At 33.7% G+C, this 230686-nt stretch carries 192 protein-coding genes and 6 tRNA genes (1 of these 198 cut by a window edge); 85 read left to right on the top strand and 113 right to left on the bottom strand.

Going from position 1 to position 230686, the window contains the following annotated elements; translation table 11 throughout:
- The 5 genes from BUE10_RS07785 to BUE10_RS07765 all read left to right on the top strand — a co-directional run.
- A protein-coding gene (locus tag BUE10_RS07785) for a DUF2252 domain-containing protein (RefSeq protein WP_073483880.1) crosses the window boundary here: on the top strand, nt 1–1341 show its 3' portion. It extends 60 nt beyond the left edge of the window; the window shows 1341 of its 1401 coding nt (coding positions 61–1401); the start codon falls outside the window, past its left edge; its stop codon occupies nt 1339–1341.
- Nucleotides 1342–1560: 219 nt separating this feature from the next.
- Nucleotides 1561–2145 (top strand): DUF4136 domain-containing protein, encoded by a 585-nt coding sequence (locus BUE10_RS07780; RefSeq protein ID WP_073483879.1) that lies wholly within the window; start codon nt 1561–1563, stop codon nt 2143–2145.
- Between the two features lie 128 nt (nt 2146–2273).
- Nucleotides 2274–3464, top strand: a complete 1191-nt coding sequence (locus BUE10_RS07775) for a helix-turn-helix domain-containing protein (protein ID WP_073483877.1) — start codon at nt 2274–2276, stop codon at nt 3462–3464.
- A 51-nt stretch (nt 3465–3515) separates the two neighbouring features.
- Complete coding sequence (locus BUE10_RS07770) at nt 3516–4490, top strand: SphA family protein (RefSeq protein WP_073483875.1); 975 nt, start codon at nt 3516–3518, stop codon at nt 4488–4490.
- Nucleotides 4491–4551: 61 nt separating this feature from the next.
- Nucleotides 4552–5748 (top strand): BamA/TamA family outer membrane protein, encoded by a 1197-nt coding sequence (locus BUE10_RS07765; protein ID WP_073483873.1) that lies wholly within the window; start codon nt 4552–4554, stop codon nt 5746–5748.
- Between the two features lie 128 nt (nt 5749–5876).
- Here BUE10_RS07765 and BUE10_RS07760 read toward each other — a convergent pair whose 3' ends face one another.
- Nucleotides 5877–6740, bottom strand: coding sequence for a CPBP family intramembrane glutamic endopeptidase (locus BUE10_RS07760; protein WP_083597995.1), 864 nt, complete (start codon nt 6738–6740; stop codon nt 5877–5879).
- A gap of 70 nt (nt 6741–6810) precedes the next feature.
- Nucleotides 6811–7608, bottom strand: coding sequence for a helix-turn-helix transcriptional regulator (locus tag BUE10_RS07755; RefSeq protein WP_073483871.1), 798 nt, complete (start codon nt 7606–7608; stop codon nt 6811–6813).
- Between the two features lie 240 nt (nt 7609–7848).
- On the opposite strand from BUE10_RS07755, the gene BUE10_RS07750 reads away from it, so the two are divergent.
- The 3 genes from BUE10_RS07750 to BUE10_RS07740 all read left to right on the top strand — a co-directional run bounded on the left by BUE10_RS07750 (nt 7849) and on the right by BUE10_RS07740 (nt 12717).
- Complete coding sequence (locus tag BUE10_RS07750; protein ID WP_056206958.1) at nt 7849–9045, top strand: C1 family peptidase; 1197 nt, start codon at nt 7849–7851, stop codon at nt 9043–9045.
- 204 nt (nt 9046–9249) lie between these two features.
- A complete protein-coding gene (locus tag BUE10_RS07745) occupies nt 9250–10260 on the top strand; it encodes an AAA family ATPase (protein ID WP_073483869.1) in 1011 nt (336 codons plus the stop codon).
- Between the two features lie 3 nt (nt 10261–10263).
- Entirely contained in the window at nt 10264–12717 is a 2454-nt protein-coding gene (locus tag BUE10_RS07740) for a S8 family peptidase (RefSeq protein ID WP_083597993.1), read from the top strand.
- A gap of 151 nt (nt 12718–12868) precedes the next feature.
- On the opposite strand, the gene BUE10_RS07735 is transcribed toward BUE10_RS07740, so the two are convergent.
- On the bottom strand, nt 12869–13261 hold the full coding sequence (locus BUE10_RS07735; RefSeq protein WP_073483867.1) for a helix-turn-helix domain-containing protein: 393 nt from the start codon (nt 13259–13261) through the stop codon (nt 12869–12871).
- A gap of 286 nt (nt 13262–13547) precedes the next feature.
- Between BUE10_RS07735 and BUE10_RS07725 the strand changes: the two genes are divergently transcribed.
- The gene (locus tag BUE10_RS07725; protein ID WP_073483863.1) at nt 13548–14222 is read left to right on the top strand and encodes a hypothetical protein; all 675 of its coding nucleotides are present in this window, start codon (nt 13548–13550) and stop codon (nt 14220–14222) included.
- A 235-nt stretch (nt 14223–14457) separates the two neighbouring features.
- On the opposite strand, the gene BUE10_RS07720 is transcribed toward BUE10_RS07725, so the two are convergent.
- The 4 genes from BUE10_RS07720 to rseP all read right to left on the bottom strand — a co-directional run bounded on the left by BUE10_RS07720 (nt 14458) and on the right by rseP (nt 16540).
- Nucleotides 14458–14640 (bottom strand): PLDc N-terminal domain-containing protein, encoded by a 183-nt coding sequence (locus BUE10_RS07720; RefSeq protein WP_073483861.1) that lies wholly within the window; start codon nt 14638–14640, stop codon nt 14458–14460.
- A gap of 287 nt (nt 14641–14927) precedes the next feature.
- Nucleotides 14928–15001: transfer RNA gene (locus BUE10_RS07715), tRNA-Asn, on the bottom strand.
- Nucleotides 15002–15039: 38 nt separating this feature from the next.
- Nucleotides 15040–15113 (bottom strand) — tRNA-Asn (locus tag BUE10_RS07710).
- 86 nt (nt 15114–15199) lie between these two features.
- On the bottom strand, nt 15200–16540 hold the full coding sequence (gene rseP, locus BUE10_RS07705) for an RIP metalloprotease RseP (protein ID WP_073483859.1): 1341 nt from the start codon (nt 16538–16540) through the stop codon (nt 15200–15202).
- Nucleotides 16541–16739: 199 nt separating this feature from the next.
- Here rseP and BUE10_RS07700 point away from each other — a divergent pair, with 199 nt between their 5' ends.
- The 9 genes from BUE10_RS07700 to BUE10_RS24100 all read left to right on the top strand — a co-directional run bounded on the left by BUE10_RS07700 (nt 16740) and on the right by BUE10_RS24100 (nt 28193).
- Nucleotides 16740–17810, top strand: coding sequence for an NADH:flavin oxidoreductase/NADH oxidase (locus BUE10_RS07700; RefSeq protein WP_073483857.1), 1071 nt, complete (start codon nt 16740–16742; stop codon nt 17808–17810).
- A 152-nt stretch (nt 17811–17962) separates the two neighbouring features.
- Nucleotides 17963–19003 (top strand): Gfo/Idh/MocA family oxidoreductase, encoded by a 1041-nt coding sequence (locus tag BUE10_RS07695; RefSeq protein ID WP_073484215.1) that lies wholly within the window; start codon nt 17963–17965, stop codon nt 19001–19003.
- A gap of 302 nt (nt 19004–19305) precedes the next feature.
- Entirely contained in the window at nt 19306–20523 is a 1218-nt protein-coding gene (locus BUE10_RS07690) for an MFS transporter (protein WP_083597990.1), read from the top strand.
- 234 nt (nt 20524–20757) lie between these two features.
- Entirely contained in the window at nt 20758–23574 is a 2817-nt protein-coding gene (locus BUE10_RS07685; protein ID WP_073483855.1) for a peptidase associated domain and porin domain-containing protein, read from the top strand.
- 21 nt (nt 23575–23595) lie between these two features.
- Nucleotides 23596–24945, top strand: a complete 1350-nt coding sequence (locus BUE10_RS07680) for a DUF5689 domain-containing protein (protein WP_073483853.1) — start codon at nt 23596–23598, stop codon at nt 24943–24945.
- Nucleotides 24946–25073: 128 nt separating this feature from the next.
- Nucleotides 25074–25931, top strand: coding sequence for a hypothetical protein (locus BUE10_RS07675; protein WP_073483851.1), 858 nt, complete (start codon nt 25074–25076; stop codon nt 25929–25931).
- Nucleotides 25932–26097: 166 nt separating this feature from the next.
- Nucleotides 26098–27327 (top strand): GTPase HflX, encoded by a 1230-nt coding sequence (hflX, locus tag BUE10_RS07670; RefSeq protein WP_073483849.1) that lies wholly within the window; start codon nt 26098–26100, stop codon nt 27325–27327.
- A gap of 133 nt (nt 27328–27460) precedes the next feature.
- On the top strand, nt 27461–28045 hold the full coding sequence (locus BUE10_RS07665; RefSeq protein WP_073483848.1) for a zeta toxin family protein: 585 nt from the start codon (nt 27461–27463) through the stop codon (nt 28043–28045).
- The gene (locus BUE10_RS24100; RefSeq protein WP_165590695.1) at nt 28032–28193 is read left to right on the top strand and encodes a hypothetical protein; all 162 of its coding nucleotides are present in this window, start codon (nt 28032–28034) and stop codon (nt 28191–28193) included. The genes BUE10_RS07665 and BUE10_RS24100 overlap by 14 nt, the downstream gene beginning before the upstream one ends.
- A gap of 129 nt (nt 28194–28322) precedes the next feature.
- Here the strand turns inward: BUE10_RS24100 and BUE10_RS07660 are convergent, their stop codons facing one another.
- The 6 genes from BUE10_RS07660 to BUE10_RS07635 form a co-directional block, all read right to left on the bottom strand.
- Nucleotides 28323–29273 (bottom strand): DUF3078 domain-containing protein, encoded by a 951-nt coding sequence (locus BUE10_RS07660; protein WP_073483846.1) that lies wholly within the window; start codon nt 29271–29273, stop codon nt 28323–28325.
- A gap of 80 nt (nt 29274–29353) precedes the next feature.
- Nucleotides 29354–29863, bottom strand: coding sequence for a DUF2480 family protein (locus tag BUE10_RS07655; RefSeq protein ID WP_073483844.1), 510 nt, complete (start codon nt 29861–29863; stop codon nt 29354–29356).
- An 81-nt stretch (nt 29864–29944) separates the two neighbouring features.
- Nucleotides 29945–30268 (bottom strand): iron-sulfur cluster assembly protein, encoded by a 324-nt coding sequence (locus BUE10_RS07650; RefSeq protein WP_073483842.1) that lies wholly within the window; start codon nt 30266–30268, stop codon nt 29945–29947.
- 132 nt (nt 30269–30400) lie between these two features.
- Nucleotides 30401–30826 (bottom strand): SufE family protein, encoded by a 426-nt coding sequence (locus BUE10_RS07645; protein WP_073483840.1) that lies wholly within the window; start codon nt 30824–30826, stop codon nt 30401–30403.
- A 2-nt stretch (nt 30827–30828) separates the two neighbouring features.
- On the bottom strand, nt 30829–31254 hold the full coding sequence (locus BUE10_RS07640; protein ID WP_073483838.1) for a hypothetical protein: 426 nt from the start codon (nt 31252–31254) through the stop codon (nt 30829–30831).
- A gap of 11 nt (nt 31255–31265) precedes the next feature.
- Nucleotides 31266–32480 carry an aminotransferase class V-fold PLP-dependent enzyme gene (locus BUE10_RS07635; protein ID WP_073483836.1) on the bottom strand — a complete coding sequence of 405 codons (1215 nt, stop codon included), beginning with the start codon at nt 32478–32480 and terminating at the stop codon, nt 31266–31268.
- Nucleotides 32481–32700: 220 nt separating this feature from the next.
- On the opposite strand from BUE10_RS07635, the gene BUE10_RS07630 reads away from it, so the two are divergent.
- From BUE10_RS07630 to BUE10_RS07615, 4 genes are all read left to right on the top strand, one after another.
- On the top strand, nt 32701–34050 hold the full coding sequence (locus BUE10_RS07630; protein ID WP_073483834.1) for a serine hydrolase domain-containing protein: 1350 nt from the start codon (nt 32701–32703) through the stop codon (nt 34048–34050).
- Nucleotides 34051–34098: 48 nt separating this feature from the next.
- Complete coding sequence (locus BUE10_RS07625) at nt 34099–34620, top strand: ATP-binding protein (protein ID WP_073483832.1); 522 nt, start codon at nt 34099–34101, stop codon at nt 34618–34620.
- Complete coding sequence (locus BUE10_RS07620; RefSeq protein WP_073483830.1) at nt 34620–36110, top strand: PIN domain-containing protein; 1491 nt, start codon at nt 34620–34622, stop codon at nt 36108–36110. Before BUE10_RS07625 ends, BUE10_RS07620 begins: the two co-directional genes overlap by 1 nt.
- Before the next feature lie 103 nt (nt 36111–36213).
- Nucleotides 36214–36597: an ASCH domain-containing protein gene (locus BUE10_RS07615; RefSeq protein ID WP_073483828.1), complete on the top strand. Its 384-nt coding sequence runs from the start codon at nt 36214–36216 to the stop codon at nt 36595–36597.
- A gap of 61 nt (nt 36598–36658) precedes the next feature.
- Here BUE10_RS07615 and sufD read toward each other — a convergent pair whose 3' ends face one another.
- From sufD to BUE10_RS07575, 8 genes are all read right to left on the bottom strand, one after another.
- Entirely contained in the window at nt 36659–37975 is a 1317-nt protein-coding gene (gene sufD, locus BUE10_RS07610) for a Fe-S cluster assembly protein SufD (protein WP_073483827.1), read from the bottom strand.
- A gap of 48 nt (nt 37976–38023) precedes the next feature.
- Complete coding sequence (locus tag BUE10_RS07605; RefSeq protein WP_073483825.1) at nt 38024–38413, bottom strand: four helix bundle protein; 390 nt, start codon at nt 38411–38413, stop codon at nt 38024–38026.
- Between the two features lie 83 nt (nt 38414–38496).
- Nucleotides 38497–39243 (bottom strand): Fe-S cluster assembly ATPase SufC, encoded by a 747-nt coding sequence (gene sufC / locus BUE10_RS07600; protein ID WP_073483823.1) that lies wholly within the window; start codon nt 39241–39243, stop codon nt 38497–38499.
- Nucleotides 39244–39257: 14 nt separating this feature from the next.
- Nucleotides 39258–39746, bottom strand: coding sequence for a flavodoxin family protein (locus BUE10_RS07595; RefSeq protein ID WP_073483821.1), 489 nt, complete (start codon nt 39744–39746; stop codon nt 39258–39260).
- Nucleotides 39747–39752: 6 nt separating this feature from the next.
- Nucleotides 39753–40025, bottom strand: a complete 273-nt coding sequence (locus tag BUE10_RS07590) for a Txe/YoeB family addiction module toxin (RefSeq protein WP_071635883.1) — start codon at nt 40023–40025, stop codon at nt 39753–39755.
- Nucleotides 40016–40213 (bottom strand): DUF2683 family protein, encoded by a 198-nt coding sequence (locus tag BUE10_RS07585; protein ID WP_073483820.1) that lies wholly within the window; start codon nt 40211–40213, stop codon nt 40016–40018. Before BUE10_RS07585 ends, BUE10_RS07590 begins: the two co-directional genes overlap by 10 nt.
- A 15-nt stretch (nt 40214–40228) precedes the next feature.
- Nucleotides 40229–41677, bottom strand: coding sequence for a Fe-S cluster assembly protein SufB (gene sufB, locus BUE10_RS07580; RefSeq protein WP_073483818.1), 1449 nt, complete (start codon nt 41675–41677; stop codon nt 40229–40231).
- A gap of 75 nt (nt 41678–41752) precedes the next feature.
- Entirely contained in the window at nt 41753–42082 is a 330-nt protein-coding gene (locus tag BUE10_RS07575) for a HesB/IscA family protein (protein WP_073483816.1), read from the bottom strand.
- Between the two features lie 372 nt (nt 42083–42454).
- Here BUE10_RS07575 and BUE10_RS07570 point away from each other — a divergent pair, with 372 nt between their 5' ends.
- The 4 genes from BUE10_RS07570 to BUE10_RS07555 all read left to right on the top strand — a co-directional run bounded on the left by BUE10_RS07570 (nt 42455) and on the right by BUE10_RS07555 (nt 48164).
- Nucleotides 42455–43384: a hypothetical protein gene (locus tag BUE10_RS07570; protein WP_234984723.1), complete on the top strand. Its 930-nt coding sequence runs from the start codon at nt 42455–42457 to the stop codon at nt 43382–43384.
- Between the two features lie 213 nt (nt 43385–43597).
- On the top strand, nt 43598–44470 hold the full coding sequence (locus tag BUE10_RS07565) for an MBL fold metallo-hydrolase (protein WP_073483812.1): 873 nt from the start codon (nt 43598–43600) through the stop codon (nt 44468–44470).
- Nucleotides 44471–44582: 112 nt separating this feature from the next.
- The gene (locus BUE10_RS07560; RefSeq protein WP_073483810.1) at nt 44583–46217 is read left to right on the top strand and encodes a S8 family peptidase; all 1635 of its coding nucleotides are present in this window, start codon (nt 44583–44585) and stop codon (nt 46215–46217) included.
- A gap of 66 nt (nt 46218–46283) precedes the next feature.
- Entirely contained in the window at nt 46284–48164 is a 1881-nt protein-coding gene (locus tag BUE10_RS07555) for a M1 family metallopeptidase (protein WP_073483808.1), read from the top strand.
- Nucleotides 48165–48232: 68 nt separating this feature from the next.
- Here the strand turns inward: BUE10_RS07555 and BUE10_RS07550 are convergent, their stop codons facing one another.
- The gene (locus tag BUE10_RS07550; protein WP_073483807.1) at nt 48233–49435 is read right to left on the bottom strand and encodes a DUF418 domain-containing protein; all 1203 of its coding nucleotides are present in this window, start codon (nt 49433–49435) and stop codon (nt 48233–48235) included.
- Between the two features lie 176 nt (nt 49436–49611).
- Complete coding sequence (locus tag BUE10_RS07545; RefSeq protein ID WP_073483805.1) at nt 49612–50550, bottom strand: L-threonine 3-dehydrogenase; 939 nt, start codon at nt 50548–50550, stop codon at nt 49612–49614.
- A 332-nt stretch (nt 50551–50882) separates the two neighbouring features.
- Here BUE10_RS07545 and BUE10_RS07540 point away from each other — a divergent pair, with 332 nt between their 5' ends.
- The gene (locus BUE10_RS07540) at nt 50883–51491 is read left to right on the top strand and encodes a hypothetical protein (protein ID WP_073483803.1); all 609 of its coding nucleotides are present in this window, start codon (nt 50883–50885) and stop codon (nt 51489–51491) included.
- Nucleotides 51484–54849: a transcription-repair coupling factor gene (mfd, locus tag BUE10_RS07535; protein WP_073483801.1), complete on the top strand. Its 3366-nt coding sequence runs from the start codon at nt 51484–51486 to the stop codon at nt 54847–54849. The genes BUE10_RS07540 and mfd overlap by 8 nt, the downstream gene beginning before the upstream one ends.
- A gap of 223 nt (nt 54850–55072) precedes the next feature.
- Here the strand turns inward: mfd and BUE10_RS23990 are convergent, their stop codons facing one another.
- The 11 genes from BUE10_RS23990 to BUE10_RS07475 form a co-directional block, all read right to left on the bottom strand.
- Nucleotides 55073–58444 (bottom strand): Ig-like domain-containing protein, encoded by a 3372-nt coding sequence (locus tag BUE10_RS23990; protein WP_073483799.1) that lies wholly within the window; start codon nt 58442–58444, stop codon nt 55073–55075.
- A 240-nt stretch (nt 58445–58684) separates the two neighbouring features.
- Complete coding sequence (locus BUE10_RS07525) at nt 58685–60865, bottom strand: glycoside hydrolase family 97 protein (RefSeq protein WP_073483797.1); 2181 nt, start codon at nt 60863–60865, stop codon at nt 58685–58687.
- Between the two features lie 50 nt (nt 60866–60915).
- Nucleotides 60916–62301, bottom strand: coding sequence for an alpha-amylase family glycosyl hydrolase (locus BUE10_RS07520; RefSeq protein WP_073483796.1), 1386 nt, complete (start codon nt 62299–62301; stop codon nt 60916–60918).
- Between the two features lie 88 nt (nt 62302–62389).
- Nucleotides 62390–63499, bottom strand: a complete 1110-nt coding sequence (locus BUE10_RS07515; protein WP_073484209.1) for a SusE domain-containing protein — start codon at nt 63497–63499, stop codon at nt 62390–62392.
- Nucleotides 63500–63512: 13 nt separating this feature from the next.
- Entirely contained in the window at nt 63513–65021 is a 1509-nt protein-coding gene (locus BUE10_RS07510) for a RagB/SusD family nutrient uptake outer membrane protein (RefSeq protein WP_073483794.1), read from the bottom strand.
- A gap of 9 nt (nt 65022–65030) precedes the next feature.
- Nucleotides 65031–68243 carry a TonB-dependent receptor gene (locus tag BUE10_RS07505; protein ID WP_234984722.1) on the bottom strand — a complete coding sequence of 1071 codons (3213 nt, stop codon included), beginning with the start codon at nt 68241–68243 and terminating at the stop codon, nt 65031–65033.
- Nucleotides 68244–68434: 191 nt separating this feature from the next.
- Complete coding sequence (locus tag BUE10_RS07500; protein ID WP_073483790.1) at nt 68435–69613, bottom strand: FecR family protein; 1179 nt, start codon at nt 69611–69613, stop codon at nt 68435–68437.
- 498 nt (nt 69614–70111) lie between these two features.
- Nucleotides 70112–70675, bottom strand: a complete 564-nt coding sequence (locus BUE10_RS07490; protein ID WP_073413377.1) for an RNA polymerase sigma factor — start codon at nt 70673–70675, stop codon at nt 70112–70114.
- Between the two features lie 397 nt (nt 70676–71072).
- Nucleotides 71073–71729: a hypothetical protein gene (locus tag BUE10_RS07485; protein ID WP_012023298.1), complete on the bottom strand. Its 657-nt coding sequence runs from the start codon at nt 71727–71729 to the stop codon at nt 71073–71075.
- A gap of 120 nt (nt 71730–71849) precedes the next feature.
- Complete coding sequence (locus tag BUE10_RS07480) at nt 71850–72221, bottom strand: YraN family protein (RefSeq protein WP_073483786.1); 372 nt, start codon at nt 72219–72221, stop codon at nt 71850–71852.
- Between the two features lie 177 nt (nt 72222–72398).
- Entirely contained in the window at nt 72399–73298 is a 900-nt protein-coding gene (locus tag BUE10_RS07475; RefSeq protein WP_073484207.1) for a S66 peptidase family protein, read from the bottom strand.
- Nucleotides 73299–73510: 212 nt separating this feature from the next.
- Between BUE10_RS07475 and BUE10_RS07470 the strand changes: the two genes are divergently transcribed.
- From BUE10_RS07470 to BUE10_RS07460, 3 genes are all read left to right on the top strand, one after another.
- Nucleotides 73511–74608: an endonuclease/exonuclease/phosphatase family protein gene (locus tag BUE10_RS07470; protein WP_073483784.1), complete on the top strand. Its 1098-nt coding sequence runs from the start codon at nt 73511–73513 to the stop codon at nt 74606–74608.
- A gap of 107 nt (nt 74609–74715) precedes the next feature.
- A complete protein-coding gene (locus BUE10_RS07465; protein WP_073483783.1) occupies nt 74716–75255 on the top strand; it encodes a 3-hydroxyanthranilate 3,4-dioxygenase in 540 nt (179 codons plus the stop codon).
- A 138-nt stretch (nt 75256–75393) separates the two neighbouring features.
- Entirely contained in the window at nt 75394–75705 is a 312-nt protein-coding gene (locus tag BUE10_RS07460) for a hypothetical protein (RefSeq protein WP_073483781.1), read from the top strand.
- A 342-nt stretch (nt 75706–76047) separates the two neighbouring features.
- Here the strand turns inward: BUE10_RS07460 and BUE10_RS07450 are convergent, their stop codons facing one another.
- The gene (locus BUE10_RS07450; RefSeq protein WP_073483779.1) at nt 76048–77007 is read right to left on the bottom strand and encodes an MBL fold metallo-hydrolase; all 960 of its coding nucleotides are present in this window, start codon (nt 77005–77007) and stop codon (nt 76048–76050) included.
- A gap of 182 nt (nt 77008–77189) precedes the next feature.
- Between BUE10_RS07450 and BUE10_RS07445 the strand changes: the two genes are divergently transcribed.
- Nucleotides 77190–78743 carry an L-piperidine-6-carboxylate dehydrogenase gene (locus BUE10_RS07445; RefSeq protein WP_073483777.1) on the top strand — a complete coding sequence of 518 codons (1554 nt, stop codon included), beginning with the start codon at nt 77190–77192 and terminating at the stop codon, nt 78741–78743.
- A gap of 80 nt (nt 78744–78823) precedes the next feature.
- Here BUE10_RS07445 and BUE10_RS07440 read toward each other — a convergent pair whose 3' ends face one another.
- From BUE10_RS07440 to aspS, 18 genes are all read right to left on the bottom strand, one after another.
- Nucleotides 78824–81583, bottom strand: a complete 2760-nt coding sequence (locus tag BUE10_RS07440) for a pectate lyase family protein (protein ID WP_073483774.1) — start codon at nt 81581–81583, stop codon at nt 78824–78826.
- Between the two features lie 459 nt (nt 81584–82042).
- Nucleotides 82043–82816, bottom strand: coding sequence for a Bax inhibitor-1/YccA family protein (locus BUE10_RS07435; protein ID WP_073483772.1), 774 nt, complete (start codon nt 82814–82816; stop codon nt 82043–82045).
- Between the two features lie 162 nt (nt 82817–82978).
- Nucleotides 82979–84370: an NADH-quinone oxidoreductase subunit N gene (locus BUE10_RS07430; protein ID WP_073483770.1), complete on the bottom strand. Its 1392-nt coding sequence runs from the start codon at nt 84368–84370 to the stop codon at nt 82979–82981.
- A gap of 135 nt (nt 84371–84505) precedes the next feature.
- Nucleotides 84506–85945, bottom strand: coding sequence for a complex I subunit 4 family protein (locus BUE10_RS07425; RefSeq protein WP_073483768.1), 1440 nt, complete (start codon nt 85943–85945; stop codon nt 84506–84508).
- A gap of 10 nt (nt 85946–85955) precedes the next feature.
- Nucleotides 85956–87839, bottom strand: coding sequence for an NADH-quinone oxidoreductase subunit L (gene nuoL / locus BUE10_RS07420; protein WP_073483766.1), 1884 nt, complete (start codon nt 87837–87839; stop codon nt 85956–85958).
- A gap of 7 nt (nt 87840–87846) precedes the next feature.
- A complete protein-coding gene (gene nuoK / locus BUE10_RS07415) occupies nt 87847–88167 on the bottom strand; it encodes an NADH-quinone oxidoreductase subunit NuoK (protein WP_012023318.1) in 321 nt (106 codons plus the stop codon).
- Complete coding sequence (locus BUE10_RS07410; protein ID WP_073483764.1) at nt 88167–88706, bottom strand: NADH-quinone oxidoreductase subunit J family protein; 540 nt, start codon at nt 88704–88706, stop codon at nt 88167–88169. Before BUE10_RS07410 ends, nuoK begins: the two co-directional genes overlap by 1 nt.
- On the bottom strand, nt 88706–89251 hold the full coding sequence (locus tag BUE10_RS07405; protein ID WP_073483762.1) for a NuoI/complex I 23 kDa subunit family protein: 546 nt from the start codon (nt 89249–89251) through the stop codon (nt 88706–88708). The genes BUE10_RS07410 and BUE10_RS07405 overlap by 1 nt, the downstream gene beginning before the upstream one ends.
- A 159-nt stretch (nt 89252–89410) precedes the next feature.
- Nucleotides 89411–90463 carry an NADH-quinone oxidoreductase subunit NuoH gene (gene nuoH / locus BUE10_RS07400; RefSeq protein ID WP_073483760.1) on the bottom strand — a complete coding sequence of 351 codons (1053 nt, stop codon included), beginning with the start codon at nt 90461–90463 and terminating at the stop codon, nt 89411–89413.
- A 3-nt stretch (nt 90464–90466) separates the two neighbouring features.
- Complete coding sequence (locus BUE10_RS07395) at nt 90467–91498, bottom strand: NADH-quinone oxidoreductase subunit G (protein WP_053471549.1); 1032 nt, start codon at nt 91496–91498, stop codon at nt 90467–90469.
- A 171-nt stretch (nt 91499–91669) separates the two neighbouring features.
- Nucleotides 91670–93040, bottom strand: coding sequence for an NADH-quinone oxidoreductase subunit NuoF (nuoF, locus tag BUE10_RS07390; RefSeq protein ID WP_073483758.1), 1371 nt, complete (start codon nt 93038–93040; stop codon nt 91670–91672).
- Between the two features lies 1 nt (nt 93041).
- A complete protein-coding gene (locus BUE10_RS07385; protein WP_035646225.1) occupies nt 93042–93572 on the bottom strand; it encodes a complex I 24 kDa subunit family protein in 531 nt (176 codons plus the stop codon).
- Between the two features lie 141 nt (nt 93573–93713).
- Nucleotides 93714–94952, bottom strand: coding sequence for an NADH-quinone oxidoreductase subunit D (locus BUE10_RS07380; RefSeq protein ID WP_073483756.1), 1239 nt, complete (start codon nt 94950–94952; stop codon nt 93714–93716).
- A gap of 25 nt (nt 94953–94977) precedes the next feature.
- Nucleotides 94978–95499 (bottom strand): NADH-quinone oxidoreductase subunit C, encoded by a 522-nt coding sequence (locus tag BUE10_RS07375; protein WP_053471546.1) that lies wholly within the window; start codon nt 95497–95499, stop codon nt 94978–94980.
- A gap of 1 nt (nt 95500) precedes the next feature.
- Nucleotides 95501–96049: an NADH-quinone oxidoreductase subunit B gene (locus BUE10_RS07370; RefSeq protein ID WP_053471545.1), complete on the bottom strand. Its 549-nt coding sequence runs from the start codon at nt 96047–96049 to the stop codon at nt 95501–95503.
- A 160-nt stretch (nt 96050–96209) separates the two neighbouring features.
- Nucleotides 96210–96575 carry an NADH-quinone oxidoreductase subunit A gene (locus BUE10_RS07365; protein WP_053471573.1) on the bottom strand — a complete coding sequence of 122 codons (366 nt, stop codon included), beginning with the start codon at nt 96573–96575 and terminating at the stop codon, nt 96210–96212.
- A gap of 243 nt (nt 96576–96818) precedes the next feature.
- Nucleotides 96819–97013 carry a cold-shock protein gene (locus BUE10_RS07360; protein ID WP_007137066.1) on the bottom strand — a complete coding sequence of 65 codons (195 nt, stop codon included), beginning with the start codon at nt 97011–97013 and terminating at the stop codon, nt 96819–96821.
- 301 nt (nt 97014–97314) lie between these two features.
- Nucleotides 97315–99066 (bottom strand): aspartate--tRNA ligase, encoded by a 1752-nt coding sequence (gene aspS, locus BUE10_RS07355; RefSeq protein ID WP_073483754.1) that lies wholly within the window; start codon nt 99064–99066, stop codon nt 97315–97317.
- 157 nt (nt 99067–99223) lie between these two features.
- Between aspS and BUE10_RS07350 the strand changes: the two genes are divergently transcribed.
- Together BUE10_RS07350 and BUE10_RS07345 are read left to right on the top strand one after the other, a co-directional pair.
- Nucleotides 99224–100222 (top strand): TlpA family protein disulfide reductase, encoded by a 999-nt coding sequence (locus BUE10_RS07350; RefSeq protein ID WP_073483752.1) that lies wholly within the window; start codon nt 99224–99226, stop codon nt 100220–100222.
- Nucleotides 100223–100432: 210 nt separating this feature from the next.
- Complete coding sequence (locus tag BUE10_RS07345; protein ID WP_073483750.1) at nt 100433–100783, top strand: toxin-antitoxin system YwqK family antitoxin; 351 nt, start codon at nt 100433–100435, stop codon at nt 100781–100783.
- Between the two features lie 55 nt (nt 100784–100838).
- On the opposite strand, the gene BUE10_RS07340 is transcribed toward BUE10_RS07345, so the two are convergent.
- From BUE10_RS07340 to BUE10_RS07310, 7 genes are all read right to left on the bottom strand, one after another.
- A complete protein-coding gene (locus tag BUE10_RS07340) occupies nt 100839–101948 on the bottom strand; it encodes a PepSY-associated TM helix domain-containing protein (RefSeq protein ID WP_073483748.1) in 1110 nt (369 codons plus the stop codon).
- Nucleotides 101949–102110: 162 nt separating this feature from the next.
- On the bottom strand, nt 102111–103676 hold the full coding sequence (locus BUE10_RS07335; protein ID WP_073483746.1) for a PepSY-associated TM helix domain-containing protein: 1566 nt from the start codon (nt 103674–103676) through the stop codon (nt 102111–102113).
- A gap of 5 nt (nt 103677–103681) precedes the next feature.
- Nucleotides 103682–103981, bottom strand: a complete 300-nt coding sequence (locus BUE10_RS07330; protein WP_073483744.1) for a hypothetical protein — start codon at nt 103979–103981, stop codon at nt 103682–103684.
- Nucleotides 103982–103994: 13 nt separating this feature from the next.
- Nucleotides 103995–104327 carry a hypothetical protein gene (locus tag BUE10_RS07325; protein WP_073483742.1) on the bottom strand — a complete coding sequence of 111 codons (333 nt, stop codon included), beginning with the start codon at nt 104325–104327 and terminating at the stop codon, nt 103995–103997.
- 221 nt (nt 104328–104548) lie between these two features.
- Nucleotides 104549–105787: a 2-oxoglutarate dehydrogenase complex dihydrolipoyllysine-residue succinyltransferase gene (gene odhB, locus BUE10_RS07320; RefSeq protein WP_073483740.1), complete on the bottom strand. Its 1239-nt coding sequence runs from the start codon at nt 105785–105787 to the stop codon at nt 104549–104551.
- 75 nt (nt 105788–105862) lie between these two features.
- Nucleotides 105863–106435 (bottom strand): hypothetical protein, encoded by a 573-nt coding sequence (locus tag BUE10_RS07315; RefSeq protein ID WP_073483738.1) that lies wholly within the window; start codon nt 106433–106435, stop codon nt 105863–105865.
- Between the two features lie 3 nt (nt 106436–106438).
- Nucleotides 106439–109213 carry a 2-oxoglutarate dehydrogenase E1 component gene (locus BUE10_RS07310; RefSeq protein WP_073483736.1) on the bottom strand — a complete coding sequence of 925 codons (2775 nt, stop codon included), beginning with the start codon at nt 109211–109213 and terminating at the stop codon, nt 106439–106441.
- Between the two features lie 116 nt (nt 109214–109329).
- On the opposite strand from BUE10_RS07310, the gene BUE10_RS07305 reads away from it, so the two are divergent.
- Entirely contained in the window at nt 109330–109881 is a 552-nt protein-coding gene (locus BUE10_RS07305; protein WP_073483734.1) for a hypothetical protein, read from the top strand.
- Nucleotides 109882–109953: 72 nt separating this feature from the next.
- Nucleotides 109954–110442, top strand: coding sequence for a hypothetical protein (locus BUE10_RS07300; RefSeq protein ID WP_073483732.1), 489 nt, complete (start codon nt 109954–109956; stop codon nt 110440–110442).
- Between the two features lie 61 nt (nt 110443–110503).
- On the opposite strand, the gene BUE10_RS07295 is transcribed toward BUE10_RS07300, so the two are convergent.
- Together BUE10_RS07295 and BUE10_RS07290 are read right to left on the bottom strand one after the other, a co-directional pair.
- The gene (locus tag BUE10_RS07295) at nt 110504–110857 is read right to left on the bottom strand and encodes a hypothetical protein (RefSeq protein WP_053471534.1); all 354 of its coding nucleotides are present in this window, start codon (nt 110855–110857) and stop codon (nt 110504–110506) included.
- A 41-nt stretch (nt 110858–110898) separates the two neighbouring features.
- Nucleotides 110899–111924 carry a LacI family DNA-binding transcriptional regulator gene (locus BUE10_RS07290; RefSeq protein ID WP_073483730.1) on the bottom strand — a complete coding sequence of 342 codons (1026 nt, stop codon included), beginning with the start codon at nt 111922–111924 and terminating at the stop codon, nt 110899–110901.
- A 166-nt stretch (nt 111925–112090) separates the two neighbouring features.
- On the opposite strand from BUE10_RS07290, the gene BUE10_RS07285 reads away from it, so the two are divergent.
- The 3 genes from BUE10_RS07285 to BUE10_RS07275 all read left to right on the top strand — a co-directional run bounded on the left by BUE10_RS07285 (nt 112091) and on the right by BUE10_RS07275 (nt 118142).
- The gene (locus BUE10_RS07285; protein WP_073483728.1) at nt 112091–114730 is read left to right on the top strand and encodes a TonB-dependent receptor; all 2640 of its coding nucleotides are present in this window, start codon (nt 112091–112093) and stop codon (nt 114728–114730) included.
- A gap of 333 nt (nt 114731–115063) precedes the next feature.
- Complete coding sequence (locus BUE10_RS07280; protein ID WP_073483726.1) at nt 115064–116284, top strand: MFS transporter; 1221 nt, start codon at nt 115064–115066, stop codon at nt 116282–116284.
- Nucleotides 116274–118142 (top strand): alpha,alpha-trehalase, encoded by a 1869-nt coding sequence (locus BUE10_RS07275; protein WP_073483724.1) that lies wholly within the window; start codon nt 116274–116276, stop codon nt 118140–118142. Before BUE10_RS07280 ends, BUE10_RS07275 begins: the two co-directional genes overlap by 11 nt.
- 59 nt (nt 118143–118201) lie before the next feature.
- On the opposite strand, the gene BUE10_RS23985 is transcribed toward BUE10_RS07275, so the two are convergent.
- Together BUE10_RS23985 and BUE10_RS07270 are read right to left on the bottom strand one after the other, a co-directional pair.
- Complete coding sequence (locus tag BUE10_RS23985) at nt 118202–118372, bottom strand: hypothetical protein (protein ID WP_159439054.1); 171 nt, start codon at nt 118370–118372, stop codon at nt 118202–118204.
- A 95-nt stretch (nt 118373–118467) separates the two neighbouring features.
- Nucleotides 118468–119442: a polyprenyl synthetase family protein gene (locus tag BUE10_RS07270; RefSeq protein WP_073484203.1), complete on the bottom strand. Its 975-nt coding sequence runs from the start codon at nt 119440–119442 to the stop codon at nt 118468–118470.
- Nucleotides 119443–119709: 267 nt separating this feature from the next.
- On the opposite strand from BUE10_RS07270, the gene BUE10_RS07265 reads away from it, so the two are divergent.
- The 5 genes from BUE10_RS07265 (at nt 119710) to BUE10_RS07245 (ending at nt 126683) form a co-directional block, all read left to right on the top strand.
- Entirely contained in the window at nt 119710–120231 is a 522-nt protein-coding gene (locus BUE10_RS07265) for a YceI family protein (RefSeq protein WP_073483722.1), read from the top strand.
- A gap of 107 nt (nt 120232–120338) precedes the next feature.
- Complete coding sequence (locus tag BUE10_RS07260) at nt 120339–120938, top strand: TetR/AcrR family transcriptional regulator (RefSeq protein ID WP_073483720.1); 600 nt, start codon at nt 120339–120341, stop codon at nt 120936–120938.
- A 31-nt stretch (nt 120939–120969) separates the two neighbouring features.
- A complete protein-coding gene (locus BUE10_RS07255) occupies nt 120970–122304 on the top strand; it encodes a TolC family protein (protein ID WP_073483718.1) in 1335 nt (444 codons plus the stop codon).
- A 9-nt stretch (nt 122305–122313) separates the two neighbouring features.
- A complete protein-coding gene (locus BUE10_RS07250) occupies nt 122314–123381 on the top strand; it encodes an efflux RND transporter periplasmic adaptor subunit (protein WP_073483716.1) in 1068 nt (355 codons plus the stop codon).
- A gap of 125 nt (nt 123382–123506) precedes the next feature.
- Nucleotides 123507–126683 carry an efflux RND transporter permease subunit gene (locus BUE10_RS07245; RefSeq protein WP_073483714.1) on the top strand — a complete coding sequence of 1059 codons (3177 nt, stop codon included), beginning with the start codon at nt 123507–123509 and terminating at the stop codon, nt 126681–126683.
- A 128-nt stretch (nt 126684–126811) separates the two neighbouring features.
- Here the strand turns inward: BUE10_RS07245 and BUE10_RS07240 are convergent, their stop codons facing one another.
- The 5 genes from BUE10_RS07240 to BUE10_RS07220 all read right to left on the bottom strand — a co-directional run bounded on the left by BUE10_RS07240 (nt 126812) and on the right by BUE10_RS07220 (nt 133626).
- Entirely contained in the window at nt 126812–127249 is a 438-nt protein-coding gene (locus BUE10_RS07240) for a retropepsin-like aspartic protease (RefSeq protein ID WP_073483712.1), read from the bottom strand.
- Nucleotides 127201–129864: a CHAT domain-containing protein gene (locus BUE10_RS07235; protein WP_073483710.1), complete on the bottom strand. Its 2664-nt coding sequence runs from the start codon at nt 129862–129864 to the stop codon at nt 127201–127203. Before BUE10_RS07235 ends, BUE10_RS07240 begins: the two co-directional genes overlap by 49 nt.
- A gap of 231 nt (nt 129865–130095) precedes the next feature.
- Nucleotides 130096–132048: a PKD domain-containing protein gene (locus BUE10_RS07230; RefSeq protein WP_073483708.1), complete on the bottom strand. Its 1953-nt coding sequence runs from the start codon at nt 132046–132048 to the stop codon at nt 130096–130098.
- 111 nt (nt 132049–132159) lie between these two features.
- On the bottom strand, nt 132160–133137 hold the full coding sequence (locus tag BUE10_RS07225) for a hypothetical protein (RefSeq protein ID WP_073483706.1): 978 nt from the start codon (nt 133135–133137) through the stop codon (nt 132160–132162).
- Nucleotides 133138–133326: 189 nt separating this feature from the next.
- A complete protein-coding gene (locus BUE10_RS07220) occupies nt 133327–133626 on the bottom strand; it encodes a hypothetical protein (protein ID WP_073483705.1) in 300 nt (99 codons plus the stop codon).
- Between the two features lie 129 nt (nt 133627–133755).
- Here BUE10_RS07220 and BUE10_RS07215 point away from each other — a divergent pair, with 129 nt between their 5' ends.
- The 5 genes from BUE10_RS07215 (at nt 133756) to BUE10_RS07195 (ending at nt 138410) form a co-directional block, all read left to right on the top strand.
- On the top strand, nt 133756–134340 hold the full coding sequence (locus BUE10_RS07215) for an RNA polymerase sigma factor (protein ID WP_056206719.1): 585 nt from the start codon (nt 133756–133758) through the stop codon (nt 134338–134340).
- A 2-nt stretch (nt 134341–134342) separates the two neighbouring features.
- The gene (locus tag BUE10_RS07210; RefSeq protein ID WP_073483703.1) at nt 134343–135065 is read left to right on the top strand and encodes a tetratricopeptide repeat protein; all 723 of its coding nucleotides are present in this window, start codon (nt 134343–134345) and stop codon (nt 135063–135065) included.
- 343 nt (nt 135066–135408) lie between these two features.
- The gene (locus tag BUE10_RS07205; protein ID WP_073483701.1) at nt 135409–136188 is read left to right on the top strand and encodes a TatD family hydrolase; all 780 of its coding nucleotides are present in this window, start codon (nt 135409–135411) and stop codon (nt 136186–136188) included.
- A 64-nt stretch (nt 136189–136252) separates the two neighbouring features.
- Nucleotides 136253–137389 (top strand): 1-acyl-sn-glycerol-3-phosphate acyltransferase, encoded by a 1137-nt coding sequence (locus tag BUE10_RS07200; RefSeq protein ID WP_073483699.1) that lies wholly within the window; start codon nt 136253–136255, stop codon nt 137387–137389.
- Nucleotides 137379–138410, top strand: a complete 1032-nt coding sequence (locus tag BUE10_RS07195) for an asparaginase (protein WP_073483697.1) — start codon at nt 137379–137381, stop codon at nt 138408–138410. The genes BUE10_RS07200 and BUE10_RS07195 overlap by 11 nt, the downstream gene beginning before the upstream one ends.
- 110 nt (nt 138411–138520) lie before the next feature.
- On the opposite strand, the gene BUE10_RS07190 is transcribed toward BUE10_RS07195, so the two are convergent.
- Complete coding sequence (locus tag BUE10_RS07190; protein WP_073483695.1) at nt 138521–139762, bottom strand: MFS transporter; 1242 nt, start codon at nt 139760–139762, stop codon at nt 138521–138523.
- Between the two features lie 90 nt (nt 139763–139852).
- Between BUE10_RS07190 and BUE10_RS07185 the strand changes: the two genes are divergently transcribed.
- From BUE10_RS07185 to BUE10_RS07175, 3 genes are all read left to right on the top strand, one after another.
- Nucleotides 139853–140722, top strand: coding sequence for a LysR substrate-binding domain-containing protein (locus tag BUE10_RS07185; protein WP_053471509.1), 870 nt, complete (start codon nt 139853–139855; stop codon nt 140720–140722).
- A 61-nt stretch (nt 140723–140783) separates the two neighbouring features.
- A tRNA-Ser gene (locus BUE10_RS07180) sits at nt 140784–140870 on the top strand.
- A 221-nt stretch (nt 140871–141091) separates the two neighbouring features.
- Nucleotides 141092–142399, top strand: a complete 1308-nt coding sequence (locus BUE10_RS07175) for a Fic family protein (RefSeq protein ID WP_073483693.1) — start codon at nt 141092–141094, stop codon at nt 142397–142399.
- Nucleotides 142400–142513: 114 nt separating this feature from the next.
- Here the strand turns inward: BUE10_RS07175 and BUE10_RS07170 are convergent, their stop codons facing one another.
- On the bottom strand, nt 142514–143524 hold the full coding sequence (locus BUE10_RS07170) for an OmpA family protein (protein ID WP_083597988.1): 1011 nt from the start codon (nt 143522–143524) through the stop codon (nt 142514–142516).
- A 95-nt stretch (nt 143525–143619) separates the two neighbouring features.
- Nucleotides 143620–144972 (bottom strand): sensor histidine kinase, encoded by a 1353-nt coding sequence (locus tag BUE10_RS07165; RefSeq protein WP_073484199.1) that lies wholly within the window; start codon nt 144970–144972, stop codon nt 143620–143622.
- A 253-nt stretch (nt 144973–145225) separates the two neighbouring features.
- Between BUE10_RS07165 and BUE10_RS07160 the strand changes: the two genes are divergently transcribed.
- Nucleotides 145226–145402 carry a MarR family transcriptional regulator gene (locus BUE10_RS07160; protein WP_073483691.1) on the top strand — a complete coding sequence of 59 codons (177 nt, stop codon included), beginning with the start codon at nt 145226–145228 and terminating at the stop codon, nt 145400–145402.
- A 17-nt stretch (nt 145403–145419) separates the two neighbouring features.
- Here BUE10_RS07160 and BUE10_RS07155 read toward each other — a convergent pair whose 3' ends face one another.
- From BUE10_RS07155 to BUE10_RS07130, 6 genes are all read right to left on the bottom strand, one after another.
- Nucleotides 145420–145926 (bottom strand): GNAT family N-acetyltransferase, encoded by a 507-nt coding sequence (locus tag BUE10_RS07155; RefSeq protein ID WP_073483689.1) that lies wholly within the window; start codon nt 145924–145926, stop codon nt 145420–145422.
- A 74-nt stretch (nt 145927–146000) separates the two neighbouring features.
- Nucleotides 146001–146966, bottom strand: a complete 966-nt coding sequence (locus tag BUE10_RS07150; protein ID WP_073483687.1) for a nitrilase family protein — start codon at nt 146964–146966, stop codon at nt 146001–146003.
- A 69-nt stretch (nt 146967–147035) separates the two neighbouring features.
- Nucleotides 147036–147860, bottom strand: coding sequence for an AraC family transcriptional regulator (locus BUE10_RS07145; protein ID WP_073483685.1), 825 nt, complete (start codon nt 147858–147860; stop codon nt 147036–147038).
- Nucleotides 147861–148064: 204 nt separating this feature from the next.
- Nucleotides 148065–148832, bottom strand: coding sequence for an SGNH/GDSL hydrolase family protein (locus BUE10_RS07140; protein ID WP_073483683.1), 768 nt, complete (start codon nt 148830–148832; stop codon nt 148065–148067).
- 64 nt (nt 148833–148896) lie between these two features.
- Complete coding sequence (locus tag BUE10_RS07135; RefSeq protein ID WP_073483681.1) at nt 148897–149679, bottom strand: DUF3050 domain-containing protein; 783 nt, start codon at nt 149677–149679, stop codon at nt 148897–148899.
- 86 nt (nt 149680–149765) lie between these two features.
- The gene (locus BUE10_RS07130; protein WP_053471504.1) at nt 149766–150947 is read right to left on the bottom strand and encodes an acyl-CoA dehydrogenase family protein; all 1182 of its coding nucleotides are present in this window, start codon (nt 150945–150947) and stop codon (nt 149766–149768) included.
- Between the two features lie 329 nt (nt 150948–151276).
- Between BUE10_RS07130 and BUE10_RS07125 the strand changes: the two genes are divergently transcribed.
- Complete coding sequence (locus BUE10_RS07125; RefSeq protein WP_234984721.1) at nt 151277–152872, top strand: AraC family transcriptional regulator; 1596 nt, start codon at nt 151277–151279, stop codon at nt 152870–152872.
- Between the two features lie 41 nt (nt 152873–152913).
- Here the strand turns inward: BUE10_RS07125 and BUE10_RS23840 are convergent, their stop codons facing one another.
- Complete coding sequence (locus tag BUE10_RS23840; protein ID WP_143055950.1) at nt 152914–153054, bottom strand: rSAM-modified peptide; 141 nt, start codon at nt 153052–153054, stop codon at nt 152914–152916.
- Between the two features lie 259 nt (nt 153055–153313).
- Between BUE10_RS23840 and BUE10_RS07120 the strand changes: the two genes are divergently transcribed.
- The 4 genes from BUE10_RS07120 (at nt 153314) to BUE10_RS07110 (ending at nt 159136) form a co-directional block, all read left to right on the top strand.
- Nucleotides 153314–154876 carry a vitamin K epoxide reductase family protein gene (locus BUE10_RS07120; RefSeq protein WP_073483677.1) on the top strand — a complete coding sequence of 521 codons (1563 nt, stop codon included), beginning with the start codon at nt 153314–153316 and terminating at the stop codon, nt 154874–154876.
- A 43-nt stretch (nt 154877–154919) separates the two neighbouring features.
- Entirely contained in the window at nt 154920–155096 is a 177-nt protein-coding gene (locus tag BUE10_RS23980; protein WP_159439053.1) for a hypothetical protein, read from the top strand.
- 549 nt (nt 155097–155645) lie between these two features.
- Nucleotides 155646–157838, top strand: coding sequence for a peptidase domain-containing ABC transporter (locus tag BUE10_RS07115; protein ID WP_073483675.1), 2193 nt, complete (start codon nt 155646–155648; stop codon nt 157836–157838).
- A gap of 2 nt (nt 157839–157840) precedes the next feature.
- Nucleotides 157841–159136 carry an HlyD family secretion protein gene (locus tag BUE10_RS07110; protein WP_073483673.1) on the top strand — a complete coding sequence of 432 codons (1296 nt, stop codon included), beginning with the start codon at nt 157841–157843 and terminating at the stop codon, nt 159134–159136.
- Here the strand turns inward: BUE10_RS07110 and BUE10_RS07105 are convergent.
- The 3 genes from BUE10_RS07105 to BUE10_RS07095 form a co-directional block, all read right to left on the bottom strand.
- Nucleotides 159133–159846: a tRNA1(Val) (adenine(37)-N6)-methyltransferase gene (locus BUE10_RS07105; protein WP_073483671.1), complete on the bottom strand. Its 714-nt coding sequence runs from the start codon at nt 159844–159846 to the stop codon at nt 159133–159135. The two genes, BUE10_RS07110 and BUE10_RS07105, sit on opposite strands and share 4 nt — an antisense overlap.
- Nucleotides 159847–159916: 70 nt before the next feature.
- Nucleotides 159917–160441 (bottom strand): ribosome maturation factor RimM, encoded by a 525-nt coding sequence (gene rimM / locus BUE10_RS07100; protein ID WP_073483670.1) that lies wholly within the window; start codon nt 160439–160441, stop codon nt 159917–159919.
- Between the two features lie 15 nt (nt 160442–160456).
- Nucleotides 160457–161029, bottom strand: a complete 573-nt coding sequence (locus BUE10_RS07095) for a 30S ribosomal protein S16 (protein ID WP_073483667.1) — start codon at nt 161027–161029, stop codon at nt 160457–160459.
- Between the two features lie 192 nt (nt 161030–161221).
- Between BUE10_RS07095 and BUE10_RS07090 the strand changes: the two genes are divergently transcribed.
- The gene (locus tag BUE10_RS07090) at nt 161222–161716 is read left to right on the top strand and encodes a DUF6252 domain-containing protein (protein WP_073483665.1); all 495 of its coding nucleotides are present in this window, start codon (nt 161222–161224) and stop codon (nt 161714–161716) included.
- Nucleotides 161717–161841: 125 nt separating this feature from the next.
- Entirely contained in the window at nt 161842–162198 is a 357-nt protein-coding gene (locus tag BUE10_RS07085) for an RNA recognition motif domain-containing protein (RefSeq protein ID WP_073483663.1), read from the top strand.
- 116 nt (nt 162199–162314) lie between these two features.
- Here BUE10_RS07085 and leuB read toward each other — a convergent pair whose 3' ends face one another.
- The 6 genes from leuB to BUE10_RS07055 form a co-directional block, all read right to left on the bottom strand.
- Nucleotides 162315–163376: a 3-isopropylmalate dehydrogenase gene (leuB, locus tag BUE10_RS07080; protein ID WP_073483661.1), complete on the bottom strand. Its 1062-nt coding sequence runs from the start codon at nt 163374–163376 to the stop codon at nt 162315–162317.
- A gap of 117 nt (nt 163377–163493) precedes the next feature.
- Entirely contained in the window at nt 163494–165014 is a 1521-nt protein-coding gene (locus BUE10_RS07075) for an alpha-isopropylmalate synthase regulatory domain-containing protein (RefSeq protein WP_073483659.1), read from the bottom strand.
- A 215-nt stretch (nt 165015–165229) separates the two neighbouring features.
- Nucleotides 165230–165826: a 3-isopropylmalate dehydratase small subunit gene (leuD, locus tag BUE10_RS07070; protein WP_073483657.1), complete on the bottom strand. Its 597-nt coding sequence runs from the start codon at nt 165824–165826 to the stop codon at nt 165230–165232.
- Between the two features lie 166 nt (nt 165827–165992).
- The gene (leuC, locus tag BUE10_RS07065) at nt 165993–167387 is read right to left on the bottom strand and encodes a 3-isopropylmalate dehydratase large subunit (RefSeq protein ID WP_073483655.1); all 1395 of its coding nucleotides are present in this window, start codon (nt 167385–167387) and stop codon (nt 165993–165995) included.
- Between the two features lie 518 nt (nt 167388–167905).
- Nucleotides 167906–168823, bottom strand: coding sequence for a helix-turn-helix domain-containing protein (locus tag BUE10_RS07060; RefSeq protein ID WP_073483653.1), 918 nt, complete (start codon nt 168821–168823; stop codon nt 167906–167908).
- Nucleotides 168824–168895: 72 nt separating this feature from the next.
- Entirely contained in the window at nt 168896–169699 is an 804-nt protein-coding gene (locus BUE10_RS07055; RefSeq protein ID WP_073483651.1) for an SDR family oxidoreductase, read from the bottom strand.
- A 335-nt stretch (nt 169700–170034) separates the two neighbouring features.
- Between BUE10_RS07055 and dnaE the strand changes: the two genes are divergently transcribed.
- Together dnaE and BUE10_RS07045 are read left to right on the top strand one after the other, a co-directional pair.
- Complete coding sequence (dnaE, locus tag BUE10_RS07050; protein WP_073483644.1) at nt 170035–174573, top strand: DNA polymerase III subunit alpha; 4539 nt, start codon at nt 170035–170037, stop codon at nt 174571–174573.
- Nucleotides 174574–174750: 177 nt separating this feature from the next.
- Nucleotides 174751–175713 carry an outer membrane beta-barrel protein gene (locus BUE10_RS07045; protein WP_073483642.1) on the top strand — a complete coding sequence of 321 codons (963 nt, stop codon included), beginning with the start codon at nt 174751–174753 and terminating at the stop codon, nt 175711–175713.
- 236 nt (nt 175714–175949) lie between these two features.
- Here BUE10_RS07045 and BUE10_RS07040 read toward each other — a convergent pair whose 3' ends face one another.
- The 4 genes from BUE10_RS07040 to BUE10_RS07025 all read right to left on the bottom strand — a co-directional run bounded on the left by BUE10_RS07040 (nt 175950) and on the right by BUE10_RS07025 (nt 182300).
- Nucleotides 175950–176942 carry a Gfo/Idh/MocA family protein gene (locus BUE10_RS07040; RefSeq protein WP_073483640.1) on the bottom strand — a complete coding sequence of 331 codons (993 nt, stop codon included), beginning with the start codon at nt 176940–176942 and terminating at the stop codon, nt 175950–175952.
- A gap of 279 nt (nt 176943–177221) precedes the next feature.
- Nucleotides 177222–179330, bottom strand: a complete 2109-nt coding sequence (locus BUE10_RS07035; protein WP_073483638.1) for a prolyl oligopeptidase family serine peptidase — start codon at nt 179328–179330, stop codon at nt 177222–177224.
- A gap of 260 nt (nt 179331–179590) precedes the next feature.
- Nucleotides 179591–181798, bottom strand: a complete 2208-nt coding sequence (locus BUE10_RS07030; RefSeq protein ID WP_073483637.1) for a TonB-dependent receptor — start codon at nt 181796–181798, stop codon at nt 179591–179593.
- 148 nt (nt 181799–181946) lie between these two features.
- Nucleotides 181947–182300: a hypothetical protein gene (locus BUE10_RS07025; RefSeq protein ID WP_073483635.1), complete on the bottom strand. Its 354-nt coding sequence runs from the start codon at nt 182298–182300 to the stop codon at nt 181947–181949.
- 214 nt (nt 182301–182514) lie between these two features.
- Between BUE10_RS07025 and BUE10_RS07020 the strand changes: the two genes are divergently transcribed.
- Nucleotides 182515–183222 carry a porin family protein gene (locus BUE10_RS07020; protein WP_073483633.1) on the top strand — a complete coding sequence of 236 codons (708 nt, stop codon included), beginning with the start codon at nt 182515–182517 and terminating at the stop codon, nt 183220–183222.
- On the opposite strand, the gene BUE10_RS07015 is transcribed toward BUE10_RS07020, so the two are convergent.
- Nucleotides 183217–183822 carry a hypothetical protein gene (locus BUE10_RS07015; RefSeq protein WP_073483631.1) on the bottom strand — a complete coding sequence of 202 codons (606 nt, stop codon included), beginning with the start codon at nt 183820–183822 and terminating at the stop codon, nt 183217–183219. The two genes, BUE10_RS07020 and BUE10_RS07015, sit on opposite strands and share 6 nt — an antisense overlap.
- 338 nt (nt 183823–184160) lie before the next feature.
- Between BUE10_RS07015 and BUE10_RS07005 the strand changes: the two genes are divergently transcribed.
- The 4 genes from BUE10_RS07005 to BUE10_RS06990 all read left to right on the top strand — a co-directional run bounded on the left by BUE10_RS07005 (nt 184161) and on the right by BUE10_RS06990 (nt 189079).
- Complete coding sequence (locus BUE10_RS07005; protein ID WP_073483627.1) at nt 184161–186629, top strand: bifunctional UDP-N-acetylmuramoyl-tripeptide:D-alanyl-D-alanine ligase/alanine racemase; 2469 nt, start codon at nt 184161–184163, stop codon at nt 186627–186629.
- Nucleotides 186630–186688: 59 nt separating this feature from the next.
- Nucleotides 186689–187105: a large conductance mechanosensitive channel protein MscL gene (gene mscL, locus BUE10_RS07000; RefSeq protein ID WP_073483625.1), complete on the top strand. Its 417-nt coding sequence runs from the start codon at nt 186689–186691 to the stop codon at nt 187103–187105.
- A gap of 114 nt (nt 187106–187219) precedes the next feature.
- A complete protein-coding gene (locus BUE10_RS06995) occupies nt 187220–187927 on the top strand; it encodes a hypothetical protein (protein ID WP_073483623.1) in 708 nt (235 codons plus the stop codon).
- Nucleotides 187928–188089: 162 nt separating this feature from the next.
- Nucleotides 188090–189079 (top strand): aspartate-semialdehyde dehydrogenase, encoded by a 990-nt coding sequence (locus BUE10_RS06990; RefSeq protein ID WP_073483621.1) that lies wholly within the window; start codon nt 188090–188092, stop codon nt 189077–189079.
- Between the two features lie 183 nt (nt 189080–189262).
- Here BUE10_RS06990 and BUE10_RS06985 read toward each other — a convergent pair whose 3' ends face one another.
- The 4 genes from BUE10_RS06985 to BUE10_RS06970 form a co-directional block, all read right to left on the bottom strand.
- Nucleotides 189263–189580, bottom strand: coding sequence for a 2Fe-2S iron-sulfur cluster-binding family protein (locus BUE10_RS06985; protein ID WP_012023404.1), 318 nt, complete (start codon nt 189578–189580; stop codon nt 189263–189265).
- A 57-nt stretch (nt 189581–189637) separates the two neighbouring features.
- The gene (locus tag BUE10_RS06980) at nt 189638–190117 is read right to left on the bottom strand and encodes a hypothetical protein (RefSeq protein WP_073483619.1); all 480 of its coding nucleotides are present in this window, start codon (nt 190115–190117) and stop codon (nt 189638–189640) included.
- A 217-nt stretch (nt 190118–190334) separates the two neighbouring features.
- On the bottom strand, nt 190335–190574 hold the full coding sequence (locus BUE10_RS06975; RefSeq protein WP_073483617.1) for a NifU family protein: 240 nt from the start codon (nt 190572–190574) through the stop codon (nt 190335–190337).
- A gap of 74 nt (nt 190575–190648) precedes the next feature.
- Entirely contained in the window at nt 190649–191779 is a 1131-nt protein-coding gene (locus BUE10_RS06970; RefSeq protein WP_073483615.1) for an Mrp/NBP35 family ATP-binding protein, read from the bottom strand.
- 418 nt (nt 191780–192197) lie between these two features.
- Here BUE10_RS06970 and BUE10_RS06965 point away from each other — a divergent pair, with 418 nt between their 5' ends.
- A complete protein-coding gene (locus tag BUE10_RS06965) occupies nt 192198–193817 on the top strand; it encodes a L,D-transpeptidase family protein (protein WP_073483613.1) in 1620 nt (539 codons plus the stop codon).
- Nucleotides 193818–193882: 65 nt separating this feature from the next.
- Here the strand turns inward: BUE10_RS06965 and BUE10_RS06960 are convergent, their stop codons facing one another.
- From BUE10_RS06960 to BUE10_RS06950, 3 genes are all read right to left on the bottom strand, one after another.
- On the bottom strand, nt 193883–196318 hold the full coding sequence (locus BUE10_RS06960; RefSeq protein ID WP_073483611.1) for an ABC transporter permease: 2436 nt from the start codon (nt 196316–196318) through the stop codon (nt 193883–193885).
- Nucleotides 196319–196454: 136 nt separating this feature from the next.
- Nucleotides 196455–197162 (bottom strand): ABC transporter ATP-binding protein, encoded by a 708-nt coding sequence (locus BUE10_RS06955; protein ID WP_073483610.1) that lies wholly within the window; start codon nt 197160–197162, stop codon nt 196455–196457.
- Between the two features lie 206 nt (nt 197163–197368).
- Entirely contained in the window at nt 197369–198613 is a 1245-nt protein-coding gene (locus BUE10_RS06950; protein WP_073483608.1) for an efflux RND transporter periplasmic adaptor subunit, read from the bottom strand.
- 157 nt (nt 198614–198770) lie between these two features.
- On the opposite strand from BUE10_RS06950, the gene BUE10_RS06945 reads away from it, so the two are divergent.
- The gene (locus BUE10_RS06945) at nt 198771–200114 is read left to right on the top strand and encodes a sigma-54-dependent transcriptional regulator (RefSeq protein WP_073484195.1); all 1344 of its coding nucleotides are present in this window, start codon (nt 198771–198773) and stop codon (nt 200112–200114) included.
- A gap of 203 nt (nt 200115–200317) precedes the next feature.
- Nucleotides 200318–201643, top strand: a complete 1326-nt coding sequence (locus BUE10_RS06940) for a sensor histidine kinase (RefSeq protein WP_073483606.1) — start codon at nt 200318–200320, stop codon at nt 201641–201643.
- A 220-nt stretch (nt 201644–201863) separates the two neighbouring features.
- On the opposite strand, the gene BUE10_RS06935 is transcribed toward BUE10_RS06940, so the two are convergent.
- The 5 genes from BUE10_RS06935 to BUE10_RS06915 form a co-directional block, all read right to left on the bottom strand.
- On the bottom strand, nt 201864–202190 hold the full coding sequence (locus BUE10_RS06935; protein WP_053469923.1) for an MGMT family protein: 327 nt from the start codon (nt 202188–202190) through the stop codon (nt 201864–201866).
- Between the two features lie 204 nt (nt 202191–202394).
- Nucleotides 202395–203033, bottom strand: a complete 639-nt coding sequence (locus BUE10_RS06930) for a LysE family transporter (RefSeq protein ID WP_073483604.1) — start codon at nt 203031–203033, stop codon at nt 202395–202397.
- Nucleotides 203034–203074: 41 nt separating this feature from the next.
- A complete protein-coding gene (trmB, locus tag BUE10_RS06925; RefSeq protein ID WP_056206595.1) occupies nt 203075–203752 on the bottom strand; it encodes a tRNA (guanosine(46)-N7)-methyltransferase TrmB in 678 nt (225 codons plus the stop codon).
- 598 nt (nt 203753–204350) lie between these two features.
- Nucleotides 204351–205733, bottom strand: coding sequence for an ammonium transporter (locus BUE10_RS06920; protein ID WP_073483602.1), 1383 nt, complete (start codon nt 205731–205733; stop codon nt 204351–204353).
- Between the two features lie 263 nt (nt 205734–205996).
- Nucleotides 205997–206485, bottom strand: coding sequence for a nuclear transport factor 2 family protein (locus BUE10_RS06915; protein ID WP_073483601.1), 489 nt, complete (start codon nt 206483–206485; stop codon nt 205997–205999).
- 244 nt (nt 206486–206729) lie between these two features.
- Between BUE10_RS06915 and BUE10_RS06910 the strand changes: the two genes are divergently transcribed.
- Nucleotides 206730–207410 carry a hypothetical protein gene (locus BUE10_RS06910; RefSeq protein WP_073483599.1) on the top strand — a complete coding sequence of 227 codons (681 nt, stop codon included), beginning with the start codon at nt 206730–206732 and terminating at the stop codon, nt 207408–207410.
- Nucleotides 207411–207567: 157 nt separating this feature from the next.
- Here BUE10_RS06910 and BUE10_RS06905 read toward each other — a convergent pair whose 3' ends face one another.
- Nucleotides 207568–207882 carry an HPF/RaiA family ribosome-associated protein gene (locus BUE10_RS06905; RefSeq protein ID WP_073483596.1) on the bottom strand — a complete coding sequence of 105 codons (315 nt, stop codon included), beginning with the start codon at nt 207880–207882 and terminating at the stop codon, nt 207568–207570.
- Nucleotides 207883–208229: 347 nt separating this feature from the next.
- Here BUE10_RS06905 and BUE10_RS06900 point away from each other — a divergent pair, with 347 nt between their 5' ends.
- Entirely contained in the window at nt 208230–208466 is a 237-nt protein-coding gene (locus tag BUE10_RS06900; RefSeq protein WP_073484191.1) for a hypothetical protein, read from the top strand.
- A 17-nt stretch (nt 208467–208483) separates the two neighbouring features.
- Here the strand turns inward: BUE10_RS06900 and BUE10_RS06895 are convergent, their stop codons facing one another.
- Nucleotides 208484–209272: an HNH endonuclease gene (locus BUE10_RS06895; protein ID WP_073483594.1), complete on the bottom strand. Its 789-nt coding sequence runs from the start codon at nt 209270–209272 to the stop codon at nt 208484–208486.
- A 248-nt stretch (nt 209273–209520) separates the two neighbouring features.
- Here BUE10_RS06895 and BUE10_RS06890 point away from each other — a divergent pair, with 248 nt between their 5' ends.
- Nucleotides 209521–210237 (top strand): PmeII family type II restriction endonuclease, encoded by a 717-nt coding sequence (locus BUE10_RS06890; protein WP_083597986.1) that lies wholly within the window; start codon nt 209521–209523, stop codon nt 210235–210237.
- Nucleotides 210238–210249: 12 nt separating this feature from the next.
- Here the strand turns inward: BUE10_RS06890 and dcm are convergent, their stop codons facing one another.
- The 3 genes from dcm to BUE10_RS06875 form a co-directional block, all read right to left on the bottom strand.
- The gene (gene dcm / locus BUE10_RS06885; RefSeq protein ID WP_200801710.1) at nt 210250–211494 is read right to left on the bottom strand and encodes a DNA (cytosine-5-)-methyltransferase; all 1245 of its coding nucleotides are present in this window, start codon (nt 211492–211494) and stop codon (nt 210250–210252) included.
- Between the two features lie 106 nt (nt 211495–211600).
- Entirely contained in the window at nt 211601–212062 is a 462-nt protein-coding gene (locus tag BUE10_RS06880) for a very short patch repair endonuclease (RefSeq protein WP_073483588.1), read from the bottom strand.
- A 9-nt stretch (nt 212063–212071) separates the two neighbouring features.
- Complete coding sequence (locus BUE10_RS06875; RefSeq protein WP_073484188.1) at nt 212072–214534, bottom strand: AsmA family protein; 2463 nt, start codon at nt 214532–214534, stop codon at nt 212072–212074.
- A gap of 238 nt (nt 214535–214772) precedes the next feature.
- Here BUE10_RS06875 and trxA point away from each other — a divergent pair, with 238 nt between their 5' ends.
- The 10 genes from trxA (at nt 214773) to BUE10_RS06825 (ending at nt 226316) form a co-directional block, all read left to right on the top strand.
- A complete protein-coding gene (gene trxA, locus BUE10_RS06870; RefSeq protein WP_012023423.1) occupies nt 214773–215090 on the top strand; it encodes a thioredoxin in 318 nt (105 codons plus the stop codon).
- Between the two features lie 251 nt (nt 215091–215341).
- Nucleotides 215342–217915 carry a M1 family metallopeptidase gene (locus BUE10_RS06865; protein ID WP_073483586.1) on the top strand — a complete coding sequence of 858 codons (2574 nt, stop codon included), beginning with the start codon at nt 215342–215344 and terminating at the stop codon, nt 217913–217915.
- Nucleotides 217912–218838, top strand: a complete 927-nt coding sequence (locus tag BUE10_RS06860) for a DUF58 domain-containing protein (protein ID WP_073483584.1) — start codon at nt 217912–217914, stop codon at nt 218836–218838. The genes BUE10_RS06865 and BUE10_RS06860 overlap by 4 nt, the downstream gene beginning before the upstream one ends.
- A gap of 86 nt (nt 218839–218924) precedes the next feature.
- Nucleotides 218925–218998: transfer RNA gene (locus tag BUE10_RS06855), tRNA-Asp, on the top strand.
- A gap of 558 nt (nt 218999–219556) precedes the next feature.
- Nucleotides 219557–219630, top strand: a tRNA-Asp gene (locus BUE10_RS06850).
- A gap of 273 nt (nt 219631–219903) precedes the next feature.
- A complete protein-coding gene (locus BUE10_RS06845; protein ID WP_073483583.1) occupies nt 219904–220728 on the top strand; it encodes a helix-turn-helix transcriptional regulator in 825 nt (274 codons plus the stop codon).
- A gap of 433 nt (nt 220729–221161) precedes the next feature.
- Nucleotides 221162–222529 (top strand): TolC family protein, encoded by a 1368-nt coding sequence (locus BUE10_RS06840; protein ID WP_073483581.1) that lies wholly within the window; start codon nt 221162–221164, stop codon nt 222527–222529.
- Between the two features lie 177 nt (nt 222530–222706).
- On the top strand, nt 222707–223756 hold the full coding sequence (locus tag BUE10_RS06835) for an HlyD family secretion protein (RefSeq protein ID WP_073483579.1): 1050 nt from the start codon (nt 222707–222709) through the stop codon (nt 223754–223756).
- Between the two features lies 1 nt (nt 223757).
- The gene (locus BUE10_RS06830) at nt 223758–225341 is read left to right on the top strand and encodes an MFS transporter (RefSeq protein ID WP_073483577.1); all 1584 of its coding nucleotides are present in this window, start codon (nt 223758–223760) and stop codon (nt 225339–225341) included.
- Nucleotides 225342–225656: 315 nt separating this feature from the next.
- Complete coding sequence (locus BUE10_RS06825; protein WP_073483575.1) at nt 225657–226316, top strand: HAD family hydrolase; 660 nt, start codon at nt 225657–225659, stop codon at nt 226314–226316.
- Nucleotides 226317–226399: 83 nt separating this feature from the next.
- On the opposite strand, the gene BUE10_RS06820 is transcribed toward BUE10_RS06825, so the two are convergent.
- Nucleotides 226400–226819 (bottom strand): hypothetical protein, encoded by a 420-nt coding sequence (locus BUE10_RS06820; protein ID WP_073483573.1) that lies wholly within the window; start codon nt 226817–226819, stop codon nt 226400–226402.
- A 209-nt stretch (nt 226820–227028) separates the two neighbouring features.
- On the opposite strand from BUE10_RS06820, the gene BUE10_RS06815 reads away from it, so the two are divergent.
- Nucleotides 227029–227262 (top strand): hypothetical protein, encoded by a 234-nt coding sequence (locus BUE10_RS06815; protein ID WP_073483572.1) that lies wholly within the window; start codon nt 227029–227031, stop codon nt 227260–227262.
- Between the two features lie 443 nt (nt 227263–227705).
- Here BUE10_RS06815 and BUE10_RS06810 read toward each other — a convergent pair whose 3' ends face one another.
- Nucleotides 227706–228575 carry a hypothetical protein gene (locus BUE10_RS06810; RefSeq protein WP_073483570.1) on the bottom strand — a complete coding sequence of 290 codons (870 nt, stop codon included), beginning with the start codon at nt 228573–228575 and terminating at the stop codon, nt 227706–227708.
- Nucleotides 228576–228769: 194 nt separating this feature from the next.
- Nucleotides 228770–228851: transfer RNA gene (locus tag BUE10_RS06805), tRNA-Leu, on the bottom strand.
- Nucleotides 228852–228960: 109 nt separating this feature from the next.
- Here BUE10_RS06805 and BUE10_RS06800 point away from each other — a divergent pair.
- Nucleotides 228961–230349 carry a dipeptidase gene (locus BUE10_RS06800; RefSeq protein ID WP_073483568.1) on the top strand — a complete coding sequence of 463 codons (1389 nt, stop codon included), beginning with the start codon at nt 228961–228963 and terminating at the stop codon, nt 230347–230349.
- The last annotated feature ends 337 nt before the right edge of the window (nt 230350–230686 follow it).

The raw sequence follows: 230686 nt of genomic DNA, 5'->3' as shown, positions 1-230686 counted from the left end.
GAACGTTATGAGAAAGGCGCCGCAATTAGAAAAATTGTGCCGTGTTCTTCACATCAGGAATATGCCCCATCTGCAAATAGGGAAGATCCTATCGATATTTTGATAAAAACCAGCATTGGGAGAATAGAAAGTTTACTGCCCATTCGATACAGAAGAATGATGGAATCGCCATTTGCATTCTTTCGCGGTGCAGCAGCAATTATGGCAGCAGATTTGGAACAAACACCAAACACAGGAATTGATTTACAGCTTTGCGGCGATTGCCATTTAATGAATTTTGGAGGTTTTGCTACACCAGAGCGTAAACTGGTTTTTGATATAAATGATTTTGATGAAACTTTTCAAGGTCCTTGGGAATGGGATGTAAAACGGTTAGCAGCAAGTTTTGCTATTGCAGGAAGATGGTTGAAATTTTCTAATAAAAGCAATAAAGAATTTGCCTGGCATGTGGCGGATAGTTACAAAAGACACATGTTGGACTACAGCAAATTATCGGCACTTCAAATTTGGTATGCTGATATTGATCTGGCCGAACTTATCGAACTTGGAAAAGATGAAGAAATAAAAGAATTTCATCAAAAGCGAATAAAAAAAGCAGCCGAATATACGGCACATGAAAAGGAGTTTGCAAAAATGACGTATCAGGATGGAGTTCGGGCGAGAATAAAAGATGAACCGCCTTTGATATTTCATTCATCAGGAAATGATGAAAAACAAATTTTAAAAGAAGCAGAATTAGTTCATAAACGTTATATAGAATCATTGCCGGAAGACAAACAAGTTTTGTTGAGCAGATATTCCATGCATGACTTTGCCATAAAAGTGGTAGGTGTAGGAAGTGTAGGCACACTTTGCGGAATAAGTTTATTAATGTCTGCCACGGGTGAGCCCATTTTTTTGCAGTTTAAAGAAGCAAGACAAAGCGTTTTAGAACAACACGTAAAAGCTAAAAGAAAATACGATCATGAAGGTGAGCGAATTGTAATGGGACAAAAGTTAATGCAGTCAGCCTCGGATATATTTTTAGGATGGACAAATGATGACAGAGGAAGATTTTTTTACATCCGCCAGCTTCGCGATGCAAAAGTCAAACCCGTTCTTGAAATAATGAAAGAAGAAAACCTGAAAGATTATGCCAAAGCCTGCGGATGGGCGCTTGCGAGAGCTCATGCACGTTCTGGAGATCCATCCATATTATCCGGATATATTGGCGATGGTAATGAATTTGCTAATGCGGTTTCAAATTTCTCCCTTTTATACGCAGATCAAAATGAATTGGATTACAACAAAATGCTCAAAGCCATAAAAGAAGGAAAACTGCCTGTTGCTGCAGAAATATAATTTGCAGGATAAATAAAGCAATTACAAATAAGTAAGAATTTTTTGCTAAATGTTTATGTCAATTAAATAAAATGATTATCTTTGAATGTTTCTTAAAAGCCTGTTGTTTAGTTATTTGCGTTTAAATTACGTATTCCCTCCCCTTAATCGTTCATTCAAGATTTTTCAGAATTAAAAATTTCCAGTTAAGTAATTAATCATTAATTTAAATTCTACAAAATGAATATTAAAAAAACAAATCTTAGCATCATCCCACTATTTTTAGTAGTATTGGGCTTAATTTACAGCTGTTCCCCAACAGTTAATGTTACATCAGATTATGATCACTCTGCAAATTTTACTGAGTATAAAACTTTTGCAGTTTATGATTTAAAAGCACAACAAGGTCAGGTAAACGAATTAAATGCTGATCGTGTAACAAAAGCAATTCGTGCTGAAATGATTGCAAAAGGATTTACAGAAAGTTCAAATCCTGATTTAAAAGTAAACGCAGTCTCTATCTTAAAAAATAAAACACAAGTTACTGCCGATTCTAATTTCTACGGTTATGGCGGAATGTATCGTCCATACGGATATTGGGGCGGCGGAGCCATGATGGGCGGCGGTACTACAACGTTTAACACTTATGATTATGTAGACGGTTCATTAGTAATTGATATTGTTTCTACAAAAACGCAAAAACTGCTTTGGCAGGGAGTTGGAAATGCTCAAATTGACAGCAAACCAGACAATCCTGAAGAATTTATTAACGGCGCAGTAAAAAAAATATTAGCAGGATTTCCTCCTGGCGCAGTAAAAAAATAGCATAAAACTACTGTTTTAAATAGGCTGTACTTTCAATTTTAGTAAGTACAGCTTATAATCGTACACTTTATTTTCTTTGAAAACACTTCTCAAAGAAAAAGGAATAAACTAATTAAAGCTTAAACCGTATGACCGATATAGTACTTTCGCTTTTCTTTTTTATAGCTACAATTGTAGGATTTGCGACTTCATTTATGGTTCTTTTTTCAAAGAAAAATTATTCTAAAAGTTTTTTCTTAGGACTGTTTTTGTTTAGCCTTGCCATTGTAAGTGTCTATAATTTTTACTTATCGGCAAATGTTTTTAAGGAGTTTCCGGATCTGTTCATGATTACAAAATCGTTTATCTTTTTAGCAGCTCCTTGCGCATTTTTATACGTTCGAAATATTTTATTCCCAAACTCATCTTATAAAAAATACGACTGGTTTCATTTCCTGCCCTTCCTCATTTATTTCTCCTTGACCATTGTGGTCTGGATTGGAAATTACACCAATATTTATTTGATAGACTATATTTCGGTAAAAACAAAAAATCCTTTTTCAATGTTAAGTCTCAGCGTTTGGCTTATGTACGCATTTTGCCAAACCATGATGATTTTAAATTACGACATTAAAAAATTTAAAGAAAATCATCTGCAGCGAATCAAAATTTTAGGCTGGATCAGGGTTTATAATCTGGTTATCTTGTTTTTGTTTTCAACGCTTTTCGTGCATTTCTTTTTAATCAATAACGTCGACAATTTAGATTTATCCTGCTACATTCTTATTTCATCTGTTTTAATATTTACCGTTGGCTGGCTGTATTTTAAACCACAGCTTTTTTATGATACAAACGAAAACGAAACAGATTTCGTCAATAAAAATTTGATATCCTATACTACACAGGAAACTAAAAATTCACTGCCAATAGTAAAAGAGTTAACGCTGGAAAAACGACAGCTGTATCTGGCCAAACTAGAAAGTATTTTCGATTCTAAAAAACTCTTTTTAAAGAAAGATCTGGTCATACGTGATATTTCAGAGGAAACCGGAATTACTGTAAACAATCTTTCTTGTTTAATAAATTCAGAATTCAATCTGCATTTTCAGGATTATATCAATTTAAAACGAATTGAATATTTTAAAGAAAAAATAAACGATCTGGACTGGAAAGATCTTTCACTCGAAGGAATGGCCTGGGCATCTGGTTTTAAATCCAGAACAACCTGTTTTAGGGCTTTTATAAAACATACCGGAAAATCTCCTTCAGAATATTTTAGAGTAATCAGGATTAATCCTGAAAAAAGCAGTTCTTATTTTTTTAAACAATCTACAAATTGAAATAGTTTATAAAGAAGGATTGTAAAGTCTCATTAATTTAAAGAAGAAACCATGAAAACGAAATCAAAACAAAGACAAACCATAAAATCAGTATTCATCTTATTATTTCTGTTCGTTTATTTTTTAGGAAATGCACAGCTAAAAGGAGGTCATATTCTTGGAGCAATGGGATTACAATCCGGAACTCAGACTCCGGCAAACACATTAAGTGTTTACGTGCCGGGTTATTTATATGATGCGGGTTCACTGCGAAATGCAGACGGTGATGAATCTCTTGCAAATCCAGACATTACCATGTTTATAACAGGAGTTGGAGCTAATTATGTAAGCGATTTCAAAATTTTAGGTGCCAATTATGGAGCTACCATTTTGCTGGCTTTTGCCTCAAATACCATTCAGGGAAATAGTATTGATGCGACAAATTCACTCGCTTTTACAGACATGTATGTGCAGCCAATTCAATTAGGCTGGCACAACAAAAGAGCCGATTTTGTTTTTAGTTACCAATTATATCTTCCAACAGGAAAATTTACCGCCGGAGCTTCAGACAATGCCGGATTAGGAATGTTGATGAATGAATTTTCGGCCGGAACAACGGTATACTTTAATGACAAAAAAACATTTCATTTTTCTGCTTTAGCCTCTTACGAAATAAATGGAAAAAAGAAAGATACCGATATCAAAACCGGAGATATTTTAAGTGTTGAAGGCGGCTTGGGAAAAACTTTTTACACGCTCAATGCGGCGAAAACTGCTCCAAGCGGAATACTAAATGCTGGTTTAATTTACTATTTGCAATATAAAATTTCAAACGATAAAATTCCTGTTGGCTTTGGGGTAATAGAACCAGACAAGGACAAAATAGGAGGCGTTGGTGCCGAGGTAAATTATTTCCATATAGGCTGCAAAACTTCTGCGGGACTTCGCTGGGTTTCAGAATTTGGAGCCGAAAGCCGTTTTCAGGGAAATACTTTTTTCCTAACGCTTGCCCATGTATTCAGTCTGGCAAAAGAGAAAAAAGAATAACCTTCAAAACAATTTAAGTTGATGTTTTTTAAGTGAATACGATAATTTTAAATTGATTTAAATGAGAAATACATATTCAGAAACTTCCATAAAAAACAGAAAACTTTTTCAAAAACTGGTTTTCATTTTTGCTTTGTGTTTTTTTTCTCTTCAAAATACAATCGCACAAACGGCGCAAAAACCACATATTACTACAAAAGATTCTCTCGACGGGGCTTTTGATTTAAGTAATTATATTATCTATGCACATGGTTTTATTGTAGTTCCTACCGTTATTACAGAACCAGCTTTGGGCGGAATTGGAGGTGCAATCGTCCCCATTTTTCTTAAAAAACGTGCTCCGGTTGTAGACGAAAACGGTAAAAAACGTTTTATAAATCCAGACATAACAGGAGGAATTGGTATGTATACCGAAAACAAAAGCTGGATGGCAGGTGCTTTTCGTTCGGCAACTTTGGTAAAGCCTAAAATATTATATCGTGTTATGGCTGGTTATGGCGATATGAATTTATCTTTTTATGCCAATAATATCCCAAATGCAAAAGATCAGGAATTTAAACTCAATTTTAGATCAACTATATTTTATACACAATGGCTAAAACAATTTAGAAACGCAAAATGGAGCGCCGGGCTGCAATACCTCTTTTTAAACTCAAAAATAAATCTGCCCGATGTAAATCTTCCGCCGCCATTTGTACAGCCAAAAGATATTAAAAGTACGATAAGTCAGGTTGGAGCCGCGCTTCAGTTTGACGGACGCGACAATATATTTACACCAGATAAAGGAATTCGGCTTCAGTCAGATTTCTTTTGGTCAGATGATGCAATTGGGAGCGATTATGATGCCTGGCGCGTCAATTTATCGGCAATAGGATATTATCCATTAACAAAAAAATTAATTGGCGGGCTTAGGGTAGAGGGAGAGCAGGCGTTTGGGAGTCCGCCTTTTTATCTATTGCCCGGAATTAATTTACGCGGAATTCCCGCCGCCAGATATCAGGGAAAAACCAGTATTGTCACCGAAGCCGAATTACGATGGGATTTATACCGAAGATGGAGCCTTATGGGTTACGGCGGACTCGCAAGTGCTTTTAACGATTGGGATAAAGCCTTCGCAAAACCCGTTGTGTACAGTTACGGAACAGGATTCAGATATTTATTAGCCCGAAAATTCAAACTCCGCATGGGTGTTGACGTTGCAAAAGGCCCTGAAGATTGGGCGTACTATATTGTTTTTGGTAGTAACTGGCTTAGATAATTGTAAATTGTAAATTGTGAGTTGTTAATTGTAAATTGTGAAAAGTGAAATAAAAATTCCCGATAATAACTATCGGGAATTCAAATATATAATTCGTGAAAATTCGTGTAATTCGTGGCAGAAAAAAACTATTTCCTCCAATAAGGCTTAATAATTTTATTTTCTTTTTGGCTCAAGGCCAATAATATAATGGCGGCCAAAGAGCAGAAAATAACAGCCTGAACAGAACCTTCGGGACCAAATTCTCCTCCGGTAATAAATTCAGAACCCTGAATTTTCGAAACCAGTAAACTATTCGTTTTAGAATTCCCCGATGTTATCGCCCCAAATATTCCCGACTGCATAAAATTCCACGCAAAATGAATCGCAATAGGAAACCATAAATTTCTCGTATAAATAAAAGCCGCGCCCAAAAGTAATCCGGCTTCAATCGCAATACACAAAGCAGAAAGCAAAGTACTGTGTTCGTTTGCTAAATGCAAAGCGCCAAAAATTAGAGCCGAAATTATTAAGGCAACATAACTTCCCAGTTTTTCTTCCATAATTCTAAAAAGGATTCCGCGGACTAAAATCTCTTCAATAACAGCAGCCGTAAAAGCAATCGTAAGCGGAATAATGATAAACGAAAAAGGATTTACAGAAATAACATCATAACCGCCATTAAAATAAATCACCAAAATAGTCAGCGATTGTAAAACCGCACCAATTAAAATCCCGATGATTAAATTTTTGGCAAGACCTTTTAGAGCTAATTCTGTTATGGCTCTTTTTTCATAATATTTATAAAAGTCAATATAACTTATTAAAGCCAAACCGCACACAATAATTCCTTTTATAAGATTTCTATAATCTTTGTCAAGAGAAGTTTGCAGTAATAATTTCCCCGCAAAGAACTGCCCAATATTAATTATTAAAAGGCAGGCAATTAATCCTAAAATAATTTTGGTTAACGGGAAATTGAATATTTTTTGTTTTGTAGTTAGAGTTTCCATGAGTTGGTTTATTAATTTGAAGCAAAGGTAAACGGCATTGAAAACAAAAAATAGAATGAAATTTGCCTCTTTATAATTTTTGAAATTGTTTGGGCAAAAATCCTGTCTGACTTTTAAACGTTCTAATAAAATGACTTTGATCAGCAAAACCGCATTCGAGGGCAATTTCGGTTAAATTACTTTCGTGCGATTGTATTAGCGAAAGCGAACGATTTATTTTAATTCGGCGCATGTATTCGCCTAAAGTACAGCCAAAATATTTCGGGAAATGTTTAGAAATTGTAATCGGATTTAAATTTAAAACCGTCGCCAAATCCTGCAGATTCGGGTTCTCGTTCCAGCAGTCATTTAGTAATTCCTGTAAACTTTTCACCCAAAACGGACTTTTATCAAAACGTTCCAAATGATTTTGGGCATTTGAAATCTGCGAAAAAAGCATCGTAATAGTATCGGCAGAAAAAATATCAGAAGTAAGCGTTTCTTTAAAAATCTTTAAAATTAGAAATTTTGTAAATGCCGAATTTTGAACTGATTTTTCGATCACGGCTTCAGACATATGAAGCTCTTTCAGTAGGTTTTCTTCAATTTCGATATTGATATTTCGGGACGGAAAAAGCGTATCCTGATTCAAGTGCAGTTCGTCGCTGTGGTAAAATAATAACGAACCGGGACCAACCGTTTCACTGAAATTTTTTCGTTTTTCGGTAGTTCCGCCTTTCAGGAAAAGCGTAATATGCGCATTATTATGCGAATGCCAGCCTTCGTAAACCTTATTTTGATACTCGGTTTCGACAACCGCAATTCCCTGCTGGGTATTGAAGCTCTTTTTAGTATTGCCTAAGTATTTCTCTTTTTCGAGTTCGTACATTTTGGGGTTTATAGCATGGCATTTCAACAGCCAAATTACTATTTATTTGCATATAAAATCAAAAAACATTTGATTGTAAACAGATTATGTTTTTATATAGTTTGTAAGGTTTTGAGGATTAATAAAAACATTGTATAAAGATTAACTGTTAAATAATAGTTTATTTACCGAATATTTAATTTTTTTGTAACAAAAATATAATACAGGCTACTAATAAGTAACTATTTAAATCTTTTGATTATGTATAAAAATACGATGAAATCAGTTTTTGCGGCATCTGCTTTTTTAGTTGGAGTAAGCGGCTGTTTTGCGCAGGACATTTTGGTAAATTCCTTAAAGCTAAATGCGAGTGATAAAAGTAAAGAAGCTTTTAAATTCACTGAGGTAGTTAACTTAGGAACAACGTCGATTAAAAACCAGGGTTCATCTGGAACTTGCTGGAGTTATGCATCAAACTCATTTTTAGAGTCAGAAATGATTCGTTTAGGAAAACAGCCAGTTGAGCTATCTCAGGTTTTTTCTGCAAGAAATGTGTATGTTGACAAAGGAGTAAATTATGTTCGTATGCACGGCGCGATCACTTTGGGTGATGGAGGTTCGCTGCACGACGTAATTAATATGTACAAAAAATACGGAACCGTACCAAGAGAAGTTTACACTGGTTTGAACTACGGAACAGATAAAAATAAATTTGCCGAAATGTCTGCACTTATCGAAGGTGTTTTGGCTGCGGTGGTTAAAAATCCAAACGGAGAGTTAACACCAAACTGGCAAAAAGCATATGCTGCCGTTATTGATTCTTATTTAGGAAAAGTGCCGGATAACTTCAATTACAAAGGAAAAAACTATACGCCGCAGTCTTTTGCTAAAGAGGTGGTAGGAATTAATCCTGACGAATATGTAGAAATGTCTTCGTTTACAACTGCTCCATATTACCAAAAAACAGTTCTTGCCGTGCCAGACAACTGGTCTTTAGATCAGGTTTACAACGTAAAAGTAAACGACATGACAGATGTTATCGACAATGCTTTGAAAAAAGGGTATACTGTTGCTTGGGCGACAGACGTAAGCGAGAAAAGCTTTAGCTGGAAAAACGGTGTTGCGTATGTACCAACAAAGAAATTTGACGACATGACGGCTGAAGAAAAAGCAGATATGTTTAACGGACCAAAAGCAGAACCGGAAATTACTCCAGAAATGCGTCAGGCTGCGTTTGACAATTACGGTACAACAGACGACCACGGAATGCACATTATTGGCCTTGCAAAAGATCAAACCGGAAAAGAATATTATATCGTAAAAAATTCTTGGGGTGAAACAAACGACTACAAAGGTTTCTTGTTCGTAACTAAAAATTTCGTAAAATATAAAACAACTGCCTTAATGGTAAACAAAGGAGGAATTCCTGCTGAAATTGCTAAGAAGTTAGGGGTTTAAGAGTTTTAAGGTTTTTATAAAAATAGAAAAGCGCTGTGATCTTTGGATTACGGCGCTTTTTTTGATTTATCTATTCTTAATTGGAATTTATAAATAGTGGAATTTGAATGATTATTGAAAGCAGATTTAATATTTGGTTGAAAACAAATATTATCCACTCTATTTTCTATTTTTGTATCTTTAATTAAACTTATAACATTAATAATGAATCAAACGCTGCTTACAAGATTATTTAAGTCTATCGAAGGGAGTAAAGAAGAACCTTTGGTAAGAATAGCCTATACCATTATTGATGAGGAAAGAAAAAAAGGGCATATAAAATTAGCGGATAAACTTGATACTATTTTGGAAGGTAATTTAGCGCGAGTTATCGAGCCTCAACATAATCCAACTTTAAAATTAACCAGGAACAAGGATAATGTTTTTTCAATTCCTGCAGATAGAAGGTATAAATTACCTTTGGCAACACACATTGAAAATGATTTTTTAAGACATGATATGGTTTTAGCGCCAATTGTGGAGGAAAAAATTATACGAATTGAGAAAGAATATATTGCAAGGGAAAGATTAGCACATCACGGTTTAAAACCACGTCAAAAAATACTTTTGTACGGTACTTCAGGATGTGGAAAAAGTATGACTGCTGAAAGAATAGCGTGGGATTTGGGACTGCCTTTTTACAAAGTACGCTTTGATACTATAATATCTTCTTATCTTGGTGAATCAGCGTCTAACTTAAATAAACTGTTTGAAAGTCTTGAAAAATATCCATGTGTTCTGCTTTTAGATGAATTTGATATAATAGGAAAACAAAGAGATATCAAGTCGAATGATATTGGAGAAATTCATCGTATTGTTAATATAGTTTTAGGTTTGTTAGAGGAATATAACGGACAAGGGATATTGATTGCTACAACAAATTTAGAAGGAAGTCTTGATAAAGCTTTATTTAGAAGATTTGATGAAATTATAGAACTTCCTAAGCCAAATGAAAACGAAATTGTTGATTTACTTGAAATAACATTCTCAGCATTAAATCTGAATGATAAAATTCAATTAAAGAATTACGCAAAGAAAATGCAAGGACTATCTTATGCTTTGGTTGTTAAAATTGCGAATGATGCAGCTAAAAAATCTATTATAAATTCCCATAAAGAAATTTCCGCCGATGATTTGGATAAAGCGTTAGAAGAAAATTTAGCTTTTAATAAATAAGACATGGAGAGATTTCCTCATTTAAAATTCCTTCAAAAAGTTGTTGGTAAACCTCGATTACATGGAGGCGGAGAACAACATCCTATTTCTTTAGAGAATAAAAATAATAGACAGCAACACTTTGGATATTTGTCTAATCAAACTTCCAAAATGAAATCAGATTGGCAGAATAAAATTGATAACAGAGAAGGGCTTAATTTAGCTCCTTTAGATGCTGATGTAATTCCAATTTTTTTAAAAATCAACCCTGATTTAATTGGTTATGATTTTGACTTGAAACTATTCGGAATAGAAGTTATTTCAGAAGAAGAAGACGGATATATTATTGGAGCTTCGCTAGATGCTTTCAATTCATTAAATGATAAAATACAAAAATTTCTTTCTGAGGAACGAGGAGGTGCGAAAATAGCTGATTTTTGGGAAATAGTTGATGGTAATCAATGGAAACCAAGCCATATACTTTCAGATTATCTAAAATCAATTTGGGGAGATGTTTATGAAGAGGGAATGTATAAATTAGAAGTTGGTATTGCTTTTGACAAACCAATGAATAAAAAGCCAGATCCTAATATACGAGGGTATGAGGCTAAACTTGAGAGATTCAGAGCGGAACAGATTGAGCGGGACGAGCGATTTGAAGAGCGTCAGGATGAATTCGAAAATTTTATAAATCATTATGGCACAATAACAAGTTCATTTATCGATCTAGATGATAGTTTTTGTTGCGAAGTTGAAATTACTGGCAAGGGTTTTAAAGATTTAGTATTTAATTATCCTTTTGTTTTTGAGGTTTCTGAGACTGATGAAGTTGTTGGTATAAATAGTGAAATAGAAGAAGTTGGTAAGATTGAATTTGAGGTTATAGCTCCAGATTTAACATCTCCAGAGGTTGGTGTAATTGATAGCGGAATAATGGAGGGCCATAGGTTTCTATCTTCTGCCGTAATTGGAGCAAATTCAAAGTGTTATATTGATGGAGATCAATCAACCGCTGACCATGTGCGAAATGGAGGGCATGGTACTCGTGTTGCAGGTGCGATTTTATACCCTTATGGTTTAACTTCTATACAGTCCCCATATCAATTGCCATGTTTTGTTAGAAATTTAAGAGTGTTAGATAAGGAGAACAAACTTACTCATAAACTTCCAGCAGAGCTTATGAAACTTATCGTGGAAGAAAATGAAGATTGCAAAATTTTCAATCTCTCAATAAATTCTAATGTAGCTTCTCGTTTAAAGCATATGTCTTCATGGGCGGCAACTATAGATACGCTAATGAATAAAAACAAAGTGCTTTTCTTGATCTCAACAGGAAATATCACAAAAGACGATATAAGACATTATATTAATCAGGCTACTCAGTATCCAAATTTTTTAGATGAACCACATTGCAGAATTGCAAATCCAGCCCAAAGTAGTTTTGCAATAACTGTAGGATCTGTAAATCATATATCTTTTGAAGATGATAACTTCATATCATTAGGAGCGGAAAATGAGATTTCTGCTTTTTCCAGAGTTGGTACTGGTATTTGGGGAATGATTAAACCAGATGTTGTCGAATACGGAGGAGGTCTAGTGATCTCTAAAGAAGGAAATTTAGTTTCTAATAAAGAATCTATATCACCAGAACTTATTCGCTCCACTTTGAATGGAGGATCAGCAATTGGAAGTGATGTTGTAGGAACTTCGTTTGCAACACCAAAAGTTACACATATTGCTGCCCAACTTTTAAAGCTATACCCAGATGAAGATATTAGTTTATTAAGAGCTTTAATAGTGCAGGGAGCAAGATTGCCAAACTCTTTTTTTGAAAACCCAACGTCACAAAGTATTAAACACTTCGGATATGGCATACCTTCTCTTGAAAGAGTTACAAATAATACTCACCAAAGAGTTACTTTTTATAATGCCGGAAATATAAAAGCCGAAGAAGGACATATATATTCGTTAAACATTCCTGAATTCTTAAGGTCCCCTGTAGAAGAACATGATATTTTAATTGAAGTTACATTATCCTATACTTCAAAAGTTAGAAGAACAAGACAGAGGACTAAATCATATTTATCAACTTGGCTTGATTGGACGAGTTCCAAAGTTGGGGAACTTTATGAAGACTTTAAAGATTATGTTCTTAAAGAAATAGAAGAATCTGAAACAACTTATGACAAGGATGTCAGGAATAGTATGTCTGGATGGAATTGGAAAATAAAAAGCGATAGCAGAGGTATTGTTGAAGGTATTAGTAGAAATAATAGTACAGTTCAAAAAGACTGGACAATTATTAAATCACATGAATTGCCAAGTGACATAAGCTTTGCCGTTAGAGGTCATAAGGGATGGGATAGGTCGCATGAAGAAGTTTCATACTCATTAGTAGTTTCAATTGAAATTTTAAATTCAAATTTAGAAATCTATGAAGCAATAAGAATTGAGAATGAAATCGAATTAGAAACTTAAATAAAACGATTATTAATATGATAAAAATACTTGACTTTCGGTATTTTCAATTTAAATCGTAGTTTCTAAAATAATAAAGTTTAATACAATCAATGCATAATAAGAAAAGAGGTCTAGCTAGACCTCTTTTCTTATTATATAGTTAAAAAAATTACCTCCCTTTCAACAACTTCTCCAAATATTCAATCTTATCTTTTTCAGCCTGAACCAAACGTTCATAAAGTTCAATAACTTTATCAAGAGGATTAAAATTACAATTATAATTAAGTCCGGCATTCACAATGCCATTATCTTGATATGTATTTCCAATAATATTTAAAACCGCTTCTTCAGAAAAATTTTTAATTCCTTCAACAGTTACGCCTAATATTTCGGCAATTGCCTGAAGTTTTTCATCATCAATTGTTTCGCTGTTTTCAATAATCGAAACAGTCTGCTGGTTTGTGCCTAAAGCCTGCGCCAAAGCTTCCTGCTTCATATCGCGAAGTTCACGAATACGGCTTATTTTTCGCCCTATATGATTTGGTTTTGTTAGTGTGCTCATAATTCAAAGATATTTAAAATTCCTGAAAAAAGTATTTCTGCTGTAAAATACAAGTTGTTTTTGTGTGATACAATTTGCTGCGATTTCGGGAGAAAACAAAAATACAATTTTTCGCACAACGAATAATCAAAAACTAAAATTATAAAAACAATCAGCGTTGGGCAAAAAGCAAAACGCACACTTAATCGTTTTTATAAGCACTTCACGGTCAAAGTAATGTATAAACGTCACAAAATCAGTAGCTTTATATAGTGTTTTACGGAGTATCAACTTTAATTTATTACTTATGAAAACATATTTACTACATTTTGCGGCTCTTGCCGGTTTGTTTTCAATAAGTGGTTTTGCCCAGCAAACCAATTATATGGTAGCAAATGCAGATTCTCGAAGAGCGCCCTATAAATTTGACAGCAAACCAACAGATGATCGTGTTATAGAATCGTATTTAGTTGTAGAAGTAATCAATATGCCTTTCGGAAAAAGAACTACTAAATACGAAGTTTCAAAGCTGGATATGGTGTATACAAATGATCTCGGTCCAAATAATACCAGAACGGTAACTCCAATCTATAAAAAAACAAAAGTAAGAACAGAAAGTACAATTTTACCATCAAAAACAATAGCCGATGCGGTTGCTGAAAAAATTAAACCAGTCGAAGTTGAGGTTACAGCTCCGGCTTATAGTGAGAAGTTTGTAAAAATAGATATTCTCGACACTTACGCCAATGTTTTAGACAAAGGGTACGAATCTATAGATATGCTTAAAAAAGTCGCTGACAAGTACTATTTTGAAAGTAACTTTGAAGATGCCGTTAAATATTACACTGAGTTATTTACGCTCGATGCAAATTTAGGCACCATTTATTATTTTAGATACGCACAATGTTTAAAAGCAACAAACGAAAATGAAAAGGGAGAAGAAATGATGAAACTGTTTGAAAGCAAAAACCTCAATCAATAAATGCCTAAAGCATAAAATAGGCAAGGCATTAAACCATAAAAAGCTTGATCGAATTTATAAACATAGCCCAGGATTTCAACCGCGAAGATGCAATTTTTGGGTAATACATTTTTTATAATTTGTATAGCGTTTCCCGTGGTTTCAGCTACGGGCTATGTTTGAAATTCGATAGTAAAAAAGGCTGTCTCATTTTTGAGGCAGCCTTTTTTATATCAATACAAAGATTTACAATTATTTATTTTTGTCCTGTAAGCATATAAGCAATACTTCCTATAAGAGGAAAAATTAAAATGAGAACACACCAAATAAGTTTTTTATCTGCAGACAATCCTGATTTACCTAATTTATAAAGGGTGTATATGATAAAAACAATAAGTAACAGAATAAAAATCTGCCAGTAAGTAGTTAAATAATCCATTTTGGTTAAAATTAAATTTGAGCCGGCGAATATAATATAAGTCCCCGAAATTATTATTCCTGAAAAGACATCAAACTTAAAAACAACAAGAAATTAAATCATAATAAAGGTTTTGCACAATATAATAAAACATAGCCTGCGGTTTCAACCGCAGGAACGCCAATATTTGGACAATGCATTTATTATGATTTGTATCATGTTTCCCGTGGTTGAAACCACGGGCTATGTTTGAAATGACAAACGAGTATAAACAAAAAAAGACGATCAAATGATCGTCTTTTTTTAAGCTCCCCCTCTTGGGCTCGAACCAAGGACCCTCTGATTAACAGTCAGATGCTCTAACCAACTGAGCTAAGGAGGAATCACCTTAAAGGTAAATATGTTTGCTAAAAAAAGTTGCTCCCCCTCTTGGGCTCGAACCAAGGACCCTCTGATTAACAGTCAGATGCTCTAACCAACTGAGCTAAGGAGGAAGTTGTTGCTCTTTTTAGCGAGTGCAAATATAATCGATTTTTTAGTTTCTCAAAAATATTTTAACTCTTTTTCTAAAAATATTTTTTTACTTAATAATTGCCTTATAAATGTCATTTCCATTTGCGAACAAAAGCAGTGCTATAAGTAGTACAAAGCCAACCATTTGGGCGTTTTCAAGGAATTTATCGCTTGGTTTTTTACCGCTGATAATTTCATACAATAAAAACATCACATGTCCGCCATCAAGAGCCGGAATTGGCAATAAATTCATAACTCCAAGCATAATTGACAATAAAGCCGTGATTGACCAGAAGGTTTCCCAGCTCCAAAAACTCGGAAAAATGTTGTAAATCGCTGCAAAACCACCCACTTGTTTGTAAGCTTTTGTTTCAGGATTAAAAATCATTTTCAGTTGTTTTCCGTAACCTACTAATTGATCTTTTCCTTTTTGAATTCCAACTGGAATAGATTCAAAGAAACTATATTCTTTAGTACTTACTTTATAGTAACCTAATTTCTCTAAAGATTCGATACCTAAACCGCCAACACCAATTCCTAATTTTCCTAGTTTAGAAACCTTAACCGTAACTGGAGTTTCTTTTAAATCACGTAAAACAACAGCAGGAATTGTTTTTCCTTTGTTAGCCTCTAAAACAGCTTTTGCCTCATCAAAATATTTTATCTTTTGATTATTCAGGCTTACAATGATATCTTTTGGTTTTAAAGAAGTATTTTCAGATTCTTCAGAAATTTTACCCACAACAAAAGGCATTCTGATACCAATTAATAAACCTTTCTCATATTTAGATAATTGGTCAACAAAATCATTCGGAATAGTAATAGTCTGTTGTTTTCCATCTCTTTCAATCAAAACATGTTTCGACATGATAACATTCATATTCATGTCACTGTCAAAATTTTCAACCGTTTTACCATCAATCGAAATGATTTTATCTCCAGTTCTAAAACCCGCTTTAAGCATTGCAGGATTTTCGATAAAAACTCCGTCTTTTAAATCAGCATTTGCCACATACGTATCGCCGTAAGCAAAAGCCATTCCTATATATATAATAAACGCCAGGATAAAATTTACCGTAACACCGCCAAGCATTATAATTAAACGCTGCCAAGCCGGTTTAGAACGAAATTCCCAAGGCTGTGCAGGCTGAGCCATTTGCTCCTTGTCCATACTCTCGTCGATCATACCAGAGATTTTTACATAACCTCCAAGCGGTAACCATCCAATTCCGTATTCTGTTTCGCCAATTTTCTTTTTTAACAGCGAATATTTAACATCAAAAAATAAGTAAAATTTTTCAACTCTCGTTTTAAACAATTTGGCAGGAATAAAGTGCCCTAATTCGTGAAGAATAATAAGTAAAGATAAACTCAATAGAAATTGAGAGAGTTTGATAACTATATCCATTTTGTATTTTTAGTTCGTATTTAACGCACAAAAGTAGCGTTTCTATTTTAATTTAAAAGCGCAATATAATACATAAGGTTTTAAATGTTTGTTAATTAATAAACATTTCAATTTCTCGTTTTAACAAGATGCTGTAACTTTACTTTTTAAACGACTGCTATTTTCAATTGGTAGCACAAAACCATTAAAAGTTACAAACATGGCTTCACAATTATTTTCTCCCCTAACTTTAAAAAACATCACCTTAAAAAATAGAATTGTTATTTCGCCAATGTGCCAATATTCGGCCATTGACGGCTTTGCAAACGACTGGCATCTGGTTCATTTAGGAAGCCGTGCAAGCGGAGGCGCCGGATTAATTATTCAGGAAGCGACAGCAGTTTCTCCCGAAGCCAGAATTTCTCCTGCCGATTTAGGAATCTGGAAAGACGAACACATCGAAAAGCTAAAACAAATCAACGAATTTATCGTTTCTCAAAACGCTGTTCCCGGAATTCAGCTGGCGCATGCCGGAAGAAAAGCAAGCGTTTCTTCTCCGTGGGAAGGAAATAAAAAATTAGATTTCGCTCAAGGCGGATGGCAGACAGTTTCGGCAAGCGCGATTCCGTATCACGACGGTGAACCTTTTCTTCCCGAAGCTTTAGACCAAAACGGAATCCAAAAAGTAATTTCTGATTTTAAAACAGCAACAAAAAGAGTTGTCAAAGCAGGATATAAAGTTGTAGAAATTCATGCCGCACACGGTTATTTACTACATCAGTTTTTATCGCCTTTGACAAACGTAAGAACCGATGAATATGGAGGAAGTTTTGAAAACCGAATCCGTTTTACATTGGAAATTGTAGAAGCAGTTCAAACCGAATGGCCTTCAGATTTGCCTTTAATAGTTAGAATCTCAGCTACAGACTGGGCAGAAAACGGATGGAATCCTGAAGAATCGGTACAGCTTTCAAAAATATTAAAAGAAAAAGGAGTAGATTTAATTGATGTTTCGTCTGGCGGATTAGTGTCGCATCAAAAAATTGCGATTGGTCCGGGTTATCAGGTTTCTTTCTCAGAAAAAGTTAAAAAAGAAGCGAATATTTTGACAGGCGCAGTCGGTTTAATTACCGAAGCAAAACAAGCCGAAGAAATTTTGAAAAACAATCAGGCCGATTTAATTTTGTTTGCCAGAGAATCATTAAGAAATCCAAATTTACCTTTAGATTTCGCCAAAGAATTAGACAGCGATATTCAATGGCCAAAACAATACGAACGAGCAAAACTTTAAATTTTTATTTTTAGTTTTTTGCCACGAATTTCACGAATTATCACGAATTTTAAAGCTTTTCTAAACGCACTGATTTGTGTAAATTAGTGAAATTCGTGGCAAACAAAAAATCCTTTTTAATCACATTAATCTGTGGCAAAAAAACATACAAAATGAAAAAAATAAAAACAGCACTATTATCATACGGAATGTCGGGAAAGGTTTTTCACGCACCTTTTTTAGATATTCATCCGGGTTTTGAATTATTAGGATCTTGGGAAAGAAGCAAAAAACTAATTCAGGAAGATTATCCATACGTAAAAAGTTATCCCTCAATCGACGATTTATTAGCTGATGATGTTGACTTGGTAATTGTAAACACGCCTGTAGGAACGCATTATGAATACGCTAAAAAAGTACTTTTAGCAGGAAAACATGCTGTGGTCGAAAAAGCATTTACCACAACTGTAGCCGAAGCCGAAGAATTAGCTAAAATTGCTCACGAAAAAGGATTAAAATTAGCCGTTTTTCAAAACAGAAGATGGGACAGCGATTTCAAAACCATTCAAAAAATAGTTAGCGAAGGACTTTTAGGTGATATAGTAGAAGCCGAATTTCATTTTGACAGATACAATCCATTATTAAGCCCGAAAGCACATAAAGAAACTGCCAATGACGGAGCCGGAGTTTTAAAAGATTTAGGTCCGCATATTATAGATCAGGCCATTTGTTTATTTGGTTCTCCAAAGTCGGTTTTTGGAGATGTCAGAATCACGAGAGAAAACTCTTTAGTCGATGATTGGTTCGATTTATTATTGATTTACGACGATTTTAGAGTCCGTTTAAAAGCAGGTTTCTTTGTGAGAGAAGCCAATCCGGCGTATACCATTCACGGAAAAAAAGGTTCTTTTTTAAAACCTCGCGGAGACATTCAGGAAGACGAATTAAAAATTGGTAAAAAACCAAGTCTGGAATCTTGGGGAAAAGAACCGGATGATTTACAAGGAATTCTGCATACAGAGATTGACGGAAAAGTAATTCGTGAAAAAGTGCCGACACTTCAAGGAAATTACTTCTCCTTTTTTGATGGTGTTTTCAATTCCATAACAAATAATATTGCAGAACCTGTTACCGCTCAAGATGGCGTAAAAGTTATGCAGATCATCGAAGCTGCAATTGCCAGCAGTGCGCAGCGTACTGTAATTAATTTATAGCCCACGGGTTTTACGGATTAAACGGGTTTACACTGATTTAATTTTTTAAGACTGTATAAATAAAACATAATATATATTGTAGAGACGCACAGCAGTGCGTCTTTTTTTATGCGTGAAAATAAAATAACATCAGTGTAAACCCGTTTAATCCGTAAAATCTGCGGGCAAAAAATGTAAAAATCTGTGGGCAAAACCCACTAATTTATAAACAATAACGTTGTAAATAATCGAACAATTTGTACCTTTAAGTAAATACACAGGTTTTTTGTACTTTTATAATATAATCCCAAAACGCATCGATTTTGATAAATTTTAATCCATTACAACTTTTTCAGACTAAAGGAAAAATCAAGAAAGTTTTTAGAGAAGCAAAAGCTTCATATCTAAACAGAATTCGTTTTGCCGTTGGAATGTTTTATTTCGGAATGGGATTAAGTTTTGCAACCTGGGCGAGTAGAATTCCGGATATAAAAACAGCCCTTCATTTAACCGAAGGCGATTTAGGTTCTATACTTTTCTCCCTGCCAATGGGACAATTAATTATCATGCCTTTTTCGGGAAAAATGGTCACCAAATTCGGGAGCCATCGTATTTTAGTTTTTTCCCTAATAATGTATGTTTTGTGTTTGGCCAATTTAGGTTTAGCTACAACTGGTTTACAATTATCGGTTGGTTTATTTTTATTTGGCTTATTTGGAAATTTAGCTAACATAGCCGTAAATACACAAGGCGTTTATACCGAAGTACTTTTCAAAAAAACAATCATGTCGTCTTTTCACGGAATGTGGAGTTTCGCCGGATTTACAGGTGCATTAGTTGGTTTAGGAATGCTGGCTTTAAACTTAACGCCATTACATCATTTCCTGATTGTTGGCGGTGTTGTGTTATTAATGGTCGCTTTTAATTTTAAATTTTTAATTCGTGCCAAAGAAAAAATCAAACACAATACAGAGAAAAGAAAAATCTTTGTAAAACCAGACAGCGCCTTAATCTGGCTTGGTGTAATTGGTTTTTGCAGCATGGCGAGCGAAGGTGTAATGTTTGACTGGAGCGGAGTTTATTTTAAAGATGTAGTAAAAGCACCAGGTCCATTAGTAATTTTAGGATATACATCTTTCATGATTATGATGGCGGGCGGAAGATTTCTAGGCGACGGCTTAATCAATAAATTTGGCCGTGAGCGTGTCATGCAGATAAGCGGCGTTATGATTTCTGCCGGACTTTTTACAGCAGTTTTCCTTCCCTATATTGTTCCGTGTACCATTGCTTTTATGGCAGTTGGTTTAGGAGTTGCGACTATTGTTCCAACCGTTTATAGTATGGCTGGAAAAAATCCAACAGTTCCTCCGGGAGAAGCTTTAACAATAGTTTCTAGCGTAAGCTTTTTAGGCTTTTTAATGGGACCGCCGGTAATTGGTCACATTGCTCAAAACTTCGGATTAGAGTTTTCTTTTGCTTTTATTGGAGTTTTTGGTGTTCTGATTGCTTTTATGGTTTCTAAAATCAGAACTTCTGCTTAATTTTTTATTGCCCACAGATTTAACGGATTAGGCTGATTTGCGCCGTGTTTTTTTTAACTTCTTTGTGAAATAAATTATTTTTGTAAGAATTTATTTCTTTTTTAGAATTCTTTTTTTCTACATTTGATCCCAGAGTTTGCTTGTCTTACCAACAAGACTCTTTCCAAAAACCAATTTATCTTTTGAATAGGATTAATATCCGAAAACAATTTTCAAAGTAAATTGGAATTTTTAATGGTAAAAAAATACGCGCTCTTTTTTGTTTTATGGTCTTTTAGTTTTGCCTTTGCACAGGAAACAGTTTTTAGAGGAATTGTTGTCGATGCTAAAACGCAAAATCCTCTGGAGAATGTTGTAGTAAGTATTCAAAATTCTACTATAACAAAGCTTACTTCTAAAAGAGGGAAGTTTGAATTAACTTCTCCTATTGAAGGAGAACAACTGCTTTTGATTCATAGTCAGGACTGCAAAGATTTACTACTCAAAATTCATTCTAATTTTGGTCAGATTATATATCTTGGAGTATTGCAATTAGAAGATATTTATTCAGATGAAGTTCCCGCCGCTTTGATCACTTTATTAGAAAGTGATTTGTCTGATGATAATAGTTCATCCGAAATGACTTCAGGACTTTTGCAATCTTCAAAAGATGCTTTTATGCAGGCATCGGCATTTAATTGGGGTCAAGCCCGATTTAGAGTTCGTGGTTTAGATAGCGAAAATGGAACCATGATGCTCAACGGAATGACCATGAATAAAATCTACGATGGCAGACCGCAATGGAACAACTGGGGCGGACTAAATAATGTGCTTCGTAATCAGGAATTTTCGGTTGGAACGGCCGCTTCAAATTATACTTTTGGCGGTGTTTTAGGAACACAGCAAATTTTTACCCGCGCTTCTTTATATCGCAAAGGAGCACAGTTAACCTTTTCAGGAAGTAATACAACCTACAGTTTGCGTGGAATTGGAACTTATGCTTCGGGAATGGATATTGACGGCTGGGCTTATGTAGTTTCTGCAGGAAAAAGATGGGCAGACGAAGGTTATTTTGAAGGAACAAATTTCAATGCCGATTCTTTTTTTATGAGTGTTGAGAAGAAATTAAACAAGAAACATTCAATCAATTTTACCGGATTTTACACACCCAATTCCCGCGGAAAAAATTCTCCAAATACTAATGAAGTAACCAGTTTAATGGGTGAAAAATACAATTCGTATTGGGGATTTCAGAACGATAAAAAGCGAAATGCAAGATTAAAAACGGTTGAAGAACCTTTGTTCATGCTGAATCATTATTTCAAAATTGATGAAAAAACAAACCTGAATTCTGGCGTAATGTATCAGTTTGGGAAAGTGGGAAACAGCAATATCGATTATCAAAACGCCGACAGTCCAGATCCGGTTTATTATAGAAAAATGCCGAGTTATTTCAGTTCGCTTTATGGAAAAGACAAAGGTGAATTCTCAGGAGCATTTACGCCGGATTATGAAAATGCTGAAAAAAGTAAACTCACATTTTTGGCAAATTCACAAATAGACTGGAATGCCATTTATCTCGCTAATCAAAAACCAGGGGAAAACGGTTATGAACCTGCAAAAAGCCATTATGTTTTATACGAAGATAGAACAGATGATAAAACTTTTGCCGTCAATTCGAACTTAAACACGCAGTTAACGCCAAATATTTCCTTTGATGGAGGAATTACGTATCAGAATTTAAAATCGCATAATTTTCAATATTTACTAGATCTTCTTGGCGGGAAATATTTTGACGATATTGATCCATTTTATAAAGGCGACCTTTCACAGTCTGATTTGCAAAATCCAAACAGACAAGTCGTAAAAGGAGATATTTATGGCTACAACTATAATTTCTTAGCCAATACAATTAATGCTTTTACACAGTTTAAATTCTCCTATAATAAAACAGAATTTTATTTGGCGCAGTCCTATTCCGTTTCTGATTATCAAAGAGAAGGATTGTACCAAAATGGAATTTACCCCACAACTTCATTAGGAAAAAGCGAAAAGATAAATTTTGAAAACTTTGGTTTTAAAGGAGGTTTCACCTATAAAATTTCGGGAAAACAATGGTTGTTTTTTAATGGTGCACACTTAACCAGAGCGCCTTCACTTCGAAATACATTTTCAAATTCGCGCTTAAATAATAATATAGTTAATGGAATTGAAAGTGAAAACATTACAAGTGCCGAAGCTAATTATGTTTATCGTTCGCCAAAGTTGAAATTACGTTTAACAGCTTTTTATACTCTAATAAAAAACACATCGAAAACTTCCTTTTTCTATGCCGAAGGAATTTTTGATAACGGAGCTGGTTATGATGCAACAGATGCTTTTGTGAGTCAGACTTTAACTCAGTTGGACAAGAAAAATACAGGAGCAGAATTGAGTTTTGAATATCAGATTTCCTCAACTTTTAAAACAACTTTATCAGCTGCTTACGGAAATTATATTTACAACAGTAATCCAAATGTGTCGATTACAAACGATGCAAACGCAGTAAAAGACGGAGCGCAGACTACTTTTAATTTTGGTAAAGCCTATCTTAAAAATTACAAACAAGCCGGAACTCCTCAAAATGCACTTTCATTAGGTTTAGAATATCGAGACCCTAAATATTGGTGGATTGGAGCCAATATTAATTATTTAACCGATAACTACATTGATGTTTCGCCCATTTCCAGAACATCACAATTTTACATTAATCCGGCAAATGGATTTCCTTTTCCCGAGGCAACATCCGAAAGAGGAAATGAATTATTACAACAAGAAAAATTTGATCCCATAACCTTATTAAATATCAACGGAGGAAAATCCTGGCGGGTTCATAAAAAGTATATCGGACTTTTTGCCAGTGTTAATAATGCATTAGGTTTAGTTTATAAAACTGGTGGTTTTGAGCAGGCTCGAAATGCAAATTTTAGAGCCTTGAACCAAGATATTTCAAGCGGGACACCATCATTTGGACCAAAATATTATTACGGTTACGGACGAACTTATTTTTTAAATCTTACAATCGGTTTATAAATCGACATTCACTTATCTATCATGAAAAATATAATTTTAAATACATTTTTAGCGTCATCATTATTATTTATTTGCAGCTGCAGTACAGAAATAGCAAATCCAAAATTAGCCTGTACTCAGCCTGATTTTAAAGTAAACAAAACGGTCGAAAAAGTTTATGAACTTTCAAGCAATACAGCTAAGCAATATTTGTATGATGATATTATAGAAGCTTATGTTGTTTCGAGCGATGAAGGAGGGAACTTTTTTAAATCTATTTCACTTCAGACAAAAGCCAATGAAAAAAATCCTGCAATTGGTTTTAGTGTTCCTGTTGATGCTTCAAATACTTATATTGATTATCGACTTGGAAATAAAGTATATGTAAAACTTAAAAATCAGTTTACAGATTTATATTATGGAGGATTACGAATTGGCAGCTTATATGTTAACAACGCCGGCGATCCAACAATAGGAAGGATTTCTCAAAATGAATATAAAAATGTTTTAAATGCTTCGTGTACTATCATTGATGAAAATCAGCTGGTTGAATCCCTTTCTATAGAACAGGCACTATCAGATAGTAAATTAAATACATTAATTGAACTTAATGATGTTGAATTTACAGAAGCTGCATTGGGGCGTCATTACTTTGAAGAATCAAATAATATTGGAGGATCGACAAACTGGAACCTGCGCGATAAAACCGGAAATCAAATTATTTTTAGAACAAGCAGTTATGCAAAATTTGCAGATCATTTTGTGCCGGAAGAAAGTGGGAAAGTTAGAGGAATTCTAACTAAGTTTGGTACAGATTATCAATTAATGGTTCGTTCAGAAGAAGATGTGGTTATGAACGGAAAAAGAAGTGTTCCATTTTTTGCAGAGGATTTTCAATCCGTTAAAAACAATGTCAATTTTGCACTTCCGGGTTGGAGTAACATTGTAGAAAAAGCGACAAAGCTGTGGAAAAGCATGGTTTATGCGGGAAATGGTTATGCAGAATTTAATACCACAAGTACAACAGCGGCAGAAAATATTGCCTGGCTGGTTTCTCCTAAAATTAATTTAACGGGTTATAAAAATTCAGTTCTTTCTTTTAGAAGCGCACAGCATGATTTAAAAGTCGATTCGCAATTAAATACACTCGAAGTGTATGTCTCAACAAACTTTGACGGTTCAAGTGTAACCAAGGCAAAATGGACGAGATTAGAAGCAAAAGTTCCTACGCTTTTAACTCCTTCTCGCGAGTTTATAAGTTCTGGCGGAATAGATTTATCTGCTTATTCAGGAAATATAAATATTGCCTTTAGGTACGTAGGTTCAGGAAAAGATAAAACACTAAATGGTGCATTTATGGTTGATGATGTGAAAATTTTTGGTGAGAAATAAGAATTGTATTTATATAAGTTGTTGATTTCTAATTTTCTAAAATTGCGTTTCGGTTTTTTTAAATTTTAAATTGTCAAATTTTGACAGAATTTTGTATTTTGGTCATCCCAAATCAATACAAAAACAAAATGAAAACCTACTTTATTGCCATCCTGATGATGGTGTTTCCATTCTTGATACAGAGTCAGGAAAACGTTAAATTGAAGCAGATCAACATTGTAAAAACAAATTACCAAAACTCTAAAGACGGTGAAATTGTTAATAAAACAATGGTTTTTAAGGATGGTAAACTTCAAACAATAACAACTTCGGATGTTATTCAAAACTTTTTTTATAACAAAAAGGGTTTACTGGATATGTCTGTTAAAGATAAAGTTGGAAGCGACTGGAAAGAAGTTATCAATTACACTTATGATGCTGATAACAACATTACAAAATTTGTAAAAAAATATCAGGAAGGACCTGATTATATTACAAAAGTTGTATCGTTTGTTTATGAAGGAGCAAGAGTAAAAGTAACGACTAAAAAAAGTACAAATCACCAAAATTTAGTTGAAGATATTGAATATATCATTGAAAATGGTACTATCGTTAGACGCACATCACGTGATAGAAACAAGGCCATTATTGGTAAAATCGAGTATGTTTATGTAAACGATAATGTATCGAAACATAAAGGATTAGTTGGAGATAAAATCTCTAAAACGTATACTTACGATGATAAAAAATCGGTAGATCAGTTAATTGTTCAAAGCCTTTTTGGAGATAATTATAAAGTAATTGTACCCATGATTTCATATCATGAAGACGAATTTACTTTTGAGTCGATTTCATACAATAACGAAATGAATTTTAGTCCTTCGTCTACAGCTTTAGTTGCGGTAAGCCGAAAATACAAATACAACAAATTAAATTTTCCAATTTCATGCTCTCAAATCGAAGAAAATGGAATTGTAAAAACAGAGAAAACTTTTATCTACGAATAAATAGTTTTTGAATCCTTTTTAAGCCATTTAAAAATCGAGTTTTATTAAAGAAATACTTTGTAAAACATGATTTTTAGATGGTTTATCATTTTAAATAATATTTAAAAACGTAATTCTATAATTGTAGTAGTATACAAATGATTAAATTTGTAGCTTATTTTAAGATATGTTAGAAAAAGAAGTTATAAATTTTGAGAAAACAGCTATTGTTGGTATTATAACTCAAAATCAAAGTGAGGAAAAACTTAATGAATATTTAGATGAATTAGAGTTTTTAACTTTTACCGCAGGAGGTGAAGTTATTAAACGCTTTTCGCAAAAAATGGAACGTCCGAATCCGAAGACTTTTGTGGGAACGGGTAAAATAGATGAAATCAATCTTTTTGTAAAAGAAAACGGAATATCGACTTTAATTTTTGATGATGAATTATCACCATCACAGCAAAAAAATATTTCACGAATTATAGATTGCAAAATCCTTGACAGAACCAATTTGATTCTGGATATTTTTGCGCAAAGAGCTGAAACTTCGTATGCAAGAACGCAAGTAGAATTGGCGCAGTGTATTTATTTACTGCCAAGACTTTCTGGTTTATGGACACACCTTGAGCGTCAAAAAGGGGGAATTGGTATGCGTGGTCCCGGTGAAACAGAGATCGAAACAGATAGGCGTATTGTACGTGACCGAATTTCGTTGTTGAAAGACAAAATCAAGACAATCGACAAACAAATGAGTATCCAAAGAAGCAATCGCGGCGCAATGGTTCGTGTGGCGCTGGTTGGATATACAAACGTTGGAAAGTCGACTTTGATGAATGCTATTGGAAAAAGTGATGTTTTTGTTGAGAATAAATTATTTGCAACATTAGATACAACAGTTCGAAAAGTAGTTATTAAAAACCTTCCATTTTTGCTTTCAGACACGGTTGGATTTATACGAAAACTGCCAACTCAATTAGTAGACTCTTTTAAAAGTACACTTGATGAGGTTCGTGAAGCCGATTTACTTTTGCACGTTGTAGATATTTCGCATCCTGATTTTGAAGATCATATAGAATCTGTAAATCAGACCTTGCAGGAAATTAAGAGCAATGATAAACCAACCATTATGGTTTTCAATAAAATCGACGCTTACAAACATCTAACGATTGACGAAGATGATTTGATTACCGAAAGAACCAGAAAACACTGGACGCTTGAGGAATGGAAACAGACTTGGATGAGTAATGTAGGAGAAGATAACGCCTTGTTTATTTCGGCAACTCAAAAAGAAAATTTTGAGGAATTTAGAGAAACGGTTTATGAAGCTGTTCGTCAGATTCACATAACAAGATTTCCATATAATAAGTTTTTGTATCCTGATTATAAGGACGCGGTTGAAAAGGAAGAGGAATAAAAATAGAAACGGCTTTTGATTTATTTCAAAAGCCGTTTTTTATATAATGAATAAACAGGAAGATTATAAAAACTTTATTAAATATCTCTAAAATAAGATTTGGTAAAAATTGATATTTCATATCTTTGTTTAAATGAGTAAGAATTTATATATAATTTCAGGATGCAATGGAGCAGGTAAAACTACGGCTTCTTTTACAATACTCCCTGAAATTTTAAACTGTAAAGAATTTGTAAATGCAGATGAAATTGCTAAAGGTCTCTCTCCATTTCAACCTGAAAAAGTAGCTTTTGAGGCTGGTAGAATAATGCTTCATAGAATAAATGAGTTATTAGATACTAATACAATATTTGCTTTTGAAACAACACTAGCCACTAAAAGTTATAAATCTAAAATTACTTTAGCTCAAGAAAAAGGTTATAAAGTAATTCTTTTATTTTTTTGGTTGCAAGATGTTGAACTTGCGATTGAAAGAGTAAAAACTAGAGTTACAGAAGGGGGACATAATATAGAAACAGATGTTATTAAGCGAAGATACATTAATGGAATATTAAACTTATTTAATATATATTTGCCAATAGTTGATGAAGTTATGATCTTTGATAATTCATTTGGGAAACCTGAATTATTGGCAGAAAAAATGCTGGAAAGCGAAATTGATATAATCAATGAAATTAAGTATGATAAACTAAAAGGAATTTATAATGAAAACATATAAAAGATCGGCAACTCAAACTAAAATTTTAGATGCGATGGATTTGGTTTATGATAAATTAATTGAGTTCAAAAAGAAATCAAATACTGAATTAGTTATTATGAAAGACGATAAAATCGTTCGAATAAAACCTAAATCATTTAATAAGTAAATAAAAATATAAACGGCTTTTGAAATAAATCAAAAGCCGTTTTTTTATAAGATGTTCAATGAAAATTGATGTTTAAGATGTCGAATTCGACACCTTTAGAAAAGAAGCCTTTCACGGGGTTGCTGATTATTAAAACCCAAAATTAACTCCTAAACCAAATACTTCTCTAGTTTGAAGACCTTGAAAAGCATTGTCGTCATAAATAGCCTGGAAGGCTAAATTTGCCGATAAGTACTTGTTTACTTTCATGATGATATTTAAAGAGTAATTGATATCTACGTTTTGAGGATCTTCCAGATAATTAGAATAAAGATTCAATGTGTTTTCTGCGGTAACGTTAGTCATAATGGCCAATTTGTAATAAACAGAAGCATAAAAACCTAACTCGTAACGCATCGTTTTATTAGCATCTACGCCAAAATAAGCTCCATCAACATATGGTAATCCTGTGTTTTGATCAATGCCGGAAGTATAAGCACCATCTACAAAAGTGAATTTTGAAGTTAACGGCGCAAAATTTATTTTTAAATGTTCATCTTTAGACCAATAAATACCAGGACCTGTAGTTAGATAACCCGGAGACATGAATTTGGTGTTTTCTGTTCGGATTTCTTTTCCGTTGGCATCCTGACCATAAATATAACCCGTTGTAAATTGAGTTCTAAAGTTTAGAAAGTAAGAGTAATACCACTCACCAAAAGCTCTTTTACCAACGATTGAATTAAACTCTAAACGATCATCAGTCTTTTTTCCGAAATCGGTGTTTTTAGTTTGTAAGAGTCCGTAAGAAGCAAGGATTTTATTGTCCCAGGTTACATCGTCTTTTTTGTAATTGAAATCATAGTTTATTCCTAAAGTCCCAGAGAAACTATCCTCACCACCTGCGATCCAGTTATTGAAGCTGGATTGGTTTAATAAAAGAGAAACTGTTCCTTTTGCTTTCCATCCTTCGTCCTCAATTGTATCGTTTATTTTTCTTACCGCTTTTTCGGTATTCTGAATTAGTTCTTTTTCTGAATTTTGGGCCTGAACAAAAGTAAAGTTCGCTAAGATAAATAGTAATAACGTCAGCTTTCTCATAGTTGTTTAGTTTAAGTGTATATTAACAAATATACTAAAATACAACCGAAGGTTAAGGGAATATTACTTTAAAATGAAGGTTATTTCTTAGATTCTTTGTATAAAGGCACAGCAGAACAAGCTTCGCCATACATAATACTGCGGGCAAAGGGCTGTAAATAAGTTGTTGCTAAAATATAAGCACGCATAGGAACTGGTTTCTTTGAACAGCCTTTTACAATAACCGGCTTATTTTTGTATGCCGAATAATCGATTTTGCTTAAAATTTCTTCGTATAAACTTGAATCCAGATCCTCAATAGTTCCGTTTACTACTTTTTTAGCAAAAGGAGCTAAATGAACGCTTACTAAAATTAATGCCCAAGCGGGAACTATTGCATCTGTACTGCAATGTACAGCGATATATTGATCTTGGTATTGTGACCAATCATGATTTTTAAGGTGTTCTCTAAAGTCTTTTTCTTTCAATAAAAATCCTTCCAAAAGCCATTGCGAAATGTCAATCTGCACACGCATTCCTTTTGGATAATAATCCTCCAAATCAAAAACTTCTAAAGCACTATTGGCAACTTTATTGATGATTTCTTCCATTCTATAAGTCTTAAAGTCGAAGGTCGAAAGTCATAAAGTCCTAACTTTTGACTTTATGACTTTCAACTTTATGACTATTTTTTAAAGCATTCCTAATTCTAATTTTGCTTCTTCGCTCATTAAATCTTTACTCCAAGGCGGATCGAAAGTGATCTCAACATCAACATCTTTGATGTATTCGATTGTTTTTACTTTCTCTTCAACTTCTCTTGGTAAGCTTTCTGCAACCGGGCAGTTTGGAGATGTTAATGTCATCAGGATTTTTACTTCGTAATCTGTATTAACCATTACGTCGTAGATTAATCCTAACTCATAAATATCTACAGGAATCTCAGGATCGTAAATTCCTTTTAAAACTTTTACGATTGATTCTCCTAATTCGTTTGTGTCTATTTCTTGTTCCATTTTTATTTTTTGTTTTTACCATTAAGATATTAAGAAAATTAAGTTTTGCAGTATGCTTAATTCTCTTCGAACTATCAAGAAAATTAAGCTTAGTACTTTATGAATCTTAATGCCTTAATGGTTTAAAATTTTTTAATTTTTGTTTTTTGCATCAAAGGCCAAAGCGTACATTTTGATGTTTTTTATCATCGAAACCAAACCATTGGCGCGTGTTGCAGATAAATGTTCTTTTAATCCAATTTCGTCTATAAATTCAGTATCAGCACTTATAATGTCTGATGCCTTTTGATTAGAGAAAGCGCGAATTAAAATAGCAATTATTCCTTTAGTCAAAATAGCGTCACTGTCTGCCGTAAAAACAATTTTATCATCGTTTTGCTCGCCTTGAAGCCAGACTTTTGACTGACACCCTTTGATTAAATTCTCGTCGGTTTTGTATTCTTCTTTAATTAACGGAAGACTTTTTCCCAGTTCGATAATATATTCATAACGCTGCATCCAGTCGTCGAACATCGAAAATTCGTCTATTATTTCGTTTTGTATTTCTTTAATTGTCATAATTATTCTTTAGCAAAATCAACCAGTAAATTTACCAGTTTTTCAATTTCCTTAGGGGGAAAACCATTGTCGAAACCTGCTGTTTCGTATGTTTTTTGATCTTGAGTTATTTTTAAATTTCCAATCGCAGCACCGTCATAAAAACGTTTTTCAGTTGGTGCTTTTAATGCCGAAAGTTTGTTTAAATCTACTTTTGAAAATTCAGCAACAATTTTGTTCCATTTAGCATCGTCAATTTTACTTTCAATTGGTTGTTGATCTCTACCGTTTGTAACATAAACAGTCTGATTTTGAACTACAATCTTTTTGAAATATCCTCTTGACATTGCAGAATATTCAATTTGAGTTGTAGCCATGTTTGTCTTTTTTTGACTGCAGCAGCCGGTAGCAATAAAAAGCGTTAAAAGCAATAAAGATATTATTCTCATAAAAATAGATGTTAGCTTAGCATTGTTTGTGCCTTTTTAACGGCATCGACCATTTGGTCAATTTCTTCTTTGGTATTATAAAATGAAAAAGAAGCGCGAATCGTTCCCGGAATACAGAAGAAATTCATAATAGGCTGAGCACAATGATGTCCGGTTCTAACTGCAATTCCTAATTTGTCGATAATAGAACCAATATCATACGGATGAATTCCATCAATATTAAACGAGATCACAGAAGCTTTATTTTTTCCTGTCCCGTAGATTCTTAAACCTTCAATTTCAGATAAACGTTTTGTAGCGTAATCTAAAAGTTCAGTTTCATATTCGTGAATATTTTCAAAACCAACACTGTTTAAATAATCAATTGCAGTTCCTAAAACAATTCCGCCAGCAATATTGGGTGTTCCGGCTTCAAATTTATGAGGAAGATCTGCGTAAGTTGTTTTCTCGAAAGTAACTTCTTTAATCATTTCACCACCGCCTTGATAAGGAGGAAGTTTATTTAACCATTCTTCTTTTCCATAAAGAATTCCGGTTCCGGTTGGACCACACATTTTATGTCCTGAAAAAGCATAAAAATCACAATCTAATTCCTGAACATTTGGTTTTAAATGCGGAACAGCCTGCGCTCCATCAATTAAAACTGCAGCGCCAACAGCGTGAGCTTTATCAATGATATATTTTATCGGATTAATAATTCCGAGTGCATTTGAAATATGATTAACCGTAACCACTTTTGTTTTTTCTGAAAGCAAAGAATCAAAATCTTCCAGAATTAATTCTCCGTTTTGATTAATAGGAATAACTTTCAAAGTGGCTCCCGTTCTTTCGCATAACATCTGCCAAGGCACAATATTACTGTGATGTTCTAATGAAGAAACCATTACTTCGTCACCAGGTTTTAAAATAGAAGCAAAACCATTTGTTACTAAGTTGATTCCGTGCGTAGTTCCCGAAGTAAAAAGCACTTCGTGAGCATGTTTTGCATTAATATGTTCTTTTACTTTACCACGCGAAATCTCGTAAGCATCAGTCGCTAATTGGCTTAAAGTGTGAACGCCGCGGTGAATATTGGCATTAATTTCCTGATAATATTTTACTTCTGCATCAATTACAACTTGTGGTTTTTGCGAAGTAGCTCCGTTGTCGAAATATACTAAAGGTTTTCCGTTTACAGTTTGTGAAAGTATCGGAAAATCAGCTCTTATTTTTTGAATATCTAGCATGTCTTATTTAGAAAAAATCTATTTACAAAAGTACTAAAACTAAATTTGTTTATATAGCAATTCTATAATTTCCTTTTATGATGTCATTGTTACAAGGGGTAAATGCTGATTCCGTAAAAATCAATTAAGTTTTCTGAATTATCCGAATCAGATTTATGATTTGAGTTCTAAAATCGTGAACATAAATTATTTATATTGCAATAAAAATACTGACATCATCATGAAAAAATTTCTTAAAGTACTTTTGCTTCTAGTGGTTCTCGCTTTTTTGTATTTCGGATTTACAACTTATCCAAAACTGGATTTAATTTCTGGTTTTTCGGCCAAAAGTGTTGCATCTGGACATTTTATTGACCATCGTCCGTTAGATTTAATCCAAAAAACAGACAATGATATCGATATGATTGATCTGGCTAAAAATTCAATTGACGAAACCGGAAAGTTTGCCACTTCAACCGTTTATGGTTTGAAAGAAAGAAAAGCAATTTATCGCGAAGGCTTAGGTGCGATTTTGATTAATGATGATTTTGATGTTTCAAAACCGTATTTACTTCCAAAAAGAACAAAATTAGAAAACAATCTTCCTTTTCCATACGGAAATAATGAGCCAAAAGATTCTGCTTTCGCGAATGTTGATTACACGAAATTAAAAAGTGCAGTTGAAAATGCTTTTGATAAAAACGGTGGAAGAACAAAAAGAACCCGTGCTGTTGTTGTATTATATAAAGACAAATTAATTGCCGAAAAATATGATACTGGTTTTAATAAAGACAGCAAAATTTTAGGCTGGTCGATGACAAAAAGTATTACAAGTTCTGCTTTTGGAGTTTTGGCTAAACAAGGAAAAATTGATATTTATAAACCTGCTCCAGTTAAAGAATGGCAAAATGACGATCGTAAAATTATTACGATTAATGATTTGCTTCATATGAATTCTGGTTTAGAATGGGAAGAAAATTACAGTACGATTTGCGATGCTACACAAATGCTTTTTCAGGCCGAAGATATGGGAAAAGTACAAATGGATAAACCTGCCCAATTTAAGCCAAACACACATTGGAATTATTCATCTGGAACAACAAATCTTCTTTCCCGAATTTTAAGAAGCCAATTTAAAACGCAGCAAGAATATCTTGATTTTTGGTACAGCGCTGTAATCGATAAAATTGGAATGAACTCAATGATTGTTGAGCAAGATATGTCAGGAACTTTCGTAGGTTCATCTTACGGATGGGCAACGCCAAGAGATTGGTCAAAATTTGGATTATTATATCTGCATAAAGGAAATTGGAACGGAGAACAAATTCTAGATGAAAGCTGGGTAAAATATACAGCAACTCCAACTAATACTTCGGAAGGAAAATATGGAGCGCAATTTTGGTTAAATGCCGGAGGGAAATTTCCAGATGTTCCTCGTGATATGTTTTATTGCAGTGGATATCAAGGTCAAATGGTGGCAATTATTCCGTCTTTGGATATGGTAATTGTTAGAATGGGAGTGAGAGAAGACGAACCTGGATTTGATTTTAATGGGTTTTTGATGGGGGTAATTGATAGTGTGAAGAAATAAATTTGTAATACATTTCATTCTTTTTTATACCTTGCTAAAAAAATATTAATGGAATCGTTTAAAAATATATTTTTCATTGGTGGTATTCATGGAGTTGGAAAAGGAACTATTTGTAAAGAAATAGCATCTAAGAGTGATGTTATACACATAACCGCAAGTGAAGTTTTAAAATGGAGTGAAATCAGTCCTTCTGATAATAAGTTAGTTGAAAATATTTCCTCTACACAAGAAAAATTAATTTTTGGATTAAATAATTTAATGTATAGGGATAAAAAGTATTTACTTGATGGGCATTTTTGTTTATTGAATTCATTGAATGTTCCCTGTAAAATTGATGAAGAAACTTTTGATGTTCTTAATCCAAGGGTGATTTCAATTGTTATAGATGATGTAGAAAAAATAGCTAAAAGACTGGAAAATCGTGATAGTAAAAAATATTGCACCCAAGTTTTGAACGAATTACAGAATTTAGAAATTGAATGTGCAAAATATCTTTCGAGAAAGTATTCTGTTCCATATATCGAGATTAAGGATAATAATTATGAACAGTTATTAAATATCATTAGGTGATGAAAGTTTTGTTAGACACAAATATTATTATTCATAGAGAAGCAAATAAAATATACAAACCAGAAATTGGTCAACTTTTCAAGTGGATAGATAATCTTAAATATTCAAAATATATTCACCCTTTGACTGTTGAAGAATTAGAAAGATATAAAGATCCAAAAGCTCTCCATACTATGAGTGTCAAAATTGAGAGTTACAATTTACTTAAACATCAAGCTCCGTTAGGTGAGGAAATTCTAAAAATAAGTAAGAGAGTAGATAATCAAGAAAATGATATTAATGACACACAAATTCTAAATGAAGTTTATGAAGGAAGAGTTGATATATTAATTTCCGAAGATAAAAAGATTCATACTAAGGCAAATTTACTGGGGATTTCAGATAAAGTATTTCGAATTCAAACTTTTTTAGAAAAAGTTATTTCTGAAAATCCTGAATTAATTGATTATAAAGTTTTAGCTGTTAAAAGAGTTGATTTTGGCGATGTAGATATTAAAGATGAATTTTTTGATACTTTCAGAGAAGATTATGTTGAATTTAATAATTGGTTTAATAAGAAATCTGATGACACATGTTATGTATGTTTTAGTGAAGGTAATTTAACTGCATTTTTGTTTATAAAAACAGAGGGGATAAATGAAAATTATGCTGAAATTAACCCAGTTTTTGAAAAGAAAAAAAGGTTGAAAATTGGAACTTTTAAAGTAACAGCAAATGGTTATAAAATTGGAGAGAGATTTCTAAAAATAATTTTTGATAATGCTTTACAAAGTAGAGTTGATGAAATCTATGTTACTATTTTTGATAAAAGAGAAGAACAAGAAAGATTAATCGAACTTCTAAAAGTATGGGGCTTTTATCATTTTGGAATTAAAACAACTCAAAATGGAGACGAACAAGTTTATGTGAGATCTTTTAATAAAGAATTAATTAATACTGATAATCCTAAGTTAACTTTTCCTTTTTTTTCAAGAAAACAAAATATATTTTTGGTTCCAATTTATCCAGAATACCATACTGAACTATTCCCGGATTCTATTTTAAATAATCAGTCACCAAAGGATTTTATTGAGAATTATCCACACAGAAATGCTTTGAGTAAAGTATATATTTCTCGTTCTTATTTGAAAAATTTGAAAGCAGGAGATGTAATTGTTTTTTATATGACAGGTGGGAAATATAAAGGAGTTGCCACGACATTAGGAATAGTTGAATCTTCAATTTTAGAAATTGAGAATGAGAAAGAATTTATTTCTTTATGTAGAAAAAGGAGTGTATTTACAAATCAAGAATTATCTGAACATTGGAATTACAATAAAGCTAATAGACCATTTGTAGTGAATTTTCTTTACACATATTCATTTAGAAAAAGACCTAACCTTGAATGGCTGGTTAATAATGGAATTGTTTCAAGTTATGAGAACGTACCAAGAGGATTCTCTAAAATAAGTGTGGAGCAATTTGATAAACTTTTAAAATATGCATATTAATGAAAAATGATTAGAAAGGATTTTTAAAAACACGATATTTGCAATTATTAAAAAATACGTTATTCCATTTTTAAGATGGCTAAATCAATAAATATTTTAACTTATGAAAGTAGTACTATCAATAAAACCCCAATTTGCAAATAAGATATTTGATGGGACTAAAAAATTTGAATTCAGAAAAGCTATTTTTAAAAACCAAAATGTAACTTCGGTTCTGGTTTATGCTTCTTCACCAGTACAAAAAGTAATTGGAGAATTTGAAATTGAGAAAATATTTAATCTAGATCTTAAAGAACTTTGGGATAAAACCAAAGAATATTCAGGTATAACAGAAGATTATTTTTATGAATATTTCGAAAACAGACAACAAGGTTTTGCCATTCAAATAAAAAATAAAAATAAATTTGAAGAACCGAAATGTTTAAAGGCTGATTATAACTTAACACCACCTCAGTCATTTGCATATTGGTCAAATGAAAAAAGATAAATTCAAAAACCGATAAACTTTTTAAGCTTATCGGTTTTTGAATTTTATAAATAGAACTTTTTTACAAATCAAATCCTAAATTCACGCCTAATTTCATGGCAATGATTTTAGTAATTCTTTGTTTTAATTCTGGTATTTTGATGCTTTCGATAACGGCATTTGAGAATGCGTACATCAATAAAGCTTTAGCTTCTTTTTGAGGAATTCCACGAGACTGCATGTAGAACATTGCTGTTTCATCAAGCTGTCCAACAGTACAACCGTGAGAACATTTTACGTCATCTGCAAAAATCTCTAATTGTGGTTTTGCGTTGATAGTCGCTTTATCACTCAATAAAATATTGTTGCTTTTTTGGAAAGCATTTGTTTTTTGAGCTTCTTTTTCTACCAAAACTTTTCCGTTGAAAACTCCTGTCGAACGATCAGAGAAAATTCCTTTATAATCTTGAAAACTTTCGCAGTTTGGTGTTGCGTGGTTTACCAGAGTGTAATGGTCAACGTGTTGTTTATCATTTAGAATTGAAATTCCGTTTAACGTACTTGTCAATCTTTCGCCAAAATGATAAAAGTTCAAGTTATTACGTGTCAGATTTCCTCCAAATGAGAAAGTGTGTACATAAACATGGCTTTCTTGCTGTTGAGAAACATAAGTGTTGTCAACTAAATTCGCTTCGCTATTATCGTTTTGAATTTTATAATAGTCAACAATTGCACGTTTTTGAGCAAAAATCTCTGTAACTGAATTGGTTAAAACAGGGTTTTCATTCAAACTTTGGTGACGCTCGATAATTTGAACATGTGAATTTTCACCCACAATAACCAAATTTCTTGGCTGAACCATTAATGCAGCTTCATTTCCAGTTGAGAAATACATAATTTCAATTGGTTTATCAGCTACTTTTTTCTTCGGAATATTGATAAAAGCACCTTCAATCGCAAATGCAGTATTCAATGACGTCAAGCTGTCATCTTTACTTGCAATTTGATTAAAATAGGTATCAATAATCATTTTATATTTTGGTTTGGTCAATGCCGATGACATTAAGCAAACATCAATTCCGTCATGCGTTGTAGAAGATAAATGTGAACTAAAAACACCGTCAACAAATACTAATTTATAAGTATCTATTTCGTGTAAAAAGTATTTTTTTACCTGATTAAATTCGATTGCATTTTCTTCCTTTGGAAAAACCGTAAAGTCATTTTTTAAGATGGCATTTAGCGATGTATATTTCCAAGCTTCTTCTTTTTTGGTTGGGAAACCTTTATTTTCGAAGTTTTTTAAAGCATTTGTGCGTATGTCATGTAAATCTGAATGTACATCGACACGCTCTTCAAAAGCCATAAAAGACGATACTAATTTTTCTTTTAAATCCATTTTGTTTTTGTTTCCTTCGGTGTTTCAGGTTTCAAGTTTCAGGTTTGCCTATTGAAACTTATTCCCCTTGAAATCTTTTTTATTTAGATAAGAGATAAAGTTTTTTATTTTACCGCTTAAATTTTCATAATCTTTTTTTAAAACTTCGAATTTTTGTTCTGAAATATATTCAAAATCAAAAACCCGATATAATTGAGATCTCGTTTCTCCGGCCGAACCTTTTGCGATAGATAGAAATTGTCGAAACTCTAAATTTCCATCTCTTTCAAATCCTTCAGCAATATTATCCATTACTGAACCCGAAGAATCTTTTATTTGATTTTTAAATCTGAGATCTGATCTTAATTCTGTATGAACTGCAATAAGATGAATTTCTTTTGCTAATCGTCGAGCTTCTTTCCAAATTTCTAAATCTTCAAATCGAGTTATTGTCGCCATTATTTCTATTTTAATAATTTTAAGTTTAAACTTACAAAATGTAATTCAACTTGAAACTAAAAAAACATGAAACCTGAAACAAATTAATTTTCTGCTTTGATCCAGTCGTATCCTTTTTCTTCTAATTCGTAAGCCAATTCTTTTCCGCCAGATTTTACAATTCTTCCGTTGTAAAGAACGTGAACGAAATCAGGAACGATATAATCTAACAAACGTTGGTAGTGTGTGATAACAATGATTGCGTTTTTATCGCTTTTTAATTTGTTTACACCATTTGCAACAATTCTTAAAGCGTCGATATCAAGACCAGAATCTGTTTCGTCTAGGATAGCTAATTTTGGCTCTAACATTGCCATTTGAAAAATCTCATTTCTTTTTTTCTCTCCTCCAGAAAACCCTTCGTTTAGGGAACGAGATAAAAATTTACGATCAATTTCTAATAATTCAGATTTCTCACGAATTACTTTCAACATTTCGTTTGCCGGCATTTCTTCTTGTCCGTTTGCTTTACGAGTTTCGTTAATCGCCGTTTTCATAAAGTTAGTAACGCTAACTCCAGGAATTTCTACAGGATATTGAAACGAAAGAAAAACACCTTTATGTGCTCTTTCTTCAGGAGCAAGATCAGCAAGATCTTCTCCGTCAAGGAAAACTTCTCCGTCAGTAACTTCGTAGTTTTCGTTTCCGGCAATTACAGCCGAAAGTGTACTTTTTCCAGAACCATTTGGTCCCATGATAGCGTGTACTTCGCCAGCTTTAACTTCTATGTTAATTCCTTTAAGGATTTCTTTATCACCAATTCCGGCGTGAAGGTTTTTTATTGATAACATTGTTTTTTTTTATTTTATATAAATGTCAATTCTATTTTTGTTTGTTGGTTTAGGATATTGGCATTAAAATGCGCGTGTCCTAAATATTCCATGCCTAAATAATCGGCTGTTTTTTTAAACGGAATGTAGAAACTTTCTTCGATTTCATTATCGTGTGAATTTGATATCACGCCAATTTTCTTTCCTCTAAGTTTTCTTCCGGTTTCTTTTTCAATTCGGATTAAATCTGAAAACCGATCAAAAAAGACCTTCATGATTCCGCTCATATTGTACCAATAAATGGGCGTTGCAAAAATGAAAGTGTCATGATTTTCGATAATTCTTTTAATCAAAGGCAAAAAATCATCTTCTATATTTTTGCTTTCGTAATCATAATACGAAATATTATAATCACTTAGATTTACTACATCAATATTGTATTCTTTAGCGATTTCATCTACAATTCTTGTTGTATTTCCATTTTTTCTGGAAGAACCTAAAATGATGACTTTTTTATTTTCCATTAATACTTATTCGTAATGCCCTTTCAATGAAAGAATATTTAGTATTTCTATATTGTTTTCTTCTGTTATTCTGTAAATAATTCTATGCTCCTTATCAATTCTCCTTGACCATCTTCCAGATAATTCATATTTTAATTGTTCTGGTTTTCCAAGTCCTTCGTATGGATGAAGCAAAATATCTTCAATTAAACTTGTAATCTTTTTCATTATTGATTTGTTTCCAGATTTCTTCCAAAAAAGAATGTCTTTTTGTGCCTTTTCAGAATAAATTATTTCCACAAATCTTCAACTTTTATTTTAACTCCTTTTCCTTCTTCAATACTTTTCTCAGCATTAAGAATCTCTTTTACAAATTCAGGATTATATGGCTTTTCTTTTTCTTCAATAATTTCAAAACCAAGAGATTTTGCCAACGATTTTAAAACCGGAAAATCTTTCTTCTTTACATTTTTTAAGATGATGTCCATAATAATTGCTTTTGATTATCCTACAGAACCTTCTAAAGAAATCTCTAATAATTTTTGAGCTTCAACCGCAAATTCCATTGGAAGTTTGTTCAATACATCTTTACTGAAACCATTTACAATTAAGGCAATCGCTTTTTCAGTTGGGATACCTCTTTGGTTGCAATAAAAAACCTGATCTTCTCCAATTTTACTTGTAGTTGCTTCGTGCTCTATTTTTGCTGATGGATTTTTACTTTCGATATAAGGGAAAGTATGCGCGCCGCAATTGTTCCCCATTAAAAGAGAATCACATTGTGAAAAGTTTCTTGCGTTTTCAGCTCTTGGGCTAATTTGCACTAATCCACGGTAACTGTTTTGTGATTTACCAGCCGAAATACCTTTAGAAATAATAGTCGATTTAGTATTTTTTCCTAAATGGATCATTTTTGTTCCCGTATCAGCTTGTTGATAATTATTGGTAACAGCGATAGAATAAAATTCTCCTACTGAATTGTCTCCTTTAAGTACACAAGAAGGATATTTCCAAGTTACAGCAGAACCAGTTTCAACTTGTGTCCAAGAAATTTTAGCGTTTGTTTCGCATAAACCTCTTTTGGTTACGAAGTTGTAAACCCCGCCTTTTCCTTCTTTGTTTCCAGGGAACCAGTTTTGAACGGTAGAATATTTAATTTCAGCATCGTCAAGGGCGATTAATTCAACCACAGCAGCGTGTAATTGGTTTTCATCACGGCTAGGAGCTGTACATCCTTCAAGATAAGAAACATAACTTCCTTCATCTGCAATAACAAGAGTTCTTTCAAATTGTCCGGTTCCTGCCTGATTGATTCTGAAATAAGTTGAAAGTTCCATTGGGCAGCGGACGCCTTTTGGAATATAGCAGAAACTTCCGTCAGAGAAAACAGCTGAGTTTAATGCTGCATAGAAGTTGTCTTTTTGAGGTACAACAGTTCCTAAATATTTACGAACTAATTCCGGATGTTCTTTGATAGCTTCAGAAATTGGACAGAAAATAATTCCTTTTTCTCCCAATGTTTTTTTGAAAGTTGTTGCTACAGAAACTGAATCGACAACAATATCCATAGCGACATTGTTCATCATTTTTTGTTCATCGACAGAAATTCCAAGCTTTTTGTACATCTCTAATAATTCCGGATCAACATCATCCAAAGTTTTGTTAGGATCTACTTGTTTTGGAGCCGAATAATAAGAAATTGCCTGAAAATCGGGTTTTTCATAACGTACGTTTGCCCATTCTGGCTCAATCATTTCTTTCCACGCTCGAAAAGCCTCGATGCGCCATTCGGTCATCCATTCCGGTTCTTCTTTTTTAAGCGAAATAGCTCTTACAATTTCTTCGTTTAAGCCAATAGGGAAAGTGTCAGATTCTATATTAGTATAAAATCCGTATTCATATTCTTTGGTTTCGAGTTCGATTTTTAAATCGTCTTCTGTGTATTTGCTCATTGTTTTTTTATTGTCTAATAGTTTTAAAGTCCAAAGTTTGAAGTCAATTTAGTCTTTATGACTTTTGGCTTTTGACTAAAGAGAGAATGATTCGCCGCAGCCACAAGTTCTGCTTGCATTTGGATTATTGAAAACGAATCCTTTTCCGTTTAATCCGCCAGAAAATTCTAAAATAGTTCCGGCTAAATATAGAAATGATTTTTTTTCAACTGCAATTTGTATATCATTGTCTACGAATACTTTATCATCATCGCCTTTGGTTTTATCAAACTTTAAATCATAAGACAAACCAGAGCATCCACCACTTTTTACGCCTACTCTTACGTAGTCGTTTGCGGCGTCAAAACCATCATCTGTCATCAAATCGATGATTTTCTTTTTGGCTGTATCAGAAACCTTTATCATTGTTTATGGTATTTGTTTTTAAAGATCATTTTAATCTGCATTTAAATAGTAATCAAATTATTACATAAAATTTAAACGCTAATTTCAATGTTCAAATGAAATTATCTGCAAAGATACGACTTAAAAACCTTTTTCCATAACGGTTCACATTATTATAACAAATGTTAAAATAGACAGAAGTTATTTTTGCATAAAAGCCCTTTATTGAGTGACTTTTATTTTACAAGGGATTTTGTTTTTGAACGAAAAGTCAGATGATTTTGTAAAATACTGATTTAGTGTGTTTTAAGTTATTGTAAATAAGATAAAAAACCGTATTTCTACTTGTTCTATCGAATAATTTAATAGTATTTTTGTAATAAATTGTGATGAATGATGAAGAAAAATTACACAAACGAATGGATCAGGGCACTTTTAGCAATATTCTTTATTTTTGGAATAGGTGCTACTTTTTATATATTTAGTAAAGAACTAAAAGACGAGGCAGACAAGGAAGAAGCAAGCAATAAAAAAATTAAAATTGTCAATAACAATAAGGAATACACTGCTCAAAAAAGTATTCTTGACTCTTTGAATGTTTTGAAATTAGAATATGATGTTGCAATTTTAGAAAAAACGGTTCTTTCACAGCAATTGGCATTTGAAAAAAAGAATGTCGAAAATTTAATGGAAATTATAAAAGCATCTGAAAATCCTTCGAATACTCAAATTCAAATTTTTAGAAAACAGCTTTCAGATATGCAGACAGCATTAGCCTCTAAAGTTGCAGAAATAAAAAATCTAAAATCTCAAAATAAAAGCCTGCTTACTGAAATTGAATCTCAAAATGTTGTAATGTATAAGCAAAAGGCAGAAAATGATACTTTAATCTTAAAGCAAAAAAAGTTAGAATCGACAATAAAAGATGCTTCTAAACTGGTTTTAAATAACTTTAAAGTAATTGCTCTTCGTGAAAAAAAATCGGGAAAAGAGCAGGAAACAGATAGAGCAAAAAACACTAATAAACTAAAAGTAAGTTTTTCGGTTAACGGAAATGCGGTTGCTAAAACAGGAAAAAGAGTGTTTTATATTCAGGTTTTAGACCAAAAAAATACTGTTTTGGGCGAAAATAAATTAATAGAATTTGGTAACGATAAGGCTTTGGTTTATAGTTTTATTGTGGCTGCCGATTTTCAGGGAAAGTCTTTAAATGTATACGGAATTTTAAATTCTGACGAAAATCAATTTAAAAAAGGAACTTACTTTGTCAACTTCTTCGACAAACAAGAAATAATGGGAAGCGCTTCAATTACTTTGGAATAAAAGTATTTTTTTAGCCCACTGATTTAACTGATCTAACAGGTTTACACAGAATCATTTAATTAGATGCGTAGCTAAAAATAAAAACACAGTGGAAATCCGTTAGATCGGTTAAATCTGTGGGCAATGTATATCGTGAGAGAAACATTATTTTAAGAATGCCTAGCAAAAGGAATTTGGATTTCCTAGCTTTGTTTTCTTATTAAATTTAAACTCATGAAACTTTACCCTATAGAATCCGGAAATTTTAAATTAGATGGCGGCGCTATGTTTGGCGTTGTTCCTAAAACTATTTGGAATAAAACCAATCCGGCCGACGAAAATAACCTTATTGATATTGCAGCGCGCTGTTTACTTATTGAAGATGGAAACCGCCTCATTTTGGTTGACACCGGAATGGGCGATAAGCAATCGGAGAAATTCTTTGGATATTATTCACTTTGGGGATCACATTCTATTGATAAATCATTGGCAAAATATGGTTTTCACCGAGATGATATTACAGATGTTTTTATGACGCATTTGCATTTTGACCATTGCGGAGGAAGTGTTCAATGGAATTCTGATAAAACTTTTTATGAGCCTGCTTTTAAAAATGCAAAATTCTGGACAAATGAAAATCACTGGAATTGGGCAACAAAACCTAATCCTCGCGAAAAAGCTTCTTTTCTCAAAGAAAATATTATCCCAATGCAGGAAAGCGGACAATTGAATTTTATTGAAAGACCCGAAAGCGATTTTGGTTTCTCAAATGAATTAGGTTTCGGAATTTTCTATGCAGATGGTCATACCGAAAAACAAATGATTCCGCATATTCAATATCAGGATAAAACCATAGTTTTTTGTGCCGATTTATTGGCTACAGCAGGACATCTCCCGCTTCCGTATGTTATGGGTTACGACACAAGACCATTATTAACAATGCCAGAAAAAGCTAAATTTTTAAATGCAGCCGCAGATAATAATTACTATTTGTTTTTGGAACACGATGCCCACAATCAAATTATAACTGTTGAGCATACTGAAAAAGGAGTGAGATTAAAAGACGTTTTTACTTGTGAGGATATTTTTATGAATAATATATATTAACATTCATAAAATTCTCTATAATTTCATAACACAGTGTTAACAGTTAGCTTTTTGTAACAAAAAAGCATAATTTAGACCCCACTTTTAACTTTTACAATTATATTCTAGATACATGAGTCATATAAAACCTCTCAAATTATCTGCTTTTGCATTACTTGTTTTAGCAGGTTGCAGCGCAACTTTACAAGCGCAAGTTTCAACTTCTAAAGAATTTATTACAGCGCCTTTAGCAGTTGTAAAAAAAGCTCCGGTCAGTGAAAATGAATTAAAAAGATGGAGTCATCTTGATTTAATAAAAGATTCTATTCCGGGAATGAGTGTTGATAAGGCTTACGCCGAATTACTTCAGGGAAAAACAGGTAAAAAAGTTATTGTAGGAATTGTAGATTCTGGTGTTGATATTGAGCACGAAGACCTTAAAGGAATGATTTGGACTAATCCAAAAGAAATTCCAGGAAACGGAATCGACGATGATAAAAATGGATTCATTGATGATGTTCACGGATGGAATTTCCTTGGAAATGCTGTTGCCGAAAATCTTGAAATGACCCGTATCATTAAAAAGAAAGATGATGGTTCTGCAGAATATAAACAAGCCTTAGAGCAGTATACAAAAAAATACGAAGAAGTTTTAAAGGACAAAGAGCAAGTAGATTTTTTACTTGATGTTCATGCTACAATCAAAAAAGAGCTTAATAAAACAACATATAAAGTTGAAGACTTAGCAGCAATTACTTCTACAGATCCAAAAGTGGCAAGAAGTAAAATGATCATGACTCAAGTTTTCACAAACGCAGGTCCAACTTTTGATCCTGAAGCTGATTTTGAAGAATACAGAGAACAAGTTTACGATCAGTTAAACTACAACTTAAACAAAGAATTTGACGGAAGAAAAGTGGTAGGTGATAATCCTGAAGATATTAAAGACAAACGTTATGGGAATAATATTGTTTTTGGTCCGGATAAAGAAAAAGCACTTCACGGAACTCACGTTGCCGGAATCATTGCGCAGGTTCGCGGTAATAATTTAGGCGGCGACGGAGTAGCAAACAATGTTGAAATCTTAACGGTAAGAGCAGTTCCTGATGGAGACGAATACGATAAAGATATCGCTCTTGCAATTCGTTATGCGGTTGACAATGGTGCAAAAGTAATCAACGGAAGTTTCGGAAAAAGTTTTTCTCCGCACAAACAATGGGTTTACGATGCTATTAAATATGCAGCAAAAAAAGATGTTTTAATTGTTCACGCAGCGGGTAACGATGGTTACAATATCGACGAAACAAAAAATATTAATTATCCAAACGATTCGCAGGACAATATCAAAGAATTTGCAGATAACGTAATTACAATTGGAGCTATTAACAAACAATATGGAGAAACTGTTGTGGCAGGATTTTCAAACTTTGGAAAAATAAATGTAGACGTTTTTGCTCCGGGTGAAGAAATTTATGCAACTGTTCCAAACAACAAATACAAATACTTACAGGGAACTTCAATGGCGTCTCCAAATGCGGCAGGTGTTGCAGCATTGATTCGTTCTTATTATCCAAAATTAAAAGCATCTCAGGTAAAACATATTTTAATGGATTCTGGAGTTGCGCTTCCTGAAAAAGTGGTTCTTGGCGAAAGCGAAAATCCAGATCAAAAACCAACAGCGGTTTCTTCTGCAGAATCATCAAAAACAGCAAAAATGGTAAATGCTTATAACGCTTTATTAATGGCTGAAAAAATGTCGAAGAAATAAACAATATACAGAATACTAATCCAATGGAAGAGCCGCAGCTCTTCCATTTTCATTATTAAAATTAACATGCGAAAAATTATTTTACTTTCTTTTTTGAGCTTAGGTTTAAACGCTTCTTTTGCCCAAAGCGCCCCATATTGGCAGCAGCATGCCGACTATAAAATGGAGGTTTCAATGGATGTAAAAAACTATCAGTACAAGGGAAAACAAGAATTGGTTTATACCAATAATTCTCCTGATACCTTAAGAAAAGTGTTTTATCATTTATTCCCAAATGCTTTTCAGCCGGGAAGTGAAATGGACGCTCGTCTTCATTTTATCAAAGATCCAGACGGAAGAATGGTAAATAAAGTAAAAACTGCTGACGGAAAAGAAGTAAAACAAAGCCGTATTGAACCTTTGAAGCCAAACGAAATTGGGTATTTAAAAATTTCTGATTTCAAACAAGATGGAATTTCAGCTCAAACAAGAGTTTCAGGAACTGTTTTAGAAGTGATTTTACCAAAACCGATTTTGCCAAATTCAAAAACCATTTTTACATTAGGTTTTGATGGTCAGGTTCCAGTACAAATTCGTCGTTCTGGAAGAAACAATTCTGAAGGGGTTGAACTTTCAATGTCACAATGGTACCCAAAATTAGCCGAATTTGATTTTGAAGGATGGCACGCAGATCCATACATTGCAAGAGAATTTCACGGTGTTTGGGGTAATTTTGATGTAAAAATTACAATCGATAAAGACTATACAATTGGAGGTTCAGGATATTTACAAGGCAAAAACACAATTGGCCACGGTTACGAAGATGCTGGCGTAACAGTTGTTTATCCAAAAAAAGCAAAAACATTAACATGGCATTTTATTGCGCCAAATGTGCATGATTTTACTTGGGCAGCAGATAAAGAATACACACATGATATTGTAAAAGGACCAAACGATGTCGATTTGCATTTCTTCTACAAAAACAATGAAAAAACAACTGCAAACTGGAAACAGTTAGAACCATTAATGGTAAAAGTAATGGATTATTACAACCATAGAGTTGGAGCATATCCATACAAACAATACTCTTTTATTCAGGGCGGAGACGGCGGAATGGAATACGCAATGTGTACTTTGATGTTAGGAAACGGAACTCTTGAAGGAATTCTGGGAACTGCAACTCACGAATTAGGACACTCTTGGTTCCAGCATATCTTAGCTTCAAACGAATCAAAACACCCTTGGATGGATGAAGGTTTTACAACTTACATTGAAGACAGTGCTTTGAATGAATTAAAAGGAGATAAAAAAGAAGCAAATCCGTTTAAAGGAACTTATGCAGCATATTACAGTTTAGTTAATTCTGGAAAAGAACAGCCGCAGACAACGCACGGAGATCGTTACGATGAAAACCGTCCTTACAGTATTTCATCTTATGTTAAAGGATGTATCTTTTTGGCACAATTAGAATATGTAATTGGAAAAGAAAATCTGGATGCCACTTTAAAAAGATATTTCAACGACTTTAAGTTCAAACATCCAACTCCAAACGATATCAAAAGAACTGCAGAGAGAGTTTCTGGAGCAGAGTTAGATTGGTATTTAATCGATTGGGCACAAACTACTAATACAATTGATTACGGAATTAAAGACGTTGCAGATAATTCAGGAAAAACAACAATTACTTTAGAAAGAATTGGAAGAATGCCAATGCCAATCGATTTAAAAATAGAGTATACAGACGGAACTTCTGAAAACTTCTACATTCCTTTAAGAATGATGAATTTCATTAAACCAAATCCAAACCCGAACGAAAAAAGAACAGTTGTTGAGGACTGGGCTTGGGCAATGTCAAACTACAGTTTTACAATTGACAAGAGCAAAACAGCAATCAAAAAAATCACGATTGATCCAAGTGGATTAATGGCTGATGTAAAACCTGCAAATAATGTTTTTGAAGTGAAATAATTTACCTGATAAAATAAAAAAAGCCCTTAAAATTAATTTTTTAAGGGCTTTTTTATTTAGTAATAAACCTATAAAACAGGCTTTATGTCAGTTACAATGTCGTTTTGGACAGTCCTTTTTAAAGGAAACATTTTTCTGTAACTTAAAACCCTCCATAACCATTCAACCGGGCCATAATTGAATTTTGAAAGCCACCATTTGCTTATGAACAACTGAATTGTAAAAACAAAAACAGCTAAGAAAAAGTAAAACCAATACGGCAGCGTATTGTAAATTTTGAAACCAATTCCGGAGAAAAGAAAACACGCAATAATATTTTGCATTAAATAATTGGTCAGCGTCATTTTACCGCTTACTCTAAAATAGCTGAAAATGGTTTTCAGTTTTCCGCTGGTATATAATAAACAAATTCCAGACGAAATACAGAACATGGTATTTATTATGATCCAAAAAATAGGATGAAAAACCGTGAAAATTATTTTCTGCTTAATGGCAATTTGAAAAAGAACACCTGAAATTATGGCTAGAATCAATGTAATTAAAAATGCTCTTTTTAATAGTTTTTTAAATTCTGGTAAACGATTAAAAAAGTTAATTTTTTGAGCGTAAAAACCTAAAAGCATAAGCGCAAACATCACAACATGAACCGTAACAGCATAAGCAAGATTAATCATTTCCTGATAATAAGTTCCCAGTAAATTAAATTGAAATACATCCAGCCAATTATCAGAATAAAATAATTTTAAGTATTTAGCAGTAGACTGTACATCTGGTAATGTTTGTTTTATCGAATTAATATAAGCAGTAAGAAACGGAACAGTTAATAAAAGAATTCCAGATGTTATTAAAATTGTTTTTGGAGAACTTCTGTAAAAGAACAAAAGTAATAAACCTAAAAAAGCATAATCTTTTAAGATATCGCCCAGCCAAAAAGCAGAATTTATAAAAGCAAAAAGAAATAGAATAAACATTCTCCAGCAAAAAAACGAAACAGGATTTTTACCTTTTTCGGCAACATTATTAATAAGAACAGCAAATCCGTAACCAAATAAAATGCTCAACAAAGTCCAGGATTTAGCAGAAAAAAAGTAGAGATTGAAATAACTGATAATCTCAGAAAAAATCCCTTTTTTCATGATAAAACGCTCTAATCCGATGTATCGAAAATCAACATAATTTCCTATTGCAACTCCTAATAAAGCCCAGCCCCGTAAAATATCTACAATAGCGGTTCTTTTATCTTCCTGAATGGGCTGAAATGAATTTGTCATAAATTAAAATGGTTTTTTGGGGTATAAAATGTTGGGTTTAATATATTCAAATGTAAGGAAATAATCAGAAAATAAATTTTTATAACATTGTGTAAAATCAAAATAAGACATAAAAAAATCTCGTTTAAAATTCATTTCTGAAAATTAAACGAGACTTATCTTTTTTATTTTTGGACTTAACTCAAATGATCAATCATATCTTTAGTCATTGATTCAAGATCAAATTTATGATTCCATTTCCAGTCTTCTCTTGCAGAAGAATCATCAATACTTGCCGGCCAGCTGTCCGCAATTTTTTGACGGAAATCAGGATTATAAGTAATTTCAAATTCAGGAATATGTTTTTTGATTTCGGCAGCAATTTCGGTTGGAGTAAAACTCATTGCCGCTAAATTGTATGATGAATGTATTTTAATTTCTTCTGCCGGAGCTTTCATAATATTGATAGTTGCTTCAATCGCATCATCCATATACATCATCGGCATTTTTGTTTCAGATGATAAAAAGCACTCGTATTTTTTATCGGCAATAGCCTTATAAAAAATATCAACCGCATAATCTGTAGTTCCGCCGCCCGGAGGAGTAGACCAGCTTATTAAACCCGGATAACGAATACTGCGAACATCAACACCATAAATATTATGATAATATTCGCACCATCTTTCTCCTGCTTGTTTGCTGATTCCGTAAACCGTTGAAGGCTCCATAATAGTATATTGCGGCGTATTTTCTTTAGGAGTAGTCGGTCCAAAAACAGCAATACTTGAAGGCCAGAAAATCTTTTGGATTTTTTTAGCTTTCGCCAGATTCAAAACATGAAAAAGTGAATTCATATTCAAATCCCATGCAAAAGCCGGATTTTTTTCTGCAGTTGCAGACAAAAGCGCTGCCATTAAATAAACATCAGTAATTTTATGTACTTCTACCAAATGTTCTATTTGATTAAAATCTAAAGCATTAACCACTTCAAAAGGTCCTGAATTAACGACATCAGTATTTAATTTTCGAATATCAGAAGCGATCACATTTTCGGTTCCGTATAATTTACGCAGTTTTTGGGTCAATTCAGTTCCAATCTGACCGCAAGCGCCAATGATTAATATTTTTGGATTCATTTATTTAGATTTAGTGTTGCAAATATAACGTTTTCGCAAATATCAACGTTTTTTCAAACATTAAATTATAAAATTAACAAGGATAAAGATTGTTTTTTAGATTATTCTCTATTCAAAACTTTGTACAAAAGGAGTTTTTGCCACAGATTTCACAGATTATTTTCTCAAAACTTAATTAAAAAAAATCATTTTAATCCGTGACCCGAGCGATAGCGAACTGGCGAAGCAAATCTGTGGCAAAAAATAAAATGAATTTTAAAAGTTTCTTGACATAAATCACAATTCGTAATTGTAAATTTACTTCGTAACTTTGCACCCTAACATTTTATCAAATGAAATATAAAATAGCGCTGTTTTTACTCTTGATTTTTGTACTTCAATCATGTCAAAATGAGAATGAAAAGCGTCTTGCCGAAAATGCAAAAGAAGCTAAGAAGAAAGAAAAAATCTTTAACAATATCAATAAAGCCTGGATTTTTATAGACGAACCAATTAATGAGGTTTCAGAACAAAATGTAAAAGCCTGGACAGAGTGGCGTGATTTTCTAAAAGAAATAGGAGACAAGCCGAGAAAAACTATTGGTGCTTTTCAAAAAAAATCAACAGCGATTTCTAAAAAAGCAATAGCTTTAAATAATAATATCCCATCACAATTTAATCAGCCGCAAATAAAAGCGAGAATTGCTATTTTGATTACCAAAATCAAAATGATGGATTTATTTATTCATTTAAATCAAATTCCAGATGATAAAGTTGCTTTTTTAATTGGTGAAATAAACAAGGAGTTAGTTTCGTTAGAAAGACAAATGGATAAAATTGTCGAAAAAGCCAAAATTCCAAAAGAAGAAGGAGAAGCTGATTTCCTTAAAATGTTAGACACAACCCGCGCAATCCCGAGTTCTGCGCCTCCACTAGATCAAAATTTACCAAGAGTTGAGTAAAAACGCCTTATATACGATATACGACAATTTGCCAAAAGCAGAGCAAATTGCAGCCAATTTACTGGAAGGAAATCAGATAAAAATGCACCTTCAGGGTTTGCTTGGATCTGCAGTTTCCTTTGTAATACGCTCTGTTTTTAAGAAAACAGAACTGCCTTTTTTGATTGTTTTAGACAACAAAGAAGAAGCGGCGTATTACCTAAACGACCTGGAGCAAATGATTGGCGAACAGGACGTTTTGTTTTATCCCGCTTCATTTCGTCGTCCGTATCAAGTTGATGAAACAGACAATGCCAATGTTTTGCTTCGTGCTGAGGTTTTAAACCGAATAAATTCAAGAAAGAAACCGGCAATAATTGTTACGTATCCCGAAGCACTTTTTGAGAAAGTCGTTACACGTCAGCAATTAGACAAAAACACTTTAAAAGTCGCTTTAAACGATAAAATTTCGATTGATTTTATCAACGAAGTTTTGTTTGAATACGAATTTAAAAGAGTCGATTTTATTACCGAACCCGGCGAATTTTCGGTTCGTGGGGGAATTGTCGATGTCTTTTCTTTTTCAAACGATCATCCGTATCGAATTGAATTCTTTGGAAATGAAGTTGACAGCATCAGAAGTTTTGATGTGGAAACGCAGTTATCTGTCGAAACACATAAAAAAATCACCATTATCCCGAATGTCGAAAACAAGATATTTCAGGAGAACCGCGAAAGTTTCTTAGATTATATTGCCGAGAAAACGGTATTATTTATTCAAAATACCGACGGACTTTTTAGTCAGTTAGACAAACAATTTGCAAGGGCAGAAGAAGCTTTTGAAAAACTTTCAGGAGAAATAAAACACGCCACACCGGAACAATTATTTTTAAACCAAAGTTCGTTTATCAAACGTGCTTTAGATTTTTCGATTGTAGAATTGGCATCAAAACCAATTTTTAAAACGACTAAAAAATTCGAATTTCATATTCAGCCTCAGCCATCTTTCAACAAACAATTTGATTTATTGCTGAATAATTTGAGCGACAATCATTTTAACGGATATAAAAATTATTTGTTCTGTTCGAATGAAACGCAGGCGAAACGTTTTCATGATATTTTTGAATCTTTAGATGAAGCGAATTCTGAAAATATCAGAAAGCAATATAATACCATTGTATTGCCTTTATATCAAGGTTTTATTGATGAAGAAAATCAAATAACGGCTTATACAGATCACCAGATTTTTGAGCGTTATCATAAATTCAACATTAAAAACGGATATTCTAAAAAGCAGAATATTACGCTTAAAGAATTAACCGCACTTTCTGTCGGCGATTATGTAACGCATATCGATCACGGAATTGGAAAGTTTGGCGGCTTGCAGAAAATTCAGGTGGAAGGCAAAACACAGGAAGCTATAAAACTGGTTTATGCCGATAATGATATTGTTTATGTGAGCATTCACTCGCTTCATAAAATTTCAAAATACAACGGAAAAGACGGAACGCCTCCGAAAATCTATAAATTAGGATCGAACGCCTGGAAAATTTTAAAACAAAAAACCAAAGCGCGCGTCAAACATATTGCCTTCAACTTGATTCAGTTGTATGCAAAACGTCGTTTAGAGAAAGGTTTTCAGTTTGCGCCGGATAGTTATCTTCAAAACGAATTAGAAAGTTCGTTTATTTATGAAGACACACCGGATCAAACCAAATCGACACAAGAAGTAAAAGCCGACATGGAAAGCGATCGCCCAATGGATCGTTTGGTTTGCGGTGATGTTGGTTTCGGAAAAACGGAGGTTGCAATTCGTGCCGCTTTTAAAGCGGTTGATAACAGTAAACAAGTCGCAGTTTTGGTTCCAACGACTATTTTAGCATATCAACATTATAGAACTTTTACCGAAAGATTAAAAGATATGCCGGTTTCTGTTGGTTACTTAAACCGATTTAGAACGGCAAAACAAAAAACGCAGACTTTAAAAGATTTAGCCGAAGGAAAACTCGATATTGTAATTGGAACGCATCAATTAGTAAATAAAAATGTCGTTTTTAAAGACTTAGGTTTATTGATTGTTGATGAGGAACAAAAGTTTGGAGTTAACGTAAAAGATAAATTAAAAACCATTGCTGCCAATGTTGATACGTTGACATTAACAGCGACGCCAATTCCGAGAACGCTTCAGTTTTCGTTAATGGCGGCAAGAGATTTATCTGTAATTACAACGCCTCCGCCAAATAGATATCCGATTGAAACGAATGTTGTTGGTTTTAATGAAGAGATAATTCGTGATGCAATTTCGTATGAAATTCAAAGAAACGGACAAGTTTTCTTTATCAATAATAGAATCGAAAATATAAAAGAAGTGGCCGGAATGATTCAGCGTTTGGTTCCAAATGCGAGAGTCGGGATTGGCCACGGACAAATGGACGGCGCAAAACTGGAGGATTTGATGTTAGGTTTTATGAATGGAGATTTTGATGTTTTGGTAGCAACCACAATTATCGAAAGTGGTTTGGACGTTCCAAATGCCAACACGATTTTCATCAACAACGCCAATAATTTTGGATTGTCTGATTTACATCAAATGCGAGGACGTGTAGGACGAAGCAACAAAAAAGCATTTTGTTATTTCATCTGTCCGCCGTATTCTTCAATGACTGAAGATGCAAGAAAACGTATTCAGGCATTGGAACAATTCAGCGAATTAGGAAGCGGTTTCAATATTGCGATGAAGGATCTTGAAATTCGTGGTGCTGGAGATTTATTAGGAGGCGAACAAAGCGGTTTCATTAATGAAATTGGTTTTGATACGTACCAAAAAATTATGAATGAAGCCATCGAAGAATTGAAGGAAAACGAATTCAAGGACTTGTATCCGGAAGAGAACGATATTGAAACAAAAGAATACGTAAAAGATTTACAAATTGATACTGATTTTGAATTGTTGTTTTCTGATGAATATATCAATAATGTAACAGAACGTTTGAGTTTATATAACGAATTGGGTTCTGTAAAAAATGAAACAGAACTGGTTATTTTCCAAAATAAATTAATTGACCGTTTTGGTCCAATGCCTCCGCGTGCCAATGCGTTGATGAACAGTATTCGCATCAAATGGATTGCAACAGCCGTTGGTATTGAAAAACTGGTTATGAAAAAAGGAAAAATGATTGGTTATTTCGTTTCAGATCAACAATCTGATTATTACCAATCCAAGCGTTTTCATAAAATGATAAAATTTGTGCAGACACACAGTAATCTTTGCACAATGAAAGAAAAACAAACTCCAAATGGTTTGCGGCTTTTATTGACTTTTGAAAATGTAAAATCTACTAAAAGAGCTTTGGAGTTGATGGAATTGTTGGGAGAGTAAATATAAAGTTTGCCACGAATTTCACGAATTAGCACGAATTTATTTTAAAATTTTTTGCCACAGATTAAAAGGATTATGAGGATTAAAAAAATCATTTAAATCCTTTTAATCTGTGGCAAAAAAAAATTAGTGTGAATTTGTGAAATTCGTGGCAAAATAAAATAGAATAAAAAATGGCGTATGAAAATCTCATACGCCATTTAAGTTTTAATCTAAAACAGAATTATTTAACGATTAGTTTTTTAGTCACTTTAAAATCTTTAGAAACAATATTTACAATATAAATTCCCGAAGCTAAACGGTGATCGATTTTTCCTGAAGTTGAAAGTCTTTCAGATAAAACCATTCTTCCGTTCATGTCTGAAACTGAAATTGCAGTAGAATCTCCATTTTCTAATTCTGGCAATAAAACATGAAATTCATTATTCGTTGCCGGATTTGGATAAATACCAATTACTTTTTCGGTTTCTGAAACTTCATTAATTGTTAAGGCAGATTTTCCTGTTCCAACTGTAGTTGGTTCTAATTGCCATTGCGCGCTGTACCATCCGTCTTGCGAATTTCCGTATTGTGCAGAACCCGTTTGGTTTTCAACATGAATAATATTTCCAGTCTGCCATCTGTTTCTTAAGCGAACCCAAGTTCCGTCGATATAATCGCTAGACCATTGCGCGCTCCAGAAAGTGGTATCAGTTATATTAGATTGAACTGTTCCGGTTTGGTTTTCAATATTCATTAGTTCACCAGTTGCCACATTTTTAAGAACGAAATACGTGGCATCAATAGCTATTTTCTGCCATTTGTAGCTGTTACCAGAAACCGTAGTTCCATAACCAACATTTGCTCCGGTATCAGATAAATAAGCGCCAGTCCATCTGTTTTTGATGGTATAATAATTTCCTCCCGTTGAAGTTGAAACTGTTACGGCACATGTACTTGTTTTGTTTCCGTCAACAGTTGTAACTGTAATTGTTGCTGTTCCATTTGCAACAGCAGTTACTAAACCAGAACTATTTACAGTTGCCACAGCTGTGTTGCTTGAACTATAATTTACAGATTTGTTTGTTGCGTTTGCAGGAAGAATTGTTGGCGTTAATTGCTGCGTTCCACCAACTGATAATGATGCAGAACTCGGACTCAAACTCACACTTGTAACCGCAACATTTGATGCATTTACCGTAACGGCACAAGTCGCTGTTTTTGCCCCATCCTGAGTTGTAACCGTAATTGTTGCAGAACCTGCAGTGACAGCAGTTACCAAACCTGAACTGTTTACTGTTGCAACAGCTGTATTACTTGAACTATAAGTTACCGCTTTATTCGTCGCATTTGAAGGATTAACAGTTGGAGTTAATTGCTGTGTTGCGCCAACCAATAATGTTGAAGTTGTTGGTGATAAAGTTACGCTTGTAACCGCAACAACAGTTCCCGGATTTGAATCGTACCAAGTCGTATTCATGTACCAGCCTGTTTTGTTTCGGCTTAAATCGGCAGTTTGGTTGGTTCCGTCGTTAAAAATTAAATTAGTTGACGTTACATTTGTAAATGTGTAGCTGTACCATCCATTTCCTGCATCGGTCATATTTACGCCCGGCCAGTTTACAGCTGCTAAAACTCCTGTTGGGAGAGCATTCCAGTAATAAATTTTGATTCCTGTTCCCCAGTTTGACGGTTTATAGAAATTAACTGTAAAATTCGTATTCGGATTTACGGTAATTGTCGCCGAAGCTGTTTTATTTCCATCTTGTGTAGTGGCTGTAATAGTGGCTGTTCCGGCAGAAACTGCTGTTACAAGTCCGCTTGAATTTACGGTTGCAATTGCAGTATTACTTGATGACCAGGTAACTGTTTTATTAGTTGCATTTGCAGGCGAAATTGTCGCTGAAAGCTGCTGTGTATTTCCTGTATACAAACTCGCTGTAGTTGGCGAAACTGCTATAGAAGAAACTGGAATCGCAGCGACAGTTACAGCGGAAGTTGCTGTTTTGTTTCCATCAACCGTTTTTACAGTAATTGTTGTTGTTCCTGCTGCAACAGCTGTAACTAAACCTGACGCATTTACAGTTGCAACAGAGGTATTGCTTGATGTCCAGGTTAAGTTTTGGTTTGTTGCATTTGCCGGAGCAATTGTAGCATTTAATTGTTGTGTAGATCCTAAACCAACTGTTACCGTTGTTGGACTTACAGAAACTCCTGTAACAGCTACAACCGGAGCATTTGTATTGGTTAAAACCAAATATTCGTAAGCAGCAAATGTTCTTGTTGCGCCTGTTGTTAAAGTTACTGAGGTATTATTGTTATATGGATTTACGTAAGTTCCTGCTAAAGCTGCCGGAATTACATACGATTTTGAAGCATTTCTCAAATTCGACATTACAATAACTTTTTCTGTACCTAATGTTTTAGTGAAAATGCTGATATCATCATTTGCATACGTCGTTAAATCACCGCGTCTGATGGCTGCGCTTGTCGTTCTGAAATTTAAGATTTTGGCGAAATCTGCAGCGGCAGTTGGATTTTGTGACCAGTTGAATTTAAAATTTGTCCAAGGCCAATCTGTTTTTGGTTCGTAGTCGATTTCCTGTCCGCTCATTAAAAAAGGAACCCCTTTCATATAAGCCGAAACTAAGAAATTAGCAACGATTCCGTTATGACTTTTGAATGGAATAATTGGTCTTCTTACGCCATCATCATTTGTGTAAGTATCATGGTTACCAGTGTATCTAACGATTTGCTGATTTCCAGTTGCTTTAGCATATTCATATGTTGACTGGTCCTGAAGTCTTTGAGAAACAGGCCCTCCATTAGCAATATCATATAATCCGCTATGAAACCATCTGTCACCATAATTCATGTCAAAACCAACCTGAAAGTTCTCTTGTCTGTCTCCTTCGGCTAACATTAATAAATTATGAGAAGAAATTCCTCTAAGGTTTGAATTCACTTCTGACCAAAAATCTAAAGGTGGATTATTGGCATAATCGCAGCGGTATCCGTCAATATTGGCTGCGAAAATCCAGTAACGCATTGCATCTTTTATAGCTGCTCTTGTAGCTGAATTATTAAGATCAAGTGCAGCAATATCAGAGAAGTTTCCTAATTGCTGAATTGTTGTTCCAGTTCGTTTATAATATTCCGGATGCGAAACGGTCCAGACATTATCCCACGAAGTTCCGTTGATGGCAATATCCAAAATAACGGCCATTCCGCGGCTGTGAGCGCCATCAACTAAAGTTCTTAAATCAGCAAGAGAACCATATTCTGATCCTACGGCTTTAAAATCTTTAATACAATAAGGCGAAGCTGAACTTCGGGAATCTGTACCGTGCGGATAAATTGGCATTAAATAAATAACATTAGTACCAAGTGCTTTTATATTATCTAATCGGGCGGTTACTCCGGCTAAATTCCCGTTGGCACTAAACGGACGTATATGAACCTGATACATGTTTACATCTCGTGTATCTGGTACGCCTGCAAATGGCGTTCCGTATTGAGGCGGATCTTGTGCATAAACTGAACTTGCAAATAATAATAGAAAACAGACTAGTGTTTTCGTAATATGAAATAATCTAGTGGTAATTTTGATTTTCATAATAGTAGTTTTTTTGCATGCTTGTCAGCATTTCTTAACTAAAATTCATTCTCACTCGCATTGTTTTTAAATTTGACAAACATTTTGTGGTTAATAGTTTTTAAGTAGTAAAGTTGTAATTTTTGCTCAGAAATGAGCATGAGTTTTTTCGCCGCGAATTGCACGAATTAACACAAATTTTAATCTGCGTTGTTAATTCGTGATAATTCGTGCAATTCGTGGCAAAAAAAACTCAGTAATCTATAACTTTTTCAATCCCTTTAATTCTTCAGCATTTGCTTCTTTGATGCTGATTGCAGTACCTCCGCCCGGAGCTAAATACTGCTTCAATTTGCTTTTTGAGTTTACAACAACTTTGGTAACGGTATACTTCTGCGGATTTTGATTCCAATTAGCTTCTTTGGCATCAGCATAAATAGTGGTGATGAAATTTTTTCCGGCAGGTAAATAATCAAATGAAATGTTTGCTGTTCTTGCATTTTCATCTGTAATTCCGCCAATAAACCACTCGTTTTTGCCTTTTGCTTTACGTGCAATTGTAATGTAATCTCCGGGTTCAGCTTCAAGAATATAACTGTTATCCCAATCTACAGCCACATCTTTAATAAACTGAAAAGCATCTGGAAAACGCTCATAATTTCCCGGAATATCAGCAGCCATTTGCAATGGGCTATACATAGTTACATAATAAGCCAATTGTTTTACCAAAGTGGTATTTACTCGCTGTGAACTTCCTGTTCCGTAATACGAAAGATCAGTCTGGAAAATTCCAGGCGTATAATCCATTGGTCCTCCCATTAAACGTGTAAAAGGTAAAATCGTAGTGTGATCCGGAGCTAATCCTCCCATAGATTCAAACTCGGTGCCGCGCGCTGACTCCTGAGCAATCCAGTTTGGAAAAGTTCTGTTTAACCCTGTTGGGCGAACCGCTTCGTGGCTGTCAATCATAATTTTATAATCAGCAGCACGTTTCGCAACGTTAATGTAATGATTCACCATCCATTGTCCGTCATGATGTTCGCCACGTGGAATAATTTTTCCTACATAACCTGTTTTTACAGCGTCATAACCATTGTCGTTCATAAATTGAAAAGCACGATCTAAACGACGTTCGTAATTGGTTGCAGATCCTGAAGTTTCGTGGTGCATGATAATTTTTACCCCTTTTGAAGCAGCATATTCATGAACTGCTTTTACATCAAAATCCGGATATGCTGTTACATAATCAAAAACCTCTTCTTTCCAGTTGTTGATCCAGTCTTCCCAGCCAATGTTCCAGCCTTCGATAAGGATGGCATCAAAACCATTTTTAGAGGCAAAATCAATATATTCTTTTGCACGTTCTGTAGTGGCTCCGTGTTTTCCGTTTGGAGTAAGTTTTGTAAAATCATCTGTTAATTTCACATTGTTCTCTTTTCCAAAAGCCCAGGTACTTCTTCCTGCCACAAAATATTCCCACCAAATTCCGATGAATTTTACGGGTTTAATCCACGAAACATCTTTATAACTTGTTGGCTCGTTAAGGTTTAAAATTAATTTTGAAGCTAAAATATCTGTTGCTTTATCACTTACTACAATAGTTCTCCAAGGCGATTGTGTATCAGTCTGCATATAACCTTTTGCACCAACTGCATCTGGCGCTAAATGACTCATCATTTTGTTGTTTACGGCATCAACTTCAAGATACATTGCCGGATAATTGATTAACCCTGCTTCGTGAATGTTAATGTATAAACCATCATCTGATTTCATCATTGACGGCGTTTGTACTGCTAATTCTTTTATTGGCCACTGCGAATTGATTTCGATAGTAGCTTTTTTCATCAGCGAAGGAATTTCTGAAATTTTTGATGTTGTATACGCATATTCGTTGGTATCATAATCTCCCGGAATCCAGAAAATTTTATGATTTCCAGCCAAATTAAACTGTGAACGTTCTTCTTTTATTACAAAATAGCTTAGATCATTTTGTTTTGGAAATTCATATCTAAATCCCAATCCGTCGTTGAATAAACGGAAACGAATACGAATAAATCTATTGTTGTTTTTTGCTTGAGCTAATGTGACAACCAATTCGTTGTAATGATTACGAATTGTTTTTTCTTCTCCTAAAACCGGATTCCAATTTTCATCAACAGAAGATTGTGCTGTGTTTGTAATGGTAAAACCATCCAAAAACGAAGGCATATTTTGAAGTTCTAAACCCAAAGAACTTGGTTTTATAACTGCTTTTTGTTTGTATGATAATTGGTAAGACGGAATTCCGCCTTCTTTTAATTCAAATTTTAAAGAAAGATTTTTGTCGGGCGAAGTTATTTCTTGTGCGTGAAGCCAAATTGTGCTTACAATTGCAAAAAATAAAAGCGCTGTTTTTTTGCTCAAACGAATTTGAAGCAATGATTTTTGGGATTGAAAATTCATGTTATTTAGTTTTTGGCAAATCTAATTTTATTTAAAGATGCTTTTTCGAATTAATTTTTCAATACTATATATTGAAAAGGCTGTAATGTTATTTCTGCACCAACAGTAACTGCTGCTCCTGTAAAAGCGTCTTTCCAGTTTCCTTTTAAAGTCGACGGAACAAGATGTTTTACTGTTGCATCTGTTAAATTAGAAAGTACAAAAACTTTTTCCGAATCTTTTATCATTGTAAATGCACTTACTGAATTGGTGCTGTATCCTGTAAAAGTTCCTGTTTTAATAGCGTTGCTTGTATTTCTAAAGGCAATGATTTTTTTGTATTCAGCAAGCATTTCATTATCTGCAGTTGACCAGTCAATTGGCGTTTTTGCGAAGTAATTTAATCTTTGAGCGTATCCAATTTCTTGTCCGTTATATATCATTGGAACAGATTTTAAATAAGCAGCGACAACAAAAGTGGCAATTGATCCTTTTTTACCTCCAAAAAGTTCCAACGGAGTTCCATCTGAAAGGTTAACGTCGTGATTGCTTGTGTATCTAACTATTCTATTTTCTGGATTATAATTGTTTGCATATTCTGTTGCATTCGAATCCTGAATTGTAGTTGCTGGTTTGTTTTCTTTGAAAAGTTTTTCTAAAGTACTGAAGAAATTAAATCCAAATGTATAATCAAAACCAGAAGCGAAGTGGTTATATTTTGAACCTTCGGCAAGCATTAAAATAGATTGGTTTTTCTTGATTTTTCTCAATTTTGTAATGGCATCTGCCCAGAAATTATTCGGTACAAAATCAGCATAATCACATCTAAAACCGTCTATATTTGCGTTGTAAACCCAATAAGACATAGCATCAATCATTGCATCTTTCATCTCCGTATTGTCGAAATTTAACTGCGCTACATCATTATAATTTGTTCCCGGCGGAATTATAATGTTTCCGGCAGCATCTTGCTGGTACCAGTTTTTATGCTGTGTAATCCATGCATTGTCCCAAGCTGTATGATTGGCAACCCAGTCTAAAACAACAGCCATGTTTTTTTTGTGTGCTTCTTCAACTAATGTTTGAAGATCTTGTAAAGTTCCAAAATCCGGATTTACGGCTTTATAGTCTTTTACAGCGTAAGGAGAACCTAATTCGCCAGAAGCTCTTTCTTTTCCAACAGGGAAAACAGGCATTAAATAAATAACATTTGCTCCCAATTCCTGAATTTGAGAAAGTCTGTCCTGAACTCCTTTTAGTGTTCCGGCCTGACTAAAGGCACGAATGTTTACCTGATAAATTATTGCATCTTCTTTTTTTGGCATTTTTTCAAATGGAGCGCCATATTGTGTATATGGAGATTCGGGAGTTTTTTCTGAATCATCGTCAGAAGAACTGCACGAAACAAATGCTACGGCCAACAGTAATGCGTAAACAAATTTTATATTAAATTTCATAATTTTTATATTTTAAATGATTGAGAAGTAACCTGCCTTTCGAAGTAAAAAGACAGGTAAACTCAAACCAAACTAAACTTAATTTTTGTTATTTTTTAACGATAGAAGTTATTGCAGTTGCTGGATAACCCGTACTTGCCGGATCTGTTTCAACAATTTTAAAGGTAACTTCATAAGTTCCGGCTTCGCCAATGGTGTAAGCTCCGCCATTATCAAGATTAACGATGTTTGTTGAAGCATCTGCCGGTCCGTAATTCACAGTCCATGCATCATTCAATCGGAATTTTAAAGCACCCGCTAGTAAATTTGCCGTTATCTTCCATGTTTTTGTTATGTGATCGTAAGACATTGGTACAGAATGATTCCATCCATAATTAGGATCACCGGCCGTTTGTTCTGCTGTTGCAGATGCTGGCCCAACAATTCCCCAAGCATAAGGAGTCTGAGACCATTTTAATGTATTTGTATTTACTTTGATTTGATATGAACCTGCACCCGGAAGCACAAAATCAGTATCGCTCATGTTTTTCAAATCATTATTTGTTGCTCCTGCACCGTAGAATTGTGCCCAGTTTCTTCCTTTATTTAATTTAAATCCAGGACCTGCACCTTCTGCCACAGTCATGTAACCTTGATAAACTCCTAATTGAATTTCGGTTAATGCTGCTGCTGTTCCTACATCCCATCCCTGATAACTTCCCGGCATATAGATTTCTCCAAAAACAACCGTTTTCAAGTATGGTGTTACTGTTATTGTAACAGGATTTGAATATGTTCTATGATCCATTGAAGCTTCTACACGAATTACTAATTCTCCCGGAACATTAGGTTTCATCCCTAAATCCAAAGCAATTTTATTTAATTCTAATCCGGTAAATGATTTGCTTAAAACATCTTCTCCGGCTTCAACGCGTTTCGCTTTTGACCATGCCTCGCTTCCTTTGATGTCAGTAGGCAAATCTAATTGTACGGCATAGCTCACTGGCGCCGCAATTGGGAAAGTTACCTTTGGATAAGAAACCAGTAAAGCGGCTTGGTCTGAAGTCTCTTCTTTAAGTACTATTGTATTAGATGATACCTCAATTCCGGAAGGAAAATTTACTGATTTTAGTGTCGTTACTGTTCCTTCAGTTTCACAGGAAGCGGCTAAAAAAACCAAACTTCCAAGTAAGAATAATTTATTGATATATTTTTTCATGATAGTTTTGTTTTTAGTAACCTGGGTTTTGTTTAAGTCCGCGATTCGCATCTAGAGCAGATGTTGGAATTGGGAACAATTTTCTGTAAGCAGGTGATGCAGGTCTAAATTCGTTTGCCAATAAAAATTTGTCAAAACGAATCATGTCTTGTCTTCTGTGGCCTTCCCAGCTTAATTCGAAACCTCTTTCATTATAAATATCATCCAGAGTAGGATTGTGGTCTAAACCATCTAAACCTGCACGTTGTCTGATTTGATCTACAAAAGGTTTTGCGGCAGCTGGATTCCCTAAACGAGCATTGCATTCTGCCATCATTAAGATTACGTCAGCATATCTGAAAATAGGAAAATCATTTGAAGCTCCTCCGCCTGATTTTACTCCTGCAGGATAAAATTTAACATTACGAACTCCAGCCTGAGGAAGCGCTCCCGGATTATCTAAAGAACCAACTTCAAGAGTATAATTGAATCCGCCAGGCTGTTCGCCTACTAAAAACTGTTTTCTACGAATATCATTTACATCGTATTTCAGGAAGAAATCTTTAGGAACAATAGTTCCGTTCCAACCGCTTAATCCAAATAAATTTACACCCTGCGGACCGTATACACTACGAACAGCATAAACATTACGGGAAACAACATCCAGAGTTGCGTAAATAGGCAGAATAGTTTCATCATCAGGAAGTACATCTCCAAATAATTCAAAATATTTATTCTCTAAAGGATTTGCAACATCTGCTGCGCCAGAATGAAGTGTAAATCCACCTTCAGAAACTTTATTACAAGCAGCTAAACATTCTGTCCATTTTGGAGTTCCTGTATAAACTTCAGCGTTTAAGTACACTTTTGCAAGCAATGTATAACCAGCCCATTTGTTGAACCTTCCATAATAATTTCCGCCTTTAGTTACAGAAAGTAATTCTACGTTTTCTGTTAGTTCTTTTACTATAAAATCAAAAACTTCCTTGCGGTTTGACTGCGGGATTTTATCAACGGTAATATTGTTGTTAGTGTAAAAAGGAACATCACCAAAATCATCAATCAATAAATAATAAAAGAAAGCTCGTAATACTTTTGCTTCAGCAATTTTTGAAGGATCAGCACCAGATTTTTCTAATAACTCAACAGCTAAATTTGCATTGAAAATAGATTTGTATAACCAGTTCCAAGTATTGTTGATAATGAATTCAGAAGGAAGCCATTCGTGTTTATGCAAACGGGCAAAGTCCTGCTGCCAGTTACCATCTGTTCTGTGCGGAATTACCTGCTCATCTGATGACATACAGTTCATGTCGTACCAGCCGTTATCAGCTCCTGCATAACCTACGCCAGGTACATTTTTACGTTCAAAGTCCCCCGGAATTTCTGCGTAAACGCTGGCAAGAGCAATATTAGCTCCTTCTGGAGTTCCATAAAAGGTGTCCGGCTGATATTTATCGTATATATTTTCGTTGATATCTGTACAGCTAAAAAGTGTTAGAAAACATACGCTTCCTGCTGCTACTATATTTTTAATTTTCATCTCTTTTTACTATTTAAATTTTACAGTCAAACCAAATGCAACACTTCTGGTACGAGGATAAATTCCTTTATCGCCTCCAAAATTATCATTAGGGTCACCACTTCCGCTTACATTCAATTCGGGATCAACACCTGTGTAATCTGTAATTAGCAGTAAATTGCTTCCTGTAAGAGAAAGTCGAACAGAGTCTACATATTTATCTGTAAAACGGAAAGTATATCCAGCAGTAACATTCTCTAAACGAACGAATGAACCGTCTTCTAACCATGCATCAGATCCGTATGGAGAAGAAAAAATTCCTTTATCACGAGCGCTTTCCAAAACATTTGAACTACCGGTGTTTTCCAGCATACTTAACCTTTGATTAAGATTGTTGTAAATTTTGTTTCCTCCAGAACCTCTCCACAACATAGAAGCGTCAAAGTTTTTGAATCTGTAAGATGGGTTAAATGCAAAAGTGTAAGTTGGTAATGCTGAACCTGCATAGTAGCGATCCGGACTTGTAGCTCCTTGATCAATTTTACCATCTCCATTTTGATCCTTTACGGTTTCAACACCATTTGAATTTGTACCGGTACTTTCTAAAATATAGAATGAACCAATTGGTTTTCCTTTTACTAATAATGAGTTTGGTGCTCCCCAATTTACAAAGTCCGTATTTAAAGGAATACCATTAATACTGCCGCTTAAATTAAGTACTTCGTTTTTCATAAAAGAAACGTTTCCTGCTAATGTCAGAGTGCTGTTGTTGGTTCTGATAACATCATATGCAAGTGCAGCTTCTAAACCTTTGTTAGAAATGCTTCCTACGTTTGCTTTAATTTTATTATAAGGATATGGAGGCTGAGGTACAGTATAATCAAATAAAAGATTATCTGTTGTAGAATCGTAAACATCGACACTACCTCTTAATCTATTATCTAAAAGAGCAAAATCAAGTCCAATATTAGTTTGTCTTTTCGTTTCCCATTTCAAGTCAGCATTTGCATTTTGAGCAATACCAAAATTGGTAATGATAGAACCTCCAAAATAAATATTTCCTGCACTGTCTACTAATGGTAATGACGTTTGCGGATAAAGACCTTGCTGATTACCAGTTTCACCATAACCTACGCGTAATTTTAATTCGCTAAATAGGTTTTGATTCTGCATGAAAGACTCTTTGTTAATTTGCCATGCAACAGATGCTGACGGGAAATTTCCCCATTTGTTGTTGGCACCAAATACAGATGAACCATCACGTCTGATACTTGCTGTAAGTAAATAACGATCTAATAGAGAATAGTTTAATCTTCCTAAATAAGAAACTAACGATCTGTCATTTTTATAAGATCTGATGTCTCCGGCTCTAACTTTAGATAAATCACCAAACTGAAGTGCATTGTAAGTAGCTTCATCACTAATAAAACCTCTTGCCTGAGTGTAATTACCCTGATAAGTCTGACTCTGCCATTCGTATAAAGCTAATGCATTAAAAGTATGGATTCCTAACGTTTTTTTATAGCTAAGGCTAACATTGGTTAATTTTTCATTTTGTCTTGCGTTGTCAATATTTGCAAAACCGTGCTGCTCTACTGCATACGCTTCTGTAGATTCTGCCGGCATATAATATCCTATAGTTCTGTTGGTTTTTCTCCAGCTTCCAAACCAGTTTGCTGTAAAACCTTTACCTAACTCTAAATCAGCTTTTAAACTTCCAAATAAATTATCATCTTGTCTTTCATTTGTAACCGTTTGTGCAGCAGCATAAGGATTTAAATAATGAAAAACAGTTCCATCTGTAAAATAAGTTTCATCAGTATTATAAACGGGATCTGTTGGTCTTGCCAATAATGCATTTGTAATTAAGTTTGATGTATAAGCAACTGTACCAATACTTCCAATACTGCTTGTCGTATTATTTATTCCTGAGTTTAAGTTAAAAGTCAATTTTAATTTATCATCAAGAGCCAATTGTGTTGCCTGAATGCGTCCAATATATTTTTGATTGCTAGAATTAATTACAACTCCATCTTGCATAATAGCTGTTATAGAAGCTCTGTAATTGAATTTGTCCGTTCCGCCGCCAAATGATAATGTATGAGTCTGAGTAATTCCAGTTTCAGTCAAGAGACCGTACCAATTTGTATTTGAACCGTGATTTGAAGATGCCGGAACACCATACTTTTGAGCAGTTTCCCACCATTGGTTGGCATCAAGCATGTCTAATTTTTTTGGAATAAAATCAACAGATGTCGACCCGATGTATTCAATCGTAGTTTTTCCCGCCTTGTTTTTCTTAGTTGTTACAATGATAACTCCAGGCGCTCCTCTTGAACCATAAACAGCCGTAGCCGAAGCATCTTTTAAAACATCTATACTTTCAATTTCACTTGGAGGAACTTGGTTTAATAAATCCATGTTTCCCTGAATTCCGTCGACAACAACTAAAGGATCATTTCCTCCAATTAAAGAAGAAATTCCACGAATACGAACACTTGGTCCTGAACCCGGCTCACTTCCAATTTGAGTGATATTTACACCCGCAGCTTTTCCTGCAATTAATTGTAAAGGATTAACAATTGCACCCTGATTCATGTCTTTTGCAGCAATTGAAGAAACTGCTCCGGTTACATCTTTTTTTATTGCAGTTCCATATCCCACTACAACAATTTCCTGTAAGTCAGTTGCATCAGGAAAAAGCTGAATGTTTATTACATTTTGGTTTGCGGTTACTTTTTTCTCTTTATATCCTACAAATGATACAATAATTACAGATTGAGTACTTTCGACAGTAATTTTATATTTACCGTCAAAATCAGTAACCATTCCGTTTTTTGTACCTTCTTCAAGAACAGAAGCTCCGGGTAAAGGCAGGCCATTTTCATCGGTAATTACACCCCAAACAGTTTGCTTTTGAAATTCGATTACCTGTGTTCTAAGTTCTGGTTTTTTAAGGATAATCTGCGTATCTCTGATTTTAAATTCAGTTGGAGTTCCTTTAAAAATTTTGTCTAAAACCACATATATCGATTGATCTTTTACAGAAATAGAAACCGTACGATCTAAGTCGATATCGTTCAGTTTATAAATAAATCTGAAATCTGTTTTTTGTTCAATGGTCTCAATAACCTTCTCGATTGTTGAATTGTTTAATTCAAGGGTAACTTTTGTTTTTTGGGCATAAGTATTCCCTCTAATATTAAACATGGCGACCAAAATAAGTAGTGTAGTTAGTTTCAATTTTAGGTCATTTTGGAACAATGAGTATAGGAACCCATTATTCTTAGATTTTTTTTTCATAATTTTGTTAATTGATTGTAGTTAATTCGTTATATTCAATCACTTAGTTAATCGGAAATTGTTCGCAGCTCTTTCCGATTTTTTTATTCCTGTAATTTTAGTTCTTCATAAATTTTCATTGGTTTTAGTGGTTATTTAATTAGTATTTGATCATTTTTTATGGTGTAATTAATACCGTGAATGTCGTTGAAATAACTCATCACTTTATCAATTGATTCATCGCTGAAACTTGCATTGAATTTTTCGTTGGCCAGTTTTTCATTTTTATTTACAATAGTAACATTGTAGCGTCGTTCCAGTTTTGTAATAATATTTTTGAAAGTCATATTTCTAAACGTCAGTCCGCCGTTTATCCATGAAGTGTAGATATCTGTAATAACCGCTTTAGTCGAAATTTTAGCATTTTCTTTATTAAAGCTTCCTTTAAATCCAGGTTTCAGAATAGTATTTTTTAAAGCATCAAATTCTTCATTTGACTGATACATCCCAACTGAACCTTCAACTAAAACAACATCAGTCGCAGCATCTTCAGGATAATTTGAAACGTTGAAATGTGTTCCCAAAACTCGAACATTCAATTCGTCAGCATTTACAATGAAAGGGTGTTTCTTATCTTTTGCAACATCAAAAAATGCTTCTCCATCAAGAAATACTTGTCTGTTTTCGCCTGGAATAAACTTTACAGGATATTTTAAAGTTGTTCCAGCATTTAGGTGAACCATAGTTCCATCTGATAATTGAAGGCGGAATTTTTTTCCGTATGGAATTTTAATCGTGTTGTAAACTAATTTTTCAGGATCTAAACTGTTTTCGTATGCAATTTTATCGCCGCTTTGATTTCCAACAATATTTCCTTTGGCATCTTTAATTTGTGCCGAATTATGCTCTGATAAAATCTGCGTTTCGCCATTTTCTAATTGAAGCACAATGTCAGAACTTTTAAAATCGAATTTTTGTTCAACAACTTTGTTTGAAATATGTTGTTTGTAAAAGAAACCAATTCCAAGTAAAACAATTACAGAAGCAGCAATCGAAATATATTTTCTGAAATTTGATTTTCTCTCAGGCATTTCAATTACAGATTCTTCTTCTTTTGATGCTGATAAGATATTCATGAAAATATCGTCGGCAGTTTGTTTGTCCATTTTCGGCATTTCGCCAAGAAGATTTTGAATTTCTTCTACCGTTGGAAAATCGTCTGTAAGTTGATTTTTTTTATAATAAGCAACCACCTCGTTTATTTCTTCGGGTGTGCATTGGTTTAAAACAAACTTTTGTAAAAGACTTTTTATTTCAGAATTTGAATTCATTACGAATTGTTTTTAGAGGGTGTTCTGAATATAATACAGCCGAAAACGATTTCAGTACTACTCAAACGTTGTAAATTTTTAAATTTTAACATTTTAAAAGATGGAATTAATTGTAAGTTGTTGATTTATAAGTGATTTTAAAATGGAGTTTTTTTGTAAAAATTAAATGGAATGCGGTTTTTGCCCACAGATTTTACAGATGAAACGGATTTTCGCAGGTTTTTTATTTAAAATATAGCCCATGGTTTTAACCACGGGAAACGTATCGTGATTATGCATTGTTTATATATTGCGTTCCCGTGGTTGAAACCACGGGCAATGTTTGATAATGATTATGTGTTTTTTGAGAAGTTTTTCCTCGTTAAGATGACTAATGTTAAAAACAAAAAACCTGCGAAAATCCGTTTCATCCGTAAAATCCGCGGGCAATCTATCACAGTAAAGACAAAAAAAAATCACCCGGAAAGAGTGATTTAATTGGTTAAAAATTGGTTTTGGTTAGATAATCTCGTCATGAACCTGAAAAAAGACTCGCATTGATTCTAATGCTTTGCTCATTTGATTCCGGACAGTATTTATAGAGATGCCGAGTTCCTGACTAATTTCTTCGTAACTCATGCCTTTCTTTCGTGACATTTTAAAAATCTGTTTCCGCTTTGGCGGTAATTGTTTCATTGCCTGTTTTTGGAGTTTTTTACAGTCTTCTTCGCGAATGGAATAATCTCCGTATTCATGCGATTTCTGACTTTCATAAAAAACAGCTTCCTTCAAAACCAAATCATTTGCGGCTTTATTCAAAGTGTTAAAAGCTTGATTTCGGGCAATTGTAAAAATATATGCTTTAAAAGATTGCTCTGTGTTGAGGTTTTCCCGATGCTGCCAGACTTTCATAAAAACATCCTGTACATTTTCTTCGGCAGCTTCTTTTGATTTTAATAAACTAATACTATAGCCATAAATATCCTGATAATACAAATCAAAAAGGGAACGAAATGCTTTTTCGCTGCCATTTTTTAATTCGCTTACCAATAATTTGTCGCTATAGTCTTTGGCTTCCAACATTAAATTAATTAGTTTGTATTTAAATCTAATTATATTACGATACTATCAAAATCGATACTCTAATGCGTTGAGTGGTTAGCAAATATATAAAAATATTATTCGCAGCAAATAATGGTAAAATAAACTTAATTCGGTTTTTTGTGATTTATTTTATGTGAAATCTCAGTAAACACGGCAGTAAAATGCTTTTTATCAAGTTGATGGCTTTTTGGCTAAAATTTTAAAAATTAACTATATTGAACCCTATTTTTTGAGAATATTCTTATTTGATAATGGTTTGATTGAAAAGTATGAATTGTGAATTTGTAAAGAAAATCCTTTTATCTTTTTTTGAGAAAGACAAAAGGATTATTGAAAATTGAATTTATTCTAAGATGTAAAATTAAATTTTGTGCGATTAGTTTTTCAAATCTTTAATTACTTTAAAAGCAACATCAACCTGATCTTCTCCAACAAGAATTGTAAATTCATTTGAAGTCGAAATTACCTCATTTATAATAATTCCTTCCCAAGCTAAACGTTGGAAAATGAAATAATAAATACCAGGAACAACGATGTTTTCTTTTGGTAATTTTACGGTAATAGAAGCAAGATTATCTAATTTCTGAATTAGTTTTTCTCTCATAAAGTGTTTTTCCACTAAATGATTTACACTGCTGCTTACTACAATATTCGTTTCGTTTACACCACGGGATGAGGTATAGAAAATATCAGATAAAGCATTGATATCAGAAATTAAATCAGCTTGTTTGTTTAATACAGTTTCAGAAGCGGCAAAAGTGTAATCCGTCAACTCAGATCTAACTGTGATCTCGCCAATATTCTTGATTACCTTATTGATTTTATGGTTTAATTTAAAATCCAATTCTTCAGTCAGTCGCTTCAGCGACATTACAACAGCGCCTTGTTTTACTTCTTTGCCAAATTCATTTTCTAACTCAGTCATAATGTTCCGAGAAAGAGAAGTCAGATTAATAATCCCAAGAGATAAAGCGTTTAAGAGAAATGGTTTCGTTTTGATGTAATTTTCGACGATGGAAGAAACGGTTTTCATAATTTTTTTTTCTTTTTTTTTGTAACTTAATTGGTGTGGTTTAGTTAATTTGATGTTATAAATCTATGCAAATATAAATAAAAAAACAATTTGTTACAATTATAACAAGAAAAAATTATGTTAAAAATGATAAAAAGCATCAGTAAGATGTTCAATTGCAAATGATTCCCCATTTTTATGGATCGCAACGATGTCAAAACGAATATTTAAATCTTCATTAAAATCCTTTTCCCTATAGTTTATGTAGGCATTTACTGCTTTTATTAGAAGTTGAATTTTTTTTGGCTTCACAAAATCCTGCGGAGAACCAAAATCTAAACTCGATCTTGTCTTCACTTCGACGATTGCCAAAACATCATTTTTTTGAGCAATAATATCTATTTCGGCTTTTTGAAAAACCCAGTTTCGGTCTAAAATTTCGTAACCATTTTGCTCAAGATATTCCACGGCAAGTTCTTCTCCCTTTTTACCGAGCTCATTGTGTTCTGCCATGCTTTTTTGTTTCAGGTTTCAAGTTTTTCAAGTTTCAGGTTTTTGAATCTTGATAAAGTTTTTTGCACGCAAAGACGCAAAGTCGTAAAGTTTAAATTTTACTTTGCGACTTTGCTTCTTTGCGAGATTTTATAATGTGGTATTTTTTCTTAAACTTAAGAAATAGGGTAATTTATATTATTTCTGAAAAGTAACCGTACTTCCAGATGCATTCACATCAATAGAAATAGTACTTCCCATAACTAAAGCGCGATTATCCTGAATATGTCCGGCCGGGAAATTAAAGATTACAGGAATATTGTATTTTTTAGTTACATCATCAATAATTTCTAATGCATTTTTCCCCCACGGAACTTCATTGTCTTTCATCTTGGTCATTCCACCAATCATAATTCCTTTCAGGTTTTCGATACAACCGTTACGTCTTAAATTCATCATCATACGATCAATATGATACAGATATTCATCTAAATCTTCAATGAACAAGATTTTATCTTTGCAGTCAATTGCAGAAGGAGAACCTAATAAACTGTATAAAATAGAAAGATTTCCGCCCACTAATTCACCAGTTGCTTTACCAAAACGGTTCATGCTGCTTGGTTCGATAGAGTAGGAAAGAGGCTCACCAAATAAACTCGATTTCATTGAACTAATTGCTGCCGGAGTTGCACGCGGAATCGTAACCGGCATAACGCCATGAATAGATTTATAACCCATCGTGTTTAAGTGATTGTGCAAAACTGTAACATCACTAAAACCAATAACCCATTTTGGATGTTGTTTGAATTTTGTAAAATCCAGCAGATCTAACATTCTGACAGTTCCGTAACCGCCTCGAACACACCAAATCGCTTTTATATTCGGATTATCCAATTGCTTTTGAAAATCGGCAGCACGCTGTTCGTCTGTTCCGGCCAATTGATGATAATCTAATCCAATTGAACTTCCAACAACAGCTTCCAGACCCCAGCTTTTAAGTAAATCTATAGTTGGTTTTAAGTTGTCGTCGATATTTTTTCTGGCTGTTGCCAAAAGTGCTACGGTATCTCCTTTTTGTAAATAAGGTGGTGTTATCATGATTTGTTGGGATTGACAGGTAAATGTTTGTAAAGCAAAAATAAGAAATGCCAGTTTAGCACCATTAAAATATTTTGTGATAGTAAGGAAGCTTTTCATAGTTTCTTTTGCTGATTTGAATGTTGAGATTAACAAATATAAATTATTTACTCAATTAAATTGTTGAAAATTCTTACAATTTATTTAAATTGAGCTCTTAAATTTTTAAAGTTATGCAAATTATTAAATTTCACTTTTGTTTACTCGCCTTTTTTATAATTTCTCTTTCAAATGCACAATCTAAAAGATATGTAATTCATACTGCTGCCTTTTATAATTTCGAAAATCTCTTTGATATTTATGACGACGCCAGTACCAATGATAATGAATGGACACCAAATGGGGCTCAGCATTGGACAAAAGAAAAATACGAACAAAAACTAAAAAACCTTTCCAAAGTTATTTCTGAAATTGGAACTCCTGAAAATTCTAATGCACCCACTTTAATTGGATGTTCTGAAGTTGAAAATCGAGGTGTTCTGGAAGATTTAATTAAACAGGAAAAAATATCGGGTTACGATTACGGAATTATCCATTTTGATTCTCCCGATCAGCGCGGAATTGATGTGGCACTTTTGTATCAAAAGAAATATTTCAGGCCGACTTCTTATGCTAATATTCCGTTGTTGATTTACAAAAACAAACCCATAATTCAGGAAGATAAAAATGAAGATTTAGGTGATGTTGAAGTCAAAGTAGATACTAAAAACCGGGTTTTTACCAGAGATCAACTTTTAGTAACTGGTTTTTTAGAAAATGAAGAAATTCATATTATTGTTAATCACTGGCCATCGAGATCTGGCGGAGAAAAAGCCAGCAGTCCGTTTCGTGAAGCAGCAGGAAGATTAAATCGAAAAATTATAGATTCTCTTCAACAAATAAATCCAATGGCAAAAGTCATTACAATGGGAGATTTAAACGACGGACCTTTTAATAAAAGTGTAAAAACCGAATTAGGAGCAAAAGCGAAAAAAGCAGACGTTCCTGAATTTGGTGTTTATAATCCATTTGAAGAAATGGCAGAAAGAGGAATGGGGACTTTAGCATTTAGAGATTCCTGGGATATTTTTGATCAAATCATAATGACTAAATCTTTTATTGAACCTGATTTTTCAAGTTTTAAATTCTGGAAAGCCGGTATTTTCAATAAACCTTACCTTATTCAAACTACGGGAAAGTACAAAGGATATCCGTTAAGAAATACTTTAACAGAAGCAGGTTTTAGCGATCATTTTCCGGTTTATATTTATTTAATACGAGAGAAATTGTAGAAGCGCACCGCAGTACGTCTACGTTCTTATCATCAAAACCTATAAGACGCACTGCGGTGCGTCTCTACAAATTCACTACCTTAGCTTTTCATAAATTCTGAAAAAAAATGGCTATAGCAAAACCATTCAATCTGACAAAATGGATTGAAGATAACCGACACTTACTAAAACCACCAGTTGGAAATAAAAATCTATATGTTGATTCAGGCGATTATATTGTAATGATTGTTGCCGGACCAAATGCACGAAAAGATTATCATTATAACGAAACAGAAGAACTTTTTTATCAATTAGAAGGAAGTATAAAAGTTGTAATTCAGGAAGACGGGGAACGTAAAGAAATGGAGTTAAATGCCGGAGATATGTATTTACATCCTGCTAAAATTCCACATTCTCCAGTTCGTTCAGAAGGTTCAATAGGATTGGTTATCGAACGAAAACGCGCCGGAAAAGGATATACTGACGGTTTACTTTGGCATTGTGATAATTGCAATCACAAACTTTATGAAGTGTATTTTGAACTGCATAATATCGAAAAAGACTTTCTTCCTCATTTCGAACATTTCTACAATTCAGAAGAATTAAGAACCTGCGATAATTGCGGAACCGTAATGGAAACTGATCCTAGATTTACAGCTAAGAAATAATTTATTGATCTCGAATACGAGTATATTAAACCCGACAGGTTTTTAAAACCTGTCGGGTTTATTTTTGTGTTAAAGAAAAATATTTGTATCATTTTTGATATATATTTGTATCATATATATTGTAAAAATGCAACGAAAATGATACAAGAAATTATCGCATATAAGAATATAGTAGATAATATTGAGTCTTTAATGGACAAATCTCCTTATAAAAAAAACTACATTATTGAAAAAGTAGGCATTCCAAGCCCAACGTTTTATAGAAAATTGAAAACACAATCATTTACTCCAGATGAAGTACTTTCAATTGCTAAGATTCTTTCTCCAGAAGAAAATTTTAGATTACAATTAAAGGCTGAAATAGAAAATGCTAAGCGTGAATATGAAGAAGGGAATTTTATGACGCATGAAGAAATGCTACTTGAACTAAAAAGTAAAAATATAATTTAAAAATTTAAAATGGTTAAGGGTTTTTGACGATTATCATAAAATTCAATTAAATGAATAAAATCCTGATTTAGGATGTAATAAAGAGAAATGTTTTTTGTGACTAATATTTCATTGCATTCTAAATCATGTCTAAATTTTCCTAAATGAGGATTTATTGTAACTAAATCAAATAATGTGTAAAACCTCTTTTACAAATTTTTGTGCAATTTCATTACTTCGAAATTGTGTTAGATAATTCCTTGTTGTATAAAACGTATGAGTTGCTCTTGAAGACCAAACAATTTTCATTAATAAAAAATTTATTTGGCTAAAATATAAAAATAAACTTACAAATATTTGTTTTTACAACTCAATTTTTTTCCCTTGTTCAGGATAAATAATCTTCAATCCTAAATCATTTTGAGCTTTCAACTGCTCTTTAATTTTAGCAATATTTTTAGCTGGCGGTTTTAAATGCGTAATAATGATTTTGAAATTATTCAAAGAACCTTTTCCGGCTAATTCTTCCAAAACATGAAGTTCAGTCATTAAATGATTTGGAGTTAAATGTCCAAATAAAAACTGGTCCGGCTGTTCATTTGGGAAAGAAACTTCAATTAAAATACCTTTCAATTGTTTGCTTTGAACCAAAGATGCAACTGCAATCCACAAAGCTTTTAATTTGTCGCTTTTTTCTACAGAATCAGGGCCTGTATCTCCTAAATAAAGAACATAATTATCTTCATTTTTAATTAAAAAAGCAGTACTCTCAAACGGATTTACATGACTTAAAGGAAAAGCTTTAATTGTCATTGTTGTATTCGAAAGCGGCGTTTCTTCATTTATATTTAAAGTTTGAAAGTGATATTTTTTCAGCGGAAACCCAACACCTTTATCTCCAAAATTAGCCCAGGTTTGATCGTTGAAATAATGATTTTCCATCATTTCCATACATTTTTCAGTCGCATAAACTGTTTTAGAAGAATCGGCAGGAGAATTGATAATTAAACCAGAAACGTGATCTAAATGCGCATGCGAAATCAAATACCCTTTTATATATTTTCGTAAAACTTCACTTGTAGAAACTTTGAAGACTTTTTTTTCAATTGCTTTTTCAATTCCGGCATTTAGAGTTCCGGCATCCAGACAAACAAAATCTTTTGTGTTTGAAGGGGCTATTAAATAAGCCGAAAGATTTTTTTCGTCGATTCCGCCTTTTATTCCTAAAGGAACAATCTGAAAAGAAGATTTTTGTTCTTTTTGAGAAAAAGCATTAAATGAAATTAAGACGAAACAAAGCAAAAGCCGACTGAAACTGGTCATATTTATAATTTTAGAAATGCAAATTTCATCAAATTTACCGAATAAATCAGGATAGCTTTGCGTTAATACTTGTAAAATAACGCTAAATTTACTTTGTCTTTAATAGTTCAATATCATTTGAAATTAATTCTAAAATAATATCTTTACATAAAAATATAACAATTTTAACTAAAAAAGTTACAATGACAACAATAGCATCACAATTTGGCATGAATGAAGCTTTGGAAAAACTAGGAATTAAACTAGTTAACGAAGGAACTTCAACTGGAGTAGAGAACTTTTCATCAGGAGAAATTTTAGATAGTTTTTCACCGGTAGACGGAAAATTAATTGCATCTGTAAAAACTTCAACACTTGAAGATTACGAAAAAGTAATGCGTTCAGCAACTGAGGCATTCAAAACTTTCAGATTAATTCCTGCACCGCAGCGTGGAGAAATCGTGCGTCAGTTTGGAGAAAAATTACGTCAAAATAAAGAAGCTCTTGGTAAATTGGTTTCTTATGAAATGGGAAAATCATTGCAGGAAGGTTACGGAGAAGTTCAGGAAATGATCGATATCTGTGATTTTGCCGTTGGTTTATCTCGTCAGTTACACGGATTGACAATGCATTCTGAAAGACCAGGACACAGAATGTATGAGCAATATCATTCATTAGGAGTTGTTGGAATCATTTCGGCATTTAATTTTCCGGTTGCAGTTTGGTCTTGGAATACGGCTTTGGCTTGGATTTCAGGAGATGTTTGCGTTTGGAAACCTTCTGAAAAAACACCTCTTTGCGGAATTGCCTGTCAAAATATTATTGCTCAGGTTATCAAAGAAAATAATCTTCCGGAAGGAATTTCTTGTTTGATAAACGGCGATTATAGAATAGGCGAACTGTTGACAAAAGATACTCGTATTCCACTAATTTCTGCAACAGGTTCTACCAGAATGGGGAAAATTGTAGCACAAACCGTTGCCGGAAGATTAGGAAAATCGTTATTAGAATTAGGAGGAAATAATTCAATTATTGTGACTCCGGATGCAGATATTAAAATGACAGTTATTGGAGCTGTTTTTGGAGCTGTAGGAACCGCTGGACAGCGTTGTACATCAACTCGAAGATTGATTATTCATGAAAGTATTTATGATAAAGTAAAAGATGCTTTAGTTGCAGCTTACAAACAATTAAGAATCGGAAATCCGCTTGACGAAAAAAATCATGTTGGACCGCTTATCGATACACATGCTGTAGAACAATATGCTATAGCTTTAAATAAAGTAGTTGCTGAAGGCGGAAAAATTTTGGTTGAAGGCGGGGTTCTTTCGGGTGAAGGTTACGAAAGCGGCTGCTACGTAAAACCTGCAATTGCTGAAGCTGAAAACTCTTTTGCTATTGTACAGCACGAAACTTTTGCTCCGGTTTTATATTTGATTAAATATTCTGGTGATGTTGATAATGCAATCGAACTTCAAAATGGAGTTGCACAAGGATTATCTTCTGCAATTATGACTAACAATTTGCGTGAAGCAGAAAGATTTTTATCTGTAACAGGTTCAGATTGTGGAATTGCGAATGTAAACATCGGAACTTCGGGAGCTGAAATTGGCGGTGCTTTTGGTGGTGAAAAAGAAACCGGAGGCGGGCGTGAATCTGGTTCTGATGCATGGAAAATATACATGAGACGACAAACAAATACGATTAATTATACAACGAATCTTCCTTTGGCACAAGGAATTAAATTTGATTTGTAGTTAAATCTCTTTTTAAATATTAGAAAAAAGGCTTCCAAATTTGGAAGCCTTTAATTTTTATAAAATAGTATTACAGGGTTTTATTTTTTAATAATAGTTTGGTTAAACGAATCCTCAGCAGTATAAATTTTTGCTAAGTAAGTTCCTGTTGAAAGCTGACTGATATCAATTATTTCATTTCCTTTTTGAGAAGTTTTTACCAATACTCCAGAGATATTATAAATCAAAACTTTTTCTACTTTTTGGTTTGGATCTGATAAGTATAAAATGTTTGAAGCCGGATTAGGATAAATAAATACTTTTTCAATTTCTGTATCAGCAGGAGCTTCTATTTTTGCCATACGAAGCGTTCCGCTGCTGTAAACTGTACTCATATAAAATAAGTTCGAAGTATCTTTTTTCGTAATAGTATGACTTCCCGCAGCCAATGATACTGTTACAATTCCGTTTGAAGCTACTTTGTCAACATTGTCAACTTTTATTGTTGCCGAAGCTTCCACAAAAACAAGCGTTAAAGTACTCGCCTGACTTGTTGTAAATGAAATATTGGTAGAAGATTCAATTTTTAAACATTGCGTCAATGTCAAACCATTATAAGTAACCGTTCCTTTAGTAGTAGAAAGATTTCCTGTAATTGCATAGAATGTGCTGGTTTTTCCAGAAGTTGTAAAATTATGGATTTCGCTTCCAGACGAACCTGTATTTACCGTAATTGTTCCAGATCCAGTTGCTGCAGTTCCTGTTCCGATAGTTGTAACTGAATAAGAAACCGTCGCAGTTGGAGTTCCCGAAATAGTTATTGTTTTAGCCGATGTGTTTTTTACAAAAGTTAATCCGGATGCCGGCAAACCGGTTACGGTTGCATCAGTTGCGGTTCCTCCCCAGGTAAATACGATCGAGTTAATAGCAGTTCCGCTGGTTACGGTTTGACTGTTATTATTTGTTGATGTTAAAGTTTGAGTTCCGGCTGCATTTACAGTAATAGTTCCAGATCCGGTTGCAGGAGTTCCAGCTGTTCCTGTTGTAGCAATTGAATAATTTACTGTTGCAGTTGGAGTTCCGGAAATTGTGATTGTTTTTGCAGATGTATTTTTTACAAAAGTCAATCCAGAAGCTGGTAAACCAGTCACGGCAGCATCTGTTGCGTCACCTCCCCAAGTAAAAACAATTGCCCCAATAGCAGTTCCGCTAGTAACGGTTTGATTGTTATTTGAGGTTGAAGTTAAAGTTTGATTTCCAGCAGGAGGATTTGTTCCGTCCTGAACATAAACCAAATTAGTCTGATAATTTGTCAAAGCCGATTTCAATCCTGTATTTACCGCATCGGCAGTATCGTCAACAGCATTGTTGAAGGCCCATTGCAAATCACCGCCAGACACACGTCCTGCATATTGCATAACATTTGTTCTTGCAGTTTCTGGGCTGTCAGGCGTATAAGAATACATTACACTTGAATTAGTATCAAAATTATTATACGTTTTAGCACCTTTTTTAGATGTAATACTGCTGCTGATAGTTTCATTTCTGGTCGATGCTACATAAGCATCAAATTCAACAGGATAAGTTGAAGAATTATACCCTACAAAACGAGTTTGTCCGCTCATAGTGTTGTTAAAAGCTTTAATAGTTCCGCCGTCTTCGCTTGAAAAAGTTCCCTCTGCGCCATTGTAAACATCAGTTCCCTGCATTGAAGTCAGCATTGGGTATTTACAATTTCTAAAATAATTGGCCTCTACAAAAACAGAAGAGCCTAGAGTTGATCCAACTCCGTATTTTGAATTTCCATCATAATAGTTGTTATAAACGTGGGCAGAATAATAACGCACACGCGGATGACGAGAATCAGAGTGATCGTACCAGTTGTGGTGATATGTTATATATAAACCAGCTGTAGTTCCTTCGCTTAAACCTAAAAGATTACTTTTTCCAGAATCCCAAAAGTGATTGTATGAAAAGGTAATATAAGTAGATTTTTTACAGTCTAAAGCTCCGTCACCTTTAACCTGATCCGCATCGCTTCCGGCATTTCCATAAAAGAAATCACAGTTGTGTACCCAAACGTAATCATTATCTTGCTGCAAACCAACATTGTCACCTTCGCCGCTGTCGCAGTTCATTGTGCCAATATTTCTAATTTCAATGTTTGACGCATTTTTAACTCTTATTCCCCAGCCATCAGCAGCAGCATCATTTCCTATTCCTTCCAGAGTAAGATAAGCCGAAGCATTTTTGCTGTTTTCAATAACAATATCACCGCTCATCATATAAGATAAATCGGTAATCTGACCAACCATACGAATAATTAAAGGTCTTAATTCTTTACCTTTTTTGTAACCGTCAAGAATAGTTTGCAAACCAACACAAGGATTTGCTGTTGCTCCTGTTACATCAAGAGAAACTGTGTTTTTAGTCTGCTCTGTTACGTAAATAATTACAGCATTACTTTTTGGAGTTCCATCAGCATTATAAGCACCGGGAACGCGGGAATTAGCAAAAGCAAATCCAGATCGATCGTGTGCTTTAACTGTCAATGAACTTGTTGTGGTACCAGTTCCTTCAACACCAGAAATAACTGGTTTGATTTTTACAGTATAAGATCCGGCTTTTAAACCTGGAATATCGGCACGAAAGTAACTTCCATAGCTTCTTATAAGCTGGTTGTCAATTTTTCTGTCAACAATTCCTTCACCTGTATAATACACATTATAAGTTTGGGCATTGCTTACAGGCTGCCATTTTACAAAAACGGATTCAAGCCATCCGCTGGCTTCATTAATTTGCTGTGACCAAGTTTGCACAGCAATAAAAAACATAGCTAAAAAAAGTAGGTTTTTTTTCATAATTGTTTAAGTTAGACATTAATAAAAGTTTTTGTGGTTTTTGTGATTCTCGATTGCAATTAAAATTGTAATCGATTACACGAAATTATACAAAATTTTGATATTCTTATTTATTTTGTCTTAAAAAAACATATATGTAAAATTTATAGATAATATTTTAGTTAAAATGTAATTTATTGCATTAATTGTAATTTATTACATGTTAAAATAATTTAAGCGAAAGCTTTGTTTTATTGATGTTTTGAAGCTTGAAAAAAGATCGTAAGGCAACGATTCTTCTTTTTATAACTTTTAAGGGTATTTTTGTTAAGTGTAAAAATTTGAAGGAAAATACTTGATTTTTATGTTTTTAGTTTGCGGGGTTAAACTAATTTATCAGAATGTAAAGGATAAAAAAAAGCCTTTTTGAATTTCAAAAAGGCTTTGTAATTTATGTGGAACAAAGAAGATTTTTAGTTCTTATTTGTTACTTGCTAGTTTAGATAATAATCTTAAAAATTCAATATACAACCAAACTAATGTAACCATTAATCCCATTGCTCCATACCATTCCATGAATTTTGGCATTTTTTCCTGAACACCTTTTTCAATAAGATCGAAATCTAAAAATAAATTTAGAGCTGCAATTATAATTACAAAAACGCTAATTCCTATGCTCATCATTCCATTTCCATAATGAACAGGAGTAAAGTTAAAAATTAAAGATGCAACCCATGAAATTAGATAATAAGTTGCAATAGCAAGAGTAGCAGCAATTACAACTGATTTGAATTGTTCTGTAACTTTTACGATTTTAAATTTATATAATCCCAGACATACTAAGAAAGTTACTAATGTTGCTCCTACAGCATTCATAACAATTCCCGGAAACTGAGCTTCAAATATTGCAGAAATTCCTCCAATGAATAATCCTTCAAATAAGGCATAACCAGGAGCAAGATACGGTGATAATTGTGGTTTAAATGCAGAAATTAGAACAAGAACAAATCCAACAATTGCACCGCCAATAGCAGGAAGCATAATGTTAATCCCGTTAAATGCCATCCACCATGTTACCATAGCAGCGCCGCATAAGATTAAAAATAAAATAGCTGTTTTATTAATCGTACCAGACAAAGTCATTTCCTGATTGTAATCAATAATCTTTGCTTCGTGTACTTCTTCAGCTCTTGAAACAGCATTTGATGAAAAACGCTTGTTACTTAAAAAAGGATTTTTTGAATTGAAGGCCATAGTTTTTATGCTTTTAGTGAACCCAAATATATGGAGTTTTTTTGAAGTCTGTAATTTAACTTTAAATTTTTAACATGAAATTTTCTTTTGAAAACTGCTGTAAAACAAAAAATCCACCAAAAGAAACTCTTGATGGATTTGTATATTTTTTAATCTGAATTTTTAGTTCAATAAATCTAAAACTAATGAAGGGAATAAACCTAAAGCAATATTTAAACCGATAGAAATAATTGCAACGGCATAAATAAGGAATGGTTTTCCTGTACGCTCTTCATTTGGTTCTTTAGAATACATTGCTAAAATTAATTTGAAATAATATCCAACACTTATAATAGAGTTGATTACTGCAACAATTACAATAGCTACATAACCAGCATGAAGTGCCTGATCAAACAAGAATAATTTTGCAAAGAATCCTGAGAAAATCGGAATACCGGCCATAGACAATAATGAGCCTGTCAAGATCGCAGCTAATAGTGGATTTGTTTTTCCTAAACCGTGAAAGTTTGTGATGTCTTCGTTATCCTGATTTTTACATACATATAAAATAACACTGAATGCAGCAATACCGGCTAAAGCGTAAGCAGCAGTGTAATACAATAAAACTCCTGCAGAAGTTGCAATAGTTAAGAATGTAATTAACATGAAACCTGCGTGAGAGATTCCAGAGAATGCCAGCATACGTTTTACATTTACCTGACGTAAAGCCATGATATTTCCAACGGTCATAGAAGCAATTGAAATTACAAGAATAATATTTTCAAATGTTCCTAAAAGATCCTGATTTTCTAAAGAAGGAATTAAATTCAATCCTGAAACTAATTTAAATAATGTTGCAATTGCTATTACTTTTGCTAACGTACTCATTAAAGCAGTTGTTAAAGCTGGAGAACCTTCGTAAACGTCTGGTGCCCAAAAGTGAAATGGTACAGCAGCAACTTTAAAGAACATTCCAATTGTCATTAAAATCATTCCGATAGGAAACCAGATTGGTAACTCAGCAGATAAAGAACTTTCGTGAATTTCTGCAATATCAAAAGTTCCCATAGCTCCGTAAATCAAACAAATACCGAATAAGATAATCCCAGATGCGAAAGATCCCATTAAGAAATATTTCATTCCCGCTTCGTTACTTTTAATATTTAAACGATCGCTCGCTGCAAGAACATATAATGCGATAGATAAAATTTCGATTCCAAGGAAAAACATCGCTAAGTTTCCAAAAGAAACCATAGCAACACCTCCGGCTAATAAAAATACTTTTATAGCAATATAATCAGAAATTTTTGTCTGATGATTTTCATAAAAATTATGGCTTAATGCTACAAGGAAAATAGTTAGAATAATAAACAATGATGAAAAAGCAGTCGAGAATTTACTCACCGTAATCATGTTATTGTAATAACTTGCTGTTGTTCCGAATTCGTAAAAATTAAGTGCTAAGACACCCAATAAACCTAAAATGGTAAACGGAACGATGCCTTTTCTAAAATTTAGAATTTCAAACAATAGGCAGAAAATACCCAATCCTGTTATAGCTATTAATGTATTCATTTTTGTTTTTTTGATTTAGGAAATCTAAAACGCCCTAATTTATTTTATTTAAAATATATTTTTATTTTTTAATGTTTAACTTTTTAAGCTTCGGAAAATCTGAAATCAAAAATCGTTAATCATCATTCTAAAATCTTAGTTTTTATTGATAACGTTTAAAATCGTTTCTAAACTTGGAGTGATCAAATCTGTAATTGGTTTTGGATAAAATCCAAAGAAAATCAAAACAGCAATAATCGCAACTAAAGAAATTCCTTCGTTTATAGAAACATCAGCAAAAGTTCTTGAATTTGTTTCGCCCAACATTACATTTTGGAACATTTTCAACATATAGTAAGCTCCTAAAATAATCGTTGTTCCGCCTAAAACAGCAAACCAAATGTTTATTTGAGAAAGGCTGTATAGTACAGTAAATTCTCCAACAAAGTTAAATGTAGTTGGTAAAGCAACAGATGCCAATACCAAAATTAAAAACATTGAAGTGAATTTCGGAGACTGTGTACGAATTCCGCCTAATTCACTAATATTTCTAGTTTCAAATCTTCTGTAGATAATTTCTGCAGCGTAGAATAATCCAACCACAACAAAACCGTGAGCAATCATTTGTAAAACTGCTCCGCGGAAACCGTCAAGAGTTAATGTATAAGATCCTGCAGCAATTAAACCAACGTGAGCAAGAGAGGAATAAGCTAATAATTTCTTTAAATCTTTTTGTCTCAACGCTACGATAGAACCGTAGATAACACCTGCAATTCCTAAAGCAATAAAAATATTCATGTATTCTTTTGCAGCAAGAGGTGCAATTGGCAATTGCCAGCGAATAACACTATATAATCCCATTTTCAACATGATACCAGATAAAAGCATTGTTCCAACAGTTGGTGCTTTTTGGTACACATTTGCCTGCCATGTATGGAAAGGAATAATAGGAATTTTAATTGCATAAGCTAAGAAGAAAGCAAGGAAAATCCAAAGCTGTTCACAAGCAGATAATTGTACTTTATATAAATCTTCAATTAAGAAAGAACCTGCTTTTTGGTATAAATAGATAAAAGCAGTCAACATAGACAATGAACCTGCAAGTGTGTAAATAAAGAATTTAACCACTGCTTTTCTGCGCTCTTCAGCATCTCCATTACCCCAAATAAGAGCAATAAAGTAAATAGGAATAAGAGCTAATTCCCAGAAAATATAATATAAAAGACCATCTGCAGCAAGGAAAGTTCCTGTCATTGCAAATGCCATAAATAAAATTAGAGCATAAAAAGCTTTAGCATTTTTATATTCATTCCCGAAAGAAGAGAATATAATAATTGGAGTTAAAGCCGTTGTTAATAAAAGCATGGCTAGACCTAATCCGTCAGCATTTAGCGCAAATGAAATTTTAGGCTGATTGATCCACGCATTAATAAGGCTGATATTTTCTCCAGCATTAAAATGGTTTAACAATACAACCGAACAGCCTAAAGCTGCCAAACTAAAGAACAAAGCTACTTTTGAAGCGAGTTTGTCACCAGCAAAATAGGTGATAAATGCACCAACTAAAAGAATAATTAATATAAGAGAAACGTTCATAGTTATAAAATTATTGAGCTAAAAATATATAAGAAACAATTGCGCAAAGACCTAAAACGAAAGCGAAAAGATATAATCCGATACTTCCGGTTTGCAGTTTTTTACCTTGAAACGCTAATTCATTCGTTATTTTCCCTAATCCGAAAACAAGAGCTGATAAGCCGGTTTCAATATAGTCTCTAAAGAATCTTGATAATGCATTTACCGAACGAACAAAAATCGCATCGTAAATTTCATCTACATAATATTTGTTATACAACACTTTTGTTAAGCCTGTAATATTTTCGTCAGCTTCAGGAACATTATCTTGTTTAAAGTATTTGATGTAAGCAATTAAAATTCCTAATAATCCGCCTAAAACAGCAACTCCCATTAAAGTATATTCAGTTGCACCTAAATGGTGTTCTTCTCCAGCCACTTTCGTGAAAAGAGGCGCTAAATATTCATTTAACCAGCTGTTTCCAGGGATACTAATTAATCCTCCAAAAGTTGCTAAAAGAGCTAAAATCATTAAAGGGAACGTAATTAAACCGTCACTTTCATGTAAATGATGTTTTTGTTCTTCTGTTCCTCTAAAATCTTTAAAGAAAGTTAGGAACATCAATCTAAACATATAGAAAGCCGTCATGATTGAAGCAATAGATCCAACAACATATAATGGAATACTATGGTGGAAAGCAGTCAATAAAATTTCATCTTTTGAGAAGAAACCTGAAAATAATGGAATTCCAGAAATAGCTAATGAAGAAACCAACATTGTCCAGAAAGTAATAGGCATTGCTTTACGCAATCCACCCATTTTACGCATATCCTGTTCACCGTGTAAACCGTGAATAACAGAACCAGATCCTAAGAATAAACAAGCCTTAAAGAAAGCATGTGTGATAACGTGGAAAACAGCTACTTCGTAAGCTCCAAATCCTAATGCCAAAAACATTAATCCTAATTGAGAAACTGTAGAGTAAGCTAATACTTTTTTAATGTCAGTCTGTACTAAACCAATTGTAGCAGCAACTAATGAAGTTATAGCTCCAATAATGGCAATTACAGTTTGAACGTCTGGGGCTAAATCAAAAACAAAGTTCAATCTCGTTATCATAAAAATACCGGCTGTTACCATCGTAGCAGCGTGAATCAATGCAGAAACCGGAGTTGGTCCAGCCATCGCATCTGGTAACCAAGTGTATAACGGAATTTGAGCAGATTTACCACAAGCTCCAATAAACAAGCATAAAGCTGCTAAAGAAAGTAATGGTAAATTTAAGTTTGTCGCTCCCGCGATTGCAGTTTTTAAAGTTGCATAATCTAATGTTGAGAACATTGAACCAATAATGAACATACCAATTAAAAGACCTAAATCTCCAATTCTGTTCATGATGAAAGCCTTTTTTGCAGCATCGTTATAATCCTGGTTTTTATGCCAGAACCCGATTAGTAAATAAGAGCAAAGTCCAACACCTTCCCATCCGATAAATAAAACTAATAAGTTGCTTCCAATTACAAGTGTAATCATAAAGAAAACGAACAGATTTAAATACGCAAAAAACTTGTGCATATTCTCATCATCATGCATGTAACTGATAGAGTATAAGTGAATCAAAGATCCAATTCCGGTTACGAACAATAACCAAAGAACAGATAACTGATCTAATAAAAATCCAAGATTGATTTTTAGATTACTAATTTGAATCCAGTCAAATAAAGTAACTTCAATTCCTTTTCCGGTTGAAGTTATTTGATTAAAAAGAACAAGAGTAACTATAAAAGAAACAGCTACGGCAGCAGTTCCGATGATTCCCGAAACTGTTTTTCCTAAGCTTTTTCCAAAGAAAACATTGATTAAAAATCCTAAAAAAGGAGCTAAAACTAAAACTAAAGCTAAATTGGTATCCATTTCTATTTTATCCTTTTAAATTTTTTAAATTATCGATACTAATTGAACCGATGTTTCTGAAAATAGAAACTAAAATCGCCAATCCTACCGCAACTTCAGCAGCAGCAACCGCCATCGAAAAGAAAACAAAAACTTGTCCTTGTGCATCCTGATGGTAAGTTGAAAAAGCCACAAATAAAAGGTTTACTGCATTTAGCATGATCTCGATAGACATGAAAACGATAATTGAATTTCGTCTGTACAATACACCAAAAACACCAATACAAAAAAGTACAACACTTAAAAAGATGTAATTTTCAATACCTATTTGATTTAATATATTACCCATTATTTATTTAATTTTTCTTTTTTAGATAATAATACAGTTCCAATCATCGCAACCAAAAGTAAAATCGAAGCAAATTCAAATGGTACCATATATTCGTTCAACAATATTTTACCCAATACTTTAATAGATTGGAAATCTTCTCCAGTCGAATCATAATCTCCAACAATTGGTTTAGAATTGATGAAAATTGCAATTAAAACAATAACAATTAAACAGAAAGAAACAACAGCTCCCAAACGTGTAATCCTTGGTCGGTGAACATCTTTTTGTTCGTTAAGATTCATTAACATAATCGTAAACAGGAACAAAATCATAATTGCTCCAGAGTAGACTATTATATGTACAACAGCTAAAAATTGAGAGTTCAATAATAAATAATGACCAGCGATAGAGAAAAAACAAATCACTAAATAAATAGCAGAGTGAATTGGGTTTCGGCTAAAAATGGTTAAAAATGCAGTTATTACCGTAATAAACGCTAAAATACAAAATATAACACCTACAGGAGTTGCGTTTGCGAAATCAGGAATATGTATCATTAGTTAGCGTTATTAAGTTGTGAATTTTTAATAGCCATTTCTAAAGGCATCACTAATTTGTCTTTTCCAAAGATGAAATCTTCTCTTTCATAACTTGCAGGAACTAAAACCTTAGAAGTTGTCAAATAAATAGCATCTTTTGGACAAGCCTCTTCACATAAACCACAGAAAATACAACGAAGCATATTTATTTCATAAATCGAAGCATATTTTTCTTCTCTGTATAAATGTTTCTCGTCTGGCTTACGTTCAGCAGCTTTCATTGTAATCGCTTCTGCAGGGCATGATAAAGCACATAATCCGCAGGCAGTACAGTTTTCACGACCTTGCTCATCACGTTTCAACATGTGCTGACCGCGATAAACCGGACTCATTTCACGAACTTGCTCCGGATAATGAATCGTAATTTTTTTTCTAAAAAGGTGCTTAAGCGTAATCGCAAGACCTTTTACAATCGCCACAAGATACAATCGCTCAATAAAAGTCATGTCTTTATTTGACACCACCTTTTTTCTACCCGATAATGATATAGTTTCTATTGACATTTTTTAATCTATGATTTATGATTTACAATTTGAGGTCAATCAAATTCAAAATCTATTTTATTTTTATTTGAAGCTTAATCCTGCTATCCGCTGTATCTTTTATGGTGAACCCCACCATAAAAGGATGCCGCTTCTATCAGGGCTAGGGCATTACGGTTCTTAGAATCCTAAAGCAGCTGCGATATCGTGTCTTAAAATAACAGCGCCCGTAATCATAATATTAATAATCGAAAGCGGAATCAAAATTCTCCAGCCTAAGTTCATTAATTGGTCATATCTAAATCTTGGAATTGTCCAGCGTACCCACATGTAAAAGAATATGAAGAAACATATTTTTACAAATAATACGGCAATTCCTAAAAGATTAGCGGTATTTACTCCAACATTTTCTACCATCCACTGCATTCCAGGATAGTTATAACCTCCAAAGAATAATACTGAAATAATAGTAGCAGAGATAAACATACTTGCATATTCAGCAAATAAATAGAATCCCATTTTCATTGATGAATATTCGGTATGGTAACCTCCAATTAATTCGTTTTCACATTCTGCTAAGTCAAACGGAGTTCTGTTAGTTTCTGCAAATGAGCAAATTAAGAAGATTAAAAATGAAACTGGCTGATAAAAAACATTCCAGTTCATTCCTTGCTGCTGTAATGAAATTTCTTTTAAACTCATTGTTCCCGTCATCATCAATAATGCAATCATTGATAATCCCATAGCAACTTCATAAGAAACCATTTGAGAAGCTGCACGAACAGCACCCATTAAGGAGAATTTATTGTTAGAAGCCCATCCACCAATCATGATGCCGTAAACTCCAACAGAAAGAACTCCAAAAATGTATAATAAAGCAATATTTACATCTGTTGCCTGAAGAATAATGTCTCTTCCAAAAAGATGAAGTCTGTCTCCCCACGGAATTACAGCACTTGTCATCAAAGCTGTACTCATGGCAATTGCCGGGCCTACAACGAATAAAAATCTATTTGGTGTGTTTGGAAAAAATTCTTCTTTAGAGAATAATTTCATACCATCGGCAAGCGGTTGTAATAAACCTCCCCAACCTGCACGGTTTGGTCCAACACGATCCTGAAGAAAAGCAGCCACTTTACGTTCTGCCCAAGTAGAATACATTGCCATAATCATTGTCACCGCAAAAACGACAACAATAACAACACTTTTTTCTATAATAAATGCACTTTCCATTTCTTAAGAATTTTTTTCATTAGTAGTTAATGGAATTGCAGCCATACTAATTTTTTTACGGTCGATATCGCGGCCTAAAAGAATATTCTTTTCAGTATCGATTTCAACTTTCTCTAATTTTTGAGTATAGTTATTTTGATTGATAACAGAATCTTTTTCAAATTCTCTAGGTCCTTCAATAACCCAGTCATTTACATCTTTGTGATCAAAACGACAGCTGTTGCAAATGAATTCTTCTACTTCATGGTACTCATCTTTACGACCTGTAACACGTTGAATTTCTCCACCAAACATCCAAACTGTAGTTTTACCACAGCATCCAGGAGTAGTACATTCTCTGTGTGCGTTATAAGGTTTATTAAACCAAACTCTTGATTTAAAACGGAAAGTTTTGTCAGTTAAAGCTCCAACCGGACAAACGTCAATCATGTTTCCAGAAAACTCATTGTCGATTGCTTTAGAAATTCCGGTTGAAATATTAGCGTGGTCACCACGATCTAATACTCCGTGAACTCTGTTGTCTGTTAATTGATCTGCAACTTGTACACATCTTTGGCATAAAATACAACGGTTCATATGCAGTTGAATATTTGGACCAATATCTTCTGGTTCAAATGTTCTTTTTTCTTCAATAAAACGTGATTTTGGGTTTCCGTGCTCAAAACTTAAGTTTTGAAGATCACATTCACCAGCCTGATCACAAATAGGGCAGTCTAATGGGTGGTTGATCAATAAAAATTCTGTTACAGATTTACGCGCTTCGGTAACTCTGGCAGAAGATTTACTGTTTACTTCCATTCCGTCCATACATCCTGTTACACAAGATGCCATTAATTTCGGCATTGGTCTAGGGTCAGCTTCACTACCTTTAGAAACTTCAACTAAACAACAACGACATTTACCGCCGCTGCCTTTTAATTTTGAGTAATAGCACATGGCTGGCGGTACTAAATCCCCTCCAATCATACGTGCAGCCTGCAGGATCGTTGTTCCTGGTTCTACGTCTATACTTTGACCGTCTATGGTTACTTTCATCTCTTAATTTTGTTTTTTTAGTTTCATGTTTCACGTTTCAGATTTTAACCTGAAACTAAAAAAACTTGAAACTTGAAACTATTTTAAACTTTTATGTTGAAAGTCGGAATATTGAAAAGAATTGCTGTCCTTTTTAACATTTTGAACTTTATAACTTTGTGCTTTTTATTTTTATACGATTACTTTACCGCCAACTAAATGCTTCACTTGTGAAAAAGGTTCAGCAACAAAGTGATCTCTATTTTTGATTTTTTCAGGGAAACGAACGTGATATTCAAATTCATCTCTAAAGTGGCGAATCGCAGCTGCTACTGGCCAAGAAGCGGCGTCTCCTAGAGGACAAATTGTGTTTCCTTCAATTTTACTTTGAATACTCCAAAGCAATTCGATATCTTCTTCACGGCCTTGACCGTTTTCAATTCTCCATAAGATTTTTTCTAACCATCCTGTTCCTTCACGGCAAGGTGTACATTGACCGCAAGATTCGTGGTGGTAAAAACGTGCAAAGTTCCAAGTGTTTCTTACGACACAAGCAGTATCGTTGTAAACAATAAATCCTCCAGAACCTAACATAGATCCGGTAGCAAAACCACCATCACTTAAAGATTCGTAAGTCATTAAACGATCTTCGCCGTTTGCTGTTTTGAAAATCAATTCAGCTGGTAAAATTGGCACAGAAGAACCTCCCGGTACAAATGCTTTTAATGGACGGCTTGAAGACATTCCTCCTAAATATTCATCAGAATTCATGAATTCGTCAACACTTAAACCTAATTCAATTTCGTAAACTCCAGGATTTTTGATATGCCCGGAAGCAGAAATTAATTTAGTTCCTGTAGAACGGCCAATTCCAATTTTAGCATAATCGTCACCAGAATTGTTTACAATCCACGGCACCGTTGCAATAGTTTCAACGTTATTTACTACTGTTGGGTTTGCCCAAAGTCCTGAAACTGCAGGGAATGGCGGTTTAATACGAGGATTTCCTCTTTTACCTTCCAAAGACTCAATAAGTGCAGTTTCTTCTCCGCAGATATAAGCTCCGGCTCCACAGTGTACGTGTAACTCTAAATCGTAACCAGTACCTAATATATTTTTTCCTAACCAGCCTGCAGCTTTAGCCTCGGCGATTGCTCTTTCTAAAATTTTGTAAACCCACATATATTCTCCACGAATGTAGATGTATGAAAGGTTAGCGCCTAAAGCGTAACTAGAAGTAATCATTCCTTCGATCAATAAGTGAGGAATATATTCCATCAAATAACGATCTTTGAACGTTCCCGGCTCCGATTCGTCGGCGTTACAAACTAAATGTCTTGGTTTTCCTGATTTTTTATCGATAAAGCTCCATTTCATTCCGGCAGGGAAACCCGCGCCGCCACGACCACGAAGACCTGATTTTTTTACTTCTTCAGTAACTTCATCCGGTGTAAGTGTTTTTAGAGCTTTTTCTACAGATGCATAACCACCATTTTGACGATATACTTCGTAGGTTTTAATTCCAGGAATATTGATTTTATCTAATAATATTTTTTGTGACATCTTATTTATCGTGTAATATTATTTTATCATCTTTACAATCAGCGATTAACTGATCGATTTTTTCTTCTGTCAATTTCTCTTTGTAGAAATCGCCTAATTGCATCATCGGAGCGTATCCGCATGCACCTAAACATTCTACACCGGCAATGGTAAACATTCCATCGGCAGTTGTTTCACCCATTTTAATGCCTAATTTTTCAGAAGTATAATCCATTAAATTTTCGGCACCGCTTAAACAACAACAAGACGTCTGGCAAAATTCAAACATGTATTTTCCAATTGGTTTTTGGTTGAACATGGTATAAAAAGTAACCACTTCATAAACCTCAATTGGTTTTATCTGAAGAATTTCGGCAACCTTGTCCTGCAATTCAATGCTAAGCCAGTTGTTATGCGCATCCTGCACTTCGTGCAAAACAGGTAGTAAAGCCGATTTTTGTTTGCCTTCCGGATAATGACTAATCAATTCATTGATACGAGCGATCAATGCCTCAGTCATATTTATTTCTTGTTTGTAATGTTTACGTTCCATTTTTTATTTTGGATTTTAGATTTTAGATTTTAGATTTTTCAATCTGGATCTATAATCGGCATTCTTTTTAAATTTTAGATTTCTGATTTTAAATTTTAGATCTTCCAATCTGCAATCTAAATTCTAAAATCTGCAATCTTTTTACGCGTCTAATTCTCCTGCAATTACGTTTAAACTCGAAAGGATAACAATTGCATCAGAAAGTAACGCACCTTTAATCATTTCAGGATATGCCTGGTAGTAAATAAAACAAGGTCTTCTGAAATGTAATCTATATGGAGTTCTGCTTCCGTCTGTAACTAAATAAAAACCTATCTCACCATTTCCTCCTTCAACAGGGTGGTAAATTTCGGCAACCGGAACAGGAACTTCTCCCATTACAATTTTAAAGTGATAGATTAATGATTCCATATTATTATAAACATCTTCTTTTGGAGGAAGATAATAATCAGGAACTTCTGCGTGATATTCGTTTCCTTCCGGCATTTTTTCCAAAGCCTGACGAATAATGCTTAAACTTTCCCAAACTTCAGCGTTACGAACACAGAAACGATCGTATGTGTCACCTGATTTTCCAACAGGGACAATAAAATCAAAATCTTCGTAAGAGGAGTAAGGCTGAGCTACACGAATGTCGTAATCAACTCCGGCAGCACGTAAGTTTGGACCTGTAAATCCGTAAGCCATTGCTTGTTCGGCAGAAATTGCACCTACGTTTACAGTTCTGTCAAGGAAAATTCTGTTTCTTTCGAATAAGTTTTCGAATTCTTTCCAGGCAACTGGAAATTCTTCAAGGAATTTATCTAGTTTTTTGAAAGCTTCTGGAGTCCAGTCTCTTTCAAAACCACCAATTCTTCCCATATTTGTAGTCAAACGAGCTCCACAAATTTCTTCGTAGATTTCGTAGATTTTTTCTCTAAATTGAAAAACGTATAAGAAACCAGTATACGCACCAGTATCAACCCCTAGAATCGAGTTACAGATTAAATGGTCTGTAATACGAGCCAGCTCCATTACAATAACTCTTAAGTATTGTGCTCTTTTTGGAACTTCAACACCTAATAGTTTTTCTAATGTCATCCACCATCCCATATTATTAATAGGAGAGGAGCAATAGTTCATACGGTCTGTAAGAGGAGTAATTTGATAAAACGGACGATTTTCGGCAATTTTTTCGAAAGCTCTGTGGATGTACCCAATAGTTGGTTCAGCTTCTAGAATTCTTTCACCATCCATTAATAGGATATTTTGAAAAATACCGTGAGTCGCAGGGTGGGTAGGACCTAAATTTAGTACTGAAAGCTCGCTTCCGTCTTCGTTTAGTTTCTCCTTAATTATTTTAGCATAACGATGCTCTGGTGGTAATAATAGTTCTGACATTTTATAATGTTGAATTATTTATTTTTTAGCAATTTGTTGTTGTTCTTCCAAAGAATCTGTCGTCTTTATCAGTTCTTCCGCTGTCTTCCATTGGGAATTCTTTTCTCATTGGGAAAGACACCATTTCATCCATATTCAAAATACGTTTCAATTGCGGGTGGCCAATAAAATTGATTCCGTAGAAATCGTATGTTTCTCTTTCCATCCAGTTTGAACTTAAGAAGATATTTGAAACAGTTTTGATTTCTGGTTTTTCGCCATTTAGATAAACTTTGATTCTCAAACGTTTGTTTTCGTACCAGTTGTGCAAATGATATACGATAGCAAACTGACGCTCTGAATCGTTGTCCGGGTAATGAACCCCGCATAAATCTGTTAAAAAGTGAAAACGCAGTTCAGAATCATTTTTAAGGAATAAAATCAACGCTGTAATTTTATCAGCTGAAGCTTCTAAAGAAAAAATATCTCTTTCTTGCTGAAAGTTAAAAACATCGTTATTAAATGTTTCTGTAAGTTTATCTTGAATCAGGGTATTTTCTAAAGCCATCTTATGAGATATTATATGAAGCTAATAATTCTTGGTATTCTGGTGAACTTCTGCGTCTAACAGATTCGCTTTTTACCAATTCTTGCAATCTCATTACACCGTCAACAATCTGCTCTGGTCTTGGCGGGCATCCAGGAACATAAACGTCAACCGGGATTACTTTGTCAATTCCTTGTAAAACTGAGTAAGTGTCGAAAATACCTCCTGAAGAAGCACAAGCCCCAACAGCAATTACCCAGCGCGGCTCAGACATTTGTTCGTAAACTTGTCTTAAAATTGGCGCCATTTTTTTAGAAATAGTTCCCATTACTAATAACATATCTGCCTGACGAGGAGAGAAACTCACACGCTCAGATCCAAATCGTGCTAAATCGTAATGTGAAGCCATTGTTGCCATAAACTCAATTCCGCAGCAAGATGTTGCAAAAGGTAGAGGCCAAAGAGAATTCGCGCGTGCCAAACCAACAACGTCATTTAGTTTTGTAGCGAAGAAACCTTCTCCTACAACTCCTTCCGGTGGCGCAACCATATTTACATTTGAATCGCTCATTTTTATTTTAGATTTCTGATTTTAGATTTTAGATTTTTTGGAATCGTAAAAAGAAAAATCAATTTTTTTAAATCAGTATATTAAATTCAAAGGAGTTTAAATTTTAAATTTTAATTCGAGACATAATCTAAAATCAGAAATCTAAAATCTAAAATCACATTTATTCCCAGTCTAAAGCTCTTTTTTTGATGATGTAGAAAAAACCAACTAAAAGTAAAGCCATAAAAACGACCATTTTAAGCATTCCTTCTATACCAAGATCTTTAAAGTTTACTGCCCAAGGGTAAAGGAAAATTACCTCTACGTCAAACAATACGAACAAAATTGCTACCAGAAAATATTTAACAGAAAAAGGAATACGGGCATTACCAACAGATTCGATACCGCACTCGAAGTTTTTATCTTTAACTTCAGAGGTTCTTTTTGGGCCTAATTTTCCAGAAATAATGATTGTTCCTACTACAAAACCAACAGCCAGAATGAACTGCATTAAGATAGGAATGTAACTGTATTGATCAGATTGCATAAGCTTAGTTTTTTTACTTAAAGAATAAGCCACAAAGATAACTTTCAACTATGTAAATCACAAACTAAAGGGAGATATAAGTACCCCATGAAAGCGCGTTTATGTGTAATTTTTATTGATTATAAATAACGCATGCTTTTTTTAATATTTTTTTAAGAAATGGACAAAAAAAAACGTTTCGAAATAAATCGAAACGTTTTTAAAACCATTCAGAGGCAAAAAAAATAAATTGCTATATTTTTCTTAGATTACTGCTACTTTAGCAGCAACTTTCCCTTTTCTTCCTTCTTCTTCTTCATAGCTTACACGGTCACCTTCGCGTAATTCTTCCGCGTTAATTCCTGAAGCGTGAACGAAGATGTCCTTTCCTGTTTCTTCGTCTGTAATGAATCCATAACCTTTAGATTCATTGAAAAATTTTACTGTACCTGTACGCATTGTAATTGTAATAATAATTTATAATAAAGCAAATGTAATATATAAATTCATACAAAAGACATCTACCTGTTAATTTTTTGTAAAAATTATTGATTTCCAGTGTTTTTACGTGGTTTATTGCATCAAATTATATATGAAATACCATAATTTGAGAATCATTAATTGTAAGAATATCAAAATGATGAACTTGTAGGAATTTAATATTTGAATAAGTGTAAATCAGCCCATTATTTTTTGTGACTTTACTGCATAAAAAAACAGCTGAAATTTCAGCTGTTTTTACTATTTAAATTTCTATTAATTATATAGAATCAATTTTAATGTGTAATTCTTTCAATTGCGATTCATCAATTGTTGATGGAGCATCGATCATCACATCGCGTCCTGAATTGTTTTTAGGGAAAGCGATAAAATCTCTAATAGTTTCCTGACCACCTAAAATAGCAACCAATCTATCCAGACCAAAAGCTAAACCACCGTGAGGAGGCGCTCCAAATTGAAATGCATCCATTAAGAAACCAAACTGCGCTTTTGCTTCTTCTTCAGTAAATCCTAAATACTTGAACATTAACTGCTGTGTTGCTTTATCGTGAATACGAATTGATCCACCGCCAATTTCGTTTCCGTTTAAAACCATATCGTAAGCATTGGCACGAACTTTTCCCGGTTCTGTTTCTAACAAAGCCATATCTTCTGGTTTTGGAGATGTAAACGGGTGGTGCATAGCATGGTAACGACCGCTTTCTTCGTCAAGTTCCAATAATGGAAAATCAACAACCCATAATGGAGCAAATTCTTCAGGATTACGCAATCCTAAACGAGTTGCTAATTCCATACGAAGCGCAGAAAGCTGCGCACGTGTTTTGTCAGCTGGTCCGGAAAGTACAAAAATCATATCTCCAGGATTTGCTTCTGTAGCTTTTGCCCAGTTTGCTAAATCATCATTGTCGTAGAATTTATCTACAGATGATTTGTATGTTCTGTCTTCGTTACATTTTACATAAACCATTCCAGACGCTCCAACTTGCGGACGTTTTACCCAGTCAATTAATCCGTCAATTTCCTTACGGGTATAATTTCCTGCTCCCGGAACTGCAATTCCCACGACTAATTCAGCTGAATTGAAAACTGGGAATTCTTTATGCTGTGCAAATTCGTTTAACTCACCAAATTTCATCCCGAAACGAATGTCCGGTTTGTCATTTCCGTATGTTTTCATAGCATAGTCGTAAGTAATTCTTGGGAATTTGTCTACTTTTATACCTTTAATTTCTTTTAATAAATGTCTTGTCAAACCTTCAAAAACATTCAAAATGTCTTCTTGTTCTACAAAAGCCATTTCGCAGTCGATTTGTGTAAACTCCGGCTGACGGTCTGCACGTAAATCTTCATCACGGAAACATTTCACAATTTGGAAATATTTATCCATTCCACCCACCATCAAAAGTTGTTTGAAAGTTTGCGGAGATTGCGGCAATGCATAAAACTGTCCTTCGTTCATACGGCTTGGTACAACGAAATCTCTTGCTCCTTCTGGAGTTGATTTGATTAAATAAGGAGTTTCAACTTCGCAGAAATCTAAATCAGATAGATATTTACGAACTTCCATTGCTACTTTATGACGGAACAATAAGCTGTTTTTTACCGGATTTCTACGAATATCTAAATAACGGTATTTCATTCTGATATCTTCACCACCGTCAGTTTCATCTTCAATTGTGAAAGGAGGCGTTAAAGCCGCATTTAAAATGGTTAATTCAGAAACTAAAATTTCGATTTCACCAGTCGGAATGTTTTTGTTTTTAGCTTCACGCTCAATAACAGTTCCTTTTACCTGAATTACAAATTCACGACCAAGAGTTTTGGCTAATTCAAAAACGGTTTTATCTGTACGACTTTCGTCGAAAATAAGCTGTGTAATTCCATAACGGTCGCGTAAATCGACCCAGTTCATAAATCCTTTATCACGTGATTTTTGAACCCAGCCCGCAAGTGTAACTTCGGTATTAATATTTGAAGCGTTTAATTCGCCGCAATTATGACTTCTATACATAATCTCAATTTTAGACTGCAAAAGTAAACACAAAATTCAAATTAATATAACAAAGTGTGCAACTAGATGATTATTAATTTAAAATATTTTGTTAATTCTGAAATTTTGAACTTGTAATTTCTTTAGATTTGATGTACTAAAAACAAACTTTAATACTATGAAGAAACTTCTTATTGCCGGTTTAGTCCTTTTCAGTGCTTTGAATATCAGCGCACAATCTAAAAAATATGTGACTTTTGAAGCAAATATAGCCAACAGAAATAGTGACATTATAAAGATTCTTAATGAAGGCAGAGTAATCAAAACCATCTATGTCGATAAGAATGGTATTTTTAAAGATACTCTGGTCGTTGATGGAGGCAGGAGCCGATTATATGATGGTGTAGAATCGACAGAATTGTTTCTAAAAAGCGGTTACGATATCAAACTGAAAATGGATGCCAAACAATTTGATGAATCTATTGTTTACACTGGTAAAGGAAGTGCCGAAAACAACATTTTAGCGCAGCGTATTTTAGCCGATGAAAAACTTTATGACAATAGTGTTGCTTCTCTAGACGATGCTGCTTTTAATAAGTTGGTCGATGCAAAAAAAGCCGGCGATGCTGCTCGATTAAAAGATAAAAAACTGGATCCAGAATTTGTAAAAATTGAAACAGAAAATGGAGCTAACGCAATTGCAGAAATCTCGGCATACCGTAAAGAAGCTCAGGATATTGCAAAAATGAATAACAAACCTTCTCCTGAGTTTGACTATGAAAACCATAAAGGTGGAAAAACTAAACTTTCAGATTTAAAAGGAAAATATGTTTATATTGATCTTTGGGCAACTTGGTGCGGACCTTGCCGAGGAGAAATTCCATATCTGCAAAAAATTGAAGAAAAATATCATGGAAAAAATATTGAGTTTGTGAGTATTTCGGTAGATACGCCAAAAGATCATGCTAAATGGCAAAAGTTTGTAACGGATAAACAACTTGGAGGAATTCAGTTATTTTCTGATAATGAATGGAAATCAGAGTTTGTAACAAGTTATAATGTAACCGGAATTCCGAGATTTATTTTAATTGATCCAAAAGGTAATGTTGTCGATGCAAATGCATCAAGACCCTCTTCTCCAGACCTTGAAAAGCAGTTAGATTCATTATTGAACTAATTTATGCATTAAATTTATAACGTTATCGTAGTTTTATTTTTTTACTAAAACACCAGTAAAACCAATGCCTCAGCGTTGGTTTTTTTGTTTTTTGGAAATTTCCAATGTTAAGTTTTTACTCAATGTTACCAAATTGTTAAGTAAAAGTTTTTTTAATGTAAACAATTAACTATATTTGATAATGATTTCTTAACATTAATACCTAAAGATATGAAAAAGAGTGTAATTTTAGCAGCGTTGTTGTTCTCTGGAATATTAGCTGCACAAGAAGTAAATCCTGAATTAGAAGCTGTTGGAAACTCAGTAAAAGCTACCTATTATTATGATAATGGCAGAGTACAGCAAGAAGGCTTCTTTAAGGATGGTAAATTAGATGGTGTTTGGGTATCTTATGACGAAAGAGGAAATAAAAAAGCCATTGGAGAATACACAGACGGAGTTAAAACTGGAAAATGGATTTATTTTAATGACAACAACAATTTAAGCGAAGTTGCTTATGTTGACAATAAAGTAGCCTCAGTTAAAAACTTACAGAAAAATGCTTTAGCAAACAGAAACTAATTAAGTTTCGACGATTTATAAAAAGACCGTGTCGTTAAAAAACGAGACGGTTTTTTTATGCCCGTTTTTTAGATTTTTTTCTTCTTCCAAACCAAATTATAAAACCGGTTACTGGTAAAGCCGAAGCGATTAAGCTTATAGTAAAAGCGATAATTTTTCCGGGTAAATCTAAAATTTGTCCCGTGTGGATTCCGTAATTCATTTCGACAACCTGAAGGCCTAAACTTTTTGATTGATACGGATCACTTTGAATTAATTTTCCGTCTTGTGGATGAAAATAATAATTGCTTTGATGATCGTATCGTAATGTATGGGGATATGCTCCAGTGCTGATGATGTCGCCTTTTTGCTGCGGATATAGCACAAAAAGCATTTCGGCTTTTGGCTGTAATTTCATGGTTTCAATAAAAGCCCGATCGACAGCTGTTATAGCATTTGAATCGAATTTTGTTGTGTCGATTACAGGCGCTTTTGTTTCGGCAGCTTTGTCTCCACCAAAATTGAATGTTTTGTAAATTCCGTCGCCAACCCATTCGTAGGTAAAAGTTAATCCGGTTATGGCAAGAATAAGTGCAATCAACGCAATGTAAAAACCAGAAGTATTGTGCCAGTCATAATTAACACGACGCCATCTTGCGGACCATTTTATGGTAAAACTTCTTTTAACATCGCTTCTTCGTTTTGGCCACCATTGTATAACTCCCGAAATCAATAAAAGAATAAAAATTAGGGTTGAACCGCCAATAATATGCTTTCCGATATAATCTGGCAGAAGCAAATACAAATGAATATATTCGACAATAATGAAAAAATCGGTTTTGGGATTTTCAGTTTTTAGATATTCTCCGGTATATGGATTAAAATAGAGATATAAATTTTCGGTATCAGAATAGGTGAAAACAATTGCCGAACGATTTCTTCCATAATAGGAAACCATTGACTGTTTATTCTTCGGAAGAATTTCTTTTGCCTTTTCCTGTAAAACCGAAGGCATTAAAAAAGGTTTGTTTTGAGGTTCAACCAAACGCCATTCTTTTCGGGTAATGTCTTTTATTTCATCATGAAAACAGAATATACAACCCGTAATACAGACTATAAAAACAATAAGCCCGGAAATTAATCCGAGCCATTTATGTAGAAAACGTATTTGCGTTTTAAATCCCATTTTTTGATTAAAAGCGTAAAAGTAGACGCAAAATCAATAGAGGGCAAATAATTTATGCTAATTTTAAGCTATTGCTCAAAAAGTAAAAAAAGTTAGCCACGAATTTCACAAATTTCCACAAATTTAATTCGTGCAAATTCGTGAAATTTGTGGCGGAAAAATTTAAGCTTTTGTTTCTGCAACAACTTCTTTTTTAGGCTTTAAGTGATATGACGTATAAAGTGATATTGAAGCTAAAGCGATCCAGAAAACATCAATAAAGAAAATTTGAATTTTGTGTTCCATAAACGAAGTCCAAAACCAATCTCCGGAAACAATTCCGTTTGTGATTGGAATTAGGAAACCTAAAATACTTCCTGAAATTAAACAGAATTTATTCGTAAAATCATCATTCTTTTTAATGATAAAGAATACGGTTAATATAAGCCATCCGCCAAAATATAAACTAAACAAACTGGACTGACTTAACGGATAAAATATTTTTGAACCAATAAAAGCCAAAGCTGTAATTGGGTACATACTCAAACAAATGGCCAGATAAATGCGAACAACGGCAGCGTTGAAACGTCTTTTCTTTTCGGGTAAATTATTCTTCTGTCTTGCCACTAACCAAATCATAACGCCCGAAATAATGACAAAACAAGTTATAATTCCCAGAATGAAACTTACGATTTTTAGTGCATATCCGCCATAATCGCCAAAGTGAATTCTATATAAAACATTTTTTACAACATCAATATAGTTGTTTTGAGTAACAGGATTTTTGCGGGCAACTTCCTTTCCGTCAGCAATACGATATACTACTTTTCCAATTCCTGTAAATTTTTTATCGCTCAATAATTCGCCTTCAACTAAAACGTGCATGTTGGCATCGCCATAATTTTGAATAAAAACGCGTGTAATTTCAAAATCAGACCAATTGCTTTTTGCTTTAGAAACAAGCTGATTGATATCAAAAGGCACCGCTAATTTTTTATTATCAAATTTAAAATCAGGATCGTTGTATTCTAATTCTTTATATAATTTGTTTTCGTCACCTTTATACAAAGCCATTACAGCGGGCGCGACGATTAAAAGTTTAATCATGAAAAATGCCCCGGTTACAGCATAAACAAACTGAAACGGAAGTCCGATCATTCCTAATGCTGTGTGCGCATCTGTCCACAATGTTTTTAATTTTTCCTTTGGACGGAAAACATAAAAATTAGAAACGATTTTTTTCCAATGCAGTAAAAGCCCGGTTACAATGGCAAATAAGAAAAACAAAGCTGTAAATCCTGAAAGATAATATCCAACCGGATAAGGAATCTGAGCCAGGAAATGCAGACGATATAAAAACTCACCTAAAGAATAAGATTCTTCGTAAGTGTATGATTTGAATTTTTTGTTGTCCAGATAAAAGAAAGTTCCTTCTTTTTGTTTGGCTGGAGCCAAAGTATCTTTGGTGCCTTCCATATAAACGGCAACCCTGTTTTCTGTAGAAGGTTTGGATATCGTTATATTTCTTCCGTGTAAAACGTATTCTTTGTCAAGATTTTTTAAAGCTTTATTGTAATCTAATTCAATTTCTTTTGTAATGGCAGTAGATTCACTTCTTTCCCAATTGATGATTTCATCTCTAAAAAAAGAAAAAGACCCTGCAAAAAAGATCACAAAAAGCACAACACTAATTACAATTCCGCTAACGGTATGTGTATGAAAATAAATATTATAATGGCGATTATTCATAAGGATTACGCAACGGGATTATAAGTTTGACCAAGATAAATAAGAGCAGAAAAAACTAAAGTAAGAAGAATGTAAATTCCCCAAATTTTCAATCCGCTTTTGGCTAAGAAAGCCAAGACCATCAAAACAACCCAAAGTATAAATCCGCTAAAAGCCATTGTCATTAAAACTTCCGGACGATTAAACCAGGAAGCTAAAGCTAAATGGAAAGTGACAGAAACAAAGTAACCGCCTAAAATTGCTGCGGTAATCTTGGCAAAACGAGGCCAAAAGGCAGGAGTTAAATATTTTGAATTTGCTGGCATTGGTCAAAAAAGTTTAATTGTAATAAAGTTCTAACAAAGCAACAAGAATCAGGATTGTTAAAAGTGCTTTACTGTTTACTTTTTTTAATGGTCTAAGAATGATAATTAAACTTCCAATGGTCATTAGCTGAATAAAAAACATTAAAGTTCCGCTTCCTAAAGATTGCGTAAAAAGCCAGATTGCATAAGCTGTTAGAAGAAGTGCTAATCCGGTGATTTTAGTTTGTTTTGGATTTTTCTGCATCCATTTTTCAAAACCAAAATCATACGATAAAGCGGCTCTTTTTGAAGTGTAGTAAAGGGTATAAAAAGCTAAAAAAACGATAAGGCTTGCTATTGTTATCATGATTTTACAGATTGAATTAAATTACCACTTCGTTTATAAGATGATAATTTTAAATTGTTTTTGATTCTGCAAATCTAAGTTATGAATGCCAACAATGCAAGTTATTTTTATTTATTCTAAATTAAACTCTAAAAATAAAATGTTTTGATTAGATACTATAAATAAAAAAACCTGTTCAAATTAATGAACAGGTTTCTGTATGTAAATAAAAATTATTCTGATTACAATTCTAAAGCACGTTTAGCATCGCCATTCATCAATAATTCTAATGGGTTTTCTAAAGCTTCTTTCACAGCAACTAAGAAACCAACAGACTCACGTCCGTCGATAATTCTGTGGTCGTAAGAAAGTGCAACATACATCATTGGGTGAATTTCAACTTTTCCGTTTACAGCAATTGGACGCTCAATAATGTTGTGCATTCCTAAAATTCCTGATTGAGGAGGGTTGATGATTGGAGTACTCAACATACTTCCAAAAACACCACCATTTGTAATTGTGAAAGTTCCACCTGTCATATCATCAACAGTAATTTGACCATCACGAGCTCTTAAGGCTAATCTTTTGATTTCAGCTTCAATTCCACGGAAAGTTAATAATTCTGCATTACGAACAACAGGAACCATTAATCCTTTTGGTCCAGAAACTGCGATTGAGATATCAGCAAAATCATAAGCGATTTTGTAATCACCATCCATCATAGAGTTCACATCTGGATATAATTGTAAAGCTCTTGTAACTGCTTTTGTAAAGAATGACATGAAACCTAAACCTAAACCACCATGTTTAGCTTTGAAAGCGTCTTTGTATTCATTACGAATTTGGTTGATTGGCGTCATGTTTACTTCGTTGAAAGTAGTAAGCATAGCTGTTTCGTTTTTAGCCGAAACTAGTCTTTCTGCTACTTTACGACGTAACATAGATAATTTTGTACGCTCAGTTCCACGGCTTCCGCCAGTTGGAGTTCCCATAGAAGGTACTGCATTTACAGCATCATCTTTAGTGATTCTTCCACCTTTACCAGTTCCTGAAACTGTAGCTGGAGCAATATTTTTTTCGTCTAATATTTTTCTTGCTGCAGGAGATGGAGTTCCAGCTGCATAACTTGTAGCTGCCGGAGCTTGAACCGGAGCAGCTTTTGGAGCCTCAGCTTTTGGAGCTTCAGCCTTTGGTGCCTCAGCTTTTGGAGCTTCTGCTGCCGGAGCGCCGCCTGCAGGTTTTGCTGCATCAGTATCAATTAAACAAACTACAGCGCCTACAGCTACTGTATCACCTTCTTCAGCTTTTAGTGTAATAACACCGCTCATTTCAGCAGGTAATTCAAGAGTAGCTTTATCTGAATCAACTTCAGCAATAGCCTGATCTTTTTCTACATAATCTCCGTCTTTTACTAACCAAGTTGCAATTTCAACTTCTTTTATTGATTCCCCTGGTGATGGGACTTTCATTTCTAAAATCATCTTTGTTTTTGTTTAAGGTTTTTATGGTTTCAGTCCCCATAGCTATCGGGACTGAAACTTGAAACATTTTTTTATCTAATTTGTGTATGACATATAAGGAAGCAGTTTTAAAAACACTTCACCTTTTGCTGTTAATTTATTGTATTTTTCAATCGAACTTTTAATGATGCTTTCATATTCTACAGCCCCTTCTTTTAAATCTTCATCAGTTGCAACATATTCTTTAGTTTCTGAAATTGATTTAAGGATTGCAGCCTTCTTTTTTTCAAATTTCTTGGGTGTTTTATAACTTCCAGGATAAGGACTAAAAGGAACTAATGCTACTGCTGCTTTTATAACGCCCATTTTAGGTTCAGAATCAATTATGTAAATTTTTCCAGCATCGAGCTCTGCATTGATAAAGTCTGTATTTTCTGATCGTGACCAAAAAACATGTTTACCCGGCTCACATTCGTAAACTAAATATTTACCACAATTGAATTTGCCTAAATATTTTTCTCCATCAAAATATTTAAAATTTATTAAAAATCCTGTTCCTGAAGTTCTTACAAAATAAACGATTGATTTTCCTTCACTTGGTTTTCTTAATTCCTGAGAATAACCTGTAATCGATACTATTGTAAAAAACAGAATTAGTATTTTTTTCATAATTTATCTGAATAAATTTTTATCGAATACCATTCTAATTGCATCTGCATGACGACGTTTTGCACGTGTGTAACTTCCAGATGCCGGAGCAGCGTATGCTTTTAATGAAGCTAATCTCCATTTTACAAGATCAAAGTTCATTAACATAAAGCTGTAAGCTCCCATGTTTTTAGGTTCTTCCTGAGCCCAAACATAATCATCAGCGTTTGGATATTTTGCGATAATTGCTTTTAACTGCTCAACTGGTAAAGGGAATAATTGTTCGATACGAACAACTGCAACGTCATTTCTTCCGTTGTTTTCTCTTTCTGCAACGATGTCATAGTAGAATTTACCTGTAACAAAAACTAAAGTTTTTACTTTCTTTTTATCTACTGTATTATCATCAATTGTTTCCTGGAAACTTCCTTTTGCTAATTCTTCAACTGTTGATACGCATCTTGGATCACGTAATAAACTTTTTGGAGAGAAAACTACTAAAGGTTTACGGAAATTAGTTTTCATTTGTCTTCTTAACAAGTGGAAGAAGTTGGCTGGCGTTGTACAATCAGCAACATACATATTTTGTCTTGCACAAAGTTGTAAATAACGCTCCATTCTTGCAGAAGAGTGTTCTGCACCTTGTCCTTCGTATCCGTGAGGCAATAATAAAACAATACCGTTTTGGTTGTTCCATTTGTCTTCACCACATGAAATATATTGGTCAATCATAATTTGCGCTCCGTTTGAGAAATCTCCAAATTGTGCTTCCCAAATTGTTAATGCTTTTGGATTTGCTAATGCATATCCGTAATCAAAACCAAGAACACCGTACTCAGATAAAAGTGAGTTGAATACGCCGAATTTTCCTTTTTTGTTTTCGATTCCGTCTAATAGAATTACTTCCTCTTCAGAATCTTCCACTTTAACTACAGCGTGACGGTGAGAGAAAGTTCCTCTTTCAACATCCTGACCAGAAATACGAACATCAAATCCTTCTGTTAAAAGTGAACCATAAGCTAATGCTTCTGCAGTTCCCCAATCAACAGTATTGTTGTCATATCCTGTTTTTCTATCCGTAACAATTTTAGTTATTTTACTGATGAATTTTTTATCAGCTGGTAAAGTTGAGATTGTATTGATGATAGAATCCAATCCTTTTTTGTCAAAAGTAGTATCTACTTTTTGAAGCATTTGTGTATCAGTTACCTGAACAAATCCATCCCATTCGTTTTTCATGAATGGAGTTATGATTGTCAAATCTTTTTTACGAGAAGCTTCTAAGTTTTCCTCTAAAGCAGATTTGTATTCTTTTTCTAAAGCATTTACATAAGATGCATCGATTACGCCGTCTGACAATAATTTTTCAGCATAAATATCTCTTGGATTTTTATGTTTTGCGATGATTTTATATAAAACCGGCTGTGTGAAACGAGGTTCATCACCTTCGTTATGGCCATATTTTCTATATCCTAATAAATCGATAAATACGTCACGTCCAAACTGCATTCTGTAATCTAATGCAAAAGATACTGCGTGTACAACTGCTTCTGCATCATCAGCATTAACGTGTAATACTGGAGATAAAGTTACTTTAGCAACGTCTGTACAATAAGTTGATGAACGAGCGTCTAAATAGTTAGTTGTAAAACCAACCTGATTGTTAATTACAATGTGGATTGTTCCTCCAGTTTTGTAGCCGTCAAGCTGCGCCATCTGAATAATTTCATATAAAATACCCTGACCTGCAATTGCAGCATCTCCGTGTACGGCGATTGGCAATACTTTAGAGAAATCTTCTGGGAAATATTTATCTTGTTTTGCTCTTGTAATCCCTTCAATTACAGCTCCAACCGTTTCTAAGTGAGAAGGGTTTGGTGCTAAATTGATGTTGATGCTTTTTCCAGATCTTGTTTTTTTGTCGGCAGTAAGACCTAAGTGGTATTTTACGTCACCATCAAAATATTCCTGATCGTAATCTTTACCGTCAAACTCACCAAAAATATCCTGAGTAGATTTATTAAAGATGTTTGCCAAAACGTTCAAACGACCACGGTGAGCCATTCCCATTACGAATTGTTCAACACCTTTTTCTGCAGCCTGCTCGATCAAAGCATCTAAAGCTGGAATAATAGATTCTCCACCTTCTAGTGAAAAACGTTTTTGTCCAACATATTTAGTATGAAGGAAGTTCTCGAAAGAAACAGCTTCGTTTAATTTATTTAAGATTGTTTTCTTTTCTTCTGTAGAGAAATTTGGCTGGTTCACATTAATTGCCAGTTTTTCCTGAATCCATTTTACAACGCCAGGATTTCTGATGTACATATACTCAATACCAATATGCTGGCAGTAAATAGCTTTAAGACGATTTACGATAGCTTCTAATGAAGAAGGCGGGATTCCGATTGTCTGCGCAGCATCAAAAACAGTTGGAAGGTCAGCAGCTGATAATCCGAAATTCTCAATATCTAAAGTAGGAGAAGAAGTTCTACGGTCACGAACAGGGTTTGTTTTTGTAAACAAGTGTCCGCGCGTACGGTATCCATCAATTAATTTTAAAACATTAAATTCTTTTTGCAGTTTGTCTGAAACCTGACTGTAATCTGTGTTTGGGCTAGTCACATACTCAACAATTGTCTGCACTGGATTTTCGTCATTATAAGTCGTTTGTCCAAAGTCAAAACCTTGAAAAAAACTTCTCCAGCTTGGCTCAACGCTGTCTGGGTTAACTAAATATTGATCGTATAATTGTGCAAAGAACTCGGTATGCGCTGCATTTAAAAATGAAAACCTATCCATAATATTAGTGAATATACTTTTTGTTAAATAGAAAGGCAAAAGTACAACAATCGACTTTATTTAAACCTTTTTTTTACGTACTTTTACGTAAAAATTTGTTAAAATAAACGTTAACTATGACGAAAAAACATTTTTCAATCGATTGCAGATCTTTTTTTGTGATTTTGACAGTCTTATTCTCATGTTACGCAAATGCGCAGCAAACGTATGTTATTGATAACAAAAACCATTTCTGGGATAAAGTACAGTTTGGAGGCGGACTCGGTTTAGGAATTGGTTCCGGTTATACCGATATTTCTGTAATGCCAAGCGCTATTTACAATGTTAACGAAATTGTTTCCTTTGGTCTTGGTTTACAATTTGGTTACTTATCTTCAAAAAACTATTATGAATCGTATGTTTATGGTGGAAGTTTAATTACGCTTGTAAACCCAATTCCGGAAGTTCAATTATCTGCCGAATTAGAGCAAGTAAGAGTAGATACAAGATATGAAGCCAACATCAACAGACCGGCTTTTTCTGATAGTTATTGGAATACCGCCTTGTATCTTGGAGCTGGTTACAGAACCGGAAATGTGACAATTGGCGCTCGCTACGATGTTTTATATGATCCAGATAAAAGTCTTTATGGATCTGGATTTATGCCTTTTGTGAGGGTTTATTTTTAAAAGTTGCTAAGGTTCTAAGATGCTGAGAATCTAAGTTTTTTAAGTAAAATAACTATGTTTATTCCAATCATAATGATTTCAAGTTTACTCTTTCTGCTAATTTTTGGCACGAAATCTTTAAACAAAACTCGAGAACAGCAATATGAATTTTTAATTGAAAACATTAAAGGTGAAGTAGATTTCTATTGTGAACAGGTTAGAACTTTTAATTTTACAATAGGATTAAGAAATACTAATTTCTTATTTAATCACTGTGATTTATATGTGACAAAAAATGCAATTATAATATTGGGATTTAAGAAAGATAGCTTTTTTAAGCAACTTTCTTTTCCGATAATTTTAACTCGTGATATTGATTATTTTCTGAATAAATTTCCTTTTGCTTATGTTAAAAAGCCTGACAAAATTAATTTTAACAATGGTATGGTAAAAATTAATTTTGGTGAAAAAGGAATTACCAAAACGGATGTAGTTCTTAAATTAAAATCGTTAGATGAGAATGAAAGAAATAAAATTAAAGAGTTAGCAATAAACAACAACTGGAATATAAATTCTATTTAGAAAAAAAGTTTTCGTGATCAAAAAAACCTCAAAACCTTAGAATCTCAGCAACTTAGAACCTCTATTTATAGTGATTACGAAACCAAACCTTCTGCCATTCTCTTTTTAAGATTAAAAAAGCAACTTGTTCAGCTAAAATCACCAAATCTGATCCATCAAGTTTTTTGATTTCGATTTCAGAAACATCAATAATATAAAGCAGGTTCAAATATTCAGCAAATTTGTACTGAATCATTCGGTAGATTTTTTCGTGAAGCTGGATTTTTAATTCTTCGGGAGAAATACTAAGCGGAAAATCAATTCCTTCATTGGCCAGATTAAAATCTTTATTGATTTGCTCAATCAGACTTAAATATAAATTTTCTCTTTCGGCATCAGCCAATAAAAAATCGGTATTTTCAGGAATTGGAAACATTGATGCTTTTTAAGAATTGAGGCAAAGTTAAAACTAAAAAATCATTTAACCGTTGATTCTCTTTCAATGATTCTGGTTGGAAGTTCTATAATTTGATGCGTTACCGGTTTGTGTTCTTTTATATCGGCAATTTCATCAATTAAAATAGAAACTGCTGTGTGTCCCATTTCAAATCCGGGCTGATCAATTGTCGTTAATTTAGGAGAAATAACGGTACTCATAAACCAATTACTAAAGCCAAAAACCGCCACCTGATCCGGCGTTTTTATTCCCGCTTCATTAAAATATTTAATAATCCCGATAGCGACTAAATCCGTAATCGCAAAAATGGCATCGATATCCGGATGTTCGGTCATGATTTTTTGGGCATTTTCGTAGCCGTCTTCAAAATCTGTATTGTTGTCACAAACATAAACCAATTTTGAATCGTACTCGATTCCGTGAGCTTCGAGCGCGCGTTTATAACCTAAAAAACGATCAATAGAATTTTGGGGAACATATGAACCTCTAAAATGTGCAATTTTTTTATAGCCTTTATTAATAAGATATGTAACAGCATCATAAGCAGCTTTTGCATCATTAATAACCACTTTAGAACACTCTACTCTTTTGGCAATTTTATCAAACAAAACAACAGGCGTATTTTTTCGGATTGCTTCATTAATATGAGAGAAATCATCTGTTTCGTTCGAAAGTGACATTAAAACGCCGTCAACCCGCTTTTGAATCAATAAAGCAAGCTGTTTTTTCTCCATTTCATATTTTTCGTTTGATTGCAGAATGATAACCAAATAACCTCTTTTTTCAGCTTCTTCTAAAATTCCGTTTAATACGCTCGAAAAAAAGTGATGAACCGTTGCAGGGATAATGACACCAATGGTTTTGGTTTCGTTGGTTCTTAAATTAACCGCTACAGAATTAGGCATATAGTTCATCGTTTCGGCCATTTCGATAACTTTGGCGCGCGTCGATTTACTAATGTCTGTATATCCTTTTAATGCCTTTGAAACCGTTGTGACTGATATTCCTAAGGCCGAGGCTATATCTATTAATTTTGTATCATTCATGAAATAAATGTACTAAAAAATAAACTTCATTGATAAAAAATATATTTCCGAAAACGTTTTAGGTGATTTCGAAAACGTTTTCGATTTAGAATTGCTAAATTGTGTTTAATTAGTGTTTTAAGTTTACAGTATAAATGAAAAATTTACTAACTAAACCAAAAAAATCATGAAACAGAAACATTCTTATTTAGGTATATTATTTTTGATAATGTGCCTAATTATTGTTCCAAATAATTTATTTGCCCAGGCAAAAAATACGGTGTCTGGAAAAGTATTAGACGAAACCGGACAATCTATTCCGGGAGCAAATGTATCTTTAAAAGACACGGGAAAAAATACGATAACAGATGAAAACGGACGTTATGTTTTTACGGATGTTATTGCCGGAAATTATGTTGTAGAAGCAACAAATGTGGGTTACAAAACATACAGTAAAGAAATTTCGGTAAAAGAAGGAGAATCTGTAGTGGCAGATTTACTTTTAGAAACCGAATCTCAAAGTTTGAAAGAAGTAGTAGTAACAGGTTCATCTGCCCCAAGATCTAAACTTGAATCGAGCGTTGCCATTACCACAATGGGAGCAAAAGCAATCGAAGACAGAGCGCCATCAAGTACAGCAGCTTTATTGCAGACAATTCCAGGATTTGTGGTTGAAGCATCTGGAGGAGAAATTGGAAATAACCTTTTTGCAAGAGGTATTCCTTCTGCGGGAGCGTATGAATATGTGCAGATTCAGGAAGATGGTTTGCCAGTTTTTGAAGATGGTGCATTGCAATTTGCAAACGCAGATACATTTTATAGACTTGATGAAACAGTAAGCAAAATGGAAGCTGTTCGTGGAGGTTCTGCTTCAATTTTTGCCAACAATGCTCCAGGGGGAATCATCAACTTTATTTCTAAAACGGGTCAAAATGATTTTCAGGGAAGAGCAAAATTCACCACTTCAGATTATGGAATGTTCAGAACTGACCTTAATTTGTCTGGCGCTTTAATTCAGGATAAGTTATTTTTTAATGTCGGCGGATTTTACAGAGCGGATAATGGAGTAAGAAATACTGGTTTTACAGCTAATAAAGGAGGACAAATCAAAGGAAATATTACTTATAAATTTGATGACAACGATTATTTAAGAGTTAACTTCAAACATCTTGACGACAGAAATACATTCTATTTACCAATTCCTTTAAAAAGCAATAACGGAAAAATTGAAGGTATCGACGGATTTAATCCAAATTATGGAACGTTGACTTCGGTAAATTTCAGTCATTTAAATGTTCCTCAATATGGAGGCGGAACTTTTAGCGCAGATTTAGAAGATGGTTCACATCCTGTAATCAACTCAATTGGAGCTGAATTCAAGAAGAAAATTTCAGATAAGGTCACTTTCAAAAATGCCTTTAAACAAACGAGCATCGATTTAAATTACAATGCTATTTTCCCTAATGGCGGACCTTGGACACAAGATGCTTATGCAACAAGCGTTCAAAACACAACAGCTAGTAATCTGACATATAGTTATGTAGATAATGGAGCTACTCTTGATCCAAATGCTTTAATTATGAGAGCAGACCTTTGGCATATTGAAAAGAAAATGAACAATTTTGCGAATAATTTCTCTTTTTCTTTTGACTTAGATCCGGTGAAATTAACAGCAGGTTACTACTATTCTAACTGGAAATCAAATCAATACTGGAACTGGAATTCCTATTTAGTAGGCGTTTCAGACAATCCAAGATTATTAAATGTAAAAGATAATACAACCGGAGTTGACCATACTTGGAATGGAGTTGAAAGAATTACTTGGTTAGAAAGAGATGCGCAAACAAAAGGTTTGTTGAATGATATTTATGCTGACGCAGAAATTAAAGCGACAGATAATTTGACTTTTAACGCAGGTTTAAGATACAACAAAGACAAATATTCTGGATACAGAGACAACGCTAGATTTTTCTCTGAAGACTTAGGAATTCTGGACAACAATACGGCTGATGACGCAGTAACAACTGTAAAAGGAAATCCGTATACATACTGGAGATATGATGTAAGCGAATGGTCGTATACTGCCGCTGGAAACTACAAATTCAACGACAATATGGCTTCATACGTTCGTTACAGCCATGGATTTAGATCTCCAATTGAAGAATCATTTTATGACAATGCAGCCGATTTAAGCAAATTGGAAAATACAGAAGTAAATCAGTTTGAATTAGGTTATAAATATTCAAGTTCATTCTTCTCTGTAAATGCGAATTTATTTCACATGAATTTGAAAAACGTTGCTTTCACGGATATTTTATCTGATGGATCTTCAGAAAATAAATTTGCCGACGTAAACAACATTGGTCTTGAAGTAGAAACTAATGCGAGATACGAATTTGTAAAACTGAACTTTACTTTTACTGTTCAAAAACCCGAGTACGATAACTTTACAGGAACAAATGCTGACGGTTCTACTTTTGATTTCAACGGAAATACCGCACGAAGAATCCCTAAATTTTTCTGTAACCTAAGACCAGAAGTTGATATTACAAAAGATTTTACAGCTTACGTTCAGTTCTCTTATTACGATAAAAAATTCACAAATCAGGATAACAAACAAGTTTTACCGGCTTATAAAGAAGTGGGAGCAGGTTTAAATTACACGTATAAAAACCTTCGTTTTGCAGTCGATGCTTCGAATTTATTTAACGAAATTGGTTTAACAGAAGGAGATCCAAGACAAACAACATCTGCAGCAAGCGATGTGTTCATGGCAAGACCTATTTTAGGACGTGCATTTAGATTTTCTGTAGCGGTTAATTTCTAAACCTAATATATGCAAAGTTACTGTAGAGGCGCACAGCAGTGCGTCTCCGCACAGTAACCACAAAACATAAATTGTAGTGTGTAAAAAATATTAAACACATAGAAACATAGATTTTATTGTTTTAAAAAAGAGCAAAAAAGAAACTAGTTTCCACACATAGTTTATGTTAATTAATGCAAGTGAAAACGCCTTTTTTAGCGTATAGTAAACTATGTTTCTATGTATTAAAATGGTTATTATGTAGTAACTGTAGAGGCGCACAGCAGTGCGTCTCCACACAGTAACCACAAAGAAATATAATGCTGAAATTGCAAAACAAATGACACCTAAAAAATGAAAAACATAGGAATTAAAATCTCACTTTACCTCAATTATTTTGTCTTCGCCATTTTATTAAACAGCGTAGGAATTGTGATTTTAAAATCGCAGAGAAATTACGGAGTCGATGAAGTTCAGGCGAGTATTTTAGAGGCTTTTAAAGACATGCCAATTGCTATTGTATCTTTTTTTATAGCTTCTTTTTTACCAAGAATTGGCTATAGAAAAGCGATGTTAATAGGATTGGGTTTAGTGACTTTAGCCTGTATTTCTATGTATTTTGGAAACTCATTTGACAATGCTAAAATACTTTTTGCAACCGTTGGAGTTTCATTTGCCCTGATAAAAGTTTCCGTTTATTCGTTAATAGGAACCGTAACCGAAACCAAAAAAGAACACAACGCTTTAATGAGCAGTATTGAAGGATTTTTTATGGTGGGAATTGCGCTGGCTTATTTTTTATTTCCGGCTTTTAATAACGAAAATGATCCCAATTCATGGTTAAACGTTTACTGGTTATTAGCGGGATTATCGTTTGTTTCCTTTCTGTTTTTACTCTTTATAAAATTTGAAGAAACCGAAGTCGCAGCAGGAGCAAACCTTAAAGATGATTTTTTGCAGATGTTCAAATTAATGGCAAAACTGCTGACGGTTATTTTTGTGATCAGCGTATTTCTATTTGTAATGATCGAGCAGGGAATACTTTCGTGGCTGCCAACATTTAATACAAAAGTGCTTCATCTGCCGGAAAATATCAGCATTATGATGGCCAGTATTTTGGCAATTTCACTAGCAATAGGAAGGCTAATTGCCGGAATCGTGACCAAAAAAGTAAACTGGATTTATGTTTTAAGTGTCTGTATTATTTCAGCCATGTTAATTGTTGTTTTTGTACTTCCAAAAACGGTTGGATTAGAAGTAAAAAATGTCGAGACACTCTCAGATATTCCCTTAATTGGATTTGCTTTTCCTCTAATCGGCTTATTTATTGCGCCTATTTATCCGTTATTAAATTCAATTGTATTAAGTGCTTTACCAAAGAATTTACAAAGTTCTATGACTGGATTAATCGTGATTTTTTCTGCTCTTGGCGGGACATTAGGATCCAGAATAACAGGCTGGCTTTTTAAAAATGAAGGACCGGAAAAAGCTTTTTATTTCACCTTAATTCCAATGACTTTATTACTGATCTCATTTTTTATTCTTAAAAAAATAACTGCAAAAGATGAAATTTAAATTACATATAACCCAAACCATCGAAAAATTATTGGCTCAGGAAGATACTGACGGCGATAAAAAAATTACGATTGATGATAACGGTCCAAAGAAATTTTTGCTGTACGATCAAGACAGAAATCCGGCACTTATTAAAGGAACTTATCAGCTTTCGAATTTATTGCAGGAATTGGCTTTAGCTAAAAAAAACAATACTGAATTTGCAATAATCGATTTAAATGAAATTACCGAAGATCCTGTAAAACGTATTTCAAGAAAAATAAAAGACTTGTATTGGAAGGGCCTTACCAGAACAATTGATGCAACAGGCGTGAAGAAAATTCTGGAAGATGATAAAATCGAAAATGAATTTGCCTATTTATATGTGCCTTTTGGCGACGAAATTGTTTTTGATTATTTCAAGAAATTAGAAGCCACAACTCCAAAATTAAAAGTGGTACAATTGCCTAAAAACATTTCACCGGAATATGTTTTATCGCTGAACAAAAAACCGGGAATTCTGGCTTTGGTACTTCAAATAAAAAACAATGAAATTTCGGGAGTTCCGTTTGTGGTTCCTGGCGGAAGATTCAACGAAATGTACGGCTGGGACAGTTATTTTATTGCCAAAGGACTTTTGATTGATGATAAAATTGACCTTGCTTTGGGCATTGCCGAGAACTTTAAATATCAAATAGATCATTACGGAAAAATTCTAAACGCCAACCGCAGTTATTATTTAACCCGCACGCAGCCTCCGCTTTATACATCGCTTATTATGGATGTTTTAGAAAAGTCAAATCCGGATATTTTTTGGATTGAAAGACATTTAAAAACCGCTATAAAAGAATATCTAACGGTTTGGATGGAAGAAGGAAAACGACTTACAGCAAATGGTTTAAACCGCTATAAAGCAGAAGGAATTGGACTTCCGTTTGAAGTTGAAGAAGGGCATTTTGATGATATTCTGGAACAATATGCGCCAAAATATAATCTTTCAACACGTGAATTTGAAAAGAAATATCTTGAAAGAGAAATCGTCGATCCTGAACTCGATAAATATTTCACACACGATCGCAGCATGCGCGAAAGTGGACACGATACCACACATCGATTGGTTGGGGTATGCGCGAATTTAAATACTGTAGCGATTAATAGTTTACTTTATAAATACGAAACGGATATTGCGTTTTTGATTAAGAAATATTTTAAAAACGAATTTCAATATTTTGAAGATAAATCTTTTTCAAGCGATTATTGGATTTTAAAATCATCTGAGAGAAGAGAAAAAATAAACAAATTGTTATGGAATCCTGAAAACGGAATTTATTTCGATTATGATTTTGTAAACGAAAAACAGCATATTTTTGGCGCTGCAACCACTTTTTATCCGCTTTGGGCAAAAATAAGCACGCAGGAACAAGCCGATATTTTGGTGAAAAAGACACTTCCAAAGTTTAAAATGAAAGGCGGAATTGCCGGAAGTACCAAAGAATCAATTGCCGGTTTTGATGATAATTCGCCAACAAGACAATGGGATTATCCGTTTGGCTGGGCACCGCATCAAATGCTTTTGTGGGAAGGTCTGCTGAATTATAATTTTAATGAAGAAGCGCAGGAAATGGTTTATCGCTGGCTTTGGCTGATTACGAGAAACGCGGTTGATTACAACGGAACCATTCCGGAAAAATTTGATTTATCGATAAGCTCACATAAAATTTTCGCAGAATACGGAAACGTAGGAACGGAATTTAATTACATAACCGAAGAAGGTTTTGGATGGATGAACGCATCATATCAATTTGGTTTAACTATTTTAGAAGATGATTTAAAACAAAAATTATCGGATTTAGTTGATCCTGATGATTTGTTTTCATAAGCCTTCTCCCGAAGCCTCGCGATCGCTCAGGATGACACTCCGTTCTATAATAACGTTTGTCAGGCTGAGCGAAGTCGAAGCCCCCTAGATGTAGAAAATAACAAACCCGACAGGTTTTTAAAACCTGTCGGGTTTACTATATGTAGTTTTTCGCCACGAATTACACGAATTACACGAATTACACGAATTACACGAATTACACGAATTACACGAATTACACGAATTTTCACTAATTTAATTATGATGGATAATTCGTGGAAATTTGTGTAATTCGTGGCAAAGAAAAAAAATCTATATAATCTTTTTAATCTGTGGCAAAAAAAAATTAAACCTTTCTTCCCATTAAATTCTCGCCAAAAGTTCTCAAAATATCTTTCTTCTCAGCGTTAATATCCATTTTTTCTAAAGTTTCAAAAGCCTTAAAAGTATACATTTCAATCGCTTCCTGAGTCGCTTTTGAAGCTCCAGATTCGTTAAAAATAGCTTTTGCAGTTTCTATTTTTTCTGAATTATCTTCTAATTGTAAACTGAATAATTTCTGTAATTCTGAAGCTTTTTCAGGAGAAGAAAATTCTAAAGCTTTAAGATATAAATAGGTTTTTTTATTTTCGATAATATCGCCGCCAACCTGTTTTCCAAAAGTTTCAGGATCTCCAAAAGCATCTAAATAATCATCCTGAAGTTGGAATGCCAGCCCTAAGTTTAATCCGAAGTCATAGATTAAGTCGCCGTCTTTTTCTGAAGATTTGGCAACAATTGCCCCCATTTTCATGGCAGCCGCAACCAGAACCGCAGTTTTATATTCAATCATTTTTAGATATTCCGGAATCGTAACATCTTTTCGTGTTTCAAAATCAACATCCCATTGCTGTCCTTCACAAACTTCAAGAGCCGTTTTGCTAAAAAGTTTTGCTAAATCTCTAAAAACAGCCGGTTCGTATTGTTCAAAATATTGATAGGCCAGAATTAACATTGCGTCTCCGGAAAGAATCCCGGTGTTTAAATTCCATTTTTCATGAACCGTAACCTGTCCTCTTCGCAAAGGCGCATCATCCATAATATCATCATGAACAAGCGAAAAATTATGAAAAACTTCAACCGCCATTGCCGCCGGAAGCGCCACTTTATAATCAGTATTAAAAACCTCAGCAGCCATTAAAGTAAGTACCGGGCGCATCCGTTTTCCGCCAAGTCCTAAAATATATTCAATAGGTTCGTAAAGATTTGCGGGTTCTTTATCTATGTCTTGTTTACTTAAATATTCAATAAAAAAATCCTGGTACTGACTAATATCGTGCATAAAATGAAATTCTGATTTACGAAGTCCAAAGATACGATTCATAATGAATTATTCCTTTCTTAAAATTAAAAGATAGTTTCCACTTAAAATTGCCATTAAATCAACTAAATCTTAAGAAGTTAAAATTATTTTAAAAAAAACTTGGAAACTTTTTTGGTGTTTAGAGTTTCCTTTCTATATTTGCGCCATCAAATGGAAACTTAGAACACTAAAAAAGTTTCCGTGAAGAGTTTGAAAAATTTATAAACTCATTAAAATTAGGTATTTATGAAAACAACATGGACTATAGATTCTACTCAATCAGATGTTTTAATCAAAATGAGACATTCTATAATTGCTTATTTAGGAGGAACGACAAATAAATTTGACGGTTATGTGAATATTGAAGACAATGAAATTGAAGATGCATCGGTTGAATTTTCATTGGATATTAATAATAAAAAAGAAAGCTTTCAGCAAATCGATACAAATTTGCAGCTTCAGGATTTCTTTGATGTAGATGAGCATCCAATAATTAGTTTTAAATCGACTTCATTTCAAAAGATAAACAACAATATCAATTTCTTTAAAGGCGATTTAACAATAAAAGATGTAACGAGAGTTGTAGAACTTGATGCAGAATTTATTGGTATCAACACTTACAACGGAGAAAAAAAGGTTGCTTTTGAAATTAAAGGAGATATCAAACGTCAGGATTTTGGACTGGACTATAATTCTTTTCATCATAATGGAGGTTTAGCCCTTGGAAAAGATATTAAGCTGATAGCCAATCTGGAATTTAGTATATAATCTTACTTAATGAATAATTTAATGTAAAATTATTACAAATACAACGGAAACTATTTTTTAGGTTTTAGTTCCCTATTTATATTTGTAATACAATTGGAAAAATTAAAATGAAAGAGAAAATTATATCAAAAGCAAGTGAGTTGTTTTTAAAACTTGGTTTTAAGAGTGTTACAATGGATGACATTGCCGGTGAGATGTGTATCTCAAAAAAAACGATCTATAAATATTTTTGTAATAAAGAAGTTTTGATCGAAGAGAGTACCTCGGCAGTTCACAGACAAGTACACGAAGTTATCGATACCATTGTCGCTAAAAATTACAACGCAATTCATGAGAATTTTGAGATTAGAGAAATGTTTCGCGATATGTTTAAAAACAGTACCGATACCTCTCCTTTATACCAGTTAAAAAAGCATTACCCTGAAATTTATCACAATGTAATGACTCACGAAATAGAGCAGTGCAACCATTATTTTAGAGATAATATTTTAAAAGGCATTCGTGAAGATTTATATCGATCAAACATAAATATAGATATATATGTGAAATTTTATTACACCTTGATTTTTCACATTAACGAAACTACCGTTTCTGAAAGAGAAGCACAAAAAATAGAATTAGAAGCTTTGGAATATCACACTAGAGCAATGGCAACAGAAAAAGGTATAATTGAACTAGAAAAACAACTTGAAAAAATTAAAGAATAATCATCAATCTATAAATAATATTTAATTACATATGAAACGAATAGTTCTTATATTTTTGTGCACAATTGGTCTGTCGGCCAACGCACAAGTAACAACTTTAACCTTAAAAGATGCGGTTAACTACGCGCTTCAAAATAAAGCCGATGCTAAAAAAGCAAAACTTGAGGTTGAAAACAGCGAATACAAAATTCAGGAAGTGCGTTCAAGAGCGTTACCACAAATTTCTGCAAACGGAAATTTAACCTATAACCCCGTAATTCAAACAACAGTAATTGATGGTGCAGGATTTGGCGCACCGGGAACTACAATCCAGGCAGCATTTGGTCAAAAATGGACATCGACTGCAGGGGTTTCTTTAACTCAGGCAATCTTCGATCAATCTGTTTTTACAGGATTAAGAGCGGCAAAATCTACTCGTGAGTTTTATCAAATAAACGATCAGTTAACAGAAGAACAAGTTATTGAAAGAGTTGCAAATAACTATTATTCTGTTTATGTACAAAAAGAAAGATTGGTTTTGTTAGACAGCAACTACGTAAACACAACAAAAGTTCGTGATATCGTAAAAGGGCAGTTTGATAACGGTTTAGCTAAAAAAATCGACTTAGATCGTATCATTGTAAAAATGTCAAATATTGATACTGAGCGCCAGCAGATTAAAAACCAGATTACTTTGCAGGAAAATGCATTGAAGTTTTATATGGGAATGCCTATTGAAACTGTAATCGATATGCCAAAAGAAGAATTTGAAGTTGTTCCTGCAGCATTAACAGAACAGCCAAATATTGAAAACAGAACAGAATACCTGCTTTTGAAAAAACAAGAAGAGCTTTTAGTGTATAATAAGAAAGCAGTTGAAGCGGCATACTATCCTACGCTTTCATTAACTGCAGGCTACAATTATATTGGTCAGGGTCCTGAAATGCCTTGGTTTGCAAAACCGTCTAAAGGAGTTTACTGGTCAGATTACTCTGCAATTGGATTAAATTTACACGTACCAATCTTTACAGGTTTTGGAACCCGTGCAAAAGTAAGACAAGCAGATGTTCAAATCAGATCACTTCAGGAAGATATCAAAGACACTAAACTTTCTCTTGATTTAGACTACAGAAACGCAATGGCTCAAATTGAGAATAATCTTGTAACAATCGAAAATCAAAAAGAAAACATGCGTTTGGCAACTGAAATTCTTAGCAATACAAGAAACAATTACCTTCAGGGATTAGCATCTTTAACCGATTTATTAGATGCAGAAAATGCATCACTTGAAGCTCAAAATAATTATACAAGAGCAGTTTTAAATTATAAAATTGCCGAAATATCTCTAATCAAATCAAAAGGCGAACTTAAATCTCTTATTAAATAACTAATTACAATGAAGAAAACTATTATAACAATCGTAATCATAATCGCAGCACTAGGTGTGATGGGATATGTCTTAAATAATAATAAGAAAGAAAATAAAGCAAAAACGGATATTGTTGCTGAAAAAAATGCAGCAGTTTCAGTAAAAATATCTCCGGTAAAAACAGAAGAAGTTTCATTAGATTTCGTTGCAAACGGAAACTTTCAGCCAATTCAGGAATTGACTTTTTCTGCAGAAAAATCTGGAAAAGTAATCAGTGTTTTAGCTAAAGAAGGTGACTATGTAAGAATAGGGCAGACATTATTAACAATGAGAGGAGATGTTATTAATGTAAGTGCACAACAAGCTCAGGCATCTTATCAAAATGCAAAATCTGATTACAGCAGATACGAAAATGCTTTTAAAACAGGCGGTGTTACTAAACAACAACTAGATCAGGCAAAATTAGCTTTGACAAATGCAGAATCTGAATTGAAACAAGCAAATATCAATGTAGGAGATACTAAAGTAAAAGCTCCAATTAATGGATTCATCAACAAAAAATATATTGAGCCGGGATCTATTTTAACAGGAATGCCAGCTACAGCTTTATTTGATATCGTAAACGTTTCTAAATTAAAATTAGTAGTTACAGTAAACGAAAATCAAGTTGCAAGTTTAAAAGTAGGTAACCATATTAATGTAACGGCTAGTGTTTATCCTGATAAATCTTTTTCTGGAAAAATTACTTTTATCGCAGCAAAAGCTGATGAATCTTTAAACTTTCCGGTTGAAATTGAAATTACAAATAACTCAAACAACGACCTAAAAGCGGGTATGTACGGAACTGCAAATTTTGCATCAAACCAACAAAAACAAAACTTGATGGTTGTACCTAGAAATGCATTCGTAGGAAGTGTAAGCAGTAACGAGATTTTTGTTGCTGAAAATGGTGTTGCCAAATTAAGAAAAGTTACTGCGGGAAGAATTTTGGGTGATAGAGTAGAGATTATCAAAGGATTATCTGATGGAGAAAAAGTAATTGTTACAGGTCAGATTAACTTACAAGACGGAAATACAGTAGAAATTATTAAGTAAGCTTTAAGCTGTAGGCAATAAGCTTTTTAAAAAGCCTAAAACTTACAGCCAAGCCTTAAATAAAATAACGAATTAAACCTTAAAGCTTAAAGCCTACAGCCTAAAGCCTATAGCATTAAAAAAATATGAAATTAGCCGAAATATCCATAAAACGTCCGTCGTTAGTAATTGTATTGTTTACAATTCTGACACTTGGTGGATTGTTCAGCTACAGCCAATTAGGCTATGAGCTGATCCCGAAATTTGAACAAAACGTTATTACAATTTCTACTGTTTATCCCGGAGCATCTCCGAGTGAGGTAGAAAATACTGTGACCAAGAAAATTGAAGATGCGATCGCATCCTTAGAAAATGTCAAGAAAATTGATTCAAAATCGTACGAAAGTTTGTCTATCGTTTCGATTACATTGACATCGAATGCAAAAGTCGATTTTTCTTTGAATGATGCGCAGCGTAAAATTAATGCGATTATTAGTGATTTGCCAGATGATGCTGATCCGCCATCGTTAACTAAATTCTCTTTGAGTGATTTGCCGATTATGACAATTGGTGCCAACGGAAAAATGGATGAAGCAGCATTTTATGACTTAATTGATAAAAAAATTGCGCCAATTTTATCTCGTGTACAAGGTGTGGCCCAGGTAAATATTATTGGTGGTTCTGAACGTGAAATTCAGGTAAATCTTGACGCTGTAAAAATGCAGGGTTATGGGTTATCTATTCCGCAGGTACAGCAAAATATTTTGAGTTCAAACTTAGATTTCCCAACAGGAAACATTCAAACTCGGGATCAAAAAATATTAATTCGTTTAGCGGGTAAATATAAAAGTGTTGACGAATTAAGAAACTTAGTAGTTTCATCTCAAAACGGAATTCAAATTCGTTTAAGTGATATTGCAGATGTTCAGGATACACAGAAAATTGCTGAAAAAATATCGCGTGTAGATCAAAAAAGTGCGATTGTTTTACAAATCGTTAAACAATCTGATGCAAATGCGGTAGCGGTAAGTGAGCATTTATTAAAAACAATTGCAACTTTAGAAAATGATTATAAAGTAAATCAGTTAAAATTAGAAGTAGCAAAAGATAGTACAATCTTTACTCTTGAAGCGGCAGATTCTGTAGTACACGATTTATTGATTGCGGTAATTCTGGTAGCATTTGTAATGTTGTTCTTCCTGCATAGTATTAGAAACTCATTGATTGTAATGGTTTCGATTCCGGCATCGTTAATTGCGACTTTCATCGGAATTTATTTAATGGGATATACTTTAAACTTAATGAGTTTATTAGGATTATCTCTTGTTGTAGGTATTCTGGTCGATGATGCGATTGTGGTTTTGGAGAATATTTATCGACATATGGAAATGGGTAAAAGTCGAATCCGTGCGTCTTATGATGGTACAGCAGAAATTGGAGGTACTGTAACTTCGATTACTTTAGTAATTGTTGTAGTATTCTTGCCAATCGCAATGAGTTCTGGATTGGTTTCTGATATTATTACGCAATTCTGTGTTACCGTTATTATTTCAACAATGTTGTCACTTTTGGCTTCCTTTACAATTATTCCTTGGTTGTCATCTCGTTTTGGAAAATTAGAGCATATTGAAGGAAAGAATTTATTTGGAAGAATCATTCTTGGTTTCGAAAGTTATTTAACTCGTTTTACAGACTGGGTTTCTCATTTATTGACTTGGTGTTTAGATCATTATATTAAAACTCTTGTTGTAGTACTTGTATTATTCTTTGGGTCTACAATAGGATTAATGGGTGGAGGTTTCATTGGAGGAGAGTTCTTCGCATCTTCTGATAGTGGAGAGTTCTTAGTTCAAATCGAAATGCCAAAAGATGCTTCGTTAGAGCAGACAAACTTCATGACTCAAAAAGCCGAAGCATTCTTGAAATCTCAAGAATATGTTCACAGTCAAATTACAACTGTTGGACAAACCAGTGAAGGTTTTGGAGCGTCGCAGGCAACTGCTTACAAAGCAGAGATTGACGTAAAAATGATCGAACAAAAAGATCGTACGGATGATGCGAATGTTTATGCAGCAAAAATCAAACGTAAACTTGAAAAAGTATTAGTTGGAGCAAAAGTAAAAACAGTTCCGGTTGGTATTTTAGGAACTGCGGAAGATGCTACATTAGGATTAATCGTAACAGGTCCTTCAACGGAAAGTGCAATGGCATTTGCTAAATTAGCAGAAGCAGAATTACGTACGATTCCTGGAACAACTGAGATCAAATTAACTGTTGAAGACGGAAACCCTGAGATTAACGTAAAAGTAGACCGTGATAAAATGGCTGCTTTAGGACTAACACTTCAAACAGTTGGTTTAACCATGCAGACTGCTTTTAGTGGAAATACAGATGGTAAATACAGAGCTGGTGAATACGAATATGATATCAACATTAGATATAATGCATTTGATAGAAAAAGTATCACTGACGTAAGTAACTTGATTTTCATTAATGCAACTGGACAACAAATTAAATTGTCTCAATTTGCGGACATTACAGAAGGTTCTGGACCTAGCCAGTTAGAACGAAGAGACAAATCAGCTTCGGTAACTGTAAAAGGGCAAAACGTTGGGGTTCCATCAGGAACAATTGTAACGCAATGGCAGGCAAAATTAGATAAACTGAAAAAACCAGCTGGAGTAAACTACATCTGGGGTGGTGACCAAGAGAATCAATCTGAAGGATTTGGTACTTTAGGAATCGCTTTATTAGCCGCTATTATTTTGGTTTACCTTGTAATGGTGAGTTTGTATGACAGTTTCGTGCATCCATTCGTTGTATTATTTGCTATCCCGCTTTCGTTTATTGGAGCGATGCTGGCCTTGGCATTAACAAACAACTCATTAAATATCTTTACAATTTTAGGTATTATCATGTTGATTGGTCTGGTGTGTAAGAACGCGATCATGCTTGTCGATTATACGAACCAAAGAAGAGCAGCAGGAGAATCTATCAGAACAGCTTTAATTCAGGCAAATCACGCCCGTTTACGTCCAATTTTGATGACAACAATTGCGATGGTATTTGGTATGTTCCCAATTGCATTAGCATCTGGAGCAGGAGCTGAATGGAAAAACGGTTTGGCTTGGGTAATTATCGGAGGATTAATTTCTTCTTTATTCCTAACCTTGATTGTGGTTCCTGTTATATATAATATCATGGAGAAAATTATTCATAAATTCTCTAAAGGAGAAAAAATCGATTATGAAGCTGAAATGGTTGCAGATTATGTGCATGCCGAATTAAGCGAAGACGGTTTTAATCCTAAACATACCCATTAATTTTTGATTTAATTTTAGACGAAAAAATCCCAGATTCTGAAAGGAGTTTGGGATTTTTTAATTTTAGATTTATGAGTTTAGATTTTAGATTCCAATTGGAATTTGGAATTTAAAAAATTGAAATTTCCTTATTTAAGGTACAAATAATGATTAAAATAATCAATAATCGCCTTTCCTTCAAGTAAAACATCTGCACCAATAATACCGTGAACAGGTTTTGCTTTGTACGATTGTAAAGCCTCATTTACATGCGAAAGATCAAAAATTACGATAGTGAAACCTTTGTTTTTCCAGCTTCCTAATTGTAAAGTATTCTGCGAAGAAATCTGTGTTGACATCCCCGTTCCGCCGGCTCCGGAAGCTTTTGTTTTGGATTTTTTTGCAGATAAATCAAAACGTTCGATGCTTTCAAAACCAATGCAGGTGTTTGATGCGCCCGTATCTAAAATGAAACTTCCCGAAACGCCGTTTATTTTTGCTTTTATAGAAAGATGCTGTGTTTTAGTAACCTTGAATTTTATTTTTTTATAATTCTCTTTTTTGAGAATCTCGTGAAGATTTTCCATTTACGATATTGATTGAATATCAAAAATAAACCAATTACAATCAAAAAGCTAATTACATAATAGATATAATTTCCGGATTTTTCTTCTGCCGAAATCGAGCCATAATACACAAATGAACTCCAATAATAAGGCGATTTCTTCGCATTAGGAATCGATTTATCGTTTAAATATTCCAATTTGGCATTTGAATTTGCTTCAAAATAAGAAACATCATTCTTGACATTTTTATAAAAATCAGACATAAAAACGGAAGTAGTAAAATCGTTTACTTTCCATAAAGAAAACAATAAATTCTGCGCGCCTGCAAACTGAAAACCTCTTGCAATGCTCATGGGGCCTTCGCCTTTATATAATTTCCCAATTCCGGTTTCGCAGGCACTTAAAACCACTAAATCAGGATTTATATGCAGATTATACAATTCAGAATATAAGATTTCCTGATCGTAAAATTTAATACTCGCAGGAGTTTCAATATCGCCCGATGAAGCGTGCGTACTCAAATGAAGGATAGAATAATTGGGAGCATTATTTTTAAAATTAGAAAAACTTGCATCCGAATTTTCTAAATATTTCCCTTTAAAATTACTTCGAATCGATTCTAATTCTTTCTTGGAATAACTCAATTCAAAAGCCGTTTTTTCGAAAACCGGAAAAACTCCTAAAACCGTTTTCTTTGATTTTGAAATAGGTTTTGAATTTAGATAAATATTGGCTGAGGTATTATAAGCAATTTTGAAATCGTTCAATAAATAATGCATTTTAGCAAAATTAGTTGTTTTTGATTCTTGTGTAATTAATGCCTCGAAAGGAAGAAAATTTAAAATTCCGTCAGGAACAATTATTAGATTTTTATACACCTTGTTTAGAGGTAATTTCAGCATTTTATAAACAGCACAACCATTTTTATTATACCCGGAAATGTTGTTAAGAATAGTATTGGAGTTATTAAAATAATCAATAAACGCTCCAATTTGCGGAATCGCAGTATCAGTTATATAAATGTGGTTTAGATAGATTTGTTTATTCTTCAAGGTGAAATAATATAGAATTTCAGAACCCATAAAATAGTAAACCATTACCGCTTTATCATTTTCTAATTGTGATAAAAGAGATTTTATATTACAATTTTCAGGGATATAATTTGGATTTTCAGCTTGAATCTTCTTCAAAGAAATCATCAATTCGTTTTGTTTTTTTATAAAACGATTTATTTCTAAAATGTTTGCAGAATCTCCTTTTTGCTGTTCCTTTAAAATAGCATTATTTAAGTTTTGAAGTTCTTGTAAAAGCTGTTTTTCTTTTGCGGAAGCGTTTTTAATATTCGAACGATAATGTTGCAAAATCCCCGATTTGGACCTTTCAGCAAGTTGAAAAGCTTCTTCCAGATACTTAATATTGTTCTCTTTTTGATACAATAGATCATAAATTGAAATGCATTTTTCGGTACGATTACGAGAACGCAATTGTGAAATGATTTTTGAGTTTTCGTAAAATACAACATTCATCAATATATCTTCAATTTGAAAGGAAAGATGAAAAGCTTTAAGCGCTTTTTTTGACTGATTTTGTCGAATAAAAATTTCTGCTTGTAAATCGAGTGCATCAATTAAAACCGTCTCGGCGTACAATTCATTTTCATTTGGCAAATTATTTTTTGATTTGTAATTCGGAATTAAAATTTCAAAAATCGAATTAATTTGTTTAGAACATTCATCGTATTTATGTTCGGCAAAAAGCAATAAAGCTTTTTCATAATACAATTTTGCCATTTTTCTTGGCTGAATATCCGGTGTTTCTAAAAACAATTTCTCGGCTTTTTTCAAATAAGAATTAGCAGTTTCATATCGTTGCCATTGTCTGTTCATCGAAGCTAAATTTCGATAAGCATTAGATAAATTTTCCGATTGATTTTTTTCGTTTTGTAGATATTTAATAGAAGATTGAAACGCACTTTCGATATCTGGGGGTGATTTCACAATCCATACCATCTTTTGAGAATCTAATAAATAATTATTCCCCAAATTATTCCATAAAATTCCCTTTTGCAAATTCGATAATTTCTCTGTTTTTAGAGTATTTTCTAAAACTTCAATTGCCGAAGAAATTTTCCCTGAACTCTGATAAACATTTGATAAATTCAAAATTGCAGCAAACTTTTGCTTTTGCGCGTCAGGATAATTTTTAGAAGTATTTACAATAAAAAAATATTGCTTTATGGTGTTTTCGGCACTGTCATAATCGCCCAAAACGGTATATAAATTTCCCAAAGGTTTTAAGCAGAATTCAATAATATCGTAATTGTTGAGTTTCTGTTTTTGGTAAATCTGCCACGCTTTTTCATAACTTGAAATCGCATTTTGAGTCTGCCCAAACTGATTTTCGTAATACGCCTTATTGCAGTTTAAAACCACGATTGCTAAAAATTCGTCTTTGGTTTTAGGCTTGGGATTTCTCCAAAAATAAGCTTCTGCGGCGTTTAAATTTTGTAACGCTTTCGCGGAAGGATGAGCAACAAAACTATCAACAGCATTATATATTTTATCTTCCTGATTCTGACCGAAAACATTCAGAGTTAGGAAAAGAAAGATTAAACCATATAAGTTATATAAGTTCATATTAATTTTGATTGTATCATCGAGTGTCAGTCTGAGCGAAGTCGAAGACCTTTTTCGTTATAAAGCCTTCGACTTCGCTCAGGATGACATTGGTGTTTTAAATTTTTTTCGCCACGAATTTCACGAATTTCCACTAATTATTTCAGCATTGATTCGTGAAAATTAGTGCAATTTGTGGCAAACTTCTTCGTGTATCTCTGTGTATTCTTTGTGTGTCTTTGCGCAATAACCTTAAAATTTCCATATTCCATAAACCTGAAAGTAATTAAAATTCTGTTCAAAATTAATTACGTAACGTGCGCCTAAACTCGGCCCAATTCTGGCGAAACCAGCCGTTAAATCAAATAAAAGGCCTGTTTTAATATCCGTAAAAGAAGTTTTCATATTGTTGGTTTCTGTTTTTGTACCAATTAAAAAACTTTCTTTATCGCCTTCATAAGTATCAATGGTTAAGTTTTGATTTTGTTCTTGCGAGACATTTATATTCGCCTGAATTCCGGCGCCAATTCCGATATAATTATTAATGTTGTACCGGATCAAAACAGGAACTTCCCAATTAATGTTTTTATTTTCGGTTGCTGTAGTCGTGCGTATCAATTGCCTTACTCCGTTTGCATTCGTATTTATTTGGTCAACAACAGTAACGGCACTATTATATTGATTTAATGCATTTACCCATTCAACCTGCCAGTAAAAACGATACGATTTAAAAGGCGAAAGCGTCGCACCCAGAAAATAACTCGTCGATTTGTCTAAATCAGGATAAAAATTGTAACCCGCTTTTACACCAATCGAAATTCCCGGCAAAAATCTCGTAGTGGCATAATTGGTAATTATAGGTTCGTTTTTGTCGAAAATAATCGAAGTTCGGCTTTTGGTTTTTACTTTGTGAAAATCTTCACCAAACTTCATCGAATATTTTACAAAACCTTTTGTACTATCTTTTTCGTGAACATTTTTTTGTTCCGTTCCCGGAAGATAAATATTTTTAAACGTAAAAATAATTTGCTTTTGTTTGATAATGGTATCGAGACAACTCACGGTTGGTTCTTCGCCTTTTGGGCAAATCGGACATTCTGGATACATACTTTCAATTTGGAAAGTTTTCTTATCAAACATATCCGGAACATCAGTTTCTAAACGAATTTTTCTCGCCGGACCTTCACCGTTATTTTGAAAACGGGTTTTAAAATTTACCCTTTTAAAACGCACCAATCTGTAATTCATAAAACGTCCGTTAGACCCCATCTTATTAGGATCGTGCGACGTTACGATTTCCATTTCCAGATTTTTAATCTTATGGTTTTTATAACTTCGATTCGGAACAAAAATACCGCGCATCGTAACCGTTGCGCTCGTATCTTTTATCATTTCAGGTGTTGTTTTAAAGGTATAAAAAACATTGCGTGTTTCTCCCGGATTCGCATCATCAAATTCTAAAACCGAAACATTATGATAGGTTTTATTGGCGTCTAAAAGTGAAGCGTCGAGATCTTCTTCGGTAGTTGTGTTTCGGTATTTTTTAAGTTTGAAACTGTTTTCGGCGGAAGCCGTAAAATTATTCGAATCGTCAAGATCATCGACCGAAGCCACTAAGTTTTCTTTTACTTCACGTTCATTTGCATACGTTCTAAAATCACTTAACTCGAAGTTGTTGTGCTTGAATTGTTTCTCATTATAAAAAAGATAAAGCTTTCCGCTTGAAACATAATTCTCTAGATTTTGATAACTTACTACGACTACCATTTCCTGCTCTGGAATGGGATCGCAGTTTTTTAAAATCGCAAAACCATTTTGATCTGCAATAGAAGCAATGTCTTTATAATTAGTATCAGTAATATCATTTACGGCCACTTTTTTCGGGCGTGTTGCCGGAGGTTTTCCGTTGTCGTAATTGTTGGTTACAGCAAGTCTTGTCGTATAAGTTCCTTTGGTCTTATAAACATGTTTTGGCTCTGCTTCTTTACTGTAATGTCCGTCGCCGAGTTCCCATAAATAAGAATAACTTGGTTTAGGCGCACCGGCAATTGGAATCAACGGAGGCGTTTCGGGTTTAAAATTTACAGCATTTCCATTTTGGATAAAACCAATATTTGCTCTTCGGGTTATGGTGTCTTTTACTTTGGTTTGTCCTATTGAGAAAATTGAAAATAGAATAAAGAAAATAGACAGTTGTGGTTTCATAACTAGACAGGTTTTAGTCTTAAAATCATCAGAATCAATTTTAAAACAGGATTAAATGTAAAAAAAAGTGATGAGCAAATCATCACTTTCTCTTAAAAAAGCATTTATAAGTTACTGAATGGCATTAATTGCAGCAACAAGTTGAGCTTCGGTACCGACTGTTGTTTCGGCTAGTGTAAAGGTGTAAACAGCATTTGCAGTTGTAGTCACTCCTTTTATGGCATATCTCCAGTTTCCATTATCTTCTGTTGCGAAAATAATGTGACAAGCAAGACCAATTGGAATTTGTCCGTAGTGTTCGCTGAATAATCCTTCGGCAGTATAGGTATCCAATTTTGCAAGAGCATTTGTACCTTCACCATCATAAGAAAGATATACAGCACTGTTTGTATTGTTATACCCGTCTGGAACATCAACTAAAATAGTGGTTTTAGGTCTAGGATCGCTGTAGAAACGGTCAACATTTGTCCATCCAAAGTTTCCAAAAGTTACATAATAATTGTTTCCTTCACCTTGAACACCGCCTTTTCCGTCAGCACCTTTTGCATCTCTCCAGGCCAAATCACCGTCTTCCTCAATTACACCAGTCCACAATGTCATAGCATTGTCATAACCGTCAGTTAGCGCAGTTGGAACCACTAAACTTAAATAACAAGAAGTTTGTAATTCAACACCGCCTTGTGTAGCTTTAATAAAGAATTCTCCACCCGAAATTAAAAGGTTTTTCTTTCCGTCTGGTGTAATTCCCATTGTTGGTTTATTCGTAACCAGCATATTTCCTTTGTCAAAAAGTTCAATATATTCAATATTAACTTCTCCTGTTACAGCATTTCCGTTTTTAGTAAGACAGTTTCCGTTGATATGTAATTTTACACCTTTTGCAGACGTAAGTGTTACCATACCATCTCCGGCCGTAATGGTGAAGTTTTGTGTATTTCTTTTTACTCCTTTTTCGCTGATGCTTTTAAAAGCTGCCGATGTTGGAGGCAAAATAACGTTGCCTGTATCATCGCCATCGCTGGTGTCGCAGCTTACAAAAGAAACTAATAATAGAAATAAAAGTCCGATAGTTTTAAAATTTGTGTTCATAATTTCTAGTTTTTATAAATCTGACTTGTTCGTCAAGTGGTTTTCAGATTCTGGTTATTAATTACAATCTTATATCAATTAGGGTTTGATATTGTTACCCCTGTTTTCAAAAAATATTTTTATGGTGCTTATATGCTTATATCAACTTGTGGTTTTAATTGTTACCCCTCGTTTTATTTTTTTTTTGATTTATGCCGAAAGACATTTGTCTTCAAAGAGATTTCCGTCCTCATCAACAGCCACTAGAATGTTTTGCTTTCGCGAAAGCGTAACAATTAAATAGATCCAGACAATTGACCAAAGTCCGAAAGTGATACAGGTAAGAAATAAGTGCAGAAAATGTTTGATAACTTTTTTTTCCCGGCATAAAACAACATAGGGTAGTTTCTCGTTATGTTCTACGATTACAAAGCCATTTCGGGTCTTGGCAGAGATCATTTTGTAAAATTGATCTAAAGTCTTGTCGTTGGTAAATTGATAAGTTTCCATTTTCTCTTAATTTTTAACTCTTTTAAAAGATTTTTGTTTCCTTATATCAACTGTAATTGTTAATTGTTACCCTTTTATTTGAAATTTTTTGAGATTCTTTTTTAACTTTATCTGATTAAAAGTTTTTTTATGAGTAAAACTAAAGTGCATCCTGACCAAAAGTATATTGACGGGCTTGCCGCAAACGATTCGGCAGTGATCCAATCCATATATAAAAAGTATGTTCCTAAAGTCGTAATGTTTATTATGAACAATTCTGGCGATAGAGACCACGCTCAGGATGTTGTTCAGGAAGTATTGATTTTGCTTTTTAATCAGGCCAAAGCCAATTCGCTGCAGTTAACCTGTCCGTTTGATGCGTACTTTTTTCTTTTGTGTAAAAGAAAATGGCTCAACGAACTGAAAAAAACATCCAACAAGGGGGTAACAATTATTGAGGATGCAGTATCTATTAATGAATCTGCTCTTGAATTGATTGGACAAACCGAAGAATTTGATGAAAAACAACAGCTTTTTGACACCATGTTTCAGAAATTAGGAGACAAATGCAAAGAGTTATTAAAGCTGAGTTTTGAAATTAAATCGATGGAAGAAGTGGCCGAAAAACTAAACGTAACATACGGTTATGTTCGTAAAAAAAAGTCGCTGTGTGTTGGCCAGTTAACGCAATGGATTCAGGAAGCAAAAAACTTTAATTCTTTAAAAAACGATTAGTCATGAACGAAGAACGTTACATATTATTTGATGAATATCTTCAAGGCGAATTAACGATTGAGGCCAAAAATGATTTTGAAAAACAATTAATTGAAGATCCCGAATTTGCTTCGGAATTTGAAACTTTCAAAAACATACAATTTCAATTGGACAATAAATTTGGATTTGAGCAGGAAAGAGAAATTTTTAAAGAAAATCTGATTCAAATATCTGAGAGACATTTCGATAATAAACCAAAAGTTATTGGCTTAAAACCATGGTATTTAGCGGTAGCGGCTTCGGTTGCCGTTTTATTCGGATTGTTCTTTTTTAATTACAACCAAAATCCTGTTTATGGAGATTACAATAATCCCGAACATGCTTCTTTTACCGAAAGATCTACTGCCGATGAAGATTTAAAAGCAGCAGAAAAAGCATACAATCATAAAACATACAATAAAGCAATTCCGCTTTTTGAAACGATTTTGCAAAAGAATAAAACAGCAGAAATTCAGTTTTTTTATGCTGTATCGCTTTTAGAAGAAAGCCATTATATAAAAGCCGAAGCCATTTTTAACGAATTAAAAGCAGGAAGTTCTGCCTATAAAGATAAAGCGGTTTGGTATTTGGCTTTATCTAAATTAAAGCAAAAAGATTACGAAGGCTGTAAAAAAATACTGGAAACGATTTCTGAAGATTATGAAGGCTATGATCAGGTTGAAGAGCTTTTGCATCAGTTGGATTAGTAAGTTTTACAAAGAGACACAAAGATTTTACACAGAGATTCGCAAAGTTTAAAAAGTTTTGTGATTTTTTGTTTTCAAAAACCTTTGTCAAAGTTTTAAATTTTGACAAAGGTCTTTTACGTTTTGTATGTCATCCTGAGCGAAGTCGAAGGACATACAAACAGCTCGACAAAGATTGACGATTTTGATTGCGGGACTTCGACTTCGCTCAGTCTGACAAAAGCACAAAAAAATCCGTTCTCATCCGCGCTTTCACGAAGTGAACCCGTAAAATCCGTGTGCCAACAAGCAATTGCTATTCTTTTAATATTGTCGTAATTTTGACAACTTTAAAATTAGACCATTGAATTCAACACCTATTATTACCGATACACACACGCACTTATATTCTGAAGAATTTGATCAGGATCGTGACGAAATGATTCAACGCGCCATTGATGCCGGAATTACACGCTTTTTTATTCCTGCCATCGATGCTGCCGCGACACAGTCAATGTACGATTTAGAGAAGAACTATCCCGATAATATTTTCCTAATGATGGGTTTGCATCCCACTTATGTAAAGGATAATTACCTGGAAGAATTAGCACATGTAGAAACGGAATTATCAAAACGAAAATTCTACGCAGTAGGCGAAATAGGAATCGATTTGTATTGGGATAAAACGCATTTAAAAGAACAGCAAATAGCTTTTAAAAGACAAATTCAGCTCGCAAAACAATATAAATTACCCATCGTAATTCATTGCCGTGAAGCCTTTGATGAAATCTTTGAAGTATTGGAAGAAGAAAAATCTGAAGATTTATTTGGGATTTTTCATTGTTTTTCCGGAACTTTAGAACAAGCACAGCAAGTAATTTCTTATAAAATGAAATTAGGAATTGGAGGCGTGGTAACATTCAAGAACGGAAAAATCGATCAATTTTTAAATCAAATCGATTTAAAACACATTGTATTGGAGACAGATTCGCCTTATTTGGCGCCAATTCCGTACAGAGGGAAAAGAAACGAGAGCAGTTATTTAGTCAACGTGATTTCGAAGCTGGCAGACTTATATGATGTGTCTGAAGAAGAGATTGCAGCAATAACAACTCAAAATTCAAAAGACGTTTTTGGGATTTAACCTATGCCTTACAAAACTTTGATTTTTTTTTTGTTCTTTTGCCCACTTAAAACCAATATAAATAATGCAGAAATTTGATGCCATTCGACCGTTTTATGATTCCGAAATAAATGAAGCACTTCATGATGTTGTAAATCATCCAATGATGAAAACCATGATGAACTTTACTTTTCCGGAAGTAGAAGATGAGGTTTGGAAAGATCAATTAAGGAAAACACATTCGATTCGTGATTTTCAATGCAATTTTATTTATAATACCATACAAAAGGTTTTAGAGAAAAGTTCTGAAGGTTTAACAACTTCGGGGTTTGAGAAGCTGGAACCAAATACTTCTTATCTATTTATCTCAAATCACAGGGATATTCTTTTAGATACAACTTTACTGAACGTTTGCTTATTTGAACATGGTTTGGTAATGACAGCATCTGCAATTGGAGACAATTTGGTTAAAAAAGCTTTCCTGGCAACTTTAGCAAAATTAAACAGAAACTTTTTGGTTTTAAGAGGATTAACGCCTCGTGAAATGCTGCAAAGTTCTAAACTGCTTGCAGAATATATGGGACAGTTACTGCTTCGCGAAAATCGTTCGGTTTGGATTGCACAAAGAGAAGGAAGAACAAAAGACGGAAATGACGAGACCAATCCGGGTGTTTTAAAAATGATTGGAATGGGTTCTGACGAAGAAAACTTAATGGATTATTTTAAGAAATTAAGAATCGTTCCGGTTTCTATTTCTTATGAATATGATCCTACAGATGTTTTGAAAATGCCGCAATTGATGGCAGAATCAAAAAATGAAGTTTACGTTAAAGATAAAAACGAAGATTTCATGACCATTTTAAGTGGTATCATGGGAACTAAAAAAAGAATACATATTTCTGTTGGCGATGTTTTAGATACTGAAATTGATAAGATTGTAGCAGAAAATGATAATGTAAACAAACAAGTTCAGGCTTTGGCACAAGTTATTGATGATACTATTTTGACAAATTATCAATTATGGCCGACTAATTTTATTGCTTACGATATTTTAAACGAAACAACAAGATTCTCTCATTTGTATAAAGAAAGTGAAAAATCACTTTTTGAGCGTCGTTTAGAAATGCGTATCGGAGGCGATAACCCTGTTACAAGACAAGGATTTTTGGCAATGTATGCTAATCCGGTTGTTAATAAATTAAAATACCAAGATGTCATCTAAAGCAAAAATACTTTTGATTTATACCGGAGGAACTATCGGTATGAGCAAAGACTTTGAAACCGGAGCGCTTAAAGCATTCAACTTTAGTAAACTAATACAGAAGATTCCAGAGATTAAACAATTAGATTGTGAAATCGAATCTGTTTCTTTTGAAAATCCGATAGATTCATCAAACATGAATCCGAAAATGTGGACCAAAATTGCCACAATTATCGAGGAAAATTATACTTTGTATGATGGATTTGTGGTGCTGCACGGTTCAGATACCATGTCATATTCGGCTTCGGCATTGAGTTTTATGCTGGAGAATTTAGCTAAACCAGTTGTTTTTACGGGATCGCAGTTACCAATTGGAGATTTGCGTACCGATGCTAAAGAAAATCTTATTACGGCGATTCAAATAGCTTCATTACAGGAAAATGGAAAACCTGTCATTAATGAAGTTTCTTTATATTTTGAATATAAATTATACAGAGGAAACCGAACGTCAAAAGTAAATGCTGAACATTTTAGAGCTTTTACAGCGCCAAATTATCCTGAATTGGTAGAATCTGGCGTGCATTTAAAATTGAACTCGCATTTATTTCTTCCGATAAAAGAAGGTGCAGATTTAATTGTTCACAAAAATCTGGACAATCACGTAGCAATTATAAAAATGTTTCCGGGAATGAGCGAAGTAGTTTTAGCTTCGATCCTGTCAACTCCAGATTTACGCGGCATTGTTTTAGAAACGTACGGTTCAGGAAATGCTCCAACCGAGGATTGGTTTTTAAATTTAATTGAAAAAGCCATCAAGTCTGGAATGCACATTGTAAATGTAACGCAATGTTCTGGCGGAAGTGTAAATATGGGACAATACGAAACCAGTACAGCTTTAAAATCTCTTGGCGTTATTTCTGGAAAAGATATTACTACAGAAGCCGCAATTACAAAATTGATGTATTTGCTTGGTCATAATATTCCACAAAACGAATTTAAAGATGTTTTTGAAACTGCTTTGCGTGGGGAAATTTCGTTATAAAATTCCAATATTTTAAATTCCAAATTCCAATTGTGTACAATCTTGTCATTTCGATTTCTATGATAAACATCTATCAGTTTTGGAATTTGGAATTTTTTTATTGGAATTTATTAAAATTTAGAATTTTCATAAGGAACTGGGCAAGTTTCTAATTCTTCCGAAGTTTTATGTTTTTTGTAATACACATAAACAATCACAGAAAGAATACAAATTATTCCCTGAATAGCAACTGTATGTCTAGTTCCGATAATGTGTGAAACGTATCCGATAATTAAACTTCCCACAGGAATCATTCCCTGATAAGCCATTAAATAATAACTAATACTTCTTGATCGCATATTTACAGCACTTTGTGTCTGCACATAAATGTTTATGGATGAGGTTTGCGCCATCATTCCTATACCGCTCAGAGCCATGCAAATAAGCGCCACAGTCAAATTATTTGAATAAGCTAGTATAATGATGCTAAAACCTAATAATAAGCTCGCAGCGATCATTATTTTACTCATTTGGTCTGATTTTTTAAGATTTGCCAAATAAATTGCAGATAAAATGGAACCAATTCCCGCAGCGCTTTCAAACCAGCTGAAAGTTTGTGCGTTTCCGCTAAAAATATCTTTAGCAAAAACCGGCATCAGCGTATTAAAAGATATTACAAATAAACTGCTGCACATTAACATCAAAAGCATTTTGGCCATTTCGGCTTCTTTTTTTACGTAATCAAAACCTTCAATGAAATCTTCAAGCATTTTAAATTTATCTACAGCTTTGATGTGCGGTTTAATTTTCATCATTAAAAGCGAAATTAAAACCGGAATATAGCTAAGGAAATTTCCAATAAAACAAATGTCTTCACCATAATTGTGCAGAATAATTCCGGCTAGTGCAGGACCAGCAATTCTGGCAAAATTATTTAAAGTTGAATTTAGCGCAACAGCGTTTGGCAGATCTTCTTTGTCATCAACAATATCAATCATCATCGTTTGTCTGCAGGTCATATCAAAAGCATTTATAATTCCCTGTATAAGGCTTAAAGCCAAAATAAAGTTGATATTATAAATTTTAAAATAAATTAAAATTGCCAAAGCTCCGGCTTGTATCATTGCCATAGACTGCAATAAAAGCATTGCTTTGTGTCTGTCGTAACGCCCAATAATACTTCCGGCTAACGGTGCCAAAAACAAAGACGGAATCATGCTTAAAAAAGTAGCCAATCCTAATAAAAATACAGATCCGGTTATGCTGTAAACCATCCAGCTTATGGCGGTTTTCTGCATCCACGTTCCAACAACTGAAACGGATTGTCCGTAGAAGAATAACTTGAAGTTTTTAGATTTTAACGCTTTAAACATGATTTTAAATATTTAATACAAAGGTCGGGATTATGATTTCATTAGAAAAATTAATAATTTTACTGATAATGAGTATTAAAACTTATCAATATGGAAATTTATCAACTCGAATACTTTATTAAAACGGCTGAGGTTCTTCATTTTACAAAGGCTGCAGAATTGTGTTTTGTAACGCAGTCCGGGCTTTCGCAGCAAATAAAAAAACTGGAAGAAGAACTCGGTCTGCCTTTGTTCAAGCGGATTGGAAAGAAAGTACAGCTTACAGAAGCGGGCTCTGTTTTTTTAATTCACGCTAAAAAAGTGGTAGAAAATGTAGAAAACGGAAAGCAGGCAATTGAGGATTTAAACGAAATGATTGGCGGCGAATTACGAATTGGTGTGACGTATGTTTTTGGCTTATTGATTCTTCCTATCGTTAATACATTTGCTAAACAATATCAAAACCTGAAAATTGTTGTTGAATACGGAACTACAGAAGCTTTAGAACAAAAACTTCTGGATAATCAATTAGATGTTGTTTTAGTCGTTTCATCACACGAAATTGAATTACCAATTCAAAAAGTACCTTTGTTTACATCTTACATGGTTTTGGCGGTTTCTAAAAACCATGCTTTAGCAGATTTGGATAAAATAGCTTTTAAGAAAATAGAACAAATTCCGCTGGTATTGCCCGGAAAAGGATCGAATTCGAGAGAATTTGTAGAAGAGTTGTTCCAGAAGTTTAATATGAAGCCCAAAATCTCAATTGAGCTGCATTCTATACACGCATTACTGCAAATGGTAGAGAACAGTGACTGGGCGACAATCGTGGCTGAAAAAGCTTTAAAAGGCTGGGATCAGCTTAAGGCGATACAAATTACCGGCGTTGCAACGAAAAGAGAATCTTTTATGCTAACAATTGGAGGTTATCAAAAAAAAGCAGTAAAAATATTCATGGAAGAATTTAAAAAAAGCATTTAAAAGTAATCTTAGATTTTACTTTTGAAACTCGATTTTTTTTGTGTTCTTTGCAGACCAAAATAGAGAGGTGTCCGAGTGGTTGAAGGAGCTAGCCTGGAAAGCTAGTATATGGGTAACTGTATCGAGGGTTCGAATCCCTTTCTCTCTGCAAATTTTAAGTAAAACCTGTAAATTAATTTTTGCAGGTTTTTTTATTAGTTTTAGGAGATAAATTATTAACAGATGAATTAAGTTGTAACAATAGAAACCTAAAAAAGATTGTTACAGCAAATGTTGCTATAGGGTAATTACGGAAAACTGTAAAAATAGGGAGATTTAAACAAAATCTCCCTATTTTTACCTATATTTGTTTTTGTAAAATTATTCATTATGATCGAAAATGCCCCAAAAGTGCACTTCACTACAAAGATATTTGCATTGGTAAATAAACCAGATATGGTTTTGAAAATCAAAGAGATTAATAACGAATATTTGTATTGGGATAAACTAAAATATAAAAAAGTTCCAGATTTAGAACCAGAGCAACTATGGTCTGCCGTAAAAATGGCCCGTGCAGTCAATTATAAAAATATAAATTTTGGTAAGTATCAATTTAATTATGTAAGTACGGATTATATTCAAAAAATTCTTCATTATTTTGATATGAATATCGGTGGTTATATGGGAGCTAAAAATGTGGTTCCTGATGCTGATAAAACGCGATATTTAGTAAGTGCTATTATGGAAGAAGCAATTTCGAGTAGTCAGATCGAAGGAGCTAATACTACCCGTAAAAAGGCAAAAGAAATGCTTCGTAAAGAAGTAAAGCCAAAAACAAAGTCAGAACAAATGATTGTAAATAATTATGTTACAATCAAACAGATTACCCAGAATCGAAATGATGATTTAACACCTGAGAAATTATTATATATTCATGGTTTAATATCTTGTGATACTTTAGATGATAAAAAAGAAGAAGGGGCTTTCAGAATATCTGATGATGTTCATGTGGTCAATCATGTTGATGGAGAAGTAGTCCATACGCCACCTAGTAATAAAGAATTAGAAAGTTTGATTCAAGATTTGTGTGATTTTTTTAATAAAGATACTAAAGAAACTTTTATTCATCCAATCCTAAAAGCCATTGTAATTCACTTTATGATAGGTTACATACATCCTTTTACTGATGGAAATGGAAGAACAGCACGTGCTTTATTTTACTGGTATTTATTAAAAAAAGGGTACTGGCTTACAGAATATTTGTCTATTTCAAAAATTATTCAGGATAGTAAAATTCAATATGAAAAAGCCTATTTATACACTGAAGCTGACGCTAATGATTTGACTTATTTTATGACATATCATTTAAAAGTAATGGATAAATCTTTTGAAGCTTTGAAAGAGTATATTCAGCTAAAACAAAAAGAAAATTTACAAATTGCAAGTTTTATTAGGATTCCCAATGTTAATGAGCGTCAGGCACAATTGTTGAAGATTATTTTTGACGAACCTGAAAGTATTTTTACAGTAAAAGAAGTAGAAAATCGTTTTCAGGTATCAAAATACACGGCAAGAACAGATTTAAATATGTTGGTAGAAATGAAATTTTTAGAAGTGATTCAGGTTAACAAGATTAAACAGAATTTTGTACGCTCCGAAAATTTTGAATCCTTATTAGCAAAATATAAAATCAAATAAACTTTGAAAACTGTCTGATGAAACTAAAACAAAAAAGAGATCTTATTAAGATCTCTTTTTTAGATAAATACCCAAGGCTACAAACATTTAGGCAGTAATATCAATTAACAATCATTATATTTTCACGATTTCTACTCTACGATTCTTTGCTTTTCCGTCTTCACTGGAATTATCAGCAATAGGTTTTTCGGAACCCAATCCTTTTGTCTGTAATCTTGCGGCACTTATTCCTTTGGCGGTTAATGCAGTTTTTACAGCATTAGCTCTGTCTTCAGAAAGTTTTTTGTTATGTGATGCAATGCCAACATTATCGGTATGGCCTTCAATAGAAATTTTCAGACCGGCATTGCTTGTTAATAGTTTTTGTATTTCGTAGATAATGGGTGAGGATTCAGGTTTGATTGTTGCTTTATCTGTATCAAAATTGATATACAAAGCAATATGTCCTTTTGTATCCAATTCTTTTTTTATTTCATCTGCTTTAATAAGAGAAGCTGTCATTTTAAAGGGTTTTGTTTCAAGAACCATCCAGCCGGCAGAAACAGCATCGTCGCCAGGAGTAAGCTGTACCCAAATATTTCTATCCGGACGACGAATTAAATAAGTAGTCGTAATAGCATTTGCCATAAAACCATAACCATTCATATATTTTACACGATTATTATCCGGAACAGTATAAGATGAATCTGAAGGAGTTTTCATTTCAGATACTTTTACACCATCAACACTTTTAATTAACTCGTCCAGATTTTTTGCAACTTCAAGGTCACTGTATGATTTTCCTTCTTTAGCAGTAATTCTTGCATAGAAAATTTTTCCTTCTGGTTTTTCAAAATGGTCTTTTACCCAGAAATAGGCAACATCATAGTCTGCAGTATTGTCCTTAGGCGTTCCTTCATAATTCTCGGGCAGATTAAAATATGGAAAGGAGCCAAGTGATTTGTTTGAAACCGGAACAGAATTAATATCGAATTTTTTTGCAGAAATTGTTGTTTGAGGTTCTGCGCTTGTTGTTTGTGAAGAATCTATACTAGTTGCGTTCTCCTCACTCTGTTTTTTGTTAGAATTGCATGCAAAAGCCATACAAGCTATCACAATGCTTAATGTTAAGGTTTTGATTTTCATATAGTTCGTTTTTTGAATATCAAAGATAACGAAGTGAAAAATTCCCACAAAAAAAATCTATTTCGAAATTGTTATTTTTTAAATGTAATGATTTATTACGCTACTGGAATATAAATATCAAATTTAGCCCCTTGATTTAATTTTCCGGTTGCAGTAATAATTCCATTGTGGTTTTCTACAATTTTTTTGACGATGGCAAGACCAATACCAGTTCCTTTATAATCAGTTTTGCTGTTGAGCTGCTGAAACATTTCAAAAATGCGCGTTTCAAACTGCGGGTCAAATCCAATACCATTATCGCTAATTGTAATATGACAATAATCTGCCGATGATTTCTTTTTTGTTTTAGTTTTGGTATAAAGCGTTTCTATAATTATATGAGGAGCTTTTTCGAGTTTCGAAAATTTAAGTGAATTGCTTATTAGATTATATATTAATTGCTCAAACTGTGATGGAATTATATAGGCTTTACAATTTCCAGATAATTGGACAATAGCTTTTTTTGCTGTTATTTCGTCTTTCAAATTTTCCAACACTTTGTTTATAACAGCATTGATACAGATGTTTTCAAATGTCTTTTCGGTGACATTTGTACGTGAATAAGTCAATAAATCATTTATAAGTGCCTGCATGTGGGAGGCTGAAACTTCTATACGGTCAAAATAATACTTCCCTTTCTCTGTTAAATTTTGATATTCATCTGTGGTAATTCGGTTCGAAAAAACCTGAATTTTTCGTAAAGGCTCCTGAAGATGATGAGTTGATATATAAGTAAATGCCTCAAGTTCCTTATTTGCAAGGCTTAATTCGGCCGCACGTTTTTCTTTTTCAATGTTCTGAAAAGTAAGATTTTCATTGGCAATCAAAAGTTCTGCCGCACGTTTTTCTTTTTCTTTGTTTTGATAAGCTAATTCTTTATTGGCGATTACCAATTCTGCTGCACGTTTTTCTTTCTCTTTATTTTGAAAGATTAATTCTTTGTTTGCAATAACAAGTTCAGCGGCGCGGTTTTCTTTTTCCTGGTTTTGATACGCAAGTTCGGTATTGGCAATTACCAATTCTGCGGCACGCTTTTCTTTTTCTTTGTTTTGAAAAATTAGTTCAGAATTAGCAATACTTAATTCGTCTGCACGTTTTTCTTTTTCTTTATTTTGATAAGCGAGTTCAATATTGGCAATGATAAGTTCAGCAGCCCGTTTTTCCTTTTCTTTGTTTTGATAAGCAAGTTCAGCATTTGCTATAACCAGTTCTGCAGCGCGGTTTTCTTTTTCTTTATTTTGGAAAGCAAGTTCAGTATTGGCAATAATTAATTCCGCCGCGCGTTTTTTTCGTTCTTCGATTTGCTGTGCCAATCTTTTATTAACAAGGAGCAATTCATCATTATGATTTGCTTTAATCTTTTCTGAAAAAGTAACAGCCTTAGGCGAAGCAATCTTTTTTTTACTCATTTTCCCGCGCATTTATCTCAAATATAACCTAACTGGGTTTAATGTATTGGTTTTAAATTTAATTAATGTATTTTAATCTGGAAATAAAGCCGTCGTTCTTGTTTTTAGTTTAAATATAGTAGGCTTTTTCTTTCTTTTTTATTTTCTTGTGATTTATCAAAAAAAATGTTTAAAGCTTAACCTCTAAAAATGTTCTTTTATTTTTTATAAGAAAATATTTACTATTTTTGCACTTTTATCAAGACATAAAACTATGGAAATCAAAAATCAAGTATTAGACGCTATAAAGAAAGCTGCACACCCTGTAAATGCAGGTAAAGTAGTTGAATTAACTAAATTAGATCGTAAAGAAGTGGATAAAGCAATGAAAATGTTGAAGGATGAAGGTTTAATAGTTTCTCCTAAGCGCTGCTTTTGGGAAGCAAAATAAGTTTGAAAAATGTAATATTAAAGTTTAATCTCAAACAAACTAAAAGAACCTTCTTTATAATGTTCTGGTAATTCATTTATCCATTCGATAGTGCTTATTCCTTTGTATTCAAAACCACAGCTGGTGTAATATTTATTTATCCTTTCATTACCGCTGTGTGTATCAAGCCGAATGTATTCTTTACCATTTTCTTTGGCATATTCCTTAACCCATTCTATAATTTTTTTAACGTATGACTGCCCTCTAAATTTTGGGTTTGTAGCAATACGATGCAGATAAACTGCCGGATCTTTGCTGGCTTCTTTCCAAATAATTAAATCATCAAAAGTAATTACAAAAGTACAAGCGACTTCATTTACTTCTTTGATTATAAAATGACGATTTTCGGCAATTTCTTTTTCTATTAATGTTCTTTCAAAACCTCTCCAGCTTTTATTGTTTACTGTTTTTTGATAAGATGTGGCTTTATCATAAATATCGAAAACAGCATCGATATCTTGGATTGTAGTTTTAAAAAATTCCATTTTTTTGGCTTTATTCTGTAAATTAATGAATCTTCAAAGATAAATCTTTCAGCAGCTTTCAGCAGGTGAAATGTTTAATTTATGCTTTTTTTATCAGAGTTTAACCAAACAACATTTTGTTCTGACTCGTGATCTTGTCCAATAATATCTTTGTACAAATCTGGTCTTCTAGCTTTTATATACCGATTTCCTCCAGCCTGAATGCATTTTTCCGGAGTAAGTACCGCCGTTGCAAAAGAATCGTCAAAAGTTCGGCATTCTGCGAGAATATCTCCAAAAGGATCAATAATCATAGAACAGCCGTTTTTTAATTGATCGTCGTCCATGCCAATTGGGTTTGAAAATATCGCATAAATTGCATTGTCGTAAGCTCTTGCCGGAAGCCATTTCATTAACCAATCCCGGCCTTTCATTCCGTCAAATTCTAATCGTAAAGAAGTTGGATCAGCTTCGCGGTTTTCCCAAAGCTGCGGTGCGACAAAACCTGCGCCAGGTCGGGTAGAAGGAGTACACATCGTTACGTGAGGCATAAAAATAATATCGGCGCCTAGAAGTTTTGTGGCGCGGACATTTTCTATGATATTATTGTCATAACAAATTAAAATACCGCATTTCCAGCCTTCAATTTCAAAAATAGAATAACGATCTCCCGGCGTTAAATATGGATTTATAAACGGATGTAATTTTCGGTATTTAGCAACTAAACCATTTTTGTCTACACAAACATAAGCTTTGAATAGATTGTCGTTTTCATCTTTTTCGAAGAGTCCGGCTAATAGTACAATGTTGTTGTTTTTGGCAATTTCGATTAATTTTAAAATGCTTTCTCCACTTGGAATTAATTCTGCCAAGTCTAACATTTGTTTTTTGGGTAAATTCCTCGCAAATGTATATCCGGTTATAGAACATTCATGAAACGAAATCACATCGCAGCCTTCGCCAGATGCTTTTTGAGAAAGTTTTTCGATTACAGATAAATTATAGTTTTTATCGCCGCTTTTGTTTTCGAACTGTGCTGTAGCTATTTTTATATTTTTCATATTGAATGCTATTAATTTTAGTCAAAAATAGCATGGGCAATATTTTATAAATTGTACAAAACCGACATTTTAGAATGATGAAGAAGGAAATCTTTTTATAAGATTATTGGTTAATTTCCCGGTACTGTATACATATTCGGTTGGAGTTATTCCGGTATGTTTTTTAAACTCTTTTATTAAATGGGATTGATCTGAAAATCCGGCATCGTAACAAATAGTTGTTAGATTAGTGTTGTCAGGCTTGTCTTTCAATAATTTCAGGAAATGATGCAGTCTTACAACGTTACCAAATTTCTTCGGATTTAATCCGATGCATTCTTTGAATTTTCTTTCCAGATGTCTTTCGGTATATCCGGTATATTCAACTAATTGTTTTATAGAGAAATGTCCTTTGGAAGCGATGATAAAGTTTAAAGAATGATCTATTATAAATTGATTTGAAGCTCTTTTTGAGGTTATTAATGATCTAAAAAAAGAATTAAGCAGTTCAACTCGTATTTGATTATTTTGCTGAATCAGGCTTTCCTGAAGCGCTATAAATTTTTGATCAAATATGTCTTCAACTGGAATAATAGAATCGTGAAATTCACTGGCAGGAATTCCTAATAATTGATGTATTCCGCTGGGCTGAAAAACGACAATTATAAGTGTGATTTCATTTTCAGAATAAAGATCTTTAAAGCCGTTAAGCTGTCCGTATAAAAACGAAGCAGGCAGATATTCTTTGACTTCGTATTTATTAATTCCAGAAATTAGTTTGCTTTTTACCGAGAACACAAGACCGGTATTTCCATCAGAAAATAAGCGAAATTTTTGTACAGCAGTTTCTGTATTATCTAAAAACAAATAATGCTTAATGTATTGTGATAACTCTTTTGATGGTGAAACCTGCATGTTTATAATCTATTGAAGAATCAGCTTTTAGCGAAATTAAGTATATTTTTCTTGAAAACACGAAAATTTCCTAGCCTAGCCTAGCCCCGATAGAAACGATATCCTTTTGTGGCCCCGATAGCTATCGGGGCCACAAAAGATAAAGTGAATAGCGGGACAATTGGTCTTTTGAAATTTAAATTTCTTCTTCTTTAAAAGAAAAAATTAATCCTGCAAAGCCATTTTTACTTTCGGCATCATACGCTCAACAAACATTGCATAAGCAGATTCTGAAGGATGTAAACCATCTGAAGCCACAAGACTTGTATTGTATAATCCGTTTCGAGTAATATCTGTAATGGAAACAAATGTTACACCATTCATCATGCAGTAGTTTTCGGCAAAAGTGTTGTATTTATTGATTTCTTCGGTGATTTTCATTCTTCCCTCGATTCCAAACATCATTCCAAAAGAAGTATAAGCATAATCTGGAATCGAGAGTACAATTACGTTTTTTTTGTCGCCTTTAGCCAAAGCAATTGCTTTTGTAACTAGTTCAGGAAATTCTTTTTCGTAGATAGAAAAATCTCTACCTTGATATTGATTGTTTACGCCAATTAATAAAGTAACTAAATCATAATTTGATTCTGGATTTTGTTCTTTTACAGCTGTAAGTAAATTACTGGTTGTCCATCCTGTTGTGGCAATTACTTTTAAGGAAAAACTCGTTTCGGGATAAAGAGCTTTTAAGCTCGTCTTTAATTGTTCCGGATATCTGCAGGTTTCGCAAACACTTTGCCCAATTGTGTAACTGTCTCCTAAAGCCAGATAATTTATGGATTTAGAAATTGGAGTAGTTGGGATTTGTGTTGTTGGAGGAGGAGTTACAGGTCTTGGCGTAACAGAAGTTTCTGAAGAAGATTCTTCGGTACTGCAGCTTAATAGAAAAACTGAAAGAATAACGGTAACTATTTGTTTCAATTGCGGTTTCATAATTTGTTTAAATTAATTTGGCTTGTTTAAACAAATAGTTACGTTAAATATCTTGTTATGGTTTTTAGACCATTTCTGTTTTCATTAAAATTTCTTCTTCGATGGCATTCCAAAGTTCGATACGTTTTTCCAGAGCAAGGATTGAAACTTCTTCAACTTCTTTCCATTTTTGAGCGTCGTCTTCACATAAATCGGTAATCATTTGCATTGCCATTGGTCCATGTTCATCTGCATCTAATTCGATATGTCTTTCAAAATAATAAAGCAATTTGCTTAAATCTGTATCTGGAAGGTTTTTTTGAAAGTTACTTAGAATTTCGGTAAACATACTCGGAATCAAATCTTCTCTTCCAAAAGTAAATGCTGCGGCAATTTGATGCGGTTTTCCTTCTTCAATAACCCTAAAAGTAAAATCTAGGAAAGCTTTTATTTCAGGATGAAGGGAGCTTTGTTTAATAGCAACAAAAATGTTGTGAAGGGAATTAACTTCGGTTAAAAATTTATTGATTTCTGTAGTGTCTGCACCACAGTCTTCCATTGCTTCAAGATACATTTCGTAATGACTTTGTCTTCTTCCGTCGATGCTTAAATCTGTTTCTTCGGCAAGAACAATTTCGTTGATTAAATATCTTGTTTCAGGGTTTTTAGTGGCGAACCAAGGTGTTGTGGTACAAGTAAGTTTGGCTTGAAGCGCTTTTAATAAAGACATAAAATCCCAAACAGCAAAAACGTGATTTTCTACAAAGCTGTGTAAGTCATCAATCGTTTGGATTTTATTGTATAAGGAGTGTTTTAAAAGCTGTTCTTTTTGAGGTTGAATGCTATTGTTTATAGTTTCAATATTCATTTATGTAAATTTTGGGGCAAATATAAAAAGCTTCTCGGTTAGAAGAAGCTTTTTTATATTGTTTTTATATATTTTTTAATAGATGTTTATGATTTAAATGCTGGAATTCCAGTTACATCCATTCCCGTAATCAATAAATGAATATCGTGAGTTCCTTCGTAAGTTATAACACTTTCAAGGTTCATCATGTGGCGCATAATTGAATATTCACCTGTAATTCCCATTCCGCCTAACATTTGTCTGGCTTCACGGGCAATTTGAATCGCCATATTAACATTGTTACGTTTTGCCATCGAGATTTGAGCAGTTGTAGCTTTTCCTTCATTTCTCAAAACGCCTAAACGCCAGGTTAATAATTGTGCTTTTGTTATTTCGGTAATCATTTCGGCCAATTTCTTTTGCTGTAATTGAGTTCCTCCAATTGGTTTTCCAAATTGAATTCTCTCTTTAGCATAACGTAAAGCAGTATCATAACAATCCATTGCAGCTCCAATTGCTCCCCACGCAATTCCGTATCGAGCTGAATCTAAACAGCCAAGCGGAGCTCCTAAACCAGATTTATTTGGTAATAGATTTTCTTTTGGAACTTTTACATTATCAAAAATTAATTCTCCGGTTGAAGAGGCACGAAGCGACCATTTATTATGAGTTTCAGGAGTTGTAAAACCTTCCATGCCGCGTTCTACAATTAAACCGTGAATTCTTCCTTCTTCATTTTTTGCCCAAACAACAGCAATATCTGCAAAAGGAGCATTCGAAATCCACATTTTGGCACCATTTAAAAGATAATGATCTCCCATATCTTTAAAATTGGTAATCATGCTTCCGGGATCAGAACCGTGATCTGGTTCTGTTAAACCGAAACATCCTATATATTCACCAGTAGCTAGTTTTGGTAAATACTTCATACGCTGCTCTTCGTTTCCGTATTTCCAAATTGGATACATTACTAAAGAAGATTGTACTGATGAAGTTGATCTTACACCAGAATCCCCTCTTTCAATTTCCTGCATAATTAAGCCGTAAGAAATTTGATCTAAACCGGCACCTCCATATTCAACAGGAATATAAGGTCCGAATCCGCCAATTTCTCCAAGTCCTTTTATAATTTGCTTAGGAAATTCTGCCTTTTGAGCATATTCTTCTATAATAGGAGAAACTTCTCTTTTAACCCACGCACGTGCAGATTCTCGAACTAATTTATGTTCATCTGTTAACAAATCGTCAAGGTTGTAATAATCTGGAGCTTGAAATAAGTCTGGTTTCATTTTTGAGTAATTTTACAAAACAAATTTACGCAATAAAAATATAACAAAACAAAGTTAAATTGTTATATTTTTATACATTAGTTAAAAAATAATCACAAATTAGGTAAATTAATTTTAGTTTATTGATAATTTATAACCTAATTTTGAGATTCCAAAAAAACATAAATTGAATGAGGCTGATCATCTCTTTTGTACTTTTTTTTGTTCTTAATACTGCATTTGCCCAACAGAAAAGTGCACTGACTGAAGAGGAGTATCTTATATTGCAGGAAAAAATTCGACTAAATTATAATGCAAATGTCGATAGTGCCCTTGTATACGCTAAGCAGATGTCAAAATCAAACAATTTTAAACATTTAGCTTTTGCAAATGGAGCAATGACTCAATTGTTTCAGATAAAAGGAAACACGAAACTTTCCAAAGAAAAGTATTCTTTAGCACTTAAATATTTAGAAAAAGTTCCGGAATCACGCGATAAAATACAATTAAAGTCTTACATCTATAATTATGGAGGATTGGCAGAATGGAAAAGGGGTAATTTTAGTGCTGCGCTAGACAAGTATCAGCAGGGAATGAAGCTTTCTGTTGAAATTGGGGATATTATTCAAATTGTAAAATTTAGAGGAAATATAGCCTTAATTAATGAAGCAGTTGGAAATTATCAATTAGCTATACAAAATCTAAAACAGCTAAATGATTTTGTCGATAAAAACGAAGGAATATTTACCAAAGAAGATTTTTTAAATAGAAAAAGTAACATCAATGTTAATTTAGGAAGTGCTTACGAAAACTATTTCATCAAAAATTCAGACAAAAAATTCTTGCTTGATTCGGCAGAATACTATTATAAAAGAGCAATTAATTATTCGCAGAATTTTGCAGACAATAAAATCACTGCGAAGTTAAGTCTAGGTAATATATACAATTGGAAAGGGGATTATAAGGCTGCTGAAAAAACATACTATGATATTGTATTTTATTCACAGCAAAACAATCAGCCAGATTTATTATGTGTTGCCAATTATAATTTAGGAGATATATACTTTACTACCAAAAAGTACGATAAAGCACTGGTTTTCTTTAAAAAATGTGATTCTCTTGCTGAGATAACAAAGTCCAATAATATGGATTTTTTGAAGTCAAATTATTATCAGGCGAAAATTTACAATATAAAGAATGAACCGGAACTCGCCTATAAGCATTCTAAAGTTTACTTAGATAATTATGAAGATTTCCAGACAAAGCTAAATCATGAAGCTTTGGAGGTGAATTATAAATTAGGAGTAAATGATTTGACTGAAGAAATGGTAGTTATTCAGGAAAAATACCAGTATGATGTACTTATTAATAAGGCATTAAAAGTATTTTATGTCTTATTAGTTGTTGGAATTGTATTTTTATTGATAAAAAATATAAGGGATAAAAATAAAGCCCATAAAAAAATGAATGCTTTAATAGAAGAATTTAAGGCAAACATTGAAAAGAAAAATAATGCTGAAATTGAGCCGGAAGAAATAGAAGAAATTCTTGAAACAGAAGAAATTCATCTTAAAAAGGAAAATCTTACGCTGAGTATTGATGAAGCGAAAGAAAATAAAATTGTAGAAAAATTATTGGCTCTTGAAAGTAAATTAGAGTATTTAAATGCAGATTTTACTTTGCCTTATGTGGCTAAAAAGATAAAAACCAACACTACTTATTTATCTTATGTAGTGAATAAGCGATTTGGTAAATCGTTTGGAGAATACTCGAATGAGTTAAAAATTAATTATGTAATCAATGAAATGATTACTAATCATATGTATCGAAAATACTCGACACAGGCAATTGCAGAAAGTGTAGGTTTTAAAAATGCAGTGTCTTTTGCCAAATCATTTCGCAAAAGAACTGGAGTATCTCCAGCTCAATTTGCGAATAATATCTAGTTTTTTAAAAAAAACTTATTGAAGCTTAAATAAGGAAACAATTACCCGTTACCATTATTATCTCTTTTTCCAGGATCAACTGGTGGAGACGCAGGATCATCTCCTCCTCTAACCACTTTTTGTTGATTTTTTGATAATTTTTCTCCCTGGAAATCCTCGAATTTTAATTTCATATTTGCCATCTTTTTACATGTTACGGTTACTGATTTATCAAAACTAAAGAAAATGTAAAGCTCTTGATCGAGAATTGGGTTTTGAATGCTTTTATGAAACTAATACCGAGTTAATTAATTGTAAATCAATATGTTACCAGTGTATTATAGCTGCTATAATTTATAAATTGTATGTAGTATAATATATAAAATGTGTGCTTTCAGCAATATTTTTCGAATAAAAACAACAATCTTTGTACTGTAATTCGATTTAAAACAGGTTTCAAAGATGCTAAAACTTATCCAAAAATTTCTACAAATAAACCGATATTCGGATGTAAAGAATGAGTTTAAAGACTTGTTTCTTTCACACCCTAACTATCCAAGTTTATTTGCGATAACAGATTCGTTTGATTTGTTGTCGATAGAGAATGCTGCTATAAGAGTTCCAAAGGAACAAATAGTTGATTTACCGACAAACTTTCTAGCTTATTTTAAGGAAGAATTAATCTTGGTTGAAAAAGCAAAAGATTTTGTTCGCATTAACACGATAAAAAAAGGTGTTCAAAAAATTTCATACGAAAAATTCCTTTTAGACTGGAATGGGGTAATTGTTGCAATCGAACCAAATAATGTAGTAGCAAGAGAAAATTTAAAAGTTGAATTAAACTGGTTAAAATACCTTGTACCTTTTATACTTGTAGCTGGATTATCATTTTTTTACAGCTCATACAGTATTTTTAGCACGGTGTTTTTGCTAACATCAGCTTTAGGATTAATTGTGAGTATTTTAATTGTTCAGGAAAAACTTGGTTTTAAGAACAATCTTATTACTAACTTTTGTAATCTAAGTACAAATTCTTCTTGTAACTCTGTTTTGAGTTTTAGCGAGAATTATGAAAATAGATGGATTAGTTTTTCAGACTTACCGCTTTTGTTTTTTGGTTCAAGTTTTATTTCAATATTAGTGCAGCCTGTCAGCTCGTCAATTTTTGTTGGATTTTTAAGTTTATTGGCGATTCCAATTATTGTATCATCAATTTGGATTCAAAAATTCGAACTTCAAAGATGGTGTGTAATGTGTTTAATGGTTTCCTTTTTAATATTTACACAAAGTATAATTTGGTTTTCATCAGACTTGTTTACGTTAAGTTTTAGTTTTAGTGCCATTTTTCCGTTTTTGTTTTCTTTAGTTCTTCTAATACCAATTGCATTTGTTGTAAAATCAATTGCTAAAGATGTTCTTAACAACGAAAACTCTTTAAAGGAGCTTAAAAAATTCAAAAGAAACTATTCACTGCTAAACTTTTTATCTAAAAAAGTTTCTCATCAAAATGGATTTGAAGATTTAAGAGGATTAAATTTTGGAAACAGAAGTGCTGTTGTAAAACTGGCAATAATTATAAGTCCAAGTTGTGTTCATTGTCATAAAACATTTCAGGAAGCTTTTGATTTAGTTTTAAAATTTCCGGATAAAATATATCTAAGTGTTTTGTTTAACATCAATCCTGAAAATATAGACAATCCGTATAAAGCAGTTGTCGAAAGACTTTTAACAATAAACAGATCAACTCCGGGAAAAACAGTTGAAGCCATTTCAGACTGGCATATTAAAAAAATGAGTTTGAAAAAATGGTTAAAAAAATGGAATGTTGACAATGTCAGCATGATGATAAATCAGGAAATAAATAAACAATATGAGTGGTGTTCTAAAAACAACTTTAATTACACTCCGGTAAAAATTGTGAACGAAAGGTTGTTTCCTAATGAATACGAATTAAGCGAATTGAAATACTTTTTAAACGATTTTGTCGAGGAAAAAGAAACAACAGTACTAGAAAGAATAGCCTAGTTTGACATTTGATAAATTCTCTAACAATTAAAAATTTACAGTTATGCTAAAAAATATATTAAACCTAGAAGGAACGCAAGAAATAAGTGCTAGTGAACAAAAAACTATCATAGATATCTTTAGTAAAGAAGTATCATCTAAATGTGATGCAAATTCGGTAATAGCTTATGATGATTGTACAGATTATTTTTCAGAATTAAATTATTCTGTAGCAATCTAAAAAACTGTACGGTTATTGTTAGTGTAGATCCGGCAGAGAATTCTAAACTGTTTTCTGCGGTCAATTTTTTAAATTATTTAAAGTAATATACAATAAAGCCTTTTTAAAATTTAGTCATGTTTTTTTTAATTTGTAGGCGCTCGATCGTGGAACATTGAGCAATTTATCCCAACATTGATGATTGGTGTCGGGATTCTCAGGATAATTGGTCACTTGGGTCGGTTTTATTTGGTTAGGGCTGATCAAGTGCCATCTCCTAGAGAAATTGGTATTACTAAAATATATTGAATATTTAAGAGAGAATTATGTTCTCTCTTTTTTTTGCCATCAAATAAAAAAAGGTTAAGATCGCGGATTGATTGTCCACTTGACACTTAGGATTTGACATAAGTATAAAATAGAGAAAGCTTTGTTATTTGTAACAAAGCTTTCTTGTTTTACATAAAGTTCAATTGTAAAAATCAATAATTAGCTTATTTAATTAAAACTTCACTTATATTTTTAAGAAATTTTGTATAATATTGCTATGAATAAACCCAAATATCAGAATTGAAAAAATTCACCAATTATAAGCAGGCAGATTTTAAAGATTGCGGACCAACATGTTTAAAGATCATAGCCAAACATTACGGTAAAACAATCAACATTCAGGAGTTGCGCGACAGCAGTGAGACAACTCGTGAGGGGAGTAATTTGCTTTTTTTAAGCGAAGCTGCCGAGAAAATTGGTTTCAGGACTCTGGGTGTAAAGTTAAATGCAGAAAGACTTGAAGAAGCGCCTCTGCCATGTATTCTGCATTGGAACAAAAATCATTACGTTGTACTTTATAAAATAAAAAAGGGAACTTACTATATTTCAGATCCCGGTTTTGGATTACTTGAATATAATAAAAAAGATTTTCTAAAATTCTGGATTGGAAACAATGCCGATGATTCTACTAAAGAAGGTATTGCTTTACTTATAGAAGCTACACCAAAATTCTTTCAGTTAGAATTTGATAAAGAAGACAATAAAGGTTTAGGATTTGGAATGTTGTCTCAATATGTCTGGCGATATAAATCATTTTTGATTCAGCTGAGTGTCGGACTTTTAGCCAGCAGTTTACTACAGCTTATTTTTCCGTTTTTAACGCAGAGTATTGTCGATGTTGGAATACAGAATCAGAACATCCATTTTATATATTTAATTCTTTTTGCACAGTTGTTTCTCTTTGCCGGAAGAATTGGTCTCGAACTTATCAGAAGCTGGATACTACTGCATCTTTCAACCAGAATAAATATCTCCTTAATTTCAGATTTCTTTATTAAATTAATGAATCTGCCTATTTCCTTTTTTGATGTGAGAATGACAGGAGATATTATGCAGCGTATTAATGATCACCGCAGAATCGAAAAAATACTGACCACATCATCTTTAAATGTGCTGTTCTCTGTAATCAATATGTTTGTTTTGGGCGGTGTTTTGGCTTATTTTAATCTAAAGATATTTCTGGTGTTTTTTGCGGGAAGTATCCTTTATTTTGGATGGATTACGCTGTTTTTAAAACGAAGGGAAGTTTTAGATTATAAACGTTTTGCTGAAGTGTCCCAAGAACAAAGCAAGGTAATGGAACTCATTAACGGAATGCAGGAAATCAAGCTCCACAATGCCGAAAAGCAAAAACGCTGGGGCTGGGAATACGTACAGGCAAGATTATTCAGGGTTTCGATAAAAGGATTAGTTTTGGAACAGACACAATCTATAGGTTCTTCAGTAATCAACGAGTTAAAAAATATCTTTATCATATTTTTATCGGCCAAATTAGTAATCGACGGTTCGATAACACTCGGGATGATGCTGGCTATAAGTTCAATTGTAGGGAGTTTAAACGGGCCAATTACACAACTTATCGAATTTGTGAGAGAATTGCAGGATGCTAAAATATCATTGGCTAGATTATCTGAAATTCATGAAAAGGAAGATGAAACCCAGCAGGAAATTCATCAAACAAATGATGTTCCGTACGATGCAGATATTGAAATCAAAAATCTTTCCTACCGATATTTAGGGTCAGATATTCCAGTTTTAGACAATTTAAGCCTTGTGATTCCGGCCAATAAAGTAACCGCAATAGTGGGTGTGAGTGGCAGCGGAAAAACGACTTTAATGAAACTGCTTCTTAAGTTTTATGAACCTGAAAAAGGCGAAATCAATATTGGCAGCTCACAGTTAAAAAACATTTCGCAGAAAGCCTGGCGTTCAAACATTGGAGCTGTAATGCAGGAAGGTTTTATTTTTAGCGATACAATAGCTAATAATATTGCTTTTGGAGTAGATAAGGTAGATAAAGAACGATTGGTTTATGCCGCAGATGTAGCCAATATTAAAGAATATATCAGCGAACTTCCTCTTGGTTACAATACAAAAATTGGCGCCGAAGGAACCGGAATGAGCACAGGGCAGAAACAAAGACTTTTAATTGCAAGAGCAGTTTATAAAAACCCGGAAATATTGTTTTTTGACGAAGCCACATCAGCTTTGGATGCCAATAACGAAAAAGAGATTATGCGAAAACTGGATATTTTCTTTAAAAACAAAACCGTAATTGTAATCGCGCATAGATTAAGCACGGTTATGAATGCAGATCAGATTGTGGTTTTACAAAAAGGAAAAATTATCGAAATAGGTTCGCATTCGTCTTTAGTACAACAGAAAGGGAATTATTTTGAATTGGTTAAAAATCAATTGCAGTTAGGAAATTAATCATGGAAGAAGATAACAGCACATTTGAATTAAGAAGCGAGGAAGTTCAGGACATTCTCACCAAAGTGCCGCACTGGATGATCCGCTGGGGAACAGTTTTGATTTTTGTAATCATACTGATGCTCTTTTTTGTTTCCTGGTTTATAAAATACCCGGATGTTGTGAATACTGAAATTGTGATTACGACCAATATCCCGCCGGAGAAAATTGTTTCCAAATCATCTGGTCGTATTGAAGCTATTTTGGTTAAAAATAAATCCGTTGTATCTAAAAACAGCACACTTGCCATTATAGAAAACACAGCGAATTACAACGATGTTTTCCTGTTGAAGAGTATTGTTGATAATTATAATATCAACGACCCAAAAATAGAGTTTCCATTTTCAAAATTAAAAAACACACAGCTGGGAGAAATAGAAAGTGCCTATGCTGTTTTTCAAAAAGATTATCAGGCACAGGAATTAAATCATGACCTGCAGCCTTTTGCAATTGAAAACAGAGCACAGATTTCTGAAAAAATCCAAATAAAGGAAAGATTAGAAATTTTGCAGCAGCAAAAAGTAATTAATGAAAGCGAACTACAGCTTCAAAAGAATGAAGTGGCCCGTTTTGAAATACTATTCAATAAAGGTATAATTTCTGCTCAGGAAATGGAAGTTAAAAAACTAAGTTTTCTGCAGGCACAAAAGAGTTACAGAAGCTTATTATCATCGATTTCTCAATTGAGATCTTCTCTTATTGATAATACAAAATCGAGCCAGAGTTCGCAGGCAAACAGCACTAAAGAAGAAGTAAACCTGGGCAGAAACATGGCGCAGTCGTTTTATCAGCTAAAAAAAGTGATAAAAGACTGGGAGCTGGCTTATGCCTTAAAATCTTCCATTAGCGGGAAAGTTACTTTTTTACAGGTTTGGACAGAAAATCAAACGATAAATTTAGGCGACAATGTTTTCTCAATTATTCCCGATGCTAAAAATGGTTTTATAGGAAAAGTAAAAGCTCCGGCTTTAAATTCAGGTAAAATCAAAACAGGGCAGAGAGTGAATATTCGACTGGCTAATTTTCCGGACAGGGAATTTGGGGTTTTAAAAGGAAAGATTCAGAATATTTCTCTGGTTCCGGATAAAGATGGAAATTTACTGATTGATGTTGCATTGCCAGACGGATTAAAGACGTCTTATAATAAACAAATTTTATTTCAACAGGAAATGAAAGGAAGCGCAGAAATCGTAACGGAAGATTTACGCTTAATAGAAAGAATCTTGTATCAGTTTAAAAGTATTTTTGAACAAGTTTAGAATTTCAAATAAAAATCCTTCGTCAACTCAATATATTCTGGTGTATAAACATGTCTGTCAATTTCGATTGTTAATTCGTCGATTTCGATTTCGTCAGTTTCATTTCGGCTAAAAGCCAATAAACTTCTTTTAATTGATGAGGTAGGAGTACCTTTTATATGTGTAATTTTTGTGGGATATAATTCAGCTTCTTTTGCTAAAGCAATAAATTTTTCTTCTTCTTTGTAAGGAAGAATTATGGCAAATATTCCATTTTCAGAAAGTAATAAATCAGCAGCTTCAACTATTTCTTCAAAAGGCATTGCATCTTGAAAACGTGCTAAATCACGCTGTTCGTTTTCTGTTTTATAATCTTCGGCATAAAAAGGCGGATTTGAAACAATTAAGTCGTATTCGTCTTCCGGTTCTTCAATAAATTCATCTAATCCGGCATGAAAGCAAAATAAACGATCACCCCAAGGTGAATTTTCAAAATTTTCTACAGCTTGTTCATAGGCATCTTCGTCAATTTCAAGAGCATCAATTTGTTGCGCATGAGTTCGCTGTGCAAGCATTAATGCAATAATGCCAGTTCCTGCGCCGATATCTAAAATACTAAAAGGATTATGATGAATGGGAGCCCAAGCGCCAAGTAAAACGCCATCAGTGCCAACTTTCATTGCAGTTTTATCTTGTTTGATAGAAAATTGTTTGAAGCTAAATAAAGACATTTCTAAAAAATTAAAAATAAATTTCGAAAGGCAGTGACTGAATACTAAAAACTGTAAACTGAATACTTTTTTAAAGGTACATCTCAACCAATCCTTCTGGAAGGTTCATGATAACCTTTTTATTTTCTCGGTCAATCTTAACTAGGAAATGATCGATCATTGGAACTAAGATTTCTACTTCACCATTCAAAACTTCAAAAAGAGGCTGTGCAGAAGAATCATTAATTGAAGTAATTTTCCCAAAGACACCTAGGCGCTGGTCTTCGATTTCGAAACCAATAACTTCGTGGAAATAAAATTTGTTGCCAGAAAGTTTTGGCAGCATTGATAAAGGAAGATAAATAGCATTGCCAACAAGTGCATCTGCTTCTTCCTCGTTATTTACATCTTCAAAACGAACTCTAAGAAAGTCGTTTTTGTGTAAAGAACTTGTTTCAATAAAAAAAGGAACCAAGTGTTTGTTGTGATCAACAAACACTGATTCCAGATTTTCGTATAACTCAGGTTCGTCTGTGTCTAAATAGATCAGAACTTCACCTTTGAAACTAAATTTTTTAGCGATTTTACCTAAATAAAAACATTCTTCTTTACGCATTATCGCTAAGTAAAATTATGCTTCAGTTGTTTCGTTATTCTCTTCAGCAGCAGGAGCTTCTTCAGTAGCAGCTTCTGCTTCTACTTCAGCAACTTCTTCTTCAACTGCAGGAGTTGCAGCAGCGATAGCATCAGCTTCAGCCTGAGCTGCAGCAGCTAAACGTTTAGCATTAACTTCTTTTTCTGCTTTTAAAGCTTTTGCTTTAGCATCAGCTTGCGCTTTTGATAAACCATCTTTTTTAGCATCAACTTTTCCAGATTTTGCCTCTAACCAAGCAGCTAATTTAGCGTCAGCTTGTTCTTGAGTTAAAGCTCCTTTGCGGATACCTCCATCAAGGTGGTGTTTCAATAAAGCACCTTTGTAAGAAAGGATTGCTCTAGCAGTATCAGTTGGTTGTGCACCATTGTGTAACCATTTAACTGCGCTGTCAAGGTTTAACTCAACAGTTGCTGGGTTTGTGTTTGGATTGTAAGTACCGATTTTCTCTAAGTATTTACCATCTCTTTTTGAGCGTGCATCTGCAGCTACAACCCAGTAAAAAGGTTTTCCTTTTTTACCGTGTCTTTGTAATCTAATTTTTACTGACATAATCTTATGATTAAATTTTGAGGTACTCGACCTCTGTTAATTAAGGGCGCAAAGATATAATTTTTTTATCAATTATCCGTTTCAAAAAGTATTAAATATATTTAAGACAGATTTTTAGCTTTTTTTTTGACTTTAAAATTTAAATATTTACCTCATAATGCGATACTTTTGCATTAAATTCATCTTATATATATGAAAAAATATTTTTACTTCTTATCTTTTTTACTACTGCTTACATCTTGTACAGAAGATGTAAAATTCAATAATCCTGCTTTTCAAACGCTGAAAAATAATGTTTTCTGGAGAGCTCAAACATATAAAGCTTATTTTGGTGCAAATGGGACTGTATTTATTGAAGGTTCTTTAGGGTATGAAAATGTTATTTTGCAAACGGCTTCTTCTGCAGAACAAACTTTTATTTTAGGTCTTAATGAAACTTCAAAAGCATCTTATGAAAATACATTGCCTGCTGAATTATCTTCATTTTCTACAGGAACAAATATTGGTAACGGACAAATTGTTATTACAGAGTACGATATCGATACTAATACGATTTCAGGAACATTTAAATTTACTGCGATGAATGAAGATGAAAGCGATACGGAGAATCCAAAAATTAACTTTACAGAAGGTGTTTTTTATAAAGTTCCGATTCAAGTAAGTGATATTGTTCATCATCAGATGTAACTTTTGGAAATACGACGTTTTATGAGCTGATTTTCAAAATCAAAATAAAAACATAAATAAACTAATATATAGTAGATTACAGAAAAATAAGACTACATTTGCTACATTATTATAAATAAGTACATATGAACATTTTTGTTGGAAGCCTTCCATTCAGTATTGAGGAAGCAGATTTAAGAGAGTCTTTCGAGGCTTATGGAGCAGTAGATTCAGTTAAAATTATCACTGATAAATTTACTGGAAGAAGCAAAGGTTTTGGTTTCGTTGAGATGCCAAACGATGCGGAAGCTCAAAAAGCAATTGATGAATTGAACGGAGCTACTGTTCAAGGTCGTTCAATTGTTGTTAATAAATCTGAACCGAAACCTGAAGGTGAAAGAAGAAGCTTCAATAATAACAGCCGTGGTGGAGATTCACGCGGAGGTTATGGTGGAGGAAACCGTGGTGGAAATGACCGTGGTGGTAACAGAGGAGGATATTAATATTTTTTTTCTAAAATATAAAAGGGATCAACGAAAGCTGATCCCTTTTTTTGTTTCAAGTTTCAGGTTTCACGTTCCAACAACCTGAAACTTGAAACCTGAAACAAAATAAACTATTATAAATTAGCTACAAGCCAATCTCCAACTTCGTTTGTTTTGTAAGCTTTCGATCCTTTTGGAGCTAAATCTTCTGTAACAACACCTTGTTCTAAAGATTTGTTTACTACAGCACGAATAGCTTCAGCCTCGTCTTTTAATCCGAATGCATCTTCAAACATCATGGCTGCAGATAAAATTGTAGCCAATGGATTAGCAATATTTAATCCTGTAGCTTGTGGATAAGATCCGTGGATTGGCTCGTATAAAGAAGTATGCTCTCCAACAGAAGCAGAAGGCATTAATCCCATTGAACCTGAAATTACAGAAGCCTCGTCAGTTAAGATATCTCCAAATAAATTTTCTGTGATTAATACATCATAAGAGTTTGGCCATTGAACCAAACGCATTGCAACAGCATCAACAAATTCGTAAGAAACCGTAACTTCAGGATAATCTTTTTCCATAGCCTGAACTGTTTCTCTCCATAAACGTGAAGTTTCCAAAACGTTAGCTTTATCAACGCAGCATAATTTTTTGCTACGTGTCATTGCTAATTCGAAACCTTTTTTAGCTAAACGCTGCACTTCTGCACGTGTGTAAACGCAATTGTCAAAAGCAGTTTCTCCGTTATCTTTTCTTCCTTTTTCTCCAAAGTAAATTCCGCCTGTTAATTCTCTTAAGAAAACTAAATCAGTTCCTTCAATTCTTTCTCTTTTTAAAGGAGAATTATCAATTAAAGAAGGGAACGTAAACGTTGGACGAACGTTAGCGAATAAACCTAATTTTTTACGCATCAACAATAAACCTTGCTCAGGACGAACTGGCGCGCTTGGATCGTTATCATATTTTGGGTGGCCAATTGCTCCAAATAAAACCGCATCGGCTTTCATACAAACCTCGTGCGTTTCATCTGGATAAGGAACCCCAACTGCGTCGATTGCGCAAGCTCCAGTCAAAGCAGGAGTCCAAGTTATTTCGTGATTGAATTTTTTTGCAATAGCATCAGATACTTTTACAGCTTCATTTATTACTTCTGGTCCGATTCCGTCTCCGGCTAAAAGGGCTATGTTTAATTTCATTCTATATGTGTTATTTAAGGTTCAAAGGTTCAGAGGAACAAAGGTTCAAAGATGTTGGGATGAAAACTTTATCTTTAGCCTTTGTCCCTTTGTTCCTCTGAACCTTTGTTCCTTATATTAAGCTATTACATTCAACATTTTTTGCGTTGCGATAATCGCTGCAACAGTTTGATCAGAATCTAATCCGCGGGTTTTAAATTCTTTTCCGTTGTTGACCCAGGTGATAATAGTTTCGCACAAGGCATCAGAACTACTTCCCGGCGGGATTCTTACTGCATAGTCAATCAATTTTGGAAGCGTTAGTTTTTTGCTTTTGTAAATCTTTGATAAAGCGTTCATAAAAGCATCAAATTGACCATCTCCTTGTGCATTTTCTTCGATGATTTCTTCGCCAAATTTCAAGCACAAAGTCGTTGACGGACGCATTCCTTTTGAGTGTACTAATATATAGGACTCAATTTTTATTTTTTCTTCGTAAGTATGGCTGTCCAAAACATCTGAAATAATGTATGGAAGATCTTCTTTCGTAACGGTTTCTTTTTTATCGCCTAGTTCGATGATTCTTTGGGTAACCAATTTCAAATCTTCCTGATTTAGTTTTAAACCTAATTCCTGAAGATTTTTTTCAATATTAGCTTTTCCAGAAGTTTTTCCTAAAGCGTATTTTCTTTTTCTTCCAAATCGTTCCGGAAGTAAATCATTAAAATATAAGTTGTTTTTGTTGTCGCCATCGGCATGGATTCCAGCAGTCTGCGTAAAAACATTATCGCCCACAATTGGTTTGTTGGCAGGAATTCTGTATCCTGTAAACGTTTCAACTAATTTGCTAACCGTATATAAAGAAGTTTCTTTGATATTGATGCTTACTTCTGGCAGGTAATCATTTATTACCGCAACCGTACTTTCAAGCGGCGCATTTCCGGCACGTTCTCCCATTCCGTTTACCGTAACGTGAAGTCCGTTAATACCAGCTTTTATAGCCTCCATAACATTGGCAACACTTAAATCGTAATCGTTGTGAGCATGGAAATCAAAATGAATCTGCGGATATTTTGCTCTGATTTTAGAAATAAATTCAAAAGCCAAAGACGGAATTAAAACTCCTAAAGTATCTGGAAGTAAAATTCTTTTTACGGGCTGTGTAGATAAGAAATCCAGAAACTGAAAAACGTATTCAGGAGAATTTCGCATTCCGTTGCTCCAATCTTCTAAATAAACATTCGTTTCAATATTATTTTCTTTTGCTAAAGCGATTATTTGAGCGATTTCAGAAAAATGCTGTTCGGGTGTTTTTTTTAACTGATGCGTTAAGTGATTCATTGAGCCTTTAGTCAATAAATTCTGCACTTTTGCACCGGCTTTTTTCATCCAATCAATTGAAACTCCTCCGTCAACAAACGAAAGGACTTCAATTCGGTTAATATAGCCGCGTTCTTCTGCCCATGAAGTAATGCCTTTTACGGCTTGAAATTCTCCTTCGCTCACGCGGGCAGAAGCAATTTCGATTCTATCAATATTTAATTCTTCCAGCAATAATTGTGCAATGGTCAGTTTTTCTGCAGCAGAAAATGATACTCCTGAGGTTTGTTCACCATCACGAAGCGTCGTATCCATTATTTCAATTTTTCTTTTTTCCATATTGATATTGTAATTTCTAACGTTGGATTTTTATTGATATCCATGTTTAATTTTGACGCTGATTTTACGGATTCGCTTTGCGAAGACGCTGATAAAAACGGATTTTTAGTATTAAGTAAAATAAAAATCTGCGTTCTATTTTTTCTCATTTAATTTAGAAAGACCCGACTGGTTTTTGAAACCTGTCGGGTCTAATATCCTGAATGAGATTTCTATTAGTAAGGAAGTTTATCGGCGAAAGCCACAATATCTTCTTTAATGTTTTGTAAATAATCAATGTCGTCAAAGCCATTAATCATATTGTTCTTTTTGTATCCGTTAATAGCAAAAGATTCTTGCTGACCAGTTGACAATAAAGTAATAGTTTGGTTTGGAAGATTGATTTCTAATTCTGTTTTAGGATCAGCTTGGATTGCTTTGAAAATGGTTTCAGCAAATTCCGGGCTGATTTGTACTGGCAAAACGCCAATATTTAGACAGTTTCCTTTAAAGATATCAGCAAAGAAACTAGAAACTACAGCTCTAAATCCGTAATCATAAACTGCCCAAGCTGCATGCTCTCTTGAAGATCCAGAACCGAAGTTTTTTCCTCCAACAAGAATTTTTCCAGAATAAGTCGAATCGTTTAAAACGAAATCTGCTTTTGGAGTATCGTCTCCATTATATCTCCAGTCTCTAAAAAGGTTGTCTCCAAAACCTTCACGTTTTGTAGCTTTTAAGAAACGAGCCGGGATGATTTGATCTGTATCAACGTTTTCAATTGGCAGTGGCACTGCACTGCTGGTAAGTATAGTAAATTTATCGTATGCCATTTTTTGGAATTTTAGATTTTAGGATTTTAGATTTTAGATTTCTTTTGAAAACTTAAAAATTAGAACCTAAAAATGTTTTGTATTAAATAATGTTGATTCATTTTATTTGAAGAAATTTAGATGAAGATTACACAAAGTGAGAAATCTAAAATCTAAAATCTGCAATCTAAAATAATTCACGCGGATCTGTTAGTTTTCCTGTAACAGCAGCAGCTGCGGCCATAATTGGGCTTGCTAAAAGCGTTCTTGATCCAGGACCTTGACGACCTTCAAAGTTTCTGTTAGAAGTACTTACCGCATATTTTCCGGCAGGTACTTTATCATCGTTCATTGCTAAACAAGCTGAACAACCCGGCTGACGTAATACAAAACCAGCTTCAGTCAAAATATCTAAAATACCTTCTTCTTTAATCTGAGCTTCCACAACGTGAGAACCCGGAACTAACCAAGCGGTAACATTATCTGCTTTTTTTCTTCCTTTTACAATTTCGGCGAAAGCCCTAAAATCTTCAATACGTCCGTTTGTGCAACTTCCTAAGAAAACATAATCAATTTGTTTTCCAATCATTACATCATCTTCGTGGAAGCCCATGTAAGCTAAAGATTTTTTGTAAGTTTCCTCACCACCTTCAACTTCTTTTGCACTTGGGATATGTTTTGTAATACCAATTCCCATTCCTGGGTTAGTACCATAAGTAATCATTGGTTCAATGTCTGAAGCCTTGATGTTTAATTCAGCATCAAAAACAGCATCAGCATCCGTTTTTAAAGTTTTCCAGTATTCAACAGCTTTTGTCCAAGCTTCACCTTTTGGAGCGTATAATCTTCCTTCAAGGAAATCGAAAGTAGTTTGGTCAGGAGCGATCATTCCGCCACGAGCACCCATTTCGATACTTAAATTACAAACTGTCATACGACCTTCCATAGTCATGTTTTCAAAAACATCACCAGCATATTCAACAAAATACCCTGTACCTCCAGAAGTAGTTAATTGCGCAATAATATAAAGTGCAACGTCTTTTGGGCCAACACCTTTACTTAATTGACCGTTTACGTTAATACGCATTTTCTTTGGTTTAGGCTGCATAATACATTGAGTAGAAAGTACCATTTCAACCTCAGAAGTTCCGATACCAAAAGCAATTGCTCCAAAAGCACCGTGAGTAGACGTATGTGAATCTCCACATACAATAGTAGCACCTGGCAAAGTAATTCCGTTTTCAGGACCTACTACGTGTACAATACCATTTTTTTGATGACCTAATCCCCAGTGCGAAATTCCGTATTCTGCAGCATTATCTTCAAGAGCCTGAAGCTGATTTGCTGATAAAGGATCCTGAACTGGTAAATGTTGGTTTATGGTTGGGGTATTGTGATCTGCAGTTGCAAAAGTACGTTGTGGGTATAAAACGTTAACGCCTCTTGACTTTAATCCTAAAAAAGCAACAGGACTCGTAACTTCATGAATGAAATGGCGGTCAATAAAAAACACATCTGGTCCATCTTCAATTTTACGCACTACATGTGAATCCCATACTTTGTCAAATAATGTCTTACTCATTTTTTATTTTTTTTAATTGTAATTTCTATAACCACAGCAATTTCCTGTTCAGTATAATAGCAAAACAAAAGTAAAAAAAGATACAAAAGCGTCAATTTCGATATTTCATTATATACGATACCCAAACTAAAATACAAATTGATAAACCGCTTTTGCAGCTTCAATTTTGGCAGAAAAATGATTTAGAAAATGACTTTGTTTTTCTTTTTCAACTTTAATTTTCTTTAATTGTTTTTTGTTTTAATAGTTTGCAAATTTATTTCAAAATCACTATAAAATATAAGAATTTAATTGAAAAAATCTAACAAAATGAATAAAAATAGTAATAATTGTTAGTTTTGATTTCTTCGCAAAAGGAGTGCTTTGTTGGTTTTTGAAGGCTTTTAAAAGAGTTTTTAAGACGTTATTTAGATTCAATAAACTATCTAAATACTACGACATCCAAGAAGTGTATTTTTATGAATTTTTATGCTTTTTTAAGACAAAAAGGGCTTTTTTAAAGAGAATAATTTTGAAGATTAATTCAGGGAATTTTTAAACTCTAATGGAGTAAGATTGGTTTTCTTTTTAAACAGTTTACTAAATGACTGAGGATATTCAAAACCCAATTGATAGGCAATTTCCGCTACCGAAAGATTAGTAGTCATCAGAAAATCTTTTGATTTTTCTATTAGTTTCGAATGAATGTGCTGCTGCGCATTTTGTCCCGTTAAATTACGAAGCATATCGCTTAAATAATGACTGGAGACATTTACTTGTGAAGCAAGAAAATCGACTGAAGGCAGACCTCTTTTTAAGGTTTCGGCATTATTGAAATAATCATTTAAAGTTTCTTCTACTTTAAGCAATAAATCATTGCTGACTGTTTTTCTGGTAATAAATTGACGTTTGTAAAAACGATTGCTGTAATTCAGCAAAACATCAATATATGAAATGATAACATCCTGACTCATTTCGTCAATAGCCGTATGAAGCTCATTATCAATGCTATTTAATAAGCCTATAATCGTTGTTTTTTCGCTGTCGGAAAGATGAAGTGCTTCATTCGTATCGTACGAAAAGAAACCATACTTTTTAATGTTTTTTCCTAAAGGATAATTTCGAATAAAATCCGGATGAAAAAATAAAGTATAACCGTGATATTCGGTTCCTTCTTCATTATCGGTAAAAATCAATTGGTTGGGAGAAGTGAACATTAAACCGCCTTCGTTAAAATCATAGTAACCTTGACCGTAACCCATTTTACCATTTGTAGAATATTTATAAGATATTTTATAAAAATCGAGTAAAAATGAGTTATTCGTTTCTGCTTTAACAGCTAATATTTTATTGTCAACCAAACTGATCATGGGATGCAGCGGCTTTGGCAGATCAAATAAAGTATGGAACTGCGATACAGAGGAAATTTTGGTTGGATTATTGTTTTTCTTTTCCATGATATAAAAGTAAAAAAAAATGAAAACTAATACCGCACAGATTATCAAAACCTGAGCGGTATTAGAAATAGATTAGGCTCCCAAAAATTGTTTACCAAATGAAGCACGAAAAATTTCGTCACCTTGTTCTAATCTTTGCTGGTAAAGTGCTTTTGCATCTTCTCCGGCCACATATCTAAGTTTGGTTTTTCCGTCTGTAGCAGCTTCATAAACAACATCGGCAATATGTTCTGGAGTCGATGCCATTTCAAACATTACATCTACATTTTCAAACATTTTGTCTGCCATTGCCTGGTATTCAGGTTTAACTCCAGTATCAAGTGAACCGTGTAAAAATTCTGTTTTAATACCGCCAGGAGAAACCGTTTTAATATTGATTCCAAATTGATTTAATTCAAAAGCCATACTTTCGCTCCAGCCTTCCAATCCCCATTTTGTGGCGTGATATACAGAACCTAAAGGAAAAGAAATCAATCCGCCAATAGAAGTTGTTGAAATAAACAAACCGCTTCTTTTTTCTCTGAAATACGGAATAAAGGCATTCGTTACACGAATTGTTCCTAATAAATTAGTATTTAATTGTTTTGTGATTTGATCATCGTTAAAACTTTCCAAAGGACCAATTAATCCGTAACCAGCATTATTAAAAACGATATCAATATCGCTTAATGCAATTGCTTTTTGAACCGTGCTTTGTATTTGATCATAATTCGTAACGTCTAATGGTAGCAGCGTTACATTTTCTAAACCAGCAAGTTCAGTTTCCTTTTCTGGAGTTCTCATTGTTGCGATTACATTCCAACCTTTTGCTTGAAATAATTTTGCTGTTGCTTTTCCTAAACCTGATGATGCGCCTGTGATAAAAATTGTTTTCATGATTATTATTTTTTAATTGTTATAATTTGATGAGGCAAAGTTCAGCATACAGTAAAGCTTAAAAGTGTTCATTTTGGTGTAATGAGTATCCAAAATGAATAATCGAAGTTTTTTAAGAAAAAAAGAATCAAATTCTGTTGTTTTTGCGTTTAGAATACCGAGATGTTAATTGTGCTTTTGTTGATAACTTCGTTTTTCATTCGCTTAAAAAAAAGCGTAAATTTGAACTTCTTCCATTTTTCATTTCGCATTTTGTTATGTTTCATGTTGTCAGTATTTTGTAATATGACAGACTTGGAATTTGGGATTTTAAAATTTGACTTTTTTACAACTCTATGTATTTAATATTCGATACCGAAACAACCGGATTACCAAAACGCTGGGATGCCCCAATAACCGATTCTGATAACTGGCCTCGCTGTATACAAATTGCGTGGCAGCTTCACGATGAAATGGGACAGCTTATTGAGCATCAGGATTATTTGGTAAAACCAGAAGGATTTAATATTCCGTATGATGCCGAGCGTATTCACGGAATTTCGACTGAATTGGCTGAAGCCGATGGAATCTCGCTTGCCGAAGTTTTGGAGAAATTCAATATCGCATTAAGCAAAACCAAATTTATCGTTGGTCAGAATTTAGGTTTCGACGTTAATATTATGGGAGCTGAATTCCATAGAATGGGTGTGGAGTCTCAAATGAGTTCGATGCCTGTTTTGGATACTTGTACAGAAGTTACAGCTTCGTTATTACAGCTTCCCGGAGGTCGTGGAGGAAAATTCAAACTTCCAACGCTGACTGAATTACACAGCTATCTTTTCGATAAGCCTTTCGCGGAAGCACACAACGCAACTGCCGACGTTGAGGCAACTACGCGTTGTTTCCTTGAATTGGTTAGAAGAGAAGTTTTTACAAAAGAAGAATTAGACGTTCCGCAGGGTTATTTCAAAGACTTTCAAGAAAGAAATTCGGAGCCGTTTAAGCTTATTGGTTTAAAACACATCAACTTAAAAGCAGCTTCTGATAAAATCAGAGAACAGCTTAAAGCTTTACAAGTTGACGATAAGCAAACTACCGTTTCAGAATCTGATAAAGCAGATTTTAAAGCGGCAAAATTTGCGCATTTACACAATCATACACAGTTTTCGGTTCTTCAATCTACAATCGGGATTGGAAATATTGTGGCGGCTGCAGCCAAAAACGGAATGCCGGCTGTTGCTATGACCGATACCGGAAACATGATGGGAGCTTTTCACTTTGTGAGCGCCGTTATGAACCATAACAAAGCAGCATCGGGAAAAAATAAAGCTTTGGTTGAAGCCGGAGAAGAACCGACAGAAACAGAGGTAAAACCAATTGTAGGCTGTGAATTTAATATTTGTGAAAACCATTTAGACAAAAGCAAAAAAGACAACGGTTATCAAGTTGTTTTAATGGCTAAAAATAAAGCGGGATATCATAATTTGGCCAAAATGGCTTCGATTGCTTATACCGAAGGATTTTATTATGTGCCGAGGATTGACAAAAATATAGTCGAAAAATACAAAGAAGACATCATGGTTTTGTCTGGGAATTTATACGGAGAAATTCCGAGTAAAATCCTGAACATTGGTGAAAACCAAGCCGAAGATGCATTGATTTGGTGGAAAGAACAATTTGGCGAAGATTTCTATTTAGAAGTTATGCGCCACAATCAGGAAGATGAAAATCGTGTCAACAAAACCCTTGTTGAATTTTCGCAAAAGCACAATGTAAAATTAATTGCGACTAATAATACCTATTATTTAAATAAAGAAGATGCCAATGCGCACGATATTTTACTTTGCGTAAAAGACGGTGAAAAGCAGGCAACACCTATTGGACGCGGACGAGGTTATCGTTACGGGCTTCCAAATCAGGAATATTATTTCAAATCGGAAGCAGAGATGAAAAAACTCTTTTCTGATTTACCAGAAGCGATTATAAACATTCAGGAAATTATAGATAAGGTTGAAGGATATTCACTTTACCGAGATGTATTGCTTCCGAAATTTGATATTCCTGAAGAATTTGTTGTTGCAGAAGATGAAGCTGACGGAGGGGTTCGAGGTGAAAATAAATACTTGCGACACCTTACGATGGTTGGTGCCGCAAAACGATATGGAGAAATTACAGAATCTATTCAAGAGCGTTTGGATTTTGAATTATTGACGATCTCGAATTCAGGATATCCAGGTTACTTTTTGATTGTACAGGATTTCATTGCCGAAGCGAGAAAAATGGATGTATCGGTTGGTCCAGGACGTGGATCTGCAGCGGGTTCTGCCGTTGCGTATTGTCTCGGAATTACCAATATTGACCCCATTAAATACGACTTACTTTTTGAGCGTTTCCTAAATCCTGACCGTGTATCGATGCCCGATATTGATATCGACTTTGATGATGAGGGTCGTGGACGTGTAATGGATTATGTAATCAATAAATACGGTCAAAAGCAGGTAGCTCAGATTATCACTTATGGTAAAATGGCAACCAAATCAGCGATTCGTGATACGGCTCGTGTACTGGATTTACCATTATTTGAAGCCGACAGAATTGCAAAGCTGATTCCTGGAATGATGCCGTCAAAATGGAATTTGGCGCGTTTTATTTCAGAGAGTGAAGAAGAGGTTAAAAAAGCGCTTCGTTCTGACGAATTTGACAATGTAAAAGAATTAATCGCCATTGCCAATGAAGATGATTTGGCAGGAGAAACCATTCAGCAGGCAAAAATCCTTGAAGGATCAATGCGTAATACCGGAATTCACGCCTGTGGGGTTATCATTACGCCATCGGATATTACGAATTACGTTCCGGTTACAACCGCAAAAGATTCTGATTTATATGTAACGCAGTTTGATAACTCGGTTGCAGAAAGTGCCGGATTGCTGAAAATGGACTTCTTGGGTCTAAAGACCCTTACGCTGATAAAAGATACCGTAAAACTGGTAAAATACAGAACAAATATTGATCTGGACCCAGACACGTTTCCAATCGATGATGAAGAAACGTATGCGCTTTTCCAAAGAGGTGAGACCGTTGGAATTTTCCAATACGAGTCGCCTGGAATGCAGAAATACATGAAAGATCTTAAACCAACAGTTTTTGGAGATTTAATTGCCATGAATGCACTTTATCGTCCGGGACCTTTGGAGTATATTCCGTCTTTCGTTCGAAGAAAAAATGGTGACGAGGAAATTAAATACGATTTAGATGCCTGTGCCGAATATCTATCAGAAACCTACGGAATTACGGTTTACCAAGAGCAGGTAATGCTTTTGTCTCAGTCTTTGGCAGGATTTACAAAGGGTGAGGCCGACGTTTTGCGTAAAGCGATGGGTAAGAAGCAAAAAGATGTACTAGATAAAATGAAGCCGAAGTTCGTAGAACAAGCAGCAGAAAAAGGTCACGATGCGAAGATTTTAGAGAAAATCTGGAAAGACTGGGAAGCTTTTGCAAGTTACGCCTTCAACAAATCGCACTCGACTTGTTATGCATGGATTGCGTATCAAACGGCATATTTAAAGGCGCATTATCCGGCAGAATATATGGCTGCGGTTCTTTCGAATAATATGAACGATATCAAACAGGTTTCGTTTTTTATGGAAGAATGTAAACGTATGGGATTACAGGTTTTAGGGCCAGATGTAAACGAATCGTACTATAAATTTACAGTAAACGATAATTATGCTGTTCGTTTCGGAATGGGCGCGATTAAAGGTGTTGGTTCCGGAGCTGTTGAAACAATTGTAGAAAACAGAAAAGACGGAAGATATAAATCAATTTTTGATTTGGCGAAACGAATTGATTTGCGTGCAGCCAACAAAAAAGCAATTGAAAATTTAGCACTTGCCGGAGGTTTTGATTCTTTTGAAGGAACAACCAGAGCGCAGTATTTCCATGATGATGGCGACGGAATTACGTTTTATGAAAAGGCTATGCGTTACGGATCGAAATTTCAGGAAAATGAAAACTCATCGCAGGTAAGTTTATTTGGAGAAGCGAGCGAAGTACAAATTGCAGAACCTGTTGTACCTCCATGTGAAGACTGGAGTACAATGGAAAAACTGGCAAAAGAAAAAGAGGTTGTAGGGATTTATATTTCCGGACATCCGCTTGATGATTTTAGGTTTGAGATGAAATACTTCTGCAATGCCCGATTAGAAGCATTGAAAAGTATGAATGAATATGTAGGTAAAAATCTAAACTTTGCAGGAATCATTAATAACGTGCAGCATCGAGTAGCCAAAAATGGAAAGGGCTGGGCCGTGTTTAACTTAGAAGGATATGATGAAAGTTTTGAGTTTAAGATTTTTGGTGAAGAATACTTAAAATTCCGCCATTTCCTGATTCAGAATAATTTCGCCTATTTAAAAATATTGATCAAAGATGGCTGGGTAAATCACGATACAGGAAAAAAATCAGAGCCTAGAATGCAGTTTGTTGAGATTCGTCAGCTGCAGGATATTTTAGAGGCTTTTGCTAAAAAATTGATTCTTTTATTAAATATCAAAGATCTTCAGCCTGAGTTTATACATAAATTAAGTCATTTATTTAATGAAAATAAAGGCGATAATACTGTGAGTTTTGACATCATGGAAATCGAAAATGTGAAGCGTTTAGTTGAGGTTGAAACCACAAGTGAATTTGAAGAGAGTGAAGATGCTGTTTTTGAAGATGAGAATGATGATAATGAAACTGTTGCCGGAGAAGCTAAAATGCAGGAAGTAAAAGAAGTTGAAGAAGTGAAGGTTGTAACTAAATTAACGATGCCAAGCAGAAGGTTAAAAATTAGGATTTCGGCAGAGCTTCTTCAGGAATTAGAGAAAATGCAGATAAATTTTAAACTGAACTAAATTTTAACAGTTAAAATTTAATTGAATCTAAAATTTTAGTGTTAAAATTATGCATGCATAATACTTTTTTAGTAATATTGCCCGAAATTACAACGATTTCGTTCCAAGTCTAACAATGCAAATTATAAGAATATGTTAAAAAATTCTAAGTTTGTATAAATTAATTAAATCAGAATTATGAAAAAGAACCTATTTTTATTAGGATTATTAGTTTGCTCTATCGCTACAATGGCGCAGACAGAACAAGCAGACAAACCAGAAAGCTGGTATTTTAAATTGGGTGGGTCATATTTCATCCAAACTGCTGCAACTGATTTTCCAATTATTTCAGGAACATTACCTAATAATGATGTTTATGCAGCAGATGGTACAACTTTAGTTTCCAGAGAGGCTAATCACGGATCTTTTGGACAAGGATTTCGTTCTACTTTGGCGGCAGGTTACCGTTTCAATACACGTTTAGGTGTTGAAATGGGCATAAACTATTACGTTGGAAATAATGAAAAAATGGCTGAAACTACTCACAGATTAGTGGCAGCTGGACCAACTTTTGTATCGGGAAAAGCAGAAGGAAGAATTAGAGCATTTGATTTATCCCCGGCTTTAGTTTTGTTTTTAGGAGAACATAAAGGTTTTGAGCCTTACACAAAAGTAGGTGTTATTGTTCCTGTCCACGGGGATTTAACTATCGAAACTAACCGTACGTATTCAAACTCTACTGGAACACCAATATTACAGACATTTTCTAAAGACGTTGTAAAGCCAAAACCAACTGTAGGTTTTATGGCTGCAATTGGTACATCATATAAGTTAGGAAAAAATATTTCTGTATTTGCTGAAGTGGAATACCGTAACTTTACTGTACACGGGGACACTAAAGAAACTGAAGTTTATACGGAAAATGGAGTTGATAAATTACATACTCCAACGACTTTTAGACCAGATGCTTCTTATTCAGCAAGCCATGTTAAATATGTTGATAAATTGACAGCTAATTCAAACCATTATTTATTTAATCCTAATACATCAACAGCGGTGACAACAGATACAACCAGACCTGATGATGAGATGAATGATATTAGTTCTTATGTTGGGATTTCTGGTTTAGGTTTGACTGTAGGTCTTAAATACAGTCTATAATTTTTTATAGAAATTTTATAGTTTTTTGAAGAAAAGGATATTCGAAAGAATATCCTTTTTGTTTTTTGTCATTTCTACGAAAGGAGAAATGACAAGATCTATTAAATTTCCTCCGGCTTTAGCTGGAGGTTCACAGGGTTGAATTGAAAAAGGCTTTAGCCGAACAAACTTTTTTGGCTAAAGCCTCTTAAGCTTGCTATTATTTAATCTCCAGCTAAAGCTGGAGGCAATTGAAATTATTTCGAATCCCTAAACTCCTTCAAAACTTCATCAATAACCCAAGTAGTTCTCGCTCCTGAAATCCCTTTTGATGGAGAAGCACCTTCTTTACCTAAAAGTTCAGTCATTACAGTTTCTATAAACGGCTGCTGAATATGAAGCGGATTTTCTATTGTAATACTTTCTTTTTTACCATTCGTATATTGAATATGAATGGGATCATTTCCGAAAGTTGAAAACGAGATTTTACCTTTATCACCCACGATTTCAGTATTGTCATAACGCTCAAAACTGGCAAAATTCCATAAACCAGATCCGTGAATTCCGTTTTCAAATAAAAAAGACATCGAAACTGAATCTTCTGCCGGATAAGCTTGCAATTGAGAAGTCGCATGTCCGCGAACAGATTTTATCGGACCTAAAACAAAATCCAGAAAATCTAAAGTATGACAGGCTAAATCAACAAAAATTCCGCCTCCTGAAATATGCGGTAAAACCGTCCACGGAAGATTAATTTCGTCATCGTAACGAGCTTCAAACGGATGATATAAAACAGTATTTACATGACGTATGTTTCCTAATTTTCCCTTGTCAATTATTTCTTTTATTTTTAGAAAGCGAGGTAAACCTCTTCGGTAATAAGCAACAAACAGTGGAACATTATGTTCTTTGCAGGCACTGATCATTTCATTACATTCTTCAAAAGTCAAAGCCATTGGTTTTTCAACATAAATAGGCTTTCCGGCTTTGGCACACAAAAGAGTATATTCTTTATGAGAAGATGGCGGTGTAGCAATATAAACGGCATCGACTTCAGGATCATTTATTAAATCTTGAGCATTCGAATACCATTTTGGAACGTTATGGCGTTTGGCGTAATCTTCGGCAAGCTTTGCATCTCTTCGCATCACAGCAACCAAAGCAGAATTTGGAGCCCTCTGAAAAGCCGGCCCGCTTTTTACTTCCGTTACATTCCCACAGCCTATAATTCCCCACTTTATAATTTTCATCGTTTGGTTTTTTAGTTATTCAAATTTAAGGAAAAAAGTTAGCCACGAATTACACTAATTTCCACGAATTAATTTTTTTAATTTTTGCCACAGATTAAAATGATTTTCACAGATTATAAAAATCATTTTAATCCTTTTAATCTGTGGCAAAAAAACACTCTGCAAATTTCCATTAATTAAATTCGTGGAAATTAGTGCAATTTGTGGCAAAAAAATAAAGCCACAAACTCACAAAAATAATTCGTGAATTCGTGGCTAAAAAATTAAGCGTTTTAAGTCTTATTTCTTAGGTAAGGCTTTAAAACCCATATTATAAAGAGTGAAAGCCTGAATGTCTACATTCTCCTGAATTGTAGCTGCAACAGATTTCCCTGCGCCGTGACCCGCTTTTACATCAATTCTAATTAAAACAGGATTTTCTCCCGCTTGTTTGTCTTGCAATTCAGCAGCAAATTTAAAACTATGCGCCGGAACAACACGATCATCATGATCTCCGGTTGTAACCATAGTTGCCGGATATTTAGTGCCGCTTTTAACGTTTTGAACAGGAGAATATCCTTTTAAATATTCAAACATTTCTTTGTTATCCTGAGCCGTTCCGTAATCATACGCCCAGCCCGCACCAGCAGTAAAAGTGTGGTAACGAAGCATGTCCATAACACCAACCGCAGGCAAAGCTACCTTCATTAAATCAGGGCGCTGTGTCATTGTTGCGCCCACTAATAAACCACCATTAGATCCTCCGCGAATAGCTAAATAATCAGATGAAGTATACTTTTGAGCAATTAGATATTCTGCAGCAGCAATAAAATCATCAAACACATTTTGTTTTTGAAGTTTTGTTCCCGCATCGTGCCATTTTTTACCGTATTCACCGCCGCCTCTTAAATTGGCAACCGCATAAACACCTCCGTTTTCCATCCAAACCGCATTTGAAATACTGAAACTTGGCGTCAAACTAATGTTAAACCCGCCGTAACCGTAAAGAATCGTTGGGTTTTTACCGTCTAATTTTGTTCCTTTTTTATACGTAATAATCATAGGAATTTTTGTACCGTCTTTTGAAGTATAAAAAACTTGTTTAGACTCGTAGTCTTCACTTTTAAAATCAACTTTTGGTTTTTGATACACTTCTGATTTACCAGATTTTGGTTCAAAAGAAAAAATGGTTCCCGGAGTAGTGTAGTTTGTAAAACTGTAGTATAATATCTTTTCTTCTTTTTTCGCGCCAAATCCACCCGCAGTTCCAACAGCTGGAAGTTTAATTTCGCGAACTAGTTTTCCGCTGTAATCGTATTGTAAAACTAACGAAACGGCATCTTTTGTATAATTGGCAAAGAAATAGCCGCCACCTGTAGATGGAGATAAAACATTCTCTGTTTCTTTAATAAAATCTTTCCAGTTTTCCTGTTTCGGATTACTGAAATCTACCGAAACCACGCGGCCGTTAGGAGCGTTATAATCCGTTTGTATAAACAATTTACTTCCTTCGTTTTCGATAATATTATTATCACTGTTGAAGTTGTCTACAATGGTAATAATCGGACTATTTGGAGTTTTTAAATCTTTAATATAAAGTTCATTTCCGTAAGTCGAATTAGCGGCTGTAATTACTAAATAATGATTGTCTTCGGTCACATAACCGCCAACATATCTTCTTTTTTGATCTGCACCAAAAATTACTTTATCTTCTTTTTGAGAAGTTCCTAACTTATGAAAATACAATTTGTGCTGATCTGTTTTTGCAGAAAGTTCGCTTCCTTTTGGTTTATCATAACTAGAGTAATAAAAACCTTCATTTCCAAGCCATGAAACACCGCTGAATTTTACATCAACAAGAGTATCTTCCAGAACTTTTTTAGAAACCGCATCAATAATAATTACTTTTCTCCAGTCGCTTCCGCCTTCAGAGATTGAATAAGCCGCTTTGTTTCCATCTTTAGAAAAATCTAAACCTCCAAGCGAAGTTGTCCCGTCTTTTGAGAAAGTATTCGGGTCCAGAAAAATTTCTTCTTTTCCGCTTTGATCTTTTCTGTAAACAACAGATTGATTTTGAAGTCCGTTATTTTTATAATAATAAGTAGATTTCCCTTCTTTAAACGGAGCGCCTATTTTTTCGTAGTTCCAAAGTTTTTCCATTCGCTTTTTAAGTTCTTCACGAAACGGAATTTTATCTAAATATCCATAAGTTACTTCGTTTTCAGCTTTTACCCAAGCTCCAGTTTCAGCAGATTTATCATCTTCAAGCCAACGATACGGATCGCTTACTTTTGTGTCAAAATATACGTCGACAGTTTCTCCTTTTTTAGTTTCCGGGTATTGAATCTTATTTTGTCCAAATGAAATTCCTGCTGTTGTAATTGCCATTATAAGAAAGGTTTTTTTCATAGTTTTTGATTAACAGTTGTAACAAAAATAGCACTTTTTGTGAGATATTTTTTAACCGCAAAGACACAAAGTCTTTTCGCAAAGTACGCAATGTTTTTAATCTCGCAAAGACGCGAAGTCGCAAAGAATTTTAAAACTTTGCGTCTCTGCGTCTTTGCGAGATTTTTCAAATACTATAGGATATTTTCTAATCACAAAGCTTAAATAAAACCTTGCGAACTTTGCGAAAAACTCCTTGCGCTCTTTGCGGTTAAATAAAATTATAAATTGAAATTAACGCCCAGAACGATGTTTCTTCCAATATTTGGGATTCCGTCTGTTTTTAATCTTGAAAGGTGCGCAATGTATTTTTTGTCGAATAAATTGTTTCCGTTCAGGTTAATGTCAAAAGCAGTTTTCCCCAATTTTACTGTTCCTCCAAAACCTAAATTAACCAAAGTATACCCTTTAGAAGCCGTTTCAAAACCACTCACATTATCCTGGCTAAAAGTTGAAGATACGTTTAAAGAAGCAAAACCTTCGCTTAACCAGTTTTTGATATTAAATTCAGTTCTAAGCGTATTATTCCAGTTGTTTGCAGGAATCAACGGCAAGTAATCGTTATTGTCTTTTTTACCCGTTACAGTTTCAAAACTAGTTTCAAAATGTAACCAGTCTAAAGGATGCGGGTGAAAATGTATACCAGCTTCACCTCCATACAATTGTGCATTATCCTGAACATAAGCAAAAACATCATTATCATCACGCGTTTCCCCAGTTGGCGAAGTGTAAATGTAATTGTTTACGTGATTATAAAATCCGTTTACGAAAAATTCAAAATGCGTGTTTTTGTATTCTAAATTCAAATCAGTCTGAACGTTTTGTTCTGTTTTCAAATCAGCATTTCCAATTTCATAACGGTTTGTTCCTTCGTGAACCCCGTTTGAAGTTAACTCTGCTAAGTTTGGCGCTCTAAATCCGGTTGCAACATTTAAACGAAGCGTAAGCGGTTCAGCCAGTTTTGTTTTATATCCTAAAGAAGCATTAAAACTGTCAAAAGATTTGTCAAGAGGTAAAAAATAACCTTCTTCGCCTTCAGTTCCGTGCGCATCAGAAGTAATGTTTCTGTTGTCAAAACGTAATCCGGCTTGTAAAACACTGTTGTCCCATTCGTAATTTGCAGTTCCAAAAACACCAAAATCATTCGTCGTTGCATCTGGAATTAAATACTCTTCACCCGAATTTTTATTCGTTTGATGCATTCCCTGAACACCTAAAATAGTTTCGATTTTTCCGAATTTAGGGAAATGGTATTTTAAATTGTAATTCAAGGTATTCAATCTCATATGAAGCGAAGCATCATTACTGTCTTCAAACTCACTTCTGTCATTTGAAATATATCCTAAATCAACATCCAATTTCGAGTTTTCAAAAAAGATCACATTGTTCAAACTCAATAAATGATTAAAAATTCCCTGTCTTGGAAACTGTGTGTTTTTGCTTGAAGATTGTTCTGCAATTCCATCTTCAGGCATTCCAATATCCAGCTTATTGTAGTTGTATCTTAAAACACTTGAGAAACTTGAATTACTGTAACCAATTCCGGTTTTAAAATCAGTTTCATTGTAACGAGAATTTGTTACGCGGTCGCCGCCGGAAATTTTGTAATCAGAATGCGTGTTATAACTTCCACGTGCCAGAAATTTCCAGTTATCAGTAGATGTTTTTAATCCAATAGAAGAATTACTTCCTTCTGTATTCGTAAAATATTTTTGACTGAAATTAGCTTTAAAAGTACCGGCATCAGCAAATTTTTCAGGATTAAAGTATAAAACTCCTCCTAAAGCATCAGAACCGTACAATAGCGATGCCGGGCCTTTAATAACTTCAACACTTTCAATTCCGGCGTCGTTTAAACCTAAACCATGTTCGTCTCCAAACTGCTGGTTTTCGATACGAACGCCTTGAGAATATACTAAAACACGGTTTCCGCTCAATCCGCGAATAACCGGTTTACCAATAGATGTTCCGGTAGAAATTTGCGAAACTCCGGGAATTGTAGCCAAACCTTCAATTAAAGTCGAAGTCCCTTTTTGTTGTAAAGTTTTAATGCTTTCATGCTCGATTTTCATTACGTTTTGCGATTGCAATTTGTTGAAAGGCGTAGAAACCACAACTTCATCCATTTCTAAAATGGACTCTTCGAGCGTTACATCAACGGTATTTTGTTTTACTAATTTTAGGATGTTTTTATTTTGAGTAGCATATCCAACATACGAAAAAGACAGACGCAGATTTCCGTTTGGAAGATTGTTTAATTCGTATTTTCCGTTTGCATCAGTCGTTGTTCCTTTATGCAATTCTGAAGCGTAAACAGAAACGCCCGGTAATGGCTGGTTTTGATTGTCAGTTACTGTTCCTGAAACCGAATTTTGGGCAGAAAGCAAGCCCGAAAACCCTAAAACAAGGGCAATTATTAATTTTTTCATTTGAAAATTTTGCTATAGTTAATTGGATTTTCTTCTTCTAAATGAAAATTGAACGAACAGTACAGCATGCTAATCCCAATTTAATAAACAGGATTAGGAAACTCAAAGTTGTTTTGAATTTAGATTTTAAAAAAGAGATGTTGAATTATTAAGAAACTATAGCAGCGGGAGGGCCTCGTAATAAATACGAACTTTTTGAAATAGAGAAAATCTTTTCTGACAGTGGAAAGAAATAAGGGATTTCGCTGCTGAAAGAATGAAATTGAAAAGAGAAAGTTTCCGGAACAATATAACTTCCAAAAGCAAAATTACAAACATAACAAAGATCGTAATTATGGTGTTGATGCGTTATTTCGCCACTTGGATCATTATAATCGTGGTGGCATTGTTTTTCTGAAAGCTGTTTTACAATATGCTCATAACTGTGTATGGACTGAAACAATATCGAGAACAATATTGTGACAGCAAAAGAGAAACTTAATATGAGCTGTTTTTTCTTCATACAGGACAAAGGTATAAAAGATCAAATTCATTTTTTGAATTCTAATGCAGATTATTTGAAAAAAGTTCAACGAACACAAATATTCGTAATCAAAAACAGAATAATTGCTTTCTAATCGTTCCCTGAACTATCATTATATTATATTTGTAGGTGAAATAAATTGCTTCTATGAAGCGTTTATTTTATAGAACCTCTTTTAAACTCAAAAAATTATATGCGATTTCTTTTTAGCTGTTTGTTTTTAGTTTCATTTTTTAATGCTTTTTCGCAAGAAGATGTCAAAGCAGAAATAAAACCTATAGTTAAAATAGATTCTTTGTATAGAGAAGACCAGTTTTATTTTTCTGTAACCTATAATATGTTTACAGATATTCCTCAAAAATTCAAACAAAACAAATTTTCCCTTGGACTTTCGGGCGGATTTTTGCGCGACATGCCAATCAATAAATCCAGAACAGTTTCTATTGCAGCAGGTGTGGGATTGAGTTATCAAAATTATTTTCAAAATTTTGGTATTTCAAAAGATGGAACCGGAGCCGTAGTTTATAATGTTGTAGATGCCGGAGAAATAGCTTCAAATCGTTACAAACAATATTCTGTTGAATTTCCAATAGAATTTAGATGGCGAAATTCTACTTATGAAAGCACAAAATTCTGGAGGATTTATGGCGGGGTAAAATTAAGTTACATCTTCTCTAATACTTCAGTTTTAGACGATGGCGAAAATACGTACCGAATAAATAATAATGATGCCATTAATAAATTCCAATATGGACCGTATATTTCTGCGGGTTACAATACCTGGAATGTTTATTTGTATTATGGTTTGAGTCCGTTGTTTAAAGACGGCGTTACCACATTAAGCGGAGAAAAAGTAACCATGAAAACGCTCAATGCAGGATTAATATTCTACATTTTATAACCACAAATACAAAAATAATATCTGCGGTAAAACGCCAATTAACAAACCAATTGATATTTCTTTTGGCGTATGTGCGTTCATTTCTAATCGGGATGAGGCTACAATTCCAGACAATAAAATTAACAGCGCCCCCCAATACGGATTGTGCAATTGTAAATGAATATTTAATCCAATTGCAAAGATTGTAAATCCTGTAATGGCGGTCATGTGCAGACTGGCCTTGATTTTAAAAAGCGAACAGACCAATGCTAAGATTGTACTAAACAGCGCTCCCAGAAAAAAGAAATGAAGTTCTGGATAACGGGTAATAACAATGCTTCTTTTTACCAATAAAATATATAAAAAACATTGTAAAATAAGCGGAATGCGACGCTGGGAGTTTTCAGGAAGCATCATCGATTTTACATGTCCGGTAGAACGTAACAACATGAAAAACAGAATAGGAACAATAATGGTAATGACCAAAATTTGAAACAGAACAAAGTATTTTTCCTGTGTCGTAAAAATATCCTCTTTACAATAAAGGTATAGTAATGTGGCGTACATCGATATAAAAATCGGATGAAGTATATAGGAGAATAATGGAAGTATTTTTTTCAAAACGTATTATTTTGTGGTATTGAACAAATATAAGGAATTAATGTTTTTTGCAATTAAACGTGTAAATTTTCACAAATTATTAGCATTTTTTTCTCGCCACGAATTGCACGAATTTCCACGAATTATTTTTTTAATTTTTTGCCACAGATTTAAAGGATTCTCACAGATTAAAAATCCTTTAAATCCATTTAATCTGTGGCTAATATTTTACCATCCAGCAAATAAAATAATTCGTGGAAATTCGTGCAATTCGTGGCAAACACTTTTTTACATCTAAAAACAAATTAGTGTAATTCGTGGCAAACCTTTTTTTAAATTTGACAAAAAGAAATTTCTAAATGAGCATAAATTTAAAAAGCCTTATTCCGGTTTTTAACGCCGAATGGATAGGTTCAGATTCTGATATTTTTGTAGATCATATTTCGATCGACAGCCGTTCTTTACAAAACGGGTCTAAAACATTGTTTATTGCCCTTTCCGGGGTCAATAATGATGCTCATTTGTATATTTCAGAATTGATAGAAAAAGGCGTTCAGAACTTTGTTGTTCAGTATATTCCCGAAAATGTAAAAGGAAAAGCCAATTTTTTTGTCGTAAAAAATACACGTAAAGCACTTCAGGAATTGGCAGGTTATTATCGTGATTTATTCGATTTTCCTATAATTGGTTTAACTGGAAGCAACGGAAAAACCATCGTAAAAGAATGGCTGAATTTCCTTTTAAGTCCCGATTACAATATTATCCGAAGCCCAAAAAGTTATAACTCGCAGGTTGGCGTTCCGCTTTCTGTTATTGCCATAAATGAAAAACATAATTTAGGAATTTTCGAAGCCGGGATTTCAACGGTTAACGAAATGATTAATCTTGAAAAAATCATCAAACCAAATATTGGTGTTTTAACCAGTATAGGTTCTGCACATGATGAAGGTTTTGAAAATTCGGCACAAAAAATCAAAGAAAAATTATTGCTTTTCAAAAAGGCGGCAGTAATAATCTATCAAAAAATCGAATTGGTAGATCAATGTCTTTTAGATTTTTCTGCGGAATTTCCACTTCAAAACAGAACGTTATTTTCATGGAGTTTTACAGACGCTTCTGCCGATGTTTTTATTCTGATGAAAGAAACTAAAAACGATGCTACAGTAATTAAATATCAATATAAAGAGGAAATTTTCAATTTAAAAATTCCGTTTAGTGATTCGGCTTCTATCGAAAATACCATTTCCTGTTTATTGGTTTTACTGCGTTTTAACTATGATTTTGAAGTTATTCAAAATCGTGTAAAACTGCTTTATCCAGTTGAAATGCGTCTTGAAGTTAAAAACGGAATTCACAATTGCAGTTTAATTGATGATAGTTACAGTTCCGATTTTCAATCGCTGAAAATTGCTTTAGACTTTTTAGAAAGCCAGAAAAAGAATGCTTCAAAAGCCGTTATTTTATCGGATATTTTTCAAAGCGGATTTTCAAACGAAGAACTCTATTCTAAAGTTGCTCAGTTAATTTCAGATAATAAAATCAACCGTGTTATCGGAATTGGAACCACGATTTCATCTTTTGCAGATAAATTCCCAAACAGTACGATGTTTCAAAATACGGCAGAATTTATTGCCGAAATTGAAAACTTGAATTTCAATAATGAAACCATTTTAATAAAAGGAGCAAGATCGTTTCAGTTTGAAGAAATCGTTTCGCTGCTGGAGGAAAAAACACATGAAACAGTTCTCGAAATTAACCTTGATGCTATAAATCATAATTTAAATTATTTCAAATCAAAATTGGCCGATGATGTAAAAATCATGGTTATGGTGAAAGCTTTTGGTTACGGAAACGGCGGACTTGAAATTGCAAAATTACTCGAACATAATAAAGTCAATTATTTAGGTGTGGCTTTCGCCGATGAAGGAATTTCGCTTAAAAACGGCGGAATCAAATTACCAATTATGGTTTTGAATCCCGAATCGACCAGTTTTCCGTCGATAATTCAATATAAATTAGAACCTGAAATTTACAGTATAAAAGGATTAAATGCCTTTTTGAAAATTGCCAGAGAAAAGAATTTAAAAGATTTCCCGATTCACATCAAAGTCGATACAGGAATGCATCGTTTGGGTTTTGAAGACAATACGATCGATGAGTTAATTGAAACTTTAAAAGGAAATTCAACCGTTCGAGTTCAAAGTATTTTATCACATTTAGCAACAAGCGACGATTTAAATCATTATGATTTTGTCATTAAGCAGATTAATTTATTCGAAAGATTATCTTCAAAATTAATGACGGAATTAAACATAAAACCAATTCGTCATATTTTAAATACATCCGGAATTAGCAATTTCCCAAATGCACAATATAATATGGTTCGTTTAGGAATTGGATTATATGGTGTTTCTAATGATCCATTAGAACAAAAATATCTGGAAAATGTTGGAACATTAAAATCGATTATTTCGCAGGTTCGTACTATTACAACTGGCGACAGCGTTGGTTACGGACGTCGTTTTATGGCCGAAAAAGAAACTAAAATTGCCACAATCCCCATTGGTTATGCAGATGGAATTTCGAGATTATGGGGCAATCAGGTTGGTTTTGTAACGATTAAAAATCAAAAAGCCTATATCGTAGGAAGTGTCTGCATGGATATGTTAATGGTTGATGTAAGTCATATTGATTGTAAAGAAGGCGACTCGGTAATTATTTTCGGCGAAAGCCCAACCGTTATCGAAATGGCCGATGCTTTAAAAACCATTCCGTATGAGATTATGACGAGTATTTCGCAACGTGTGAAACGAGTATTTTTTAGGTAATTTATTTGTTAAAAATATTCTTATATTTGATATTGAGTTTAATTTAAAAAACAGATACTATGGGATTTTTCGCAGATTTTAAAGCTTCTTTATTAAAAGGTGATGTGCTTAGTTTAGCCACAGCCGTAGTTATTGGTGGTGCATTTGGTAAAATTGTTGGCTCAGCAGTCGATGATATCATTATGCCAATTGTTGGTTTGCTTACCGGAGGAATAGATTTTACTCAAAAATTTATTACACTCGATGGTAATAATTATACAAACCTGGCTGCAGCAAAAGCCGCAGGAGCTGCCGTTATTACATACGGTAATCTGGTTCAGGCCATCATTAATTTTGTAATTATTTCCTTTTTTGTATTTATTGTTTTAAGAGCTGCTGATAAAGTAAAGAAAAAACAAGAAGTTGTCGCTGCACCAGCGGGACCAACTCAGGAAGAATTGCTTACACAAATTAGAGATTTATTAAAAAATAAATAAGATATAATACCGCTACACTAAGTCTAACTTAACCGCTTCTTGATTGGAGCGGTTTTTTTTAATTTGTTTTCTTTCAGATTAGAAAAAAATAAGAACTAATTTATATATTGATTTATGGGTTGTCATGTAGATTTTTATCTTTTAAAAAGAGATATTTTAAAAGCTAAGTTTATTGAGCTAGAAAAAGAAGAAGATAAGTATGCTTTTTTCAGAAACTACTTGATTGAGAAAAACACTAACGAAGGGAATACATATTCTGCAACTGATGCAAGTATTATAATTCAGAAAGTTAAAGAGGATACGTTATTATTGAATAGAGATGAATTAAGTGATATTAAAAATTACATTTATGAAGTATCTGTTGGGTACGGTTATAATCCAGAAAACGAGAGATTCGTAAAAAAAATGCATGAATTTGGTTTCGAATTAATACATGATATATCACATGGCTGTGCAAGTCTTTTTCTTTTGAGTCTTGGTGATTCTGAATCAGTAGATTATTCAAGTTGGAATTATGATGAAAGAGATAGAACGAATCTAGAAAGAGACGAGTTTACACGAGAACTCGAATATATTATGCTTCTGCATAGTAAAATACAACTTAATGAATGTGATAATCTTGATGAAAAAAATGAACTAATAGTTACTATTGAAAATCTTGAAAAAAACGAGTTATTGAATAACGTTGTAGAAAGTCATTTTGATTCTGCAATGGAAGATGAAAGGTTGTTGAATAATAGTGAGTCTATATTATTTAATGCTGTAGAATTAATTAGAAAGATTGAAAACATTAGGGATGGAATAGTAATTTTTTATTCTTAATGGGTATTTAGGAGTTAATTAAGGTAAGTCTTCAAATTAGACGAAACACTTTGTTTAATTTATAACATTTTGTTATTTTTTGTGAAGCGTATTGTTTTCGTTTCTATTATAACTATTTTTGCAGAGTAAAATTAGATTAATAGCTATTTAAAAATATAAATAATGAGAATTGCAGTTGTAGGTGCTACCGGAATGGTTGGCGAAGTAATGCTTAAAGTTTTAGCAGAAAGAAATTTTCCTGTTACAGAATTAATCCCTGTTGCATCTGAAAGATCAGTAGGAAAAGAAATTGAATATAAAGGAACAAAATATAAAGTTGTTGGTTTACAGACTGCTGTAGATATGAAAGCTGATATCGCAGTTTTCTCTGCAGGTGGTGATACATCATTAGAATGGGCTCCAAAATTTGCTGCAGCCGGAACAACTGTTATTGATAACTCATCTGCATGGAGAATGGACCCAACTAAGAAATTAGTAGTTCCAGAAATCAATGCATCTGTATTAACAAAAGAAGATAAAATTATTGCAAACCCAAACTGCTCAACTATTCAAATGGTATTGGCTTTGGCTCCTTTGCATAAAAAATACAACATTAAAAGAATCATCGTTTCTACTTACCAATCTATTACAGGAACTGGTGTAAAAGCGGTGAAACAATTAGAAAATGAGTACGCAGGAATTCAGGGTGATATGGCTTACAAATATCCAATTCACAGAAATGCAATTCCACACTGCGACAGTTTTGAAGATAACGGATACACTAAAGAAGAAATGAAATTAGTGCGTGAAACTCAAAAAATTCTTGGTGATAACACTATTAGAGTTACGGCTACGGCAGTTCGTGTACCGGTTGTAGGCGGACATAGCGAAGCGGTAAATGTTGAGTTTACAAATGATTTTGAAGTAAATGAAGTTCGTGAAATTTTACACAATACTGATGGAGTAGTAGTGCAGGATAATTTAGACACATTCACATACCCAATGCCATTATATGCAGAAGGTAAAAATGATGTATTTGTTGGAAGAATCCGTCGTGACGAAAGCCAGCCAAATACATTAAACTTATGGATCGTTGCTGATAACTTAAGAAAAGGTGCTGCAACAAACACGATTCAAATTGCTGAATATTTAATCGCAGCAGGTTTGGTATAAACTAGAGATTAAAGAAAATTGTTATAAAGAAAAAGCCGTAATTGCAGCAATGTAATTACGGCTTTTTTGATGCCTTCTATTTGTGTATCGAAAACAGAAACCCGACAGGTTTTTAAAACCTGTCGGGTTTAAATCGTAACGATAAAAAAAGCGAGAACTATTTGATTCTCGCTTTTGTATTTTTTAATATTCCGGAGCCAGTTCTAATTCGAGTCCTTCTAATTCTTCAGTAATTGGGATCTGACAGCCTAAACGGCTATTAGATTTAACATAAAACGCTTCCGAAAGCATAGCCTCTTCTTCATCTCCCATTTCTGGTAATGCAACATCATTTAGAACATAACACTGGCAGGAAGCACACATGGCCATTCCTCCGCAGGTTCCTTCAACAGGAAGTTCGTATGCTTTGCATAACTCCATTATATTCATTGCCATATCAGTCGGAGCCTGTAATTCGTGTATAACTCCTTCTCGATCTTTAATCTTTATTAATACATCCATTTATTATGGGAATTTATTGGTAGGATTTTATAACGTGAAAAAATCCTCGTATTTATACTAACTCGTAGGTTTTGTACTAAAAGCGTATTCTTTTCCGTTGCTCTCTTTAAGACGCATTTTTACGCCTAAAATAGTATCGCTTTTCTCAAGAATTGTAATAACAGCAACTACTGAATAATAATCTCTGTCAGATTGAAAAATTAATGTGCCTTCGTAAGTAGAGTTTAAAACTCCTTGTTTGTCTGTCGTTGCAGAAACCTTTCTTGGATTAGAAAACTGTGCTGAGCTGTATGTAGCTTTATTTGCAAATTTTCCTTTTCCATCAACAAAATCGTATAAGAAATCATAATTCCCAATACTTAAAGTTCCAGGTGCATCAGCAGGGTTAATTGAAAATACAATTTTACCTGAATATGTAAAATCTGACCATTCTTCGGCTTCGCTTATCCAAGCTTTGTCAACAACAACTGTTTTATTTTGCGCATAAATGCCTGACACAAAAAACACTAACAAAAATAGAGTGTAAAATTTCTTCATAAAATATAAGATTAAGGGTTATGTCACAAATTTAAGTTAAAAATGCAACAAATAGTTAACTAAAACTCTTAAATCTTTATATTGTTTTTTATGAAATCCTCAAAAAATCGCAACAATTGAGTTGTTTTATTGAGATTTTACAAATCTTTACACTTAAAGGCCTATTATTCTTGTTAATTCAATAAATCAAAAACAGCAGGCTAAATAGCGTTTTTTACTACATAATATTTACCACAGTTTCAATTTGTGGCGCATATTTTTTTATCGTAGTTTCTACTCCGGCTTTAAGTGTCATTTGGTTTACGCTGCAGCTTAAGCAAGCGCCCTCTAGACGAACTTTTACATGTTTATCCTCGTCTATAGATATTAGCGAAATATCTCCGCCATCAGACTTTAAGAATGGCCTGATTTCGTCTAAGGCCAATAAAACATTATTTGTTAATTCTTCTGTTGTCATAATTAATGTGTCAATTGTGAAAATGTGTCAATTAGATAATTATCTAATTGTCGTATGATCTCATTTCTAATTATTTAATTTTTTTTAACTGCAGAGCAGCCTGCCATTGTTGTAATTTTAATGGCTTCGGTAGCAGGAAGACTTTCGTTTCTGTTTACTACTTCCTGAACTACGTTTCTGGTGATTTCTTCAAAAACAGCTTCAATTGGCGATGCTGTCTGTAAAGCTGCAGGACGTCCATAATCTCCTGCTTCACGAATAGACTGTACAATTGGAACTTCTCCTAAAAATGGAACATCTAAATCTGCTGCAAGATTTTTTGCTCCTTCTTGTCCAAAGATATAATATTTATTGTTTGGCAATTCTTCTGGTGTAAAATAAGCCATGTTTTCGATAATTCCCAAAACAGGAACATTAATGTTATCCTGCATAAACATCGCAACTCCTTTTTTAGCATCGGCAAGAGCTACAGCTTGCGGTGTACTTACTACAACAGCTCCCGTAATTGGTAAAGACTGCATGATAGAAAGGTGAATATCTCCAGTTCCCGGAGGTAAATCAAGAAGCATAAAATCTAATTCTCCCCAGTCTGCATCAAAAATCATTTGGTTTAATGCTTTTGCAGCCATTGGTCCTCTCCAGATTACTGCCTGGCTAGGTGCTGTAAAAAATCCAATAGAAAGCATTTTAATTTCGTAGCTTTCAATTGGTTTCATTTTCGATTTTCCGTCAACCGTAATCGAAACCGGTTTTTCATTTTCAACATCAAACATAATTGGCATAGAAGGACCGTAAATATCGGCATCTAAAACTCCAACTTTAAAACCCATTTTTGCAAGCGTAACGGCAAGATTTGCAGTAACAGTCGATTTACCAACTCCTCCTTTTCCAGAAGCAACTGCAATAATATTTTTAATTCCCGGAATAGCACGGCCTTTAATTTCGGCTTTCTCCGGAGTTTCAACTTTAATATTTACTTTAATTTTAGCATCGGCAGATATTAATTCGTGAATCGTTTTTTTAATATCATCTTCAGCTCTTTTTTTGATATGCATTGCTGGCGTATGCAATACTAAATCAACAACAACTTCGTCGCCAAAAGTAAGTACGTTAGCAACCGCACCGCTTTCGACCATATTTTTACCTTCTCCCGCTATAGTGATTGTTTCTAAAGCTTTAAGAATTTCTTTTCTATCTAATTTCATTTTATTGTGCTATTATGTATGGAAAGAAATCGATTTAAAATTCTATATTAATTTAAACTGATTTCAGACTGCAAAGATAACAGATTAAGTTCGGATTTAAACTCTTTTAAATTGTATTTATTGATATTGAGATTAGTCAAAATGATGAATGCGGATTTTTTAAAATCATTAAAATTTGAAAATATGTTTTCAAACCTTATCCTGTAATGGTTTTTTATAATTATAACTGATAAAATATGTATGAAATTTACAGCAGTAAATGTAAGAATTGTCAAATATCTTGATTAAATTTGAGTGCCTTAAATCTAAGATTTCAAAATAGTACAAAAAAGTATGAAAACTTATTTTTGGAGCTTCGTTATGAGTTTTCGATATTTTTTGAAATGATTTTTATTTTAAAAATTTAAACCTTAAAAATATGCGAAATTTTACTTCTCTTACTGTAATTGCTGCTTGTAGTTTTTTAATGTTTTCTATTAATGCTGCAAGCCATAAATCGAAAATTAAAAATGAAAATTCTGAGTTTGAAAACATTTTTAAATTCAAAAATAAATTTGTTTTAGGCACAATTGATGCCGCTTCAATAAACAGCTTTTATTCAAAGTACCCCAAACTAAAAAAATATCAAAAAGACGTAGAAGATCTTTATAAAAAGAAAGCTTATAACACGATTTGGTATGATGATAAAAGTGTCAGCGAGTTTGGATCTTTACTATATCACAAAGTAGGCCTTTTAGAAGAGCAAGGTATAAATGCCGAAATGCCTTATATGGACTTGGTTGATAATGTTTTTAATGAAAATGTTTCGAATAAACTGCCGCAAATAGATACAGAGCTTCTGCTGTCTAATATGTATATATTTTATGCAAGTAATGTATATTCTGGAGTTGATGCAGAGACTTTGAAAAAAATTGGCTGGTTTCTTCCAACCAAAACAATTTCGTACGATCGAATTTTAGATTCTTTAATGGGTGATCCAAGCCGATTGAATAAGGATGAAAACCTTCTTTTTGGACAATATTATAAACTTCAGGATGTTTTACAAAGATATCGCAATATCGAAAAAAACGGACTTTGGAAAAAAATTGAGATTGATGAAGCAAATTTCAAAGATTTAAAACCTTTAGACAGCGGAAAAGTTATTCAGCAAATTAGAGAACGTTTGTTTGTGGTTGGTGATTTAAAAGAAAATTCCAAAAGTCAATATTATGATCAGGAAATGATGGATGCCGTTTTAAAGTATAAAAAACGATACGGACTTAAACTGAATTATACTTTTACAAAAGAACAAATCGACCAGATGAACGAACCAATTGGAAACAGAATCCGTACCATTATGCTGAATATGGAACGCTGCAGATGGATTCCGACCAAACTGGCAAAAGCTGATGAATACGTAATGGTAAATATTCCGTCGTTTCGATTGGTGTATGTGAAAAATGGAAAATATGATCTGGTTTCGGATGTTTTTGTGGGAACAAGAATGACAGAAACAGTAATTTTTAGCGGTAATATCGACCGAATTGTTTTTAGTCCGTATTGGTATGTTCCAACAAGTATTATTCAAAATGAATTAAAACTGAAAATAGCCGAAGATAAAAACTATCTCGCTGATCATAATATGGAATGGAATGGAGGCCATGTAAGACAAAAACCAGGTCCGGACAACTCTTTGGGATTAGTGAAATTTATGTTCCCAAATCCAAATGATATTTACCTGCACGATACGCCTGCAAAAAGCTTATTCGAATTTGAAAAACGTATTTTCAGCCATGGCTGTATTAATGTAAAAGATGCTAAACAATTGGCATTAGAAATCTTAAAAGACAATCCAGACTGGCCGGTTGATAAAATTAATCAGGCCATGAGCGGTGAAAAAGAAACCACTTGCATGCTCAAAAATAAAATCCCAATTTATATAGGATATTTTACGGCCTGGGTAAGCGATGATGGTGAAATTGGTTTTTATCCGGATGTTTATGATCGCGATCCACGCTTAGATAAAATGCTGTATTCTAATCCGGTTGCCTTAAAATAAAAAACAAATCCCCGTCAAGATTCTCATATCTGACGGGGATTCTTTTAAAAAAATGGTCTACAAGCTTATTCGTATTTTAAATATTTTAAAACGTCTATTTTAGTTACCTGATACGCTTTTGCCAAAACAATCAGCAAAGTAAGCATTAACAGCGAAACAAGCGCAATACTAAACGGAACTGGTGAAACATTAATTCTGAATGCGAAATCCTCCAGCCATTTTTGCAATAAAATATAAGCAGGAACTATACCAATTGCAAATCCTGTTAAACAGAAAACAATATATTGTTTTGATAATTCTTTCAGCAAAACATCTGTTTCTGCACCAAGCGTTTTTCTAATCGCAATTTCTTTCAATCTTCTTTCCATCGAAAATGATGCCAAAGCAAACAATCCAAAAATAGCAATTGTAATTACAACCAGATTCAGGATAAAAAATAAACCTTTTTGTTTGACTTGCTCTTCATAAGTTTTGGCAAATCCTTTGTTTACAAATTCATAATCAAAAGGATAATCAGCATTTACATTTTTCTCCCAATATATTTTTAATTTATCTAATGTTTCAGATAAATTATTTGGAGATACTTTTAAATAGACATTATTAAAATTATTCCATTTTAAAGTTTTAAGATTGACAAAGACCATTGGCGGTACCTTATCCTGCAATCCAGTAATATGAAAATCTTTTACAACCCCCACGATTTTTAATTTCAAATTTCCTTGTTTTTCGTCTCCAAACCCAGATGTTATAACCGTATTTATTGGGTTTTTTAGATTCAAAGTTTTAACCAGGGTTTCATTTATCAGCATATTATTAACCGTGTCTGATGCAAATTGCGGAGATAAATCACGACCCTGAACAATTTTAATCTTCATCATTTCAAGAAAACCGAAATCCATTTCAACATTTCTGGGCTGAACCATAATACCATTATGATTAAATCCTGAACTTGAGTTCGTACTGTTTCCAAAAGTTCCGGCGAAAGTAGAGATATTTTGAACGCCGGATATTTTAAGGATTTCCTGTTTCATTGCAAGATATTTATCTGTTCTTTGTTTACGTTCCGGATAATTAAAAGGAATTCTAATTACCTGATCACCGCTAAAACCAAGATCTTTCTTCATCATATAGTCTACCTGAGAATTTACAATCAAAGCTCCAATGATAAAAAACGCAGCAATACCAAATTGAAAAATAAGCATCGAATTTCGAATCCAGATTCCGCTTTTGCTTCTGGAGAAATTACCTTTTAAAACTTTTAATGTTTCGAAATTTGAGATATAAATGGCAGGGAATATACCCGCAAGAATGATTACTAATCCAAAAATCAAAATGAGCTGCAGGTAAAATTCACCGCCATTCATAGTCAAAGTTTTCTTTAAAAAAGTGTTGTAATAAGGCAGAGAAAGTTCTACAATTGCTAAAGCAAAAATTATAGCAAGAGCAACAATTATCGCTGTTTCAAAGATAAATTGAGAAATAATCTGACCTTTAGTGGCACCTACAATTTTGCGGACACCGACTTCTTTAGCTCTTTTTATAGCCGATGCTGTTGCTAGATTAATATAATTTACTAATGATAAAACCAAGATCAAAATAGACAAACCAACCATGATATAAAGCAATTGCAAATTACCCTTACCTTCAGGAAAATTAGTTCCTTGCGAAGATTTTGTTCCATGTAAACGAGCCGTTTTTAATTGATCAATTATAACAATTGTTTCGCCATTTTCCTTAAGGAACTTTTCAACAGTCTGACCACTTTCTTTCGCATCTTTTAATGTTCTGTTGACAAAATTTACATTCTGCATTTTCTTCAAAAGAGCAACAGGATCAGTTCCTTTTTTGGCTTTTATCATAAGGCCATAATTGAAATTTCCCCAACTCGTTTTGTCACCTTCACGTCTAACACCGCCAAAAACATAATTCGGCTCAATAGATGATGGTCTCATTAAACGATAAACAGCCTTTACAGTATAAAATTTAGTGTTATAATTGATTGATTTACCAATTGGGTCTTCATCCTTAAAAAGTAATTTTGCAGCTTCTTCAGATATAGCAACGCTGCTATCTTCTTTTAAAATATCAGTTTTAGCACCTTGTATAATCGGAAACGGAAAAACATCAAAAAAGCCATTATCAGCAACGGTGATTTTATCAGCCATTAATTTTTTATTCCCGTATTTTATTGGCGCATTGTCATACCAGGTATTGTTGAAAAAACAAATAGATTCGATTTCAGGAATTGTAGCTTTACAGGTTTCTCCAAAAGGTATTGAATTTGATGCCCATGTATTACCAGTCATTCCAATTTTGTTTAGAACCTGATATGTGTTTTCTTTCTCAGGATTCCATTGATCGTAAGCGTGCTCATTATTCCAATATAAAATGGCAAAAATCACGCTGGCAGCTCCAATGCTTAATCCTAAAACATTTAAAAGCGAAAACAATTTGCTTTGTCTTAAATGATAAATAAATATTTTAAACCAGTTAAAAATCATGGTATAAGTTTTATAATTACATTAGTTATTTTTTGGTCTAAAGGCTGGTTTTGCCTTTTATAGAAGAGTAAAAATCTTGCAAACAAATCCCACCAGAACTAAGATTGCAGTAATAACAAATTTTATCATTTTTCGATTATTTAGCGTCCATAAAAACATCAACATTTCGTTGATTTAATTTTTCAGAGAATATAACACCGTCTTTCATATGAATCGTTCTTTGCGAAAAAGAAGCATCATAATCAGAGTGGGTAACCATCAAAATTGTAGCACCTTTAGCATGTAAATCAGTTAAAAGTTCCATTACCTCATTACCGTTTTTACTGTCCAGATTTCCCGTTGGCTCATCGGCAAGTATAATTTTAGGGTCATTAACCAAAGCTCTTGCAACCGCAACCCTTTGCTGCTGACCTCCTGAAAGCTGCTGCGGAAAATGTTTCAAACGATGTGAAATATTTAGTTTTTCGGCAATAGCTTCTATTTTTTGTTTTCTGTCTGATGCTTTTACATTATTGTAAAGCAAAGGCAGTTCGATATTATCATAAACCGAAAGTTCATCGATTAAGTTGAAATTCTGAAAAATAAAACCAATGTTTTCTTTACGAACAGCAGCTCTTCCTTTTTCTTTTAAACCAATCATTTCCTGATCCAGCAATTTGTAACTTCCAGTAGAAGCACTGTCTAAAAGCCCGATAATATTTAATAAAGTTGATTTCCCGCAGCCAGAAGGCCCCATAATCGTTAAGAAATCTCCTTTTTTAATTTCTACATTAATACCGCTTAAAGCAGCAGTTTCAACTTCTTCTGTTCTAAATACTTTGGTTAAATTTTGTATCGTTATCATATTTTAAAAGATTAGTTATTAATTACGTTTTTTGATTGATGATTGATGTTTTTATATTTTTTTGTTCCGCCACGAATTCCACGAATTTTCACGAATTAATTTTTCGTAATGCGTATAATAATTAGTGCAAATTAGTGAAATTCGTGGCAGACTTTTTTTGCTAAACTGCGACTGAACACTAAAAACCTGAACACTGACCACTTAATTTACTGCGACTGAATAGAAAGTTCCTCAATATCCTTATAATCTGAATAAGAAGAAATCACAACAGATTCGCCTTCTTTCAAGCCTTCCAGAACTTCATAATACGAAGGATTTTCTCTTCCTAATTTTATATTTCTTCTTTCGGCTTTATTTCCTTTTACTACAAAAATCCATTTTCCTGCAGTTTCCTGATTAAAGCTTCCTTTTTGTACAACCAATATTTTATTTTTCTCAGATAAAATCAGTTTCACGCCAAAACTTAAACCATCTTGAAGAGCAATATCTTCTTTAGAAGTAAAAGCTAATTCTACAATAAAATGCCCGTTTTTAACTTCCGGAATTACTTTAGTAACAATAACTTCCAGCGTTTTACCTTTAAATTCAACCTGACCTTTTAAACCTTCTCGAATTTTTTCCAGATAAAACTCATCAACATCGGCAGATAATTTATACCCTTTTTTAGAATCAATTTTCCCAATGCTTTCTCCAGCCTGAAACGTTTTTCCTAAAACAGGTTCAAAAGAAGTTAATCGGCCAGATTCTGGAGCAGTAATCAAAAAATTCTTTTTGTTATTTCTTAAAATATCCAAACTCATTTCCATTGTTTGAATCGAACGGTTAATTTGAGAAATCTGCAATTGATTCGATTGTTTTTCTTTTTGAATGCTTTGCTGAATTGTTTTTTTGCGTTCTTCCTGAAAACGAAGGCTTTCCTTAAAAGTATTCCAGTCGTTTTTTGAAATCACATCTTTGGCAAACAATTTTGCATTCAAATCATACAATCTTTTAGCATCATTATAATCATGTTCGATTAAAACATAATCTTTAGTCAGGTTCAATTCCTGATTTCTAATGTTTAGTTTTCCCGTATTTAAATTGTTGATTTGCTCGATAATAGCAGTTTCCTGAGTCAAATAATTCAATTCTGTATTTGGATTGTATAAACGAGCCAGCGATTGTCCTTTTGTAACCATTGCACCGTTTTCTACAAAAATCTCTTTTACAGATCCTCCCTCTGTAACGTTTACAAGCATTACGTTTAACGGTTCAACTTTTGCCTGAAAAACTACAAAATCCTCAAAAAAAGCTTTTTCGGCTTTATGAATCGAAAGTTCCTCGGCTTTTACATTTAAACTTCTTTTTGAATTAAAAGAAAAAAAGAGAATTGCGGCCAAAACTAAAAAAACTCCAATTGCTATTGTGAGATATCTAAATTTTCTATTTTTACGAGGAATTATCGTGTCCATTTTTTAAATAATTTACTGATAATCAATAGGTAAATACTGTGCCATAAAATTTATTTTTTGCAAAGCCCTGATTTTAAAGAGGCTTTAAAAAGCATCCAAAAAGAAAGTGTTCGATAATGAACAGTTGACCGTTCAAAATCGGACAAAAAATATCAGTATGAGAAAAAAACAAGCCCAAATATTAGTTGTTGACGATCAAGAAGAAATTCTTTTTTCGGCAAAAATGATTCTCAAAAAACATTTTGAAACGATTTTTACGACAAACAGTCCTAAAAAAATCATTTCAATTTTGAGTGAAAACGAAATAAATGTCGTTTTGCTGGACATGAATTATAGAATTGGTTTTGAAGACGGACGCGAAGGAATTCATTGGCTGAAAGAAGTAAAGACCCTTTCACCAAATACAATTGTGATTTTGATGACCGCTTTCGGAAAAATTGATACAGCCGTTGAAGGAATAAAAATAGGTGCTTTTGATTATGTTTTAAAACCGTGGCACAATGAAAAATTACTGGAAATAATTGATAAGGCTGTCGCCGAAAGCCGAAAAAACAGTAAAAAACAAGTTGTTGAAAAAACAGTAAAAAGATATTTTGTCGGTACATCTCAAAAAATAAAACAGGCCTATTCTATTGCCGAGAAAGTAGCCAAAACCGATGCAAACGTTTTGATTTTGGGCGAAAACGGAACTGGAAAATATGTTTTTGCAGAGTTTATTTATCAAAATTCGGCCAGAAAAAAAGAACCTTTTATTCATGTCGATTTAGGGTCTTTAAGTGATAATTTATTCGAAAGCGAACTTTTTGGATACGCAAAAGGCGCTTTTACAGATGCCAAAACCGATACGCCCGGAAGATTTGAAATGGCGCAAAACGGAACCATTTTTCTCGATGAAATTGGAAATATTCCACTTCATCTGCAGTCAAAATTATTGCACGTCCTGCAGACTAAAACCGTTACACGTTTAGGCGAAAGCAAACCAAGACCTTTAAATGTCAGAATAATTTCGGCAACAAATAATGATATCAAAGCTGAGGTAAAAAGCAAAACCTTTCGAGAAGATTTGCTGTACAGAATTAATACAATGGAAATAAATCTGCCTTCTCTCCGCGAAAGAAAAGATGACATAGTTCCGATGGCTAATTTTATTTTAGAAAGTATTGCCGAAAAATACAATCAGGAAAACTGGCGTTTTGAAGAAAATGCTGCGCCATATTTGGAAAAATATCCATGGAAAGGAAATGTTCGTGAAATGGAAAACAAAATAGAACGCGCGCTTATTTTAGCCGAAAACAATACCATTTCTGTAACCGATTTAGACATTTTGGATTTTGAAGAAATTCAGGAAAATGATGATAACCCATTATCTGAAATGGAAAAAACAGCAATCGAAAAAGCACTTTTTAAACATCACGGAAACATCTCAAAAACCGCCGAAGAATTAGGTTTATCAAGAGCCGCCTTGTACAGAAGAATAGAAAAATACGATTTAAAAAACTAAGATAATTTATGCCACAGATTAAAAGGATTAAAAAGATTTTTTTATCTGCTTAAATCTGTAGAATCTGCGTGAAACTAAAATAATTAGGACCACAGATTTCATAGATTAAAATGATTTCCCTCTTGTCTTTAAGATTTAGTTTCACACAGATTTGAAAAAAAATCATTTTAATCCTTTTAATCTGTGGCAAAAAAAATAAATAAATGAAAAATTGGAAATTTTATAACGCCTTATTTGCGAGAGTCTTGTTTGTAATGATTCTCTTTTTCGTTTGCGTTTTTCTTATCTATAAAATGTTTTATTACAACGCACTTTTGGTTGGTTTTTTTGCTTTTATATTTTTAGCCGAAATGTATTTTTATATAAAAAACGAACTCCAGTTTTACGACAGAACTTTGCTTTCGATTCTTAAGAATGACTTTTCGACCAATTTTCCCGAAGAGAATAAAAAAGACAATTTTAAAAGCCTCTATCTTTTGTATGAAAATTTAAAAGTACAGCAGCAAGAACAGACATCAAAAGAAATGATTTACCGTTCGCTTTTAAATAATATTGACACTGCAGCTTTAATCCTGGAAAAAGAAAACGAAGACTGGGATATATTTTTGATGAACGACTGTTTCTCTGATTTATTTAAAGTTCCAAAAGTAAGCCATTGGAAATATCTTAAAAATTACCTGCCTTCACTTTGCAATGAAATTGAAAAAACAGATTTCAGCGAATTAAAATCGGCAATTTCGATTAAAATAGAAGAACAGGATTTGCAGACTTTTATGCTGCAAACTTCAAAAACACAAACGTATAATAAAGAATATTATATTATTTTATTAGACAGTATTCAGCGTGTTATTGAGAAAAAAGAAAAAGAGGCGTGGATTAATTTGATGAAAATTATTTCACATGAATTAATGAATTCCTTAACGCCAATTCGTGCGCTTTCGCAGAATTTACTTCATATTGTCGATCAGGAAAGTTTAGAAGAAGATGATTTTGACGATATTAAAAGCAGTATTTCGACCATAATAAACCGAAGTGATCATTTGCAGGTTTTTGTAGAAAATTACCGTAAACTCGCCATGCTGCCAACACCAACGAAACAAATGACGCCAATCAATTCTTTATTCGAAGACTGCCTCCGAATTATGAGTCCGATTTTGAAAGCAGAAAACATCGAATTGATAAACGATATTCACAGTTCGCGTTCGATTATGATTGATAAAAATCAGATGGAACAGGTAATTATTAATTTGATTACCAATAGTGTTTCTGCTCTAAAAGAGAAAAACGAAAAGAAAATGTATTTGTCGAGTTATACGGAAAACAATCGCTTTTTCATTTCAATTTCGGATAACGGAAAAGGAATTGATCCTGAAATTCAGGACAAAATATTCCTTCCTTTTTTCACCACCAGAAAAGACGGCGCCGGAATTGGTTTAACGCTTTCTAAAAACATTATCGAAGCGCACGGCGGCTACCTAAGCTACCAAACCGATGAAGATAAAACCAGCTTCGTAATCTGCCTGATTTAGTTTTTTTTGAACCATAAGTTATATAAGTTCATTTAAAAAGTATTAGTATTCAACTTTAACAAAGTTTCCTTCGGCTCTCCTGCAAGGTTTTCAAAACCTTGTAGGTATTTTATAGCTACCAATTATAGGTAATTAGTTAAAAGAAATTTATACCTACAAGGTTTTGGAAACCTTGCAGGAAGCTCTAAAATGAACTTATATAACTTATATGGTGAAACATTTAATACTGCACTTCAGGTTTCCAAAAATGTTTTTCGAAATCGACGATTTGATTGTTTACCACTTTAATACCTTCGTTTTCTAAAAGCTGCTGCATTAAATTAGTTCCGTCAAAATGATGTTTTCCTGTCAAAAGCCCTTTTTGGTTTACCACTCTGTGCGCCGGAACATCGTCCATATTATGACACGCATTCATCGCCCAGCCTACCATTCGTGCCGAACGTGCAGTTCCTAAAGCCTTTGCAATTGCGCCATAAGAAGTCACTCTCCCAAACGGAATTTGTCTGGCAATCACATAAACTCTTTCGAAAAAATTTTCCTCAGCCATAAGTTAGTTTTTTTTCGCCACGGATTTTACGGATTAAAATGATTTTTTACTTTGTCTTAAAATTTAAGTTTCCCGCAGATTTTGCAGATTTATACAGATTATTTTTTTTAAATCCTTTTAGATATGCTAAATAAATCCGTGTAAAACATTTAACCACAAAGTAAAAAAATCATTTTAATCCGTAAAATCTGTGGCCAATAAATTTTATCCGAAATAGTAATTCAAAATATTAAAAAGCGTTACAATGGCAACTAAACCCGTAATACTTCCAATAATAGTATTCATGTTTCGCATTAAGTAATCGGTTTTCTTTTCAATCTTTTCAAAGAAACCAATATAACTGTACAAAACAGCAAACGAACCCAAAACAGATCCTAAAACAAAAGTGAAAATAATGCTGTTTTCAAACACAAAAAGATTGTATGTAGCCAAAGTTACACTTACCACAACATAATACGGAATGGGGAAAAAGTTTAATGCAGAAAGCAGTATTCCAAGAAAGAAACGGCTTCTTTTACTGCTCTTTTTAATCTTCGATTTCTTTTTGGTTTTTGGCTCTTTGGCAATAAACAAAAAGTATATGGTTAAGATCGAAAAAATAACAAAACCTATTTCACGTAATAAGGTTACAACATCTGGGCGATTATCAATTACCTGCGCAAATAATACTGCGACGTAAACCTGAAAAAAGATCACTAAAACAGCGCCAATAACAAACCACAAAGCATTCTTTTTTCCTTCTTTCAGGTTTATTTTGGCTGCCGTCATATTGATTAATCCCGGCGGAATAATCCCAATTGCAGCGGCAATAAAGCCTGAAAGTAATGGAGTAAGATATACCATTCAGTAGTTTAAGCGATTAAAAGATGTTTTTCAAAATTAAATTAGTCTTTAATTTTAAAACGAATATACGTAATTGCCTTGTTAATTTCTAAATATTGTTTTTCATAAAATGTTTGAAAAGCAGTAACTTCCTCCGGGCTTCCTTCATTTCTGTACACATTATGATTGGCATACAAAACTTCGTGGCCTTCTCCGTGAAGAAGTCCAAGCGTATAACCGTGCATAAATTCACTGTCGGTTTTAAGGTTTACGACACCGTCTTTTTTAAGGATTTTTTTATACAATTTCAAGAACTCAGAATTCGTCATTCTGTGTTTTGTTCTCTTGTATTTTATTTGCGGATCTGGAAAAGTAATCCAGATTTCATCCACTTCATTTTCGGCAAAAATATGATTTATAAGTTCGATTTGAGTACGAACAAAAGCAACATTATGAAGTCCGTTTTCAACGGCCGTTTTAGCACCACGCCAGAAACGCGCACCTTTAATGTCAATTCCGATAAAATTTTTGTTGGGATATTTTTCTGCTAATCCAACTGAGTATTCACCTTTTCCGCATCCTAATTCTAAAACCAGAGGATTATCATTTTTAAAGAAATCCGAATTCCATTTTCCTCTCAAAGGCATTAAATTGCCTACAACTTCTTCTCTTGTTGGTTGAAAAACGTTTTGAAATGTTTCGTTTTCTCTGAATCTTTTTAGTTTATTTTTACTTCCCACTTTTTACAAAAATTTTCAGCAAAATTAAGGAATATAAACGAATGAAAATAGCGCAATTGGGTTTTAAAGTTTTTTGCCACAGATTTTAATGATTAAAAAGATTTTTTCTAAACATTAATCTGTGTAGTCCCTACGGGACAAGTTCAACGAGAGAGATATTGATTTTACCGATATATAATCTCTACGAGATATGCTCCGTTAGGAGCTAAATGTCGGTAGAAAAAAAAGTCGGTTTAATGAAAATGTCCCGTAGGGACTATATATTTAGATTGTTTGCCACGAATTGCACGAATTTCCACGAATTAATTTTTTGCCACAAATTATTGGGATTAAAAAGATTTTTTCTAAACATTAATTTGTGTAGTCCCTATGGGACAACTTCAAGGTGTGGATTATTTGTTTGTACCGATATTTAGCTCCTAACGGAGCATATCTCGTAGAGATTATATATCGGTAAAAAGATATGATACCAATAAAAATGTCCCGTAGGGACTATATGTTTAAATTGTTTGCCACTAATTTTCACGAATTAATTTAATCTATATAATCGAAAAAAATTAGTGAAAATTAGTGTAATTCGTGGCAAAAAAATATATTTTCAACCGTAATGCGGTTCTGTAATTGGTTTTAATTTTGGATCTAATGTTTCATCGTGCTGCGATAAATCCAATCCGATGTGTTCGTTTTCTTCAGAAACACGAAGCGGAATAATGAAATTGGTTACTTTAAATAAGAAATAAGCCCCAAAGAAAGTAAATATCGAAACCAGAACTAATGCCATCATATGATGCGCAAATACATTCCAGCCTCCGTGTAATAAACTTGCATTTTCACCATGCGCAAAAATAGCCGTTAGAATCATCCCCATAATTCCTCCAACACCGTGGCAGGCAAAAACATCAAGCGTATCATCAAATCTTTTTGATAAACGGCAATTTACAACAGAGTTTGAAACCAAAGCCGTAACGAATCCGAAGAACATACTTTCTGGAACAGAAACAAATCCTGCGGCTGGAGTAATCGCTACCAAACCTACAACGGCTCCAATACAAGCTCCAAGAGCAGAAACTTTTCTTCCATTCATTCTATCAAAGAAAACCCAGGTTAACATGGCTGCTGCCGATGAAGTTGTAGTAGTTGCAAAAGCCATAGCAGCAGTTCCGTTGGCTGCAAGCGCAGAACCAGCGTTGAATCCGAACCAGCCAAACCATAACATTCCCGTTCCTAATAATACAAACGGAATATTGGTTGGAATATGCTGACTGTTTTTTCTTTTTCCTAAAACTAAAACACCCGCCAAAGCTGCAAAACCAGAACTCATGTGAACTACAGTTCCTCCGGCGAAATCTTTTACGCCAAAATAACTTCCTAAAACTCCTGTTGGATACCAAACCGAATGGCACAAAGGCGCATAAATAAAAATGGTAAACAAACTGATGAATAATAAATACGATATAAAACGAACACGTTCTGCAAACGAACCCGTAATAATGGCCGGAGCAATAATAGCAAATTTCATTTGGAACAAAGCAAACAACATAAACGGAATCGTACTTGCCAATTGTTTATGAGGAAGAATATTTACATAATCCATAAAGGCAAAAGTGGTTGGATTTCCGAAGAAACTATAAAAATGATCTCCAGAACCAAAACCTACAGGTTCACCAAATGCAAGACTAAAAGCCACAACAACCCATAAAAGTGTTACAACACCCAGACAGATAAAACTTTGAAGCATGGTTGAAATCACATTTTTACGGCCTACCATTCCGCCATAAAAGAAAGACAATCCCGGCGTCATGATTAAAACCAGACAACAAGAAGTTAACATCCAGGCAACATCCGCAGGTACGATGTGATCGGTTGTGCCAAATTCAGACAATACATAACTATTTTCAGTAACATTTGGCCAAAAAGCCCCAATAATACAAACGATGCTGATAATGATAAAGGAAATGATCCAGCGTTTCTCTATTTTCATTTTTTCAAATACTTTATTGAACCCTATTTTTTTTGGGGTCAAAGTTAAAAAAAATTAAATGTTTAGATTTTAAGGGCTGTTAAAATAGTGGCTGTGTTTTGATTTTAGTCGATTTTGTAAAATACTGATCGCTTTTTTAATAGTTTTTCATTTTACTATTCCAAAACACACCCAATATTGTCAATTATACTATAATTAATTTGATACCGACGCTTATAAAGCCCTATAAAAGTTATGTTTATAAGAATAAAGCATAAAAATGTTTATTTTTTTTGAAGCTTCGCAATCAAAGCGTCTTCAATTGGTGCTTTTATTTTGGTTACGGCATCAACCCCATCATTCGGAATTGTCATGGATAATACATAATGCTGAATTTTCCATTCTTTACCCACTTTTACTAAAACTCCAGAACCACGGCAGATTTTCATTTGTGTATCTAATAATTCATCAAACCAAGCTGTTTTCCCTGATTTGTCAAAAAAGATATGACGTTCAAGTGCTTTAAAATTCCAGGTTGTTCCTTTGTCAAAAAACGGTTTTGCCCAAACAGAAAATTCTTTTTTAGTCCAGTTTTCGGTTGCATCAGTGCCAATGTAAATTGCATCATCGGCCAAAGGACTAAAATAAGCATCAAATTTTACCTCGCCAGCAGCTTTATGCCACGCATCAAGAGTTTGATTGATTTTGTCTTTGTCGGTTTGAGCATTTGCAAAAGAAGCAACGAATAAAAGTAGTAGAATTGTTTTTTTCATGGAATATAGTATTTTAGTTTAAAGGTAAGGAATTTTTAAATTATGAAAGGTTTCACGCAGATTTAAGCAGATTTTCTATAAATTTTATCTGCCAAAATCTGCCAAATCTGCGTGCAAAAAAAACTTCGCGACTTTACAAGATTAAACGACAAAGCAAGTCTCCAAAACTTAAATTATCTTACATAACTTATATGGTTTAAATTGAAAAAACAATTATATTTGAGTGCTTTAAAATATCCCAAATATGAATCCAAAAATCTTTATAAGTTCACTCGCTATAACCTCATTACTTTTTGTTTCCTGCAAAAAGGAATTAGAACCACAAGAAAGTACTTCAACATCTGAATTGGTAAGACTTGGACTTGCAAAAGATACAACAAAAACAAATTCAGTAGTGCAGCAGACACAGGCTCAGGTGCCAGCCTCAAACCCAAGTGCGGTTATAGGAACATCTGGATTAAATCCGGCTCATGGACAACCGGGACACCGCTGTGATATTGCCGTTGGAGCACCTTTAAACTCTGTACCAACACAGCAAGTACAACAAACGCAGCAAGTTCAAACACAAGCTGGACAAACCGTACAAGTAAATCCGAATCAAAAAAATGTGGTTACTACTACAGTAGCTGCACCTGTAAAAGTTGGAAAAGGAATGAATCCATCGCACGGACAGCCGGGACATAGATGTGATATTCCGGTTGGAGCGCCTTTAAATTCTCCAGTAGCGGCTAAAACTACTCCGGCAGCTTCAACACCACAAGGTGGAACAATGACACAAAACGTTACCGTTCCTGCAGGAAATGCAGTTCCTGCTTTATTAAGCACAGATGCAAATAAAACAGTCGCAGAAGGAATGAACCCAGCACACGGACAGCCAGGCCATCGCTGCGATATCGCCGTAGGAGCTCCGCTGCCAAAATCATAAAGAAGAGGTTCAAAGATGCAAAGTGACAAAGACACAAAGTAAAACAAGCGCAAAGAAAACTTTGAACCTTTGTCACTTTGCATCTTTGAACCTTTTCAAAATAAATAAAAAAAAGACGTTTCAATCTGAAACGTCTTTTTTTTATTTATTTTGAAATTTAGTGTGCTTTCAGTTTTTCGAAAGTTGTAGTAAGTATTTTTTTAGCTTTGCTCAAAGCACCGTTAAAAGCTTTTTCAAGAGTTTCGGCATGTTCTGTTACAGTGATTGGCTGTAATTTTGCTGTACGAACTTCAAGAACACATTTTTTATCATTTAAGCTGAATTTCTCTCCATTTTCATCTCCAAAATGTACTTCAATGCGTGTGATTTTATCCTCAAAACGCGCTAAACCTTTTTCTAATTCTTCAGAGAAATATTTTTCTAATCTTTGGTGTCCTTCGATGTTTTTGTCGGTATTGATTTGAATCTTCATAACGGTTTATATTTAATGTTTGTTTCTCAAAGCTATTTTTTTTAGACCGAAAAGCCAAACGAGTTAATAAAACATTATGATATTTTTAGGGTTAATTTTTTATTCTGAAGAAGGAAGAATCGCACTAGAAACGCCACAACAGCAAGTAAACTAAATTGTAAGAAAAACACATAATCTGCTTGTGTTTTTTGATATATTTGCAATTCCTAAAATGCAAAAAATATGAACTCGAAAAATCTTCTTGCCCGTGTGGTATGGTGGCGGTATTGGAAACAACCGCAACGCTCTTTTTGCAGCGTAGGACACCTGTAGCTATGCGGGTTTTATATTTCCTAAATGCAAAAAATATGAGTACAAACACCCTTTCCAAAGAAACAGAAATTCGTTTAGCAGATTTCTTCAACCAAACTGTTGATCCAGAAAGTCTGGCAAAAGCGATTCGGCAAATCAATTATTTAATTGCTTTAAGTATAATTCGGGATTGCGAAACGCTTCAAACGGAAAAAATAAATCTTGAAAAAGGTTATTATTGGCTGAATGAATTAGCCGAGATTTTAAATCCTTATTTTGAGGTTGAAGATTAAGAAAATGTAAAAAGCCACTAGATGTAGTGGCTTTTTTGTTTGTTGAAAATTGTGTCTAAATGATACTCTAGAAATTCTTTTCTTGGAGTAATCTGAGCAGATACTATTTTTTGATTTTCGATTGAACTGAAATATCTGTTGAAGAATTCTGTTTCCTTTTTCTTTTTTAGTGCATCAGAAAATATTATTTCGTGATTTGTATTTATTCCAATCAAACCTTTATCAAACGCTTTGTCATAAAGCGCAGAGAAGCAAATTCCATTTTCTATATTTAATCTTTCATTTTCGTTTTCTGACCAAGGAATAATATGACTGGAGAATAATAATTCAGGAATATCAATTCCTGTTATTGCGCATTTTGACGAATAGTTTGTTAAGACCATTTTTCTGAAAACACATTGATTCACTCTAGCTTTTATTTCACGAATGACTGTTTCTCCTTTTAAGTCTTTTAGATCAAAAAGAATATTCTTGTATTTATTTTCAATGGATGTACTTTCTTTTTGGGCAAGAATTTCTTCGCTTTCAAATAATAGTTTTTCTCGATCGTTATAGAATTCATCCCAAATAGACTGAATTGTATTTCCTCCATTTTTTAACCCTCCAGCGCCTCTTTGTTGATGATATGGATCTACACTGGCAAAGTTGGCTAATCTTATCGATATTGAACCAGGACTTCTGTTAATTAGATTGGCAAACTTAATCACGTCTGTATTTTGATCATTAATTTTTTTATATTCAATTGTAAGATATAAATTGAAAGTAAGAATAAATTCATCTCGTGTCCAAAGTCTTAATGGTGGCATTTTTTTGTTTTTGGATTGTTGAGGTCAAATATAAGGCTTATAAAAATTAGTTGAACTTCTAGTTTATATTTTTCATATTCTTGATAGATGTTTTACTCAAGATTGATAAGTTAGTAATGAATATGATTCTTTAAAGAATTTCAACAAAATATTTATCGTATTAAATAAGTACGAAGAATCTTTAACAATTATAGTAATTGGAATAAAATATTTTAATTAGATTAGCTTAAATTTTCAAACGATTAATGATGGATGATATTCAAAGAAAACAAATATTAAAAAATGCTCAAGATTTCTTTAGAAAAGAAATTGTTACAAGTCACATAGAAGGTGGTTGCAAAAGAGCTGGTAAACTTTCTGAATATAATATAAACCCATTTTTATTCAAATATTTAGCAAACTTTTTAACAGGAAATGACAATGCTGAGAGTATAGCAAGAGCTCTTGTTTTGCCTAGGGTTTTGGGACCTTCAATAACTACTTCTTTTGGAATGAAAATCCAAAAATTAATTAGTACACTATTTCAGGGTCTCGAAGGTTCAATAACTTATGGACTCGATATTATTTTTATAGATGCTATAGACGGGAGAAAAAAATATTGTCAATTAAAAGCTGGTCCAAATACAATTAATCATGATGATGTAACAACTATCGTAAATCATTTCAAAGGAATAAGAAATCGTTCGAGAACTAATAATTTAAATGTTGGAATTGATGATATGATTGTTGGTGTTGTCTATGGTGAAAAATCAGAACTAAGTACCCACTATAAAAAAATATCTGATTCATATCCCGTTATAATAGGGAAAGATTTTTGGTATAGACTTACTGGAAAAGAAGATTTTTATTTTGAGTTGATTGATGCAATAGGCGATGTTGCTTTAGAAGTTGATGGGAGTCATCTTGTTGAAGAGACAATCGCCACTTTGGCTAAAGAAATAAATGAAAAATATTTCAATAACTAAAGAATAGTAGATTTATAATTCTTTAGTTATTTTATAGTATTGATTTAGGAAAGTTATAATAGAATATCCAACCTCTTTACCTAAATTTACAGGTACAGCATTACCAATTTGCTTATACTGTTGAGCGATAGATCCAGCAAATTTCCAATCATCTGGAAAAGTTTGAATTCTAGCATATTCACGTACAGTAAATGGTCTTGTTTCTTCTGGGTGACATCTTTCAGTTTGTTTTTGTGCAGGACTACAAGTTAGAGTTAGGCAAGGTTCATCCCAACCAATTCTTCGTGCAATACCAGTTTTTCCTCCTCCCAAATAAAAACTTCCTCCCATAAATTCTTTTTGAATCTCTACAGGTAGGTCTCTCCAATATCCTTTTTGTGGAACTAATTTTAAAACATCAACTTTGCTTTTGGGATATTTAGAACCTCCTGAATGTGGAACGTCGGAATCAAATAAATCGCCTTTTTTTAAAGCATCTTTTAAATTGTATATTTTTTTATATGGTTTTGGGTATTCATATTTCAAATCAATATCTTTTCTAATACCAACTAAAATTAATCTTTCTCTTTTTTGGGGAACGTTAAAATTAATTGCTTTCAAAACTTGAACAGGTACAACATTATAACCAATTTCATCTAAAATTGAGATCATACCTTGGATTGTTTTGCCGTTGTCATGGTTTAATAAGCCACGAACATTTTCTCCAATACAAATCGGAGGGTTTACTTCTTTTACAGCTCTAGCAAATTCATAAAACAATGTTCCTCGAGCATCAGCTAAACCGAGTTTTTTACCTGCATAACTAAATGCCTGACATGGAAAACCACCAGTAACAACATCTACTTTATTATGATATTCAGAAAAATTGAATTGTTTTATATCTCCTTCTAACACATTCCAGTTTGGTCTGTTAGTTCTTAATGTTTCACATGCCCATTTATCGATTTCATTAAGAGCAACGCATTTTAATCCAGCTTTTTCCATTCCTATTGCTAATCCACCTGCTCCGGCAAAAAGCTCTAAAACAGTATAATTGTGCTCTGGTTCTGCATAATTGGAAATCGTTTCTTGTATTTCATCATCTATAAAACTTGAAAAGAGAGTATTAATTTCTGATTTTTTGTACACTCTATAATTACTCATAGGTTCGCGTACAGCATTCAATTTACCTTCATTATCCCAACGTCTCAAAGTTTCTTTGCTTTTCCCTAATAGTTCCGATGCTTCAGACAATGAAATATAATCACTCATAACCAAGTTGTTTAACGTTATACAATGGTTACAAAAATAAATGAAAAAAACTCATAATTAAGCGTATTTTTTGTTCTAAATTGGAACAAAAAATATTTCATTTTTTAATTCGTTAAAGATCATTTAAATACAAGAAAACTAACTCGACACATTTTTTAGTTTCTTTCTTAATTTCATGTTCCCAAAAGCGAAAAACTTTATAACCTAAATTTTCTAACTTTAATTTGTTTTCCTGATCACGTTGCATGTTTCTCTCTATTTTTGGTATCCAAAATTCTCGATTTGTCTTTATTTTTGTTTTCTTTTCTGACCAATTATATCCATGCCAAAATTCACCGTCAATAAAAATGACCAATTTGTGTTTTTGGTTAACAATGTCTGGATTACCAGGAAGTTTTTTATTGTGTTTTCTATATCTTAACCCAGCTTTCCATAATTCTTTTCTAAAGAGAATTTCTGGTTTTGTATCTTTTGATTTAATTTTTGACATAAGCTGGCTTCGCTGAGGAGTTGTATAAAAACCATTTTCCTCTTCGAAACGTAGAACCTTTATTTTGTTTTCAGAATATGTCATAATTGTTTTTCATTTCTCCTTCTTCCCCCACTTAATCTTCATTTTTCCTCCATCATCAACAGCAAGTAAATGAAGCACAATACCACGTTCACGAACCGCATCGCGTTCGGCTTTGGTGGCGAGTTTGGCGTCATTTTTAGAATTTCTTAGTGGAATTGTTAAGGCGAGGTTGGTTCCTCGTCCGAAAGAATAAACTCCGTCAACATCGATGTTTAAAACACTTGAACTTATGGTTAAATTATTTACGTCGATTTGTTCGCCGCGCATGTTGAGGTTTCCGGATAAATCGCTGAACGTTATATTCTTGACGTCACGAAACGGAAAAGCAAATTTGCCCACTTTTACAATTGGTTCAAAGTTTACTAAAGCTCCATGATTGACTTTGAAATCGAGTTTTCCGTGCATTGAATTGGTAATTAATTCACCGTTGCTATTGATAAATCCGCTTACGTTTGCAGTGCTGGTTAGTCTTCCTTTAATGTTATTTGGATTAAAAGATTTGATTCCGAAGTTGTTGAATGATCTTAAAAAACTTGCAATATCAACCCTGTTTACTTGAGCGTTTGAACTAAAAGCATAATTTTTTCCGCTTGGTAAAAGTTCGCTGTTAAAAGTAATGCTCCCACCAGAAGTTTGAAGCGAACCATTTTTTATAACTAGTTTAGAATCCAACATTGAGATTGTAGCTCTTGTATTTGTTGCCGTTAGTTTATTATAATTGATATTATCTGCTTTAATATCAATTACAACAATGCAATTTTCGATAACGTTTCGTAAATGACTTGAAATTGTTGTTCTTTTATTGTTTTTTGCAACTGTTTTCTTTTTTTGAGAAGTTGCCAAAACACCAAGAAATTGTTTGAGATCAATATTAGGGCAGTAAATGTTCCAGTTTACAACCATACTTTCGGGTGCATCGTAATATAAGTTCAGGAAATTATCGATTTTTCCTTCTACAAAAATCGTATTCTTTTTGTGTTTGTAAGCAATTTGCTTAATAAGTAAAGCTTTCTCAGTAAAATCAAGATGAATGTTTGTTTTTACTGCGTGAACATTTTTCGGGATATAATGAAATGAAGCGTTGTCAACATTAACACTTCCTATAAATCTGGGTTTATTAATGTACAAATCGACAATATCAAACTGGAATTTCAAATTAGCTTTGGCGTGGCCTTCTTCAAAATGAATCCATTTTTCGTTGCTTACTTCGTTAAGTTTTTCAATATCAAAATCAGAACTTACGATTCCCGTTGCGATGGGTTTTTCGAGATTACTAATTACAACTTGCGGAATTGAAAGTGGAATATTTTCATATTCTCCCGAAAATCGGGTTAAAATAACAGCCGAATTTGGATCGTTAAACCCGTTTTTTGGTTTGAAATTATTCGTAAAAATTCCCCTGAAATTACATTTGTCAATTCGCCCGTCGGGAATATTGAGTTCATTGTTTTTGGCTACAGCCTGAACCACAATTTTAGGATCGTCATGAACATTTAAATCGCCTTTTAGATCGCAGTTTACATCAATTGGTTTCTTCAAATCAAACCGATTCAGTTTCGAACTAATATTTCCGGATAATAAATGTGAAGCGTTACTCCATAAAATACGCGTATTAATATTGATTCCGAAAAGGGAATTGTTTTTACCAACGTTGAAATATGCCACAATATCAAATGAATCAGAACCAATTTTTAAGTTTTTGGTCGAAACATCAATTTTTTGTTTGTCGGCTTGATAGGAAACGGCCAGCGTTCCTTTGAGTTCTTTTTGTTTGGCAAAACTTCCGTGAACGGTATTAAAAGCTAAACTGTTTATTTGAGTGTCTAGAAATAAATCGGTATTCCAGTCGTCTCCGTCATAATCTACTTTTGAATTTAGATTATGAACATCAAAATCAAACAATTTATTTCCTAATTGATTATCGATAATAATATGAACATCGTTGAGGTCGATTTCGTCAATTGTAGTTTCGGGTTTTGATTTATTTTCGGGCGATTTCTTCTTTTTTGGTTTAAAAATATCAGAGTTTGTGTAACCGTCTTCTGTTTTATAAATATAAATATCGGCGTCGTTAATCAGGATTTTATGAATGTTGATTTCTTTTCGCAGCAAATTCCAAACATTTAAACGTGCTTCAATTTCCTGTGCTTTTAGTAAAGTATGGTGATGGGTATTCCATTTATTGTCTTTGAGTTCGACATCTTTTAAAGCTAAAGTGAAATTAGGGAAACCAGTTAGAAACTTATATTGAAAATCTCCAATATGAAACTTTCCGTTTATATTCTCATTAATTTTGGTATTGATTTTTGCAATAATTTCTGTTTTATTTTGGTCGAAATATAAAGCTAATCCACCGCAAGCCAGCAAAAGTATTCCAACTAAGACAACGACAAAAATACCAAATCGTTTGGCGTATTTTTTAAATCCTGTCGATTGAAAAAATGTTGTTACGTTATGTAATGTTGTGTTCATTTTGACGAATTTCCTGCCCATTAAAGATAAGATAAAATTGACGAATTTCAAATGTAAGGTAAAGCTTATAATTAATTTGGTTTTTGGCAATATAATTATTGACGATACTTTTATAATCAAAACTAATTTGCTTATGGTGTATGATTTGTTTTTAATTTTTAACTTTGTACCTCAGTTTTGCAAGTATTAAAAGTCTCCTGAGACAAAAAACTGAGAATAACTTTAAAGAAAAATAATTATGGCATTAGCAATAACAGATGCTACTTTTGACGAGGTAGTTTTAAAATCAGATAAACCAGTAATGGTAGATTTCTGGGCAGCATGGTGCGGTCCATGTAGAATGGTTGGTCCAATCATTGATCAATTAAGTGATGAATATGCAGGTAAAGTTGTGGTTGGTAAAGTAGATGTAGATGCTAACCAGGAATTTGCTGCTAAATATGGTGTGCGTAACATACCAACCGTTTTGGTGTTTCATAACGGTGAAGTAGTAGGAAAACAAGTAGGAGTTGCTCCGAAACAAACCTACGCTGACAGCTTAGATGCTTTGTTGTAATCGTAAGATTATGATTTATATAAAAAAGGCCTGAATTTTTCAGGCCTTTTTTATTGCCTAAATACTTGAATTTTTTTTACCACAAATTTGCACTAATTTTTCTATTTCAGATTTGATGTTAGACCTGACAGGTTTTAAAAACCTGTCAGGTCTAACATTATACAATTGATTCCAAATACTATAATTTGTGAAAATTCGTGCAATTCGTGGCAAACTTTTTTTATTTTTAACGAATCTTATATCTCTAAAAAATGAAAATTCTATACAGCTTTCTTTGTTTTGTTATGTTGATTTCGATTGGTTTTGCTCAATCTAAAGAAAAAGAAAGTTTGTTTTTAGAAAATGGAGTTTCAGAGCAATTAGCCCAATTTCGTAAAAAACAGATTTCAGATATTCAATATGAATTGTCTTTTGAGATTCCGAATCAGAAAGAGGAGAATATTAATTCTCATTTGAAAGTCAATTTGAATTTGTCTGATTTAAGCCAGCTTTTACTTTTAGATTTTAAAGAGAAAACGTCAAACATAAAAACAGTTGAAGTAAACGGAAAAAGTACTGTAATTGTTCATGAAAAAGGTCATATTGTAATTTCTCCTTCAGCTTTAGTTTTAGGAAAAAATACAGTTTCTGTTTCCTTCATTGCGGGCAATTTATCTTTAAACCGAAATGACGAATTTCTGTATACACTTTTAGTTCCTGATCGTGCAAGTACATTATTCCCGTGTTTTGATCAGCCGGATATAAAAGCGACTTATAAACTGAGTCTTTCAGTTCCAAAAGATTGGTTGGTTTTGGCTGGAGCCAATGTAAAAGAGAAAATCGAAAAAGCCGATTTCATAACGTACAATTTCGGAGAATCAGATAAAATGAGTACTTATTTGTTTTCTTTCGTTGCCGGAAAATTCAAAAACGTAACACAAAAACCAGGTTTAGAAATGACGATGCTGTATCGTGAAAATAATCCTGAAAAGATAAAAACAAGTACCGATACTATTTTTGAACTTCATCAGCAATCTTTAGATTTTTTAGAAAAATACACCAATTATAAATTCCCGTTTCAAAAGTTAGATTTTGCCGCAATTCCGGTTTTTCAATACGGCGGAATGGAACATGTTGGCGCCATTCAATATCGGGAATCGACTTTGTTTCTGGATAATAGCGCAACCGACAGTGAGAAATTAAATAGGGCAAAACTTATCGCGCACGAAACCTCACACATGTGGTTTGGTGATTTGGTAACCATGAAATGGTTTGATGATGTTTGGATGAAAGAAGTTTTTGCCAATTTTATGGCCGATAAAATCATGAACCCGATTTTTCCGAAAGTCAATCATAATCTCCAGTTTTTTACTGCTCATTATAGTAATGCTTTCGCGGAAGACCGATCTTTGGGTACACATCCGATAAAACAGCATTTGGCAAATTTAAAAGATGCTGGATCACTTTACGGGGCCATTATTTACAATAAAGCTCCAATTATGATGCGCCAACTGGAAGCTTCGATGGGAGCAGAAGCCTTTCAAAAAGGAATCGAGAAATACATTAAAAAATACGCCAACGACAACGCCGACTGGAATAATCTTGTAGAAATCCTTGATGCCGAAACGCCGCTTGACATGAAAAAATGGAGTGAGGTTTGGGTAAACAAATCAGGAAGAGCCATTTTTACAGATAAAGTAGAATACGATTCTAAAAACCAAATCAAAAAGTTTGAAATTCAGCAAAACGCCGAAGATGAATCGAATAATATCTGGCCTCAGGTTTTTCAAATTGGTTTAGTTTATGATGATAATGTGAAAGTTTTAAACGTAAACATCAAAGACAAAAACATTGTTTTAAAAGAAGCTGCGGGACTTGAAAAACCAAACACAATTATTTACAATTATAATGGTTTTGGATATGGAGTTTTTCCGCTTGACGGTAACAATTTAGATTATATTTCAACATTGAAAGATGAGGTTGCAAGAGCTTCGGCCTACAGTAATTTGTATGAAAATATGCTGATTGGAAATATTGCTCCAGAGGAAGCTTTTAATTGTTTTTTTAAAGGAATTCAATTTGAAGAAAATGAATTGGTTTTGCGAATTGTATCCAATAATCTGAATACGATTTACTGGAGATTTTTAACCCAAAAACAACAAGATAGAGTGCAGACTTTATTGAGTTATACTTTATATTCACGTTTGCAGACAAATTCATCTGCTAATATCAAAAAGACTTTATTTGGTTTGTTTAGTTCTACTGCGTATTCCTCTTCGGCGAAAGCCAAATTATATCAGATTTGGAATAAAGAAATCGTAATTCCGGGTTTAAAACTAAACGAAGACGATTTTACGAATATGGCGATGAATCTGGCAATTTTTAAACATGAAAAAGCCGATGAAATTTTAGAAAAAACAAGAACAACCATTACAAATCCTGATAAACAAAAACGATTTGAATTCCTGCTTCCGTCATTATCAAAAGATGAAATGGTTCGAAATACTTTTATGGAATCTTTAAAAGACGAAAAAAACCGTGAAAAAGAATCATGGGTTGAGATTGGTTTGAGTAATATTCATCATCCGCTTCGTCAGAAAAGTGCTAAAAAGTATATCAGATTTTCATTAGATTTGGTTGATGAAATCCAGCGTACCGGAGATATTTTCTTCCCGAAAGACTGGCTTGAAGATACTGTTGGAAAATATTCGTCTAAATTTGCTTTTGATGAAGTACAGCGATTCTTAAAAGAAAACCCTAATTTTAGTCCTATTTTAAAAAGGAAATTATTTCAGGCCACAGATTTGCTTTATAAAGCACAAAATATTAAAAAAGAAACCGAATGAAAATCGAATCGGAAATAGAGAAAGTTTCAAGTTTTCAGCATCTCGAAATGCTGGCAAATCAGGTTGTAGAAGGTTTTATATCCGGAATGCATAAAAGTCCGTTTCATGGATTTTCAGCCGAATTTGCTGAACATAAAGTCTATAACGCAGGCGAAAGCACCAAACATATCGATTGGAAATTATTTGCCAAAACTGATCGTTTATACACTAAACGTTTTGAGGAAGAAACCAATTTACGCTGTCATTTAATTGTAGATAATTCGTCGTCAATGCATTATCCTGAACTAAAATCGAATCAGCCATTTTATGAAAAGAAGATTGGTTTTGCAGTTTTGGCTTCGGCAGTTTTAATGAATATTTTAAAGAAACAGCGCGATGCCGTTGGTTTAAGCGTTTTCTCCGATAAATACGAATATTACGCTCCAGAGAAAGGAAGCGATCGTCACCACAGAATGCTTTTGAATAAACTGGAAGATCTATTAGTGCAGCCAAAAGTCAAAAAAATGACCGATACCATTACATATCTGCATCAAATAGCAGAGAAAATGCACCGTCGTTCGATGATTATTTTGTTTACCGATATGTTTCAGGCCGAAGACGATGAAAAGCTTTTTAACGCTTTACAGCATCTTAAACACAACAAACACAAAGTAGTTTTGTTTCATGTGGTTGATAATGAGACGGAATTGAAATTTGATTTTGACAACGCACCAAGAAAATTTATAGACTTAGAATCAGGTGAAGAAGTTTCGATTTTTGCCGATAATGTTAAAGTTGAATATGAAAAAAGGGTAGAAGCCTACTTTAAAAACCTGGCTTTAACCTGTGCGAAGAACCAAATTAAGTACGTTCCAGTAAATGTGGGCGACAATTTTGAAAAAATATTGACTACATATTTAGTTGAAAAACAAAACTTTGGCTAAGAATTTGAAAATTTATTTCATTTTTTTTATCAAAACACTTGCAGAAATGAAATTCTGTACTATCTTTGCAACCGCAATAACGCAGAGGTTTGGTAGTTCAGTTGGTTAGAATACATGCCTGTCACGCATGGGGTCGCGGGTTCGAGTCCCGTCCAGACCGCAATATTGGGAGAAGCCTTTCTTAACAGAAAGGCTTTTTTGCCCAAATACGGTATCTAAGATTAGTTGTGTTGTTTTGCTACGACTTTGTAACTCGTAGCTGGTTTAGTAGTTAGACCAATGAAAAGCTTTCCACTTTTGTGGATGGCTTTTTTGATTTAAGACACTTTTGAGTTTTGTTTTTTAACCGCAAAGACACTAAGATTTACGCAAAGTCCGCAAAGTTTTTTTAAGCTTTGCGGACTTTGTGTTTATATGGTTTATTGAATTGGATCTTAAATATAGCCCGTGGTTTCAACCACGGTATACAATCAGAATCACAATCCCTTTTCCCGTGGTTGAAACCACGGGCTATGTGTAATAAGAGGACAAATATTTTTATTTGAAAGAAAACTATCGGGATTTTGGTTAAAAAGAAAGAAAGTTCTTGTTTTTTGGTTTAGTTCTTGAATTTTAAAATATTGGAATTTAGTTAATTAAAAATTTCTCAATTTTTATTCCTAAAAACCCTTGCAGAATCCAAGTTCTGTTGTATTTTTGCACTCACAATAAAGCAGTGGGTTTGGTAGTTCAGTTGGTTAGAATACATGCCTGTCACGCATGGGGTCGCGGGTTCGAGTCCCGTCCAGACCGCAATATTGGAAGAAGCCTTTCTTAACGGAAAGGCTTTTTTGTTTTTTGTATTTAACCGCAAAGGCGATAAGATTTACGTAAAGTTCGCAAAGGTTTTTTAGCCACAGATTACTCAGATTGCCACAGATTTTAAAATCCTTTTAATCCTTTAATCTGTGGCTAAATTTTTAAGCTTATAAAGCTTTGCTCCCGATAGCTATCGGGATTGTGCTTTTACCTTGCGAGCTTTGCGGATAAATTTCTTTCTTATCTTTATAATAAGAAATCGTAATAATGGAACAATCAACTTTTAAAGTAGACAAATATTATATTAAGAAAGTAGATGCCAATAAAAAAAGCATTTATTGTCATCATGATATAATGGGAGAATTGTTTGTTCCAATACATAAACATGAAAAAGCACAAATGCTATATGCTGAAGGCGATGTAGTTTTTGTGACAACCGAAACGAAATCTTACTTTTTGCCTGCAAGGCATTTTATTTGGATTCCTGCTGGTTTAGAGCACAGCATCGAACCAAAGTCAGAACATGTGATGATGCGAAATCTCTATTTTCCAGTCGAAAAAGACGAAGATGATTTTTATAAAGCAGAAGGAATTTATCCGGTCAATAATTTACTGCTGCAAATGATGCTTTTCACCAATCGGTGGAATGGCGATCTTAAAAAAGGAACTTCAAACTTTACGATTGCCAAAGCGATAAAAGCGATTCTGCCTCAAATTTGCACCAATAATTTACCTTTAGAATTACCACAACCAAAAGACAAACGACTTGGGAAAATTTTGCGTTACATCGAAAATAATCTTGGAGAAACGATTCTGTTTGCTGATGTTGCCCATGAATTTGGTTACAGCGAACGCTCTTTGTATCGCTTGTTTCAAAAAGATCTCAAAATGTCTTTCATTCAATATTATACCATTCGCAGAATCCTAAAAGCTATCGAACTTTTATTAGAAAGAAAACTTTCGGTAAAAGAGGTAGCGCTAGAAGTTGGTTACAATAGTGTTCCGACTTTCAGCAACACCTTTTTCAAGATTTTAGGACAAAGACCTTCCAATTACTTAAATGGTGAAGAGATTTTGGAAAGAACAAAGTAATTTATTTTTTCATGCAGATTTAAAAGGATTTAAGCAGATCGGGCAGATAATTCTAACACATAGAAACATAGTTTTTCGTTGCGTAAAAAGGCGTTTCACTTTGTATTAATGCACATAGAGCTATGTGTAAATGATGTGTCATTTATTTTTAATCTTTTATCCAATTAAAATAAACCTATGTTTCTATGTGTTAAATAATTATTGATTTTGCATAGAAAAAAATAAAATCTGCGCGTATCTGCTTAAATCCTTTTAAATCTGCGTGAAACATCTCAAGCCAAATTAATTTCATAATAAATTGTTTTTCAGTATTTTGATATAACGTTTTCGGGAAATACGATTTTAACATTTGTCCGAAATGAATATGTTATTGACTTTTTAGAATTATCAGTCAACAGAAAAATGAAGGAACTTTGCAGCATAAATTATTATCATGTTCCTTAAAACAACAAATTCTACAGACGATTGTTTTTCCAGAATCCTGCTGTTATTCTTAATTGTATTAGCATTCAATGGCTTACAAGCGCAGGAAGTTCATTCGGTTTCATTAAAAGAAGCAGTGAAACTGGCAAAAGAAAACAATAAAAAAATCCTTAGATCTCAATTGGAGATCACGCTCTCAGAGCAAAACATCAAAGAAAGTAAAGAACTCCGTTTACCAAACATCGAGTTAAACGGCGAGTATTCCAGAATTACGAATATCACCGAATTTAAAGGAAGCGGTTTCTTAAATGGTAAAGAAGTAACAAAGGCAATTCCAGAAATTTATCAAGTGAATTCAACTTTTAAAATGCCAATTTATGCGGGTAATAAGATTAATAACGCTATTAAAATTGCTAATCAGGAAAGTGAAATTGCTAAAATAAAAACAGAAAAGACCGAAAATGATATCGAGCTAGAAGTTGTGGCTAATTATCTTTCGATTTATAAAATGATGGAGCTTCAAAAGATTTTTGAAGAAAATATAAAAGAAGAAAAAAGCCGATTGAAAGAGGTACAATCGCTTCAAAAACACGGAACGGTCACAAAAAATGAAGTCATTAGAGCCGAATTGCAACTTTCGGATCGTGAACTAAATGCGCTTACAAATTCCAAAAACATAAAAATTGCGCTTCACGATCTGAAAACTTTAATTCAAATTCCGGAAAACGAAGAAATCGCGATTGATACAACGTCAAATCTGGACGAAATGAATGGTTTGGATCAGTATGATTTTTATATGACTAAAGCTTTGCAAAACGAAGAAATGCGAATGGCAAGTCAGGAATTAAATATCAAAAAAACGGAATTGCAATTGGTAAAAGGAAATTATCTGCCAACAGTAAACTTCTTCGGAAATTATGGTTTTTATTATCCTAACTATAAATTTTTTCCGCCAAATCCGTATTTGTACACTTTAGGGCAAGTGGGAATTGAAGCGCGTTTTGATATTTCGGCTTTATATAAAAACAAAACGAAAATAGAACAAGCAAACAAAAAAATCGAATGGCAGCAAATGCAGTCTGAAATCATTAAAGATGAAATTCAGGACAAACTATACAAAGAACATACGCAATATCAGGAAATTCTTGAAAAGTTTGTGGTGGTTGACAAAGCTTTGGATTTAGCCAATGAAAATTACCGAATCGTAAAACTGAAATACTTAAACCAGTTGGTTTTAATTACCGAAATGGTTGATGCTGATAATGCTTTGCTTCAGGCGAAATACAACAAAATCTCTACCCGATTGGATGCGGTTTTAAAACATTACGAGCTGCTGCATACGGCGGGGATTATGCCTCAGAGTTTGATTTTGATTTAGAAGAAAGAGGCAAGAAGAAAGAGAATAGAGTAAAGAATATAGATTTTCAGTTCCGAAGGAACGGTTCATATTGTAGCGCCGGATTTCAATCCGGGGGAGAAATAGAAAAGAAGAGAGCGCCGACCCGATAGCTATCGGGATTAATCTGGTGGGAGAATTATTAAAGATATAGAGTTTATGGTTAAGATAAAAAATGAAACTAGACGAAACAGAACGTTTCATATATTGATAACAGTTATTGCGTGTGCACTTGTGGTAAGCGGTGTTATTTTGGGAATTTGGTTTTATGCATTCAACAGAAATCATGAAGAAACCAATGATGCGCAGGTCGAGCAATATGTAACGCCAATTATGTCGAGAATTACGGGTTATGTGCAGGAAGTTCGTTTTAACGAAAATCAGTTTGTGCACAAAGGCGATACTTTGGTTGTAATTGACAATCGTGAATACAAATCGAAATTGAATGTGGCTCTTGCCGATGTTCAAAATGCGCAGCAAAACAGCGTTGTGGCGCAAAAAAATGCGATTACAACAGCAAGTGCAACAGCTATTAACGAATCGCAGTTAGAAGGTGCAAAATCGAATCTTTGGAAAACAAAACTGGAATACGAAAGATATAAAGCTTTGGTTAAAGACGAAGCGGCAACTTCGCAGCAATTAGAGAAAGTTAAGGCGGATTACGAATCGGCACAGGCGTATTTTGAGGAAATGAAAAACAGAATTCATTCTGCCACTTTAAGTACTTCTGTTGCTGAAGCGAATGTTCCGACAACACAAACGAATATTGCATCGAAACAAGCTTTGGCAGATAATGCAGCATTATTTCTTTCGTACACGATAATTACAGCGCCTTACAACGGCTGGATTGGAAAACGAACGTTACAACCGGGACAATTAGTAAAAGAAGGACAATCTTTGCTTTCGATAGTAAGCAAAGAAAAGTGGATTACAGCCAATTTTAAAGAAACACAATTGCAATATTTAACCATTGGACAGGATGTTGAAATAAAAGCCGATGCCGTGAGCGATAAAACTTTCATTGGAAAAATTGCTTCTTTATCGCCAGCAAGTGGTGCAAGATTTTCATTGCTTCCTCCAGATAATGCAACAGGAAACTTCGTGAAAATCGAACAAAGAATTCCCGTTAGAATTCAGTTAAAAGACAACGACAAACAAACTGATTTTTTAAGAGCGGGAATGAATATCACTGTGATTGCAGCGCACTAAAATGGAAGATAAAAGTATTTTTAAATCCTGGGTTCCAAAATGGACAATCATTATTATTTTGTTTGTCTGCCTTTTGCATTCCATGATTTTATTGGGAGTTTATACTTCAAATGTAACCTACGCAGCAAGTTTTCTGGACATTGAGCCCGAAGATTTGCAGTTTGCAATGTGCGTTACGTACGGAACTTTGCTGGCAACGATTTTGATCGAAAGTCGATTTTCGAGTTTTTTCCCTGCAAAAAATTACCTCATGGCGGTTTATTCCTTAATTGGGATTACGATTGTTTCATCGGCGTATATTACCCATTTTTATCTTTTTTTAATGTTGAGAATTGCCGAGGGAATTTTAATGGCGCTTCCGGTAATTACAATCCGGCAATTATTGATTGAGCAGTTTAATTCTAAAAATGCCATTATAATTGGGTTTTCGTTTTATTACGGTTCGCTGTTATTGTCGACGCCTTTTATTATGAATATTGCGGTTTGGTTTCTGGATCATTACGATTGGAAATACATGCTGTATGTTTCGGGCGGATTGCAGGTTTTGAATGTCTTTTTAATCTTAGTTACTTTTCGTGGGCACCGACTCACAAAGAAAATTCCGTTGTATCAAATCGACTGGATGAGTTATTTTTTGGTTTTAACTGCTATTCTTTGTGGTGCCTACTTTTTTGTTTATGCCGAGAAAAAATATTGGTTTGATTCTTCTGAAATGGTTTTAATGTTAATAATTGCTTTGATTACGGGCGGATTATTCATCTTTAAAGAACTTTTGGTAAAAAGACCAACCTTTGATTTTGAAGTTTTCAAATATGCCAATCTCCGAATCGGGTTTTTATTGTTTTTCCTTTTTTATATAAGCAGAGCAACGCTGAGTCTTTGTCATTCGGCGATGTTTTCGATTTGGAATTGGGATCCGTCGCGCGTTGCGGGCGTACAATACATTAACGGATTAGGAAATGTAATCGGCTTGATTTTAGCTGCTTTTTTCCTGATGAAATCCGTTTCAACCAAAATCATTTTTATAATTGGTTTTTCGCTTATTGCGTTGTTTCATTTTTGGTTTACGTTTCTTTTCGTGCCCGATGTGGCTTTGTCAGATATTATTATTCCATATTTTTTACAAGGCATTGGGGTTGGATTTTTATTCGTTCCGTTAATCTTGTTTACGACATCTTCGGTTCCGGCAAAAATGGCGGTTTCTTCGGGAATTGTTGGGGTTTCCGGTCGTTTTTGGGGAAGCACAATTGGTTTTTGCGTGATGCAGAATGCGACCGTATTTTTAAATAAAAAACACTTTTTAAAACTAAGTCAGTTTGTTACAGGAGAAAATCCCGAAGCACAACAAACCATTGCTTCAACAGCAAAAAGTTTTATAGCAAAAGGATATTCTGCAGATAATGCGGATACTTTGACCCTGAAAAAAGTCTTCGGAACTGTTGCCAAACAAGCCACTTTATTGGCCGATATGGAAATTTATACGATTGTAGGTTATGGTTTGGTGGTTTTGATTATTCTGATTGCGTGTAATCAGCATTTAAGACAAACAATGACTTTGGTTAAAAGTAAGATTTGGATTGGCTAGATTTTTTGTTTCAAGTTTCAGGTTTCAAGTTCAAAGTTTTTCCGCATTTTATGTCATTTCGAGGAACGAGAAATCGCACTAGAAACTCGACAAAGATTGGCGATTCTCTTTGTAGATTCCCGAGTGCGATTTCTCGTTCCTCGAAATGACAAACAGTACTTTGTAATCATTACTTAAAATAAAAACTTTGGGCCTCTGCGACTTTGCGAGATTCAAAAAAAACTCTTAGCGAATCTCCGCGAAAACCTCTGCGAATCTCTGTGAAATAACCCTTTATTACCCTATCTTGCAACCGTTAAAAAACAAAAATATAAAATGAAACAGCAATGTGTAATTTTTGATATGGATGGCGTGATTTCGCACACCAATCCGCATCATGTGAAGGCTTTTGAGGCATTTTTCGATAAATATAATGTTCCTTATACCAATGAAGAATTTGAAGAACATATGTACGGAAAACATAACAGTTATATCATGACACATTTCTTCAAACGTCCAATTGCGGGAGAAGAACTTCTAAAACTCGAAGACGAAAAAGAAGGAATGTTTCGTGAAATTTATAAAGACAAAGTCGATACGATTCCGCATTATTTGGATTTTTTAAGCGAATTAAAATCTCGCGGATTTAAAACAGCCGTTGCAACATCGGCGCCGCGTGCGAATTTGGATTTGATTGCAAACGCTTTAAAAATCACAGACAAAATGGATTCGATGATGTCCAGCGAAGACGTTACGTTTCATAAACCAAATCCCGAAGTCTATTTAAAATCGGCAGAGCGTGTTGAGGTTTCTCCGTCGGATTGTGTGGTTTTCGAAGATTCTTTTTCGGGAATTACTGCAGGATTAAATGCAGGAATGAAAGTGGTTGGTGTTTTGAGTACGCATACAAAAGAGCAGCTTCCTGTATGTGATTTTTATATTAATGATTATAGTGAAATTAATGTGGATAAAATTTTGGAACTATTAAACAGCTAAAATTTTAAACCATATAAGAAATATAAGTTCATTTAAAGAAATGAGCATAATTTAAATTGCCTCCTGCTTTAGCTGGAGGTTTTTTATTTTTCCCAAAAGATTCTTTGGTTATGCTCAACCAAATATAAACAAGTGTTTCCGTTTTCGTCTAGTGCTTTTTTGATATCAAAAGTATAAGATCCTTTAGTTTGTGCTTCTATATTTGTTCCGCAATCGCTCCAATTTAGCTGTTCTACTTTTTTGTTTTTTATTTTACTGCTAATTATTTCATAGGGTATATTACCATCAAAGACAAATTGTTTAAAATCAATACTTTTAGTTGAATTGTCACTTTTCAAATCACCAATCAAAGTTCCAGCAATTACCAAAGAATCAAGATCTTTTCCGGTTTTGTTGTAGAACTTAGCGTGAAAACCTCTGAAATTTAAATAACTAATTAAAGTTATAATGCATAATAATGTAATTAAAAACAATGCTATTTTTCTTTTCTTCGATATTTTCATTTGTTTAGAGACTTGTCATTTATAAGCAAATCTAACAATTAATGAATTGCCTCCTGCTTTAGCTGGAGGTTTTTTTATACTTGAAAGAGAAAGGCTTTAGCCGAAAATTTGATTTTCTATATGAAAAAAATAATTAGAGTTGAAGGCATATTTGCCTATATAAAATAAATGTTCCTGATGATTTTTGCAATATTTTAAATTATAAAATTATGAGTACAAATCATTTTTCAGAAGAAGTTGAAACAAGAATAAAAGACTTTCTCATTAATTCCATCGGGCGAAAAGATTTAGCAAAAACAATACGACAGGTAAATTACGCTCTTTCGTTATGCTCCATGCGAGGTTGTGAAACCTTAGAATCTGAATTAAATAATATCGATGATAATTTTTATTGGCTGAATAAATTGGCAGAAGTTCTTGATCCTTATTTGGATGTTGAATGAAGAAAGGTTTTAGGTTTAGTTTGTCATTCCGAGGAACGAAGGAATCACATCAGAAATTACAAAACGTAAAACAATCTTTATCGATTTAGAAGTGTGATTCCTTCGTTCCTCGGAATGACAATCTTTGTGGTTACTTTATCTTCAAGGGATTGAAATCCCTTGCTACAAAATAAATCATTCCTTCGGAATTTTATATAGCGTTCCGAAGGAACAAATTATATTGTAGGGATGGATTTTAATCCATCTTCGCAATCATAATCGTCATTTTTTGTCATTCCGAGGAACGAAGGAATCACATAAGAAATTCCGCAAAGAAAAGCGACAATCTTTGTCGATCAACGCGTGCGATTCCTCGTTCCTCAGAATGACAATATTGTAGGTACTTTGTGGTATGATTTTATTAAAGTAATAGAAACTTTCCATTTTTTTTTGTTCTATAGCCTTTAATTTATGCCTTGGGTATTTAAATTACCAACAGTAAATACAAAGTTAGCATATTCTTTTTTGAACATTCCTCTTTCTTTGTCAAAGCCAATTTCAAATTGAATTTTCAAATTATAAATATTTAAATTGGTATTTTTTGAAATAATGTTTCCAATTTTAAGTATATCTAAGGATTTAATGTAGTTATAAGATTTTTTAAACAATAAAGATGTTAGTTTTTTATCAAGATCTTTAAAAAGAGAAATCTCTAACAAATCATTTAAGGTTATTACTGTCAGATTTTCAATGGTATTTATATGATGTTCAAACCATCTCAAGGAATTTTGATCTATTAAGAGTCTGTTTAAGCTATCTTTTGCTAAAATTCTAGCATTATTTATAATTCCTGCCCCATAAAAATTATTGTCATAACAAATTATTTTATCATAAGTTAAACAATATCTTAATTCAATTCTATCTATAATTGAAAATAAATTCTTATTAAGTGTTGAGATATAACTTCCGGAATTAAATCGTCTCACGTTTAACTCAAAATATCCACAGAAAAGTAAAGATTGAAATGGATTATCAAAAATTTGAAATCCACCATCACCTGTACTGATAAAGTTTTCCTTGAAGTCACTTAGTTTATTGCCGTAATTGCTAAAAAAGAAAGGTTCATTTTTTAAACACATTTTTATTGTTAAATCATAAATGGAGTTAAATAGAACAGGAACATATACTTGAATACTTTCTTTGTATTCACTATATTTATAAATATCAATACCTACAATTGATTTATTTTCTAAGTATTCTGAATGAAAATTTTCAATTTCAGATTCAGTTAATTTGGCTTTTTTTAGCTTTTCTTCAGGATTAAATTTTTTCAAGATATTAAGTTTTTTGGTTAATAGTTGTTAATTATTTGAAATCTAAATAAATTTATTAATAATATACAAATAGTTTATTACGTTTCTGTATTTATCAAATATAGAAAAGAATTCTTAAGAAGAGTTTTTTGAAATTAGGACCAAATATCCCAAAAACAAAAAAGCTTCTGAATATTTTTCAGAAGCTTTTTTAGTGCGGATAATAGGACTCGAACCTACACGCCTTGCGGCACCAGATCCTAAGTCTGGCATGTCTACCAATTTCACCATATCCGCGTAATTGTGGGTGCAAAGATAAGCATACTTTCGAATATTCAAAGAAAAATTTCAAAAAAAATATTAATTCTCTTTTTTGTACTTTTGGGTTTCTATAAAAATTATTTAAATGGAAAATATTAAGTCCTACGTTCAACAACATAAAGATCGGTTTATCAATGAATTGATCGAATTATTAAAGATTCCGTCGGTAAGTGCCGACACTGCATATTCACAAGATGTTATTGATACAGCAGAGGCTGTAAAAGAAAGTTTATCAAAAGCAGGCTGCGATTTAGTTGAAGTTTGCGATACTCCGGGTTATCCAATTATTTATGGAGAAAAAATAATCGACCCAAATCTTCCAACAGTTTTAGTTTACGGACACTATGATGTTCAACCGCCAGATCCATTAGAATTATGGACTTCACCACCATTTGAACCCGTTATAAAAACTACAGATATTCATCCAGAAGGCGCAATTTTCGCACGTGGAGCATGTGACGACAAAGGCCAAATGTACATGCATGTAAAAGCGCTTGAATATATGGTGCAAACTAATAATTTGCCTTGTAACGTAAAATTCATGATCGAAGGTGAAGAAGAAGTTGGTTCGGCAAGTTTGGCCTGGTTCGTAGAACGCAATCAGGAAAAACTGAAAAACGACGTTATTTTAATTTCAGATACGGGAATGATTTCTAACCAACAGCCGTCGATCACGACAGGTTTAAGAGGTTTGAGTTATGTTGAGGTTGAAGTTACAGGTCCAAACCGCGATTTGCATTCTGGTTTATACGGAGGAGCAGTGGCGAACCCAATTAATATTTTGGCAAAAATGATCGCTTCTCTTCACGACGAAAACAATCATATTACGATTCCGGGATTCTACGATAAAGTTCAGGAATTATCTGCAGAAGAAAGAGCTGAAATGGCAAAAGCGCCTTTTAGCTTAGAAAAATATAAAAACGCTTTAAACTTAAATGATGTTTACGGTGAAAAAGGTTATGTAACAAACGAGCGCAACTCAATCCGCCCGACATTAGACGTAAACGGAATCTGGGGCGGTTATACTGGCGAAGGTGCTAAAACGGTTATTGCGAGTAAAGCTTTTGCTAAAATCTCGATGCGTTTGGTTCCAAATCAGGATTGGGTTGAGATTACAGAGCTTTTTACAAAACATTTCACAAGTATTGCTCCGGCTGGAGTTACGGTAAAAGTGACGCCTCACCACGGTGGACAAGGTTACGTTACGCCAATTGACAGTATTGGTTATCAGGCGGCAAATAAAGCGTATACAGAAACGTTTGGAGTTCCGGCAATTCCGGTTCGTTCTGGCGGAAGTATTCCAATTGTGGCTTTGTTTGAGAAAGAATTAAAAAGTAAAACGATTTTGATGGGATTTGGTTTGGATAGCGATGCAATTCACTCACCAAATGAGCATTTCGGAATCTTTAATTACTTGAAAGGAATTGAGACTATTCCGTTGTTTTACAAGTATTTTGTGGAATTGAGTAAATAAGGTGTTTTTGCCGCGAAGGCGCTAAGGCACTAAGTTTTTTTTAGATATAGAATCCGTTCAGAAATGAGCGGATTTTTTTTGGAAAGATTCAAAGGGACAAAGATTGTTTCAATTGCCTCCAGCTTTAGCTGGAGGTTTTGAGAAGAAATTGGTATTGGCTTTAGCCAAATTATAATTGTTGTTTATATAAATGAAGTACAAATTTGGCTAAAGCCTTTTCTTTTGTATTCCTTTTTACACCTCCAGCTAAAGCTGGAGGCAATTAAAAAAAATATCCTTAAAGCTTTGCTTTTATGTGACTTAAAAGAAATTTTTCTTAGAAAAACTTGCGTATTAA

Origin of the sequence: Flavobacterium sp. CF108, from assembly GCF_900129795.1 — a bacterium.
Classification (GTDB): domain Bacteria; phylum Bacteroidota; class Bacteroidia; order Flavobacteriales; family Flavobacteriaceae; genus Flavobacterium.
The sequence above is the reverse complement of the archived record's forward strand: the minus strand, read 5'-3'. Positions and strand labels throughout refer to the sequence as shown.

Coding starts and splice junctions, on each gene's coding strand:
- BUE10_RS07760 (WP_083597995.1), bottom strand. CDS start 6,740: ATGGAAACTCTAACTACAAAACAAAAAATATTCAATTTCCCGTTAACC.
- BUE10_RS07765 (WP_073483873.1), top strand. CDS start 4,552: ATGAGAAATACATATTCAGAAACTTCCATAAAAAACAGAAAACTTTTT.
- BUE10_RS07380 (WP_073483756.1), bottom strand. CDS start 94,952: ATGTCAGAACTATTATTACCACCAGAGCATCGTTATGCTAAAATAATT.
- BUE10_RS07720 (WP_073483861.1), bottom strand. CDS start 14,640: ATGGATTATTTAACTACTTACTGGCAGATTTTTATTCTGTTACTTATT.
- BUE10_RS07075 (WP_073483659.1), bottom strand. CDS start 165,014: ATGGAAAAAAGAAAAATTGAAATAATGGATACGACGCTTCGTGATGGT.
- BUE10_RS07385 (WP_035646225.1), bottom strand. CDS start 93,572: ATGGAACGTAAACATTACAAACAAGAAATAAATATGACTGAGGCATTG.
- BUE10_RS07280 (WP_073483726.1), top strand. CDS start 115,064: ATGAAAAACATAGGAATTAAAATCTCACTTTACCTCAATTATTTTGTC.
- BUE10_RS06830 (WP_073483577.1), top strand. CDS start 223,758: ATGGAAGATAAAAGTATTTTTAAATCCTGGGTTCCAAAATGGACAATC.
- BUE10_RS07650 (WP_073483842.1), bottom strand. CDS start 30,268: ATGGAACAAGAAATAGACACAAACGAATTAGGAGAATCAATCGTAAAA.
- BUE10_RS07470 (WP_073483784.1), top strand. CDS start 73,511: ATGCAAATTATTAAATTTCACTTTTGTTTACTCGCCTTTTTTATAATT.
- BUE10_RS07340 (WP_073483748.1), bottom strand. CDS start 101,948: ATGGGATTTAAAACGCAAATACGTTTTCTACATAAATGGCTCGGATTA.
- sufD (WP_073483827.1), bottom strand. CDS start 37,975: ATGGATTTAAAAGAAAAATTAGTATCGTCTTTTATGGCTTTTGAAGAG.
- BUE10_RS07395 (WP_053471549.1), bottom strand. CDS start 91,498: ATGAAAGTAACCATAGACGGTCAAAGTATAGACGTAGAACCAGGAACA.
- BUE10_RS07085 (WP_073483663.1), top strand. CDS start 161,842: ATGAACATTTTTGTTGGAAGCCTTCCATTCAGTATTGAGGAAGCAGAT.
- BUE10_RS07605 (WP_073483825.1), bottom strand. CDS start 38,413: ATGGCGACAATAACTCGATTTGAAGATTTAGAAATTTGGAAAGAAGCT.
- BUE10_RS07425 (WP_073483768.1), bottom strand. CDS start 85,945: ATGAACGTTTCTCTTATATTAATTATTCTTTTAGTTGGTGCATTTATC.
- BUE10_RS07275 (WP_073483724.1), top strand. CDS start 116,274: ATGAAATTTAAATTACATATAACCCAAACCATCGAAAAATTATTGGCT.
- BUE10_RS06890 (WP_083597986.1), top strand. CDS start 209,521: ATGGATGATATTCAAAGAAAACAAATATTAAAAAATGCTCAAGATTTC.
- BUE10_RS07360 (WP_007137066.1), bottom strand. CDS start 97,013: ATGCGTACAGGTACAGTAAAATTTTTCAATGAATCTAAAGGTTATGGA.
- BUE10_RS06975 (WP_073483617.1), bottom strand. CDS start 190,574: ATGACAACAGAAGAATTAACAAATAATGTTTTATTGGCCTTAGACGAA.
- BUE10_RS07255 (WP_073483718.1), top strand. CDS start 120,970: ATGAAACGAATAGTTCTTATATTTTTGTGCACAATTGGTCTGTCGGCC.
- BUE10_RS06860 (WP_073483584.1), top strand. CDS start 217,912: ATGAAAATCGAATCGGAAATAGAGAAAGTTTCAAGTTTTCAGCATCTC.
- BUE10_RS07245 (WP_073483714.1), top strand. CDS start 123,507: ATGAAATTAGCCGAAATATCCATAAAACGTCCGTCGTTAGTAATTGTA.
- BUE10_RS07140 (WP_073483683.1), bottom strand. CDS start 148,832: ATGAAACCGCAATTGAAACAAATAGTTACCGTTATTCTTTCAGTTTTT.
- BUE10_RS07700 (WP_073483857.1), top strand. CDS start 16,740: ATGGCTTCACAATTATTTTCTCCCCTAACTTTAAAAAACATCACCTTA.
- BUE10_RS07490 (WP_073413377.1), bottom strand. CDS start 70,675: ATGTTGGAAGCCAAAGACTATAGCGACAAATTATTGGTAAGCGAATTA.
- BUE10_RS07135 (WP_073483681.1), bottom strand. CDS start 149,679: ATGAATATTGAAACTATAAACAATAGCATTCAACCTCAAAAAGAACAG.
- sufB (WP_073483818.1), bottom strand. CDS start 41,677: ATGAGCAAATACACAGAAGACGATTTAAAAATCGAACTCGAAACCAAA.
- mscL (WP_073483625.1), top strand. CDS start 186,689: ATGGGATTTTTCGCAGATTTTAAAGCTTCTTTATTAAAAGGTGATGTG.
- BUE10_RS06980 (WP_073483619.1), bottom strand. CDS start 190,117: ATGAAGAAATTTTACACTCTATTTTTGTTAGTGTTTTTTGTGTCAGGC.
- BUE10_RS07735 (WP_073483867.1), bottom strand. CDS start 13,261: ATGAGCACACTAACAAAACCAAATCATATAGGGCGAAAAATAAGCCGT.
- BUE10_RS06815 (WP_073483572.1), top strand. CDS start 227,029: ATGAGTACAAATCATTTTTCAGAAGAAGTTGAAACAAGAATAAAAGAC.
- BUE10_RS07660 (WP_073483846.1), bottom strand. CDS start 29,273: ATGAGAAAGCTGACGTTATTACTATTTATCTTAGCGAACTTTACTTTT.
- BUE10_RS06910 (WP_073483599.1), top strand. CDS start 206,730: ATGAATCCAAAAATCTTTATAAGTTCACTCGCTATAACCTCATTACTT.
- nuoL (WP_073483766.1), bottom strand. CDS start 87,839: ATGGATACCAATTTAGCTTTAGTTTTAGTTTTAGCTCCTTTTTTAGGA.
- BUE10_RS07465 (WP_073483783.1), top strand. CDS start 74,716: ATGGCTATAGCAAAACCATTCAATCTGACAAAATGGATTGAAGATAAC.
- BUE10_RS06940 (WP_073483606.1), top strand. CDS start 200,318: ATGAAAAATTGGAAATTTTATAACGCCTTATTTGCGAGAGTCTTGTTT.
- BUE10_RS07445 (WP_073483777.1), top strand. CDS start 77,190: ATGACAACAATAGCATCACAATTTGGCATGAATGAAGCTTTGGAAAAA.
- BUE10_RS07370 (WP_053471545.1), bottom strand. CDS start 96,049: ATGAGCGATTCAAATGTAAATATGGTTGCGCCACCGGAAGGAGTTGTA.
- nuoH (WP_073483760.1), bottom strand. CDS start 90,463: ATGGAAAGTGCATTTATTATAGAAAAAAGTGTTGTTATTGTTGTCGTT.
- trxA (WP_012023423.1), top strand. CDS start 214,773: ATGGCATTAGCAATAACAGATGCTACTTTTGACGAGGTAGTTTTAAAA.
- BUE10_RS07035 (WP_073483638.1), bottom strand. CDS start 179,330: ATGAAAAAAACCTTTCTTATAATGGCAATTACAACAGCAGGAATTTCA.
- BUE10_RS07120 (WP_073483677.1), top strand. CDS start 153,314: ATGCTAAAACTTATCCAAAAATTTCTACAAATAAACCGATATTCGGAT.
- BUE10_RS07220 (WP_073483705.1), bottom strand. CDS start 133,626: ATGGAAACTTATCAATTTACCAACGACAAGACTTTAGATCAATTTTAC.
- BUE10_RS06955 (WP_073483610.1), bottom strand. CDS start 197,162: ATGATAACGATACAAAATTTAACCAAAGTATTTAGAACAGAAGAAGTT.
- BUE10_RS07145 (WP_073483685.1), bottom strand. CDS start 147,860: ATGCAGGTTTCACCATCAAAAGAGTTATCACAATACATTAAGCATTAT.
- BUE10_RS07620 (WP_073483830.1), top strand. CDS start 34,620: ATGAAAGTTTTGTTAGACACAAATATTATTATTCATAGAGAAGCAAAT.
- BUE10_RS07685 (WP_073483855.1), top strand. CDS start 20,758: ATGGTAAAAAAATACGCGCTCTTTTTTGTTTTATGGTCTTTTAGTTTT.
- BUE10_RS07215 (WP_056206719.1), top strand. CDS start 133,756: ATGAGTAAAACTAAAGTGCATCCTGACCAAAAGTATATTGACGGGCTT.
- BUE10_RS07560 (WP_073483810.1), top strand. CDS start 44,583: ATGAGTCATATAAAACCTCTCAAATTATCTGCTTTTGCATTACTTGTT.
- BUE10_RS07780 (WP_073483879.1), top strand. CDS start 1,561: ATGAATATTAAAAAAACAAATCTTAGCATCATCCCACTATTTTTAGTA.
- BUE10_RS07375 (WP_053471546.1), bottom strand. CDS start 95,499: ATGGCTTTAGAAAATACCCTGATTCAAGATAAACTTACAGAAACATTT.
- BUE10_RS07110 (WP_073483673.1), top strand. CDS start 157,841: ATGGAAGAAGATAACAGCACATTTGAATTAAGAAGCGAGGAAGTTCAG.
- BUE10_RS23840 (WP_143055950.1), bottom strand. CDS start 153,054: ATGGCAAATATGAAATTAAAATTCGAGGATTTCCAGGGAGAAAAATTA.
- BUE10_RS06930 (WP_073483604.1), bottom strand. CDS start 203,033: ATGGTATATCTTACTCCATTACTTTCAGGCTTTATTGCCGCTGCAATT.
- nuoF (WP_073483758.1), bottom strand. CDS start 93,040: ATGTCACAAAAAATATTATTAGATAAAATCAATATTCCTGGAATTAAA.
- BUE10_RS07630 (WP_073483834.1), top strand. CDS start 32,701: ATGAAAAAATTTCTTAAAGTACTTTTGCTTCTAGTGGTTCTCGCTTTT.
- BUE10_RS07125 (WP_234984721.1), top strand. CDS start 151,277: ATGTCAAAATCAAACAATTTTAAACATTTAGCTTTTGCAAATGGAGCA.
- BUE10_RS23980 (WP_159439053.1), top strand. CDS start 154,920: ATGCTAAAAAATATATTAAACCTAGAAGGAACGCAAGAAATAAGTGCT.
- BUE10_RS07565 (WP_073483812.1), top strand. CDS start 43,598: ATGAAACTTTACCCTATAGAATCCGGAAATTTTAAATTAGATGGCGGC.
- BUE10_RS07430 (WP_073483770.1), bottom strand. CDS start 84,370: ATGAATACATTAATAGCTATAACAGGATTGGGTATTTTCTGCCTATTG.
- BUE10_RS06900 (WP_073484191.1), top strand. CDS start 208,230: ATGAGTACAAACACCCTTTCCAAAGAAACAGAAATTCGTTTAGCAGAT.
- BUE10_RS06895 (WP_073483594.1), bottom strand. CDS start 209,272: ATGCCACCATTAAGACTTTGGACACGAGATGAATTTATTCTTACTTTC.
- BUE10_RS06880 (WP_073483588.1), bottom strand. CDS start 212,062: ATGACATATTCTGAAAACAAAATAAAGGTTCTACGTTTCGAAGAGGAA.
- BUE10_RS06905 (WP_073483596.1), bottom strand. CDS start 207,882: ATGAAGATTCAAATCAATACCGACAAAAACATCGAAGGACACCAAAGA.
- BUE10_RS07745 (WP_073483869.1), top strand. CDS start 9,250: ATGAATCAAACGCTGCTTACAAGATTATTTAAGTCTATCGAAGGGAGT.
- leuD (WP_073483657.1), bottom strand. CDS start 165,826: ATGGCATACGATAAATTTACTATACTTACCAGCAGTGCAGTGCCACTG.
- BUE10_RS07750 (WP_056206958.1), top strand. CDS start 7,849: ATGTATAAAAATACGATGAAATCAGTTTTTGCGGCATCTGCTTTTTTA.
- rseP (WP_073483859.1), bottom strand. CDS start 16,540: ATGGATATAGTTATCAAACTCTCTCAATTTCTATTGAGTTTATCTTTA.
- BUE10_RS07175 (WP_073483693.1), top strand. CDS start 141,092: ATGATCGAAAATGCCCCAAAAGTGCACTTCACTACAAAGATATTTGCA.
- BUE10_RS06945 (WP_073484195.1), top strand. CDS start 198,771: ATGAGAAAAAAACAAGCCCAAATATTAGTTGTTGACGATCAAGAAGAA.
- BUE10_RS06820 (WP_073483573.1), bottom strand. CDS start 226,819: ATGAAAATATCGAAGAAAAGAAAAATAGCATTGTTTTTAATTACATTA.
- BUE10_RS07160 (WP_073483691.1), top strand. CDS start 145,226: ATGGAAATCAAAAATCAAGTATTAGACGCTATAAAGAAAGCTGCACAC.
- BUE10_RS07300 (WP_073483732.1), top strand. CDS start 109,954: ATGATTTCAAGTTTACTCTTTCTGCTAATTTTTGGCACGAAATCTTTA.
- BUE10_RS06865 (WP_073483586.1), top strand. CDS start 215,342: ATGAAAATTCTATACAGCTTTCTTTGTTTTGTTATGTTGATTTCGATT.
- BUE10_RS07550 (WP_073483807.1), bottom strand. CDS start 49,435: ATGACAAATTCATTTCAGCCCATTCAGGAAGATAAAAGAACCGCTATT.
- BUE10_RS07155 (WP_073483689.1), bottom strand. CDS start 145,926: ATGGAATTTTTTAAAACTACAATCCAAGATATCGATGCTGTTTTCGAT.
- BUE10_RS07435 (WP_073483772.1), bottom strand. CDS start 82,816: ATGGCCTTCAATTCAAAAAATCCTTTTTTAAGTAACAAGCGTTTTTCA.
- BUE10_RS06995 (WP_073483623.1), top strand. CDS start 187,220: ATGGGTTGTCATGTAGATTTTTATCTTTTAAAAAGAGATATTTTAAAA.
- BUE10_RS07190 (WP_073483695.1), bottom strand. CDS start 139,762: ATGTTTAAAGCGTTAAAATCTAAAAACTTCAAGTTATTCTTCTACGGA.
- BUE10_RS07020 (WP_073483633.1), top strand. CDS start 182,515: ATGCGATTTCTTTTTAGCTGTTTGTTTTTAGTTTCATTTTTTAATGCT.
- BUE10_RS07645 (WP_073483840.1), bottom strand. CDS start 30,826: ATGACAATTAAAGAAATACAAAACGAAATAATAGACGAATTTTCGATG.
- BUE10_RS07675 (WP_073483851.1), top strand. CDS start 25,074: ATGAAAACCTACTTTATTGCCATCCTGATGATGGTGTTTCCATTCTTG.
- BUE10_RS07060 (WP_073483653.1), bottom strand. CDS start 168,823: ATGGAAAAGAAAAACAATAATCCAACCAAAATTTCCTCTGTATCGCAG.
- BUE10_RS07315 (WP_073483738.1), bottom strand. CDS start 106,435: ATGAAAAAAATACTAATTCTGTTTTTTACAATAGTATCGATTACAGGT.
- BUE10_RS07545 (WP_073483805.1), bottom strand. CDS start 50,550: ATGAATCCAAAAATATTAATCATTGGCGCTTGCGGTCAGATTGGAACT.
- BUE10_RS07725 (WP_073483863.1), top strand. CDS start 13,548: ATGAAAACATATTTACTACATTTTGCGGCTCTTGCCGGTTTGTTTTCA.
- BUE10_RS07150 (WP_073483687.1), bottom strand. CDS start 146,966: ATGAAAAATATAAAAATAGCTACAGCACAGTTCGAAAACAAAAGCGGC.
- BUE10_RS07105 (WP_073483671.1), bottom strand. CDS start 159,846: ATGTCTTTATTTAGCTTCAAACAATTTTCTATCAAACAAGATAAAACT.
- BUE10_RS07520 (WP_073483796.1), bottom strand. CDS start 62,301: ATGAAATTTAATATAAAATTTGTTTACGCATTACTGTTGGCCGTAGCA.
- aspS (WP_073483754.1), bottom strand. CDS start 99,066: ATGTATAGAAGTCATAATTGCGGCGAATTAAACGCTTCAAATATTAAT.
- BUE10_RS06935 (WP_053469923.1), bottom strand. CDS start 202,190: ATGGCTGAGGAAAATTTTTTCGAAAGAGTTTATGTGATTGCCAGACAA.
- BUE10_RS06985 (WP_012023404.1), bottom strand. CDS start 189,580: ATGGATGTATTAATAAAGATTAAAGATCGAGAAGGAGTTATACACGAA.
- BUE10_RS07030 (WP_073483637.1), bottom strand. CDS start 181,798: ATGAAAAAATTAATAATTGCCCTTGTTTTAGGGTTTTCGGGCTTGCTT.
- hflX (WP_073483849.1), top strand. CDS start 26,098: ATGTTAGAAAAAGAAGTTATAAATTTTGAGAAAACAGCTATTGTTGGT.
- BUE10_RS07410 (WP_073483764.1), bottom strand. CDS start 88,706: ATGATACATATTCCTGATTTCGCAAACGCAACTCCTGTAGGTGTTATA.
- BUE10_RS07740 (WP_083597993.1), top strand. CDS start 10,264: ATGGAGAGATTTCCTCATTTAAAATTCCTTCAAAAAGTTGTTGGTAAA.
- BUE10_RS24100 (WP_165590695.1), top strand. CDS start 28,032: ATGAAAACATATAAAAGATCGGCAACTCAAACTAAAATTTTAGATGCG.
- BUE10_RS07210 (WP_073483703.1), top strand. CDS start 134,343: ATGAACGAAGAACGTTACATATTATTTGATGAATATCTTCAAGGCGAA.
- BUE10_RS07475 (WP_073484207.1), bottom strand. CDS start 73,298: ATGATAACACCACCTTATTTACAAAAAGGAGATACCGTAGCACTTTTG.
- BUE10_RS07345 (WP_073483750.1), top strand. CDS start 100,433: ATGAAAAAGAGTGTAATTTTAGCAGCGTTGTTGTTCTCTGGAATATTA.
- BUE10_RS07510 (WP_073483794.1), bottom strand. CDS start 65,021: ATGAAAATTAAAAATATAGTAGCAGCAGGAAGCGTATGTTTTCTAACA.
- BUE10_RS06920 (WP_073483602.1), bottom strand. CDS start 205,733: ATGAAAATAGAGAAACGCTGGATCATTTCCTTTATCATTATCAGCATC.
- BUE10_RS07045 (WP_073483642.1), top strand. CDS start 174,751: ATGAAAAAGAACCTATTTTTATTAGGATTATTAGTTTGCTCTATCGCT.
- BUE10_RS07095 (WP_073483667.1), bottom strand. CDS start 161,029: ATGTCAGTAAAAATTAGATTACAAAGACACGGTAAAAAAGGAAAACCT.
- BUE10_RS07310 (WP_073483736.1), bottom strand. CDS start 109,213: ATGGATAGGTTTTCATTTTTAAATGCAGCGCATACCGAGTTCTTTGCA.
- BUE10_RS07235 (WP_073483710.1), bottom strand. CDS start 129,864: ATGAACTTATATAACTTATATGGTTTAATCTTTCTTTTCCTAACTCTG.
- rimM (WP_073483670.1), bottom strand. CDS start 160,441: ATGCGTAAAGAAGAATGTTTTTATTTAGGTAAAATCGCTAAAAAATTT.
- BUE10_RS07240 (WP_073483712.1), bottom strand. CDS start 127,249: ATGGAAAATCTTCACGAGATTCTCAAAAAAGAGAATTATAAAAAAATA.
- BUE10_RS07665 (WP_073483848.1), top strand. CDS start 27,461: ATGAGTAAGAATTTATATATAATTTCAGGATGCAATGGAGCAGGTAAA.
- BUE10_RS06915 (WP_073483601.1), bottom strand. CDS start 206,485: ATGAAAAAAACAATTCTACTACTTTTATTCGTTGCTTCTTTTGCAAAT.
- BUE10_RS07025 (WP_073483635.1), bottom strand. CDS start 182,300: ATGAAGAAAAAACAGCTCATATTAAGTTTCTCTTTTGCTGTCACAATA.
- BUE10_RS07265 (WP_073483722.1), top strand. CDS start 119,710: ATGAAAACAACATGGACTATAGATTCTACTCAATCAGATGTTTTAATC.
- BUE10_RS07615 (WP_073483828.1), top strand. CDS start 36,214: ATGAAAGTAGTACTATCAATAAAACCCCAATTTGCAAATAAGATATTT.
- leuC (WP_073483655.1), bottom strand. CDS start 167,387: ATGAGTAAGACATTATTTGACAAAGTATGGGATTCACATGTAGTGCGT.
- BUE10_RS07595 (WP_073483821.1), bottom strand. CDS start 39,746: ATGGAAAATAAAAAAGTCATCATTTTAGGTTCTTCCAGAAAAAATGGA.
- BUE10_RS06960 (WP_073483611.1), bottom strand. CDS start 196,318: ATGATTTTTAACTGGTTTAAAATATTTATTTATCATTTAAGACAAAGC.
- BUE10_RS07775 (WP_073483877.1), top strand. CDS start 2,274: ATGACCGATATAGTACTTTCGCTTTTCTTTTTTATAGCTACAATTGTA.
- BUE10_RS07500 (WP_073483790.1), bottom strand. CDS start 69,613: ATGAATTCAAATTCTGAAATAAAAAGTCTTTTACAAAAGTTTGTTTTA.
- nuoK (WP_012023318.1), bottom strand. CDS start 88,167: ATGGGTAATATATTAAATCAAATAGGTATTGAAAATTACATCTTTTTA.
- BUE10_RS07555 (WP_073483808.1), top strand. CDS start 46,284: ATGCGAAAAATTATTTTACTTTCTTTTTTGAGCTTAGGTTTAAACGCT.
- BUE10_RS07625 (WP_073483832.1), top strand. CDS start 34,099: ATGGAATCGTTTAAAAATATATTTTTCATTGGTGGTATTCATGGAGTT.
- BUE10_RS07225 (WP_073483706.1), bottom strand. CDS start 133,137: ATGAACACAAATTTTAAAACTATCGGACTTTTATTTCTATTATTAGTT.
- BUE10_RS07365 (WP_053471573.1), bottom strand. CDS start 96,575: ATGCAATCTGATCAATACAGTTACATTCCTATCTTAATGCAGTTCATT.
- BUE10_RS07055 (WP_073483651.1), bottom strand. CDS start 169,699: ATGAAAACAATTTTTATCACAGGCGCATCATCAGGTTTAGGAAAAGCA.
- BUE10_RS07405 (WP_073483762.1), bottom strand. CDS start 89,251: ATGTCAATAGAAACTATATCATTATCGGGTAGAAAAAAGGTGGTGTCA.
- BUE10_RS07655 (WP_073483844.1), bottom strand. CDS start 29,863: ATGGAAGAAATCATCAATAAAGTTGCCAATAGTGCTTTAGAAGTTTTT.
- sufC (WP_073483823.1), bottom strand. CDS start 39,243: ATGTTATCAATAAAAAACCTTCACGCCGGAATTGGTGATAAAGAAATC.
- BUE10_RS07480 (WP_073483786.1), bottom strand. CDS start 72,221: ATGGCAGAACACAATGAGCTCGGTAAAAAGGGAGAAGAACTTGCCGTG.
- BUE10_RS07525 (WP_073483797.1), bottom strand. CDS start 60,865: ATGAATTTTCAATCCCAAAAATCATTGCTTCAAATTCGTTTGAGCAAA.
- BUE10_RS07200 (WP_073483699.1), top strand. CDS start 136,253: ATGCAGAAATTTGATGCCATTCGACCGTTTTATGATTCCGAAATAAAT.
- BUE10_RS07680 (WP_073483853.1), top strand. CDS start 23,596: ATGAAAAATATAATTTTAAATACATTTTTAGCGTCATCATTATTATTT.
- BUE10_RS07635 (WP_073483836.1), bottom strand. CDS start 32,480: ATGCTAGATATTCAAAAAATAAGAGCTGATTTTCCGATACTTTCACAA.
- BUE10_RS07040 (WP_073483640.1), bottom strand. CDS start 176,942: ATGAAAATTATAAAGTGGGGAATTATAGGCTGTGGGAATGTAACGGAA.
- BUE10_RS07290 (WP_073483730.1), bottom strand. CDS start 111,924: ATGAATGATACAAAATTAATAGATATAGCCTCGGCCTTAGGAATATCA.
- BUE10_RS06825 (WP_073483575.1), top strand. CDS start 225,657: ATGAAACAGCAATGTGTAATTTTTGATATGGATGGCGTGATTTCGCAC.
- BUE10_RS07305 (WP_073483734.1), top strand. CDS start 109,330: ATGACGAAAAAACATTTTTCAATCGATTGCAGATCTTTTTTTGTGATT.
- BUE10_RS07515 (WP_073484209.1), bottom strand. CDS start 63,499: ATGAAAAAATATATCAATAAATTATTCTTACTTGGAAGTTTGGTTTTT.
- BUE10_RS06950 (WP_073483608.1), bottom strand. CDS start 198,613: ATGGACACGATAATTCCTCGTAAAAATAGAAAATTTAGATATCTCACA.
- BUE10_RS07440 (WP_073483774.1), bottom strand. CDS start 81,583: ATGAAAAAAAACCTACTTTTTTTAGCTATGTTTTTTATTGCTGTGCAA.
- BUE10_RS07270 (WP_073484203.1), bottom strand. CDS start 119,442: ATGCACGATATTAGTCAGTACCAGGATTTTTTTATTGAATATTTAAGT.
- BUE10_RS07185 (WP_053471509.1), top strand. CDS start 139,853: ATGGAAATTTATCAACTCGAATACTTTATTAAAACGGCTGAGGTTCTT.
- BUE10_RS07230 (WP_073483708.1), bottom strand. CDS start 132,048: ATGAAACCACAACTGTCTATTTTCTTTATTCTATTTTCAATTTTCTCA.
- BUE10_RS07570 (WP_234984723.1), top strand. CDS start 42,455: ATGATGAAGAAAAATTACACAAACGAATGGATCAGGGCACTTTTAGCA.
- BUE10_RS07350 (WP_073483752.1), top strand. CDS start 99,224: ATGAAGAAACTTCTTATTGCCGGTTTAGTCCTTTTCAGTGCTTTGAAT.
- BUE10_RS07755 (WP_073483871.1), bottom strand. CDS start 7,608: ATGTACGAACTCGAAAAAGAGAAATACTTAGGCAATACTAAAAAGAGC.
- BUE10_RS07540 (WP_073483803.1), top strand. CDS start 50,883: ATGAAATATAAAATAGCGCTGTTTTTACTCTTGATTTTTGTACTTCAA.
- BUE10_RS07485 (WP_012023298.1), bottom strand. CDS start 71,729: ATGAAAACCGTTTCTTCCATCGTCGAAAATTACATCAAAACGAAACCA.
- BUE10_RS07640 (WP_073483838.1), bottom strand. CDS start 31,254: ATGAGAATAATATCTTTATTGCTTTTAACGCTTTTTATTGCTACCGGC.
- BUE10_RS07770 (WP_073483875.1), top strand. CDS start 3,516: ATGAAAACGAAATCAAAACAAAGACAAACCATAAAATCAGTATTCATC.
- BUE10_RS07330 (WP_073483744.1), bottom strand. CDS start 103,981: ATGCCAGCAAATTCAAAATATTTAACTCCTGCCTTTTGGCCTCGTTTT.
- BUE10_RS07170 (WP_083597988.1), bottom strand. CDS start 143,524: ATGAAAATCAAAACCTTAACATTAAGCATTGTGATAGCTTGTATGGCT.
- BUE10_RS06875 (WP_073484188.1), bottom strand. CDS start 214,534: ATGAACACAACATTACATAACGTAACAACATTTTTTCAATCGACAGGA.
- BUE10_RS06800 (WP_073483568.1), top strand. CDS start 228,961: ATGGAAAATATTAAGTCCTACGTTCAACAACATAAAGATCGGTTTATC.
- BUE10_RS07195 (WP_073483697.1), top strand. CDS start 137,379: ATGTCATCTAAAGCAAAAATACTTTTGATTTATACCGGAGGAACTATC.
- BUE10_RS07130 (WP_053471504.1), bottom strand. CDS start 150,947: ATGAAACCAGACTTATTTCAAGCTCCAGATTATTACAACCTTGACGAT.
- BUE10_RS06990 (WP_073483621.1), top strand. CDS start 188,090: ATGAGAATTGCAGTTGTAGGTGCTACCGGAATGGTTGGCGAAGTAATG.
- BUE10_RS07090 (WP_073483665.1), top strand. CDS start 161,222: ATGAAAAAATATTTTTACTTCTTATCTTTTTTACTACTGCTTACATCT.
- BUE10_RS07260 (WP_073483720.1), top strand. CDS start 120,339: ATGAAAGAGAAAATTATATCAAAAGCAAGTGAGTTGTTTTTAAAACTT.
- BUE10_RS07460 (WP_073483781.1), top strand. CDS start 75,394: ATGATACAAGAAATTATCGCATATAAGAATATAGTAGATAATATTGAG.
- BUE10_RS06845 (WP_073483583.1), top strand. CDS start 219,904: ATGGAACAATCAACTTTTAAAGTAGACAAATATTATATTAAGAAAGTA.
- BUE10_RS07285 (WP_073483728.1), top strand. CDS start 112,091: ATGAAACAGAAACATTCTTATTTAGGTATATTATTTTTGATAATGTGC.
- BUE10_RS06965 (WP_073483613.1), top strand. CDS start 192,198: ATGCGAAATTTTACTTCTCTTACTGTAATTGCTGCTTGTAGTTTTTTA.
- BUE10_RS07295 (WP_053471534.1), bottom strand. CDS start 110,857: ATGTTTCCAATTCCTGAAAATACCGATTTTTTATTGGCTGATGCCGAA.
- BUE10_RS07450 (WP_073483779.1), bottom strand. CDS start 77,007: ATGACCAGTTTCAGTCGGCTTTTGCTTTGTTTCGTCTTAATTTCATTT.
- BUE10_RS07335 (WP_073483746.1), bottom strand. CDS start 103,676: ATGAATAATCGCCATTATAATATTTATTTTCATACACATACCGTTAGC.
- odhB (WP_073483740.1), bottom strand. CDS start 105,787: ATGATTTTAGAAATGAAAGTCCCATCACCAGGGGAATCAATAAAAGAA.
- BUE10_RS07575 (WP_073483816.1), bottom strand. CDS start 42,082: ATGATAAAGGTTTCTGATACAGCCAAAAAGAAAATCATCGATTTGATG.
- BUE10_RS07165 (WP_073484199.1), bottom strand. CDS start 144,972: ATGAGTAAAAAAAAGATTGCTTCGCCTAAGGCTGTTACTTTTTCAGAA.
- BUE10_RS07250 (WP_073483716.1), top strand. CDS start 122,314: ATGAAGAAAACTATTATAACAATCGTAATCATAATCGCAGCACTAGGT.
- BUE10_RS07005 (WP_073483627.1), top strand. CDS start 184,161: ATGAGCATAAATTTAAAAAGCCTTATTCCGGTTTTTAACGCCGAATGG.
- BUE10_RS06840 (WP_073483581.1), top strand. CDS start 221,162: ATGTTCCTTAAAACAACAAATTCTACAGACGATTGTTTTTCCAGAATC.
- BUE10_RS06970 (WP_073483615.1), bottom strand. CDS start 191,779: ATGAAATTAGATAGAAAAGAAATTCTTAAAGCTTTAGAAACAATCACT.
- BUE10_RS06835 (WP_073483579.1), top strand. CDS start 222,707: ATGGTTAAGATAAAAAATGAAACTAGACGAAACAGAACGTTTCATATA.
- BUE10_RS07695 (WP_073484215.1), top strand. CDS start 17,963: ATGAAAAAAATAAAAACAGCACTATTATCATACGGAATGTCGGGAAAG.
- BUE10_RS07585 (WP_073483820.1), bottom strand. CDS start 40,213: ATGGACATCATCTTAAAAAATGTAAAGAAGAAAGATTTTCCGGTTTTA.
- leuB (WP_073483661.1), bottom strand. CDS start 163,376: ATGAAATTAAACATAGCCCTTTTAGCCGGAGACGGAATCGGACCAGAA.
- dnaE (WP_073483644.1), top strand. CDS start 170,035: ATGTATTTAATATTCGATACCGAAACAACCGGATTACCAAAACGCTGG.
- BUE10_RS23990 (WP_073483799.1), bottom strand. CDS start 58,444: ATGAAAATCAAAATTACCACTAGATTATTTCATATTACGAAAACACTA.
- BUE10_RS07325 (WP_073483742.1), bottom strand. CDS start 104,327: ATGATAACAATAGCAAGCCTTATCGTTTTTTTAGCTTTTTATACCCTT.